Here is a 230,686-nt window from a genome sequence, read left to right on the forward strand (position 1 = left end):
ACCCACGTGCTGCGGCGTGTGGTCGAAGTACCCGGAGGAGTCCGCGGGCACCGGCCTCGTGCCGTCCACGGGCCGGTCCTTCAGCAGGAAGAACTCGATCTCGGGATGGGTGTAGAAGGTGAAGCCGAGATCGGAGGCCTTGGCGAGGCTGCGCTTGAGCACGTAGCGCGGGTCGGCGTACGAGGGTGAACCGTCCGGCATGAGGATGTCGCAGAACATCCGGGCCGTGCCGGGGGCCTCGGCCCGCCAGGGCAGTATCTGGAAGGTGCTCGGGTCCGGCTTGGCGATCATGTCGGACTCGTAGACGCGGGCGAAGCCCTCGATCGCCGACCCGTCGAAGCCCATGCCTTCGTCGAAGGCCTGCTCGAGCTCGGCGGGCGCGACGGCGACGGACTTGAGGAAACCGAGGACGTCGGTGAACCACAGCCTTACGAACCGGATGTCGCGCTCCTCGAGCGTGCGGAGCACGAATTCCTGCTGCTTATCCATAGTCACCCATCCTCGCTGGTCGGGGTGGCTCCTCGCACCCGGCGGGCCCCCTGGACCGGGCGGCCCGGAGGGCCCGGCTCACGGGCCGGCCGCCCGGATTCCGGGACGGGCCGGACGAGCATCCCACCTCAAGGTTTCCGGAGCGTTGCCTGCGCCGCGCTCCGTCTCCTCACGCCGCTCCCAGTAGACCACGTGAGGGGTGCACGGACGCGAGCCGGGAAAGGCGGCATCGCGGGGCCGGGCGGGGGGCCGCGGCGCGTCCGGCGGATGCCCCTTCGCGGCGCGGGTGAGGGCGCGGGGCGGGCGCCCGGACCCGCCCGGCGGGCCCGGGCGCCGGGAGCGGCAGCAGGAGCCCGCCGCGGAGGACGGCTGCGGGAGCCGGACGCGAAGGGGGCGCGGAGCCGGGCGCGGAACCGGAGCCGAGCCGGGTGGGCGGTTCCCCGGACCACCCGGAGGGAGGGACCCGCGGACCACCCGGAGGGAGAGCGAGGCCCGGAAAGGCCCGGAGAGACCCGGAGGGAGGGCGAGGCCCGGAGTGAAGGGCGGCCGCCGGAGCCCGACGGCGATCCGCCGGAGGCCGCGCGGGAGAACCGCCGGGGAATCCGCCGGAGAAGTTGAAAGCCGCGGTCCGGCAGTGGGGGATACCGGACCGCGGCTGGGTGGTGCAGGCCGGTCCGCCGCGGGAGGCGGCCGGCCGTGTGGCAGTGAGTCGTGAGCCGTCCTGCCCGGCGACGTCACGCATTGAAGCTCGCACACGGCGAAGGGGAGAACAAGAGTTACCGGTGAGTGTGCCAATCGACATCTTGTGGTGCGTACTTCGCGGGTCGGACACCCGTTGAAAGCCCCTCAGGCGGGCTCTTCGGCACCGGCTCCCGTCCCGACGCCCACAGCAGCGTCCGCCGGCTGCGACACCCAGCCGAGACTCGCGGCACGCATGCCTAGCTGGAAGCGGGTACCGGCACCCAGCCGCTCCATCAGACCGCTCAGCCGGCGCTGGAAGGTGCGGTAGCTGACGCCGAGTTGACGCGCCATGACCTGGTCCGTCAGTCCTGTCGTCAGCAGCGCGAGCAGCCGCGCCTCGTCCGGCGTCGGAGCGTCGCCGGCACCGTTCGGGCGTCCGGCGAGATAGGCGGAGAGCGGCAGGGCACGCGCCCACAGCACCTCGAAGAACTCACAGAGCGCGTCCAGCAGCCCCGAGGGGTGCACGACCACGCTGCTGGCCATCTCGTGCGGCGCGGAACGCAGCGGAATAAGAGCCACCCGGTCGTCCGCGACCAGCAGTTTCGTAGGGGTGTCGGCCATGACCCGGGCCTCTTCGCCCAGCTCGGCGCAGGCCTCGATGTCGGTGTCGATGCGGTGGAAGGTCTCCAGGCCGTGGGTGTCGTATATGACGCGGTAACCGATGCCGCGCCGCATCGTCTTGGCCTGCACCGGCATCATTCCGGTCTTGGGGTCGAGACGGTCCGGGTCGCTGTTGGCGTACGGGGGCCGGTCGATGCCTCGTATCTCGCTGGTGGCGCTGTGCTGCAGCTGGTCGACCTGCTGGATGACGGCGGCCCGCCCGGTCACGATCTCGACCAGGTCGACGGGGTCGCGAGCCGTGGCGTTGGTGCGGAACCGCGTGGCCAGCAGCTGGATGTGCCTGCGGGTGCGGTGGATGGCCTCCTCGCGGGCCAGCAGCAGCGATTCGAACGCGACTTCGGGCGCGACCGGCAGGAACCGCTCTTCTCCGCGCCGCTCGCCCGGGTACCGCCCCACCAGGCCCAACTTCTCGAGCGCGGCGAGGGTTTCACGTACTCTCCCGGCGCTCAGACCCAGCGTCGTGCGCAGTTCGGCGACGGTGACCGCCCCGTCCACGAGTGCTTCGTACGCCTGCTGCTGGACGGCTTCGAGCCCGAGCGACTCCAGCATGTCGATTCCCCCTGAGGTGTGGCGAGTTCACGTCACTGACCGATGCCCGCCAGGCGGGCACCGAATCCAGTACACCAGGTATCGAAATCCTGCGGATACCCTCGTAGAGGGGTAGCCACAGACTGGATACGGTTGTGAAGCTTGCGTGAATGCCTCGTGAGGGACGGCGGCACAAATCACCCGTAACCCCAGGCACAGAGCCCTGACCACCGGTAACGAACGGCCCTCCGCATCGCGTCAGAAAGACGATTACAGTGGGGTTCGTGCCTCAACTACGTCTCGCACTGAACCAGATCGACTCCACCGTCGGCGACCTCGAGGGCAACACCGAGGCCGTCCTGAGGTGGACCCGGCACTCGGCCGGGCAAGGGGCGCACCTCGTGGCGTTCCCCGAGATGATGCTCACCGGGTACCCCGTGGAGGACTTGGCGCTGCGTGGCTCGTTCGTCGACGCCAGCCGCGCCGCACTGCGCACGCTCGCGCGGCGGCTGGCCGACGAGGGCCTGGGCGACGTGCCCGTCGTCGTGGGTTATCTCGACCGCGCCGAGCACGTGCGGGCGGCGCTGGGCAGCCCCGCGGGCGCGCCGCAGAACGCCGCGGCCGTACTGCACGGAGGCGAGGTCGTGCTGACCTTCGCCAAGCACCATCTGCCCAACTACGGCGTATTCGACGAGTTCCGCTACTTCGTTCCGGGCCGGACCCTGCCCGTCGTCCGCGTGCACGGGGTCGACGTCGCGCTCGCGATCTGCGAGGACCTGTGGCAGAGCGGTGGCCGGGTGCCCGCCGCGCGTGACGCGGGGGCCGGACTGCTGCTCTCCGTCAACGCCTCCCCGTACGAGCGCGACAAGGACGACACCCGCCTGGACCTGGTGCGCAGGCGGGCCCAGGAGGCCGGCTGCACCACGGCGTATCTGGCGATGACCGGCGGGCAGGACGAGCTGGTCTTCGACGGCGACTCGATCGTCGTCGGCGCCGACGGCGAAGTCGTCGCGCGCGCCCCGCAGTTCGAGGAGTGCTGCGTCGTTCTGGACCTTGACCTGCCGGCCGCCGCGGCCGAGCCGCCCTCCGGCACCGTCGACGACGGGCTGACCGTCGAACACCTCGTCCTCTCCGGGGACCCCCTGCCCCCGTACGAGCCGGAGGCCGCGGGCACCGAGGCACCCCGCATGGAGGACGACGAGGAGATCTACACGGCGCTCGTCGTGGGCCTTCGCGCGTACGCGGCAAAGAACGGCTTCCGCTCCGTGGTGCTCGGCCTCTCGGGCGGCATCGACTCCGCACTGTGCGCCGTGATCGCGTGCGACGCCCTCGGGCCCGAGAACGTCAACGCCGTCTCGATGCCCTCGCGTTACTCCTCGCAGCACTCGAAGGACGACGCCGCCGAACTGGCACGGCGAACCGGCCTGTCCTTCCGCACGGTGCCGATCGGCCCGATGTTCGACGCCTTCATGAAGAACCTCGAACTGACCGGCGTCGCCGAGGAGAACCTCCAGTCGCGGCTGCGCGGCGTCACACTGATGGGCATCTCCAACCAGGAGGGCCACATCGTGCTCGCGCCGGGCAACAAGTCCGAGCTCGCATGCGGGTATTCGACGCTCTACGGCGACTCCGTCGGCGCCTACGGGCCGATCAAGGACGTCTACAAGACGAACGTCTTCCGCCTGGCGAAGTGGCGCAACCGCGCGGCCGCCGAGCGCGGCGAGACACCGCCCATCCCGGAGAACAGCATCACCAAGCCGCCGAGCGCGGAGCTGCGCCCCGGCCAGGTCGACACCGACTCCCTTCCCGACTACGACGTGCTGGACCGCGTCCTGAAGCTGTACGTGGACGGCGATGTGGGCCTCCAGGGAATCGTCGCGCGCGGCTTCGACCCGGAGGTCGTCGGACGGGTGCTGCGCATGACGGACGCCGCCGAGTACAAGCGCCGCCAGTACCCGCCGGGTACGAAGATCTCCGCGAAGGGCTTCGGCAAGGACCGCCGGCTTCCCATCACCAACCGCTGGCGGGAGCGGGCGGACAGCGCCCCGGACTGAGACGCGGCGACCGCCCGCGGGTCCGCGGGCGGTGCGTTCAGCGACCGGTGGGGGCGTACGCACAGAGCCACCGTCCGGCGGCGGCGCCGCGCCCGGCGACCGCGCACGGCCCCCACCCGCGGCAACGGGCCCGTGCCGGAGCACGGGCCCGTACAGGAGGGGCGGCGGCCGGCGAACGCGCGCCCCCGCCCGGCAGGTCACCTCACCCGGAGACGCTCTCCGCCGGGCGCACCCGGCGCAGGCGCGGAACACCGCGGGCGACGATGCGCGAACGCGAGGCGCCCGTGCCGCGGTCCAGCACACCGGCCAGCACGGCGATGCCGAGGCCGGTCAGCGCCAGCACCACGCCCACGAGCATGGGCGAACGCCAGCCCCAGCCCGCCGCGATGGCGACGCCGCCGAGCCAAGCTCCGCCCGCGTTGGCCAGGTTGAACGCGGACTGGTTGCCGGCGGAGGCCAGCGTCGGCGCGTGCCGGGCGTTCTGCATGATCAGCATCTGCAGCGGTGTGGTGGTCATGAAGCCGAGCCCGCCGAGCACCACGACCATCGTCATCGCGGCCCACTTGATGTCGACGACCGAGTGGAAGACGAGCATCGCGGCTGCGAGTGCGCCGAGGCCCCCGTAGAGCGTGGGCCGCAGGGCGCGGTCGGTGAGCGGACCGGCGACCAGGGCACCCAGCGTCATGCCGATGCCGAAGAGCGCGAGCACGATCGTCATGGAGGAGGAGGCGAGTCCGGTGACCTCCGTCATGATCGAGGCGAGGTAGCTGTAGACCGCGAAGACTCCGCCGAAGCCGAAGACCGCGGTCAGCAGGCCGAGTACGACCTGCCGGTGGCCGAGCGCGCGGACCTCGTGCCCCACACCCCGCTGGTGCTCCAGCGGCAGGTGCGGCACGAGCGCGGCGAGGCTCACCATGGCGAGCACGCCGATGGCGCTGACGACGAGGAACGTCGACCGCCAGCCGAGCGCCTGTCCGACGGCGGTGCCGGCCGGTACGCCGACGATGTTGGCGACGGTCAGCCCCAGGAACATCGTCGCGACGGCGCGTGCCCGGCGGTTCTCCGTCACGAGGCGTGCGGCGACGACGGCGCCGACGCCGAAGAAGGCACCGTGCGGGAGCCCGGCCAGCACACGCCCGGCCAGCAGTGAGCCGTAGCCGGGTGCCAGCGCGGAGGCGAGATTGCCGACGGTGAAGAGGCCCATGAGCAGCACCAGCATCCGCTTGCGCGGGACGCGGGAACCGACGGCGGTGAGGATCGGCGCACCTATGACGACGCCGATGGCGTAGGCGGAGACGAGATGGCCGGCGGTGGGCACGGAAGTCCCCATGTCATCCGCGACGTTGGGAAGCAGCCCCATCATCACGAACTCGGTCGTGCCAATTCCGAAGGCGCTGATCGCAAGGGCGAGCAAGGCCAGAGGCATGGGCGGGAAACCTTTCAGGGCAGGGTCGAGCAGAGCTCAGGAAGTTCAGGGATGTGTGTGTGCTCGGCGTGCGCGCCGAGAACGCCTTCGGGCGTCTGCCGCACTGGCACAGCTTCTTATGTTCTCACACTGAACAAAGTCTCTCAGACGTCGTGCCGCCGTGGCCACCATCTGTGTCTCAGGACAGCAACAACCCGCCGGAACAGGCGTGATTCACACCACGGGCCGCCAGGACCTGCTGTCCCGGCGGCCCGTTGACCGGCGCTTGTGCGCCCGGTGCCGTGCGTTGCGTGCGTGATGCGGGGGCGCGTGTGAAGAGCGCCACCCGCCTGCGTCAGAAGTCGACGGAGGCCGCCACCGGCAGGTGGTCGCTGCCGGTGGCGGGCAGGCACCAGGAGGCGACCGGCTCCAGCCCCTTCACCATGATCTGGTCGATCCGTGTCGTCGGGAACGAGGCGGGCCAGCTGAAGCCCGGGCCGTCTCCCGCCGCGCCCTGCGTCGAGCGCATCTGGGACGTGACGGGCGCGAGGGCGCGGTCGTTCATGGTGCCGTTGAGGTCCCCGAGCAGCACCTTCCTGCCCGTACCGTCCTGCGCTATGGCCCTGCCGAGCGCCTCGGCGCTGTCGTCCCGCTGCCCGGCAGTGAAACCGGAGGCGAACTCCAGCCGCACGGACGGCAGATGGGCCGCGTACACGGCGACGTCGCCCTTGGGCGTGGCCACTGTGGCGCGCATCGCCCGGGGCCAGCCCATCTTGATGTCGACGGTCCGCGCGTCCCGCATCGGGTACTTGCTCCACACACCGACCGTGCCCACGCGCTTGTGATGGCGGTACGCGCCGCCCAGCTCCTTGTCGTACTGCTCCGCCTGGGCTCCCGCGACCTCCTCCAGGGCGACGATGTCGGCTCCGGAGCCGGAGAGTTCACGCGCGGTGCGCGCCGGGTCGGGGTTGCTCGCGTTGACGTTGTGCGTGACGACGGTGAGATCGCCCCCCGTGCCGGACTTGGCCGTGAACTGGCCGCCGAAGAGGTTCAGCCACACGAGGGCAGGCAGCACGAGCGCCACCAGCGCGATCACGGAGCGGCGCAGCAGCGCCATCAGCGCCAGCACGGGCACGAGAGCGCCGCCCCACGGAAGGAAGGTCTCCCACAGCGAGCCCAGGTTGCCGATGGTGTTGGGCACCTCGGAGTGGAGGAAGAGGGCGAGGCCGAGCAGCAGGGCGAGCGCGGCGAGGATCCAGCCGCGACGCCACGCGCCCGGCCCGCCCCAGCCGGCGAACACCCGGGGCGCGGAACTCCCGTACCGGCCGGACCGGGATCCGGCCCCGTGCCGCTCGCCGGAAGTCTTCGAGGCCTCCGCCATGTACGCGCGTGCCATCCGCTGTCCTCACTCGCTTGCCGTTGTTGTCGAACCATAGGTGATGCGGAACGGGGAGTTCCCGTCCGGCGAATGTCCCGCACAACCCCCTTTTCCGCCACGGCGGGTTGGGGGAATCCCCATGTGTCGTGCAGGACGAGCACCCGGCCAGGTGAGGTTCCTGCCCGGGGCCGGTCCGCGGAAGCTGTGACGGATCACGCACACAGCCGCGGAGAACCCCGCTCCCCCGCGCCCGCCGCCCCACGTACACGGGCGACCGTGGTGGCGGGAGCGTCCGCGCTCACCCGCCGGGGCGCACCCCGTCCAGCACGGAGTCGACGATCTGCTCGGCGAGCCCCTCGGGGAGATCCTTCCCCTCGTGCAGGACCGTACGGGTGAGCATCGGCCCGGTGAAGAGCTCTCCGAGCAGGCCCAGGTCGATGTCGTCGCGCAGTTCGCCGCAGGCGACGCCGCGCCGCAGCACGCCGTGCAGGGTCTCGCGGCGCGACTTGATGACGCTGTCGTGGTACTGCTGCCACAGCTTCGGGTGGCTCTTGACGTGGCTCGTCATGGTGCGCAGGACGGCGGACTGGCGCTTGGCCATCCCCACCCGCCGGTACCACTCGAGGAGCGTGACGAGATCGTCCCGTACGGACTCGCCGCGCGGCGTGGCCGGAGGCTCCTCCAGCGCGTCGACGACGGCCAGCAGCAGTTCGTCCTTGCCGCCGGGCCAGCGCCGGTAGACGGTCGCCTTCCCGACTCCCGCGACCCGTGCGACACCCTCGATGGACAGGGCGTCGATGGACGTGCCCTCCTCCAGCAGCCGGAGCACTCCCTCGATGATGGCGCGCTCCGCCGCCTCGCTTCGCGGGCGGCCCCGCCGCACGGGCGCGGTGCCGGACGCCGGCGGCGTCGGATTCATCGTGGCACTCCTTCGGTCACGGGCTTCCGCCCGGTCCTTCGCGGGCTTCGGGCCGCTTCCGTCGCGGGCCGCGGCCGCGGTCGCGCTGCCGGGCCGGCGGACGCCGCCCGAGGCCACTTCTCAACTGCCGGCCGGGGCGCACGATTCTGTCACGGCCCGGCCCATCCGCCGCCTGACAACCGCTCGCGTTCCCGTCAACGCCCGGCGCCGACCGGCGTGTTGGTCTCGTCCTGCTCCGGCGGTCCGGCCTCGCCCGTCCGCGCCTGCGGTTTGCCCGGCAGCCAGAGGGCGACGACCAGCGCGCCCAGCAGCGCCACGGCGGCGGAGCCGAGCACCGTCACGTGCATCGCGTCGATGAAGGCGTCCTTGGCCGGGTCCACCAACTCCCGGCCCGCGGGTCCCAGTCGGGACGCCACGGCGAGCGTCCCCTCGATCGACTCGGCGGCGGCGTGCCGCGCGCCCTCCGGCAGCGGCAGCTGCGCCAGCCGGCCCTCGATGCCCTCCCGGTAGCGAGCAGAGAGCAGCGAACCGAGCACGGCCACGCCCATGGCGCCGCCGACCTGCCGGAAGGTGTTGTTGACCGCCGACCCCGATCCCGCCTTCTCACGCGGCAGCGACTGCATGATCGAGACCGTGGCGGGCGGCATGATGTGCGCCATCGCCGTGCCCTGGACGAAGAAGACCACCTCCAGCGCCCACACCGGCGTCGTACGGCCGAAGAACAGGAACGCCGCCATACCCGCCCCCACCAGCACCATCCCGGCGGCGCAGACGGTCTTCGCTCCGAAGCGGTCCACGACCAGCCGCGCACGCGGCGCGAAGACGATCTGCGCGAGGGCGAGCGGGGTCATCAGCAGCCCGGCCTCCAGCGCCGAGAAGCCGCGCACGCTCTGCATGTAGAAGACCGCGAAGAACGTCACGCCCATCAGCGCGAAGAAGACCAGGGCGATGGCGGCGACGGCCGCGGAGAACGCGGGGTTCCGGAAGTATGTGACGTCGATGGCGGGGTGGTCGCTGCGCCGCTCGTGGAAGACGAAGGCGGCCAGGACGGCCACTCCCCCGCCCATGGGCAACAGCACCTCGGGGTCGGTGAAGTCGGCGAGCTGGCCACCCTTGATGATCCCGTAGACCAGCAGCACCAGACCGGCGACGGACAGCAGCACGCCCAGCGGGTCCAGCCGCCCGGGCCGCGGGTCGCGGGAGTCGGGGACCACCAGCACCATCGCCGCGAGAGCCACGAGGACGATCGGCACGTTGACCAGGAAGACCGAGCCCCACCAGTAGTGCTCCAGCAGCACACCGCCCGTGACGGGGCCGACGGCGATGCCGAGCCCGACACCGCCCGCCCAGATGCCGATGGCCTTGGGCTGCTCGTCCCGTTCGAAGACGTTCATGAGGATGGCGAGAGTGGAGGGCATGACGAACGCGCCTCCGAAGCCCATCACGGCACGGAACGCGATGAGTTGGTCCGGCGAGGTGGCCATGGCGGCGAGGACGGAGCCCAGGCCGAAGACGACGAGCCCGAAGAGGAGCACCCGCCGCCGCCCCAGCCTGTCGCCCAGCAGGCCCGCCGTGAAGAGGAGCCCGGCGAAGACGAGCGTGTAGGAGTTGATCGCCCACTCCAACTCGCTCTGGCTCGCGCCGAGTCCGGTCGGCGATGGCTGGGCGATGGTCTTCATCGCCACGTTGAGGATCGAGTTGTCCAGGACGACTATCAGCAGGCTCAGCATCAGCACGCCGAGGATCACCCAGCGTCGGCGGTGCACGTTCTGGGGCACGGGGGAACTCATGACCGGGACTCTACCGCATTCCGATACGAGGCCGTCTCGTATCGGATAGGGGCGGCCCTCCCGCTCCCCCTCTCCATCGTTCTCTTCCTTCGGCCGACGGCGCGTGCCAGCATGGAGGGGTCTCCCCAGGCGAAGCCACAGGGGCCTCCCCAGGCGAACGCCTAGGGGACGTATCCGGGGACGCCGTCAGGGCGCCTCGAGACGACAAACACACAGGAGCGTTCAGCCATGTCTGATGCGCAGAAACAGGACGGGCCCTCCAAGAAGCAGCCCGCGGCCCTCTACGGCGGCGTACGCAACCGCCGCGTCACCGTCCGCGACCTCGGTTCCGCGAAGGACCGCGGCGAGCGATGGCCCATGCTCACCGCCTACGACGCCATGACGGCCTCCGTCTTCGACGAGGCGGGCATCCCCGTCCTGCTCGTCGGCGACTCCATGGGCAACTGCCACCTCGGCTACGAGACCACGGTGCCGGTGACCCTCGACGAGATGACCATGCTCACCGCCGCGGTCGTGCGGGGGACCGAACGGGCCCTGATCGTCGCGGACCTCCCCTTCGGCACGTACCAGGAAGGCCCCGTACAGGCGCTGCGCAGCGCCACCCGGCTCGTCAAGGAGGCGGGAGCCGGTGCGGTGAAGCTGGAGGGCGGCGAGCGGTCGGCGCACCAGATCGAGCTGATGGTGCAGTCCGGCATACCGGTCATGGCCCATGTCGGCCTCACCCCGCAGTCCGTGCACGCGATGGGCTACCGGGTGCAGGGCCGCGGCGAGGAGGCGGCGCAGCAGCTGCAGCGCGACGCCAAGTCGGTACAGGACGCAGGCGCGTTCGCGGTCGTGCTGGAAGCCGTTCCGGCCGGACTCGCCGCCGAGGTCACCCGCTCCCTGCACGTGCCGACCATCGGCATCGGCGCCGGCGCGGAGACCGACGCCCAGGTACTGGTGTGGACGGACATGGCGGGGATGACGGCCGGCCGCGTGCCGAGCTTCGTCAAGCAGTACGCACAGCTGCGCCGGACCCTCGGCGACGCGGCGAAGGAGTTCGCGCAGGACGTGATCGCGGGCGACTTCCCCGAGGAGCGGCACAGCTTCGCCTGACGGCCGGTTCGACGGCGCCGGTTCCGCGACGACGCCGGGTCCCCGGACACCGGGCCACCAGGCCGCCGGGCCCCGTCGGCGGCCGCATGCCGCGTGAGCCGGGCCGTCCCGTGCGTTTCCCGCGCCGGACGGCCCCGTTCACGGACGAGCGCGGGCCGGGGCCCGGGGACGTACGGCACGACGACGCGCCGGAGGTGCATTCCAGGACCTTCCGGTCGCCATCGGGACGAACTCCCGCAAGGCACGGGACCGTTGGCCCGCCCCGTCACGCTCCGGGTACGGTCTGACCCCATGACCAGCGTCTCCACCCACCCCGACCACCACCGCATCAGCCCGGTCTTCCTCGGGCTCGCCGCGGTCATGGGCGTCTCCGGCTGGGCGGTCTGGTCGGGGCTGGCCGAGGTGACGGGCGTGGCGGTCTTCTTCTTCGTCGTGTCGGGCTGGATCGTCTCGCTGTGCCTGCACGAATACGCACACGCCCACACGGCGCTGCGCAGCGGCGACACCTCGGTCGCCGCGAAGGGCTATCTCACGCTCAACCCGCTCAAGTACACGCACGCCCTGCTGAGCATCGTGCTGCCCGTCGTCTTCGTCGTCCTCGGCGGTATCGGACTGCCGGGCGGCGCCGTCTACATCGAACGCGGCCGCATTCGCGGCCGCTGGCGGCACAGCCTCATCTCGGCCGCGGGGCCCGCCACGAACGCCCTGTTCGCGGCCGTGCTGACGGCCCCGTTCTGGCTTGACGCGATGGGGCAGGTGCCGTTCGCGTTCCGCTACGCGCTCGCGTTCCTCGCGATGCTCCAGGTGACGGCGGCCATCCTCAACCTGCTGCCCGTACCGGGACTGGACGGCTACGGCGTGCTGGAGCCGTGGCTCTCGCCCGCGGCACGCCGGCAGGCGGAGCCCTTCGCGCCCTTCGGCCTGCTGATGGTCTTCGGCTTCCTGTGGGTCCCGGCCGTCAACGGTGTCTTCTGGGACGGGATAGGCCACGTCATGGGCGTGCTGAACGTCACGGACCTGGACGTGGGTTACGGCTACGACTACTTCCGCTTCTGGCAGGGCGAGCCCGAGCTCTCCGTCACTCCGCAGCCGTAGCCTCGCGGGCGGCCGACGCGCGGCGGGCCTTGCGCCCGTAGTACCAGGCCATGTTGGAGGCGAGGCCCGCCAGCAGCACCCATACGACGCCGAGCCAGCTGCCCTTGACGAACGAGAGCACCGCCGCGATCACGGCGAGCGCGCACAGGACGGTGGCGTAGCGGGCGATTCCCCGCGACGAGCGAGGGGAGACGGCGGGGGCGGACATGCGGGCGGCTCCAGTCGGACGGTGCGGCGGGGGACGGCGGTACGGAACGGGCGGTGCTGCCCGGCCGGTACCGAGCGTGCGGTGCGCCCGGCCGGCGCGCGGCCCCGGCGCGGGAATCAGGTGTTCGGTGCGCGGTGCGAGCGGCCGTGCCGTCCGGTGCCTGCCGGGCGCGGACCGACCGCTTCACCCATTCTCCCCCATTCCCCCGGCGGGCTTGTGCCCCCGTCCCCGGGCCGCACACGGCTCACATGTCGGTGAAGCGGATGCCCGCGTGCACCTTGTAACGCCGGTTGACGGAGATGAGGTTGGCCACGATCGACTCCACCTGGTGCGCGTTGCGCAGCCGCCCCGAGAAGACGCCCCGCATGCCCGGGATGCGGCCCGCGAGCGCCTGAACGACCGCGCAGTCCTCCCTGTCCTCGCCGAGCACCATCACGTCCGTGTCGATCTTCTCGACGGCGGCGTCCAGGAGCAGCACCGCGGAGAGGTGGTGGAACGCGGCGGTGACCCGGGAGTCCGGCAGCAGCGCCTCGGCCTGCTGAGCGGCGCTGCCCTCCTCGGGACGGATCGCGTAGGCGCCCTTCTTGTCGAAGCCGAGGGGGTTCACGCAGTCCACGACGAGCTTGCCGCGCAGCTCCTCGCGGAGCGCCTCCAGCGTCCGGGCGTGCCCGTCCCACGGCACGGCGACGATCACCACGTCCGAACGGCGCGCGCACTCCGCGTTCTCCGCGCCCTCCACGCCGGGGCCCAGTTCCTGCGCGGCCTGTTCGGCCCGCTCGGCGGCGCGCGATCCGATGACGACGCGCTGGCCCGCCTGCGCCAGCCGGTAGGCCAGGCCACGGCCCTGGTCGCCGGTGCCGCCGAGGACACCGACGGTGAGGTCCGAGACGTCCGGCAGGTCCCAGGGGTCCTTCCGGGGTGCGGGCGAAGAGGATGCGGATGCGGAGGAAGTCATACGGGGGATCCTGCCACCCGGCGCACCCGCCGCGCCTCACTCCCGGCCGTGAAGGTGATCACGTAGGCGACGCGCACGCGGAGCCCCGCGCGTCCGCCGGGCGTGCACCGGGCCCGGCGGCTCAGCGCGCGGACCCGGTGCCCGGCCGCGCGGAACCGTCCCGGCCGAGCGTCTCGCAGAGGTCCTCGTACGGGCCGCGCAGATCGAGGAGCGTGCGTGACGACGTCCCGCCCTCCTTCGTGATCTGCACGGACATCGAACCGCGGCTGATGATCCACCTGTTGTGCACCGGCCCGTCCGAGGTGTGGAAGCCCGCGCCCCAGTCGCCGCCGCTGAGGATGTACGAGTCGGCGCCGAGGTAGGTGATGGTGCCCGAGCCGGAGATGTCGCGGGTGACCTTCCGCCCGGTGGCGAGGTTCGTCACAACCATCACCAGCGGTCCGCTCTCCGTCGCGAAGACCGGCCGGTCCTTCCCGTCGTACCAGGTCCGCAACGTCAGGTCGTCGACCGGGAATTCGGCGTGCGCCGGGAACGGGCAGACCTCCCCCGCCGGGTGGTCGACCTCCTCCTGCACCGGATGCGTGACCACCGGCCCGCGCAGGCCCCCGGGGACCGGACCCCCCGAGCGGGCCACCGCCGCGGTCCGCTCCGCCGGCCGCTCCCCCACGGACGGAGGCGTCGCCGCGCTGCTCTCCGGTGCCGTGGTCGCCGTCAGGGCGCACGCCGCGAGCACCACCACGACGCTCCTGTGCAGCGGCCTCCGGCGCGGCGCTCCCCCGTTCGGCAGCCGCCCCGTGCGGGCCTCCGCCGCCTCGGGCCGGGGCCTCCCCGGCTCCCCCCGTCTCCGCGTCATCCCGGTCCCCTCCCGTGTGCCGACGGCCGGTCCCGTGTGCCGACGGCCGGCTCCCGCCGTCACTCCTGGCGGCGAGCAGCGCCGCGGGACCCACCGTGGCGCGCGGCCCGCGAGCCCCGGAAGACGATTCGGCGATGACCGAAGGGTCGGCGTCCGCCGCCGGCCACCGGCCCGCGCCGGGGTAACGCTGTGGGCAGTGCCGTCCGTTCGGCATCATGACCGGCACCACGCGACGCACGCTCCGTAAGGGGCCTCACACCTCGGGGGAGCCGCATGACGCTGCGCATCCACTTCACCCTGACCGACCTGACGCGCGTCCGCTTCGCGGGCCCCTCGAGTCCGCTCGCGACCACGGCCTTCAGCACCCTGCGGCTCGCGCACTCCCCCGGCTCACCCCAACTCGACCTGTGGCGGCGGGCGGTGCGGCCCCGGCTGGCGTGCGGGCCCACCCCGTTCACCGAGCTGCTGCCGACGGCGCCCGAGCATCCGCTGCCCGGCTTCCTGCGTCCGCAGCGCGGACTGCGCACGCTGGAGGAGGAGTTGGAGCGGCTGCTGGCGACTCCCCGCCAAGTGCTGCGTGCCGAACTCGACCACCTGGCCACCCGGCGGAGCCTGCCGCGCTGGACGCGCCGTCTCGCAGACGGCGACCGCGACACCGTCGCCCGGCTCGCCGCGTCCGTACGGGACTACCACCGTGCCGCGGTCGCCCCGTACTGGCCGGGCCTGGCTGCCGTGCTCTCGGCCGACCTGGCCGCGCGTACGCGGCGGCTGCGGGACGGCGGCATCGAGGAGGTGCTCAGCACGCTCCGCCCCGGGATGCGGTGGCGCCCGCGGGTGCTGGAGATCGCCATGCCGGGCGGGGAGTTCGACTACCACCTGGACGGGCGGGGGCTGCTGCTCGCGCCGTCCGCGTTCACCTCGTACGTGCCGTGCGACCCGGACGACGAACAGCCCACGCTGTACTACGAGGTGACCCGTGACCCGCTGCCCCGCCACCGCATGACCGGACCGCAGAACGGCCTCGCGGCGCTGCTCGGGCACAGCCGCGCAGCGGTGCTCCAGGTGATCGCCGACGACGTCTCCACGGGCGAACTGGCCCGCCGCACCGGCCTCTCGCCCGCCTCCGCGAGCGAGCACACCACGGTGCTGCGCGGCGTCGGCCTGGTGCGCACCGAGCGCCACGGCCGGGTCAGCCGCCACAGCCTCACGCCGCTGGGCGCGGAGCTGCTGCTGGAGTCCTCGGCTCCCGCCCCTCCGCCACCCGGGCGGGTGCCGGAGGAAGGGAACGTCAGGGAGCGTCCGGCCGGCCGGCCAGCTCACCGACGGGTATCCGCCTGAACGTCACCGTCGCGTAAGGGCTTTCGTCCCCCGTCTCGTAGAGCAGGCCGAGCGTGCCCTCGTCGACGCGCACGAGGTCCGAGTAGGCGGCGGGCCGGTCGTCCACCGTGTGCACGGCCCGCCAGTTCACGCCGCCGTCGGTGGACGCGCGCAGAGTCATGCCCCGCCGCTCCTCGGGGTGGCCCGGCGCGGAGAAGACCAGCACCTCCGGGTCGTACAGCTGCAGCACGCTCGCCTCGACCACCGGCGCGGTCAGCTGAGGCTGCGGGGCGAACGGGGCGAGCAGCCGCTCGCCGCCGTCGCCGGAGTGGGCGTCGGCGCGGTGCTCGGGGGCGATCGCTTCGGTGCGGGTGTTGAAGTAGAGGCGGCCGTCGGGGAGTTCGGCCGCCGTCGTCTCGTTGACGTTGACCCAGCCGTCGGGGTTGTCGTCGGTGTAACCGATGCGCCAGGTCTCGCCGCCGTCGTCGCTGAGCAGGTCGTGGCCGCCGTTGTAGCGCCCGTGAGTGCCGTCGTCCCCGCCCTCCGGCGGCAGCGAGTGGTTCGCCGGAACGACGAGGCGCCCCGCGTACGGGCTCCTCTCCAGCCGCAGGGCGTGGCCCGGTGTCGTCGCGTACCAGCGCCAGTGCGGCAGCTTCGCGGACGGGGTGATCTCGCGTGCCGCGGACCAGTTCACCCCGGAGTCCGTGCTCTGCTGCACCCACACGCGGCGGCCGTCCTCGGCCGTGACCTCACCGCGGCGGATGCGGGACTCGGTCGCGTCGGCGGCGTTGGTGACGAAGACCAGGACGATACGACCGCCCGTGAGGCAGCCCTCCCCCTCGCCCGCGGGGATCACGACGGGCGACGGGTTGCCCGCGGTGCCCGTCCCGTACGACGCGACGACGCTCAGTGCCCCCCAGCTTCGCCCGCCGTCGCCGGAGCGCCGGGCAACGATGTCGATGTGCCCGGTGTCGCTCGAGGAGTCCACCCGCCCCTCGGCGAACGCGAGCAGTGCGCCGTCGGGTGCACGGACGCACGCGGGAATGCGGAAGCTCGCATAGCCGTCGCTTCCCGAACTGAACGGCACGGAGGTCTCGTACGGCATGAGCGGCTCCCAACTTCCGGGCTCGGGAACGGAGTCGACTGATGCCCGAAAGTAAGCACGCAGCAACGGAGCGTCAATGAAACGGGAGATGAACAGCCGGGTGCGCGTCACAGGAGGGCGCATCCTCCCTCTCCCCAGAGCCTCCGGCCGGTGCCCCCAGCCACATCCGTACGGGTGACCACAGCCGAATCGCCCGTCGCACAGGGGCTGTTGAGGCATCATGCCGGGCAATGGATGCAGTACGAGTGGCACATCTGCGGGAAGTGCTCGCGGGGACGGAATGGGTGCAGTCCGCACGCCGGTTCGCCGCTTCGCTGCGCACGTCCGTCACCCCGCACCGCGGCGGTCTGCTGCTGGTCGGCACCGAGACGTACGAACCGTGGCACCTGGCGGCCCACCTCGACGACGAGGCCGCCTGGTCCGGGCAGCCCGAACTGTCCCCCACGCTCGTACGGCACCGCGTACCGCCCGCCGCTCCCGCGCATCTCTCCGCGGGACTGGGCCGGATCGAGGCGGCGGGGCGCAGGGAGACGGTCCTGGTGGTGTCCCCGGGCGAGCCGGGCGCGGAGCTGCTGCAACGCGTGCACGACGCACGCCGGGCGGGCGCCACGGTGCTGGCACTGGACGAGGGCGGCAGCGCAGGCGCCCTGACCGAACTCCAGGGCATCGCGCACGACGCGCTGAGCGCCGACGCCGCCGAGGTCGACATCGAGATGGTCCAGCATCTGGTGAGCGCGGCGGCCGGCGAGACCTTCCAGGGGCGGCGCGGCCCGAGCGGAGCTCCGGGGGTCCCGGCGGCCGGCTCGCGGCGCTCGTTCCGCGACCGCCTCTCCCGCATAGCGGAACAGCTCTCCGCGCCGCCGCCCACCCGCTGGTGAGGGCGGCCGCCTCCGCGGGGATCCGACAGCGGTCCCGGCGGCGGCCCCGGGCCCGGCAGCGGCCCGGCCACCGCAGCGCACCGGCCACCGGGACGGGCCGGCTCCCGCTGCCCGGCCGCTCTCCCCCGGCGCCCAATGCTCCCGCCGCCCGAACGACCGCCCGGGCATCTGGCGCTCCGGACCGGCACGGGGCAGGCTCGGACTGCCGGCCCCGCCGCGCCGTACCCGCCAGCGCAGGAGACAGATGCCCCCTCACCGCCGTCCCCGTGCGGCCCTCGCCATGGATCCCGCCGCTGCCCGCGCCGTCCTCCACGACGACGTGCTCGCGGAGCTCGCCGGACTGACCGCTCCGTCACCGCTCCCCGCCCTTCACGACCTCGGCGGCGACCGGGCACGGCAAGTGCTGCCCGCCACCGAGCTGCTGATCACGGGCTGGGGCTGCCCACCCCTCGACGAGGCCGTGCTGGCATCCGCCCCGCGCCTGCGCGCGGTGGCGCACACCGCCGGCAGCGTGCGCGGGCACATCACGGACGCATGCTGGGAGCGCGGCATCGAGGTCTCCTCGGCGGCCGCCGCCAACGCCCTCCCGGTCGCGGAGTACACGGTGGCGATGATCCTGCTCAGCGGCAAGCGCGTCCTGGAGACGGCCCGCGACTACGCCTCCGCGCGGGCACGCACGGACTGGCTGCACGACCGTCCCGGCATGGGCAACTACCGCCGCACCGTGGGAATCCTCAGCGCCTCCCTGATCGGCCGTCGCGTGATCGAGCTGCTGCGCCCCTACGACTTCCGGGTGCTGCTCCACGACCCGTTCGTCACGGACGAGGAGGCCGCCGCGCTCGGTGTGCGCCTCGTCCCCCTGGAGCGGCTCTTCGCCGAGTGCGACGTGGTAAGCGTCCACACGCCGCTGCTGCCCGGGACCCGCGGTCTGGTCGGAGGCCGGCTCATCGCCGCCATGCGGCAGGACGCCACCCTCGTCAACACCGCGCGCGGCGCCGTCCTCGACCAGGACGCGCTCACCGAGGCCGTGCAGGCCGGCCGCATCCGCGCGGTGCTGGACGTGACGGAGCCGGAGGTGCTGCCGCCCGAACACCCGCTGTGGGACTGCGAGAACGCCTTCATCACCCCGCACATCGCCGGTTCCCTGGGCAACGAGCTGCGCCGGCTGGCGGACCTCACCGTCTCCGAAGTCGCCCGCTGGGCCCGCGGCGAGGGCTTCGCCCACCCCGTACGACGCGAAAGGCTGGAGTTCCTCGCATGACCAGGACCGCTGCCGGCCGGAGGGCGGCCCCCCTCCGGCCCCTCTCCGGGCTTCCCTTCCGACTGCCGCCGGAGGACAGGGAGTCGAGCCCCTTCACCGGCTGGACCCGCGCCCACTGGGAAGCCACGGCCGACGGCCTGCTGAACGCCGCCCGGCGCTTCGCCACCCCGCGCGGCGCGATGCTCGACCTGCCGGGCCGCCCCTCCCGCACGGGTGTGCGCTCCGACGGGCTGGAGGGCTACGCCCGGACTCTCCTCGCCGCCGCCTTCCGCGTCGCCGGTGCGCGGGGCACCGACCCGCACGGCCTGCTGGAGCGGTACGCGGACGGACTGGCGGCGGGCACCCGCACACCCGGACGGGACGACGAGGAGTCTTGGCCGCGGATCCTCGACCACACCGTCTACGGCCAGCCGATGGTGGAGTCGGCGTCCGTCGCGCTGGGGCTGCGGCTGACCCGCGAGTGGCTGTGGGACCGTCTCGACGAGGCCGTGCAGGACCGTGCCGAGGAATGGCTGCGCGGCGCGCTGCGCCACGTGCCCGCACCCAACAACTGGTATCTCTTCCCTCTCACGGTGGCCGGGTTCCTGGAATCGGCGGGCCGGGGCGACGAGGAGACGCGTCGGGCGATCGGGCGCGGGCTGGAACTGCTGGACAGCTGGTACGCGGGCGAAGGCTGGTACTCGGACGGGGACGGCCGCGCCTTCGACCACTACAACGGCTGGGCGCTGCACCTGTATCCGCTGCTGCACGCCCATCTCGCGCAGGACTCCGCGGAGTCGGCCCGTCATGGTGTCCGGCTCCGCGCCCATCTCGACGGCTTCTCCCTGCTCTTCGACGGCAACGGCGCACCCCTCCACTTCGGCCGCTCCCTCACCTACCGCTTCGCCGCGAACGCGGCGGTCGCCCTCGGCGCGCTGACAGGGCACACACCCCTCTCCCCCGGCGTCTCCAGGCGGTTGCTGAGCGGGTCCGTTCGCTACTTCCTGGACCGGGGCGCGGTCAGCCGGGACGGCCTGCTGACGCTGGGCTGGCACGGCCCGCACGAGGCCACGGTCCAGGACTACTCCGGCCCCGCCTCCCCGTACTGGGCCTCCAAGGGCCTGCTGCCGCTGCTCGTACCCGAGGACGACCCGCTGTGGACCGCCCGCGAGGAGCCGGCCCCCAGCGAAGGCCCGGCCCGTGCGGTCGCACTGCCGTCGGCCGGACTGCTGATCCAGACGAGCGGCGACGGGCCGGTGCGGCTGCACAACCACGGCAGCGATCACGTGCCGCCGCACGAGGCAGAGGCCGCGCGGGCGGCCGACCCGCTGTACGCGCGGCTCGCCTACTCCACACGTACCGGCCCCACGGCCGCCGGCAACGTGCCCGACAACCACTTCGCCGTGGAAGTCCCGGGCCCGGACGGCACTCCGGTCCGCAGCTCCCGCGTACGCATCCACCCCATGGGCACCGCCGCGGCCGGGGACGGAACGTGGGGCTGGGCGGCGTCCTGGCACACACCGGTCTTCCCCTCCGGAGGCCCGATGGTGCCGGGCCTGCGCGTGCAGAGCCTCACGTACGCGCGGGGCGGCCTCGAACTGCGCGTGCACCGCGTGACGGGGGCCGCCCCGGGGACGCGCGTGCGGCTGACGGGCTGGGCGACGGGCCTGCCCGGTCACGAGGCGCACGCACCGTTCGAGGCGCACGGGCCGCACGAGACCGACCCGCAGGACCCCGCCGCGCACGCACCGCAAGCATCGCACTCGATGTACGGCCTGCACGGCTGGGACGGGAACGCTCCGGCCACGCTTCGCGCACCGCAGGGCACCGCGTTCACCCGGTGGGCCGTGGTACCGGCGCTCACGGGCGACGCCGAGGGCAGCGCCCTCTTCGCCGCCCTCGCCACACTCCCACCGGGCGACAGCTCCGGGCTCGGAGGGGACCCGGCCCCGCTCGACCGGGCCGCCGTGCTCGTCTCCGCCGACGACACCTCCGCGGCGATCCGCTGGAGCACCGACGGCTCCCTCACCCGCATCGCCTTCACGCCGCACTCCGCCGAGGTCACCACCTCCCCGGCCCCCTAGCCAGGTTCCTGCGGTCGTCGCGGGCGGCTGCGACACGGTCAGCGGCATCTTCCGTTCGACGATGTGGAACCAGAGCATCCCGGACGGGCTCCGCGGCCGGCTGGCCGGGATCGAGCTGCTGTCGTATTCGGTGGGCCCGCAGCTCGGGCAGGTTCGCTCAGGCGGTGTGGCGGCCCTGACCACCGTGCGGACGTCGGTGTGGACGGGCGGCGTGGACTGCGTCGCAGCCGTGGGCCTGCTGGCCCTGACGCTGCCCAGGCTGATGGCCTACGACTCCCGCACCGACCCGCGCGCCCGCCGCGTCCGGGAACAGCGGGCAGCCGCCGGACCGGCGGCGGAAGAGGCAGTGGCGGAAGAGGCAGTGGCGGAAGAGACGGCTCGGGACGGGGCCTGAATCCCCGCCCGCGTCCGCCCCGTGCGAGTCGTGGGCGGCATGTTCGTCAGCCGCCGCACCTCAGCCGTCCGAGGACCCGTTCCCGTCACGCCGGGGCACGTCCTCCCAGCCGGGGTCGTGGTCCCACGCCTCGTTCCGCTTGTGGACGGTCTCCATCGCGCGGGACGCCTCGGCGGGGGTCCCGTAGGGGCCCAGCCGGTTCTTGGCCGGGCACTCCGGGCCCTCCTCGACCTTGCCGTGCTTGATGCAGTAGTACCACTCGCCCGGTTGACCGGGCGCATTGCGCTTGAAGAGAGCCATAGGGTCATGCTCCCCCCTGAGCCCTGTACGTACCACAGATAGACTCGCGCACATGTCTGGCCAGTCATTGCTCTCTCCTGGTGAACTCTCGCCGCACCGCACCGTCCCCGCCTCGATCCCGCGCCCCGAGTACGTGGGCAAGGAGGCCCCCACCCCGTACTCCGGGCCCGAGGTCCAGGACAGCGAGACCATCGAGAAGATGCGCATCGCCGGCCGTATCGCCGCGAGGGCGATGGAGGAGGCCGCGCGGCACATCGCACCGGGCGTCACCACGGACAAGCTCGACGAGGTGGCGCACGCCTACATGTGCGACCACGGCGCCTACCCCTCGACCCTCGGGTACCGGCGGTTCCCCAAGTCGCTGTGCACGTCGGTCAACGAGGTCATCTGCCACGGCATCCCGGACTCCACCGTCCTGCGTGACGGCGACATCGTGAACCTCGACGTGACCGCCTTCATCGACGGCGTGCACGGCGACAACAACGCCACCTATCTGTGCGGAGACGTCGACGAGGAGTCGGCGCTGCTCGTCGAGCGCACCCGCGAAGCCCTCAACCGTGCGATCAAGGCCGTGCGCCCGGGCCGGCAGATCAACATCATCGGCCGCGTCATCGAGTCCTACGCCAAGCGCTTCGGCTACGGAGTGGTCCGCGACTTCACGGGCCACGGCATCAACACCTCGTTCCACTCCGGCCTGATCATCCCGCACTACGACGACGAGCGGGCGACGACCGTGATGAAGCCCGGGATGACCTTCACCATCGAGCCGATGCTGACGCTGGGCACGTACGAGTGGGACATGTGGGAGGACGGCTGGACGGTCGTCACCAAGGACCGCCGCCGCACGGCGCAGTTCGAGCACACCCTCGCGGTCACGGAGTCCGGCGCGGACATCCTCACGCTGCCCTGACCGGCCTGCCCGTCCGTACTGCCCTGACCGCCCCCCGACTGCTGCGCCGGCCTGCCCGACCACCCGGCGCGTCCCGGGGTTTTCCCGACAGGCCGTCGGTAAAGAATGCCGTCATGACCTCACCGCTGCCGGCGCATCTTCCCTTCTCCACCCTGATCCGTGACGCCACGAAGGCGCAGCACACCCGGGCGGAGAACTCGACGTTCATGAGCGACATGCTCAGCGGCAGGCTCGGGATGGAGGCGTACACGCGCTACACCGAGCAGCTGTGGTTCGTCTACCGGGCCCTGGAGGACGCGGCGGGCAGGCTCGACGGCGACCCCGTCGCCGGACCGTTCGTGCGGCGGGAGCTCTTCCGCATCCCCTCCCTCGAACGCGACCTCGACCATCTGCACGGCACGTCCGCGTGGCGGGGGACGGTCACTCCGCTCGCCGCGACGGAGAGCTACGCGAACCGCATCACCGAGGTCTCGCGGGACTGGCCGGGCGGCTACGTCGCCCACCACTACACCCGCTACCTCGGCGACCTCTCCGGCGGCCAGGTCGTACGCGGGAGCGCGGAGAAGAACTGGGGCTTCGCACGCAAAGGCGACGGGGTCCGGTTCTATGTCTTCGAGGACATCCCGAACCCCGCCGCCTTCAAGAGGGGGTACCGCGAACTGCTCGATTCGGTACCGGCCGACGACGAGGAGAAGTGGCGCATCGTCGGCGAGTGCGGGCGCGCTTTCACGCTCAACACGGCCGTCTTCGAGGAGCTCGCAGCTCCCGCTCCGACCGCCGGCTGAGCCACCGAGGCGGCACCGGCCGCTCAGCGGCGCGCCCGCAGCGTCAGCCCATGGCCTTCTGGGCCTTCGCGCTGTTGTTCAGCGCCGAGGGGCGCACGTCCTTGCACAGCTTCACGTGGCCGACCGTCTTGATGTAGCGGGCGCTGACCCAGTAGTTGCTGTTGCGCAGCTTGTACCAGAACGGGTTGTGGTCGATGACCTGGGCACGGACCTTGCAGTCGAGGCCGCGCTTGGCGTGGTAGGGGAGGACGTACTTCACCGAGGAGTCCGTGCTCGGGTACTGACGCACGTTCAGGCCCGAGTGCGCGGTGACGATGCCGTACGGCTTCTTCGGCCAGGCGGCGGTCTCGGCGGAGGGCGACGCCTGGGCGACGCTCGCCCCGAGGAGCGAGCCGCCCAGGAGGAGAGCGGAGGCCGTGGCGGCGATCCGTACACGACGAGCAGTAGTGGCAGCCATTCAGCTGCCTCCTTTCCGTAAGCCGTGAGCGGGTGGGGCTCCCCGGACGCGCGCGAAGACGCGTACCGCGCGGACGACCACGCCGGATCACGGGACTACTGGGACGTTCTGCCCGATTTTATGCAGCTCTGTGGTGGTCTATTAGGTCTCACACGCGCGACAGACAGCTTCTGTTCACCAGTGCGGACCGGAGGCACCGCACGCCGGCCGGCCTCCGGGAGCGGCTCGCGAACCCCGCTGCGTCCCGGCCGGTGACCGGGTGCGGTACGGAACCTCCCTGGAGGCTCCACCAGGCCCCCCTGAGATCCACGGCGAGGGCCGCGCATGATTGCATACGGGCGCCCGGTTCGGTGAGACGTACGCCTTGGGCGGGGCGATAAGGTGCTATACCGCAAGCGGGGCGGGGAGGACACGGAAATGAATGCGCGGCAAGCGCGGCGGACGAGGCTGCTCGGAGCGGCGACGGCCACGGTGGCGCTGTCGGTGGCGCTGTCGGGATGCGTGACGGTGCACGGCGAGACGGCCGTGATCCCGGCGGTCTCCAAGACCGACGCGAGAAAGGTCCTCAAGGAGTTCAACACCACCAGCAACAAGGCCAACTCCTCCCACGACCCGGGGCTGAACTCCACCATCGAGACGGGCGCACTCGGCGCGATAGACGGGGCGGGGCTCAAGTCGCGCAAGAAGCTGGCGCCGAAGGGCAACCCGGGCTACAAGCCGCTGAGGCTCTCCGACCCCCGCTTCCTGATTCCCAAGCAGGCGGGCTGGCCGAAGTTCTTCGTCGCCGACACGCGCAGCAACCGTACGGCGGACGGTCGTTGGTTCCTGGTCTTCCAGCGCGACGACGCCAAGTCGGATTGGCGGGCCTCGTATCTGGCGGTCCTTCAGGACTCGGAGATCCCCGAGTTCGTCACCGGCAAGGGCGGCTACGTGAAGCCGGTGCCCGGGGGTCCCCGCTCGCAACTCACCGTCGCACCGGACCGGATGAGCGACTCGTACGTCAGCTACCTCCGCGAGGGCACCGGCGACTTCGCACCGGGCGAGCACACCAGCAAGCGGCGCGAGCAGCGCGAGGGGTCTGCCAACCGGCCCGGAAAACGTACCGAGTTCGCGGACGTGCCGGCCAAGGCGCCGCAGTATGCGGCGTTCGGGCTGCGGACCGAGGACGGCGGGGCACTGGTCTTCTTCAGTTCGCAGCACCACACGAAGGAGACCTACGCGAAGGGCTACAAGCCCCCCGTGAAGGACCCGTTGGTGAAGGCGCTGATGACCGGCACGCCCCGTCAGTCGGTGACGTATGTGCGGGTCTCCGAACAGGCCGTCAAGGTGCCCGCGAGGAAGGACGGCGGGGAGGTCGAGTTCCTCAACCGGATCGACGGACTCACCGCCGTGAAGGGCGAGTAGCCGCCTCGCGGCATCCAGGCCGTCAACGCGTCCTGCCCCCGCCGAAGAGGCCCCCGGGAGACCGTGAGATGCCCTGCGGGCCGTGAACTGCCCTGCTTCCGCTGTCCGTTCGCGCCCGCCTTGCAGGGAGCCGAGCCGGGGTCGTGCCGGCGGCCGAGCGGTCCCACCCGCCACTGCCGGCGCGGGGCCTCAGCGCGACGGCCAGGCCACCGTGTCCTCGCCGGCGTGCGCCGCGCACGCGTCGGTGAGCGCCTCCAGCAGCATCAGCGGTTCGGGCAGCAATTCCGCGCCGCCGGCCGTCTCCGGCGGACGCACCCAGCGCACCTCCGCCTTCTGCCCCGTTCCGGGCAGGGTCGCGGGAGGGACGAGCACGTAGCTGCCCCGGCAGTGCCAGCGCAGGCCCGGATGCTCGTCCATCGTCTCGGGGTGGCAGTCCAGTTCGCACGGCCACCACTCGTCCTCGTCCTCGGGAGTGCCGCGCGTCGCGGTGAAGAAGAGCATCCGCTCACCGCCGGAAAGAGCCACCGGACCGAGCGGCACGCCCTCCGACTCCAGCCGTTCCAGCGCGGCCCGTCCGGCCGCGGCGGGCACGTCCAGCACGTCGTGGTCACGCCCCGTCGCGGCGACGAAGTTCGCCAGCGGCTGGCTCAGCGCCCACCGCTCGATCTGTGCGGCGTCGGTGGTGGCCTGCGTCTGCCAGCCGAACGACAGCGGGTGGCGGCCCGGGGTGGGACAGCCGATGCGTACGCAGGAACAGCCGTACCCCGAGGGGTGGGCGGCGGGCGCGAGGGGGAAGCCCGCCGCGGCGGCGGTCAGCAGCAGTTCCGTACGGGCGCGGGCGGCGTCGGCCTGTGCGACGGCGCTCCTGGACCTGGCCGTCCTCGCCCTGGGGCCGCTCCGCGCGAAGTGGCGCAGCCACCGGTCGAACCTGCTCTCGCGTTCCATCTACCGCCTCGCTCCGCAACTCCGCGACCACAACCGTGGATCTCCGAGGGTACGCAGCACCGGGCACGCTCCGGGCCGAATCCCCGGATCGTGGCTGACCCGTCGTCATCCGGCGCGTCCGCCGCCCGTCCGCACGTCCGCGCCGGTCCGGGTGCCTGCGCGGCCGCGGAACACCCGTCTGCCACACAACAGGCTCTCCGGGCGGCATGTTCCCGGGGGCGCGCTTAGGTTGAGGTCCATGGTCATGATCATGGTCAGGGCCGTCCGGGCAGTCCGAGCCATCCGGGTCCGGGGCGTCCTCTTTCCGCTCCTCGTCCTCGTACCCGTGGCACTCACGCCGGGCTGCGCCCCCGCGCCCGCGCCCATGCGCGCCCGAGGGCCCGAGGGACCTCGCGCCGCCGGTCTGCCCGGCACGGTCCACGCCGCCCACCGCGGCGGCGCCCTGGAAGTGCCGGAGAACAGCATGGCCGGGCTGACGGCCGCCTACCGCCGAAGGTCCGCCGACGTGCTCGACGTGGACGTGCGCACGCTCCGCGACGGAACCCTCGTCGCTATGCACGACCGCACGCTGGACCGCACCACCGACCACAACGGACCCGTCTCCGCGCTGACGCTGCGCCAGTGGCGGCACGTACGGCTGCGTCCGGACGGTGGGCTGCCCGGCACCTGGCCCCCGGAGCACCCGCCGACGGCGGCCGCCGTCCTCGACCGTTTCGGCGGTCGCATCGTGCTGAACGTCGAACTCAAGGACAGCGGCGGCCTGAAGCGGCTGGCGGGGCTGCTCCGCAAGCGGGGCCTGATCCACTCGGTCTACGTGCAGACCAACGAGCTGTCACCCGCCGTGCGGGCCCACCGCATGGGACTTCTGACGTCGGTGTGGAGGTCGGTGAAGCAGGCGCGTACCGACCGTCCGGAGAAGTGGCGGGGCGTGGTCGACATGCTCAGCGTCGACCACCGCGCACGCGCCTCCGACATCCGCAGGGCCGCCGCCTCTGGCATTCCGCGCGTGTGGGCGCACACCATCCGCACGCCGGCCGCCCGCGACCGGGTCCTGCGGCTGGGATGCGACGGAGTGATGACGGACGCGCCGGGACTGCTTGCCCGCACACCACAGCGGGACAAGACGGGCGGCGCGCACGACCGGTGAGCGAACATTCCGTTCACCATTCCGTTCACAACGCGGCGAAGAACTTCCCGACGGCGCACCATGGGCTCAACACAGTGCGCGTCGACCCCGTGAAGGAGCCTTCGTTGTACGGACCCGGCTACACCCCACGCCGCTTTCTGATGTGCCCACCGGCACACTTCCGCGTGACGTACTCCATCAACCCCTGGATGGATCCCGACAAGCCCGTGGACATCCCGCTCGCGATCGCGCAGTGGGAGGAGCTGCGTGACCGCTACCGCTCCCTCGGCCACACCGTCGAGGAGCTCGAACCCGTCCCCGGACTGCCGGACATGGTGTATGCCGCCAACGGCGCCACCGTCGTCGACGGACGGGTCCTCGGCGCCCGCTTCGCGCACCGCGAGCGCGCGGGAGAGGCCGCGGTGCACCGCGCCTGGTACCGGGCGAACGGCTTCTCGGACGTGCACGAGCCGGAGCACATCAACGAGGGCGAGGGCGACTTCGCGGTCACCGGCACCTGGCTGCTGGCCGGGCGGGGCTTCCGCAGCAGCCCGCTCTCCCACGGCGAGGTCCAGGAGTTCTTCGGGCGTCCCGTGATCGGACTCGACCTGATCGACCCGCGCTACTACCACCTGGACACGGCGCTGTGCGTGCTGGGCGGCGACGACATCATGTACTACCCGCCTGCGTTCTCACCGGGCAGCCGGGCCGTCCTCGAGCGTCTCTTCCCGGACGCCCTCGTCGCGTCCGCGGCGGACGCCGAGGCCCTCGGTCTGAACGCCGTCAGCGACGGGCATCACGTCATGCTTCCGCAGGCGGCCGTGGGACTCCTCGAACCGCTGCGCCGACGCGGCTACGACCCCGTGCCGGTGGACCTGACGGAGCTGCTGAAGGGCGGCGGAAGCGTGAAGTGCGTGACGGCCGAACTGCGCCCGGCGGCCTGAGATCCGGCGCTCGGTCCCACGGGTGGCACACCCGTGGGACCACGCCTGCCGCTCAGCCACCCGTGGGACCACGCCTGCCGCTCAGCCACGCGAGGATGCAGCCCCCTCGTCGGCCTCCCGTTCCGGCGGCCACGCGTCGCCCCACTTCGCGTCCCGGGCCAGGCGGTAGTCGCCGCCGTGCCGCTTGGTGACGGTCGCCGGGCGCAGCCCGTCCGCCGCGGTGCACAGCTCCAGCAGTACCTGGCCCTTGCGCTTCTGCGGCCTGCGCACGATGCGGCCCGGCGCGGGGAGACCGGCGATCGCGGGGTGCGCGGCCGCGACGTAGCTGAACTTCTCGTCCTCGTACGGAAGTGAGCCGCCCTTGACCTGCCTGTGCAGCGAGGAGCGGCTGACCCTCGCCGCGAAGTGGCACCAGTCCTCGCCGGGGACCATCGGGCAGCGTTCGCTGTGCGGGCAGGGCGCGAGGACGCGCAGCCCGGCCGCGACGAGGTGGTCGCGTGCGGCGATCGTCCGTGCGTAACCGTCCGGCGTTCCCGGCTCGGTGACGACCACGGCACGTCCGGCGCGTGCCGCCGCGTCGATGACCGTCAGCCGGTCCCGCTCGGCCAGTTCGCCCAGTACGTAGGAGACGGTGACGAGGTCGGCGGCGGGCAGCGCGGCCTCCCCCGGCCCGTCGTCCTGGCCGTGCCCGGTCAGCGAGCGGTGCCGCCATTCGGCCACGCGCAGCGCTTCCGCCGCGGAGGCGCCCGCCAGTTCACGTCCGAGCGCGAGAGCGGGCTCCGAGCGGTCGAGCACCGTGGTGCGGCGCGGCGTGCCCTTTGGGCCGCCGTCCGTGCCGCCCCACACGTCGGCGGCGGCCCACACGGCGGCTCCCGTACCGCCGCCGATGTCCAGGTGGCTCTCCGGGTGCCACTCGCCCGTACGCGAGACGAAGGCCCCGAGGGCGGCGGCGACGGCCGCGAAGGTGGCGGGCATCCGGTACGCGGCATAGGCGACGACGTCCGCGCGGTCACGCAGCACGGGGGCGGTCCCGTCGTTCCGGTAGCCGTTCATCAGACGCTCGACGGCACCGGACGCCTGACGGGGCGGCAGCCCGTCGACGAGCGCGGCGAGGGCGCCCCGCAGTTCTTCCTCGATCACCGCGACAGTCTAAGGAGCCGTCGCACGCGCGGCGCGGGCGAGCCGGGTGGCCGCCTCGGCGGTCGCGGTGCGCCTCAGCTCCGAGCGGACCGCCACGGACGGCACAGCCCAAGGAACGCGGCCGCGGCGAGCACCAGTGCGCTCAGCTGCACCAGCGCCATCGGTACGGCCGTGTGCTCGCCGGCGACACCGACGAGCGGTGACGCGATGGCGCCGATGAGGAACTGGGCGGTGCCCAGCAGCGCGGAGGCCGAGCCGGCGGCGTGCGGAGCGCGCATGAGGCCCTGAGAGTTGGCGTTCGGCATGACGAAGCCCATGCCGGTCATCAGCACGCACAGCCCGGCGGCGACCGGGAGCAGCCCCGTCCGGCCGAAGACGCCGCTCGTCATCAGCAGCAACGCGACCGAGGCCGTGCCTGTCATGCAGAGCCCGAAGCCGAGGACCCGTTCCAGGGGCACCCGGCCGACGAGGATCTTCCCGTTGATCTGGCCCGCGGCGACCAGGCCGATGGAGTTGACCATGAACAGGAGGCTGAAGGTCTGCGGGCTCGCCCCGTAGATCTCCTGGATCACGAAGGGCGAGGCGGCGACGTAGGCGAAGAGCGCGGCGAAGCTGAGGCTGCCGGCAAGCAGATAGCCGGTGAAGACGCGGTCGGCGAAGAGGCCCCGCATTGTCCGCAGGGCGTCGGGGACACCGCCGCTGCGCCGCTTCTCGGGCGCCAGCGTCTCGGGCAGCCAGCGCGCCACGACGACGGTGAGCACGACACCGATGGCGGCGAGGATGAGGAAGACGCCCCGCCAGTCCGTGAAGCGGAGTATCTGACCGCCGAGGACGGGGGCGAGGATCGGAGCGAGGCCGCCTATGAGCATCAGCGTGGAGAAGAAGCGGGCCATGGCGAGCCCGTCGTACAGGTCGCGGACGACGGCCCGGGCGATGACGATTCCGGCGGCACCGGCGAGCCCCTGCACCAGGCGGAAGACGATCAGGGTCCCGATGCTGGGGGCGAGCGCGCAGGCGGCTCCGGCGAGGATGTATCCGCACATGCCTATGAGCAGCGGGCGGCGCCGTCCGAACTGGTCGCTCATGGGTCCCACGACGAGTTGGCCCACGGCAAGGCCGAGCAGGCATCCGGTGAGGGTGAGCTGCGCCGTCGCGGCGGGGGTGTTCAGCGTGCCGCCGACGGCCGGCAGCGCCGGGAGGTACATGTCCATCGACAGCGCGGGCAGTGCGGTGAGGCTGCCGAGGATGAGGGTCACCAACAGGCCCGCACGCCGGGGGCCGGTGAGCCGCGGAGCGGGCTCGCCCGCGGAGACGTCCGTCGGGACCGCGGCGCGACCGGCCGGGTGACCGGCCACCTGGCCGGCGGGACGGATGGCGGGGGCCGGAGCGGACGGCGGTGCGGGGGCGGGAGTTGAGTCGGGGGCGGCGGCGGAGACGCCGACGGGGGCTGTGGCGGCGGCCGTTCGGACAGGGCCGGGCTCGGACATGCACCTCTCCAGGAGATTGTTGATGACAGGCACATTCTCCCAGAGATTTCCGCCCCTGGCCGAACGGGTTTTCGTCACAGGGCCCGTCGTGAGGCGGCGCGCGACCGCCTCACGACGGCCCTCAGAGCGGCTCGAGACCCGGCTCACCGGCCCGCGAGACGAAGGACGCGGCCGTCGTGACCGGTGCGCCCGGCCGGGTGACCACGTCCACGGTGCGGTAGTCGGCGCGCAGTTGCCGCTGGTCAAGGGTGAGCAGGACGTAGCCGCGGCGTCCGTCGTAGAACTTCATGTGCGGGTTGGCGTCGCGGAAGGTCTGCCAGTCGCCCGGCCTGGCAACCCCGTCGCCGCCGCTGGCCACCGACGTGGTGACCAGTTCCACACCCACGGAGCGGGAGCCGTCGTCGTCGAAGTCCTCCTTGATGTCCATGGCGTAGTGCACGTGGACGTCGCCCGTGAGGACGGCGAGGTTCTTCACGCCCGCGGTGCGCGCCGCGTCCAGGAAACGCGTCCGTGCCGCCGGATACCCGTCCCAGGCGTCCATGGACAGCGGGAACGGCCCGGTGGTCCGGTTGCGGCGGCGGGAGAGGACGGTCTGCTGCTGGACGAGGTTCCACACGGCCCGCGAGTTCTTCCAGCCGTCCGCGAGCCAGCGTTCCTGGGCCGGACCGAGCATCGTCCGGTCCGGCCTGTCGGTCTCGGCGGTGGGCACCTTCCAGCCGTCGCCCTCTGACTGGTCGTCACGGTGCTGCCGCCCGTCGAGGATGTCGAGCTGCGCGAGCCTGCCGAACTGCAGCCTCCTGTAGAGCTGGAGGCTGGGGCCCGAGGGCTGCTGCGGCGGGCGCAGCGGCAGGTTCTCGTAGTACGCGCGGTAGGCGGCGGCACGGCGAGCGAGGAAGGCTTCGGGCGGCGAACCGTCCGGGGTCTCGTCGGCGTAGTTGTTCTCCACCTCGTGGTCGTCCCAGGTGACGATCCACGGGTGGGCGGCGTGAGCCGCCTGGAGGTCGGGATCGCTGTGGTAGAGCGCGTACCGCAGCCGGTAGTCCTCCAGCGTCACGGTCTCCTTGTTGAACCTGTCGGGCAGTCCGAGCGCGGGGTCGGCGCGGTCGCCGCCGTGTGCGTCGACCGCGTACTCGTAGAGGTAGTCGCCCATGTGGAGAACGGCGTCGACGTTCTCCTCCCGCGCGAGATGCTTCAGCGCTGTGAAGTACCCGTCGTGGTAGGCCTGGCAGGAGACGGCCGCGAAGCGCAGCGAACCGGAGGAGTCACCCGCGGAGGGCGAGGTGCGGGTGCGGCCGGTGGCACTCGTCCAGGAGCCGACGCGGAAGCGGTAGTAGTAGCGGGTCCGCGGACTGAGGCCCTCGGGCACGACGTGCACCGCGTGGTGGAACTCGGGATGCGCGGTGACGCTCCCGCTGCGGACCTTTCGCTTGAAGTTCTCGTCGCTCGCCAACTCCCAGCTGACGGTGACGGGTTTGCGGTCCAGGCCGCTGTGCGGCTCGTACGGTTCGGGGGCGAGCCGGGTCCACAGCACGACGGAGTCGGGCAGCGGATCGCCCGAGGCCACACCGAGGGTGAAGGGGTCCTTGTCGATTCGGGCAGGGTCGAGCTTCGCTGCGGCGTGTGCGGGCCGGGGAAGGTTGGTCCCGAGGGCGAGTGTCACGGTCGCCGCCGTCCCGGTCAGCAGTCTGCGACGGCACAATCGCCGTGCTGCCGCACGGTATTCGCTGTCTGCGCTCGAAGGCTGCGTCATACATCTGATTGCACAGTCCGTGAGCGTCAGGCAGCGGTCAGACACGCGACCGCGGGGTGTCCGTTCGATGGCGGTCCGCCCACTGCCCGAGCCCGAGCCGCCGGGACGGCGCCGCGTACCCTGCCGCCCATGACGAACGACGAGACGACGCGGGCGGGGCGGACGGCGCAGGAGGCGCGGACGGCGCTCGTGACCGGTGCCGGCTCCGGCATCGGACGTGCCGTTGCCCTGGAACTGGCCGCCGCGGGCTGGCCGGTGACGCTCGCGGGGCGGCGGGCCGGGCAGCTGGAGGAGACGGCTCGGCTGATCGGGGCAAGGGCGGGAGCGGCCGGCGCCGACGTCGTCCCGACGGATGTGACCGATCCGGAGGCGGTCACGGCCCTGTTCGACTCCGTGCGGGAGAGCAGGGGCCGGCTCGACCTGCTCTTCAACAACGCCGGGGCCTTCGGCCCGGCGGTGCCGCTGGAGGAGCTGTCGCCCGAGCAGTGGCGAGGCGTCGTCGACGTCAATTTGACGGGTGCCTTCCTGTGCGCGCAGGCGGCGTTCCGGCTGATGAAGGATCAGCGTCCGCAGGGCGGGCGGATCATCAACAACGGCTCGGTCTCGGCGCATGCGCCGCGTCCGGGTTCCATCGCGTACACGGCGACCAAGCACGCGGTGACGGGGCTGACCAAGTCCCTGTCGCTGGACGGCCGTCCGTACGGCATCGCCTGCGGTCAGATCGACATCGGCAACGCGGCCACCGAGATGACGGCACGCATGCAGCAGGGCGTGCCGCAGGCGGACGGCAGCACCCGTGCGGAACCGGTGATGGACGCGGCGGACGTCGCCCGCACCGTCGTGCACATGGCCGGGCTGCCGCTGGAGGCGAACGTGCAGTTCGCGACCGTGATGGCGACGGCGATGCCGTTCATCGGGCGGGGCTGACTGGCCGTCGGGCACTTTCGGGATCAGGCGCCGGCGGGGACACCGGCGGGCGGCGGACGGGCCCTCGTTCGGGTCCGGGCCGCGACCGGGCTGCCGGCGGACGGAGGGTAGCCGCAGACGCCCTGCACAGCGCAGACTCAAGGACCGGCAGAGGGCCGGCAGAGAGAAGGGGCTACTGCGATGAGCGAGGCGTCCGGGACGTCCGGGGCCGATGCGGCCGGGGCGGCAACCGAATCGACCGGGAGGACGGGAGCGGCCGAAGCCGCGGAGGCACCACCGGGGCCGGGCTTCGGCAACTACCAGAACGACATCTATCTGAACGGCCTCGACAACCGGCTGCCGCCGTTCACCACCGACCTCACTCTCCTCGGCTCGTCCGCGCGCGAACACCTCGACCCCGGTGCCTTCGGCTATCTCGCCGGCGCCGCCGGCTCCGGCGCCACCCACCGCGCCAACCGCGCCGCCTTCGAGCGGCACCGCCTCGTCCCGCGCATGCTGCGCGGCGCCCAGGGACGCGACCTGAGCACGACCGTGCTGGGCACCCGCGTGCCCGCGCCGGTGATGCTGGCGCCGGTCGGCGTCCAGTCGATCATCCACCCCGACGGGGAGCTGGCCACGGCCCGCGCCGCGGCCGCCCTCGGCATCCCGATGGTGCTCTCCACTGCCTCCTCGCACACCATCGAGCAGGTCGCGGAGGCCCACGGCGCGGGCAACCCGCGCTGGTTCCAGCTGTACTGGCCCAACGACGACGACGTGTGCGTCAGCATCCTGGAACGCGCCCGCAAGGCCGGGTTCACGACCCTCGTCGTCACCCTCGACACCTGGACGCTCGCCTGGCGCCCGCAGGACCTCGACCAGTCGTATCTGCCCTTCATCCGCGGCATCGGCACCGCGATCCCCTTCTCCGACCCCGCCTTCCGCGCCGGCCTCGAGAAGCCGCCGGAGGACGAGCTGATCCCGGCGGTGCTGCGCTGGGTGCCGATGTTCACCGGCACCGACCACTCCTGGGACCAACTGCCGTTCCTGCGGGAGCACTGGGACGGGCCGATCGTGCTGAAGGGCGTACTCCATGCCGACGACGCCCGCAGGGCGGCCGACGCCGGCATGGACGGCATCGTCGTCTCCAACCACGGCGGACGTCAGGTCGACGGCGCGATCGCGTCCCTGGACGCCCTCCCTCCGATCGTCGAGGCGGTGGGCGACCGCCTCGAGGTCCTCTTCGACTCCGGTGTGCGTACCGGCTCGGACGTCCTCAAGGCGCTCGCTCTCGGTGCGCGCGCCGTGCTCGTCGGCCGCCCCTTCGCGTACGGGCTGGCGCACGGCGGCGAGGAAGGGGTGCTGCACGTGCTGCGCAGCCTGCTCGCCGATCTGGACCTCACGCTGGGCCTCTCGGGCCACCGCACACCGGCCGATCTCTCTCCGGACTCGCTGCAGAGCGGTACGTGAGCCGCGGCTATCATTGGACGTACGGCGGACGAGCCGGCCGGGCGGCCGCGGCGGGGCCCGGGCCGAAGGGCCCAGACCCGTCGAGGAACGTCCGGGCTCCACAGGGCAGGATGGTGGGTAACGCCCACCCGGGGTGACCCGCGGGAAAGTGCCACAGAAAACAGACCGCCGGGACCGCACGCAAGTGACGGCCCCGGTAAGGGTGAAACGGCGGTGTAAGAGACCACCAGCGCCCAGGGTGACCTGGGCGGCTCGGCAAACCCCATCCGGAGCAAGGTCAAGAGGGGCCGTCGGATGACGGCTCTGCGCGGACGACCGAGGGCTGCCCGCCCGAGTCCGCGGGTGGACCGCACGAGGCCGGCGGTGACGCCGGTCCCAGATGGATGGCCGCCTCCCCCGGCGCCGCAAGGCTCCGGGGAGACAGAACCCGGCGTACAGGCCGGCTCGTCCGCCGTACCGTCGGAACCACTGCCCGGAGAAGGTGGTTCCTCCGGACCGTGGGACTGGTCCGGATCGGGCAGGCGGACCGTTCCACTGACCCGGCCCGGTCTCACCCGGACATGGAACGTCAACTCACGGACCGCCGCTCACGGATCCACGAGTTCGACCCCCGGTGGCCATCCCGCTCGCGAATCGGCGAACGCGGAGTTCAGCTGGGCAGAGCACCCCATCGGCGCCGTCATGACGTCCAGGAACATCTCATGCGTGGTCGGCAGCGCCGGCATGCGCTCGGTGGTCGCCGGCCGCGGGGGTGAGGGAAGAGTGGGTGGGCTGGGGGCGGTCATGGGCTCGCCTCCGGTTCGATGTCTCGGTCGGAAGGGGCGGCACGTGCACCGTGCGGCAGCCGCTCTGGAGCCTTGCCCCCCGGGGGCGTCGTCGCCCCCGGGGGCAAGACGGAGACAGAAGGGAACCCGGACGGAGCACGGGAACCGAGTCCCTTCACCTCCGTCCAGGTGCCACGCGGGGGTCAGGACAGCTTGGCGAGTTCCTCGGCGAGGACCTCGACTGTCGTGACGATCTGCTTCTCGGTGTGCTCGGAAGTGATGAAGAACCGCAGTCGTGTGAGGCGCTCCTCGACCGCCGGGTGGAGGATCGGGTTGGCACTGACGCCGCGGTCGTAGAGCCGGTCGGCGAGTTGCAGCGCCTTGAGGGAGTCACCGGTGATGGCGGGCACGATCGGGGTGTTCTCACTGGTGCCCACGTCCACCCCGGCCTCGCCCGCGAGCCTCAGGAACGTCTCGGCGTTGTCGTGCAGCCGGGCGATCCGCTCGGGTTCCTCGCGGATCAGCCGCAGCGCGGTCACCGCCGCCGCGGTGGAGGCCGGGGGCAAGCCGGCGCTGAAGACGAATCCGGGGAGCGTGTACCGGAAGTGCTCGATGAGTTCGCGTCGGCCGGCGACGTAACCGCCGCAGCTGGCCAACGACTTGGAGAGCGTGCCCATCCAGACGTCCACGTCTTCGGGGTTGACCCCGGAGAACTCCGCCATGCCACCGCCGGTCTTGCCCATGACGCCGATGCTGTGCGCTTCGTCGATCATCAGCAGGGCACCGTGCTTCTCCTTGACGGTGATCAGAGCGGGCAGGTCGGCTGTGTCGCCGTCCATGCTGTAGACCCCCTCGACGACGATCAGGACCCGGCGGTACCGGTGGCGCACCTCGTTCAGGATCCGGTCCAGGGCAGCGAGGTCGTTGTGCGGGAACGGCTGTCGCGCGGCACCCGACTGCCGGCAACCCTGAAGGATGCTGTCGTGGGCCAGGGCGTCGTGGAGGATGAGATCCTCGGGGCCCGTCAAGTGGCCGATGACGGTGACATTGGTGGCGTGACCGCTGACAAGGCTCACCGCGTCCTGCGCTCCGACGAGTTCGGCCAGTCCCCGGTCGAGCTCTTCGTGCACGGGCCGGTTGCCGGACAGGATCCGGGCGGCGGAGACCGAGGAGCCGTAACGCTCAACGGCCTCGTGGACGGCCTTCGCCACCTGCGGGTGCCCGGACAGGCCGAGGTAGTTGTAGCTGGAGAAGGAGATCAGCTCGCGGTCGCCGACCCGGGTGGTGTCGCGGATGTTGCCCTCATGCTGCAAGAAGTACGGGTTGTGCGTACTGGCCGAAGCGATGGTGCGCGCACGCTCCTGGGAGGCCACGACCTCCGGGAACATGCGGACGTCGGCGTTCTCCCGGCGGTCGGAGGCGCTACGTTCCGGCTCACCGGCGCCGGCCTGCGGGGTGGGCGCGGGTGGCGTCGCGGTGCCCTGCGCCGGAACTGCCGTCGGCCGCTCCGCTCCGAGCCGCTTCTGCACGAGGTCGACCAGTGAGCCGACGCCGGCGCTCTCGATGATCTCGGCGGCGCTGACCTCGATTCCGGGCCACTGCTTGCGCAGCCGGACCGCGAGTTCGCCGAGCATGAGGGAGTCGAAGCCGAGATCGGTGGTGAAGGCGTGCTCGGCGCGCAGGAAGTCCTCGGAGTACGCGCTGACGTTCGCGATGGCGGACAGCACAACGGCTTCCACCTCAGCGGCGGTGTCCGCCGCGCCCGGTGCCGGCGTGGCGCCCGCAGCCGCGGGCTTGGCGGCGCCGGAGTCCGGCGTCGCCGCCTCGACCGGCTGCTTCGCGGGTACTTCGGCGATGGGACGAGGGTCCGGGGTGGGGAGGCCCCGGGCGGCAGGGTCGACGGACTGGAGCAGCGCGACCTGCGCGTGCAGGAACTCGACGAGACCGCTCATGTTCGGCTCTCCAAACTGATGCGTGGGGACGGGGGAAGGAAGGGCGGTGACGGGGCCGGAAGCCGCGTCCTGACTGAGGCCCGTTGCCGGAGAAGGCGCTGCCGTGGGCGTGGTGGGTGGTACGGACGGGCCCGCGGGCCTGGGCTTGCGACCCGTACCGGTGAGGACGCTGTAGACCTCCGTCTCCAGCGGCGACGGAGGCAGGGACAGCAGCTCGGCGTCGGCGCGAAAGAGGGCCGACGGCTCGACGGGAACCCCCGCGACCGCCAGCCGGGCGAGGACGGTGAGGAAGGCCCGTCCGCCGTCGGGCCGGCCGTCGGTCACGGCCAGCAGGTCGAGCCCGGCGCCGGCTTCGCTGCGGCGGGCCATCTGCAGCAAGTTGTCGCCGCCGTAGAGCTGGACGAGGAAGCGCGCACCGCCCTCGGCGACCGAGCGGACGGCATCGACGAAGCGCACGGGGTCGACGTGGTGGCGCGCCCACAGGCGCTTGACCTCCTGCGGTTCCGTGCACGGGCGGCCGCTGACGCTGGAGACGAAGGTCCGCGTGGGGGTGGTCAGGGGAAGCTCGGCGACGATCCGGTCCATCGCCTCGTCCGCCGCGGCCACCAAGGGCGAGTGGAAGGCGTGGGAGACCTCCAGCCGCGCGGAGGTGACGTCGTGCCGAGTGCAGTGCTCGCGCAGAGCGTCGACTGCCTCGCTGCTTCCGCTGAGTACGAGCTGGCCCTCGTGGTTGTAGCAAGCGGGCCACACACCCTCCACTGCCGCGGCGAGTTGTTCCGCCTCGGCGATCGGCGCCTGCACGGCAAGCATGGCGCCCGCGCCGGGTGCGACCGTCTCGGCGAGGGCCGAGCCCCGCCGTGCCATGAAGGGGACCGCGTCCCTCGGGTCGAACACGCCGGCCGCCGCTGCGGCCGGGAATTCGCCGACGCTGTGCCCGACGGAGACATCGGGCCGCACTCCGCAGGCGGCCAGCATCTCGACGATGCTCATACCGGAGAGACCGAGGGCCGGCTGGCACCGGTCGGTCACCGTCATCGCTGCTTGCGCCTCTTCGTCGTCCTGGGGCCGGCCCCACAGCAGGTCCGGCAGTTCCCGGGCGAGTTCCTCGGACACTTCGGCCGTCGACTCGGCCAGTTCGGCGGCGGTTTCGGCCATCGCGGGGAAACGCCGCACAAGTTCGGCAAGCATGCCGGGGGTCTGAGTGCCCTGGCCGGGAAAGGCGAAGGCTGTTTTCCGGTCCTCGGGCGGCAGGGGCTCGGCCGCCGTGTGCACCCCGTCGGCCAGCATGCCGACCCGTCCCTCCGCCAGGTGCCGGGCGGCCAGTTCGAGGCGGCTCAGAAGTTCCTCGCGAGAGGCGGCGACGACGGCCAGGCGTGCGGTGAGCAGCGTACGGGAGGCGAGAGTGCGGGCGACGGCGGCGGGTGCGGCATCGGCGTTGTCCAGGACGTACCGGTGGATCTCCTCAGCGTGGCGAGCCAGTTGCCGAACGGACCCGGCGGACAGCAGGAAGAGCCAGGGCTGGTCCCCGGTTTCCCCGGTGGATCGCCGGACCGGCCGCCCGCTTCCGGCAGCCGGGCCGCGAGTGCGACCGGGTGGCGCACTCTCCAGGACGGCGTGCACGTTCGTACCGCCGAAGCCGAACGAGCTGACTCCCGCCCGGCGCACCTCCCGGTGGGGCCACGGCAGCTGCTCCGTAGTCATACGCAGCTCCGCCGTCTCCAGTCCCAGTTCGCTGCTGACGCGCGTCTCCGCGGGCTGCGGGGGTACGACACCGTGGTGGACGGCGAGCGCGGCCTTCACCAGGCCGGCGGCACCGGCACCTGAGAGCGTGTGGCCGATGAGTGCCTTGGAGGAGGACACGTAGCACGGCCGGACCTCTTCCTCCCCTGCACGCAGCAGCTGCAGCGCCTCCACCTCGGTCCGGTCGCCGACCGGGGTACCGGTTCCGTGGGCCTCCAGCAGATCGATGTCTCCGGGGACGATCCCGGCGTCCCGGTACGCCGCCCGGAGTGAGGCGAGCTGGCCCTGCGTCTGCGGGGTCATCGGGCCGCCGCCGCGGCCATCGTTGGCCATGCCCACACCGGAGATGACGGCATAGACGCGGTCGCCCGCAGCCAGGGCGTCCTCCAGGGGGCGCAGCACCAGCGTCGCGCCGCCCTCCCCCAGGACGAACCCGTCGGCGCGCTCGTCGAAGGGCCGGCACACTCCGTTCCGGGACAGCGCGCCGGCGCGGGAGAAGCCGACCATCCCGGCCGGGGTCAGACCGAGGTAGACGCCACCGACGACGGCGATCGAGCAGGCGCCTGAGCGCAGCGATCGGACGGCGGTGTCCAAAGCCACGAGCGCCGAGGAGCAGGCGGCGTCGACGGAGAGGGAGGGCCCGCCGAGATCCAGGATCTCGCTGACCGTGGCGGGGACCATGTTGGCCAAAGCTCCGGGGATGGTGAACGAACTGAACGGCATCACCGAGGAGTCGCCGGCCTCCTCCAGTTCGGTGAGCAGCTCCGAGTCGCTGACGCCCTGGTGCATGGACCCGTCCGCGAGGAGACCGGCGGTGACGCGGGAGAAGCTGATGTCGCGGTGGTCCAGGGACGCAACGCCGGCGAAGACCCCGGTCGCGGCCCGGTCGAAGCCGTCCCGCTCCCAGCCGGAGTCCTGCAGCGCTTCCCGGGCGAGGTCCGTGAAGAGCTTCGCCTGAGGGTCCATGGTGCGCGCCCGGCGCGGTGGAATTCCGTAGTGTGCAGGCGCGAATTGGTCGACATCTTCGAGGAAGGCTACTTGGTCCGTGTAAGCACTGTGCGGCTGCCGGAACTCGCCCGGCCGATACCAGGCAGAATGGTCCCATCGGCTTTCAGGCACCGTTCCGAACTGCGGTTCGGCGTCCACCAGGATCTTCCAGAAATCACTGGGATTGGACGCTCCGGGAAACCTGCAAGACATGCCGACGACAGCCAGCTGATCCATGTCCGGTACCTCTATCAACGTCGATTCTGAAGAGTTGCTCAGTGCAACAAGGGCGGGCGGCTCGGAATCGTCTCCCCGTCGCCCCGGTGGCGTTGGCGGCTCTCCCCTTCTGAGCTGTGGCCGCAATTGGTGGATCCGTCTTCCTGACACCCACCTCCAGAGGTTGGCCAGCGGACCGCGGGCCGGACAACCCGCTTTCTCAGCCAGTGAAAAGCGGGCTCCGAATTCACTGAGAATTAACTCGTGGGGCCACAGGGGAAGAGCCCGGACCGCTCGCATCTGTTGCTGCAACAAGCAGGGACCGGCCTCTGCTGAGGTTGCACCCGAAGGCGGTTGCGTGTGGATGGCCGGTTCTCCTGGCGCGCGAGTCCGTTCTCGGCGAGGCACTCGTCCGCGAGGCCGGCGCAGTGCCGAATACGGCGTGCGCCCCGGATGCGTCGGATGCGTCGGATGCGGTGCTCAAGGGTGCTGACGCGACGCTCCACGGCAGGCAGCGCCGCAGGCCGACCAGATGTGTTCGACAGGGTCGAGGGATGCGCGAACTCCCGGAGCGTGGCGGCCTGATGGACGTTCGATCACGGTCTTGACCGGGTCGGCGTCCAGCTCTGATCCTCCCGGCCACGCGCAGCTGCACTGACGCGCGAGTCCTTCGCGATCACCGCGCTCGCGTCACCGCGCCGGGCCCCGCGCCCGAACCGTTCGGGCGGCCCGGAGCCGCAACTGCTCGCGAATCTGCTGCCGGCCCGCCCCGAGCAGCGCGGCCGGGCCGTGCTCAGACGGTGCGCAGGCCGACTACCACGTTGTGGCCGCCGAATCCGAAGGAGTTGTTCAGTGCGGCGATGCGCCCGACAGGCAATGGGCGAGGCTCGCCGCAGACGATGTCGGCGTTGACTTCGGGGTCGGGATTGTCGACGTTGATCGTGGGCGGTGCGATGCGGTGGTACAAGGCGAGGGCCGCGGCCACAGTTTCGACGCCGCCGGCGCCGCCCAGCATGTGACCGGTCATGGACTTCGTGGCAGACACGGCGAAGTGGTCGACGTCGACCCCGAAGACATGCCGCATGGCCTTGACCTCGGCCACATCACCCAGGGGCGTTGCGGTGGCGTGTGTGTTGACGTGCATGATCTCAGTGGGCTTGAGGTCATTGGATTCCAGCAAGTGCTGCAGGGCGGCGGCGATTCCACGGCCCGTCGGCTCGGGCTGGGCGATGTGGTGACTGTCGGCTGACAGACCTTGGCCGACCGCCTCCGCGTACACGCGTGCGCCGCGCCGCTCGGCGTGTTCGGCCGACTCCAGTACGACGACGCCCGCGCCCTCGGCCATGACGAAGCCGTCGCGGTCGGTGTCGTACGGGCGGGACGCCGCGGCCGGATCGTCGTTGCGCTTGGACACGGCCTTCATGTTGCTGAACGAGGCCATGTTGAGGGAGCAGATCGCTGCGTCCGACCCGCCCGCGATGACAAGTTCGGCGCGGCCGGAGCGGATCATGTCTATGCCGTAGCCGATGGCTTCGGCACCGGAGGCGCAGGCACTGGCCGTACTGTGCACGCCGGCACGGGCGTTGACGTCCAGACCGACCTCGGCCGACGGCGTGTTCGGCAGCAGCATCGGCATGGTGTGAGGGGACACCTGGCAGGCGCCCTGTTCCATGAGGACCTCGTACTGCTGGAGCACGGAGGCCATTCCACCGACGGCGGACCCGATGACGACGCCGAGCCGGTCGGGATCAGCCGGGGACCCGGTGCCCGCCGGGCCGGTGAACCCGGCGTCGGCCCACGCCTCGCGCGCCGCGATCAGGGCGAACTGTGCGCTGCGGTCGAGCCGCCGTGCCTGGGGCCGAGGTATGCGTTCGGCGGGCTCCACCGCGACCTCGGCGGCGATGCGCACAGGGCTGTCCTCGGCCCACTCATGGTCCAGCAGCCGGACACCGGAGCGGCCGGCGAGCAGCCCCTCCCACGTGGACGCGGTGTCGCCGCCCAGCGGAGTGGTCGCTCCAAGACCGGTGATGACCACCGTACGGTTGATCGAGTTCACGGGATGACTCCAACTTCGCGTATCGAGAAGGGAAAAGCGGCTGCGGATCGCATCCGATGCGATGTGGGAAACAGAAGGGGTCAACGGTCGGCGGCGGCGCTGTCGCCGATGGCCGCGCACGTCGCTGCCTCGTTCGAGATGCTCACGCCGAACGTCTCCTCGGCGGCCGGATCTCCGTCATGGCGAGCGATTCGAAGTCAAGGTCGCCGGCGAAGGACCGCTCGGCGAGGACGTTCCGGGCCGGCACCCCGGCGTTGTCTTTGACGATGGCTCTCAGCTTCCCCTGCCCTCTGAGCCCCGACGCTGCGAAGGGAACCTCACTCCTTGCAGCTTCGCGACTTCTCGAGATATGCGCCTGGCGGTTGCCAGCAACTGCTTCACGCGCTGATGCGGCGCCCCGTCCGCCGACGAACCGCACAGAGCGACACAGGCGACGTCGGTTCCACTACCGCCGTGAATGGGAGCTGCGACGCCCGACAGGTCGTCGCACGGCTCACTGTCATCCACGGCGTACCCTCGTCGTTTCACTTCGTCGACGAGTTTGCGGAGAGGGAGCGAGCTGGTGACGGCACTCCCCGTCACGGCGCGTGCGCCGCGTGAGTAGAGCTCACCTTGAACCTCCGGGTCGGCGTGGGCCAGCAGGACTTGCCCGGACGCCGACGCGTACAGCGGGAAACGGTTCCCTACGATGCACGAGCCGTCGTACGGAACTCCGTCGCCCCAGAGGCTCTCCAGCCAGATTCCGTCGCCTTCCTCCCGTGCCGACAGGAAGACCGATGAATTGGTTTCTTTTTGCAGTTCGAGCATGTGTGGCAGGGCGGCGGTACGGAACATCGAGTGCCGCGGAGCGAGCGAGGCCACTTCCCACAGGCGCAGGCCGATGCTGTATTTGTTGCCCGCTGCCCGTTCCAACGCCCCCCACGACACCAGCTTTGAAACGAGGCGGTAGGCAGTCGCTACCGGAAGCCCCGATCTACGACTGATTTCACTTACGGTGAGAGCGGTGTTCCTGACGTTGAAACATCCGAAGATCTTGAGGGTCCTGTCGACAACCGAACGATCTGCGTGATCGACAGATGAATTCTGCATCGAGTAGACGCACCCTTCCACATTCTGGCACATACGCGCACGGCTGAACCCGACGCCGCCCATTGGGTGCTGCAGGAGTTGATTCCTGCACTTGAGGCAGTCAGAAACAGATCGCGAGGGCGTTCCGGCGTTTCATGTCCGTTCGTCGGACGGCACGGGGCGGCCTGCCACTCTCCCCGGGATTGGAAGAGACTCTTGAGAATTTCGCGGCTCGGTCGGCTCGTGTCCGCTTCCGACGCGTCGGGCCGGGAATACACCCGGCGAATCGCGCTGCGACGGGCGTCTTTGCCTCCCGGCGCGGGCTCCTGGGACGCGGTGCCGGATCGGTTGCGGTAACGCCCACACGGAGCGCAGCGGTTCGCGTGATCGCCCGCTGGGCGACCCGGCAGAGATCATCACAGGCCTCCTTTCTCTCTCGGCCTCCGGGGCCCGGCGGCCGCTGCCGGACCAAGACGGTCCGGGGTCGGTTTTCTGCGGGACTCCCCGTGCCCGAGGTGCTCAACCCCCGGGAGCGGATCACCGCGCAGCAAGCGGGTCAGGGCCTGCGCAAGGCTGATACGAGGTGCGGTGTGTCCCGCGACGCTGCGGGCACCCGGCCTGAAAGCGAGTCAGAGTCTCGATGTGGTCACAGCCCAGTGTGCCGTGAACACTGCTCTGAAACAAGGGTGTTGCTCTCACACTGGGACAGTGTTCACTGCACTGTGGAAGACTGATCACATGGAAGCCATCAAGGGAGCAAGGGAACGGGCCCGGGCCGAGATCGCCGGCGCCATCAAGGCCCAGGCACGAGAGCAGCTCGCCGCCGATGGAGCCGCCAGGCTCTCGCTGCGCGCAGTCGCACGTGAGTTGGGCATGGTTCCGTCCGCCCTCTACCGCTACTTTCCCAGCCGGGACGATCTGCTCACGGCGCTCATCATCGACGCGTTCGAAGCAGTGGGCGAAGCCGCGGAGACGGCGTTGAAGGAAAGCGGCAGCACCGATCTCATGCAGGTGTGGCTGGCCGTGTGCCGGGCCGTCCGCGGCTGGGCCCTCGCGCACCCGCACGAGTACACACTGATCTACGGCGCGCCCGTCCCCGACTACCGCGCGCCCCAGGAAACCGTGAAGCCGGCCTCCCGGGTGGCACTGGTGCTGCTGTCACTGGCCGAGTCCGCCCTGGCCGCCGACTCCCTGCAGGCGCCCGCCCGGGAGGCGCCTCCTGCCACGGTGCTGAACTCCCACGTCCTTGAGCTCACCCAGGAATCGGACCCCTCCGTCCCGGACCACGTACTGCCCTGGGTCGTCACTGCCTGGGCGCAGCTCTTCGGACTCATCAGCTTCGAGGTGTTCGGCCATTTCCAGCGAGTGGTCCAGGCGCCGGACGAGATGTTCGACCAGGCCGTCATCGCACTGGCCCACCAGACCGGCTTGAAGTCGTCGAAGACCGACGGCGCAGCCTGACCAGGCCCTCGCGGCTCGGTCTCAACGCGTGTGAGATGCCTGCCGAGAGGGGCCGCGGGCCGCTGATGCGCCCGCGGCCGCCGACCGTAGGATCACACGCCCATCCCTGACGGCCCGAATACGAGGCCAGGAACATCGACGGCAGACGGGAGCGACACATGCCACGCCACAGCGAGATCAAGCACCGGGTCGTCACGTCGTTCCAGCGAAGGATCGTCAACCCGCTGACGGTCCGCCTGCCGACCCAGGTTCTCCTGGAGACCACCGGCCGGAGTTCCGGACTCCCCCGGCGGACGCCCATCGGCGGGCGCCGCGTCGGCCGGGAGTTCTGGTTCGTCTCGGAATACGGCGAGAAGTCCCAGTATGTGCGGAACATCAAGGCGGACCCGCGTGTCCGCGTCCGCATCAAGGGACGCTGGCACAGCGGCACAGCTCATCTCATCCCGCGCGACGACTCCCGTGCACGGCTGCGGACACTGTCGCGTTTCAACAGCGCGGCTGTGCGGGCGCTCGGCACGCACCTGCTGACGATCAGGGTCAATCTCACGGACTGACCGGATCCGCGGCCCGGGTTGCACAGGCCGGGCTCGTCCGCTGCAACTCTGCAACTCACCAACGGTTCTCGCCAGTTCGTGCGCGTGCGTACTGTCACGGCGTCAGCGCGACGAGGATCCGGAACCGGGCAGGGCGATTGCCTGACCGGGCCTGCCGGGCAGGGCGGTACGGGCAGGCCTGCCGCACGCCGGGCATCACGCCGGGCGTCGCCGTGCCGGTACCCGTGGCCGTTCAGGCGGCAGCGCCGGTCGGAGGGGTCCGACTCCCGACCGCGGCCCCCCCGTGGCCGCGGTCAGCTCAGCGGGCAGGTGCCCGTTCCCCCTCGTCGTCGTCCGGGAGCGCGAGTTCGTACCAGACGGTTCTGCCGCCGTACGCGGGCGAGTAGTGGCCCCAGGCGCGGCTCAAGGTGGCGACCATGTGGAGGCCGCGGCCGACCTCGTCGTGGAGCGCGGCCCTGCGCACGCGGGGGTGCAGGCCCTTCGACCCGGGATCCCAGACCTCGATGAACAGCCCGTCGCGGTGGCGCACCGTCAGCACGATCTGCTTCCCTGCGCGGTCCCTCACGGTGCCGGCAGGCGGAGTGCCGTGCTTCACGGCATTCGCGACCAGTTCACACGTCAGTAAGGCTGCCGTCTCCGTCAGCGCGCTCAAGCCCCATCCCTCCAGCATTTCCACCACGTGACGACGGGCGACGGGAACCGCTTCAGGAATGGGCGCCAGGAATTCCACCAGTTCGATCAGCTTGTCCTCGGAACGGGGCACCACGGCATACACGGAATGGGGCCGCGGCTCGGTCGAAGCCGTGGCCGTGCGCCGGTGGCGAGCGGACTCGGTCGTGTCTTCTCCCTGCGCAACGTCCGTGGGGGGACGGCCAGTTGCCATGGGCGTGCTCCGTGGCTTTCGTGACGGCGGTGTTCTTCCTGCCAAGGCCTTACCGTAAGCAGCTTTTCAGCCTTGAGGAAGTGGTCACAGTGCACACGCCGGGCCCTCGGGGTGACACCTTGCACGGCCTTCCCCGGCGCCTCGTCGCTGCTGACGGGGCCCTCGCGCGAGGCCGTACCGTGCACCCTGCACGGGCGCTCGATGCGGGACCGGCACTTTGCCCACTGCGCCGGTACGGTGCCGCGCCTAGTATTCGGTGGTCGATGCACAGCCCGCCGGGCCGGCTCCGCAGATGTCCGAAGCCGGGCACCGCGCGAGGAGCATGCATCAGGGCGGAGCAACATTTCTTTCGGACAGGGGGAGTTCGTGTCCCGTACCGGTTCCGGAACGGGACATCCGTGGCGTAGCACATTCCCCCGGAAGGTCCGCGCAATGCTCCCCGGGCGTCCGGCAATTCGGCGGGGCCGGATCTCCGTTCCGGGTGTTCCCGTGCACCCCGGGGCTTTTTCCGTTTCCGGCCGTTTTCCCCGCCGGGCCCTCGCGCCACTCTCGGCACGGGCCTCGAAGCCGTGCCGGAGACCCTTGGCCGGAATCGTCCTCGGGCAGGTTGGACGCCGTGAACTTCGCCCGTACCGTGGCGCTCCCGCCCGTCCCCAGCACGGCACGTCCATGACCGAGGAGTTCTCACCACATGCGGATCGGTATCGACGTCGGCGGAACGAACACGGACGCCGTGCTGATGGACGGCGACTCGGTGCTGGCCGACGCGAAGGTCACCACGACCCCCGACGTGACGGACGGAATCGTGCGGGCCGTGCAACACCTGCGGCAGCAGCAGGACTTCGACCCGGCAGCCCTCACCGGCGTGATGCTCGGGACGACCCATTTCATCAACGCGATCGTCGAGGCGCGTGACCTGGCGCCGACCGCCGCCGTACGGCTGGGCCTGCCCGCCACCCAGTCGCTGCCCCCGCTGGTGGGCTGGCCCGAGAACCTGGTGAGCGCCATCGGCGGCCACACCTACCTGTGCCACGGCGGCCACGAGTACGACGGGCGCGTCATCTCCGAACTCGACCCCGGCGAACTGCACAGGATCGCCGACGAACTCGCCGCCGCCGAGGTCCGTTCGGTCGCCATCACATCGGTCTTCTCGCTCGTCAACTCCGAGTTCGAGCTGCGGGCCGCGGAGATCCTCGCCGAGCGGCTGCCCGGTCTGCGGGTCAGCCTCTCCCACGAAGTCGGCCGCACCGGCCTGCTGGAACGCGAGAACGCCACCGTCATCAACGCCGCGCTCGGTGAACTCGCGGAGCGCATCTGCGACGGCATGGTGGCGACGCTGCGCACCATCGGCCTCCACGCCCCGCTGTACCTCAGCCAGAACGACGGGACGCTCATGGGCGTCGACTACGCCCGCCAGTATCCGGTGATGACGTTCGCGTCCGGGCCGACCAACTCGATGCGCGGCGCGGCATATCTGTCCGGTGTCGACGACTGCGCGGTCGTCGACGTCGGTGGCACGACGACCGACGTCGGCATGCTGCACCGCGGCTTCCCGCGGGAGGCGAGCACGGAAGTGAGCGTGGGCGGCATCCGTACGAACTTCCGCATGCCCGACGTGCTCTCGTTCGGCGTCGGCGGCGGCAGCCTCGTGCGGCAGGACGGCGCGGACGTCGAAGTGGGGCCGGACAGCGTCGGTTACCGGCTGGAGGAGGAAGCTCTCGTGTTCGGGGGGAAGACCCTGACGGCCACGGACCTCGTGGTCGCCGCGGGCCGTGCGCGGATCGGCGATCCGGAGCGGGTGGCCTCCCTGGACCGTGACCTGGTGAGGACGGGACTGGACTACGTGACGGACCGGATCACCGGAACGATCGACCGGATGCGCACCAGCCGGGAGCCCGTCCCCGTCGTCCTGGTGGGAGGCGGCAGCGTGCTGCTGCCCGAGGAGTTCCCGCTGGCGTCCTCGGTGCTGCGGCCGGAGCAGTTCGCCGTCGCCAACGCGGTCGGTGCCGCCATCGCCCAGATCAGCGGCGACGTCGACCGGATCTTCGCGATCCAGTCGGGTCAGCGGGACGCCGCGCTGGACACCGCCAAGCAGGAGGCCACCGACCGTGCCCTCATCGCCGGCGCCAGCCCGGGCACGGTGGAGATCGTCGAGGTGGAGGAGATCCCCCTCGCGTACCTTCCGGGCAACGCGACGCGCATCCGTGTGAAGGCCGTCGGCGACCTGGCCCCGGGCTCCGCTCCGTCACCCCCGCCGTCACCCCCACCGTCCCCCGCGACGCACGGGCGCGGGATCAGCTGATGGCGTGGGACCTCCATCTCACCGATCTGCCCGACCTCGCCCGGGGTGCCGCGCTGCTCGGCGCGGGTGGCGGAGGCGACCCCTACCTGGGTGAGTCGCTGGCGGCCGATGCGCTCGAATCGGCCGCGGGACACGTCAGGTTCCTCGATCCGGACGAGCTGGACGACGACGGCCTCGTCGTCACCACGGCCATGCTGGGAGCACCGACCGTCCTGGTCGAGAAGCTCCCGAACGGCACGGAAGCGGCCCGCGCTCTACGCGCGTTGGAGCAGCGCCTCGGCAGGCCGGTCACCGCCACGATGCCCGCCGAGTGCGGCGGCATGAACTCGATGGTCCCGCTGCTGGCGGCGGCGCAGCTCGCGTTGCCGGTCGTCGACGCCGACGGCATGGGCCGGGCGTTCCCCGAGCTGTCGATGACGACGTTCGGCGCCTGCGGTATGCCCGGCTCACCCATGGCGATGGCCGACGAGCACGGCAGTGTGGCCGTCGTCGAGACCGGCTCCGACAACCGGCGGCTGGAGTCGCTGGCCCGCGCGCTCGCCGTCAGCATGGGCGCCTCCGCGTCGATGGCCGTCTACCCCATGAGCGGCCGCGACGTCCGCCGCACGGCGGTGCCGCGCACCGTGAGCACGGCCGTGCGGCTCGGACGGGCCGTGCGCGAGGCGAGGGAGCGGCATACCGACCCGGTCGCCGCGCTCCAGGAGGCGCTGCCGCGCACGGTGTACCAGCACGGCCGGGCGGTCTTCTCGGGAAAGGTCGTCGACGTGGAGCGCCGCACCACGGACGGCTTCACCCGGGGACGTGCCGTCGTCGCTGCGGACGGCGTCCGCGCGGACGGCACCGGGGGCGACGGGACCGACGGGAGCGGAACGACGTGCGAACTCGTCTTCCAGAACGAGAACTTGGCGGCACGCGTCGACGGCCGCACGGTCGCCCTCGTACCCGATCTCGTCACCGTGCTGCACGCGGACTCGGCGGAACCGGTCACCACCGAAGGGCTGGCGTACGGGCAGCGTGTGCGGGTGTTCGTGATCTCCGCACCGGCCCCGCTGCGCACCCCCGAGGCGCTGGCCGCCTTCGGGCCGCGGGCCTTCGGCATCGACGAGGACTACCACCCCGCCGCGCGGCTCGCCTGAGGCCTGTCATCAGGCATATGTCAGTTCGGTCATTGACCGCTTCGGTCCGGTGAGCACCACCACAATGGTGGGCATGTGGCAGATCACACTTGACGACGTACCGGCGCTCTCCAAGGCCGCGATGCTGCTCGGTACGGGCGGCGGTGGCGGCACCGGCACCGAACTCGTGGAGCCCATCCTCCGCCGGGCGTTGCGGGAGCACGGTCCCGTCGAAGTCGTGAAGCCTGCCGAACTGCCGCCCGGAAGCCTGGCGGTGCCGGTCGGTTTCGTCGGCTCCGGCACGGTCATGCATGAAAAGCCGTACGAGGGCAGCGAGATAGCCCGCGCGATACGCGGGGTCGAAGGCCACACCGGTGTCACGGTGCAGGCGGTGGTCGGCGTGGCGATGACCGGCATCATGGCCGTGATCCCGGTCATCGCCGCCGCGCAGCTCGGACTTCCCCTCGTGGACGCGGACGGCACGGGGCGCGGCGTCACGAAACTCAGCCAGACCACGCTGACGCTGGCCGGGATCGACCTGACCCCGGCGGCGTTCACCGCCGACAAGGGGTCCAACCTCCTTGTGGACGGGGTGAACAGCGCCGACGCGGAGTCGGTGATCCGGCTGTCGATGCCGGCGATGGGCGGCTGGGCCGGCATGGCCTGGCGGCCACTGCGCATGGACGAGATCGACAGAGGCATGCTGGTCGGCACCTACTCCATGGCTCTGGAGATGGGACGCATGCTCGAAGAGCGCGACCGGGAGGGGCTGGCGGCGCGCTACGGGGCCCGGACCCTCTTCGAGGGCAAGGTCGTCGAGGTGCCGCGGCGGCACCTCGGCCAGTTCCCGGCGGGCACCGTCGTCGTCGAGCACAGCGGGCAGCCCGACCGCGCACTGCGCATCGAGATGCAGAACGAGTACCTCGTTGCGATCGAGGACGGAGCCATCGTCGCCTGCGTCCCGGACCTGATATGCGTTCTGGAGCAGGAGTCGGGCACGTGCCTGACGGCTGAGCGGGTGCGCTACGGCTTGTGGGTCGAGGTGCTGGGGATTCCGTGCCACCCTCAGTGGCGCAGCGCGGCCGGTCTGGAGCTGCTCGGGCCGCGGGCGTTCGGCTACGACATGGACTACGTACCGCTGGAGGGAACGGCCGGATGACGACGCCGTGGCAGCCGGTCACGGTCCGCATGCTGTGCGGACTGGAAGGGCTGGCGGGCGCCCACCTCGCCGCCGGAAAGGCCGGCCTCGACCACGAGGTGTGCTCGATCGAGGTCGTCTCCACCCTGGCGAGCGCGGAGTCGGTGCAGACCGGTGCGCTCGTCATCGCGGCCCCCGGCGATACGGAACTCGTCGTGCTGGACATGATGCTCAGCGCCGTACGGGCGGCGGGCGCCGTCGGGTTCGTCGTGACGAAGGGGCCTCATCTGGTCGGCTCCGCCTCGCGGTTGGCCGACAAGCTGGGGATGCCGCTCCTCGTCGCCGCCTTCAAGGACCCGCTTCAGCTGGCGCGGCAGCTCGACCGCGTCGTCCACGCGCCCGAGCTGGTGCGGGCGGACGTGCTCAGCCAGCTCGGCCGTCAGCTGCGTCGCCGCCACGCCGAACCGGGCCCCGTCCTGGACACGTTGGCGCGCATGCTGAGCGGCCGGGCGAGCCTGATCGACCCGGTCGGCACGGTGCTGGCCGGGTCCGCGGTGGCGCTGCCGGAGGGCGCGCTGGCCGACCCCTCCCCGCACACCCTGCCCGCGGAGCCCGACAGCCGCGACGGCGACCTCGTGCTCGTCCCCGTCACCCTCGACGTCCAGTCGGGGCCGGACGTGTGGCTCGCGGTGCGGCTCCCGCCGGGGCCGCGGACGTGGACGACGACGGCGGAACAGGCCGCGACGCTCGCCGCGTCCGCGATCACCGGCTGGGTCGCCCGGCGCCGCATGGAGGGCGAACGCGAACTGAGCGAACGCCGCGACCTGCTGTCCGAGTTGCTGAAGAAGCCCAACAGCCCCAATCGCGAGGTGACGGAGGGCGGCCTGAAACTCGGCTGGCAGATGCACGGTTGGCACACGGGCGTTCATCTGCGCTCGCTCCGGCCCGCCCCGAACTGGCGGCGGCGGACGGCCGACCTGCTGAACGCCGCACTCGGTGAACAGGGCCTGGGCGGGCACCTCGTGGAGCGTGGCGAGGGCTGGGCGTTCTGGGTCACCACTGAACGCGAGCCGCCGCATGCCGCATCCGGCGACATGGTCAAGCAGCTGCGTGCCGCGCTGACTTCGCTGTCCGACGAGGCGCCGCTGACGGCGGGAGTGGGACGCCCCCGTGAAGGGCCGGAGGGCCTGGCCAGGACCCTCACCGAAGCACGGCAGGCGTGTCTGCTGGCCGGCGCGGCAGCTCGGGGGGTGCATGTCGCGCACATCGACGAGCTGGACCTCCAGCAGCTCCTCGCCGACTGGTACAGCCTGGAGTCGTTCCAGACCTACGCACGGCAGATCCTCAAGCCGCTCTCCGACCGCGGTGAGACGGAGCTGATCCGGACGGTCGAAGCGTATCTCGAACACGAGTCGTCCGCCTCGTCGACGGCTGCGTATCTGGGGGTCCACCGCAACACCGTCGCGGAGCGGATCGCACGCGTGGAGAGCCTGCTCGATGTGAACCTCGCCCTTCCCGACCACCGGCTCGTGGTGCAACTCGCCTGCCGCACACTGCGGTTCGGCGGACGCCGCGCCCGCTGAAGCGCCCCCCGCTTCACCGGGGCGGCCGCGGTGAACGGGGCCGCCCCGGTGAACGGGGCCGACAGCGCTCGGCAGAGAGTGCGCCCGGCAGCTCTCAACCGGCCTCGCTGTGACGGAAGTTGGCGAGAAGTGCCCTGATCCCGGCCATGTCGAACCCCGTGAGTCTTCCCGCCCCGCCGGCCGTCCTGTGGCCGCCGTTCGGTGAGCACATCACGGGGCTCGTGCCGTGCGGGTCCGTGACGCACTCGTACGGTTCGACGGCGCCGTCGCCGTCACGGTCGAGGTTCGGGTGGCCGAGGCCGAGGGCGTGCAGCATCTCGTGCGTGAAGGTGTTCCGCAGCTTGTGCGCGGCGATGGCCCAGGTGCCGTCGAAGTATTCGCTGTCCATGGTCACCACGCCGCCCGCCGCGACACCCTTCTCCGGGGCCGGGCAGGGCATCCCGCGGCTGTATCCGCCGCGTCCCATGGGCCGGTACGTCTGCGTGAACTGGATGTGCCCCCGCGGCGGGCACACCGCCGGGTCGACGTGTTCCACGCCGCCGATCGTCACCTTCACGCCGGCCGCCCTCAACTGTGCGACCGCGGCGGCGAGATGGGGAACGTAGCGCTCCCGCAGCCGCGCCGAGGCGAACGTGACCGTGTAGGAGCGCGACGGGCTGACCGAGGTCACCCCGAGCCGCGCGGCCACCTGGAAACCGGGCCCCGCAAGGGTGACGACCCTGGCGGCGTGGGCGGGCGTCACGGTGAATGCACACGTCACGACCAGTGCGGCGCCGACTGCGATCCCGGTCCTCAGCATGTGGCTCCTGCGAAGTCGTACGGGGCGAGCTCGGGTGGAGGCCGGAGCGAGGGCCCGCCCGCCGGCACGGCCGGCAGGGGCCCGGGTCCGTACGGCACGGCCGCCGGGGGCGTCGGCACGGCACGACCGCGGGCACGCAGAACGGCGCCCAGCCGTGCGGCGGTCATCGGCTTTCGCCCGGTTTCTTCCCGGTCGGTTGATTGCTGCCCACCGGCCGGGACGGCCATGCCGCTGCCCGCATGTCCTGCGCGGCCGCACGGACGGCCGCGCCCGGCGGGCGGGGAGCCGGGGACGTGCCTAGATTCGGGACCACAGCCGACAGGGGGGTTGGCAGGAGCCGGTGGAGAGATCGGAGATCGACTACGAAGCGCTGTTCGCAGCCACGCCCAGCCCGTATCTGGTGCTCGATACGGGGCTCACCATCGTGGACGCGAACCGTGCGTACCTGCGGGCCACGGGCCGGTCGCGCGAGGACCTCGTGGGTCAGTACGTGTTCGACGCCTTCCCGCCGAACCCCGATGATCCGTGGTCGCACGGAGTGGACAACCTGGCTGCTTCACTGCGCCGGGTCCTCGATCTGCGCAGGGTCGACACGATGGCGCTGCAGAAGTACGACATCCCCGTCGTCAGCCGCCCCGGCGAGTTCGAGGAGCGCTGGTGGTCGCCGATCAACACCCCCGTCTTCGGCCCCGACGGCTCGGTGGTGCACATCATCCACCGCGTGGAGGACGTGACGGCCTTCATCAGGGAACATGACGGCCGCCTGCCGTCCGCCGACGAGACCCGCACGGAACGGTTCCGCAGTGCCGAGACGGAGCTGTACGCGCGGGCCCAGGAGCTTCAGAAGGCCAACGAGGAGCTGCGGCACGCACACGCCAGGGAGAGCCGGGTCGCACTCACGCTCCAGGAGGCGATGCTCTACTCCCCGGACCTTCCCCGCCCCGGCGTCGCCGTCCGCTACCTGCCCGCGGTCGGAACGCTCAACGTGTGCGGGGACTGGTACGACGTCGCGGACGTGCCGGGGGACGGGTTCACCGCGGCGGTCGGCGACGTCGTCGGCCACGGCCTGGAGGCGGCCGGGATCATGGGGATGCTGCGCAGCGCTCTCAGCGCCGCCATGCGCGCGACCGACCGTCCCGCCAGAGCCCTTCAGATCCTGGACCTCTACGCGGGGTCGGTCGAGGGAGCGCAGTGCGCGACGGCCGTCAAGGTCAGAGTCGACCCGCAGGAGCAGCTGATCACCTACAGCAGCGCCGGGCATCTCCCGCCCGTACTGCTGCACCGTGACGGCACCTGCGAGCTGCTGGACCGGGCCACGGACCCGCCACTCGCCGCGGGCCCCCAGGGCGCGCCCCGGCCGGAGGCCCACGCCTCCTACACCACGGGTGAGTCCCTGGTGCTGTTCACCGACGGACTGGTGGAGCGCCGCGGCGAGGACATCGACCGTGGCATCGCCCGGCTGACGCGGGCTCTCGCCTCCTGCGGCAGGCTGGACGCCGAGCAGGTGGCGGACAACCTGCTGGCCGGGCTCGGGGTCAGCGAGGGCGCCGCCGACGACATCGCCCTGGTCGTCATCAACCTCTGAGGCCCCCGCAGCACTCCGCAGCACTCCGCAGCGCTCGGAAGGCACCGGTGCAGCCCCGGTGCCGCCCCGTCCTCAGCGGGCAGGGCGGTCCAGCCTCGCCGGCGCGCTCCCCGCGGGCAGTCCCACAAGGGCCTCGGCCTGGCCGGGCGGGTAGGGGACCGGGCCGTGCCACTCGAGGAGAAGCACCGTGGCGTCGTCGCTCAGCTTGCCCTGGTGGTAGTCGAGGTGGTGGCGGATGAGGCGGCGCAGCGTCTCCGGGACGGGCAGGCCGTCGCTGTGGTGCCTGATCAGGAAGTCGGTGAAGCGGTCGAGGCCGAACTCCTCGCCGTCCGGGTTGCGTGCCTCGGTGATCCCGTCGGTGTACAGCAGCAGCCGGTCACCTGGTTCCAACTGCTCCCGGCAGAGGTTAGCGACGAGCCCCAGCCCGGTGCCCATCGGCGGCGCCGGCGAGCATTCGAGCGGAACGGCGAAGCGGCCTCCGCGGATGACGACCGGCGGGTAGTGGCCGCGGCTGATCCAGGTCAGAAGGCCGGTGCTCACATCGAGGTCGGCGAGGATGCCCGTGGCGTAGCGGCTGTCCTCGAACTGGTCGACGAGTGCTTTCTCCATCCCGTTCGACGTCTCCACCAGGTCGCTTCCCTGACGGCGGTGGTTCCGGCAGGCCGCCACCGCGAGGTTCGCCGTGAGACCGGCGGCGGTGTCGTGGCCCATGGCGTCGATGACGCACAGGTGCACCGTGTCGTCGGCGAAGGCGTAGTCGAAGGCGTCTCCGCTGACCTGGTAGGCGGGCTCCATGAGCGCGCTGACGACGACCCGGTCCGTCGCGAACGTTCGCGGCGGCATCAGACGCCACTCCATCTCCGCGGCGACGTTCATGCGGCGCCGTCGCACCAGGCGGGCGTAGGCGTCGCTGGTACTGCGCTTGGTCACCAGCAGCAGCGCCACCAGACCGGCCAGATCCCGCATGTCCTGCCTGCAGGCGTCGTCGGCCTCCGACGCCGTTATCCGCATCAGACCCACCCGTTCGGTGCCGTTCAGCACCGGCACCCACCACTGGCCACCGCGCGCGGAGGTGGGGAGGATCTCACCGAGCTGGAAGGCCCTGCCCGGCGCGGTGCCGTCGATCGGCATCTCGACGGGAGGGTCACCGCTCCCGCTGCGGCCGTATGCGCCTTCGCGCGGCATCAGCGTCAGGACGGTCTGCTGGATGTCGGAGATGTACAGAAGCACCTCCGACCAGCCGAAGCGCCGGGCCTGGTCGCTCAGCACGCCGGGCACCTGCGTCAAGGTGCACAGATGGCTGGCGGAGATGAGCCCGCCGAGCACCTTGGCCCGGTCGGATGCCCTGCCCATGGCTCAGCCTCCTTCAGCCGCCGGGGCGAACGGAAGGCGCGGGTCCGCGGTGGACCGCGCCGCTGCGCCTCCCGGCCCGTTCCGGATCTGATCAGTGCAACCCCTGCTCCCCGTCTCCCTGCTTCTCCGCGCCCTGCACGCGAACAGCGGTTTCCCTTCAAGGCTGCACCCCGCTCCCGGGTGTCCGCCAACGGATCCGCTGCGCGGGCGCACGTTCTCCTGCCCGGGAGCGGCGGGCGCCCGGTGGTCCGGCAGCCCCGCGTGCCCCCGCCCCCTCGCACCCCATACGCTGCTCCGCGTCAGTCACCGCTGCCGTACCCCGAGGAGACCCGCCGTGCTCGTGCTGCTGCCGCCGTCCGAAGGAAAGGCCGACGGGGGCAGGGGACGCCCCTTCGCCCCGGACGAGCTGTCGCTGCCCGGGCTGGCACCGGCACGCGAGGCGGTGCTGGAGGAGCTCGTGGGGCTCTGCTCGGCCGACGAGGAGAAGGCGCGGCACGTGCTGGGCCTGAGTGAGGGGCTGCGCGGCGAGGTCGCCCGGAACGCACGGCTGCGCTCGGCACCCGCCCGGCCCGCCGGTGAGGTCTACACCGGCGTCCTCTACGACGCCCTCGGTCTGGCCACGCTCGGACCCTCCGCCAAGCGGCGCGCGGCGAAGTCGCTGCTGGTCTTCTCGGGGCTGTGGGGCGCGGTGGGGATCAAGGACCGTATTCCGTCGTACCGCTGCCCGGGCGGCGTACGGCTGCCGGGGCTGGGTCCGCTGAGCGGGCACTGGAGGGAGCCGCTGGCGGCCGTGCTGCCGGAGGCCGCCGGAACGGGCCCGGTCCTCGACCTGCGCTCGACGGCGTACGCACAGATGTGGAAGCCCAAGGGCGAACTGGCCGAACGCACCGTCACCGTAAGGGTGTTGCAGTCGGCCCTCGTCGATGGGCGCGAGAAGCGGACCGTGGTCAGCCACTTCAACAAGGCGACGAAGGGGCGGATCGTGCGCGCCCTGCTGGAGGAGGGCGCGGCGCCGCGCACTCCCGCCGCCCTCGTCGAGGCGCTGCGGGGGCTGGGTTACGTGGTGGAGGAGCCGGCTTCCGGGCAGAAGGCCGGGAAGCCGCGGGCACTGGACGTGGTGGTCAGCGAGCTGTAGCCGAAAGGGTTGCGCGCTCTGCAATGCGCGTTGCGCCCCGCGGCCCGCCGAGGGGAGGATTCGCGCATGGCTCCTGCTCCCGCTTCCCCTTCCGCTTCCTCGGACCCGCCCTTCGCGGCTGCCTCCGCGCCTCCTGCGTCGCCCTCGCCCCCCGGCTCGCTGCTGGGCCTGGCGCCCGTCATTCCCGTCGTCGTCCTGGAGGACGCGGCCGACGCCGTACCTCTCGCCCGCGCCCTCGTCGCGGGCGGTCTGCCCGTCGTGGAGGTGACGCTGCGGACGCCCGCGGCCACGGAGGCGATCCGGGCGATGGCCGCCGAGGTGCCGGAAGCGGTGGTGGGCGCGGGCACCGTGCTCACGCCCGCACAGGCGGAGGAGGCCGTGGGCGCCGGCGCGCGCTTCCTCGTCAGCCCCGGCTGCACGGAGCGGCTGCTGGAGTCGATGCTCGGCAGCGGGGTTCCCGCACTGCCCGGTGTGTCCACCGCGTCCGAGGTGATCGCCCTGCTGGAGCGTGGCGTGACGGAGATGAAGTTCTTCCCGGCGGAGGCCGCCGGCGGCGTCCCCTACCTGAAGTCCCTCGCCTCGCCGCTCCCGCAGGCGCGCTTCTGCCCGACGGGCGGCATCGACGAGGCACGGGCGCCGGGATATCTGGCGCTGCCCAACGTCGGCTGTGTGGGCGGCACTTGGATGCTGCCGGGCGGTGCGCTGGCCGCCCGGGACTGGCCCCGCATCCAGCGCCTCGCCGAAGGCGCCGCCGCACTGCGCGCCTGAGGACGCACGGCCCGCGAGGGGGAGGACTCCGCACCCGGGCCCCACCCGGGCCGGGCCCCGGCAGGGGACCCTGCCTGGCGTGGCTCAGCGCAGATGCGACGTGTCGTTCAGCAGACGGACCGACGCGTTGCCGTCCGAGTAGTAGGCGATCGCCGAGAGACAGGCCGCGGAAAGCTCCATGCGGAAGAGCGCGGCCGGAGGCGCTTCGAGCGCCAGCCTCACAAGGGTCTTGACAGGCGTCACGTGGGTGACGAGCAGCACCTTCTTGCCCGGGTAGCGCGCCAGCAGCCTGTCCCGCGTCACGGCGACGCGTTCACCGACCGTCGCGAAGCTCTCTCCGCCACCGGTCGGACACGCCTCGGTCGACTCCAGCCACTTCTCGAGGTCGCCGGGGAAACGCTCGTGCACCTCGGCGAAGGTGAGGCCCTCCCAGGCGCCGAAGTCGGCCTCGCGCAGCCCCTCGTCGACGCGCACCTTCAGGCCGGTGCGTTCCGCGACGGCTGATGCCGTCTCCCGGCAGCGCCGCATCGGGGAGGTGACTATGGCCTCGATCGTCCCGCGCGCGGCCAGCGCCGCGCCGGCGGCGTACGCCTGGCGCCGGCCGGCCGGGGAGAGTTCGGGGTCGGTGCCGCCGCTGCCGGAGAAACGCTTCTCGGGCGTGAGTGCCGTCTCGCCGTGCCGCAGCAGTACGAAGGTGGTGGGAGGGCCCACGTCCGGGCCCCAGCCGCTGTGCGAGACCTCGGTGCCGGCGGCGCTGCCGCCGCCGGGCGCCTCCCGTATGTGCTCCTCGCCGGCGGCGTCATCCGCCCGGCCCGTCCCGGCCGCTCCCCCGCCCCTGGCCGCCTCGTCCGCCGCGTCCAGTTCGGCGGTCGACGCGGAGGCCGACCACTGCTCGCCCCGCCTACCCGCGTCCATCGCCTCGTTGGCGAGGCGGTCCGCGTGCCCGTTCTCGGCGCGGGGGATCCACTCGTACCCCGTCACGGCGCCCGGCGGGAAGATCCGCTGCGCCTCGGCGGCGAGCGGCCGCATGTCGGGGTGCTTGATCTTCCAGCGCCCCGACATCTGCTCCACGACGAGCTTGGAGTCCATGCGCACCCGCACCGACGCGTGCGGGTCGAGCTCGTGCGCCGCGCGCAGGCCGGCGATCAGTCCCCTGTACTCCGCGACGTTGTTGGTCGCGCGGCCGATGAACTCGGCCGTCTCCCGCAGGACTTCGCCGCTGGCAGCGTCCCGTACGACCGCGCCGTAACCGGCCGGCCCCGGATTGCCGCGCGAGCCTCCGTCCGCTTCGACGACGAAACGGCGGCCGCCTCCGGCCGCCATCACAGCCCCGACTCGGGCGTACGGACCAGGACCCGACGGCAGTTCTCGCACCGCAGCACCTCGTCCTCCGGGGCCGAGCGGACGTCGTTGAGCTCGGTGATGTTCAGCTCCAGCCGGCAGCCCTCGCAACGCCGTTGGAACAGCCGGGCCGCGCCGACACCGCCCTGCTGCTCGCGGATCTTCTCGTACAGCTTCAGCAGGTCTGCGGGAACCGTGCCGGCCACGGAGTCGCGCTCCGCGCGCACCGTCCCCGCCTCGCCGTCGATCTCCCCCAGGGCCGCGTCGCGCCGGGCGACCGCGTCCTCGGCCTTGGCCTGTACGGCCTCGACACGCTGCGCCAGCTCCGCGGCCCGCTCGGTGGCGGCCTCGTGACGCTCCATGACCTCCAGGACGACGTCCTCCAGGTCTCCCTGGCGCCTGGCCAGCGAGGCGATCTCGCTCTGCAGGTTCTCCAGGTCCTTGGGGTTGGTGACCTGGCCGGAGTCGAGACGCTTCTGGTCCCGCGCCGAGCGCTGGCGCACCTGGTCGACGTCCGATTCGGCCTTGGTCTGCTCGCGGGCGGTGTCGCTCTCCTCGGTGCGGGAGGCGACGAGCAGATCGCGCAGCTGGGCGAGGTCCGCCTCCAGCGACTGGATCTCCTCGTGCTCGGGCAGGTTCTTGCGCTTGTGTGCCAGCTGCGTAAGGCGTGTGTCCAGTGCCTGGACGTCCAGCAGTCGGATCTGATCGGCGGGCGCGGCGTTCAGTTGGGGGCTCCCGAGGTGATGTCGTCGATGGCGCTGCGGTGGGATTCGGAAGGGCCGCTCTGCGCGGCGCCGGGGGCGGCGGGCCCCTTCGACGCCGCTTGCGCGGTCCAGGGGTCGGTGACCGTACGCGAGACGTGCGTGCGCAGGCCCCAGCCGTGCCGGTCGGAGACCTCGTCGAGCTGTGCCGCCGCCTGCTCGCACCACGGCCACTCGGTGGCGAAGTGCGCGGCGTCCAGCAGTGCGAGCGGCGAGTGCTCGCGGGCCTCGGAGGCGGGGTGGTGCCGCAGGTCGGCCGTGAGGTACGCGTCGGCGCCGGCCGCGCGCACCTCGTCGAACAGGCCGTCACCGGAACCTCCGCACACGGCGACGGTCCGGATCGTGCGGTCCGGGTCGCCGGCCGCACGGATGCCCTGCGCGGTGACGGGCAGCCGCTGCGCCACCCACTCCGTGAGCTCCGACAGCCGCATGGGGCGCGGCGGTTCGCAGATGCGGCCGAGGCCGCGACGGCCCTGCGGGTCGGTCGTGTCCGGCACCAGGGGCCGCAGGACGTGCAGGCCGAGCGCGCCGGCGAGGGCGTCGGAGACTCCGGGGTCCGCGGTGTCGGCGTTGGTGTGCGCGACGTGCAGGGCGACGCCGTGCCGGATCAGCGTGTGGACGACTCGTCCTTTGAAGGTGTCGGCGGCGACGGTCGTCGTGCCGCGCAGATACAGCGGGTGGTGTGTGACGAGCAGTTGGGCTCCGAGCGCGACGGCCTCGTCGGCGATCTCCTGCACGGGATCGACCGCGAAGAGCACCCGGTCCACCTGGGCCTCCGGACTGCCGACGTCACCGCAGACGGTGCCGACGGCGTCCCACTGCTCGGCCCGCTCGCGCGGCCAGAGGGCGTCGAGCTCGGCGATGACTTCGGAGAGTGCTGGCACGGGTGAAAGGCTACCTTCCGCCCGGGCCGGCCCGTCCGGTCACCGCCCCGCCCGGGGAGACCGCCCGCCACGGACGACGCCGGAGTGCCCTCGCAGTCGCGGGCCTCGCCGCGCGCCCGGCGTCGCCGTGCCGTTCCGGTGCCCCTGGCCTGCGGTTTGAGCGGCCACCGTCTCCTGCCGGCACGGCCTGGTCGCTCCTGTTGGGCAGCGTCCGCAGCACACCGGCACAGCCTCGCGCAGGCAATTCGCACATCCGCCACTCATCCGCGTGAAGGGTCCGAACTCGCATTGTTCGGGCGGCAGTACGACACCTAGGTTCCTCACTGGAGGTGATCGACCCATGACTGCCTGTGCCCCCGAGGCCGTCGCTGCGGACAGCCGGACGGCAAGGCACTCCACGTTCACGATCGCAGCCGACGGCGCCTATGCGGCCCGGCTCAACGCGTCCGCGGAGGACGGCTGGTTCCCCGAGCGCTGGACTCTCGACGGCCCCGAGCCGTACGCGGTCCCGCTGCCCGGCGCCCGCCCCGAGGAGCCCGACAGCCAGGTGCTGCCGCTGACCGACGGAAGGGTCCTGATCGCCCGCCGCGAGGACGGCGCCCACCGGCTCGCGCTCCTCTACCCGACGGGCCCGGGCACCGGCGAACTCGACCTGGGCTCGGTCGGGTCCGAAACGTTCGCACTGCTGCCGCCCGCCCCGTGCGGGCGCCGCGCGTACGCACTCACCGTGGGCGAACACACCACGGGTGTATGGCTGGTGGCGGGCGGAAGCGACGGGGTGCCGCAGTTGATCGCCGAGGTTCCGGGCCGCTGCGGGGGCGGAGCCTGGCTGGACCGCGAGGGCAGGCTGCTCGCGGTCGACCGTACGGACACGGCGGGGACGGGCCGCACGAAGACGGTCGCCATCGACCTGGGCCGCGGCGGCGAGGTCAGCCCGCTGCTGCAGATCACCGACGAGAGCGACGACCGGCTGCTGCTGGCCGACGCCGACAGCGGCCTGCTGATCGTGCGTTCCGACGCGCCCGGCGAATTCCGCCTGGGCTGGGGAGTGTTGGGCTCCCACCGGCCGGTGCGCTTCCCCGAGTCCCTGCATCCCGCGGACGCGCTGCTCACACCCTTCGCCGTGCAGCCCGGGCAGATGCTCCTCCCGGAGAGCTGCGCTGTGGCGCTGCACGGCCAGACCACCGGGGCACGTGCGGGAGGTGCCTGGCTGGGGGTATGGCGCCCGATGCAGAAGGAGTTGCGCCGCTTCCGCGCTCCGGGCGGCTGGCTGCCGGGCAGGGGGGTGTGGACGCGCGAGGGCGAGCTGCGGCTGCCCTGCGCCACAGCGCATGCGCCGTGCGGGCTGGCACGGCTGAGGATGCGGGGCAGGAGCGCCGACGCCGAGGCCGGGGCGACGCTCGCGGTCACGGGCACGGGCGAAACCCTGAGCGCGGGCGCGCACGTGAGCGCGGGCGCGCACGTGAGCGCCGCGCCCGGCGTCGGTACAGGTCCCGGCGCCGGTCCCGCGGGAGCACAGTCCGGCGGTCCCGCAGGGGGCCCGGATGCGGGTCCCGGCGCCGGGGCGGCCTCCGAGGTGGCGCGGGGCGAGCCGGCCGAGGCCGGCCGCGGGGGGCCGGCGCGCTCCCCCTGGGACGGCTCCCGTTCCGTCATGCCGGGAGGCCTCCCCTCTGCCGGTCCCCCGGCGGCCGGAACCAGGCCCGCCGGGGCGGGCCCGCCCCGGGCAGGCTCGCCCGTTGCCGCGCCGCAGATCGAAAAGCGAGCGCCGGCAAGGGAGTTGCCGCCCGCGGAGCCCAGGAAGGCGGCACCCCTCGTACCGCCGGGAGCGCTGCCCGCTGAGGTTCCGCCGCGGCCGGAGGCGGCGCTGCGGCCGCCCCCGCAGCTGCCCCCGGTGCGGGAGGCGGGAACGGGAGGGCCGGCGGGAGATCCGAGGCCGGCAGCGACAGCGGCGGACGCCTCGACGTCAACGACGGGACCAGCACCGGCGGTTGACGGCACCTCGGCATCTCCCGCGCCCGCGGCGTCCATGTCCCGTACTGCTCCGTCCCCCTCCCTCGCCGTCGCCGCCACGTGCGCCGGACGCAAGCCGGTGCCGCTCCAGGACGCCCCGCTCGCCTCGGCCCTCCATGAGGCAGCCGTCCGCGCCAGGACGGTGTGATCGCGTGAGTGCCCGTCATTACACTCTGGTCAGGTACTGAGCAGCAACGCGATCCACGGAGTTACCCCCGCGATGTCCGAGACCGAGACCGGGACCGAAACGCGCAACAGCCAGGCGTCGGCCGAGGGCTCAGGCAAGCACAGAGGGCAGGCCGCCGGGGCGGAGGAGACCGGACGGCGCGCCCAGGGCCGCCACCGGCGTCCGCCTCAGCAGGGCGAACCGGAGTAGCCGGCCCGGGGAACCGCGGAAGCGGTCAGGAACCGTCGGGGGGGTGAGGCACGAACAACGCCTGGCCGAGGGATTGTTCGTGCCCGGTTCCTCAGGGCGCCGGCGCCTCAGGAGTGTGTGACGACGGCGTCGGTCAGTACGGGGGCGTCGTCCCGTTCGACGGCGGTGACGGACAGCAGCACGCGCCCGGCGCCGCCCGCTCCCTTCGGGTCTCCGCCTCCGTCCGCCTCGGTCCACATCCGCACGCGCAGCGTCTCCCCGGGGAAGACGATCCCGGAGAAGCGTGTGGTGTAGCTCCTCACCCGCGTCACGTCCCCGCCGAGCACCGTGTCGACCACGGCCTTGAGCACCATCCCGTACGAGCACAGCCCGTGCAGGATCGGCCGCTCGAAGCCCGCGAGCGCCGCGAAGTCCGGGTCGGCGTGCAGGGGGTTCCAGTCTCCGGAGAGCCGGTAGAGGAGCGCCTGGTCCTCGCGCACCGGGCGGCGCACCTCGCGGTCCGGTGCCCGCTCGGGCGTTCCGGAGCCGGCCGAGGGGCCGCGGTCGCCGCCGAAGCCGCCCTCGCCCTTCACGAAGAGCTGGGCCTCCGAGGTCCACAACGGGCCGTCGTCGTCGGCGGCTTCGGAACGCAGCACGATGACGGCGGCCTTGCCCTTGTCGTACACGGCGGTGACCGACGAGGTCTGCGTCGCGCTGCCGCCGACCGGAACGGGCCGGTGCGTCTGTACCGTCTGCCCGCCGTGCAGCACTGCCGCGAGGTCCACATCGATGCCGGGCGCCGACAGCCCGCCGACGACACCCATCCCGCCGCCCGCCACGGTCGCGAAGCTGGGCAGCACATGCAGCCGGCTCTCCAGCGTGTAGCGCAGCTCGCGGATCTCGGTCGCGGGTACGCCCGCACCGAGCCCGAGGTGGTACAGCTGAACGTCCTTGTGGTCCCAGGTGATCCGGGTGCTGACGGGCTCCGCGGACAGTGCCCGCTCGACGTCGATCGGCATGACCTCAGCTCCTTTCCCCGGGGGAGGATAACCACCGGTCCCGGCCGTTCCGCGGGCGGAACCCTCGAGAGGTCTGCACAATTGCGGCCGTGGGGTGAAGACTTCGGTGTCACGGGGATTCCGAAGATCCCGGGGATTCCGGGGGGGGGACACAGTCCCGTACCGGACACGCTTTCAGGAGGGGCAGTGATGGAGCCGCGGAGAACCGCCGGCAACGGCACCGGTGAGATCGACACGAGCGTCCCGCACTCGGCACGGATCTGGAACTACTGGCTCGGCGGCAAGGACAACTACGCGGCCGACCGCGAAGCCGGTGAGCAGTACCGTCAGGCGTTCCCGGGCATCGACGAACTCGCCCGCGCCTCCCGCTACTTCCTCGTCCGCACCATCCGTCATCTGGCGGCCGAGGCCGGCGTCCGCCAGTTCCTCGACGTCGGTACGGGCCTGCCCACCGTCGACAACACCCACGAGGTCGCGCAACGGGAGGCGCCGGAGGCGCGCGTCGTCTACGTCGACAACGACCCGCTCGTCCTCGTCCACGCGAACGCGCTGCTCACCAGCGCCCCGGAGGGCATGACGGCCTACATCGAGGCCGATCTGCGCGACCCGGATGCGGTGATCGCGGGTGCGCGCGAGACCCTCGACCTGTCGCAGCCGGTGGCGCTCATTCTCAGCGGGGTGCTGGGGCACATCGGCGACCACGCGGAGGCCTGCGGGATCGTCCGCGGGCTCATGTCGCAGCTGCCGTCCGGGAGTTACCTCTCCCACAACGACGGCATCGACGAGAATCCGGACACCAACGCCGCGCAGGACGACTACAACGACTCCGGTGCCGTGCCCTACGTCCTGCGCTCACCGGAGGCGATCCGCGCCTACTACGACGGCCTGGAGCTGGTGCCGCCCGGCGTGGTGCGCATCAACCGCTGGCGTCCCGACATCGGCGGCGACGACGCACCTGACGCGGCGGCCTACGGGGGCGTCGGCCGCAAACCGTGAGCGGCGCGCGACGGACCGGCCGGCCCGTGCGTGAACCGGTCGTCGGCCGGCGGGCCTCAACCGGCGGCATCCGCCGCGTGGTGCAGGTGCTCTCCCGCCGTACGAAGAACAACCCAGTGCTCATCGGTGAGCCCGGCGGCGGCAAGTCGGCACCCGGGGGCGTCAGCTCTCGCCGCCGGTCTTCGGCCCGGGGTTCCCGGTGCCGGAGGCCAGGGGCTCCCCCGGGCCGGCGCCGGCGGCCGGCCCGTCCACGCCCTCCCGCTCGTCCTCCTCGTGGACGCCCTCGCCGTCCGGCCGGGGCAGGACGAACAGCACGAGCGCCGCACACAGCACGAGGACAGCGGCGGCGCTGCGGAAGGCCAGCCCGTAGCCGGAGGCGAGAACCTGTGGACCGGCGCCGTCCCCGATGCGGGCGGCGGAGATCGTGGAGAAGACGGCGAGGCCGAGCGAACCGCCCATCGTCCGCGCCGTGTTGAACAGCCCGGACACCAGTCCCGCGTCTCCGTGCGGCGCCCCGGACATGGCCAGGGACGCCAGCGGCGTTCCGGCCATTCCCCCGCCGAGCGCCATCAGCACGCCGGGGCCCATGACCGTCTGGAGGAAGCCGCCTCCGGCGTGCATGCCGCTCTGCCACAGGCAGCCGGCTCCCGCCAGCACGACGCCCGCCAGGGCGACGTTCCGCGCCCCGAACCGCACCATCAGACGCGGCGCGGCCTTGGAGCCGAGAACGATGCTCAGCGACTGCGGGATGAATCCGAGCCCGGCCTGAAGCGGCGTGTAGCCCAGCACGTTCTGCATGTAGAGCGACATGAAGTACCACATGCAGAACAGGGCGCCTCCGCACACGAACATCGCCGCGTTCGCAGCCGAGACGGCTCGGCTGCGGAAGAGGCGCAGCGGCACCAGCGGGTCCTTCGTGCGCGCCTCGACCGCCACGAACACCGCGAGGAGCGCGGGGCCCGCCACCAGTGGCCACAGCACCGACGGCGCCGTCCACCCCGCCGTCTCCGTCCGTACGATCCCCCAGGCCAGCACCCCCAGTCCCAGGGTGGCGAGCAGCGCTCCGGGGATGTCGAGACGGCGGCCGGGGCGGGCGTCCCGTCCCTCCGAGACCCACACCGCGGCGGCCAGCAGCACCAGCGCGCCCACGGGGACGTTGATCAGAAGCACCCAGCGCCACGAGAAGGCGTCGGTCAGCACGCCGCCGACGAGGCCGCCCGCTGCTCCGCCGCCCGCGCCCACGGCGCTCCATGTGCCGATCGCGCGCGTACGGGCGCGGCCGGGCGGGAACGCCGTGGTGAGGATCGTCAGAGTCGCGGGGGCCAGCACGGCGGCTCCCGTGCCCTGCACCATCCGTGCCGCCAGCAGATGCCACGGCTGCTGCGCGAGGCCGCCGAGGAGGCTGGCGGCGGTGAACAGCGCGAGCCCCAGCAGGAATGTCCGCTTCCGGCCGAAGATGTCGGCTGCCCGTCCGCCGAGCAGCATCAGCCCGGCGAAGGCCAGGGTGTAGCCGTTGAGGACCCACTGGAGCCCCGCGGCGTCCATGCCGAGGTCGGTGCGCATCGACGGCAGCGCGACGTTGACCACCGAGACGTCGAGCACCACGAGGAACTGCCCCGCGCAGGCGGCGAGGACGACGACCCACAGGCGCACGGGCGTGCCGGAGCCGGTGGACCGGGACGGACCGGAGGGCGGGGAAGCCTTGTCTGTCACGCCCGTCATGCTCGCAGCTGCCCCCGTCCGCCGCCCACTTGATATCCGGCGTCGAGGACGGGCACGGACCTGAAGCGTGAGCCCGCGGCCGCAGCGGTCGTCGCGGGCGCACGGTCTACGCGGGCGGGCATCGCGGGCGGACGGGGACCGGGGCACCCCGAGCGCCGTGTCATGCGCTTCGGCGCCCGCTCCGGCTCCCGCTCCCGTTCTCGCTCCGGTTCCCGCTCCCGTTCTCGCTCCGGTTCCCGCTCCCGTTCTCGCTCCGGTTCTCGTGACCGGCCCCGTGTTCGTGCCGGGGCTCCGGCTCGGGCTGCCAGAGGGCGTGTTCGCGGCGGGCCCACGCGCGGTCGGCCCTGCCGGTCCGCATGGCGCGGCGCGCCTCCGGGTGTGCCACCGCCATCGCGACGTGCGCCGCGAGTACGGCGCCGACGGCCAGCGCGAGCCAGTCGTGCACGAACGTCGCGCTGGTGCGCCACGCCAGCGGGGTGAGCCCGGTGAACCACATGAGCAGCCCGGTCCCGGCCATCACCAGTACGGCACCGGCGATCCACGCGGCGAAGACCTTCTGCCCGGCGTTGAACTTGCCCGCGTCGCGGCCCCAGTCCTCACCCAGCGGCGGATACGGCCTGCGGGCGCGGCGGGCCCGCCGCAGCCACCGCCTGTCGTGCGGCCCGAAGCGGTTGAGGCGGCGCAGATCGGCGCGCAGCGTGCGCGAGGCCAGACCGAGCAGGACCGGTGCCGGCAGCAGCAGCCCCGACCACTCGTGGACGGTGACCAAGAGGGCGCGGCGTCCGGCGAGTTGGGCGAGGCCCGGCACGTAGAGGAACAGGGCACTGCCCACGCAGAGCGCCATCAGCGCACCCGTGGCGTGGTGGCACCAGCGCACGGCCCGGGTGAAGCGCAGCACGTCCGGCGGGACGCTCTCCTCGGCGGGCCGAGTTCCCTCCGTAATCTCCTCCTCGGCGGGCCGAGTTCCCTCCGTAATCCCCTCCTCGGCGGGCCGAGTTCCCTCCGTAATCCCCTCCGCGGGGGGCGGCGTCGGGGTCACGGTGCTCTCCGGCCGGGCGGCGGCCGCGTGAGGTTCAGGTGGCTGTCGGAGCATCGTCACGTCCGTTCGACCTGCCGACCCAGCCGTCGACGTCGTAGCCCCGCTTCTCCCAGTATCCGGGCACCACTTCGCGAGTGAGGGCGATGCCGGAGAGCCACTTCGCCGACTTGTAGAAGTACATCGGCGCGACGTACAGCCGTACGGGGCCGCCGTGTTGGTGGCTGACGGGCTTGTCCTGCATGCGCAGCGCCACCAGCACGTCGTCGCGCCGGGCCTGTTCGAGTGTGAGGCTTTCGCTGTAGAGGCCGTCGAAGCAGGTGAACCGGACGGCCGTGGCCTCGGGACGCACCCCGGCCAGGTCGAGGAGGTGGGAGAGCCGTACACCTTCGAAGGGCGTGCTTGGCACGCGCCAGCCCGTCACGCACTGCACGTCGCGCACCATGCGGCGCTGCGGCATGGCGCGCAGGTCGCCGAGGCTGTGGCGGGCGGGGTGTTCGACGAGGCCGCCGACCGTGAGCGCATAGTCGCGGGCACCGCGGTGCGGGACGGAGGCGGCCACGGAGTAGTAGCGGAATCCGCCTCCGTTGGGGAGCAAACCGGTGACGCCGGTCGGGTCCTTGCCGGAGACGGCGCTCAGGACGCTCTCCGTGCCACGCTGCACATAGGGGGCGGCGGCCAGGCCTGCCGCGCCCAGCCCGAGCATCCCGAGCACCAGGCGCCGGCCGACGGGCGAACCCTCGCCGTCGGTGTGCGCGGTCCCGTCGGTGTGATCGTTGCGGGCTGAATCGGCTGTCTCCACACGACGATTCGAGCACTGCGGCCCGCGCCGGCGCCAGTGTCCGGCGGAAGCCGTCAGACTTCCGTCATCCGCCCCGCGCAGTCACCGCAGGTCCCGGTGGATTTGCCGGACAGGCCCCGCACGGGGCCGGGCTCGGACCGTGAGGCAGCATGAACCGCAGGATCACGCCGCCGAAGGAGTCCGATGAGCCAGCCCGCCCGGAAGCCGCAACCGCAGCCGCAGCAGGGGCTCGCGCCGGAGCCGCCGGCACCGCGTCCGGCTCCGGAGACGCTCGCGGCGTTCGAGGCGGCGAAGGGCTTCATGCCCGCCGACGAGGGACTGGTCCTGTACGCGGCCGCCGTCGAGGCGGCGCGGCTCGGGCTGCCACTGCTGGAGGTCGGCACCTACTGCGGCCGCTCCACCCTCCTCCTCGCCGACGCCGCACGCGACGCGAATGTCACGGCCGTCACCGTCGACCACCACCGCGGCAGCGAGGAGCAGCAGCCGGGCTGGGAGTACCACGACCCGGACGTCGTCGATCCGCACACCGGGCTGATGGACACGCTGCCCGTCTTCCGCCGCACCCTGCAGGCGGCGGGCCTGGATGAGCACGTCGTCGCCGTGGTCGGACGCTCGCCGCGCGCCGCCGCGCTGTGGGGGCGTCCGCTGGGGCTCGTCTTCATCGACGGCGGCCACACGGACGAGCACGCCACGGCCGACTACGAGGGCTGGGCACCGCATCTGGCGCGGGACGGGCTGCTGGTGGTGCACGACGTCTTCCCCGACCCGGCGGACGGCGGCCAGGCGCCGTACCGCATCTACCGGCGTGCGCTCGATTCCGGTGCGTTCAGGGAGGTTTCGGTGACGAGGTCGCTGAGAGTTCTTCGGCGTACCGGCACGGCACTGTGAACGGACGGCTAGCATCCTGGGCGTGTCCAACGGAAGCCCGACCCCGCCCGATCCGTACCGCTCCGACGCCGGCGCCGAGCCGGGCACCCAATGGGCTCCGGAGCCGCGGCGGGCCCGCCGGATGGGCATGCGGCTGCTGATCACGCTCGGGGTACTGGTTCCGACGTGCTTCGCGGGGTGGCTGATATGGCAGTCCGCGGGCGGTGCGGCGGAGGCGGGGGGTTCGACGCCGACGCTGATGCCGCTGCCGGAGGATCCGGAGTCCCGCGAGGGTGCCGCCGAGTCCGGCGGCGAGCCGGGCGGCGGGGGCGGTTCGGACGCCGTCGGCGGGAAGCCGCTGAAGGGCATGACGGTGGTGATCGACCCGGGCCACAATCCCAACAACCGCTACCACGCGGCTGAGATCAACCGCAGCGTCAGCATCGGCACCGGCCGCAAGGAGTGCGACACCACCGGGACGGCCACCGCCTCCGGCTACTCCGAGGCGAAGTTCACGCTCGACCTCGCCCGCCGTGTACGGGCCGGACTGCGGGAGCGCGGCGCGACGGTGAAGCTGACCCACGACGGGCGCAGGCCGTGGGGGCCGTGCGTGGACTCGCGTGCCGAGGCGGGCAACCGTGCGGACGCCGACGCGGTCGTCTCCCTGCACGCCGACGGAGCACCGGCCGGCCGGCGGGGCTTCCACGTGATCATTCCGGAGTCCGTGAAGGAGGGACGTGCCGACACCCGGGCGGTGGCCGGTCCCTCGCGCCGCCTGGGCCGCGAACTGGCCGACGCCTTCCGCGAGTTCACCGGTTCGAAGCCCGCCTCCTACGCGGGGGACGGCAACGGTACGGACACGCGGGGTGACTTGGGCGGGCTCAACCTCACGCGCGTGCCCAAGGTCTTCCTGGAGTGCGGCAACATGCGTGATCCGCGGGACGCCGCAGACCTGACCGACCGGAAATGGCGTGACCGCGCCGCCCGCGGAGTGGTCGAAGGCCTGGCCGGCTTCCTCGCCAGGAAGCGCTGACAGCACCCTTCGGGCCGACGTCGCCCCGCCGGTACGGCCCCTTCACCCATCCGTACGATGGGGTGCCACCCCGGCAGAGACCACAGACCGCATGAAATCTACTAAGGACGCCAAGTGAACATCCGCTCGCTCACACGAGGCGATGGAGCGGTCATCGGGGCAGCGCTGCTGCTGCTGATCGCTTCCTTCTTCCCGTTCTTCGAATTCGATGGAAACTGCCCCATCGAATCCTGCAGCGTGTCCGCGTGGTCGCGCTCCACTCTTCCGATGCTGCCGACCGTGCACCTGCTCGGTCTCGTCGCCGCGGCCCTGATTCTCGCAGCCCGTCTGCTGCCGGACGGCCGCAAGGTGCTGGGGCTCGCTCTGGACCAGTGGGGAATGGTGCTCTGCCTGGTCGTCGGCTGGGCCGGGATCTGGTCGGCGGTCTCGGTCGTCTTCCCGGACCTGGAGCAGCCGGGCTTCGGGGGCGACCCGAACGAGAAGTGGAAGCTCGCCGCGGACGCCTATCTGACGCTCGTGCTCGCCCTGGCTCTCGCCGTGGTCGGCGCCCTGAGCACCACCGCCGCGGCGCTGAAGGCTCCGCTGCTGCCCGCTCCCAAGCCCTCCTCCCCGTACGGTGCGCCCCAGCAGGGCGCCTACGGCTACCCGGGCGGGCCCCAGCCGGGAGCGCAGGGCCCGTACGGCGGTCAGCCCCAGGGCGGTTACGGCTACCCCGGCGGAGCGCAGCAGGGCCAGCCCGGCCAGCCGGGAGCGCAGCAGGCACAGCAGCAGGGCGGTGCGGCGGCAGGCGGGGGCGCCCCGGACCAGAACTTCCAGCCCTTCTGGTTCGCCGTGCCGGTCACGCGTCCGCTCTTCGGTGAGGACGGCGCGCCGCAGCCCGTTGCCGAACTGGCCCCCGGAACCTGGTACTTGGCGGTGGAGCAGCGCGGCCCGGCACTCATCGCGCAGACCCAGGACGGCCGTCGCGGCGTCCTGCAGGACACCTCGGGCATACAGCGCGGCTGAGGCGGCACAGCGGCCGGCACGGTCCTTCCGTGCCGGCTCCCTCGCCCGGGCCTTCATGGCAGCGGCCCCTCTTCCCAGTCCGGTGCGTCCGGTACGGGAGAGGGGCCGCGGCCATGCAGTCGAACGGAAGGCCCGGGCGTCTCGCGACCTCACGGCAGCTCGTACCCGAACCGCACGCCCGAATCGGCGCCGCTCAGCAGCAGTCCGGCGCCAGCCCCTCGGGCAGGTGCTTGCCGCCGAAGACCTCCACGGTGGCCTCGTCGCCGCCGAGCGCCGCGACGGCCAGCAGCAGCGAACCCGCCGTCCAGCTGGTGAGCTCCTCCGGCCACACGGCGTCGTCGTCGAAGACGTAACCGGTCCAGTAGAGGCCGTCCTCGGCACGCAGGTGCTGCACCCACTCCAGGATCAGCCGGGCGCGGCCCGGCTGCCCCGACGCCCAGAGCGCCAGAGCCAGTTCGGCGCTCTCGCCGCCCGTCACCCACGGGTTGGGCAGCACGCACCGCACCCCCAGGCCGGGCACGACGAAGCGCTCCCAGCCCTCGTCGATGCGTGCCCGGGCCTCCTCACCGCGCAGCGCGCCGCCGAGGACGGGGTAGTACCAGTCCATCGAGTAGGAGCCCTTGTCGAGGAAGCGCTCCGGGTGGCGCCGCACCGCGTGCCCCAGCAGCCCGAGCGCCAACTCCCAGTCGGGCTGGGGCGCTTCACGGTGCTCGGCCATCGCCAGGGCGCAGCGCAGCGCATGGTGCACTGACGAGGACCCGGTGAGCAGTGCCTCGCGGACGGCGGTGCCGTCCGCTTCGCGCTTCCATCCGATCTGCCCGCCGGGCAGCTGGAGCCGCAGCACGAACCCGACGGCCGCCACGACCACGGGCCACATCCGCTGGAGGAAGGCCTCGTCGCCGGTTGCGAGGTAGTGGTGCCAGACGCCTACGGCGACGTACGCGCAGAAGTTGCTCTCCCTGGCCCGGTCCTTGGGCTCCTGGACCTCCCCGTCGGCGTAGGCGGCGTACCAGGAGCCGTCGGACAGCTGGTGCTCGGCGAGCCACCGGTAGGCGGCCTCGGCCGCCGCGTGCTCACCGGCGGCGTCCAGCGCCATCGCGGACTCCGTGTGGTCCCACGGGTCGAGGTGGCCGCCCCGGAACCACGGGATCGCGCCGTCGGGGCGCTGGATCGCCAGCAGTCCTTTCACGGTCTGCCGGGCCTGCGCGGCCGTCAGGACTCCGTCGAGGACGAGGCGTTCGGTACGCCCCGGGCTCGTCACGCCTGCCCCTGGGCGGCGCCCGCGCTTGCGGAACCGGTCCCCGAGCCGGCCGCCGCGGCGTCGTCGCCGGGTGAAATCCCTTGCGGCAGGTGCGGTTTCGTCGCGTACGCCACGAAGCTCTTGCCGATGAGCGGGTCGAGGGTCTTCTCCGCGAGGCGCGTGGCCAGGGGCTTCTTCATGATGTCCCAGACCAGCAGGCGGTGGTAGGCGCGCACCGGGAGCGCGGCGTCGTCGCCGTCGCGCTCGACGCCGAAGGCGCACTTGAGCCACCAGTACGGCGAGTGCAGGCCGTGCGCGTGATGCGTCCCGTACGGGCGCAGACCGGCCTCGCGCATCCTGCCGAGGAGTTCGTGCGCACGGTAGATGCGGATGTGGCCGCCCTCGACCTCGTGGTACGCGTCGCTCAGCGCCCAGCAGACCTTCTCCGGTCCGTAGCGCGGCACCGTCACCGCGATGCGGCCGCCGGGCCGCAGCACCCGCACCATCTCGGCCAGCACGCCCTTGTCGTCGTGGATGTGCTCCATCACCTCGGAGATGATCACGACGTCGAAGCTGTCGTCCGGGAAGGGCAGGGCGAGTGCGTCGCCCTCCATGGCGGTGGCCGTGGCGCCCGCGGGTGCCTCGCCCGCTTCGGCCATCGCCGCGAACCACTTGGCGACTTCGCGGATCTCCTCGGCGTTGCGGTCCAGTGCGACGACGCGTGCTCCGCGCCGGTAGCACTCGAAGGCGTGCCGGCCGGCGCCGCAGCCCAGGTCGAGCACGCGGTCGCCCGGTGCGAGGGGGAAGCGGGAGAAGTCGACGGTCAGCACGGTCTGCCTCTGCTTTCGGCGGGTTCGGCGGGTTCGGCGGCAAGTGGGGGTCCCGGTGCGGCACTCGGCGGGACGCTGCCGGGGGCTGGGGCGGGGATCAGCGCGGCACGCCCGCGGCCGGTGCGGACCCGCTCGAGTCACGCGACGCGCCCGGCTGCCGGGCGATCGCGGCGCGGTAGTGCTCCACGGTTCCGCGGGCGGCCTGCTCCCAGGTGAAGTTGCGCAGCACGCGTTCGCGTCCTGCGGCTCCCAGACGGGCGCGCAGCGGCTCGTCGCCGAGCAGCCGCCGCAGCGCGGCGGCCAGGGCGCCCGCGTCGCCGGGCGGCACCGCGAGGCACGTCTCGCCGTCCTTGCCCGCGACTTCGGGGATGGCGCCGCCGGTCGTGGCCACCAGGGGCGTGCCGGTCGCCATGGCCTCGGCGGCGGGCAGCGAGAAGCCCTCGTACAGCGACGGTACGCACGCGACCTGTGCCCCCCGCACCAGTCCGGCCAGTTCGGCGTCGCTGATGCCCTTGACGAACTCCACCGCCGGGCCGAGTCCGAAGCGCGTGAGGGCGTCCGCGACCGGCCCCTCGGCGGGCCGCTTGCCGACGACGACCAAATGCGCTTCGGGGACTTCGGTGCGCACCTTGGCCAGTGCCTCGACCAGATGCACAAGCCCCTTGAGGGGCACGTCGGCACTCGACGTGGTCACGATCCGTCCGGGCACCTGCGGCACGGACGCATCCGGCGAGAAGAGGCCGGTGTCCGCGCCGATGTGGACGACGTGGACGCGTTCCTGCCGCACCCCGAGATGGTCGGTGATCTCCTTCCGCGACGAGCCGGAGACGGTCAGCACGGACGGCAGCCGTCGCGCGACGCGCCTCTGCATGCGCGTGAAGCCGTACCAGCGGCGCACGGAGGCGCGGGCGCGGCGGGTCCGGGCGGCGTCGAGGTCGAGCTGACGGTCGACGGTGATGGGGTGGTGGACCGTCGTCACGAGCGGGGCGCCGAGGTCGCCGAGCAGGCCGTAGCCGAGTGTCTGGTTGTCGTGCACGATGTCGAACTCGCCGCGGCGGGCGGCAAGATGGCGCCGCGCACGAAGCGAGAAGGTGAGCGGTTCCGGGAAGCCGCCGGTCCACATCGTGGCAACCTCCAGCATGTCCACCCAGTCCCGGTACTCGCCGCGCCCGGGAGTGCGGAACGGGTCGGGCTGCCGGTACAGGTCGAGGCTGGGCAGCTCGGTGAGGGTGACTCCCTCGTCGAGCACGGGGTAGGGCTGGGCGCCGATCACCTCGACCGTGTGCCCGAGCCGGGCCAGTTCGCGGGAGAGGTGCCGGACGTAGACGCCCTGGCCGCCGCAGAACGGGTTGCCCTTGTAGGTCAGCATGGCGATGCGCAGAGGTCTCTCGCCGTGGCCGCCAAGGTCCGCCGCGCGGGCGGGAGTTGCGGGGAGAGCGACGGGCCCGGGGGGTCCGCTCTCTCCGGCGGCCGGGGTGTCCCGTACGGCCTCTGCGGTCACTCACGGCCCCCTTCGTCACGGCGCTTCCACGGGGATCGGAGACACCGGAGCTGTTCCTGGACGTCGGGCAGCCGGGCCCTGCCGGGCCGCCCACCTTCGGACCAAGAATTTACCGGCCAGTCACTTGTCCCGAGCAGCCGAGGCAGGTGATTCGCGCCACCCGTCCCCCACCAGCACCGATCCCGCACCGCGGGCGCGGCGGCGGCGAGGCGGTTTCACCACGCAAGCGGGCACCCGCCGCGAAACGGGGCGCCCGTGGGCCGGGGGCCCGTGCTCCGTTCACGACAGCCGAACCGTGAACCGGCACGACCGGCCGAGCAGTCGCCCCCTGCCCGTTCGCGGTGTTCCACGGCTCACCATCAGCGGTTGCACGGCATGGACGAAGAGTTGAAGCCCAACAGGCGCGCGCACATTCCTCGCGCGCCTGGCGCGCGCTCCAGATACACCACGGGCGATGGGGAGTTGGCCCGACTCCGCAATCCGGACCGTGTATGTATAGACGGTGCGATTCGTATATAAGCTGTGAATCTTTGTACCGGAGGGTGAAGTTGATACGGGTACTGCTGGTGCATGACGCGGGCCTGCTCAGATCCGGGCTGGAAGCCCTGGTGAGCAAGGCCCACGACATGACGATCGAGACCGCAGGCTGGAGCCGCTCGCTTCCCGCGATACGAACCACTCCTGCTGACGTCTGCGTCATGGACACCGAGGGCCTGAGGGACAGTGCACTGGACGAACTGGCCGCCGCGCTCAGGAAGGTGGGGGCGAAGGGCAGCCGGATGCTCGCACTGGCCGACGCGGACCGCCCGGGGGCGCTGCGCCGGGCACTGGACGCGGGCGTGCTGGGTTTCCTGGACCGGAACGCCACACCCGACCGGTTGCTCACCGGCATCAGGAACGTCGCGCAGGGGAAACGGTTCGTCGACGAATCCCTCGCCCTCGCCTTCCTGCGCGCATCGGAAATGCCGCTGACCGCACGGGAGCTTGCCGTACTGAAGGTCGCTGCGGAGGGCGCCGGCATCGATGAGATCGCCCGTGATCTGTGCCTGTCCGGCGGCACCGTGCGCAACTACATGTCCGCGATCACCCGCAAGACGGGGGCCCGCAACCGGGTGGACGCCATCCGTATCTCACAACGTGCGGGATGGCTGTGACCGGCGCCGGGGGGAGCCGCCGACGGAGGCGAGTTCCCGGTAGAGAGGAGAACGCTCCAGCAGTTCGGAGTGGGTGCCGGTCTCGGCCCGCGAGCCGTCGAGCACCAGTACGCGCGCGGCTCGCCGCGCCGAGCTGATGCGGTGCGCGACGACGACGAGTGCGCCGGCGGCCCTCGCGCCGCCGGCCCTTGTCACGGTGCGGCCGGCGAAGGCCCGTTCGGCCCTCGCTTCCGCCGCCGCGTCGAGATGGCAGGTGGCCTCGTCCAGTACGGCCAGGGGGGCAGGCGAGAGATAGGCACGGATCAGGGCGATCAACTGCCGTTCTCCCGCCGAGAGCCCGGCGGGTTCCACGTCGCCGTCCAGGCCGCCGAGCCGCGCGGCGAGCGCCTCGCCGCCGAGGGCCGCGACCGCTCGTTCGACCTCGTCGTCGGACGGCGGCAGCGGACACATGTAGGCGAGGTTGTCACGGACACTGCCGGAGAACACGTACGCCTCCTGCGGGATCAGCACACGCTCACCGGCTGCCTGACCCCCGCACACCGGGCGGCCTGCCAGCGCGATCCGGCCGGTGTCCGGTGCCAGCATCCCCGCGATCAGGGCGGCCAGGGTCGACTTGCCCGTTCCGCTCGGGCCGACGACCGCCAGGTGGCCGCCCTCCGGCACGACGAGGCTGAGTCGGTCGATGAGAGGCGCGGCGCCCGACCCGTAGCTGAAGGACACCCCCCGGACGTCGACCGCCGGACGTCCGCGGACCGCACGGTCCGGCAGCGCCGGGACACGGGGATTCTGCTCCGCGCCGGTGCCCGGCTCGGCGCGCGGCCGCTCCACCGGCGGCGGCTCGCGGAGACGTCCGACGACGACGGCCAGCCGTGCGCCTGCGGTGCCCAGACCGTGCACGAGGCTCTGGAGCGCCGGCATCAGCACCTGGGTCTGATACGTCAGCGCCCCGGCCAGAGCGCCCGCCGTGACTCCCCTGGAGAGCAGCCAGGGCGCAGCCACCAGCAGCACGACGAGGGGCAGCCGGCCGCCCACTCCGAGGGCCACGGCGCGTGTGACGCCCCACCGTGCGAGAGCGTCGGCTGCGCGGACCTCGGCGTCGATACGCGCGTCCCCGGCCGATTGCGCACGGTCTTCGAAACCGCAGGCGGCAACGTCACGCAAACCCCCGAAGGTCGCGCCCAGTTCGCGGGCGAGGTTCTCGTCGGACTCCAGAAGGACCTGCTGACGGCGGGCCAGGGGGCGCAGCGAGGCGGCGAAGATCCCGACGCCGAGCAGCAGCGGAGGGAGCACGACCACCAGCAGAAGCGGTGCCAGCGAGAGAAGCCCCATCAGCACGCCCACGGCGGAGAAGAGGAAGGAGCGGGAGACCATCACGAGACCGGCGAAGCTGTCCCGCGCGATCTCGACCTGATGGGTCAGCCGGGAGACCACGGCGCTGTCGCCGTCGTGCCCTCCCGCAGCGGCGCCCCTGCAGCCGCCCGCATGGGGCGTGCCTGCCTTCAGCGCCCGCGTCACGACACCGCGCACGAGGGCGTCCCGCAGCGGCTCGGTCAGGTCGGCGACCGCGCCGTAGACCCGTCCGGTGCCCAGGGCGCCGGCCAGAACGGCGACCGCTGTGACCGCCAGCCAGGCCAGGCCGACGGCGGGACGGCCGGAGAGGAAGCCGTCGTCGAGGGCGCGGGCCAGGGAGTAACCCGAGACGAAGGCGTGCAGCGCCTCCAGCGCGGACCAGCCGGCCAGAGCGACCAGCACCCTCGGCCGTCGGAGCAGAAAGCGCATCCCTTCGCCCGCGAGCCCGGATTGCGCCGGGGTGCCCGGGCCGCCGTCTCCGGCCTCCGGGCGAACCTGCCGGCGACGTGGCCGCGCAGACCCGCCTGTCATTCTCCGTGCGTTCCTCTCTGGCCGCGGGGCACGTGTCATCCGGCCCTCCCACGTCGCTGCGCGGGCCCTCAGGCGCATGGCCCGCAGCCGTCGCGCGATCCCCCGCGAACCGCTGCGCGCGCCTGACGCGGTTCCTCGGCCCTGGCCACGGCGCCGTCCGATTCGGCTCGCGTTTCGGAGCCCGGTTCTGCTCCCGATCCGGCTTCCGGCTCGGTTCCCGGTTCCGCTCCGGATCCGGCTTCCGGCTCGGTTCCCGGTTCCGCTCCGGATCCGGCTTCCGGCTCGGTTCCCGGTTCTGCTCCCGGTTCTGCTCCCGGTGGGTCCTCCGGTCCGTTCACTTCGCCGGTGAACAAGGCGCGGTAGCCGGGGATTCGGCAGAGTTCCTCGTGCGGTCCCACGGCGCGGACGCGGCCGTCGTCCAGCCAGGCGGCGAAGTCGGCCCGGGCCGCGGTGGATGCCCGGTGGGTGACCACCAGCCGGGTGCGTGCGGTCGTTGCGGGGCCGAACAGCGCTTCGGTGACGTGCAGTTCGGTCACGGTGTCGAGGCTCGAGGTCGCGTCGTCGAGGATCAGCAGCCGACCCTGGTGGACGAACGCCCGTGCCAGGCCAAGACGTTGCCGCTCGCCGCCCGACAACGGGGTGGTCTCGCAGGCGGCGCCGTACCCTTCGGGAAGCGTACGGATGAAGTGATCCGCGCAGGCGGCACGCGCGGCCTGGACGACCCACTCGGCGACGCCGGGCCCGGTCGGCCCGACCGCCGCCTGCCCGGGCACCGTTCGGCGGCCCGGAGCGTGCCGTGCGCCCGGGGGCTGCGCCTCAGGACGGCCGGAGGCGATGGTCTCGCCGAGGCTCCTCCCCAGCAGTGCCGGACGGGCGAAGGCGTAGCTCACGGCCTGACGGAGCGACTGACGGTCCAGTGAGGCCAGTTCGACACCGTCCAGGAGGATGCGGCCGGCGTCCGGCTCCGCCAGCCGCCCCGCCAGCGCCGCCAGCAGTGACTTCCCGGAGCCCGAACATCCCACGAGCGCGACCGTCGCCCCGCCCGGCACCACGAGGTCGACCCCGTCCAGCACCGTCCTCTCTCCGGCCGACCCCCGTACGCCGTGGAACTCCAGCCGCCCGGGGCCGTGTTCGGGAAGCCGGCCGCTCCCGTGCCGGGGCGGGTCCACGGTCAGTACCTCGGCCAGGCGCCGGGCGGATGTGCGGCTGCGTACAAGGGCGTTGAGCCGCCCGACCAGCACGCCGACGCCTGCGGCCAGCGCCGCGTAGCGGGCGGTGGCCGCCAGCTCGCCGACGCTCAACTTCCCTCCGGCCAGCAGAGTTCCGGCCACGGCCACCGCCGCGACCTGCAGCAGGGGAACCAGCACCACCGCCTGCGCCGTGGCCCGGCCCTGCGCCCGCCACATGCCGTGTCCGGCGCCGCTCAGCGCGGGGAGCGGTGCGAGGACGCGCCGGCGTTCACGCTGCCAGGTGCCCGCCGCCGCCACCGTACGGGCACCTTCGAGGGCTTCGGTGAGACGGCCGGCGATGCGGGCCTGCTCTGCCTGGTAGCGGGCGGTGCAGTCCGCGGACCGCCGGGTGAAGGCCCGCAGCACCAGCGCCAGTGTCGGCATTCCGGCGAGCAGGACCGCCGCCAGGCGCAGGTCGAGCAGGGCGAGAGCGACGAGGCCGCCGACAGGCACGGCCACGGCCGGGACGACGGTGGCGGCCGCGCTCGGAGCGCTGCCCGCCAGGGCCGCGTTGCCGGTGCCCCGTGTGACGAGGTCGCCGCCGGTGAACGGGGCGGCCCGGCCGGGGCCCAGGGCCAGGATGTGGGTGAGCAGCCGGGTACGCAGCCAGGCGGTGCTGCGTGCGTTGAGGGTGCCGGTCAGCACCGCGTCGGCCGAGTCGAGCAGCACCAGGGCGGCGGTGAGCGCCGCACTGAGGGCGAGCCAGGGGCCGGCGTCCGAGCCGGCGAGAACCCGGTCGAGGGCACGACCGAGGGCGGCGGGCAGCAGCAAGGTCGCCGCGGCCGCGAGGAGAGAAGTGACGCAGAGCCAGGCGGTACGTGCGGCGCTGTGCCGCGCGGCGGAGACGAGAAGACCCGTGTCGGTGACGGCAGTCGCCCCGTCCCCCGGAACCTTTCCCGGGACGCCGCCCCCCAACGGGCCCTCGGGCACGGGCCCGGTCGTGGCGGTCTCCCGCACCGCGCTGGCCATGGCGTCCTCGTCCTCCTGCAAGCCGGGAAGTGGAAGCGGCTCCGGGAGGAGTGGTGCGGACACACCCCGCCCGGAGCCGCCGGTCGTCATCTCATGCGGACGGCGGAGCGTCCGGTGAGAGTCAGAGGCAGAGCAGCGCGCTGTGCGAGCTGAACTTGTCGCACAGCAGCAGGCTGGCGCTGCTGTCGTCGCCGCCGTTGGTGTTCTCCTGCGGCTCCATCGTCTGAAGGTCAAGAAGGGACATGTCGGTTTCCTTTCGGTGCTTCATATTCATTACAGGGACGGTGGTGCATCGGTACGGCCCGTTTCCGGACCGGTCTTGGGGCCGCTGCGGGGCAGCGGCGGAAGGAATGGCAGGCCGACGGGCGGCTCGCCGTTGAGGGCGGCGAAGGCGGCGCCGGCCGCGAGCAGACAGCCCGCCGTACCGGTGGCCAGGTCCATCGACAGCCGCATCATCTGGTCGCCCGGGAAGGCCAGCCCGCCCTCGTACGTCATGCCGTACCAGGCCAGCCCGTCCAGTTGGGCGGCGACATCAGCGGTGCGGACGTCCGGGCTGGAGGTGCGGCAGAGGTGCAGCAGCATTCCCGCCCGCCCCTGGAAGAGGCCGGGCTGGGCGTAGTAGCGCATACGCGCCGCGGGCAGGATCGCCGCCCTCGCGGTCTCGAACTCCTGCTCTGCCGGGCGGTGTTCGAGATAGTCGTCGATGACGGTCCCGATGCCCACGCTGCCCGCGCCGAGGTACGGCATGACGCGGCTGCCCTCGTCGACCTGCAGCGTGCCGCCGCTGTCCGGTACGCAGTGCGACAGGTCGCGCCTCAGAGCCGTCGCCGCCAGGTCCAGCAGGCCGCTCTCACCCGTGCGTTCGTGAAGGCGGAGGAAGAGCAGGGCCGCTCCGGTGGCGCCGTGCAGCAGGCCGGCGCGTCCCCGGTACGGGTCGTCGCCTGCCGCCTTTTCCCGAGCCGGGCCCGACGCCAGGCCGTCGGCGAGCAGTTGGGCGGCCCGCATCGCCTGCGCGTGCAGCGCGCTCTCACCGGTGGTGGTTCCCAGCCGGTCGAGCGTGAGGCCGACACCGGCCAGGCCGCCGTTGAGGGTCGGCCCGAGATGCTGCCACTTCTCCCGCAGGACACGCTCGACGAGCGCCAGCGCGTTCTTGGAGTGTCCGAGCCGGTCCAGGACGAACGCCGCGCCGAGCAGCCCGTCGTAGAGGCCGAGAGGGGTGCCGCGGGGTGGGCTCTCGCTGTGCCGCAGCAGCCATTCCTCGCCTTCGGGGCAGGAGCCGGAACCGGTCTCGGCCAGGGCGTAGAGCACACCGGCGGCGCCGTGGGCGAGGCCGAGCCCGCCGCCGTCGGCGAACTGTGCGATGTCGCCCGGGAAGAGGCGGTCCTCACGTGAAGGTGTCGCCGAGGCCAGCACGGCCCTGGCCATGGACGTGCGGGCGTGCGGCCAGTCGGCGGGCTCGGCCGGCGGCTGCGTTCGGACTCGCGCCTGCCGTGTGCCGGCGGTGCCTTCGATCGTGGCGACGGCCTCCGACAGGAACCCCTCCGGCAGGTCCGGGAACTGCTCCGCCGCCACCCGGGCCAGATGCGCGGCCTTGCCGCGGTCGATGGCCAGCAGCATCGTCATCGGCACGAAGAGAGCGATCCTCAGGCAGGCGAGCGCGTAGTGGTCGATCTCGTACCCGGTCCGGTCCGCCGGTGCGATGAACCCGGGGTGGGCGACGATCTGCCGTGGATCGTCCTCGGCGGGCGCCGCGGCCTCGAAGTCGAGCAGGGCGACGGAGCGCTCGTCGGGAGCGACCATGATGTTGAACATGTGCAGGTCGTTGAAGACCAGGCCGCGTGAGTGAACGGCGTCCACGGCCTCCTCGACCAGGCCGTGGATGCGCAGCGCCCACGACGTGTACTCGCGGACGGCCGCCGGGTCGGGGCTCGCCGTGAGCAGTGGATGCCGCTGCGCGAAGAACGCGTTGAGGGTCTGCCCCGGCAGGTGGTCCATGACGAGGAAGCGGTGCCCGTCGAGGGTGAACCAGTCGCGCACGGCCGGTGCGACGGACAGGCCCGCCAACCGCTCCAGGGCCGCCTTCTCGCGTTCCAGACGGGTCACGGCGTCGGCGCCGTCGGCGGCCAGGCCGGCGTGCGGGCGGGCCTCCTTGAGCACCACGGCCTCGCCGGAGCGTCCGTCCGTACCGCCGTAGACGCCGCCACCGTTGGAGAAGTGCAGCGCTCGTTCGATCCGGTAGGGGAGATCCGTGACCTTGGCGGCACGGCGCGCGGCGAGATGCGGCTCCAGGAAGGACGGCAGGGACACCCACTCGGGCACGTGGAAGGAGGGCTCCTTGTGATCCGGTACGAGCTGCCCGTGCGCGTCCTCGACGGCCGGCACCAGCGCACCGCCCGGCGAGAGGCAGAAGCGCGGTGCGAAGCCGCCGTATCGGACGTAGAGCGGGCCGTTCCCCCACCTCAGGTCGGTCAGGATGTACGGGCCGGGCTCGCCGGCGAGCAGTTCGCCCAGCTCCTCCAGAATTAACTGCAACTGCTCCTGGCCCGAGGGATAGATGGTGGCGAACTTTCCGCTCGTGCCACGGCCGGCATATTTGGCGTTCCGGAGGTACAGGAGCGTGCGGGCCGGCACGAATTTGAAAGGAATCCCCCGGGCCACACAGTAGTCCCACACTTTCGCGGCGACGGCGTCGGCATTCTCGAGACAGGCCGAGGCATGCACTTTCCAGCCCTGCGGCCGGAATTCGCCCTGCACCGGACGTAATTCGAGCCAGTCTCCGGAACGCGTCCGGCGCCACCCCTCCGGAACAGGCCGAAGCGCCGTCGGGAAGGAGTCGCCAGCATCCTGGGCAGACTCCGCCGGGTGACCGGACAGACGATCCGGAGTTTCGTAGAAGAATCTGTCGGCGAGGCAGAACACCTCGTATCGCTTGTCCATTTCGGCGGCCCCCCTCTGCGGCTCGGAAAGAGAATGACACTCCGGCCGGAACGGGGAAAAGTAGCGACTGTCACAAGGCACTCATGAAGAACGCACAGGTAACCTCGCTTTTGCGTCACCGCTTCGGATCTCGCGTCCGAAACGGTGCCTCTCCCCCCTCCGCCGGGCCGTCAGGGCCCTGTCCGGCCGCAGGGGAAGAGCACGGGGGATCCAGCACGTGGATCGAGCACGGGGAGGATGAACCGGAGGCGGCGCTTCAAGAAGACGCTCGGCCGGGCGCCGTCGTCTCGTCCTCCGCAAGCACGATGGAGCTTCGCGGCAGACCGTTCCGGCCACGCCGGGTCGACGTCGGGGCGCGCCTCACCTTCCGACGGGCGTGAAGCGCACGGGCGTGCCGGGCACGGCCTGCGCCACGGCGGCCAGCGCCTCCTCCGGTACGACGCCGATCACCGGGTAACCGCCCGTGACGGGGTGGTCGGCGAGAAAAACAACGGGACGGCCCTCCGGCGGCACCTGGAGGGCGCCCAACGCGATGCCCTCGCTGGGCAGTTCACCCTCGCGAGCCCGCTGCAGCACCGGCCCTTCCAGGCGCAGGCCTATGCGGTTGCTGGCGGAGGAGACGCTGTAGCTGCCGGTGAGGAGGGTGCGCAGCGCCTCGTCGGAGAACCAGTCCGCGCGCGGCCCGGGAACCACCGGCAGCACCAGTTCGCCCGGCGGTGCCGCCCATGGCGCGGCGTCGGGGGCGGCACCGGGGCGCACCCCGGCGGAAGGAGCGCCCAGCGGCAACCGGGCGCCGTCGCGCAGGGGTTCGGGACCGAGACCGGAGAGCAGATCGGTGGCTCTGCTGCCCAGCACCTTCTCGGCGTCGACGCCGCCGGAGAAGGCGATGTAGCTGCGCAGGCCGCGTTCGGCGGGCCCGACGTCCAGCACCGAGTCCGCGGCCAGCCGGAAGGGGACGCCCCACGGCGCGGGCCTGCCGTTCACCGTGACCGCGCAGGGGGCGCCGGTGACCACTGCGTCGGCGACCGGTCCTCCGGGCCTTCCGGCGCCGTCCCGGCCCACCGGACCTCCGGCGCCCTCCCGCCCGGCCGCGGTGACGAGCACCGCGCAGCCGTCGACGGTGGTCTCCAGGGTGGCGCCGTCCTCCGGGTTGCCGACCAGCCGGTTGGCCAGCCGGTGAGCGGGTTCGTCCAGCGCTCCCGAACGGGGCACGCCCAGGTGTGCGTGGCCCGGCCGCCCCAGGTCCTGGACGGTGGTGAGTGCTCCGGCCCGTACGACGTGAAGCTCGGCGGCGGCCGGTGCCCGGACGCGGCCGAAGCCGGAGCCGGAGTCAAAGTCGGAGCCGGAGCCGGCGTGGACGTTCATTCCGTTCCGCCCTCCGGGACGAAGCGGACGCGGGTTCCCGGCGCGAAGAGGGCGGCGGGCTCACGTGCCGCGTCCCACAGCACGGTGTCCACGGCGGTGCCGATCAGCTGCCAGCCCCCGGGCGATGAGCGGGGATAGACCCCCGTGTACGGGCCCGCGAGCGCGACCGAGCCCGCCGGGACCTTCGTACGGGGTTCGGAGCGGCGCGGCACGTGGTACTGCTCGGGCAGTCCGGTGAGGTAGCCGAAGCCGGGCGCGAAGCCGCAGAAGGCGACTCGGAACGACGTGGCGGCGTGCAGCCGCCCGACCTCCCCGGGGTCGACGCCCCACATTCCGGCGACGTGCGCGAGGTCGGGCCCGTCGTAGCGGACGGTGATCTCCACCGCGGACTCGCTGCCGCGCTCCAGCGGCGGTATCTCCCACTCCCCCACCTGCTCCGCGAGACGCCGCGGTTCGGCCAGTCCGTCCAGCAGTACGGTGCGGGCGCCCGGCACGATCTCCGTGATGCCGGGCAGCAGGCCGGCGGCGCGGCGGCGCAGCACTTCGGCGTGGAACGCCTCCGCCGCTTCGGCTCCGGGCAGTTCGATCAGCAGGCCGTGACGCCCGACGGGCAGGACGACGCACTCGCTCCCGCGGACGCCGGAGGCCCTCGCGGCGGCGCTCACGCGAACGCCCGGAGCGTGATCCCGGCACCCGTCAGCTCGTCGCGTATCCGGCGGGCCAGGCGGGCGGCGTCGGGGGTGTCGCCGTGCAGGCAGAGGGAGCGGGCGGGCAGACGCAGCGGCCTGCCGTCGACGGCTGCGACGTCCTTGCCTTCGGCGATGGCGACGGACCGGGCGACGACCTGCTCGGGGTCGGTGAGGACGGCGCCGGGTTCACCGCGGGGCACGAGGGTGCCGTCGGGGCGGTAGCCGCGGTCGGCGAAGGCCTCGTCGACGACGGGAAGGCCGACCGCCTCGGCGGCGCTGTGCAGTTCGGAGCCGGGAAGCCCCAGCACCGGCAGGGGCGCGCCGGCCATGCGTATGCCGTCGGCGACGGCGGCGGCCTGCGCGCTGTCGCGCACGCAGCGGTTGTAGAGCGCACCGTGCGGCTTGACGTAGGCGACGGCGGTGCCCGCGGCTCGGGCGAAGATCTCCAGGGCGCCGATCTGGTAGGCGACCTCGGCGGCCAGTTCGGCGGCGGGCACGTCCATGCTGCGGCGGCCGAATCCGGCCAGGTCACGGTAGGAGACCTGTGCTCCGATCCGCACCCCCTCCGCCGCGGCCCGCTCGCAGACGCGGCGCATGGTGAGTGGATCGCCGGCGTGGAAGCCGCAGGCGACGTTGGCGCTTGTGACCGAGTTCAGCAGGGCGTCGTCGTCGGTGAGTTGCCACCGGCCGAAGCCCTCTCCCAGGTCGGCGTTGAGGTCGATCATCGGAGCCAACCTAGAGGATTGTTGAACAATACGGCAAGGGGGTTGTTGTCCCGTACGGCTTTGTACGTTTCACTGGGGCGGACCACCTGCCCTGAAGAAAGATCACCATGACCGCCGATACCGACTCCGGCCTGGAGCTGTCCGAACTCGCCGCTGACCGTGCCTTGTTGGGCCGTACCAGCACGGCCGAGCGAGTCGCCGGCATCTTGCGTGAACGTATCGCACAGGGTTTCTTCCTGCCCGGGGTCCGGCTCTCCGAGGAGCGCATCGGAAACGCCCTGGGCGTCTCACGCAACACCTTGCGCGAGGCGTTCCGCCTGCTGACGCATGAGCGGCTGCTGGTGCACCGGCTCAACAAGGGCGCGTTCGTACGGGTCCTCTCGGCAGCGGACATCGCGGACATTTACCGCGTAAGGAACATCGTCGAATGCGCCGCGGTGCGCGGGCTGGCAGACCCTCCCTATCCGCTGGAACAGGTCGCCGACGCGGTGGCGGCGGGCGAGCACGCCGCAGAGCGGAACGAGTGGAACGACTGCGGCACGGCCAACATCCACTTCCACCAGGCCCTCGCGGGCCTCGCGGGCAGCGAGCGCACCGACGACCTGATGCGCGGCGTACTGGCGGAACTGCGGCTCGCGTTCCACGTCATGGAGGACCCGCGACGCTTCTACGAGCCCTACCTCTCCCGCAACCGCGAGATCCTCACCACACTCGAGGACGGGGACGCGGAGGGCGCGGAGCGGCTGCTCGGCTTCTACCTGGAGGACTCGCGGCGCCAGGTCATCGAGGCCTACCCGGAGCAGGGCGGCTGAGGCCGCGGTCCTCACGGGCACGGCGAACCCCGACTCCCGTCCGGGCGCGAGGACTTGGCGCGAAGGAATCAGGCGCGAGGAGTGGAACGGCGGGCCCCTCGTCCGGTCGTTGAACGATTTCCGGCCCCCGGCCGACCGCATCGGAGCGTTCCCGGCCCCGCAGCGTACGGCCTGGTTCCGTGCCCGCTCCGCGTCCATCGGGAGGGCGCCCGCGGAGGGCGGGGCTACAGTGAGGGACGTACATCGCGTCCGACCGAGGGAAGCCGGTGAGAGTCCGGCGCTGACCCGCAACCGTGAGCGACTCCCGTACGAAGTGAACAGCCGCTGGACGGCGGTCACTTGTACGCGTCGTGAGCCGGAGCACCCGGCCGGAGGCAAGGCTCGCGGAGCCGAGTCCGCCGCCACGTGGCGGAGGCCGGCTCCAACCGTCGAGGTTTACGGAGCTGAGCCGGGTGCGCCGCCCGACGGCACGCGTGCAGTGCGCGCATGTGACCGCCCGGGCGGGGCGGCCGCGCGGAGCTGCGGACCGCTCACCCGAAAGGCACCCAACGTGTTCCTGCGCAGGAGCATCACCGCCGTCACAGCGGCCACCGCCATCTGTGCCGTCACCGCACCCGCGGCGTCCGCCGCCGGCTCCGCCCCCTGGACGACGGGCACTTCACCGTCCGGCACCGCCAAGACCAGCGCCACGGCAGCGAGTTCGATATCCGGCAGTTCGATGCCCGGCACGTCGATATCCGGGGCCTCGGTTTCCCGGACTTCGGTGTCCACCACCTCTCTGTCCGCCTCCGCGAGCGGGGCGAAGACGCCGAAGGCGCTCTACGGCAAGGCCGACCCCAAGTACGACGGCGTGTGGAGACAGTCGATGGCCCTCCTCGCGCTGGACGCGGCCGGTGCCGAGCCGGCCCGGACGGCGGTCGGCTGGCTCGTCCGGCAGCAGTGCGACGACGGCTCGTTCACCGCTCACCGCGCCGACCCCGGCACCGCGTGCGACGGGAAGAAGACGCCCGGCGACACCAACGCCACCGGCGCCGCCGTCCAGGCACTCTCCGCCGTCGGCGGTCAGGAAGAAACGGTGCGCAAGGCTCTCGCGTGGCTGGGTTCCGTGCAGAACGAGGACGGCGGCTGGGGCTACAACCCGGGCGGTCCCAGCGACGCGAACTCGGTGTCCGTCGTGATCGGCGCCCATACCGCCGCCGGCAAGAAGCCGGAGAAGGTCACAAAGGACGGCAAGTCCCCCTACGACGCGCTCACTTCGTTCCAGCTCGGCTGCGACGCCAAGGACGCCGAGCGCGGGGCCTTCGCGTACCAGCCCGGCAAGGACGGGAAGCTGGCCGCCAACGACGACGCGACCGCCGCGGCCGTCCTTGCCGGGACCGGATCCGGACTGCTGGCCGAGCGGAAGCCGGAGGACCGTCCCGTCGAGCCGATGGACTGCGGCAAGGAGGAGAAGGACGGCAGCAAGCCCCTCGCACGCGACGAGGCCGCCGACGCCGGCGCCGCCCACCTCACGTCCGTCCTGAAGAAGAACGGCGGCCACCTGCTCGCGGTGACGCCCGGCACCGAGCCTGCTCCCGACTACGCCAACACCGCCGACGCCGTCATCGCTCTCGCCGCCGGCGGCCACCGCACCGAGGCCCGCAAGTCCCTCGACTGGCTGGCCAAGAAGCTCGATTCGTGGGACAAGGCCGAGAACGACCCGGCCGCGATCGCCGGCGTCATGCTCGCCGTGCACGCGACCGGTGGCGACGCCGCGACGCTCAAGGGCACGAAGCTCCTCGACCGCCTCGTCGCCACCGGTCCGCGGCCTGCCCGCATGCCCGGCGGGAAGGCCACCGGCGGGGAGGCGGAGGAGGACGGAAGCGGCGACGTGCTCCGCTGGTCCCTGCTGGGGGCGGGACTGGCCGCGGGTGCGGGCATCGGAGTCCTCATCAGCGCCCGCCGAAAGCGGCAGGACCGGTGAGCGCCCGCGGTTCACGCCGTACGGGAAACAGCCGGGCGCCTTTCGCAGCCCGCGGCGCTGTGCGCGCGGCGGCCGTGGTGGGGCTCGCTGTGCTCCCGGCGGCCACCGTGGAGATGCCGGCGGCCGCCGCCGAGGCGCGGGTGACCACTGCTGCCGCGTGGGCGCCGAACGCGTCGGTGCCGGCCGCGTCGGCGGCCGCGGCGTCGTCGGCGTCGTCCGCGTCGGCGGCGCGTACGTCGGAGCAGGGCAGCTACCGGTACTGGGCGTTCTGGGAACGCGACGGGAAAGACGGCGACGGCGACTGGTCGTACGCCACCCAGGGCCCCTCCGTGCTGCGCCCGGAGGACGGCGCCGTTCTCGGTTTCCGCTTCGCGCTCAGCGAGGACTCCGCGGACGCGGCGAAGCCGCGCGGCGGCGCGGAGTTCGACGCCGTCTGCGGCGGCACCGGCGCCGAACGGGGCAGCAAGCGGATCGCCCTCGCCATCGACTTCGGCACGCGGGCCCACGCGCCCGGCGGCGAGAGCCCGCCCCGGCGGCGTACCGCCTGCGCGCAGGTCGCCGACGACGCCACGGCCGCCGACGCGCTCGCGAAGGCCGCCGAGCCGCTGCGCTACAACTCCGACGGGCTGCTGTGCGCCATCGACGGCTACCCGGAACGCGGCTGCGGCGAGCAACTCGCGGACGGGGACGGGAAGAAGGGCGGGAGCCAGGAGACCGAGGGGTCCGAGGGGAGCGACGCAGGCGCACAGGACGACGCGGACCGTGACGGCTCCGGCGGCGGCCTCGGCCCTGCGGCCGGTGTCGCCGCGGGCCTCGCCGCCGTCGCCGCGCTGGCCGTCGCGGCCGTCCGACGCTCACGGCGCCGCGGGTCCGGGTGACCTGGTGGGACGCGGTGAGGTGTTGAAGGAACGGCTGCGCGCCCCCGAGGCCGGCCGCGGCCTCGACCTGCACCCGGGCGGATGGTGGCTGTGGGCGCTCGGCATGGCGACCGCCGCGTCCCGCACCACGAATCCGCTGCTGCTGATGCTGCTGTGCGCCGTGGCCGGCTATGTCGTCTCCGCACGCCGGACCAACGCCCCCTGGGCGCGCTCGTACAGCGTGTTCCTGAAGCTGGGACTCGCGGTGCTCGTCATCCGTCTCTTCTTCGCCTTCTTCCTCGGCTCCCCCATCCCCGGCAGCCACGTCCTGGTGACGCTGCCCGAAGTGCCCCTGCCGGACTGGGCGAGGGGCGTGCGCCTGGGCGGCCGGGTCACCGCGGAGGGGCTGGTGTTCGCGCTGTACGACGGGCTGAAGCTGGCGACCCTGCTGGTCTGCGTGGGCGCCGCCAACGCCCTCGCGAACCCGGCCCGTCTGCTCAAGTCCCTTCCTGGGGCGCTCTACGAGGCGGGCGTCGCCGTCGTCGTCGCGATGACATTCGCGCCCAACCTGGTCGCGGACGTGCGGCGGCTGCGTGCCGCACGCCGTCTGCGGGGACGCGCCGACAAGGGCGTCCGCTCGGTGCTCCAGGTCGGACTGCCGGTGCTGGAGGGCGCGTTGGAGCGGTCGGTGGCCCTCGCCGCGGCGATGGACGCACGCGGTTACGGGCGCAGCGCCGAAGTCCCGCCCGCCGTACGCCGGACGACCACCCTGCTCACGCTCGGCGGTCTGCTCGGCGTGTGTGCCGGTACGTACGCGCTGCTGTCGGCACAGGGCGCGGTGTACGGCCTGCCGGTGCTGCTCGCCGGTGTGCTGCTGGCGCTGGCCGGCCTGCGGATGGGCGGGCGGCGCAGCATCCGCACCCGCTACCGGCCCGAACTGTGGGGCGTCCGGGCCTGGTTGACTGCCGCCTCGGGTGCGGCGGCCGGAGCCGTGATGGTGGCGGCGGGCGGCGCGTTCCCGGAGGCACTGCATCCGCCGGCGGTGCCGCTGACGGCACCGCAGTTCCCGCTGTGGCCCGCGGCCGGGTTGCTGGTCGGCCTGCTGCCGGCGTTCGTCGCGCCCTCCCCGGCCCCGGAACCGGCCCCGGAACCGGGCCCGGCCCGGGAACCGGCCCCGGAGCCGTCCGCAGTCGCGTCGTCGCCCGTACACGAGGAGCCCGCCCGGTGATCCGCTTCGAGCAAGTGTCCGTCCGCTACGACACCGGGACTGCCTCCGCGCGGCCCGGCGAGGTGCCGCGGCCCGCCCTGCGAGAGGTCGATCTGGAGATCCCGGAGGGCGAACTGTGCCTGCTGGTCGGCCCGTCCGGCGCCGGCAAGTCCACGCTGCTGGGCACCGTCTCCGGACTCGTGCCCCACTTCACCGGCGGCACCCTGCACGGCCGCGTCACGGTCGCCGGACGGGACACCCGTACGCACAAGCCCCGCGAACTGGCCGACGTCGTCGGCACCGTCGGCCAGGACCCGCTCGCGCATTTCGTCACCGACACCGTCGAGGACGAACTCGCTTACGGCATGGAGTCGTTGGGCCTGCCCGCGGCCACGATGAGGCGCCGCGTCGAGGAGACCCTCGACCTCCTCGGCCTCAACGAGCTGCGCGAGCGTCCCATCACCACCCTCTCCGGGGGGCAGCAGCAGCGCGTGGCGATCGGCTCCGTGCTCACCCCGCATCCGCGCGTGCTGGTGCTGGACGAGCCGACGTCGGCGCTCGACCCGGCGGCTGCCGAAGAGGTGCTCGCGGTGCTGCAACGCCTCGTCCACGACCTCGGCACGACGGTGCTGATGGCCGAGCACCGGCTTGAGCGCGTCGTCCACTACGCCGACCAGGTACTGCTGCTGCCGGAGCCCGGCGCCCCGGCCCGACTCGGCGATCCCGCAGCGCAGATGGGCGTCTCGCCGGTCCGGCCGCCCGTCGTCGAACTGGGGCGGCTCGCCGGATGGTCACCGCTGCCGCTGTCGGTGCGGGACGCCCGCCGCAGAGCCGGGCCGCTGCGCGCAATGCTCGCCGAGCACCGCGCGGAGCAGGACCACCCGGACCGCGCCTCCGGCGTCCCCGGCGCCGGAGACGTCCCCTCCCCACGCCGGGCCGTCACCCGAAGCGACGGCGAACTCTCCGTCCCTTCGGGCCCGTTGGTCCGCCTCCGGGCGGCCATGAGGCCCCGGGCACAACGCGACGGAAGCCAGGCGGCGGACACGGGCCCCGACGCGGCTCCGGTGGCGGAGATCGCGAGGCTCACCCTCCGCCGCGGCAGCGTCACCGCGCTGCGCGGCGTGGACCTGACCCTCCGTCCGGGGCAGACCGTCGCGCTCATGGGACGCAACGGAGCGGGCAAGTCCACCCTGCTGGGCACGCTCATGGGAGTGCACCCGCCGACCGGCGGCGCGGTGACCGTCGGCGGACCCGAGCGCCTCGCTCCGGCCGCCACACACCCCCGGCGCCTCCTGCGGCACGCGGGCCTCGTACCTCAGGAGCCGCGTGACCTGCTCTACGCGGACACCGTCGAGGCCGAGTGCGCGGCAGCGGACGAGGACGCCGCGGCCGAGGCGGGCACCTGCCGGGGCCTGGTCGCCGCGCTGCTGCCGGACGTGGCCGGCCAGACACACCCGCGCGACCTGTCCGAGGGCCAGCGGCTCGCGCTCGCCCTCGCCGTGATCCTCACCGCGCGCCCGCAGTTGGTCCTGCTGGACGAGCCCACTCGCGGCCTCGACTACGCGGCCAAGTCCCGCCTCGTCGGCATTCTGCGCACACTGGCCGGGGAGGGCCACGCGATCGTACTGGCCACACACGACGTCGAGTTGGCGGCGGAAGTCGCGCACCGCGTCGTCATACTCGCGCAGGGCGAGATCGTCGCGGACGGCCCCACTGCCGAAGTGGTCACCTCCTCACCGGCGTTCGCACCACAGGTCGCCAAGGTCCTCGCACCGGAGCGGTGGCTCACCGTCCCCCAGGTCCGTGCGGCGCTCGGCTCCCCCGAGGAGGCCGCGGAGTGAACTCGCCCGCCGCATATGGCAGTTCGCCGTCATTCCCCCGCCGCGCCCCGCGCGCCCTCCGCCTCGGCCCCCGTTCGGTCGCGGCGCTCGCGCTGACCAGCGCCACCGGCATCGTCGCGTTCGGCTGGCCGCTGCTCGCCGACTCCGCGTCCGGTCTCGCGCATTCGCGGGACGCGCCCTGGCTGTTCGCGGCGCTGCTGCCGCTGCTGCTGGCGGTCGTCGTCGCGACGATCGCCGACACCGGCATGGACGCCAAGGCGGTCGCGATGCTCGGCGTGCTCGCGGCGGCCGGCGCCGCGCTGCGCCCCCTGGGAGCGGGAACGGCGGGCCTGGAGCCGATGTTCTTCCTGATCGTCCTCTCCGGACGGGTCCTCGGGCCCGGCTTCGGCTTCGTACTGGGCGCACTGTCGATGTTCGCCGGTGCCCTGCTCACGGGCGGCGCCGGGCCGTGGATGCCGTTCCAGATGCTCACGATGGGCTGGGTCGCCATGGGCGCGGGACTGCTGCCCGGCGCCGAACGGCTGCGCGGCAGACCCGAGTTGCTGATGCTCGCGCTCTACGGCGCGGTCGCGGCCCTGCTGTACGGGCTGGTGATGAACCTCCAGGGCTGGCCCTACATCGCTGGTCTCGGCTCCGGCATCTCCTTCGTCCCGGGCGACCCGGTGCCGGAGAACCTGGCACGGTTCGTCACCTACGTGCTGGCCACTTCCCTCGGCTGGGACCTCCCCCGCGCCACGCTGACGGTGGTCCTCGTCCTCACCCTCGGCGGCACGGTCCTGCGGGCCCTGCGCCGCGCCACCCGCCGCGCGGCCTTCGACGCCCCGGCCGGCTTCGTGCCGCAGACAGCCGCGGCAGCCGGCGACCAGTGCCCGGAGGCGGTGCGGCAGGACGGGCGGCATGAGCGTCGTGAAGGACGATGAGCGTGCGGAGCCGGTGGACGGAAAAAGCGTCGACAGCGCTCCTCGGCACCCGGCAAAGTGGCCCTCCGTGACGAGCAGTGAACTGTGGACCCGCGCGAGTGCCGACCGCTACGACACAGAAGAGACAGAGATGTCCTCGGCCGCCGTTCTCGGACCGACTCTCACCTTCCTCGCCGAGCTCGCCGGAGACGGCCGGGCACTGGAGTTCGCCATCGGAACCGGACGAGTGGGCGTCCCGCTCCGGGAGCGCGGCGTGCCGGTGGCGGGCATCGAACTGTCCGAGCACATGGCAGCGGTCCTGCGGCGCAAGACCGACGAGGACACGCTCCCGGTGGCCATCGGGGACATGGCCACCACCGTCGTCCCCGGCGAGTTCACCCTCGTCTATCTCGTCTACAACACCATCTCGAACCTGCTCACGCAGGACGAGCAGGTCGAGTGCTTCCGCAACGCCGCACGCCATCTGGCGCCCGGCGGCCGGTTCGTCATCGAGCTGGGCGTGCCGCCCCTGCGGTTCCTGCCGCCCGGCCAGGTCGCGGTGCCGTTCGACGTCTCCGAGCGGCACCTCGGCTTCGACACCTTCGACCTGGTCGAGCAGATTCTCGTCTCCCACCACTTCACCCGCGACGGCTGGGGGTCCCCCCGGACGGAGTCTGGGGGAGACGGCCGCTACCGCCGCGACAACTCCCGGCACCGGTACGCCTGGCCGGCGGAGCTCGACCTGATGGCACGGATCGCCGGGCTCGAACTGGAACGTCGCGTCGCGGACTGGGACGGAGCGCCGTTCGGCCCGGACTCCCCGAAACACGTCTCCGTGTGGCGCAAGCCGTCCTGAGGCCGGCCATCGGGTCCGGCCACCGGTTCGTCGACGCGGGCAGTGGAGCGGAAGACGGGCACGCGGTCCGGCACGCGGTCCGGCACACCGTCCAGCACGTGGCCCGGCACCCCGGGCGCCGGGGCGCACGGACGCGGTGCGGCAGGATGGAGGCATGAGCGTCGTGAAGATCAACGTGCTGCAGGTTCCTGCTGAGCAGCGGGAGACCCTCGAGAAGCGATTCGCGTCCCGCGCGGGTGCCGTGGAGGGCTCGGACGGCTTCGAGTGGTTCGAACTCCTCCGTCCCGTCGAGGGCACCGACAACTACCTCGTCTACACGCGGTGGCGCGACGAGGAGTCCTTCCAGGCGTGGATGGAAGGCCCGATGAAGTCGGCCCACCAGGGCGGGGGCGACCGCCCCAAGCCCGCGGCTGCGGGTTCCACCCTCTGGTCCTTCGACGTCGTCCAGCAGGCGCAGCCGAAGAACGGCTGAACCGCGCGGAACCGAGCCCCGGGCCCGGGCCCGGGGCCGGACCGTGGGAGCCTCCGTACCGGCCCACCGGCCCCGGCCCGGGCAGGCCGCCGCCGCGGCCCGGCCGCCACCCGAATGACGCCAACTGGCCACGTCCGTGGGATGCCTGACGCGCACCCGCTCCCACAGGGGCGAACATCCACGCATGTCGGACATGAATCGCGATGTGAAGGTGGCCAGGGAGTGCTCGGTATGCGCCGCGTTGATGGGCCTGGTGGAGAAGGCAGCCCGGGAGTACGACCGGAGCGCGGAGACCGACGCGCGGGTGCGGCTGCGCCGGCACGCGAGGGCGGAACACGGACAGGAACTTCCGCTGCCGTGGTGAGCCCGGCGCCATGCCCGTTCCCGTGCGAGGTGTGCCGGCGCAAGGGGCGGCAGTGAGCGCGTGAAGCGTTCCCTCCCTGCAACTTCCGCCTGTTCCCGTCCGCTTCCGGCCGGTTCCGCCGGAACCCGGTCTCCCGCCTGCCGGCAGATCTACGATCATCCGGGGACCGCAAAGGGGGCAGCGGCGATGGACCGTGACATGCGCAGCGTGGAGGACGTACTCAGGCTTCTGGACGGCCTGTTCGAGCCCGAGGCGGACCGCTGGACGGACGGCGCGTCCTCCTGGTGGGACACCTTCTACACGGACCGTGCACGACCGGTGCCGTTCTTCGTGGCCAAGCCGGACGAGAATCTGGTCTCGTACGCCGAGCGGGGCCTCCTCACCCCGCCGGGCCGGGCGCCGGGGCGCGCCCTCGACCTGGGCTGCGGTCCCGGCCGCAATGCGATCCGTCTCGCCGCGCTCGGCTTCGAGGTCGACGCCGTCGACCTCTCACCGGAAGCCATCGCCTGGGCGAAGGACCGCGCACGTGACGCGGACGCGGAGGTGCGCTTCCACTGCGGTGACGCCTTCGCCCTCACCGGTGGGCCGGACGGCAGCCCCGGGGTTGAACTCGCCCCACTCGGCGGCCCGTACGACCTGATCTACGACTCCGGCTGCTTCCACCACCTTCCGCCGCACCGCCGCATCAGCTATCTCGCGCTGCTCGACCGTGTCCTCGCCCCCGGCGGGCACCTGGGCCTGAGCTGCTTCGCGGCCGGGGAGATGGGGTGCGAGATCGGGGACGCGGAGCTCTACCGCCGCGCCAGCCTGGAAGGGGGCCTGGCCTACACCCCTGGTTCGCTGCGCCGGATCTTCTCGGATCTCACGGAGGTCGAACTGCGCCGCATGCACGACGAGCCGCCGGAGTCGCCGCACTTCGGCGAACCCTTCCTGTGGACGGCCCTGTTCCGCCGCGACCGCTGAACAGCACCACCCCGACCGCGCGGAGAAACTGGATCAGTCCAGGAACACGAGGCGGACGGCCCCGCCCGCGAGAATCCCGGCCGTGACGCGGGTCAGGTCCGCGACGTGGGCGGTGGGCGCGTGTTCGGCGGCGCGCGCCCCGACACCCACGACCCGCATTCCGGCCGCTCGTGCCGCCGCGATGCCGGCGCCGGAGTCCTCGAACGCCACGCACTCCTCCGGGGGGATGCCGAGTTCCGCCGCCCCCTTGAGGAAGCCCTCGGGGTCCGGCTTGCTCGCGCTGACGTGCTCGGCCGTGATGCACACGTCCGGAACGCGCACCTCGGCCGCGCGCATACGGGCCGTCGCGAGACCCCGGTCGGCGGACGTGACGAGGGCGTGGGGCACGGTCGCGACGGCGGCCATGAAGGCGAGGGCTCCCGCGACGGGGACGATGCCGTCCAACTCGCGCGTCTCGCGGGCCAGGAGCACCTCGTTCTCCGCGTGGTTGACCTCCGCGGGGCGGTCGGGAAAGACGTCGGCCATCGTCGCGTGCCCCTGACGACCGTGCGAGATGCTGAGCACCGCGGCGGGGTCGACTCCCTTGGAGACGGCCCAGTCGCTCCAGACGCGTTCGACGACGGCGTCGGAGTTGACGAGCGTGCCGTCCATGTCGAGCAGCAGTCCGCGGGCGGTGAGGGGCGGTTGCGGTGTGGTCATTCGGGGCGGGCTCCCTCACGTACGGAGACAGAACCAAGGTGGCCCCGCCCGCCGGTCAGGGGAACCCGCGGGCCAGGCAGCCTGGCGCAGGGGGAACGGGCGGGACCACTTTGTTTCATCACGATACAAAGCGAGGGGCTCCGAGCGCCACCCCGTACCGCCGGACGGCCGGTCCGCATGCGGGGAGTCCGCCGGGAGGCATGGCCACAGAGCCGGGAGGCACGGTGACACAACCGGGCAGAGGGGAAACCGGTCGGACGGAAAACGGGCTGCGGAGAATGGGCTGCGGCGAACGTGCCGGACCGGACCGGCCCCTCCCGGGACGGCGCGTGGGCCTGCCCACGGCAGCCCAGGGCAGCCCGGCCGGCCCGGGCGGTCCGAAGCGGGGCAAGTCAGCCCGAGGTCTGGGACTCCAGAGCGCGTTGCGTGTTGGGCCCGTACTCGCCGAAGTCGTCCCCGCGCACGTTGTTGCGCGCCTGGAACTCGGCGACCGCCCGCTGGACCTGCTGCGAGTAGACGCCGTCCTCCGGCGCGTCGTCGTCGAGCGTTCCGGCCTGCTTGAGACGCCGCTGCAGCTCGGCGACCTCCGGGCCGCTGTCACCCGGCCGCAGCGTCTCGCCGCCCGGCTGCGTCGACTCCTGCGGGGGACGCGGCCGGTCACGGTCTTGGTCGCCGCCCCGGCCCCGGCCGTTGCCGGGCTCCTCCGAGTCACCGGGAGCGCCGGGCGCCGTGGAGGACGTACCGGACGGGACGGGATCGCGGTCCGTGCGGCCGTCGCTGTCCCGGTCGGCACGCCGATCACCGGAACCGCTGCGCGAAGTCGGCTTCGTGGACGGCTTCTTGCTGCTCTTGCGCTTGTCGCTGCGCGACGGGTCCTTCGTCGGGCCGCCGTCGGGCATCTCCGGGTGGGCGGTGTCGTCGGTGCTCAGGCTGCGGTCGTCGCCGCCGTCATCCGTGAGTGCCTGCGTCGTCAGCAGGCCCGCACCGAGCGCGGCGACGACGCCCGCCGCGGCGAGCGCGGCTTTTGCGGGTCCGCGACGCTTGCCGGGGCCCTGGTCCTGGCCGTAGGCGTAGGCGCCACGTCCCTTCGGGCGACGGTGGCTGCCGCGCCGCGCGCCGGACGCGCCGCCCGGGCGGCCCCCGCCGGCCTGGACCGGCAGGGCACCCGCCTCGCCGGGCAGGGCGGAAGCCGCGGACTCCCCCGGTTCCGTCCCGTCGTACGGGAGCACCACGGGGAGCTCCGCCGTCTCGTCCCGGCCGCAGCGGGCGAAGGGTTCGAGGTCCGGTGAGCGCGAACCCTCGTCCTCGGGTTCAGGCAGGTCGACGTAAGGACGCAGGTGCATCGGGTCGACATGCTCGGCCGTGAACGGGCCCGCGCAGCCACAGAACTTGCCGCCGCCGGCGTTCAACTCCGCGCCGCATTCCGGGCAGCATCTATGCGCCGTCATCCCGGCCCCTCCCCTCGGGCACGGCCGCCGCGCCCCTTACGCGCCGACGCCACCCGAATCGCCAGTGACTGTCCAGCCGTGCACCTTACGCGGTCCGTGGACCGTTGGGGCAAGCACGTCCGAAATGACGTGCGAAGGTGACGAGGATCATGCGAACTCGCCCCTGGGAGCCGCGTCTGCGGCCGGGCTGACCTGCGGGGAACGGGCTCACCTGCGGGGACGGCACTGCACGAGCGGACACCGCGGCGGGCCCCGTCGGGGCCCGCAGTCGAACGCCTGCTCAACGGAGGCCGGCCGGCTTCCCGCTGGGCTCCTGCCGCCTTCTCGCGGCGCTCCTGCCGGACGGAGGCGAGGGGCCCCTGCCGGACAACAGGCGGGCCCACGGAGGCGGCAGGGCCGAGGCTTCGGTAACCCTGCGCGCGGACGGGCTACTTGCCGCGCTCCGGGGCCTGCCAGGTGACGGTCTTCGCGGAGTCGCCTTCACCGGTGAAGACGAGCGCGGCAGGCGAGTCGGTCTTCGGAAGCATGAACACGGAGCACTCCGTCACCGAGGACTTCGGCTTCACGAGCCCGTCGGGTTCGGCCTCCGGGCACTGGGAGACGCCGTCACCCCCGAAGTCGATCAGAGTCAGCCTGCGTGCCGGCTGCCCGCTCACGGCACGCAGTTCGGTCTTCTGGTTCATCTGCGGCAGCAGCTTGCGGGAGCCGTCGTTGCGGTATTCGACGGTGACGTAGTACGGGACCTTCTTCTGGTCCCCCGCGTCCAGTTCGAACCGGCCGAGGTCCGCGATCCTCCCCTTCCGGATGCTCTTGGGAGTCGCCCGCACCTTGACCGTGCGGCCCTCGGAGTCCTCCACGGCCGACTCCGCCGGCTTCCTCAACGGCAGTACACCGCTGGGGAGTCCGGTCTTCCCCCCGCCGCCCGCCTTCCAGATCACCGGGTCGGTCCCGTTGCCGCGCGCGTCCCTGCCGGTGTAGGAGACCGCGGCCGGCGGCCGGTTCTCAGGCATCATGACGATCCGGCACACGGTCGCCCTGCCACCCGGTTCCAGCGACTCGGGTGCGCTCCTTGAACACGCCTTCGGCAGACCCGAGTTCTTCGAGAGCGCGGAGGCGAAGACCGAAACCACCTCGCCCGCCTGCCCGTCGGCGGCGGCGACCGCGAAGTCCCGTTCGGGGGAGGGCCTCTCCAGCCGCTTCTCGCTCTCGTTCGTGTACGAGACCGTGAGGTAGTACGGCACCTTCCCCTTCAGACCGTCGTCCAGCCGGACATTCCTGAAGTCGGCCGCGGAACCGCGCGCCAGTCCGCTGGGAGCCGCCCGCAGCGCGTGTGACTGGTCCTCGCGATCCGACCAGGTGATCTCGCGCTGCTTCTTCTCCACGGGAACGGGACGCGCGGGGGCGGCCTGCTCCGGCGACTGAGCCGAAGCCCCGCCCTGCTGGTCCGAGCCCTTCCGGTCCGAACCGGAGCCGCCGCAGGCCGCCACGGTCAGCGCCAGCACGACGACGCCCGCCGCTCTGCCCAGACCCCCGTCAACACGCCCGTTCACACGCACAAGTTCCCCCGTCTTCGACTGTGGTTCCGGACCGCACCGCACCGGACCGGACCGGTCCGGCCCGGGTCGGGTCGGGTCGGGCTCGACTCCGCCCGGCGCGCGCCGCACCGCTCAACTGCCGCTCCGCACCGCCCCGTCGGACGGCGGAGCCGGATCACCGGCGAGCAGAGCGGGAACCGCGCGATGGCGCGAGGAGCATCAGAGTAGGGCACGACTCGTCGCGGCATCACCGGACGGTCATGCAGTCGCGTACGGCACACCACGCCCGCGTACGGCACACCACGCCGAGCGTCCGCACGGCGGGCCGGGCCGTGCGGACGCTCCGGAACCGGCACTCCGGCACTCCGGCTCACCGGCGCTCAGATCACGGCGCAACGGCCTCGTACAGGCTGAAGGCACCCAGAGCGGCCATGAGCAGCGCGGCGACCCTGGTGATCAGCCGCAGCGGCACGAAACGCATGAGCGTACGGCCGCCGAGGATGCCGATGGCCGCCACCGACCACAGCGCGAGCACGGCACCCAGGCCGACGGAGAGGGGATCGTCGTAGCGGGCCGCGAGGTTGGCGGTCATGATCTGGGTCAGATCCCCGAACTCCGCGACCAGGATGAGCATGAAGCCGCTGGAGGCCACCTTCCAGAAGGACTGGCCGGACGGGGTCCTGGCCTGCTCCTCGCCCTCCCCCTCGTCCCTCTTCAGCAGCAGCACCGCGGCTCCGGCGAGGAAGAGCACACCGACCACGGCCTGGACGATGCGGTGCGGAAGCAGCGTCAGCACGCTTCCGGCGGCCACGGCGAGGACGACGTGCAGGACGAAGGCGGCGGCGACGCCCGCGAAGACGTACGAGGCGCGGTAGCGGGCCCCCAGCATCACCCCCGCGAGGGCTGTCTTGTCGGGCAGTTCGGCGAGGAAGACGACGCCGAAGACGACGGCTGCGACGGAAAGGCTGATCACTGAACGGTCCTTGAGGAGACGGGCCGCCGTACCGGCGCGGAGCACGCTTCGGCACGGCAGCGTCGTACATGACTGACACTGCTCGGCCGAAGGTCTCGCTGGCGCCGCAGACCGGAGGCGGCCACGAGCCGCCAGTCCGGGATGCCGCGCTCCGGGCGCCGGGGCGGGACGCACGGCCTGGCTGCACCGACCACGGAGGCGGTGGACGCAGGCCGGGGTCCGCCCAGTATGTCGACGGTCCGGCGAAGAGCTACTCCCCTTCTGCAGTCAGCAAGGCTAGACGATCCGTGCGCCCGGCGGCCATCGGCCCCTCCCCGGCCGCCCCCACGACCTGCACCGGTGGTGGCCCGGCGGGGAGCGGCAAGTGAAGTGCGACGCACGGATCCGCCGCGGGCGGCCAGCTGCGGATTGTGAGCAAGGTCTTGATGTGACGTGAACACGTCGTCACGCTGTTACCCGATGCCTGCCTTCCGGCAACGTGTCACCCGCACCATCGGCCCGAGACGGGCTGCCCGCCTGGCAATTTCCCCCCACACCGAGGGAGTTCGTATGCAGAAGCGCATACGCACCGAGCTCTACGCGCGTCGCCGCAAATCGGTCGTCATCACGGCGATCGCCGCGCCCTGCGCCGCCTTGCTGCTGTTCACCACCGGGATCTCACCGGCCCAGGCCGAACCGCCCGCCCCGCCGAGCGCCTCCGAGGCGAAGACCATGCTGGACGGCCTGAACGAGCAGGCAGAAGGCTCCATGGACGGCTACGACCGCGAGAAGTTCCCGCACTGGAGCGACCAGGGCGACGGATGCGACACCCGCGAAGCCGTCCTCAAGCGTGACGGCGAGGGCGTCGAGACGGGCAGCGACTGCTACCCGAGCAGTGGCTCCTGGACCAGCCCGTACGACGGCGAGAAGTGGACCGACCCCTCGGACGTCGACATCGACCACATGGTGCCCCTCGCCGAAGCCTGGACCTCGGGCGCCAGCGACTGGACGCAGGACGAGCGTGAAAAGCTCGCCAACGACATGGAGATCGCGCAGCTCCTCGCGGTCACGGACAACGTGAACCAGTCGAAGAGCGACCGGGACCCGGCCGAGTGGATGCCGCCGAAGGACGACTTCCACTGCACCTACGCCCGGATGTGGATCTGGGTGAAGGACACCTACGACATGACCGCGGACTCGGCCGAGAAGAGCGCCCTGACCGAGGCGCTGGGCACCTGCTGACCGCTGCCCGGCACCGCTGAGTTCTCCGCCGCCCTGCTGAGTTCTCCGCCTCTGCCGAGTTCTCCGCCTCTGCCGAGTTCTCCGCCTCTGCCGAGTTCTCCGCCACCGCTGAGTTCTCCGCCGCCGCTGAGTTCCGACGAGTTCCGGCTCCGGCCGCGCTCCGCGTTCTGCGTCGTCCCGCGGGGCGCGGCTGCCGAGCGGTGCTGCCGGTTCGGGGACGCCCCAGGCTGACCGGCGAGCGCAGCCCCGGCCGGCCGCGGCACGGCCGCAGCACTGCTGCAGCACCGGTGCCTCGGCCGGCCGGGACGCCCAGCCCGCGTCCCGGCCGGCCCGCGCCGCCCTCCGGCCTCCCCGCGCCCGCGCGCACCCCGCCCCTCTCCCCTTCCGGAAAAGCGAAGCGCGGTGTCTCATTGCGGGAAACTCGCCGGTTGCCCTGGGCGTTCCGTACCGTGCGGGACGACGGAGGGAGAACTCCATGGGCAGGCTGCGTCTGGGACCGCTGCTGCGCTACGTCGACGAGGACACGGCGACGATCTGGATCGAGACCGACGGGCCCTGCGAGGCCGAGGTCCGCTGCACCCCCGGCAGCGCCGGCGGCAGCGCCCGCACCTGGCAGATCTCGGGCCACCACTATGCGCTGATCACGGTCGTCGGTCTCGAACCGGGCACCGAGACCACCTACCGGCTTCTTCTCGACGGCACCGAGGTGTGGCCCCTGCCCGGCTCCCCTCTGCCTCCGAGCACGATCCGCACCCCCGCCCCCGGCACGGGCACGGTGAACGTGGCCTTCGGCTCGTGCCGCTGGGCCGCCCGGCCCTCCGCCAGTTCCCACGACCCCGTCGGCCCCGACGCCCTCGACGCGCTCGCCCAGCGGGCCATCGCCGGCGGCGAGCGCCCGGACGTCCTGCTGCTCCTCGGCGACCAGGTCTACGCGGACGAGACCTCCGACGTCGTCAAGGAGGAGCTCGCCGCCAGACGGGATCTCTCCGAGCCGCCGTGGAGCCAGGTCGCGGACTTCGGCGAGTACACGCTCCTCTACGACGAGTCCTGGACCGACCCGGAGGTGCGCTGGCTGCTGTCGACGGTGCCCAGCTGCATGATCTTCGACGACCACGACGTGATAGACGACTGGAACACCAGCGACGCGTGGCGCAGCGAGATGCGCGCGACCGGATGGTGGCGCGAGCGGATCCTCGGCGGACTGGCCTCGTACTGGGTCTACCAGCATCTGGGCAACCTCTCCCCGGGGGAGCTGGCCGAGGACCCCGTCTTCGCCGCCGTACGCGCCGAGGCGGACGGGACGGCGGCGCTGCGCGAGTTCGTGGAGCGCGCGGACATGAATCCGGACGCCGCCCGGTGGAGCTTCCGCCGTGACTTCGGCAGGGTGCGCATGCTGATCGTCGACACCCGGGCGGCGAGGGTGCTGGAAGAGCAGCAGCGAGCCATGCTCGGCAAGCAGGAGATGATGTGGCTGCGCGAGCAGATGCTGACGGGAACGGGACCGGACGGCGGCCCTGACGGCGCCCCGGCCGGCGTCGCGACCCCGGTAGGCCCCGGCGCCACCGCCGCTGCCGGAGCACCCGCCTCCGCCACGGCAACGCCCGCCGCCTCGGGGCACGGGAACGACAGCGGCTACGACCATCTCCTCCTGTGCACCTCGCTCCCGTGGCTGCTCCCTCCCGCCATCCACGACACGGAGGCATGGAACGCCGCCCTGTGCCGCGGCGTACGGGGTGAACGCTGGGCGCGCATCGGCGAAGTGCTGCGGCGTGCCGGCGACCTGGAGCACTGGGCCGCCTACCCCGGCTCCTTCGAGGCGCTGAGCGAACTCGTGGAGGAGGTCGCCGGCGCGCACAGGGCACCCTCGACGGTCTGCGTCCTGTCCGGGGACGTGCACCACGCCTACGTCAGCGAACCCCGGTTCAGCGGCCCCGTGAACTCCCGGGTGCTGCAACTGACCTGCTCGCCCATGCACAACAGCATCCCGGCGGTGATGCGCGCCGGGTTCCGCTTCGGCTGGAGCCGCGCCGGGCGCGGCCTGGGCCGAGTCCTGGCACGCCACGGGCGTACGGGGCGCCCCGTCATCAGCTGGAAGCGGTCCGGGGGCCCGTGGTTCGGCAATCAGCTCATGACGCTCCGGCTGCGCGGACGGGCGGCGGAACTGTGGCTGGAGCAGGCGCGGGCCGTCCCCGAGGGCGCGGACAGTCCGGGCGGTGTTCCCGGTGCGGGGCGCGGCAGCAGGTCGCGACTTGAACGGATCGTCGAGCGGACGCTCGTCCCGTCCCGGACTTCTCCCCCACTCTCCGACGAGCCCGGCAAGAACGGAAGTTGACCTTCCGCCGAGCTCGTCCCCCGGCCTCCCCGGACCGCCGGAGACCCGTTACCGCGCCGAGACAGGACCGAGATCGATCCCGCACGTCCCAGCCGTCCCCTGCGTCACCGGCGGGCGTACGCTGGAGCGGCCTTGAAGGACTTGACCTTCACTCCTGACGGGGAACACACGGGACGGCACAGCGACCGGGAGAGGTACGGGGACGAACGGTGCTGGAGATCCTGGGGTCTGTGACCGGATCCCCATGGCTGTACGGGGTGATCGCGGCCTCCGTGCTGCTGGACGTCTTCGTGCCCCTGCTGCCGAGCGGTGTCCTCGTCGTCGCCGCCGGGACCGCTGTCGCCGGTACGGCCGCCGATGCCGCGCAACTGCCAAGCCACGCCCGCCATGCCGCCGAGGCGGCGCACCTGCCGGAGATCGTCGCCCTGGTGCTGTGCGCGGCCACCGCCTCGGTGCTCGGCGACCTCGTCGCGTACCGCATGGCCCGGCGCGGCGGTGACCGTTTCGACCGCGCCCTGTCCCGTTCGCGCCGCCTGAAGGCGGCTCAGGAGAAGCTCGGCCAGGCCCTCGCCGGCGGCGGAGGCGCGCTGGTGGTGCTGGCCCGGTTCGCGCCGGCGGGGCGTTCCCTCGTCAGCCTCACGGCGGGTGCCGCGCACCGGCGCGCGAAGGAGTTCGTGCCGTGGTCGGCACTGGCGGGGCTCACGTGGGCCGCGTACAGCGTGAGCCTCGGCTACTTCGGGGGCCGCTGGCTGGGAGCGACCTGGCTGGGCACGGCGGTCTCGGTGCTGGCGCTGTTCACGTTCGGCACGCTCGCGGCATACGCGCTGCGCCGGACGGCCCACGACCCGGCACGCCGGAAGCGCACGCGCTCCGCCTAGGCACCGGGCCCCCGCGGCCCCATGCCGGAACCGTTCCGCCGCGCGCCCAGAACCCCTGTCCCGCAAGGGAGTTCGGCTTCCGGTTCAGCGCCCGTACTGGACCAGTGTCTTCGTGTACTGCCAGGGCTTCTGCTCCACACCCGAACACCGGTCCTCCGCCGGGTAGGGCCGGGCACCGCACGGCCGGTCCCGGTTGAGCGACCAGAACGTGAGCCTGCCCAGCTTGTGATCGCGGGCGTGGGCGGCGATGGTGCGGAAGTCCGCGACGCGGATCTTCTCGCCCTCGCCCGTGATCCCGTTCATGGAGGAGACGCCGCTGCGCTTGTACGCCTCGGTCTCCGTGTAGCCGTAGGCGTTCACCAGCCGGTCCTTGAGCCCGTCCACGGCGCGTGTGCTGATGAGGCCCATGTCCTCGCCCTTCGCGGACGGTACGAAGGAGAACGGCATGACGCTCCACGCGTCGGGCTCCACCCCCTCCTCCGCCGCCCGGTCGATGAGCGAACTGTCCGGCCCCGAGCGGTAGCTGGGCAGCGTGATGTACGTGACGAGCCCGGGGTTCGCCCGCTGCACGGCGCCGAGCGCACCGAGCATCTTCCGCTGCGCCTGTGCGCTGCGGTACGCGCTCATCTCGATGTCGATGTCGATCGCTTTGAGGCTGTAGGCGTCGATCACCTTCTGGTACGCGGCGGCGAGCGACGCCGCGTCGGGGCAGCTCTGCTCCAGCTTGTGTCCCAGGCCGCCCCCGAAGGACGGGATGACGTCCCCGCCGGCCTTCCGCACGGCCTTGACGGTGCGTTCGTCGACGCCGCCGGTCAGCGGCCGGTAGCCGTCCCAGCGCGGCTCGCACGAGCCGCTGCTGAGGACGAAGGCGAGCGAGAACCAGCGCACGCCGGTCTCCTTCATCACCTTCGCCGGCTCCGGCGGGTCTCCCCAGCCGAGCGAGAGGTACGGCGCGACCGCCATCGGGGCGGGCGACGGCGGCGGGGCGGCAGCGCGCGGGGAAGCAGCTCCCGGGGCGTCGGTTCGCGGGGCAGCAGCTCCCGGCGCATCGGCGGGAGCAGCCGCGGACGCTGTACCGGCCAGGGCCATGACGAGCGCGGCGACGACGCCGGCCCGGGCGAGGACGTCGCCGGCCGTCACGGGGCGGCCGGCGCGGCCACCGGTGCGGCCACCGGTGCGGCCACCGTCGGAGCAGGTGGCGGGGAAGGCGCTGCGGGTGCCGCGAAGGCGGGTCAGTGCTCTCATCCGATCCTCATCTCTCGGCCGGTCTCGCTCCCATGCCGAGATGCTGAACACGCCGGGCTCCGGGACGCAGCATCCCGGCCCCGGCGTGTCCTGCGCCCGTACGGACGCCCGCTCCGCACCGTCGCGCCTTCAACTTCAGGCACATACAGGGACGTTGAGGACCGGCGCGTCACCCTTGGGAGCGGTCGATCTCCGAGAAGCCCTCACTCCGCTCCCAGCGGAGCGGACGCGGTCGGCCCGCTCAGGTTCCCGGCGAGGGCCGGGAACCTGAGCGGCCCGAGGGCACACCGCACGCCAGATGGCCGCGGCGGGCCCTTCGCCGTACAGGGTCCGGCGGCACAGGTCTCACGCGCGGAACCGCACGGCGCGACGAGTCCCCGGCCGGCTCACAGCCCGGGGATTCGGGGCTTCACCGGCGGCTGGTCGCCGGCGCAACCGTCTCTCGCATGACGCGTGCGGAACGGACCGGGCCACGGCCCGTTTCCGATGCGTGAATGTTCGCGGGTCTCCGTGGGCGGCACCTGAAACCGGTCGCGTTCCGTTCACCGCCGCGCCGTGAAGAACATCCCCGCGCGTCTGACAAACCCTCATTTGCCTTTGCTCTCTTCCGAGACGAATTGCCCGATTTATTCCGTTGGGTTTCGCCGGCGCATGAAAGGCAAGTCGGACGGCGGCCTCACAGTGCGTCACATGCGTCAGTCCCGGCGTCCCCGACGTCCCCGGCGTCCCCCGCGGAGTGCCGGTGCCACACCGGTGATGCACGGAGGCAGCACACAGAGGCCGGCCGCGAGGCCGCTCGACACCTCAGAACCGAAGGAGCAAGCAGTGGAACTCAGTCCGCTCAAGTCGCTTTACGCGGAAGGAGAAGCCTTCGCCACCGTCTACATGGAGGGCCGCTCTCCCGGAGAGGACGCCGCGGACCAGATCCGGCTGCGCTGGAAGTCCCTGCGCGAGAGGCTCGCCGCCGACGGCGCCGACAAGGCCGCGCTCACGGTTCTCGACGATGCGCTCGCGCGGGACAAGGCGGGCGAGGAACAGGCCAACGGCCGGGTCCTCGTGGCGTCCGACCATGGCCGGCTCGGCCTCGACGCACCGTGGGACGCCTCCCTGGGCGCGGGCGACGACGCCAGTTGGGGCGTCCTGCCCCAACTGGGCGCCTACGCACGGGAGGCCACCCATGCGGCCCGGGTGCTGCTGATCGTCGCCGGGCACGAGGAGACAGAGTTGCGCAGGCTCGTCGTGGCCCGGGACCTGACGGAGTCACCGAAGGGACCCGATGACGATGCGGCGGAAGGCTCGGACAACACGCACGCCGGGGAGCAGGCCCACCGGCGCATCCGGCGCCGCGCGGAGGACACCACGGTTCAGGACGGCGACGCTCTGGCCTCGGCCGTCTCCTCCGCGCTCTCCCGGTTCACTCCGGACGTGGTGATCCTCGCCGGTGAGGTCCAGAAACGCACCTCGTCGCGCGAGCAGCTGCCGGGCCACCTGCACGACAAGGTCGTTGAGACCTCACGGGGCGGCGCACCCGACGCCGGAGCCCGGGACGCCCTGAACGAAGAGGTGCTGCGCATCGCCACCGAGCACATCGAACAGCGGCTGCGGGACAACGCGTCCCGGCTGCGGGAAGCGCTCGGACACCGGGACGCCGTCCAGGGGGATGCGCAGGCCCTCAAGGCAGCCGAGACCGGCGCCCTGGAAACCCTGTTCCTGGAGGAGGAGACAACCGCGAAGCGGGAATCCCTGCTCCTCAAGGAGGCCTCGCGGACCGGCGCCGTCCTCGCTCTGGTGCCCCACGGCACCGGCCTCGAGGACGGCAGCGCCGGCATCCTCCGCTTCCACCCGGAGGGCTGACCGGGTGCCCGCCTGCGCCGGCACGTCCGTCGGCGCAGGCATCCCAGGGGCACGGGGTGACGGCGGCCCGGCCCGGCCTGATCGGACGTGAACGGCGCCCGGTTCGCCGCGCCGGGCCCCCTGACCCGCACCGGCCCGCCTGACCGGGCCTGGTCAGGCCTGACCGGGCACCTGTCGTTCCGGCACAGCACAGCACGAAGGCCCGCCGCGATCGCGGCGGGCCTTCGACGTTCGGCGCCCCACGGGAGCCGGGCAGCAAGTCGGGCACTCCTGCCGCGCCGCCGCCCCGCATTCGAGCCCTTGCGCAGCCGGGTATCACACATCAAAAAAGCCCTGGACGAATTGGCGTCCGGGGCTTGATCTCGCGTATATTCGATTCTCCGTGCCTTTACTTGAAAAGGCAGAAAAAGACTCAACTGCCGAAACCATATCGCGTCAGGAGCGGAATTGTCAACCGACGAAATGCGGCAGGAGCAGCAATTCATCACCGGTCTCTACGCGCGGCTCGACCAACTCAGGGAGCAGGCCGAGGAGTCGGTGCGTGACGCGCTCGTGCCGGTCGGGAACGGCTATCAGGCCAGGCTCGAGCGGGATGTGCTCGTGGCGGAACAGTCCGGGCTGCTCAGCGCGATCCACGCGGGAGAGAACGGGCTCTGTTTCGGCCGCCTCGACTTCCGGGACGGCACTGCCCACCACATCGGGCGCATCGGAATCCGGCAGGACGACCCGTCCCGTACACCGCTGGTGATCGACTGGCGGGCGGACGTGGCGCGCCCCTTCTATCTGGCGACCGGTCATTCCCCGATGGGCCTGCGGCGCCGGCGGCACATCACCACCGAGGGGCGCACCGTCACCGCGCTGCACGACGAGTTGATGGACCTCAGCGACCCGACCCGCACCGGCCACGAGGGCGCGGACGCCGACGAGGTCCTGCTCGCCGCGCTGGATGCCGCCCGCACGGGCCGGATGCACGACATCGTCCGGACCATCCAGGCCGAGCAGGACGGCATCATCCGCGCTCCGCACCAGGGCGTCATGGTCGTCGAGGGAGGCCCGGGCACGGGGAAGACCGTCGTCGCGCTGCACCGGGCGGCGTACCTGCTGTACGAGCACCGGGAACTGCTGGCCCGCCGGGCCGTGCTGATCGTCGGCCCGAACCCGGCCTTCCTCAGCTACATCGGCGACGTGCTGCCCTCCCTGGGCGAGACCGGGGTGCTGCTGGCCACCCTCGGCGAGCTCTTCCCGGGCGTGCGCGCCACCGGCACCGACAGTCCCGCGGCCGCCGAGGTCAAGGGACGCGCCGCGATGGCCGAGGTGCTGGCGAAGGCGCTGCGCGACCGTCAGACCGTGCCCGAGTGGGCGACGGAGATCGGCCACGACGACTACGGGACGTTTTCCCTGGAGCGGGCCATGGCCGAGGACGCGCGCTGGCGGGCACGTGAGAGCGGGCTCCCCCACAACCTCGCCAGGCCGCACTTCGCGTTCCACATCATCGACGCGCTCACCGAGCAGCTGGCCGAGCGCATCGGCGCCGACCCGTTCGGCGGGCCCAATCTGCTGGGGCCCGACGACATCGCGCAGATGGGCAAGGAGATCGCGACGAGCCCGGAGGTCCACGCGGCCATCGACGAGCTGTGGCCGCAGCTGACCCCGCAGGAGTTCGTCGCGGACTTCCTCGCGGAACCGGTCCACCTCGACGAGGAGTCGGCCGGACTGATCCGGCGTCAGGGCGGTCCATGGACCCAGGCCGACGTACCGCTCCTCGACGAGGCCGCCGAACTGCTGGGCGAGGACGACAGCGCGGCCCGGGCCGCGGCCGAGGCCGAGCGCCAGGAGCGGATCGCCTACGCGCAGGGCGTGCTGGAGCTGTCCGCCGGCTCGGAGACGTACGAGTTCGAGGACGAGGAGTCGGAGGTCCTCGCGGCGCACGACGTCATCGACGCCGAGCGGATGGCCGAGCGGCACGAGGAGGCCGACCACCAGAGCGCCGCGGAGCGGGCGGCGGCCGACCGGACCTGGGCGTTCGGTCACATCGTCGTCGACGAGGCGCAGGAGCTCTCGGCGATGGCCTGGCGGCTGCTGATGCGCCGCATCCCGACGCGTTCGATGACGCTCGTCGGCGATCCGGCGCAGACCGCGGACATCGCCGGGCTCGGCTCGTGGGAACGCGTCCTGGACCCGTACGTGGGCGACCGCTGGGAGCACGTGCGGCTGGGGGTCAACTACCGCACGCCCGCCGAGATCATGGAGGTCGCGGCCGGGTTCCTGCGGGTGCACGACCCGTCGTACGAGCCGCCCAGCTCGGTGCGCTCGACGGGGGTGCGGCCCTGGGCGCGGCGGGTCACCGCGGACGGTCTCGCCTCCGCCGCGGCGCGGGAGGCCGCAGCGGCACGGACCGGTGGACGTGTCGCCGTCGTCGCCCCGGCGGTCCTGCACGCGTCGCTGCTCGCCGAGCTGCCGGACGCGGGCCACGGGGCCGAGCCCGACCTCACCCGGGACGTGGTGCTGCTCGACGCACGGCAGGCGAAGGGGCTGGAGTTCGACACCGTTCTGGTCGTGGAACCTGCCGAGTTCGGGGTGAGCGACCTGTACGTGGCGCTGACGCGCGCCACCCAGCGTCTCGGCGTGCTCCACACCGGCGATCTGCCCGCGGGACTCGGGGAGTTGGCGGCAGCGGACGCGGCCGACGGCTGCGGACGGCCGCCGAGGTGAGGGTCAGCCGGTGAAGGGCTCCGGGCCGAGGCGGCCCCAGGCGAGGAACGCCGCGAGCGCGAGGTAGACCAGGTTCAGCGCCACGAACCTGGTCTCACCGCGTCGGCCATGTGTGACCGCCGCGCCGACCATGAGCAGGACCCAGCAGGCGGCGGTCACCGGCACCAGAACGGGTGCGATACCGAGAGCGGCGGGCAGGATCAGGCCCGCCGCGGCCAGGAGTTCGAGGACACCGAGGGTCTTGACGAGGCCGTCACCGGCGTCCTCGGTCCAGCCTCCGCCCTCGACCGCAGCGAGCTTCTCCCTGGGCACGAATGTCTTGCTGATCCCGCCGGTCAGGGCAACTACGGCCAGCAGTCCGGCAGCGATCCACAGCGCGAGGTCCATCGTCGACTCCTTGACCGGGAAATGCCTCTACACCCCACAGGACGGCCGTCGGCCCCCATCTGTGACATCACCGGGACGCCTCGGCCCGGAGGGGGGATGCGCGTTCGGGCTCCCGGGGCCGGGTTCCCTCACCGGAAGTTGACTCGTGAGCGAGGGTTTCTTCGCGCGACGACGGGCCACGGCAGAACCGAGCCGTGCCGGACGAACCGGAGACGACGGGCCCGCCCGGCCGGGTGGGCGGGCCCGTACAACTGGCATGTCGTCCCGGCCGTTCGGCGCTTGGCAGTCGGCGGACCGGCACTCTCGCCGGCTCCCCTCAGGGGGGCGAAACGCCCTATGGCGACGAACAAGCCCTCACGTGGTTCACGCTTTCCTTTCGAGGGCTTGCAGCGTCCCCGCGGGTAGCCGGTCGTTGCCCCAGCTGCGCTCGATGTAGCCGATGATCCGCGCGATGTCTTCGGCGGGCACCCGCTCCGGTTCGCCGCGCTCGAGCGGGTCGGCGTGGAAGATGTAGAGCCGCGAGGCGAACTGGTCGAACGGCAGTGAGGCCTCGCCGAACCGCTCGCCGTTGCCCGCGGTGGAGACGACGACGCCGTCGCCCCAGTCCTGGCCGCTGTCGTTGTTCGGGTTGAAGAAATACACCCGCATGACGTCCTGTGGGTCCGGCGCGACCCGCAGGATCGTGATCGCGTGCCAGCCGACGTAGCGGGCCGCGCTGTCGGTGACGGCGACGCCGGCCGGCTGCGGATGGATCAGCGGCTGCTCGCCGTTGTAGGACGGGTGGTAGCCGGCGTGGAACTGCCGCAGGAACCCGTCGAGGTCGACCAGGTTTCCGGTCGCGACGTCGACGTTGATGTGGAACCCACGGGCCGCCCACCAGCCGTGGAACTCGGGGTTGACCCACCGGTGCGGGTCCCCCGGCCGCGTGGCGCAGCGCCGCCCCATCTCGGCGTAGATCCGGTCCAAGTGGGGCACCAACAGCAGCGACACGGGGTCCAGGTCCATCGGCAGCGTGCTCGCCACTCCGGTCGCGCTGTCCTTCGACGAGATCGGCTGACCCTCGAAGTGCATGATGATCTCGTCGTCGCGAGCCGCCCAGACGACCATCTGCAGCAGATAGTCCGGGTCGTTGTAGGACCACATCGACAGCGCGCGGGCCGACTGGCAGGTGGGGTTGTCTCCCTGGCCGACGCCGAGCGGCTGGCCCAGCATCGAGAGCACCCCCGCGACCAGCCGCGCCTGCGGCCCCGGCACCTCGCCGAAAACCGCCGTCAACCGCTCCCGCGCGACCGGTGAGAGCTCAAGCGCCAGCTGGCGCCACAGCGCGGGCACCACCGGCGGCTCGTAGAGGATGCCGCGGTCGAGCAGCAGCGCCAGCCCGTAGATGCTCTGCGCGGTCTGCGGATGTACGGCCACCTCGATCAGGCGGTGCACCAGCTGGCTGTAGCGCAGCAGGCAGTTCCGGCCGGTGTCGGACAGCCCGAGCGCCTCACCGACGAGGTAGTCGCTCTCGCGCAGGAGGAACCGGAGCAGTTCCGCGTGGTACGGCGACACCAGGCCGGTGTCGTGCATCGCCCGCGCGAACCCCGTCGCCTCGTAGTGCAGGCCGCCGGCGTCCATCGCCTCGAGCCTGGAGCGGAAGACGTCGATGCCCGGGTCCTCCCGGCACGCCTCTGTGGTCCCGAACAGGCTCGTGATGAGCCGGTCGATGCCCTGCCCCGACGACACACCAAGAGCGACCTCCGGGTCGTCGCGGTAGGCCGCGATCCGGGTGATCAGGGACTGCACCGCCTCGACCTGGATCGGACGCTGGCGCAGGATCCGCCAGATCTCGTCGACCAGGTGGTCCATCACGCTGTCGTAGCCGATTTCGTCGGCGAGGTGGCGGAACAGGTCCCGGATGAGCTGTGCGGTTCGGCCCTGCTGGGTTCGCTCCGCCTCGCTGGGCGGGGTGAACAGCAGCTCCAGGTTCGTTGCCAGTACCTGGGACAGGAACTGGCGGGCGTCCTCGGCGGGCAACGTCGGGTGTGCGAAGTCGCCGCGGGCGACGGCGAGTATCCGCAGCTCGCTGGTCGCCTCCATGACGACGGTGTCCGCCTCTCCGCTGTGCAGGCCCGGGCCGACCAGCGACGGGATAAGGATCTCCGGTGACGCCCAGTCCGTCTCCTGGAAGAGTCCGGCTTCCTCAAGGGCCTGCGCCCTGGCCTGGACCGCCGCGGCGCCGCCCGGCTGCATGAGCACCCGCCGCAATGCTTCCAGGACCCGCCGCAGCTTCGTGTGCTTGCCGAAGTCGCGGGTTTCGGCCATGGCCTGGATGGCGTCGTCGAGTGAGGTCACGCGCTTGTCCAGCGTCGTGGCCTCACCGTTGACGTCGACGGTCGGTTTCAAAGGGTTTCCCTCGGGTTGGTCTCCTGCGTCCACGGGGTCGTCAGACGTAGAAGTCGAGCTCTTCCTGCCTCTTCAGCAGGTCGCGCATCCGGTAGGGGTCATCACCGAAGAAGTACACCAGGCCCCAGTGGGTGCCGAACGCGGTCCTCTTGGTGACAGTCTCCTCGAGCGGCGTCGAGAGGTCGTGCGACTCGTAGTAGTCGTCGTCCTCGGTCTCCTCCGGGATCTCCAGGCCGCTGACGACGCGGCGGCGCGGGTAGACACCGAAGCAGCCGGCGACCCCGGACGCGTCGACGACCTCGCGCGGGAAGAAGGCGTCGATCTCCTCCTCGGTGGTCTTCGGGTCGAAGGCCAGCACCAGCCCATGGTAGGCGTTGAACCCGTATGCCCGCTCCAGCAGTTCGAACACCTTGAAGCCCGGCGGCCGGTAGGCGACCTCGCCGAAGTACATCTCGCCGTCACTGGTGACGAAATACTCCGGGTGCACGAAGCCGAACTCGATGTCGAACGTCTTGATGAGCTTCTCGATCTGCGCCGTGATCTGCGGGCGGTACCGCTCCAGTTCCGGGGTTGCCGGCGCGAACACCGAATATCCGAGCGTGACGTACTCGGAGATGTTGAGGAACTTGATCTTCCCGTTGTGCACCCACGCCTCGACCGCGAACTCCCAGCCGTCGAGGTGGGATTCCATGAGAACCGGGAACTCCTCGTCCGGAATCGTGTCGACCTCGTCCGGGGTGCGGATGACGCGGTGCCCGAGGCATCCGGCCTTGTCGAACGCCTTGAGGTGGATCGGGTCGTTCGGGTCGCCGTCCAGCTTGAGCAGGGTCTGGTTGACGCGCTTGAGGAAGCGGATCACGTCGTCCCGGTCGTGGGCCTCCTCGAATATTCCGACCCGGATGCCGCCCAGTTGCGCGCGGCGCTTCATCAGCGCCTTGTCCCGGAGCAGCAGGGACTGACCGTACAGACGCGGGTTGTCCAGCAGAACGGAGTTGATCGCCCCCGCCCATTCGACCGTTTCCTCGAACAGCGGGATCGCGACGTCGACACCCTTGTTCTGGAGGGTCTCGGCGATCTCCATGGAGCGGTCGTTGAGCCGTTCGAAATTCCACGGCACGTAGGGGATGTCGTGCTCGACGCAGTACTCCTCGGCCCACTCCGGCGCCACAACGACGTACCGCCGGTCGAACCGGTCGAGGGCTTCCACCGCGTTGAGACTCCAGCCGAGCAGCGCTACATAGCCTTTGTCCGGGTTCCTGGTGGCCGGTTCGCCCTGTGGCATGGACCGTTTCTCCTTCGGCGCGTGGGCTCATTGACTGCGTGGCTGGCGCCACCGTGCCCGGCGATCTGCCGCGCACGCACCTCATGCCCGCGTGCAAGCACCTCATGCCCGCGTGCAAGGACGGAGACGGCGCGTTCGCGCGGATGCGCCCCGGCGTGGGCTGCCTCGGACCACTTGTCTTCCTCCTCGAAGGAGCCCCGGTCCGGGCATCGGGCATGTCCCGGCGCCGTGCCCGGGGATGCCGAACTCGCCGCCTGCGTACGGACGTTGCGGTCCCGCCACAGGTCTGGCTCCCCCACCCGCGTCAAGCGCTCGAAGGGCCGTCCACGCAACGACGTGGACGGCCCTTCGGCTGCTGATCAGAGGGGGTTTGCGAGGTGGTGGGCACAACTGGGATCGAACCAGTGACATCTTGCTTGTAAGGCAAGCGCTCTACCGCTGAGCTATGCGCCCGGGAACGAAGGCACAGACTACCTTGTCCCTCGCCCGGGGGCACAAACCCTTGTGGGCGCTCACCGCCGGCCGCGCGGCCTCTCGGCGGGAGGGCTGCCGGTCGCGATCTGTCCGATGTCTCTTGCACGTATCGTTGAACGAACTGGCTCGTGTGTTCGTTGGCACAGGGTGGGAGAATGACCGGCGATCACTGATGCGGCACGTGGGGACGCGGGGAGAGGTTCGGTGGCGGCTATGAACGGCGGCGGCACCCGCCGCTGGGGCTGGGGCGGCGCCCGTGCGGAGAACCAGCGCGCCGACGCGCAGGCCGCAAAGGACGACGCCGCGGCAGCCTTCTACGAGCTGGACACCGCCCAGCGTGACCTGCGGATCTCCATCGAGACCCTGAACGCCGTCGACGACTCCCCCGCGGCCCGCAAGGCGGTCGCGGACTTCGCGGACTTCGGCTCCCGGATCGATCAGGTCAGCCACGAGTACATCTCCGTCGTGGACGCCCACGACCTGGACCGGGACGACCTCGATGCGGGCGCCGCCGCCCGCGCGCGGGCCGAGCTGGGCAGGGCGCGGCAGGAGCTGGAGCGGGTCAGGGGTGAGCTGCAGCGGTTCGGGGAGAGCCTTGGGCCGCTGCTGTCGCAGGCCGAGACGCAACTGGCGCGGCTCGCCCCGGCCATCGAGCGAGCGAAGCAGGGTCTGCTCGCGGCGTCGAACGCGCTGGACGCGGCCCGCGCCTCGGGCCTCAAGGCCGACGAGCTCGCCGGCTGGCTCGCGGCGCTCTCGCCCGAACTGACCAAGCTCAACGAAGGCGCCGGCCGGCACGGTGTGCAGGAGACGCTGCGCCGCGCCGACCGCGTCGTGCGTGAGGCGGAGGCGGTACGGGACGAGGCAGCCCGTCTGCCGGAACGGGCGGCGGAGATCGACAAGCGGCTCGGGTCGCTCCGCACGCGCGCCCAGGCCCTGCAGACCCGCGCGGGCCAGGTGGAACCGGTCCTCAGCGAGCTGCGGCGCCGCTTCAGCGCGACGTGCTGGCAGGACCTGCAGCAGGTCCCCGACCAGGCGGCCCGCTCCGTGCGCCAGGCGGAGGAGAAGCTGGCGGAGGGCCGCAAGGCGCGGGACGAGCAGCGCTGGGCGGACGCGACGGCGCAGCTGTCGACCGTGCGGGCGCTGCTGAACTCCGCGGACGAAGCGATCAAGGCCGCCGGTGACCGTCTGCAGCGGCTCAACGAGGTCTCCTTCGATCACACGAAGGAAGTCGACCGGACGCGTTTCGCCATCCGCGACGCGCAGCGGCTCGCGATGGCGGGCCGCAGCACGCCCGATCCGTCCCACGCGGGGCCGCTGGACGACGCCGTCGCACGTGTGGACCGTGCGGTCGCCGGGCTTACGGGCCGCCATCCCGACTACTGGCATCTCCTCACCGAACTGGACGCCGTGAAGGAGACCGTGCAGCGGGTCGTCGAACAGATCCGGGAGCAGCGCGCGGCCGGGCAGTGACGCCTGCCCGGCCGAATGCCCCTGTGACGGCGCCTGCCGGCCTTCCCGGCCGCGCGCCGCCGCCGCCGTGCGCCGGATAGCATTCCTGCATGCCCCGATACGAGTACCGCTGCCGCGAGTGCGACACGCAGTTCGAGCTGGCCCGTCCGATGGCGGAGTCCGGCGCCCCGGCCGCCTGCCCGCAGGGTCACGGGGACACCGTGAAGCTGCTGTCGACGGTCGCTGTGGCCGGCACCTCCGCCGCCTCCGCACCGGCCGCCGGCGCCGCGCCGGCTGGAGGCGGCGGGGGCGGCTGCTGCGGCGGGGGCTGCTGCGGCTGACGTCCGCCGGAACTCGCCGGAGTCCGCTGGAGATCACCGACGGACGCCGGTCCCTTGAGGCGCCCGCCCTCCCCGTCCGCGCTCCGGGCCCGCGTCCGCACCCGTCCCGTTACGGAATGCGAGCCACCGCGCCGTACGAGCCGACCCGGGGGTCGTCGTCGGCCAGGTCCGCCTCGGAGCGGTCCGAGCGCCACCGGTGGACGAGGACGATTCCGGGGTCGAGGAGCTCCAACCCGTCCAGGAGCGCGGCCACTTCGGCGTACGAGCGGGGCTTCGTGCGGATGCCGGCGATCTTCTCGTACTGGCGGCACACCGCTTCCATCCCCTCGGGGTCGAGGTCGCCGGTGAGGTGGGAGACCGTCAGAAAGCTTCCGGGGACCAGCGCGTCGGTGAAGCCGCGGATCATCTCGTGTGCGGACTCGTCGTCGGTGACGAGGGGCAGCAGCGCCACGAGGGAGAGAGCGACAGGCTGGTCCAGGTCCAGGCATTCGAGGACCTCGGGGGACGCGAGGATGCCGGACGGGTTCGCGGCGTCGGCTCTCAGGAACGAGGTACGGCCGAGCGGGCTGCCGGTGAGCAGGGCCTGGGCGTGGGCGTGGACGACGGGGTCGTCGTCCACGTAGACGACCCGCGCGGTGGGGATCTCGGCCTGGACGACCTGGTGCAGGTTCGGCTCCGTGGGGATGCCGGCGCCCAGGTCGAGGAACTGGCGTATGCCCTCGTGCCCGGCGAGGTGGCGCACGGCGCGGAGCATGAAGGCGCGGTTCTCGCGGGCCATGGCGGCTGTCGCGGGGGCGGCGTCCACGGTCTGCTGGGCGGCGGCCCTGTCGGCGGCGTAGTTCGTGCGGCCGCCGAGGAAGTAGTCGTAGAGCCGGGCGGGATGGGGCGTGTCGGTGCGGGGCTGGCCGATGCCGTCGGGCGGGGCCTGTCCGTTGCCGTCAGGGCCGTCCGGCTTCGGCTCGCCTTCGCTTCCGGTGACGGTAGGGGGCCGGACGCGGCCTGTGGTGTACAGGGCCCAGAGCAGTTCGTGGACGGCGCCGGGTCTGTCCTTGCGCAGCGGCAGATGTGTGAACGTCCCGGCCTCGCGCAGCCACCCGCCGAGCGTGCTGCCGGAGATCTCCAGTTCCTGTGCCGTCTCCTCGCGGTCCAGTTCGTTGCCGACCCAGCGCGCCAGCGCGGACAGCAGGCGCGGAGGGAGCCCGGACAGCACGCCTCTGCCCCACGGCGAGGCACCGTCCTGGTCGAGTACCTGGCGCACGCCCCCTGCGGGCAGGGTCCCCGGGACGGGCGGCGGCAGGTCCGCCAGCCGCATCGCCAGATCCAGCTTGGCCCGGTCCCCGAGAAGTGAACGGTCCAGGTTCACGCGTTCGGTCAGCTCGTCCAGCCGTGCGGTCACCGTGTCGCGGTGCAGGCCGAGCAGCCGCCCGGCGCCCTGCGTGCCCATGGCGATGGCCGCGCCGCACACCTCCAGCAGCCGCCGGCGTTCCGCCGCGGTGAGATTCCGCTCGAGCGGCGCCAGCAGCTCGCGTGCCCAGGCGCGGGCGGAGCTGCCGAGCAGCTCCGCCAGGGGCGGGCGTCCGTCGTGCACGGCCACTCCGCCGGGGGTGCGCCGGGCCGCCTCCACACTCACCGCGGCGGCCGAGTACAGGCGCGCGGCGTGCTCCAGGGGCCCGCGGCCGCTGACTCCCACCGCACGGTCGGGGTCGGCTTCGGCGACGGGCTCCAGCACGGTCTGCACGGGGGCCTGCGCGCCGTCCCAGACGACGATGATCTGGGTCTCGTCGACGGGGCAGAGCACCGTCAGGGCGCGTCCCCACTCCAGTGCCTCCTCGACTTCCTCCGCAACTGCTTCCCGCTCCTCGCCGGGAGACTTCTCCACGACCGCGAGCTGCACCATGCCCGCGGCCATCAAGCCGGGGGCCAGCGGCTCCACGGCACGGCCGGCGGATGTCACGTCGCCGACCATCAGGTACTGGAAGGCGGAGGTCCGTGCCGCCTGCACGGCCCCGTGCAGGCGGTGCTCGCGCTCGGTCACCTCCTCCTCGCGCAGCAGACCGGCCACCATCACGGCCACCTGTTCGAGGCCGAACAGGCCGCGTCCTCCCCAGGGTTCGTCGCGGGACGCGATCAGCAGCCTGTGCGGGGGGCCGACTCCCACCGGCCACACCTCGACGTACCGCCCGTGCCCGGCGCCCCGTACCGGTCCGTGCTCCCTGCCCCGTACGAGTTCGCGCAGCAGGGGCGTGTGCCTGGACACTTCAGCCGGCCAGTCCTGCTCCCGGTATCCGTCGACGACTTCCACCTGCGCACGGGCTTCCCGCGAGACCCAGTCGAGCACGCCCTGCGGTCCTCTGCCCTCGGCCATCGCGTGCGCGGCGAGATCGGTGTAGGTCTCCACCTGCCGGACCTCGTCCTGGAGCACCGCGATCTGCGCACCCATGAGCGCCTCGGCAACCCGGACGGGCCCGCCGGGGACCAGCGGAGTCAGGACGGGCACGAGACCGCAGTCGGGCACCTCGTCGGGGTGGGCGAATTCGCCGCACACCACCACTCCGGCCGCGTTCTCCGCGCGGAGCCGCACCCAGTCCAGGGTGCCGCCGGGGGACGTGACGAACAGCACCCGCTCCGTGCGCTCACCGATCGGGGGTCCGTCGGGGCCGCAGCGCGTGATCCTCTCGACCACCCTGCCGGGGTCGCCGGGCGCGTCTCCCCTGCCGGCCCACCGCAGCAGCGGAGGCACACCGGCGGTCAGACGGCCCAGCGTCAACATGGCTCCAGCGTCGGCCCGGGCTCCTTCCGGCGCACCTCGGCGTGCTGCTTCACGTCGCGCTGGGACGGGGAGCGGAAGGGGAAGCCGGGCCGGGCGGCTCCGTCACCGCTGCCGGGCGCTGCCGGACGCGGCCGGGTACGGCGGTACGCGTTCTATGCCACAAATGGGTGAATCCTCAAGCAGGGCCGACGCAACTCGGCGCCCTTATCCGGAATACACCGCTCCTCAACGCTGCTGAGGCGATCAGATCTGAAGGGTCACGATCAAGGCCGAACTGGAAGGATCAACTGTGACCGCTCCGCCTGCTCCCCTCACCGTCGACGAGTTCGCTCCCCGGCTCGCCGGCGCCACCGTCATCGACGTCCGCACCCCCGGCGAGTACGGCTCCGGGCACATCCCCGGCGCGTTCAACGTCCCGCTGGACCGTCTCGACGAGGCGCTTCCCTCGCTGCGCACCGCGGCCGAGCAGGGCGAACTGGTCGTCGTCTGTGCTTCCGGAGCCAGGTCCGGGACTGCGAGCAGCCGTCTCGCGGGAGAGGGAATCACCGCCGCGTCACTCGACGGCGGGACCGACGCCTGGTCCGGCGGCGGTCACGCGCTCGACCGTCCGGAAGGCGCCCGCGCCGTGTGGCCGATGGAGCGGCAGGTCAGGCTGGCCGCCGGTTCGCTGGTGCTGCTCGGCATCCTGCTCGACCTGGCGGTCCCCGGCGCCCGCATCCTTTCGTTCCTGATCGGGGGCGGCCTGGTCTTCTCCGCGCTGAGCAACACGTGCGGAATGGCCGCGGTGCTCTCGAAGCTGCCGCACAACCGCCGCCGGTCCGGCGACGGAGGCCTGGACGCCACCCTCAGCAGGCTGAGCGCGCGGGCCGCCGGCACGAGCTGACCCGGCACCGGCACGGACCGCCGGCACGGGCTCAGCCGGCAGAGGTCTCCCGCGTCCCGGCCGCGCCCTGCTCCCGCACCGCCCCGGCCGCCTCGCGCATCTCCCGCACGATCCGCTCCCCCGCCGCGACGCCGCGCTCGCGCAGCGCCGTGACGCGGGGGGCGCTCCAGCCGCTGTCGGCCAGTTCCCCGTGCCCGGGGAACCAGCCCCGGCCGGCGGCGGTCAGCATCTCGGCGTCGAGCAGCGAGTCACCGGCGGCGTAGGTGTGCGTCGCCCCGGTGCGCCGTGCGACCTCGGCGACGGCCGCGCCCTTCGTCAGGGGGCGCGGCACGGCGTAGATCTTGCGGCCCTGGAGCGAGACCGTCCAGCCGCGGGGCTCCGCCCAGGCGGCCAGCTCCTTCACCCACGTCTGCGGCAGCCGTTCGCGGTCGACGACGAGATAGGCGAACAACTCGTCGGCAACGCGCTGCTTGAGCACCCAGTCGCCGCCCGCGGACGCCTCGTGCAGGTGCGCGCGCACCTCGTCGAGCGGGGAACAGGCGGCGAGGCGGTGGCGCACCCGCGCGTTCCACTCCGGGTCCGCCTCACCGTCGACGAGCAGATGACCGCCGTTGGCGCACACCGCGTAGCGTGCCGGCCCGCCGGGAAGCCGCACCCGGCGGAACTGTTCGCGGGTCCTGGTGGTGGCGGGCACGAAGACGCACCGTTCCGTCAGTTCCGCCAGCAGTCCGGCGGCCGTCTCCGTCATGTACGACAGCGGCCTGCCCTCGTACACCTCGACGCACAGCAGCCGCGGAGCCTCGCTGTCGGGCACGCTCAGTCCGAGGGCCGCCGACGAGTAGATCAGCGTGCGGTCGAGGTCTCCGGCGAAGAGCGGGAGAGGCGGCGTAACGCGCCGGGAGGGGGCGGTCATCCGGCGGCCCTCCCGTCGGAGCCGGTGGCGCCGCGCGTGAACCGCGGGTGGATCAGGCCCACGCAGCTGTAGGGCAGCCCGTCCGTCTCCTCGACCGGAACGCCCCGCTCCCCCGCGAGCAGCCGCACGTGGTCCAGGTCGGAGCCCGCGCCGCGCCGCGTCAGAATCCGCCACGGTACTCGGCGCAGCAGCACACGCGTCGTCTCGCCGACTCCCGGCTTGACGAGGTTGACGTCGTCGATGCCGTACTCCCGGCTGATGCGTTCCACCGCGCTCCAGCCGGCCCATGTCGGGGCCCTCTCGGCGGTCCGCAGCGCTGCCGCGTCCCCCGCCACGGCTTCGGCGACGTCGCCGAAGCGGGCCGTGATCCGGTCCAGGAAGAGGCCCGAGACGTCCGAACCGGCAAGCTCCCGGTAGTACTTGGCGCCGTGGTAGTCGTCCGGGCCGACCAGGTCAGCGCGGAGCACGGTGCGCGAAATCAGCCCGGAGACGGTGGAGTTGAGGCAGGCGGACGGAATGAGGAAGTCCTCGCGGGTGCCGTATGTGCGGACACAGCCGCCGGGGTCGGCGAGCACGGCGATCTCCGGGTCGAACTCCCCGAACTGCGCGAGAGCTCCGGCGAGTTCACGAGTGATGGCGCCCTTGCCCGTCCAGCCGTCGACGAAGACGACGTCGCCGGGGTCGTGGTGCGAGGCGATCCAGCGCAGCGCGTTGGCGTCGATGCCGCGCCCGCGCACGATGGACACCGCGTAGTGCGGCAGGTCCAGCCCGTGGGCCCGCTGCGCCCAGCGCCGCATCAGTACGCCGACGGGTGTGCCCGCGCGGGCGAGCGAGACCAGCACCGGACGGCCCGTTCCGCGCGACGCCCGTTCGCACAGCACCGTCTCGGTGACGGTGCCGACCGCGCGCGCGACGCGGCTCGCGGAGGCCTCCAGCGCGCCGTGGAAGAGCCGTTCGTACTCCGGGCCCGGCTGGTATTCGACGGGCAGCGACTCCGCGTAGTGCGCCCCTCCGCTCTGGATCGCCTCCTCGCGCTCCTCGGTCGGGGCCTCCAGCTTCGTCCGCGACAGGTCCTGGAGCAGCCAGCCGACCTCATCGGGCGCGTACGAGGAGAAGTGCGGGCCGCGCAGCGGCGCGGGCAGCGGACGGTAGGCGGGGACCACCGCGAGCAGCACGCTGTCCGTGTGCTCCCGCAGCCGGTGCAGCAGACCACCCGGGCCGTGCAGGGCAGCGGTGTCGGACGCCGAGTCCGTCACGACGACGACGGCGTCGAAGCGGCGGCCGGGGTCGGCACCGGGGGCGACGTTGTACGCGTAGCGCACGGCGGCGCCGCGGCGGCCCTCGGCGCCGGTCTCCTTCCCGCGAGCGGCGCCGGTCTCCGTCCCGCGGCCCGCGACGGTCTCCTTCCCGCGAGCGGCGACGCCGTCCGTCCCGGTGTCCGCGCCGGTCTCCGCGTCCGTCCTGTCGTGTGCCGGGAAGGAGAGGCAGGTACGGACGGCGTAGGCCGGGTCGTCGAGCGCGAGCACGGGCGAGCGCGTCGTCGTGGAGAAGCGCACCTCCGCCGCCCGGCCCAGGCGCTCCTCCAGGGCGACGGCGAGACGCAGCGGCGCGTACATCAACTCCTCGCAGCCCAGCACCAGTACGCGCGGGGCCGTACGGTCACCCGGGGCCTCCGGCGCGTCGGGGAGCGTGCCCGCCTCTGCCAGTGCAGAGGCCAGCCGTGCTGCCATACCGGGCAGTGCCGCGTCCAGGCGGGCCCGGTGGGCGGCGGTGAAGCCGTGCCGTCCGCCGTCGGGCAGGCCCGGCGGCCAGCCGAGGTCCACCCGGGCCGCCGGGCTCGCGCCGCGCGGGCTCGCCGGCCCCACGGACTCGGGGTCCGTGCCGGCGGGGGGTTCCTCCGGCGCAGCCGACAACGCCGCTCCCGCCGGCGGGGCCTCCGGTGCCTGCACCTCCGCCTGCCCCGCCTGCCCCGCCTGCGCCTCTGCCTGCGCCACGAGGCGCTGCCCGCGCTCCAGCACGTCGTGCGGGAGCGAGACGCGGCCGCGTGCCAGCGCCACCACGTCCACACGCGCGCCGAGTTCGGCCGCGAACTTCTCCAGTGCGGCCGTGTCGTCCGCCGAGCGCATGTCGGTCAGCGCCACCACTACGTACCGCTGCCGAGGATGCCGCCGGTGCAGCGCCGCGATGGTGTTGCGCACGGTGCGGCCCGTGGAGAACTCGTCGTCGACGAGGACGAGCGGCCCGTCCCCGCTCAGCAGCCCCGGATCCTCCGGGAGCAGCAGATGCGACGTGGCGTGGCTGTGCTCCTCCTCGAACCCGCCGGCGGTTGCCACTCCCGGCACCGCGCGCCGCGTCGAGTGCAGGTACGTGACGCCGCCGATGCCGTCGGCCACGCAGTGCCCGAGCCCCGTCGCCGTCTCCGCGTAGCCGAGCACCACGGCACGGTCCGCGAGGTCGTCGCCGAGCAGGGTCCGCACCTCCCGCCCGAGCTTGACGCCGACCCCGCGCACGGCTCCGGGCCGCTCCGGCACGTGCTTGCCCAGGACGCGCGAGACGAGGAGATGCGCACGTTTGGGGTTGCGGCGCAGCGCCAGGCCCATCAGCTCCCGCAGCCCGTCGCCGCTCAGCCTCACATCCAGTCGTTCGGCGACCCACTCGCCGGACCACACCGCACCGCTCACCGCGTCTCTCACCCGTCGCCCATCCCTTCGTCCCGCGCTCTCACGCCGACTCGCCGTCCGCCCGCACGCCGGCCACCAGGAAGTCGACGAAACCGACGCCCTCGCGTGCCACCCCGAACAGCTCGGCGCGCAGCAGCGTCCGCTCGGCCCACGCCCGGTGCGGCTTCACCTCGTTCATCTTGTTCGTGTACGCGGAACGCACGACACCGCCTCCGCTGCGCTCCGGACGGAGGATGTCGGTGGCATCGCTGTACTCCTCCAGGCTCACCACGGACAACGCGTGCACCGGCAGCACGTGCGAGGGATGGATGCAGGTCTTGCCGAGCAGACCGTTGGCCCGGTCCAGTTCGATCTCGCGCAGCAGTCCGTCCATGTCGTGGTCGATGAGAGCCGTGCGCAGCTCCTCCGCGCGCCCGGTGAAGATGCTCTGCCTGAGCTGGGGCTTGAACATCCTCTCCTGGAGCCGGAAGTACTCCCACACCGGTCCGGTGACCGTGTAGCCGCTGCCGTCCGCGCGGCCCAGCACATTCACCACGTCACCGATGACGGACGCGACGAGCTGGACGTCGTACGCGGTCATCTCGGGCGTACGGCGCAGCCCGTGGGCGGAGCAGAAGTCCGTCACACCGAGCCGCAGCGCGAGGACCCGTTCCCGGTACTTGTCGACGGCGCGGGCGATTCCGGCCAGCGTCGCCGCCCGCGTCTCCAGGTGCAGCAGCGCCGGGGACTCGAGCACCGGCATCGCGAACAGCCTGCGGCCCGCGACGGCTTCGGCCTCTGCCAGGGCCTCCAGGAACGGGATGCCGCTCTCCTCGGTGAACTTGGGCAGCACGAACCCCGAGAGCAGTCCGGCCGAGGGGCCCAGCCGCTTCACGAGGTCGGTGATCTGCTCCGGCTCCCGTACCCGTACGAACAGCAGGGGGACGTCCCGCTCGGGCAGGCCGGCGCCGGCGTCCGCCAGTCGCGCCACCTGCCGGGTCAGATTGCCCTCGGCCCCCGCGACCTCCGCGTCGCTTATGGAGTCCTCCAGGCACAGCACCATGGACCTCACGCCGCGACGGGCCTGCTTGACCACGTCGGCGGCGAGGCTCGTGCGCGTCGCCGGGCAGTACAGGGTGGCGCCGAGCGCGGCGGCGAGCGTACGGCCCGGCGAGTCCGCGGTGAACTCGGCAGGCTCGTACTGGAACAGCGCTCGCCGCACCTCAGGCGGGAGTTGACCGAAGTGCCGCATGCGTGACCCCGATTCCCTTCGCGTGGCATCCGGCGTGGCCTACGCGGTCGTGTCGACCGTGCGCAGCCCGTCCCGCCGCCGGCTGTGCCGTCCGGTGGCGAGAAGCAGCCGCTCATCGTACGTACGGGAGGGGTCCATTGGTTCCATCCGACGATGAAGAATGCGTCACCACCGGGTGCACGCCCGGCCACCCCGGCCTCCCGCGTTGTCCTGACGCGCGGGCGGAAGGCAGGATGAGCGCATGACGCACGCCATGGTGAAGGGCTCGAACGTTCAGCTGGAGACTGTGGCGGTTCGTGCCGTCCTGTGCTGGTCCTCCGGGGCCGGAGTGCCCGACGTCGATGTGTCCGCGCTGCTGCTGGACGAGAGCGGACGCGTCGGTTCCGACGAGGACTTCGTCTTCTACAACCAGCCGCTGCACCCTTCAGGCGCGGTGAGTCACCTGGGAAAGACGCAGGAGCAGGACGGGAGGTGCGACTCGGTCGAGGTCGACCCTGGCGCTCTCGCCCCTCACGTGGACCGCGTGCTGCTCGCCGCGTCCACGGACGGCGGCACCTTCGGCGACGTGCGGCAGCTGCGGCTGCTGGCGTACGCGGGAGCCGGACCGGGCGCGGAGGGCGAACCCCTGCTGAAGTTCGACATCGAGCCTGAGACGGGCGCCGAGACGGCGCTGATCTGCGGCGAGCTGTACAGGCGCGGCACGGGCTGGAAGTTCCGCGCGCTGGGCCAGGGTTACGCGACAGGGCTGATCGGGCTGGCCACCGAGTACGGGATCACCGTCGAGGAAAGCGAGGGCTCCCGCCCGGAGCCGGGTGCCGCAGGACCGGGACAGCCGGGTGCCGCAGGACCGGAACAGCCGGGTGCCACCGTGCCGTCCGCACCGTCCGTCCCGCCCCAGACGTCCGCTCCGACGCCGGACGAAGCGACCGTGCCGGCCTTCGCCGCCGGCCCGCAGCCTTCGGAACCCGAGGACTTCCCCCTCGCGGCTCCCGCGCCGGGCCCGCCGCCCACCGCGCCGTCGCCCATCGCTGCGGGCGGGCCGGGTCCGGCGGCACCGACGCATGGCTACGGCTACCCGCAGCAGCCCCAGCAGCCGCCGGCGACCCGGCCCGCGTACGGTTATCCGCAGCCGGCATACGGCTACCCGCAGCCCGACCCGGACTTCGCACTGCCGCCCCAGGGGCCCCAGTTCCAGGACCGCTGACAGGAAACCGCAGCAGCCCGCCCGGGCCGGCTCGCGCCGCCGGATCAGCTCCGGCCGGCCTTGTACCCGCGGCCCCACTGCATGCCCCAGCCGTAGAGCCGGTCCAGTTCGGACTGGAATCCGTAGACGTAGCGCACCTGCCGGCGCACCATCAGCTGGTCCTTCTCGTGCTGCATGAGCAGCACCGCGCACGAACGCGCCTGCGGAGCCCGCTGGTCGAGCCCGACCTCGACGCGCGGTCCGTTGCTCGGGAAGAGCGTGAGGATCGCGTGCGTGCGGTCGAAGGCGGGGGTGCCGTCGTAGATGTAGACGAAGAAGAGCAGCCGCTTGATGTCGTCCTTGTGGTCGAGATTCACATAGATCGTCTCGCCGGACGGCGAGCCGAAGCGGTCGTCGCCGGTGAGCTTCACATACGGCGGGGAGTTCCAGTCACCGAGGAAGTTGCCCAGCGGCTGCACAACTCCCTTGGTGCCGTCGGCCAGTTCGTACATGCAGGCGAGGTCGAGGTCGACGTCGACGACGCCCTGCGTGTGCGCCTGTACGACCTGGGGCTTCAGCGCCTGGAGCGGATTCCGGAGCGAACCGCGGCGCCCGGCTCTCCCGTCGAAGTCCGAAGAGCGCATCCGCCAGGAAAGGTTCACCCGCAGACTGCCGTTGTCCGCGCCCTGTTCGGTCAGCGACAGCGACGAGTGACGCTTGGTCAGCTCGACGGCGTACGTCGAGGGACCGCCTATCGTGTCGAACTTCGGCCCGCGCCGCCGCATTCCGGCGCTGCTGCGCCAGTTCTCCCAAAGGGAGACCATCCCGCACCCCCACTCGAACTCCAACTGCCTCGGGGCGGCTCCGAGTCGGGACTCGGAGCCGCCCCGTTAGAGCGTTCCGCAAACAGGCCGCCGTGACACCCGGAAACGTGCGAGCCGCCGCACCTTCCCGGGGCACAGGGGGCTCACGCCTTGGAGCCGACCTCCTCGTCCGAGGTCTCGTCGTTCTCGCCGCCGCTGTCGTGCGACTGCGCGATCCGCTGGTTGCGCCGGACCGAGGACCAGAAGGACGCGGCGATCAGCGCGACGCCGATCAGACCGGTGACGACCTCGTTGATCTCGTACTTGATCGTGATGAGCAGGATGGCCGCGAGCGCACCGATCGCGTAATGCGCGCCGTGCTCCAGGTAGACGTAGTCGTCGAGCGTGCCCTGCCGGACGAGGTAGACCGTGAGCGACCGCACGTACATCGCGCCGATTCCGAGACCGAGCGCCATCCAGAAGATGTGGTTGGTGACGGCGAAGGCGCCGATGACGCCGTCGAAGGAGAAGGAGGCGTCGAGAACTTCGAGGTAGAGGAACATGAAGAAGGCGGCCTTGCCAGCGAGTCCGACCAGCGACGGGTCCTTGCCTTCCTGCTTGGCCTTCTCCTCGGCCTCGTGCTCGCGTTCCTCCTCTTCCTCCAGTTTGTTCTCGAAGTGGCTGGAGAGACCGCCCACCAGCAGGTAGGTGATGAGTCCGGCGACGCCGGACAGCAGCACCGTGGCGGACTTGTCCGCGTGAGCCCCGCCGTGCTGGTGCGCCTCGACCGCGAAGGTCATGGCCGAGATCAGCAGCACGATCAGGGCGATGCACACGGAGAGCATGTCGACCTTGCCGAGCTTGGCCAGGGGCCGCTCGAGCCAGGCGAGCCACTTGTACTCCCGCTCCTCGAAGATGAAGTCGAGGAAGATCATCAGCAGGAACATGCCGCCGAAGGCCGCGATGGCCGGGTGGGCGTCCGTCACGAGCTGCTGGTACTTGTCCGGGTCCGCCAGCGCGAGATCGACGGCTTCGATGGGCCCGATCTTGGCGCTGATGGCCACGATGACGACTGGGAAGACCAGCCTCATCCCGAACACCGCGATGAGGATGCCGATGGTCAGGAAGATGCGCTGCCAGAAGGCGTTGAGCTTCTTCAGCACACCTGCGTTGACGACCGCGTTGTCGAAGGACAGTGAGATCTCAAGGACGGACAGGATCGCCACGACGGCGAACCCCTGCCACCCCCAGAGCAACGCGGCGAGGGCGAGTCCCGCGGCCGTGACGCCGAAGGACCAGCCGAAGGTTTTCAAGAGCACTGGGCTACCCAATCCGCTTTACGAACAAATGACCTTTGCTTACGAAACATTGACTCCGAAGTCTAGAGCGATGCCTCGCAAGCCTGAGGCGTACCCCTGCCCAACGGCCCGGAACTTCCACTCGCCCTCGCGCCGGTACAACTCCCCGAAGATCATCGCGGTTTCCGAGGAGGCGTCCTCGGTGAGGTCGTAACGCGCCAGCTCCTGCCCGTCCTCCTGGTTCAGGACTCGGATGTAGGCGTCGGTGACCTGGCCGAACGTCTGCTGGCGGGGCTCCGCGTCGTAGATGGAGACCGGAAAGACGATCTTGTCGACCTGGGCGGGAACGAGCGGCAGGTCGACCAGCACCGTCTCGTCGTCCTCGCTTCCGGAACCGCCGACCAGTTCGTCGCCGGTGTGCTCGACGGAGCCGTCGGGGCTCTTGAGGTTGTTGTAGAAGACGAAGTACTCGTCGCCGAGCACCCGGCCGTTCGCGCACAGCAGCGCACTCGCGTCCAGATCGAAGGCGGCTCCGGTGGTGGAACGGGCCTTCCAGCCAAGCCCGATACGGGCCTGCGTCAGGTTCGGTGCGGCCTTCGAGAGGGAGACATTTCCCCCCTTGGCGAGCGTCACGCCCATGTTCTGATCCTCTCCCCGAACTCTCCCCGGTGTTGATGCCCCCAGTGTCCCGACATCACCAGACGCCGCACACCTCCTGTTCACGGAAGCCTGCGGCGCCGGTGGCTGCCGGGATCCGTCAGACGTTGACCCCGAAGTCCTGCGCGATGCCGCGCAGCCCCGACGCGTAACCCTGGCCGATGGCGCGGAACTTCCACTCCGCGCCGTGCCTGTAGAGCTCGCCGAAGACCATGGCCGTCTCTGTTGAGGCGTCCTCGCTGAGGTCGTAGCGCGCCAGCTCGTTGTTGTCGGCCTGGTTGACAACGCGGATGAAGGCGTTGCGGACCTGACCGAAGCTCTGCTGACGGCTCTCGGCCTCGTAGATGGAGACCGGGAAGACGATCTTCTCGACGTCGGCCGGCACACCCGCCAGATTGACCTTGATGACCTCGTCGTCTCCCTCGCCCTCACCGGTGAGGTTGTCACCGGTGTGCTCGACGGAGCCGTCGGGGCTCTTGAGGTTGTTGAAGAATACGAAGTTCTTGTCGTTGCCGACCTTGCCCTCGCTGTTCGCGAGCAGAGCGCTGGCGTCGAGGTCGAAGTCCGACCCCGTGGTCGTACGGGCATCCCAGCCCAGACCGACGATCACAGCCGTCAGGTTCGGGGCCTCCTTGGTCAGCGAGACGTTGCCGCCCTTGCTGAGGCTGACTCCCACGAGTCCTCCAGGTGTCTGTTCGAAGGAGCACCGTGCCGTGCCCCGTGCCTGTAGCGGTTAGCTTCTGTTCTGCCGGATGAACGAATCGATCCTAGTGAGCGGTTCCCCACGCTCCCAGCGCTCGGCTCAGAGGGCTTCCAGCGCCTTGACGTACTCGTTCAGGTCACGCGCCTCCGGGATGGCGTTGACGACGCTCCAGCGGACAACGCCCTCGGTGTCGATCACGAAGGTGCCGCGCACGGCGCAGCCCTTCTCCTCGTCGAAGACACCGTAGGCGCGGGAGGCCTCTCCGTGCGGCCAGAAGTCCGACAGCAGCGGGTACTCCAGGCCCTCCTGCTCGGCGAACACGCGCAGCGCGAAGGGCGAGTCGTTGGAGACGGCGAGCAGCTGCACGTCGTCGTTGACGAACTTGGGCAGTTCGTCACGCAGCGCGCACAGCTCGCCCGTGCACACCCCGGTGAAGGCGAACGGGTAGAAGAGCAGAACGACGTTCTTCTTGCCCCGGAAGTCGGACAGCGAGACCGCTTCTCCGTGCTGACTCTTCAGTGTGAAGTCCGGTGACTTGGTGCCGACCTCGATTGCCATGGGATCAAGATCCCCTTCCGTGATGACTGTCGATGGAGACGTTCCGTGATCACGGCCCGGAAGACGGCGGGCGCCGCCCGCGGCGTCCGCAGGGCGCCTGGCGGGGAAGGCGGGTCACCGTCGTACGGGACGCCGGCGCAGTCTTTCACTTCCGCCCCCCGAAGCGGGTCCGGGCCCCCGGCAGCCTGGCTGCCGGGGGCCCGGATCCGGTCAGGTCCGCTGCCGGGGACGGCTTCGGGCTGCGCCCGCGGCCGCCCCTGAGGCCGGACACGGCCTGGCTACCGCTTGCCGGTGCGAGCGGCCTTGGGCGTGACCAGACGGCTTCCGCTCCAGTCCTTGCCCGCGTTGACGGTGCTGGTCTGGGCGAGCCCGGCCGTCTGCGCCGCCTCACCGATCTCGCTCGGCTCGACGTAGCCCTCGCGGCCGGTCTTGGGGGTCAGCAGCCAGACAGGAGAACCCGCGTCGATCATCGTGGTGGCGTCCACCAGCGCGTCCGTCAGGTCGCCGTCATCCTCGCGGAACCACAGCATCACGGCATCGGCCACATCGTCGTGGTCCTCGTCGACGAGCTCCGTACCCGTGATGGCCTCGATTCCCTCACGGAGGGCCTGCTCGGCGTCGTCGTCGTACCCGAGCTCCTGGACCACCTGTCCGGGCTGGAAACCCAGCCTTGCGGCGGGGTTGGTCCGCTCCTCCGCGTGGTCCGCGGTCGCGCTCACGGATTGCCTCCTGTCTCTTGCTGGAATCTGCCTTGCGCCCCGCGCGCACGCGAGGCAATGGCCGTAGTCCACACGGGCGGGCCGGATCGCGCAAGTACCCCACCATCCATCCCGCCCAAACGCCGACGTGTCCTCCCACAATGCCCGATGAGCAGTGATTCGCGCCACATCGGCCTGTGACGTATGTGCCGGTTCCGCCGCTTCCGCACCCGGAGCACCGGCGGCGGCACACCTCAGCCGGGCCGGGCGTAGGGTGGCAATTCGGCCGCCCCATTCGACTTGTTGCTGTCGCGCGCCCATGAGACAGCACTGATTACCCAGCAGTAAAGGTGACGTGGGCGCAGCGGCAGTGGACGATGGAGTCGGCGCGACACCATGGCAGACAGATCACGACCAGCGAAGGAACAGCGTGGCTTCCGGATCCGATCGCAACCCGATCATCATTGGCGGCCTTCCCAGCCAGGTCCCGGACTTCGATCCCGAAGAGACCCAGGAATGGCTTGACTCGCTCGACGCCGCAGTCGACGAGCGCGGACGGGGACGGGCCCGCTATCTCATGCTCCGGCTTATCGAGCGGGCGCGCGAGAAGCGCGTCGCCGTACCGGAGATGCGCAGCACGGACTACGTGAACACGATCGCCACGCGGGACGAGCCCTACTTCCCCGGTAACGAGGAGATCGAGCGCAAGGTCCTCAACGCGACCCGCTGGAACGCCGCGGTGATGGTCTCCCGCGCACAGCGGCCCGGTATCGGGGTCGGCGGGCACATCGCGACCTTCGCCTCCTCCGCCTCTCTCTACGACGTGGGCTTCAATCACTTCTTCCGCGGCAAGGACGAGGGGGACGGCGGCGACCAGGTCTTCTTCCAGGGCCACGCCTCGCCCGGCATCTATGCCCGCGCGTTCCTGCTCGACAGGCTCTCCGAGGCGCAGCTGGACGGCTTCCGGCAGGAGAAGAGCAAGTCGCCCAACGGGCTCTCCAGCTATCCGCACCCGCGGTCGATGCCCGACTTCTGGGAGTTCCCCACGGTCTCGATGGGGCTCGGGCCGATCGGCGCGATCTACCAGGCCAGGATGAACCGCTACATGGAGGCGCGCGGCATCGCCGACACCTCCAAGTCGCACGTGTGGGCCTTCCTCGGCGACGGCGAGATGGACGAGCCCGAATCGCTGGGGCAGCTCTCTCTGGCGGCCCGAGAGGGGCTGGACAACCTCACCTTCGTCATCAACTGCAACCTTCAGCGGCTCGACGGCCCCGTGCGCGGCAACGGGAAGATCATCCAGGAGTTGGAGTCGTACTTCCGCGGCGCCGGCTGGAACGTGATCAAGCTGGTCTGGGACCGCTCCTGGGACCCGCTGCTCGCCCAGGACCGCGACGGTGTGCTGGTCAACAAGCTCAACACCACGCCCGACGGCCAGTTCCAGACGTACGCCACCGAGAGCGGCGCCTACATCCGCGACCACTTCTTCGGTGGTGACCAGCGGCTGCGGGCGATGGCCGAGAACATGACCGACGACCAGCTCCTGCACCTGGGACGCGGCGGCCACGACCACCGCAAGGTGTACGCGGCGTACAAGGCGGCCAAGGAGCACCAGGGCCAGCCCACGGTGATCCTCGCGCAGACCATCAAGGGCTGGACGCTGGGACCGAACTTCGAGGGCCGCAACGCCACGCACCAGATGAAGAAGCTGACGATCGACGATCTGAAGGGCTTCCGCGACCGGCTGCGCCTGCCGATCCCCGACAAGGAGCTGGAGTCCGGCGCCCCGCCGTACTACCACCCGGGCAGGGACTCGGAAGAGATCCAGTACATGCACGACCGCCGCAGGGAGCTGGGCGGATACGTGCCCACGCGCGTGAACCGCTCCAAGCCGCTCAAGCTCCCCGGCGACAAGGCCTATGCGGCGGTCAAGAAGGGGTCCGGCCAGCAGCAGATCGCCACCACCATGGCCTTCGTGCGGCTGCTGAAGGACCTGATGCGGGACAAGGAGATCGGCAAGCGTTTCGTGCCGATCGCTCCCGACGAGTACCGCACCTTCGGAATGGACTCGTTCTTCCCCTCGGCCAAGATCTACAACCCGCTGGGGCAGAGCTACGAGTCCGTGGACCGTGAACTGCTGCTGGCGTACAAGGAGTCGCCGACCGGCCAGATGCTCCACGACGGCATCACGGAAGCCGGCTGCACCGCCGCTGCGACCGCCGCCGGGTCGGCCTATGCCACGCACGGCGAGCCGCTCATCCCGATCTACGTCTTCTACTCGATGTTCGGCTTCCAGCGGACCGGCGACCAGTTCTGGCAGATGGCGGACCAGATGTCGCGGGGCTTCGTACTGGGCGCGACCGCCGGCCGTACGACCCTGACCGGCGAAGGTCTGCAGCACGCCGACGGCCACTCCCAGCTGCTGGCGTCGACGAACCCGGCCGCCGTCTCCTACGACCCGGCCTTCGGCTTCGAGATCGCGCACATCGTCAAGGACGGCCTGCAGCGGATGTACGGATCCTCGCCGGAACACCCGCAGGGCGAGGACGTCTTCTACTACCTCACCGTCTACAACGAGCCCATCCAGCAGCCGGCCGAGCCGGAGGACGTGGACGCCGAGGGCATCGTCCGCGGCCTGTACCGCTACAGCGTGGGCGACAAGGGGACGATCCCCGCGCAGGTCCTCGCCTCGGGTGTCGCCGTGCCGTGGGCGCTGGAGGCACAGAAGATCCTGGCCGAGGAGTGGAACGTCAAGGCGGACATCTGGTCGGCGACTTCCTGGAACGAACTGCGCCGCGAGGCGGTGGAAGCCGAGGAGCACAATCTCCTCCACCCCGAGGAGGAGCAGCGCGTCCCGTACGTGACGCGGAAACTCCAGAACGCCGACGGGCCCAAGGTGGCCGTATCCGACTGGATGCGGTCCGTGCCGGACCAGATCGCCCGCTGGGTGCCCGGCACCTACCAGTCCCTTGGAGCCGACGGCTTCGGCTTCGCCGACACCCGCGGAGCGGCCAGGCGCTTCTTCCACATCGACGCGCAGTCGATCGTGCTTGCCGTGCTCACGGAGCTGGCACGGGAGGGGAAGATCGACCGCTCTGCGCTGAAGCAGGCTCTCGACCGGTACCAGCTGCTGGACGTGGCAGCTGCGGACCCGGGCGCGGCGGGCGGCGACGCCTAGAGCCGCGCGCTGAGGCGTAGCCCCTGGATCGACGGGAACGAACCGCGACGGCGTGGTGCGGCAGTGCCGTACCACGCCGTCGCGCTGTGCACGGCCCGCGCCCCGGCACACGGGCCGGCCGCCGGGAGACCTGCCGAGCAGGCGCAGACGCCGGACGCCCGCGCGCAGAACGTGACCCAAGGCCCGTACGCACGCCCTGGTGACGGCTCGGGCCACCGCGCCGTGACAACTGGACATCAGCGCTTCCAGACCTTGAACGCCCGCATCCTGTACGCGCCTTCAGGCGTCCATGAGCCGGAAGGGTGCGTGTGGAAATCACGGGTCTCCGCGCACTCACCGCTCTCGTAGACGGTCACCGGACGGCCCGTACGGTTGGCGAACGACTCCGCACCCGCACGCCCGGGAAGCCGCTGACAGCTCCCGAGGGGGACCTCGCTCAGCGCGTACTCACGCCGCTCGCCACGGAACGGGGCATCCGGCCACATACAGAGCGCCCCCGCCGCGCAGTCGCCCAGCCTCGGCCCTGCCACCGCCCGGGGTGGCGTGGCTGCGGTCCCCGCTGCCAGGGCGCCCAGTGCGAGCGCGGCGGCCACGACACCCCGGATGCCGGTCCGGCCGGGAAGAGCTCCCCGGCCGCCTCCGCGGCCCGATGCACCCGGCTCCTGCACCGCCCGTCCCGATGCTGCCGGCCCCGCTGCTCCCGGCCCGGACGCCGCCGGTCCGGCCTCGTCCCGTCCGGACATACCTCGCCCGCGTCCCCGCACTCCGATCACTCCCCCGTACCGGGCCGGGCTCCGCTCGCCCGGCGTCGTGACCAGCATGTACGGGTGCCAGGGCGAGGCCAAGAGATAGCCGCTCGCTTCACCGGGATCAGTGGCGGAGTTATCCACAAGCGCCATGTGCCAGGTGCGGATACGTCTCGGGGCGGAACGGCCGGCCACCGTCCCGCCCCGAAGTTCACGGCCCGAAGTTCACGCTTCGAAGCTCACAACCCGAAGGTCACAGCCCGAAGCTCACAACCGAGCCCACGCGCGAGGTTGAGGCCCCGAGGTCCACAACTCCCTCGCCGTCCAAGCCGCCCCCGTCACACGTGCACGGAGGGCCCCGCGTCGTTGGAGCCGCGCTTGGTGAAGAAGGCGACCCCCGCGGCGAACACGGCCACGACGCCGGCGCACGTGAAGGCCAGCCCCATCCCCGAGATGAACGAGTCGTGCACGACTTCCTTCATCGCCTCGGCGATCTGCGCGGGGGTGCCCGCCGGCGCCGGGGGCGCCACGCCGACCTCGGCGGCCCCTTCGAGCTTGTCCTCCTGCCCGGGCGGCAGCGGCGGCAGCTTGGCGTCCGCCCACTTCTCCGGCAGTGCGTCGTCGACCCGGGTGGCCATGACGACGCCCAGCACCGCGGTGCCGAGGCTTCCGCCCACCTGCATCGCCGCTTGCTGGAGCCCGCCCGCGACGCCGGAGTGCTCCAGCGGCGCGTTCCCCACGATGACGTCGGTGGCACCGACCATCACCGGGGCGAGGCCGAGGCCCAGCAGCGCGAACCACAGGGAGGTGACGGCCGCACCGCTGTCCGCGTCCAGCGTCGAGAGACCGAACATGGCGATCGCGGCGATCAGCATGGCGCCGACGAGGGGACCGCGCGGCCCGACCTTGGAGATGAGCCCGCCCGCCAGGGGCGAGGCGACGATCATCATCGCCGTGAGCGGCAGCAGCCGGATCCCGCTGTCCACGGGCGACATCCCGTGCACGTTCTGGAGGTAGAAGGTGACGAAGAAGATGCCGCCCATGAATCCGAAGGCCATCAGCACCATCAGTACCGTCCCGGCCGTCAGCGGGACCGAGCGGAACATGCTCAGCGGAACCAGCGGTTCCTTCGCCTTCGACTCCCAGAGTCCGAAGACGAGGAACGCGACGAGAGAACCGCCCAGGAAGCCCAGCGTGGACGCGTCGCCCCAGCCCCAGTCCGGAGCCTTGATCAACGCCCAGATCAGGCAGAACATCGCGCCGGACAGCAGCACGATGCCCGGGATGTCGAAGGAGCGCGGCGCCTTCTCCGCGCGGTGGTCGCGGAGGATGAACAGCCCCATGAGTAGTGCGGCGAGGCCGACCGGGATGTTGATGAAGAAGACCGACTCCCAGTTGACCTTCTCGACGAGGACGCCGCCGACGATGGGCCCCGCCGCGGTCGAGGCGCCGATGACCGCACCCCAGACGCCGATGGCGGCGTTCAGCTTCTCGGCGGGGAAGGAGGCGCGCAGCAGGCCCAGCGCCGCCGGCATCAGCAGCGCCCCGAAGAGCCCCTGCAGCACGCGGAAGGCAACGACGAGCGAGACGCTGCCGCCGAGGCCGATCGCTCCGGAGGCCGCGGCGAAACCGACGACGCCGATCAGGAAGGTCTGCCTGTGACCGAACCTGTCACCCAGCTTGCCCGCGGTGATCAGGGCGACGGCGAGCGCCAGCAGATATCCGTTCGTGATCCACTGGACGTCCGCCAGCGAAGCTCCGAGGTCCTTCTGGATGGCCGGGTTGGCGATGGCGACGATCGTCCCGTCGAGGGCGACCATCGTGATGCCGACGGCAACGGTCACGAGGGTCAGCCACGGGTGGCCGCGGACACCCGATCGAGGTTCCGGTGCGCCCGCTGCGCCTGGTATGCCTGGTTCTCGCGGACCGGGCGGTTCCGCGGCCCGGCCCGTGGCTGTGCTGGTCTGGGAGCTCATGATGCGAGGCTAATGACAGTCGCTGACAATTGACAAACAAAACTATTCGTCTGTAGATGTCAGGCTGCTCACATCCGGCAGGGAACCCGTGACCCGGCCGGAGACGGAGAGCCACGTCCGGAGAGCCACGTCCTCGGCGCCGGCCGCGGCAGCGTCCGGTCCGTACATGCCGTGCCGCTGGAGGATCGGCGGCGAACCACTGGGAGGTGGCCGAAGTGACCGGTCTGCGTGAGCGGAAGAAGCAGCGCACCCGGGACTCGCTCGTCCGCGCCGCCTGCGAGCTCTTCGTCGCGAAGGGGTACGAGGAGACCACCGTCGACGAGATCGTCGCCACCGTCGACGTCTCCCAGCGCACCTTCTTCCGCTACTTCACCAGCAAGGAGGAAGTGGCCTTCTTCCTCCAGGCGCTCGTCTCGGAGCGGTACGTGGAGGCCGTACGCACGCGGCCGCCCGGGGACGAATCCCCGGTGGAGGTGCTGCGCAGCACTCTGGACGAGACGTGGGAGAGCATCGGCGAGGCCATCGAGGAGATCGTGCCCATGTCGCTGTACATGAGGATGTGGCAGATCATCGAGACCACGCCCTCCCTCGTGGCCGTCGAACTCCGTCACGCCGTGGAGATGGAGGAACGGCTCGCCGCCGAGATCGCGCGGCGCGAGGGCGTGGATCCGGACGGCGACGCCAGACCGAGGGTGCTCGTGGCGGCGTTCTCCGGTGTGATGCGCGCCGCCTTCCGCCGCTGGAGCTTCGGCGGGGACATCACCGTGGCCGCGGCCCAGCACATGGTCGAGTCGTACGTGGACCAGTTGGGCCCCGCCCTCTCCGAGGACTGGGGCCGCCCCGGCCGTCCGCCGCGCGCACCCCGGACGTCACCCCCCGAAGCGCCGGGCGCGGCCTCCTCCAACTGATCTGCGCCTCAAGCGGGTTCGCGGCCGGCCGGTGGCAGTGCACCCGCGGGAACCTCCGCGTACGCCCCGCAAGATCACGACAGCCACAGGCCCGCCCGAAACTGACCCAATCAGGCATGCCGAAACGTGAGATGGGTCACGGCGCACACGAGCACCCGACCCCGTCTCCTAGGGTTGCTGCCCAGTGAATTCCTTCCAGGCCCTCAGCAACCCCCTGTCCGGATCAGGCCTCCCTTCCGTGGGAGCCCCGGGCACGGCCTTCTGGCGCACGGTGCTCACACTGGCCGTGGTGCTGGTTCTGCTGGCGACGACCGGATGGACGGCGATCCGTGAGCACGAGGGGACGCCCGGTCCGTACGCCGCGAGCCTGCTGGCCTGGGAGAAGGGCTCCGTGGCGGGCCGCCCGCTGCCCGACCCGGACGAGAAGCCCGGAGCGGTCGCCCGGTTCTTCCGTTCACTCACCGCCGGTCAGCAGGAGCGCCTGGCAGACCGCTATCCGCTCGTCGTGGGGAACCTGGGCGGCGCTCCACTTCAGCTGCGCTACGACGCGAACCACAAGGCGCTGACCGAGGCCCGGGACGTGGAACGCGAACGCATGCACGACCAGCGGCTGACCGACGACGGACGCCAGACCGCGAGCCACCGCATGGAGCGCTTCGAGTCCATGCTCGAGCCCGGGCGCCGGATCCTCGCCTTCGACCCGACGGGCGGCGGCCGCGCGGCGGAGGTCTTCGGCGATCTGGACCGGGCGCGGCGGGTGTCGGTCGTCGTCCCGGGCGTCGACACCAGCCTTCTGACGTTCGAGAAGACCGACCGCCCCTACTCCGCGCCCTCCGGCATGGCGCGCGCCCTTCAGGAGCGGCAGCACGCCGCGGCGCCGGGTGCCTCCACCGCGACCATCGCCTGGGCCGACTACACCGCACCGACCGGCCTCGGCGTCGAGGCCGCCTCCGGCAACCTCGCCGAGGAGGGGGCGCAGCGGCTCACCGACTTCGTGCAGAGCCTGCGCAACCCGCACATCGCCCTGTTCTGCCACAGCTACGGCTCGGTCGTGTGCGGGGACGCGGCGGACAGGCTGCCGCCGCGCGTCACCGACATCGCCGTCTCCGGCAGCCCGGGCATGCGCGTGGACCACGCCGACGACCTCGGCACCGACGCCAACATCTGGGCCGTCCGCGACAAGGACGACTGGATCGCCGACGTGCCCCACATGGAGGTCGGCGGCCTCGGTCACGGGGCCGACCCCGTCTCCCCCGGATTCGGTGCGCGCAGGCTCTCCGCCGACGGCGCGTACGGGCACACCGGCTACTACGTTCCCGGCACCGGAAGCCTGGCCAACTTCGCGGAGATCGCGACAGGTTCGTACGGGACGATCAGCTGCGCCACAAGCGACCCCGGCTGCGTCGGGACGCCCACCAAGACCGCCTGACGGCGGGTTCATTCCTCGCACGGGCACGCATATGCCCCGGAAATGCGGCCCATTACGCGCGTAGCGTCGAGGAGGGGGACGAGCGGGCGCCTCGCGCATACGATGGGCCGCATGGGTGACGTACTGGCTGGAATTCACTCCGCCTGGGAGTTCGAAGCCGACTCCGTGCTCATCCGCTTCGAACGGGGGATCCGCACACCGAAGCTCTTCCACGTACTCGGAGAGCGGCGCGTCCCGTACGAGGCACTGAGCAGCGTCGAGCTCGGCCCGGGCGGCAAACGCGGCACCGTTGTACTGCGCGCACAGCCCCGCACGGGCGCCGACCCGCTGATCGAGGCCGCCGCCGGCCAGCTCAAGGACGGCTGCGACCCCTACCGCCTGGTGCTGCCCGCCGAGCGCGAGACGCTCGCCGACTACTACGCCACCGAGCTGCGCGCGGTCCTGGGCGCGGACGCCGACAAGCCCGCCGAGCACCATCTCGTCGCCGCCCCCGAGCCTCCGCACAGCTTCAAGGCGTACGACGGCAAGGCGTCCTTCGACGGCAGCACCGTCTTCTTCCGCTGGTTCTGGACCGGTGCCTCCTCCAGCAAGTGGAAGGCGGGCGACCAGAGCTTCCAGGTGAGCGAACTGGAGGACGTCGAATGGCGTTCGCCGGAGATCGCGAGCGGCCACCTGCGTGTGACCCCGCGGGGCGGGAGGCCTCCGGAGAACCAGGAACCCGACAAGGACCCGGCGTCGGTGGTCTTCGGCATCGGCTACGGGCTGGTGCACGAGTCGCTGCCGTTCGCCGCCTCGGTGCTGGAGGCCGTCCGGGCGGCCCAGCCGGCCGCGCTTCCCGAGACCTCACCGCCGTCACGTCCGTCCCGGTCCGGGCACTCCGCCGGGCGCGCCGATCCGGCGGACATCGCCGAGCGCATACGGCACCTCGGGGAACTCCACGAGGCCGGGCTCGTGACGGAGGACGAGTTCGCGAAGAAGAAGGCCGACCTGCTCGCCGAACTGTGAGCGTGCGGCGGCCGGTTGTGGCACCTCGGCCACGGGGGCCGTGCACGGACGGGCGGGGCCGAGGTGCCGCTGCGCCGACGGGAGCGGAGGACCGCGCCCCGCCGTCGCGGCGGGAGCGGTGCCCTGCTGCAGCGGGAACCATGCCCTACTGACGTAGGGGTGCACCCGGTACCCACGTATGACGTGCGGGCCCGTGACCGCCGCATACCCTGGCCGCGCGATGAACGCCTCAGACGCTCCGGGACACCCGGGCTCCCCGCCCGGCGAGCCGTCACGCGGGCGATCCCGTGAAACGCCACGCGGGCGGCCCCACGAGCCGTCACACGAGCCGTCGCGCGAGCCGTCACACGAGCCGTCACGCGGTCCGGCGAAGCCGCTCTCCGTGCCCGCGCAGGCAGCCGAACGCGGGCTGCACCTGCTCTGGGAGGCCCTGACCACGCCCGCGGGTGCGGACGCGCGTCCGCCCGGCCCCGGGTCCCGGCGCTGGGGACGGCGCTGGGCGTACGTGCTCATTCTCGGACTGGTGGCCGTGCTGATCCCGGTCACCTCCGATGTGCTGCCACAGGAGCACGGGCTGCCGGGCCCTGCGGCCGTCTCGCTGGCCCTCGCGCAGTCCGCACCCCTGCTCCTGGCCGTCACGCGGCCGCTCCAGGCCTGGTGGATCGTGATCGTCGCGGACACCGTCGGCGCCGTGCTGCTGCTGTTCACCCCGCCCGTGGAGAACTCGTGGCCGTGGCCGCCCGCGCAGATCATCGGCTACCTGGTGCTGTGCCTGGCCCTTTCGCTGCGCGAGCGGCGCCGCACGCTGATCGCCGTCTGGTCGGTCACCCTCGTGCTCTCGCTGACGCTCGGCTTCCTCGCGCCGGAGCGCAGCGACGGAACGAACGTGCTGATGACGGTGCTCAGTGGCATCGTGCTGCTGCTCGGCGGCGCGGTACGCGAGCGGGGGGACGCGCAGCGTCGCCTCGCGGAGCAGGAGACGATCAGCGAGGCCGAGCGCGCCCGCCGCACACTGCTTGAGGAGCGGGCCCGTATCGCGCGTGAGCTGCACGATGTCGTGGCACACCACATGTCCGTCATCACCGTGCAGGCCGACAGCGCGCCGTACCGGCTGAGCGGGCTGCCGCCGCAGGCGCGGGAGGAGTTCGGCTCCATCGCCGAGACGGCCCGCGAGTCGCTGACGGAGATGCGGCGGCTGCTCGGTGTGCTGCGCAGCGAGGAGTCCCACGGCGAGCGGGCACCGCAGCCGGGCCTGGACAGGATCGGTCAGCTGGCGGAGGCGACCGTACGGGCGGGCGTGCCCACCGAACTGTCCGTGGAGGAAGGGCTGTCCGGGGTGCCGCAGGCGGTGCAGCTCTCCGTGTACCGGATCGTGCAGGAGGCGCTCGCCAACGTCGTACGGCATGCGCCGGGCGCCACCGCCCGCGTATCGGTGACCGGCGGGGGCGGGAGCACGAGCGGCGGGGACGGCGGTCGCGACGGGGACGGCCGGAGGGGCGGCAGGCGCGCCGGGGGCAGCCGCGACTCCGCGTCCGCCCGTCTGACGGTCCTGGTCGTCAACGGCCCCGCGGCCGGCTCCGCGGGCCCGCCCCTGGAGACCGCCGGCACCGGACACGGCCTGGTGGGCATGCGCGAACGCGTCCGGCTCATCGGCGGTTCGCTCGACACCGGGCACCTCCCCGACGGCGGCTTCCGTGTCGCCGCCCGCATACCGCTGCTCCCCGCGCAACCGACCGGGAAGGACCCCGAGCCCTCATGACGACCCGCGTGATCATCGTCGACGACCAGGCCATGGTGCGTGCGGGCTTCGCCGCGCTCCTCGCCGCGCAGTCCGACATCGACGTGGTGGGCGAGGCCGCGGACGGGGCGCAGGGCGTCGAACTGTGCCGGCGCACGTACCCCGACGTGGTCCTCATGGACGTGCGCATGCCGGAGACGGACGGGCTGGAGGCCGCCAGGCAGCTGCTCGGAACGGACGACGGCACCCGGGCCCGCACCGGCAGGGGCGACGGAAAGGCTCACCGTCCCAAAGTGCTGATGCTGACCACCTTCGACGTGGACGACTACGTCTACGAGGCCCTGCGCGCCGGAGCCAGCGGATTCCTGCTCAAGGACGCACCGCCCGCCGATCTCATCGCGGCCGTGCGGATCGTGGCCGAGGGCGAGGCGCTGCTGGCCCCCTCGGTCACCCGGCGGCTCATCGCCGACTTCGCCAGGCAGCGGCCCGCGCCGCCGGCGTCGCGCGGCCTCCGGCTCAACGGGCTGACGGGCCGTGAGACAGAGGTGCTGGAGCTCCTGGCCCGTGGCCGGTCCAACGGCGAGATCGCCGGCGCCCTCGTGCTGGCCGAACAGACCGTGAAGACACACGTGAGCCGGATCTTCACGAAACTTCAGCTGCGTGACCGCGCGCAGGCCGTGATCTTCGCTTACGAATCGGGCCTGATCTCCCCGGGCGAGGGCTGAGCCCTCCTGCGGCCCGTCTCCTCCTCCCGGAGGGCATGCCGATACCCCGGTATCACACGGGAGTTGGCTCCCCGGTGTGACGTGAGGCCGCGCACGCCCGTCCGACTCTCCTCCCGACAGGCCACCGGTCCCTCCGGCGGCCGGCGGAGGGAGCACGGGGATGAAGCGCCGTCCGAAGCGGGCACTGACCGCGGCCGCACTCACGGTCACCGTCGTCGCGGCCACCGCCGGGTGGGCGGCCGGATCGACGCAGAAGGCCGTCACCGGCCCGCCTCCGGGGGCGGAGTCCTGGCGCGCGGACGAACACACCCTCGGCCGCCCCCTCCCCGACCCGGCGGCGCGGCCGGCCCGGATCGCCGCGTTCTTCGCAGGGCTGACACCGCGGGAGCGGGAAGCCCTCGTCCACCGGCACCCGCTGATGACCGGCAACCTCGACGGTGCGCCGACGGCGCTGCGGTACGCGGCCAACCGCCGTGCCCTGCGCGCCGAGCGCGCGTGAAGGTGGACGCGCCGCCGATCCCTCCCGTACGCCGCAGGACCGGCAGCTCGCGCGGGCGAAGGCCGACCGGTACGCCCGGCTCCTCGGCCGGGACCGCCAGATCCTCGCCTTCGACCCGCGGGGCCGCGGCCAGGTCGCGGAGGTGTACGGCGACCTGGAAGGAGCGGACCGCGCCGCCGTCTTCGTGCCGGGATCGGACATCGACCTGGCCACGTACGACAGCAGCGGCCCCAACAGATACGGGACTCCGGCGGGCATGGCCGCTTCTCTGCGCGTCCGCATGGCGGCCGTGGAACCCGGCACCCGCACGGCCGTCATCGCCTGGTCCGGCTACACGACACCCGTCGGGCTGGGTCCGGACGCGGCGACGGGCCGCCTCGCCGCCGCCGGCGCTCCCCGGCTGGAGCGCTTCCTTCGAGGGCTCGCCCGCACGGGAGCTCCCGCACCCACGGTGCTCTGCCACAGCTACGGCTCCGTGGTGTGCGGGAGGGCCGCCGGGCACCTGACGCGGCGCGAGGCCTCCGACCTGATCGTCTTCGGCTCGCCCGGAATGCACGCCCGCTCCGTCCGGGAACTCGGCACTCCCCTGCGGGTCTGGGCGGCCCGCGACGCCGGTGACTGGATCGGCAGGGTGCCGAACGTGGAGGTCCTCGGCCTCGGGCACGGTGCGGACCCGGCGTCGGAGAGCTTCGGCGCGCGCGTCGTCTCCTCCGCGCGGGCCGACGGCCACACCGGCTACCTCGCCCCGGGCACCGACTCGCTGGCCAACTTCGCCGCGATCACACTCGGTTCGTACGAGGAGGTGGAGTGCTCGTCGCCGGAGCGCACAGCGCCCAACTCCTGCGCGAGTGGCCTCACACCGTGATGCGCGGCGGGGCCACGGCGACGGCGCGGAGGCGCCGGACCCTTCCGGGGGCCGGGCCGCCTCCGCGCCGTCGTCCGTCATTCCCGCCCGTCGTCCGTCATTCCCGCCCGTCGTCCGTCATTCCCGCCCGGCGGAGGTGAACGACATGTCCGCGTAGCGGTCCCCGGCGACCCGACCCGCGATGGGCTCCAGCAACGCCAGTTCCTCCTCCGAGAGTTCGATGCGGGTGGCCGCGGCGTTCTCCTCGACCCGGCTCCGCCTGCGGGTGCCGGGGATGGGGACGACCGGGATCCCGCGCAGGGCGGCCTGCTGCTGCACCCATGCCAGCGCGATCTGTCCCGGGGTGGCGCCGCGCAACTCGGCGATTTTCCGCACGGGTTCGAGCAGAGCCGCGTTCGCGCTCGCGTTGCCGCCGGTGAAACGGGGCTGCGTCTTACGGAAGTCGTCGCTCGTGAGCTCCGTCTCGGCGTTCACGAAGGACCCCGTGAGGAAGCCCCGCCCGAGGGGTGAGTACGGCACGAAGGCGACGCCCAGTTCACGGGCCGCCTCCACCACGCCGTCCTCGACATCACGGCTGAAGAGCGACCACTCGGACTGCACCGCCGTGATGGGGTGCACGTCCTGTGCCGTGCGCAGCTCCGCGGCCGTCACCTCGCTCAGCCCGAGGTACCTGACCTTGCCCTCCTGCACGAGCTCGGCCATGGCGCCGACGGACTCCTCCAGCGGCACGCTCACGTCCCGCCGGTGCATGTAGTACAGGTCGATCGTCTCGACGCCGAGCCGCCGCAGACTGTCCTCGGCGCAGCGCCTGATGTACGGCGGGTCGTTGCGGATGCTCCGCTTGCGGGGCTCGTCGGGCTCGCGTGTCAGCGCGTACTTCGTCGCGAGGACGACCTCGTCCCGGTGCGACTGGATGAAGGGCGCGATGAACTCTTCGTTGTCGCCTTCCTCCCGGCCGTAGACGTTGGCCGTGTCGTAGAGGGTGACGCCCAGTTCGAGCGCGCGCTCCAGCGTGGCCCTCGCCTCGTCCGGATCGTCGGTGGGCCCGTAGGCCCAGCTCATGCCCATGCAGCCGAGGCCCTGCACGCCCACTTCGGGACCGTTCGCGCCGAGCCGTGTCGTCGCGATCTTCTCGCTGTCACCCGGATTCGAAGTCAATGCAGCCCCTCTCAGGCAGGTTCCGGCGCCCGTCGGGCGTCGGAGTAGATGCCGATCTTGTAATCGAGGACCGCGAGGGTCTCCTGAAGCTCGGCGACGCGGCGCAGTACGTCCTCACGCGTGGCCACCAGCAGGTCGTACCGCTCGGGGAAGGTGTGCTCACCGGCCCGTACGAGCTCGGCGTAGCGCACCATGTCCGCGACCGGCATGCCCGTGAGCCGCAGCTTGGCGACCAGGTCGAGCCATCCGAGGTCCTTGTTGGTGAAGCGCCGCTGCCCCGTGTGCGACCTGTCCACGTGCGGCATCAGCCCGATCCGCTCGTACCAGCGCAGCGTGTGCGCGCTCAGCCCGCAGATCGCGGCGACCTCGCTGATGGTGTACCGGTCCTGGCCGTCGGGCCTGGGGTGGGGCAGCCGACCACGGCCGGCGCACGCTTCCGGTTCGACTGCTTCGTCCGCTGTCTCCGTCTCCGTCACGGTCATAAGTGAAACGCTACGGACTTCGAGTGCACTCCAGGCAAGCGCAAAATCCCGGCCGGATCGCGTCACGTACGCTCGGCCCCATGAACAGCCTGCGGATGATCGACAATTGGCCCGTGCCGACCGCTGCCGCCGCCGTCGTCTCGTGGCCGCACGGCACGGACGCCGCCTCCGGCACCGGGGCGCCCACCACCACCGCCGCTCACGGCAGCACAGGTCACCGTTTCGCGCTCGCGTCCGTCACGAAGCCCCTCGCCGCGTACGCGGTCCTCATAGCCGTCGAGGAGGGGGCCGTGGAGCTGGACGAGCCCGCCGGGCCGGAAGGCTCGACGGTGCGGCACCTTCTCGCGCACACCTCGGGGCTGGCGTTCGACGAGGACAAGCCGATGGCCGCTCCGGGCACGCGCCGCATCTACTCCAACGCGGGTTTCGAGGCGCTCGGCGATCACCTCGCGAAGGTCACCGAGATCCCGTTCCCGCAGTATCTGCACGAGGCGGTCCTCGAGCCGCTGGCCATGACGTCGACGGAACTTCCCGGCTCCCCCGCCAAGGACGGCGTCTCCACCGCAGACGACCTCGCCCGGTTCGCCGCCGAACTTCTCGCGCCGCGGCTGCTCAGCCGCCGGACCCTCGACGAAGCGACGTCGGTGGCCTTCCCGGACCTCAAGGGCGTTCTCCCTGGCTACGGACACCAGTCGCCCAACGACTGGGGGCTCGGCTTCGAGATCAGGGACTCCAAGGCCCCTCACTGGACGGGAAGTTCGTCCTCCACGCGCACATACGGGCACTTCGGGCAGTCGGGTACCTTCCTGTGGGTCGACCCGGAGGCGGGGGCCGCCTGCGTCGCTCTCACCGACCGCGACTTCGGCCAGTGGGCCGTCGACGCGTGGCCGCCGTTCACGGATGCGGTCCTCGCCGAGCTGCGCTCCGGCGCCGCCCAGGGCTGAGCCCGGGGGTCCGGTCACCGCACGGCACGCACGGCCGGGGCCGGACGGGGCCGGACGGACGGGGCCAGACGGGGCCGGACGGCCCGCCGGCCGGCGCCTCCCGGGCGGCGTTCAGCCGTAGCCGGGCTCCGCGTGCATCTCCCACATCAGCATCTCCACGGGCCCCCCGGCGCCGTGTGCCTCCAGGTCACGGGCGTCGGTGATGCGCGCGGCGTCGCCGGCGGCCAGCCTCTCCCGTCCGTCCCCGGCCGGGGACGCCTCGTCCCCGGCCGCCGGTCCCGAGCCGATCTCGGCCACACCCCGCACCACGTGCACGTACACCCACGCCGCGTCCGGCACCGCCGTGCGCTCGCCCTCCGCCAGGCGCCGGACATGCATCACGGCCTCGGTCCGCGGCACCGCGAAGGGCGTCCCGTCGGCGATGCCGTGCACCACTTCGTACTCGGGCTCTCCGCTGCCGCCCCGCCCGTCCGTGCCGCCGCCGAAGGAGCCGGGGACCAGCCACATCTGCACGAAACACAGCGGTCCCGGGCCCGCGTTGCGTTCGATGTGGCGCACGCCGCTCCCGGCGCCCATCCGCTGCACGTCGCCGGCACGGACGCGTGAGGTACGGCCCGTCGAATCGATGTGCTCCAGCTCCCCCTCGACGACCCAGGTCACGATCTCGACGTCCCTGTGCGGGTGTTCGGGGAATCCCGCGCCCGGTGCCAGCCGCTCCTCGTTGCAGGCCACCAGCTGCCCGAACCCGACGTTGTCCGGGTCGTAGAAACCCGAGAACGAGAAGGCGTGCCGGGTGTCGATCCCCGCCGCCTCGTCACCGCCCCGATACCGGTCGGACCCCCGCCACACCTGAAGCATGAGCCCACCGTAATCCGCTCCGCGGCACCGCAGCAGAGCCCCCGGCCCCGGGCCCGCGGGCCGATGAGGCAGGCTTGGCACGTGCCCGAATCCACAGATCCTCCCGCGAACCCGCCGTCCGACGAGCGCCCGGAGCACGCCGAGCACCCGCACGGCGCGACTCTGCGGCGCCTGGAGCAGTCGTCCGGGAAGCTCGCCGCGGCCGCCATTACGCGCATGGACGAGCAGTTGCCGTGGTACCGGGCGATGCCGCCGGAGAACCGCTCCTGGATCGGACTCGTCGCACAGGCGGGCATCGCGGCCTTCACCGAGTGGTTCCGTCACCCGGAGACGCCCCAGGCCATCAGCACGGACGTCTTCGGCACGGCGCCGCGCGAACTGACCAGGGCCATCACGCTGCGCCAGACCGTGGAGCTCGTACGCACCACGATCGAGGTCGTCGAGGCGGCGATCGACGAGGTCGCCGCTCCGGGTGACGAGTCGGTGCTGCGCGAGGCGCTCCTCGTCTACGCACGCGAGATCGCCTTCGCCACCGCCCAGGTATACGCCCAGGCCGCCGAGGCCCGCGGAGCCTGGGACGCGCGGCTGGAGTCGCTCGTGGTCAACGCCGTCCTCTCCGGCGAGGCCGACGAGGGCGCCGTCTCACGCGCCGCCGCCCTCGGCTGGAACGCCCCGGAGCACGTATGCGTCGTCCTCGGTACGGCGCCGGACGGGGACAGCGAACTGACGGTCGAAGCCATACGGCGGGCCGCCCGGCACGCCAAACTCCAGGTGCTCACGGGCGTACTCGGCAGCCGTCTCGTCGTCGTCGCCGGCGGCAGCGACGATCCGCTGCGCACCGCGAAATCGCTGATCGGGCCCTTCGCACCCGGACCTGTGGTGGCCGGGCCGATCGTCGGCGACCTCCTCTCGGCGACCCGCTCGGCCCAGGCGGCCGCGGCCGGGCTGCGCGCCTGCGCGGCCTGGCAGGACGCGCCGCGTCCGGTACTCGCGGACGATCTGCTGCCGGAGCGCGCGATGGCCGGCGACCCCACCGCGCGGGAGCTCTTGGTGGAGGAGATCTACAGACCGCTGGAGGAGGCGGGCTCCGCGCTCCTGGAGACGCTGAGCGTCTATCTGGAACAGGCGAGCAGCCTCGAGGGCGCGGCGCGGATGTTGTTCGTACACCCCAACACCGTGCGCTACCGGCTGCGACGTGTGACGGACGTCACTGGGTGGTCGCCCTCCGACGTCCGCTCGGCCTTCACCCTGCGTATCGCCCTGATCCTGGGGCGTCTCAGCGACTTCGGGAACGGGCCCTGACCGGAATCGGGCGTCTTTGTCGAGCCTCGACAATTTGCCCTCCGGTTCTTCGTACCGCTCCGTACCGGCGCGCAAGGCACCTCACAAGGGAGAGTGAAAGAGTGCTCGTACTCGTCGCTCCCGGCCAAGGCGCCCAGAAGCCTGGCCTCTTGACTCCCTGGCTCGAACTCCCCGGCGTCGCCGACAGGCTCGCGGAGTGGTCGGCCGCCATCGGCATGGACCTCGCCCACTACGGCACGAAAGCCGGTGAGGAGGAGATCCGCGACACCGCCGTGGCGCAGCCCCTCCTGGTCGCCGCGAGCCTCGTCTCGGCGGACGCCCTGCTGGAGGGCCGTGACGTGGCCGGGGCAGTCGGCACCGTGGCCGGCCACAGCGTCGGTGAACTGGCCGCCGCCGCCCTGGCCGGCGTACTCTCGCCCGCCGACGCCATGACGCTCGTTACGGCGCGCGGCCGGGCCATGGCCGAGGCCGCCGCCGTCACGGACACCGGCATGTCCGCGGTGCTCGGCGGCGAACCCGAGGCGGTCGTCGCCCACTTGGACAAGCTCGGCCTCACCGCGGCGAACATCAACGGCGGCGGGCAGATCGTCGCCGCGGGCACCGCGGAGCAACTCGCGGCCCTCACCGACCACAAGCCCGAGAAGGCGCGGGTCATCCCGCTGAAGGTGGCGGGCGCCTTCCACACCCACCACATGACACCGGCCGTCGAGGTGCTGGCCGGCGCGGTCGAGGGGGCACAGGTCGCCGACCCCGTGCTCCCCTACGTGTCGAACCTGGACGGAGCCGTCGTCGAGGACGGCCGGCAGGTCGTGCAGCGCCTGGTCGGTCAGATCTCCGCATCGGTGCGCTGGGACCTGTGCATGGAGACCTTCCAGAAGATGGGCGTCACCGCACTCATCGAGGTCTGCCCGGGCGGCACCCTCACCGGTCTGGCCAAGCGCGGCCTCCCCGGCGTACGGACCCTGGCGCTGAAAACACCTGATGATCTCGACGCGGCGCGCGAACTGATCGCCGAGCACGCGCAGACCGCCTGAGCCTCAAGGAGCTCCAGACCATGACCGCGAAGATCAATCCCACCAAGGGCTCCCCGTACTCGCGCATCCTCGGCGTGGGCGGCTACCGACCCACCCGGATCGTGCCGAACGAGGAGATCCTCAAGCACATCGACTCCTCCGACGAGTGGATCCGCTCTCGCTCCGGCATCGCGACCCGCCACTGGGCCGGCCCGGACGAGACGGTCGCCGAGATGACGCTCGAGGCGGCGGGCAAGGCCGTCGCCGACGCGGGCATCACGCCGGAGCAGGTGGGTGCCGTGATCATCTCGACGGTGTCGCACTTCAAGCAGACGCCGTCGGTCGCCACCGAGATCGCCGACCGCATGGGCGCCGGCAAGGCAGCCGCCTTCGACATCAACGCGGGCTGCGCGGGCTTCGGTTACGGGCTCGCCCTCGCCAAGGGCATGATCGCCGACGGCAGCGCCGAGTACGTGCTCGTGGTCGGCTCGGAGCGGCTCTCGGACCTGACCGACCTGACGGACCGCTCCACCGCGTTCCTCTTCGGCGACGGCGCGGGCGCCGTCATCGTGGGCCCCGCCGCCGAGCCGGGAATCGGCCCGTGCATCTGGGGTTCGGAGGGCGACAAGTCGGACGTCATCAGCCAGACCGTCCCCTGGGACGCGTACCGCGCGGGTGGCGTGGAGAAGTTCCCCGCCATCCGCCAGGAGGGCCAGGCCGTCTTCCGCTGGGCCGTCTACGAGATGGCGAAGGTTGCCCAGCAGGCCCTCGACGCCGCCGGGGTCACCCCCGCGGACCTGGACGTCTTCATCCCGCACCAGGCCAACATGCGGATCATCGACTCGATGGTGAAGACCCTCAAGCTGCCGGAGCACGTCACGGTCGCCCGCGACGTGGAAACCACCGGCAACACCTCGGCCGCCTCCATCCCGCTCGCGATGGAGCGGCTGCTGGCGACCGGAGAGGCGAAGAGCGGTGACACCGCACTCGTCATCGGCTTCGGGGCAGGGCTCGTCTACGCGGCAACGGTGGTTACCCTCCCCTAGTCAAGATCCACACAGTCCGTACAGCGTCGTGCGGCAATGTGTGGCGACCTCGCAAGACAACTCGCAAGTACGCAAATACCTAAGGAGCGCCGAGATGGCCGCCACGCAGGAAGAGATCGTCGCCGGTCTCGCCGAGATCGTGAACGAGATCGCCGGTATCCCCACCGAGGACGTCCAGCTGGAGAAGTCCTTCACCGACGACCTGGACGTCGACTCGCTGTCCATGGTCGAGGTCGTCGTCGCCGCCGAGGAGCGCTTCAGCGTCAAGATCCCGGACGACGACGTGAAGAACCTCAAGACCGTGGGCGACGCGACCGAGTACATCCTCAAGCACCAGAGCTGAGACGACGCCCGCGCGATTCGTCGCCATCCGCCGCGTCCCCGGGACCCGTACCGGGGCGCGGGCGAGGTGGTTCGCACGGCTCACCCTCTACCAGTGGAGAGATGAATCCAGTGAATACGACCCAACACTCCGTGGTCGTCACCGGTATCGGAGCAACCACACCGCTGGGTGGCGACAGCGCGTCGACCTGGGAGGGACTGGTCGCCGGACGTTCCGGCGTCGCCCTTCTCACCCAGGACTGGGCGGCCGAACTGCCCGTCCGCATCGCCGCCGAGATCGCGGTGGAGCCCACAGAGGTCATCCCGCGGCCCCAGGCACGCAAGCTGGACCGCTCGGCGCAGTTCGCGCTGATCGCGGCCCGGGAGGCGTGGGCGGACGCGGGCTTCACCGCCAAGGCCGGTGAGGAGGCCAGCGTCTCGCCGGACCGGCTCGGCACGGTCATCGCTTCCGGGATCGGCGGCGTCACCACGCTGCTCGGCCAGTACGACAACCTGCGGGAGAAGGGCGCACGCCGCGTCTCGCCGCACACGGTTCCGATGCTGATGCCGAACAGCCCGAGCGCCAACGTCGGCCTCGAGGTCAACGCGCGCGCCGGTGTGCACACCCCGGTCAGCGCCTGTGCCTCCGGGTCCGAGGCGATCGGCTACGCGGTGGAGATGATCCGTTCGGGCCGCGCCGACGTGGTCGTCGCCGGCGGCACGGAAGCCGCCATACACCCCCTCCCCATCGCCGCGTTCGGCAACATGATGGCGATGTCGAAGGACAACGACGACCCGGAGGGCGCCTCGCGCCCGTACGACGCCGACCGCAACGGCTTCGTCATGGGCGAGGGCGCGGGCGTCGTCGTGCTGGAGTCGGCCGAGCACGCGAAGAAGCGCGGTGCGCGGATCTACGCGGAGGCCATCGGCCAGGGCATCTCGGCCGACAGCCACCACATCACGCAGCCGGAGCCCAGCGGCAACGGCATCGCGCTCGCGCTGGAGAACCTCCTCGGGCAGACCGACCTCAAGCCCGCCGAGGTCATGCACATCAACGCGCACGCGACATCGACGCCCCTCGGTGACATCGCTGAACTGAAGGCGCTGCGCAAGGTCTTCGGCGACGACACCGACCACATGGCCATCTCCGGCACGAAGTCGATGACGGGTCATCTGCTGGGCGGTGCGGGCGGCATCGAGACCGTCGCCTCGATCCTGGCTCTGCACCACCGCACGGCACCGCCGACGATCAACCTCAGCAACCTGGACCCGGAGGCGGACGCCGACATCGTCGGCGGCGAGGCCCGCCCCCTTCCCGGTGGAACGATCGCCGCGCTGAACAACTCCTTCGGCTTCGGCGGCCACAACGTCGTGCTCGCCTTCCGTACGGTCTGATCCCGCACGCGGCACACGTCACACACGTGAGGGGCGGCTCCCCGTGAGCTGCCCCTCACGCCTTTGCGTGTGCTCAGGCGCGCGTGTGCTCAGGCGGCCGGCCGCTCAGGTGGCCGCCGGGCCGCCGTCCTCCGGGAAGCTGGCATAGTACGAGGCCGCCATGTCCTCGTCGCCGTGCCCCAGTTCGACCGCCCGCCGGAAGCGCTCCGCGCCCGCGGCGGCCACGTCCATCCGCACACCTGCCTCTTCGCCCGCGGCGACGATGAGCCGTGCGTCCTTCTCCGCGGTGGCGACGGCGAAGCTCGGGGTGAAGTCACGCGAGCGGACCGCTCCGGCCTTGATCCGCAGATAGCCCATGTCGAGGGCGCCGCCCTCGACGGCGTCGAGGAAGTCCTGCGGGTCGACGCCCAGTCCGTCCGCGAGGGCCATCGCCTCCACCGTGCCGTGAGTGACGGCCAGCACCCAGGAGTTGCAGACGAGTTTGAGACGTGTGGCCGCCCCGGGCTCCTCCCCGACCCAGACCGTGCGCGAGCCGATCGCCTCCAGCACCGGCCCGATCCCCCGCCGCGTCTCCCCGGGCCCGGCCGCGAGCACGAGGAGCTGCCCTGCCTCCGCCGGTTGCCGCGTGCCCAGCACGGGCGCGTCGACGAAGGTGAGCCCGTACTCGTCGGCGAGGCGGGTGAGCGGAGGAAGCCCGTCGAGGCCGGCGGTCGTGCACTGGAGCCACACCATGCCGGAGCGCAGGCCTGGCGCCGCGGCTCGTACCGTCTCGGCGGTGACGGGTCCGTCGTGCAGCATGGTCAGCACCACGTCGGCGCCTTCCACGGCGTCCCGGGGGCTGTCGGCCACGCGCGCCCCTGCTTCGGCCAGGGGCTCCGCCTTGGCTCTGGTGCGGTTCCACACGCGAACGTCGAGCCCGACAGCGCACAGGTTACGGGCCATCGGGGCACCCATGATCCCGGTGCCGAGGACAGCCACAGAGAGCCGATCAGACATGGGGGAAGGCTAGTACCCCTGGGGCCGTGAGGACTTGAGGCTTCAGACGACCTGGTGCAGCCAGCGCACGGGGGCGCCTTCGCCCGCATAGCGGAAAGGTTCCAGCTCGTCGTCCCAGGGCTTGCCGAGCAACTTGGCGATCTCCGCCTCGAGTTCGCTCTCGCCGCGCGAAGCGCGGTCCACCGCGGCACGCAGCCGGTCCTCCGGAATGAGGATGTCCCCGTGCATGCCCGTGACGGCGTGGAAGATCCCGAGCTCGGGCGTGGAGCTGTAGCGCTCACCCTCGGCGGCGGTGCAGGGCTCGGCGGTCACCTCGAAGCGCAGCAGGTGCCAGCCGCGAAGCGCGGAGGCGAGCTTGGACGCCGTGCCGGGGTCGCCCTGCCAGGAGAACTCCGCACGCCAGGTGCCCGGGGAGGCCGGCTGTCTGATCCAGTCGAGATTGACGCGGGCGCCGAGGACACCGGCCACAGCCCATTCGACGTGCGGGCACAGCGCGCGGGGCGCGGAGTGCACGTACAGAACTCCACGTGTCGTCACCGGAACCTCCAGTGCGTTCGAGGGCGTCTTCGCCGGACTGCCTCGACTACTGCCGGTCACGCGCCGGGCCGGCGCCTGACATCCTGCACCACCGGGCACTTCTCCATCAGCGCCGTGGTCACGAATAGTAAACACCATTGGCGCCAATTCTCCCCGAAGGGGACATGAGGTGACTCGGTGTAATGTTTTGCTTCGCCGAACACGCCCTCCGGCCCGCCTGCACGATGCGAAACTCGCGGGAGAGCACGGGGCCAAGCTACCGCGCACCCGTGGATGAGCGGTGACGTACCGTCGCACGGACGGCGAGGAACGAGGGGAATGATGCCGGAAAGACGCGGGGCCGCGGGCAGCCGCCCGGGCACCGGCGCGCGGATAGCGCGTCGTGGGCGGGCCGTCGCGCTCGCCTCGGCCGCTCTCGTACTCACCGGAGGTCTCGCCGCCGTCGCCGTATGGGGCTTCGGAAGCGGGGACACAACCGGGGAGCGCCCTCCCGGCGCGACGCGCCCCTCGCCCACGCCTCCCTGGGACCGGAGCCCGGATTCGATCGCCGCGGTCGGCGACTCCATCACCCGTGGATTCGACGCCTGTTCACTGCTCGCCGACTGCGACCGCGTCTCCTGGGTCACCGGTACGGACGCCTCGGTGCGGAGCCTCGCGGCGCGACTCCTCGACGACGCTCCGCAGCGGCGCAGCTGGAACTTCGCGGTCAGCGGCTCCCTCATGGCCGATGTGCCTCAGCAGATGGAGCGCGCCGCGCGGAAGCGACCCGATCTGGTGACTGTGCTGGCGGGCGCGAACGACGCCTGCCGGCCCACCGTTGGGCAGATGACTCCCGTCGAGGACTTCCGCACCGACTTCCGCGCGTCGCTGCGTACTCTGCACGAATCACGCCCGAAGTCGCAGGTGTACGTCTCGAGCGTGCCGAACCTCAAGCGCCTGTGGTCCGAGGGGCGTGGCGACCCCTGGGCCGAGCGCGTCTGGGGCCTGGGGATCTGTCAGGCGATGCTGCGCGACCCGCTGTCGGACGGTCCTGCCGCCCGGGAGCGGCGGCAGCAGGTGCACGAGCGGGTGCTGGCGTACAACTCCGTACTCAAGGAGGAGTGCGGGAAGATGCTGCGCTGCCGTTACGACGGGGGCGCGGTCTTCCGCTACCGCTTCACCAGGGCCGAGCTGAGCCGCTGGGACTGGTTCCATCCCAGCAAGGCCGGGCAGCGCAAGCTCGCCGAACTCGCCCACCGCGGCATCACCGCGCGGCACGGCGAGCACCCCGGATAGCGGCGCGGCCCGGACGCGGCCGCGCGGACACGGCCCCTCCCGCAAGAAGCGCCGCACCACCCATTGACGCCGGTCACAGAGCATCAATACATTCGCGGACAGCATTTCGAACATGTGACGAAATCTCGAACAGCGAATGTCTGTGAAGGGCCGCCTCAAGTGCGCATCACCGGAATCACTACCCATGTCGTCGGCACGCCGTGGCGCAATCTGACGTACGTGCGAGTCCATACCGACGAAGGCCTCACGGGGATCGGGGAGACCCGGATGCTCGGCCACACCGACGCTCTCGTCGGCTATCTGCGAGAGGCGGAGGCCAACCACATCGCCGGGTCGGACCCGTTCGCCGTCGAGGGCCTGGTGCGGCGGATGAAGTACGGCGACTACGGGCGGGCCGGCGAGATCGTCATGTCCGGCATCGCCTGTGTGGAGATGGCCTGCTGGGACATCAAGGGCAAGGCGCTGGGCGTACCGGTGTGGCAGCTGCTGGGCGGAAAGGTCACCGACCGGGTCAAGGCGTACGCGAACGGCTGGTACACCACCGAGCGCACCCCGGACGCGTACCACGAGGCGGCACGGGCGGTGATCGACAAGGGCTACCGCGCCCTGAAGATCGACCCGTTCGGGACGGGCCACTTCGAACTGGACCACGAGGCGACGCGCTACGCCGTCTCACTGATCGAGGCCGTACGGGACGCGATCGGGCCGGAGACGGAGCTGATGCTGGAGATGCACGGGCGGTTCAGCCCGTCCACGGCCGTGCGGCTGGCTCAGGAGATGGCGCCCTTCCGTCCGGCGTGGCTGGAGGAGCCGGTGCCGCCGGAGAACCTCAAGGCACTGGCCAAGGTCGCGGAGAAGGTGGACCTTCCCGTGGCGACGGGTGAACGCATCCATGACCGCATCGAGTTCAGGGAGATCTTCGATTCGCAGGCCGCCGACGTCATCCAGCCGGACGTGGGCCACATCGGCGGAATCCTCGAGGCCCGGAAGCTCGCCGCCACCGCCGAGACGCACTACATGCTGGTGGCGCCGCACAACGTCGGCGGGCCCGTACTGACGTCCGCGTCCCTTCAACTGGCGGGCTGCACCCCCAACTTCAAGATCCTGGAACACTTCAACGACTTCGCCGACGCCGGGATCAAGAAGGTCGTAAAGGGGGCGCCGCAGGTCGTCGACGGCTACTTCCAGCTGCCTTCCGAGCCCGGTCTCGGCGTCGAGCTGGACGTCGACGCCGCAGCCGAATTCCCCCAGCAGCAGGCCCGGTTCGACCTGTGGGCCGAGGGCTGGGAGAAGCGGGACCCGGCCGCTGCCGGGGGAGGCGAGGGAGCGTGAGCGGCGGACCGGAGGACGACGGCGGCACACCGTCCGCACGGTCCGTCGTCATCGACAGGCCCGGCGAGCACCGGCTGGTCACCGGAGCGCAGCCGCAGCCCGGGCGGGGCGAGGTGCGCGTCGCGGTCCACGCCGCCGGGATCTGCGCCAGCGACCGGGAGGTCTACGACGGCACCCGCGCCGAAGGCTACGTCCGCTACCCGGTGACGCCCGGTCACGAGTGGGCGGGGACGGTCGACGCGGTCGGTGAGGGAACGTCCACGGACCTGCTGGGACGCAAGGTCGTCGCCGAGGGCTTCCGTGCCTGTCTGCGCTGCGAGCGCTGCCGGGAGGGGGCGACCAGCCTGTGCATGAGCGGCTACGAGGAGACAGGCTTCACCGAGCCCGGCGCCTTCGCCGACTCCCTCGTGCTGCCCGCGCGGCTTCTGCACGTCCTGCCCGACGACGCCGATCTGCGGGCCGCAGCGCTGCTGGAGCCCGCGGCTGTCGTCGCGGCGGCGGTGCTGGCGGCCCGGCCCCGGGCGGGCGAGCGCGTGGCCGTGCTCGGGGCGGGCACCCTGGGGCTCCTCGCGGTGCAGCTGCTCGCGGCGCACTCCCCCGCCGAGCTGCTGGCCGTCGATCCCCGCGCGCAGCGTGCTGAACAGGCCCTGACGATGGGCGCGACGCACGCCCGTACGCCCGGGGAGCTACGCGGAACCGGGGCCGGTGCCGGAACCGGGGCCGGTGCCGGTGCCGGTGCCGGAACCGGAGCCGGAGCCGGAGCCGAAGGCTTCGACCTGGTCGTGGAGACGGCAGGCGCGGCCGGAACGGCCCACGACGCCTGCAAGCTGGCCCGGCGCGGCGGGCGGGTCGTGCTGACCGGCATGTTCGAGCCGGGTGCGCAGGGCATCGACCCGGTGCATCTCTCCGTCAGCCAGCTGACGGTCCGGTCGGTCTTCGGCGCCCCGTCCGCGGCGTGGACGTACGCCGTAAGGGCCTTCGGCACCGGCCTGCTCGATCCCGCGCCCCTCATCACGCACGAACTCCCGCTCACCGCATTCGGCGAGGCGATCGGCCTCGTCGGCAGCGGCGATCCGGCCGTCGGAAAAGTGCTGCTGAGGCCCTGAGCGCCGCCCGGACCTCACCGCGGGGGCCGGCGCACCCGCCTCCTCCCCGCCACACAACCGCATACGGATGCGAAGTCCCCACGTATCTGCCCGACCCCGACCCCGAACGTCAGGAGCACCGTGCCCACCCGAGCCACCGGAACCCGCCGTCCCGGCGCCGACGCCCTGGACACCCTGGGCATGGGCGCCCCCGAACCCGATCCGGCCGACGCCTCGCCGCACACCTTTCCCGACGGCGGCACCTGGCGCACCGAAGTCCCCTCCTGCGAGGGGCCGGAGGCGCTTGCCGCCGTGCTGGAAGAGGCGTCCTCCCTCGACGTGCCCGTGCACCGCATCAGCCAGGGCAGCGGTGTATGGATGCTGACCGACGCAGAAATCACGGAGATGGTCGACGCGTGCGCCGAACGCAACGTCGAGCTGTGCCTCTTCACCGGCCCGCGCGGCACGTGGGACGTCGGAGCGTCGACCCGCACGGACTCCGGCGGCGCGGGCCTGCGCGCCCGCGGCCACGACGCCGTGGCCGGCTGCGTCGAGGACGCGCTGCGGGCGACCGAACTGGGCGTGCGCTGCCTGCTGGTGGCCGACGAGGGTGTGCTGTGGACGCTCCACCAGCTGCGTGCCCGCGGTGAACTTCCCGCCGACACCACGCTCAAGGTCTCGGCGCTCATCGGCCCGGTGAACCCGGCCGCGTACAGCGTGCATGAGCGTCTCGGGGCGGATTCGCTCAACATCCCGTCCGATCTGACGCTTGCGCACATCACCGAGATACGCCGCGTCAGCGCGGCCCCGATGGACTTCTACCTGGAGGCGCCCGACGACCTCGGCGGCTATGTACGGATGTACGAGGCGGCCGAGCTGATCCGGCGCGGTGCACCCATCTACCTCAAGTTCGGCCTCAGCAAGGCGCCGGGCATCTACCCGTACGGTGCGCACCTGCGCGAACTGACGCTCCGTGGCGCGCGCGAGCGGGTACGCCGGGGCAGGCTCGCCCTCGATCTGCTCGCCCGGCTCGGCGCCGACTCCGGAATGTCACCGCTGGGCTCACGACTGCCCGGCACACTCCAGCGTTTCCCCCTCCCCGAGAGGAACTGACACATGGGTATCCGCACACCCGCTCCGATTCCCGTACCACGACGGCGCCGGCGCACCGCGCCCGTGGCCGCTCTCGCGGCCGCCGCGCTGCTCACCGCCTCGCTGGCCGCCTGCGGCCAGGAGGCGAAGGGCGGCAGCCGCTACAAGCCGGACAAGGGCAAGGGAGGCACGGTCGGTCTGGCCATGCCGACCAAGTCCTCGGAACGGTGGATAGCCGACGGCAAGAACATGGCGAAGCAGTTCAAGGCCGCCGGCTACAAGGCCGACCTCCAGTTCGGCGACGACAAGGTCGAGAACCAGGTCGCCCAGATCGAGAACATGATCGCCAAGGGGCACCGGCTGCTCGTCGTCGCGGCCATCGACGGTTCGGCCCTCACGGACGTGCTGCGCCGGGCCAAGGAGGCCGGCGTCCCCGTGATCTCCTACGACCGGCTCATCCTGGGAACGTCGAACGTCGACTACTACGCGTCCTTCGACAACGAGCGTGTCGGCGAACTCCAGGGCGGCTACATCGTCGACAAGCTGAAGCTGGACGAGAAGAAGGACGAGGAGTTCAACGTCGAGCTCTTCGCGGGCTCCCCGGACGACAACAACACGAAGTTCTTCTGGGACGGCGCGATGAAGGTGCTGCGTCCCTACATCGACAAGGGCCAGCTCCACGTCCGCAGCAAGCAGACGAAGATGAACCAGGCCACGACGCTGCGCTGGGACGGCGGCACCGCGCAGAAGCGGATGGACGACCTGCTGTCGAAGAACTACGGCTCGGAGGAGATCGACGCGGTCCTCTCCCCCTACGACGGCATCTCGATCGGCATCCTCTCCGCCCTCAAGAGCGCCGGCTACGGCGGCAAGGACAAGCCCTTCCCCGTGGTGACGGGGCAGGACGCCGAGCTGGCATCCGTGAAGTCGATCATCCGCGGGCAGCAGACGCAGACGGTCTACAAGGACACCCGCAAACTCGCCAAGCAGGCCGTGCAGATGGGCGACGCCGTGCTGACCGGCAAGAAGCCCGAGGTCAACGACACCAAGACGTACGACAACGGCAAGAAGGTCGTGCCGTCGTACCTGCTGAAGCCCGTGAGCATCGACAAGGACAACACCCAGCGCCTCGTCGACGAGGGCTACTACAAGGCGGGGCAGCTCAAGTGACGGCCCCGGCAGAGCAGTCGGCGCCGGCGGGGACCGGCGGCAACATCCTGGAGATGCGCGGTATCACCAAGACCTTCCCCGGGGTCAAGGCGCTGTCCGACGTCAATCTGACGGTGCGGTCCGGCGAGATCCACGCCGTCTGCGGCGAGAACGGCGCGGGCAAGTCGACGCTGGTGAAGGTGCTCAGCGGCGTGCACCCGCACGGGAGTTACGAGGGCGAGATCCTCTTCGGCGGCGAGCCCTGCGCGTTCAAGGACATCCGGGCGAGCGAGCAGCGCGGCATTGTGATCATCCACCAGGAACTCGCCCTGGTGCCCTTCCTCTCCCTCGCCGAGAACATCTTCCTCGGCAACGAGCACGCCACCCGCGGGGTCATCAGCTGGGGCGAGACCATGCGGCGCGCCGACAAGCTGCTGAAGCGGGTCGGTCTGCCGGACAAGCCGCAGACGCGCATCGCCGACATCGGTGTCGGCAAACAGCAGCTGGTGGAGATCGCCAAGGCGCTCTCCAAGGAGGTGAAGCTGCTCATCCTCGACGAGCCGACCGCCGCGCTCAACGACGAGGACAGCCGCAAACTCCTCGAACTGATACGGGAGTTGCGCGGGCAGGGCATCGCCTGCATCGTCATCTCCCACAAGCTGAACGAGATCCGGCAGATCGCCGACTCCGTCACCATCCTGCGCGACGGCCGCACCATCGAGACGCTCACGGTGCGCGAACACCCCGGCGACGAGCCGGAGATCTCCGAGGACCGCATCATCCGCGGCATGGTCGGACGCGACCTGGACCAGCGCTTCCCGCCGCGCACCCCTTACACGGGGAAGGACGCGGGGCAGGTCGCCATGGCGGTCTCCGGCTGGACGGTCCGGCATCCGATCGACCATCAGCGCAAGGTCGTCGACGACGTCTCACTGGAGGTGCGGCGCGGCGAGATCCTGGGCATCGCCGGGCTGATGGGCGCGGGCCGCACGGAGCTGGCGATGAGCATCTTCGGCCGCTCCTACGGCCAGTACGCGGGGGGCACGGTGTCCGTGGCGGGGCGCGAGGTCCTCACCCGCACCGTGCCGGAGGCGATCTCGCACGGCATCGCGTACGTGACGGAGGACCGCAAGACCTACGGGCTCAACCTCATCGACGACATCAACCGGAACATCTCGCTCGCCTCGCTCGACGGGCTCTCCCGACGGGGCGTCGTCGACGAGCACGAGGAGCGGCGCGTCGCAGAGCGCTACCGGAAGTCGATGAACATCAAGGCGCCGACGGTCCACGAGCAGGTGCAGCGGCTCAGCGGCGGCAACCAGCAGAAGGTCGTCCTGAGCAAGTGGATCCACGCCGAACCGGACGTGCTCGTCCTCGACGAGCCGACGCGCGGCATCGACGTCGGCGCCAAGTACGAGATCTACGCGGTCATCGACAAGCTCGCCGCCGAGGGCAAGGCGGTCGTCTTCATCTCCTCCGAACTGCCCGAACTGCTGGGCATGTGCGACCGGATCTACACGATGTCGGCGGGACGGCTCACCGGCGAGGTCACGCGTGAGGAAGCGACGCAGGAAGTCCTGATGCGGCACATGACCGAATCCATCGACACCAGCACACCCACGAGCACCACCACCCCTGCCGACGGCACGAGTGACAAGAGCTGAGGGCCGACCATGACGACACCGACAGACACACAAGCCCACCCGGACGGAAGTCCGCAGCCACCGGCCGGCTCCGGTTCCGGCGGGCCCTCCGCCGGGGCGCTCCTCCTGGGCGCCGTCCGCAACAACATGCGCCAGTACGGCATGCTCTTCGCGCTGGCGCTCATCGTCGTGCTGTTCCAGATATGGACCGACGGTTCGCTGCTGCTGCCGAACAACGTCTCCAACATCGTCCAGCAGAACAGCTACATCCTGATCCTGGCCATGGGCATGATGATCGTCATCATCGCCGGCCACATCGACCTGTCCGTGGGCTCGCTCGCCGCCTTCGTCGGGGCCGCCGCCGCGGTGATGATGGTCAAGCACGACATGCCATGGGTGCTCGCCCTGGTCCTGTCGCTGCTGATCGGTGCCGCCGCGGGTGCCTGGCAGGGCTTCTGGATCGCCTACATCGGCATCCCGTCCTTCATCGTGACGCTGGCCGGGATGCTGCTCTTCCGCGGCGGCACGCAGATCCTGCTGGAGGGCCAGTCGATCGCCCCCTTCCCGAAGGGCTTCCAGGACATCGCCCAGGGCTTCATCCCCGAGATGGGCCCGTACATCCAGTACCACAACCCCACGCTGGTCATCGGCCTCGTCGTCATCGCCTTCGTCCTAGTACAGGAATGGCGGGACAGGCGGCGGCAGTTGGCGTACGAGCTGGAGGTGCTGCCGTTCAACCTGTGGGTGCTGAAGTGCACGGCGATCGTGGCAGCGGTGGTGGCCTTCACGCTGACGCTGGCCAGCTACCACGGTGTGCCGGTGGTGCTGCTCATCATGTGCGTGCTGCTCATCGGGCTCGGCTTCGTGATGCGCAACGCGGTCGTCGGCCGTCATGTCTACGCGCTGGGCGGCAACAAGGCGGCGGCGAAGCTCTCCGGCGTGAAGGACAAGCGGGTCACGTTCCTCGTGTTCGTGAACATGGGCGTGCTCGCCGCGCTCGCCGGATGTGTGTACGCGGCGCGGCTCAACGCGGGCACGCCGCAGGCCGGCATCAACTTCGAACTGGAGGCCATCGCGGCGGCGTTCATCGGCGGCGCCTCGATGAGCGGCGGCGTGGGCACCGTGCTCGGCGCGGTGATCGGCGGCCTGGTGCTCGGAGTCCTCAACAACGGCATGTCGCTGGTCGGGATCGGCACCGACTATCAGCAGGTCATCAAGGGCCTGGTGCTGCTGGCGGCCGTCGGCTTCGACGTGTGGAACAAGCGCCGGGTCGGCTCGTAGGGCCTGTCACACCGTCCGGGCGAGGGCGAGGGCGAGGGCGAGGGCGAGGGCGAGGGCGAGGGCGAGGGCGAGGGCCGCACGGCTGTGCCGTGCGGCCCTCCGGCGCGATCGCACGGCACGCCCTGAACGGGCGTGCCGCGCAGCGCACTTGACGTGCTCCGCCGCTCGTCGGGCGGCGGCGGGACCGAACGCGTCAGGCGACGCCGAGGGTGACCTCGATGTTGCCGCGGGTGGCGTTGGAGTACGGGCAGACCTGGTGCGCCTTCTCCAGCAGGTCCTTGGCGGTCGCCTCGTCGACGTTCGGTATGTGCGCCTCGAGCGCGACCTTGAGCCCGAAGCCGCCCTCGGGCAGGCCGCCGATGCCGACCTTGGCCGTCACCGTCGACCCGGAGATGTCCGCCTTCTCCTTGCGGGCGACGACGCCGAGCGCGCCCTGGAAGCAGGCGCTGTAACCGGCGGCGAACAGCTGCTCGGGGTTGGTCCCCTCACCGCTTCCGCCCAGCTCCTTGGGCGGGTTGACCACGACGTCGAGCTTGCCGTCGTCACTGGCGACGCGGCCGTCACGGCCGTTCTCCGCCGTGGCGACGGCGGTGTACTTGACGTCGATGGGCTGGATGGACATGGATCGATCCTCCTGTTCGGTGGCGTGGCCGGAGGTCTCGCGCCCGGGACCGTCCGGCCGTTCCCGTGCCCGGGCCACCGCCTCGGCGGCGGCCCGGCGCAGGTGTGTGCGACCGGAGTCGCCGGGTCGCCCCGGCGACTCCGGGTGTTCGCGGGTCGGTGGTGAGTCTGTCAGTCGGCGAGGCTGACGATCATCTTGCCGGTGTTCTCACCCTTGAGCAGACCGAGGAAGGCGTCGACGGCGTTCTCCACGCCCTCGACGACGGTCTCGCGGTACTTCAGCTCACCGGAGCGGATCCACCCCGAGACCTCCTCGAAGAACTGCGGCATCAGGTCCTGGTGGTCCATCACGAGCATCCCCTGCAGACGCAGCCGCTTGCCGATCACCATGGCGAGGTTCCGCGGCGCGGCGGGGGGTTCGGTGGCGTTGTACTGCGCGATCATGCCGCAGATCGTGGCGCGGCCGTGCACGTTGAGCGAGCTGATGGCCGCCTCCAGGTGCTCACCGCCGACGTTGTCGAAGTAGACGTCGATGCCGGAGGGGGCGGCCTCCTTCAACTGGGCCGCCACCGGGCCGGACTTGTAATTGAACGCCGCGTCGAACCCGTACTCCTCCGTGAGCAGACGGACCTTCTCGTCCGACCCCGCGCTGCCGATCACCCGGGAGGCGCCCTTGAGCTTCGCGATCTGCCCGACCTGGCTGCCGACCGCCCCGGCGGCACCCGAGACGAAGACGGCATCGCCCTTCTTCATCGACGCAACCTCCAGGAGGCCCGCGTACGCCGTGAGGCCGGGCATGCCCAGCACGCCCAAGTAGCTGGTGAGCGGGGCGAGTTCGGGCGAGACCTTGGTGGCGTACCTGGCCCGCAGTGTGGCGTGCTCCCGCCAGCCGAGGTCGTGCAGCACATGGTCCCCGGGGGCGAATCCCTCGGCCTGCGACGCGGTGACGATGCCGATCGCGCCGCCCGTCATCGGCTCGTCGAGCTTGAAGGGCGGGACGTAGGACTTCACATCGTTCATGCGTCCGCGCATGTACGGGTCGACGGAAAGGTGGAGGTTCCGGACCAGGATCTCCCCCTCGCCGGGCGCCCTGACGGGGCCTTCACGCAGCGCGAAGTCACCGGGAGCAGGCCAGCCCTGGGGCCGGGAGACCAGGTGCCATTCACGGCCGGTCGCGGGGAGGGATTCGGGCGAGCTCATGTGGGGGCCTCTCGACGAATATGCTTCAGGTTGTGAAACAACCTATCACCTAGATATTTCATGTTGTCAAGTAAATCGCTAGACTGCCGCCATGACCCCCCACACTTCCGCCGGTACCCGCAGATCCGGCAACGACCCCGTGACGCGGGAAGTCGTCGACCTGATCGGCACCGTCGTCGCGCGCTACCACGAGGAGTACGAACTGGCCGCGGCCGACCACTCGCTGACCGGCGCCCAGGCCCGCGTCCTCGCGCTCCTCGCCCGCGAACCGACGCCCATGCGCCAGGTGGCGCGCCAGCTCAAGTGCGAACCGTCGAACGTCACCGGGATCGTGGACCGCCTCGAGTCACGCGGCCTCGCCGTGCGCCGCCCGGACCCGGCGGACCGCCGCGTGAAGCTCGCCGCGGCCACCGAGGAAGGCATCGACCTGGCCGAGAGGCTCCGGGCAGCGCTCGACTTCGCCCGCGAGCCCCTGGCGGGCCTGACGCCGGACGAACGGACCGTGCTGCGCGACCTGTTGCAGCGCATGCTGGGCGACAAGAAGCCCGAGGAGTACTGACCGGGGGCCCGGCGAGGCGCCCGGTTCCTCACCGCGGGGATCAGCCCCCGAAGGCGGGCTGCGGCAGTCCCTGCCCGACGCCGGGGAGCACCAGCAGAGAACCCGCGAGCGGAGCGGCCGCGGGATCGGCCCCGACGCTCGCGGTCGTCACATACAGATCCCGCAGGCCGGGGCCGCCGAAGGCGCACGCCGTGGGACGCCGGACGGGCACCTCGACCGTGCGGTCCAGCCTGCCGTCGGGTGTGTAGCGGCGGACGGCACCTCCGTCCCAGAGCGCCACCCAGACGCAGCCGTCGGCGTCGACAGTCAGTCCGTCGGGATAGCCGGCGCCCTCCTCGATCTCCGCGAACTCCCGCCTCCCGGAGACGTCCGCCCCAGCCTCACCGGCGCCCCCGGGCACGTCGAAGACGTCGATGCGGCGCGTGGGAGTGTCGTTGTAATACATCAGCGAACCGTCGGGGCTCCAGCCGATGCCGTTGCTGACCGTGACCTCCGGCAGCACCGTCACCGCAGCCCCGTCCCCGGTCACGCGCTTGAGATCGCCGCCGCCCACGTCTTCGCCGTACGCCATGCTGCCCGCCCACAGCGCGCCGTCCGGGGCGACGGCCGCGTCGTTGCCGCGCCGGCCGGGCACAACCTCGCGGTGCAGCCACGAGAACGCGCCGTCCGGGCCGTAGAGCCCGATGCCGTCACGGAGGTTGACGACGAGACCGCCGCCGGCCCTCGGCTTCGCGGCCCCCACATGCTGTTCGGTCACCATGACCGTGCGGGCGCCGTCGGACGGATCGAAGGTGTGCACACGGGAGTTGAGGATGTCCACCCACACCAGGCGCTGCCGCGCGCCGTCCCAGGTCGGGCCCTCTCCGAGCCGGGCCTGCGTCCGTACCGCCACCGCCACCGCCGGCCACTCGGGCACGCCGCTCAACTCCTTCTTCCGTACGGCCTTTTCGTCCGGCCTCTTCGTCCGGCCCTTTCCTACGGCCTTTTCGTCCGGCCCTCCGCATGGACTTCCCCACGGAATCCCTGCGGAGATCCGCACACCCGTGCCGCCTGCGCGAACGTCTTCTCCGTACTACCCCGTCACCGGTGCCCGAGACGGCCCGACAGTTCCGCCGCGCCCTTGACCGCGAGCCCCTCCAGCTCGCCGCGGCGCTCATCGCTCCAGCGGACGTTCGGCACCGAGATGCTCAGCGCGGCCACGACCTTCCCGCCCGAGTCCCGCACGGGCGCGGCCACACAGCTCACATCGGGATTGGACTCCTGCTGCTCGACGGCGACGCCGCGCTCGCGGACGTCCGCCAGCGCCTTCCGCAACTCCCGCGGCGAGGTGATGGAGTCGGGCGTCATGGCGACGAACGGGCCCCCCTCGGCCAGGGTCGCCTCCAGCTCCTCCTCGGGCAGCGAGGCGAGCAGCATCTTCCCCACGGACGTGCAGTGTGCGGGGAGCCGGCGGCCCGCGGCCGAGACCATGCGCACCGCGTGCGTGCTGTCGACCTTGGCGATGTAGATGACGTCGCGGCCCTCGAGGATGGCCACGTGCACGGTCTCGTCGCACGTGTCGGCGACGCTGCGCGCCACCCGCTGCCCCTCGGCGGCGAGGTCGAGCTGTTCCGCGTAGCGGCTGCCGAGCTGATAGCCGCGCACGCCGAGCCGGTAGCGTCCCGGCTGTTCCGGCGGCTGTTCCAGATAGCTGCGGGCGGTGAGCGTCGTCACCAGTTCGTGCACCGTCGTACGGGGCAGCTGCAGCCTGCGCGTGATCTCCGGGGCGGAGAGGGTCCCCTCGCAGTCGAGGAAGAGCTCCAGCACGTCCAGGGCCCTGGTCACGGCCGGCACGAGGCGTCCCATGTCCCCCGCCCTCCCCTTGCTCGCTCTGCGTCGTGGTTCGAAATACCGACAGCTGGTCGGCATCGCGAACAGCCTAGCCATGTCACGACACCGGCGACAATGCCGGGGGCACTGCCGTCCTCGGCGGGCCCGGCCGCTCGCGCGCCGGCACCGGATCCCTGCTATGCGGACTTCCGCGTGCGGGCGGTCTTCTTCGCGGCAGTCTTCGCGCCCGTCTTCGCGGCAGTCTTCGCCGCGCTCTTCGCCGTGCTATTCGCGGCACCCTTGGCGGCGCTCCGGTCCCTGCTCCTGGGGGCGGCCTTCTTCGCACCGGTGGCCTTCTTCGCCGTGCCCGACGTCCTCTTCGCGGGGGTGGCCTTCTTCACGGCGGGCCTCGCCGCGGTCTTCGACGCCGCCTTCTTCGCCGGCGCGGACGCCTTCTTCGCCGCTGCCGCCCTCTTCCCGCCCGAGGCCTTCTTCGCCGAGCCCGAGGCCCGCTTCGCGGCTGCGGTCTTCCTCGTACCGGAGGGCTTCTTGGCGCCCCGCTGCTTCGACAGCTCGTGCACCGTCGCGTCCGGGGAGACCGTCTCCCCGCCCTCTCCCCGGGACTGCCGGGCCGCCTGCACGCTGCTCTCCAGCACGGCCATGAGATCCACGACCTGGCCCTTGCCGGGGGCCGCGGCCGCCTCCTCGCCCATCGCGGAGGTGTCGACGCCCTCGACCTTGGCGGCGACGAGTTCCTCCACGGCTTCCCTGTACTCGTCGTGCAGCTCCGCCCAGTCCAGCTCCCCCAGCGTCTCCATCAGGGTGTCCGCGAGATCGAGCTCCGCGTCGCGGATGGTGACGTCCTCCTCGGGCGCGACGCCGCTGACGGAGCGGATCTCGTCCGGCCAGAGCATGGTGTGCAGCGCGATCACGTTCTCGTACACACGCAGCATCCCGAGGCTCTCCCGCCCCCGCATCGCCAGCTTGCCGACGGCCACCTTGCCCGAGCGCTTCAGCGCCTCCCGCAGCAGCGCGTACGGCTTGGTCGCGGAGCGGCCGTCACCCGCGAGGTAGTACGAGCGGTCGAGCTGGATCGGATCCACGTCCTCGGCGGGGACGAAGCCGAGGATCTCCACGGTCTTCGCCGTCGGCAGCGGCAGCGCCGCCAGGTCGGTGTCCGTCAGCTGCACGGTCGTCCCGTCACCGGTCTCGAATCCCTTGCCGATCTCCTCGCGGGGCACCTCCCGCTCCTCCAGTTCGCACACCTTCCGGTAGCGGATGCGCCCGCCGTCGGACGTGTGCACCTGGTGGAAGGAGACGCTGTGGTTCTCGGTGGCCGAAACCACCTTGATCGGTATGGAGACCAGCCCGAAGGAAATGGACCCTTTCCAGATGGATCGCATGGTTCGTCCCTTCTGTGGGACTCTCAGGGTATGCCGTACACGGAGGTCGAGGGCCGCCGTCTCGCTCTCAGCAATCTCGACAAGGTGCTCTATCCGGCCACCGGATTCACCAAGGGTGAGGCACTGCACTATTACGTGACCGTCGTGGACGCGCTTCTCCCGCACCTGCGGGGGCGCCCCGTCTCCTTCCTGCGGTATCCCGACGGTGTGGACGCCGCAGCCTTCTTCGCCAAGAACGTGCCGCCCGGCGCCCCCGACTGGGTGACCGTCCGCGAGATCACCGAGGTCAGCAGCACGCCGCTGCACCAGGTACTGATCCACGACCTCGCCACCCTCGTGTGGGCGGCGAACCTCGCCGGGCTGGAGCTGCACACCCCTCAGTGGCGCGTCGAACACGAGGCACGGGCGGACCGGCTCGTCTTCGACCTCGACCCCGGCCCGGGAGCCGGTGTCCTCGAGTGCCGCACCGTCGCGCTGTGGCTGCGGGAGCGGCTGGCGTCGGACGACATCACTGTGCTCCCGAAGACCTCCGGCGGCAAGGGGCTGCATCTGCTGGCACCGGTGGAGGTCACCCCGTCCTCGTCCGCCTCCGCGTACGCGAAGAAGATCGCCCTGGAGGCGGAGGCGGCCATGCCGGACCTGGCACTCAGCAAGATGGCCCGGGCGCTGCGCCCCGGCAAGGTCTTCGTCGACCACTCGCAGAACGCCGCCGCCAAGACCACCGCCGCCCCCTACACACTCCGCGCCAAGCAGCAGCCCAGCGTCTCCGCCCCGCTGACGTGGGAGGAGCTGACGGCCGCGGGGACCGCGGACGAACTCGTCTTCCTCGCCGATCAGATGCCCCTGCGGCTGGAGAACGACGGGGACCTGATGGCGCCGCTCCTGGACCCCGGTCTCGTCCGGCCGCTTCCCCGCTCCTGAGCGGCGCCTGGCGGCGGGCCGCAGGACTCGCGCTCCACCGCGTCCGCCCGCGCACGACGGGCCGTCCGCACGGTCTCACTCCGGGCACACACCGCACCACAGACGACGGTGGGCGGGCCGGAATAGTGTTCCGCCCCGCCCACCGCGGCGCTCTTCCTACTTCCTTACGGGCTACTTGCTGCCGGAGCCCCAGTCGTCGCCCGCGGGCGTCCTGTGGTCGCGGAGCGAGCGGACCCGCTCGTTGACCGCCTCCGGCAGCCGGTGCCCGACCTTCTCCGTCATGATCCCCGCCGCTTTGGACGCGGCCTCACGGCCGGTCTGCGCCGCGCTCTCGGTGGCGTTGCGCACCGCTGGATTCTCGGCCAGTCGCTGTGCCGTCAGCCGCAGCCGCTCGTAGCGCTCGCGGCCGGCACGCGTACCGAACACGTACCCGACGGCCAGTCCAGCGACGAACGTGAGCCGGTAGCGCATGGCTCCACCCTTCTCTCGGATCTATCGGTTCATCGGTTACCCGGTGACGCGAGGACGAACCGATACCGATTTCGGAGTACCCCCTGGCATGCGCTAATGTATGCCCGCGGCCGAGGAACGCGGCCCATGACCAAGTGGGCGCGTCCGACAGCGCATTCCCGTGTAGCTCAATCGGCAGAGCAGCCGGCTGTTAACCGGCAGGTTACTGGTTCGAGTCCAGTCGCGGGAGCAACCGAAAGAGCCCTCCCCGGGGGCTCTTTTTCTTTGCCGGGCAAGTCTGTTGGGGCGAGTGGGAACCGATCACCGGGCGCTCGCGGTCCTCCCTCCCGTACGGCACCACCCGGCAGGGGCGGGAGATCGTATGAGCAGCTATGCTGCGGCAGACGCGGCGCGCACACATGTGCGTGATCCGACGAACGGGGCGGTAGCTCAGCCGGTTAGAGCAGCGGACTCATAATCCGTCGGCCGTGGGTTCGAGTCCCACCCGCCCCACCAGGCGTGTCCTTGCAAGCGCCTCCCTGCGTGCACCTGGCCGGCCGATTCCGCGCCGGCCAGGGCTTTTTGTGCCTGCTGTCTCCCTGTCCGGTGCGGGGAGGGGATGCGGAGGGCGAGGCGACGGCGCCGGGCCGATGATCTTGATCCTGCGAGGAGGGCTTCGCCTCCAGCTGTGCGGGGCTGGCCGGCGCCGGAGCCCACGACGCCGGAGACGCGGACGCCGCCGGAGGGCTGTGGCATTGCCGTGACGGTGGGGCCGGCGTCGAGGGTGGCGCCGGTTCGCCACGGCGCGCTTGGAGTTGCCCGTGGGCGGCGCGTGACTCGGCGAGCCCGGCCCGTCCCGCGCGTGGGGTGCCTGACCGCCCCCGGCGGAGGAAGGCCCAAGCAGTGAAAGAGGCAGGTCAGCACAGCACCGCTGAGAACGGCACCGGATTCCGGCGCGTCTCACCCCCCGTTATCTTCTTCGCGGTCCTGCAAGAGGGCCGTTGGCCTCCGGGCCCGGCATGACTGTTGCCCCCTGTCGATTCCATGACCTGGGGGGTGGTGTCACCGGGCCCGAGGGGTGCCGTCGGAGACGCTGATAAGAGGTCCGACCACCGCCCGGCCGAGCGCAATGCCCGGCCAACCTTCGGGCGGCAGGTCTGCATAACGTGGATGCGCGCGTGCGGCCCCAACGCCGAGGCCGGCATGCCATCGACACACGTGGGGGCACAGTGACCGACATCAGCAACGTGGACGTCTTCCTCGGCCTGGACGTCGGCAAGAGCGCCCACCACGGCCACGGGCTGACCCCGACCGGGAAGAAGGTCTTCGACAAACTGCTTCCGAACAGCGAACCGAAACTGCGGGCCGTCTTCGACAAACTCCGCGAGAAGTTCGGCACCGTCTTGGTAGTCGTGGACCAGCCCGCCTCGATCGGCGCCCTGCCCTTGGCAGTCGCCCGGGACGCCGGCTGCGAAGTTGCCTACTTGCCCGGACTGGCGATGCGCCGGATCGCCGACCTCTACCCGGGCGAGGCCAAAACCGACGCGAAAGACGCCACGGTCATCGCCGATGCCGCCCGCACCATGCCCCACACCCTCCGCACCCTGGAGCTGACGGACGAGATCACTGCCGAGCTGACCGTGCTCGTCGGCTTCGACCAGGACCTGGCCGCCGAGGCCACCCGCACCTCCAACCGCATCCGCGGCCTGCTCACCCAGTTCCACCCCAGCCTGGAACGGGTCCTGGGCCCACGCCTGGACCACCCAGCGGTCACCTGGCTCCTGGAGCGCTACGGCTCCCCGGCAGCCCTGCGAAAGGCGGGCCGCCGCAGGCTCATTGAGGTCATCCGACCCAGAGCTCCGCGCATGGCCGAACGGCTCATCGACGACGTCTTCGCCGCACTCGACGAACAGACCGTCGTCGTCCCCGGGACCGGCACCCTGGATGTGATCGTGCCCTCGCTGGCCAAGTCCCTCGCAGCCGTCCACGAGCAACGCGGGGCCCTGGAAGCCCAGATCGAGGCCCTGCTGGAGGCCCACCCTCTTTCCACGGTCCTGACGTCGATGCCCGGCGTCGGCGTCAGGACCGCCGCAGTTCTCCTGGTCACCATCGGCGACGGCAGCTCGTTTCCCACCGCCGCCCACCTGGCTTCCTACGCCGGTCTCGCACCGGCGACAAAGTCGTCGGGGACCTCGATCCACGGCGAACACGCCCCCAGAGCCGGCAACCGGCAGCTGAAGCGCGCCATGTTCCTCTCCGCGTTCGCCGCCCTCCACGACCCGGCCTCCCGCAGCTACTACGACAGATGCCGAGCCCGGGGCAAAACCCACACCCAAGCCCTCCTCCGCCTCGCCCGCCACCGCACCAGCGTCATCTTCGCCATGCTCCGCGACAGCACCTTCTACGAACCCCGCACCCCAGCCACCGCTTGACGAAAGACATAGAGGCACCCCCCCCGGGGCTACGAGGTGACCAGGTTGAAGACGGGATAGATCCGCGGCTCGACGTTGGGGGCGCCCAGCTCGCGCAGCAGCGGCAGGACGACCGCCGCGAAGGCCTGGTAGGCCTCCTCGGACTCCCACACGTCCACGACGATGAAGCCGCCCGGCGTGGGCGCGGCTACGTGCGAGATGAGCCCTGGCACGGGCCAGTCACCGAGCTTGCCGGCGACCTTGTTCATGCCGGTGATCCCCCGGGCGACCTGCTCGTACAGCGCACGGGTCATACCGAGACTGTCGAAGATCACGATCACTGCCATACTCGGCTCCATCAGCGCGGTGTGCAGGGTCCAGGTCCAGTCGACCAGCTTGTCGCCCGCATCGCGTCCTGGCGTGAGCTGTACGGACCGGGAGGCACCTCCGCCGGGGTGCGGGGCGGGGCGCAGCAGGTACCGCCCGTCGACCGGGGCCTGCACGACGCGACCCGGCATTGCCTCCGGACCGCACTCTCGGGGGGCGCGATGCCTCCGCCGACCGTCACAGTGGGTTCACGCGGGAATCCCAACTGCCCGTCGACCCCGCAGGTTCCGCCGGCGGGTCTCCGGCGTGACGTGCCGACTGACGTTCAGCCCGCGGTGACGCCCGTTCCGCCGCGAGAGCGCGGGAGCGGTGGCGGGCACGCCGTACGTACCACCCCTTCAACGCCCCTGCGTCGCCACGGAGTTCGGGCCCCATCCATCGCCTTTGTCAATGAGGGTTGACAAAGGGAGGGTGTCATCCTAGGTTGACAGCATGGCCGCATCGGACGCACGTGAAGCAGTGGACACAGCCGAGGCCGCTCTCAACAGCGATCCCCGCGTCGGACTGCGGGCCGTCGCGGCGCTGAGGCGGCTGACCGAGCGCCTGGAGGTGCTCCAGGTCGAAAGTGCCCGCGCCCAGGGCTGGTCCTGGGACGAGATCGGGGCCGCGCTGGGCGTGAGCCGGCAGGCCGTACACAAGAAGCACGCGAGGAGGTAGGCGGCGATGTTCGAACGTTTCAGCCGGCAGGCACGACAGGTCGTCGTGGGGGCCCAGGAGGAGGCACGCGGCCTCGGCCACGACTGGATCGGCACGGAGCACCTGCTCCTGGCCGCCCTGCGCCTGCCCGAACAGCCGGGGGCCGCGACCCTCGTACGGCTCGGGGTCAGCGCCGAGAGCTGCCGCGCCGCGGTCTCGAGCGTTGTCGGAGGCGCCGCGGACGACGCACTGGGGCCACAGGACGCCGAGGCGCTCAAGGCGTTCGGCATCGACCTGGACGAGATCCGGCGGCGCACCGAAAACGCCTTCGGGGACGGCGCGTTGGACGTCCCGGCGCGAGACCCGGAGGCGAGGGCGCCGCGAAAGCGCCGCTTCCCGAGGCGCGTTCGGCCTCAGAGCGGGGGCAGCCTGGGTGTACCGGCGTCCGTTCCCGGACCTTCGGGCCACATCCGTTTCACCGGCCGGGCGAAGAAGGCTCTCGAGCTGTCGCTGCGTGAGGCGATCGCTCGCAGGGACCGCCGCATCGGTGTGGAACACCTCGTGCTTGCGCTCCTGCGCGTGGACGACAAGATCTCGCAGGGGATGTTCCAGCAGCTCGGCGTGGCACCGAAGGAGATGCGCGATCTCGTCCTCGCGGATCTGCGGACGGCGGCGTGAGACCCGCACCATGCGGCGCCTCCGTTCCCAACAGGGCGCGCGCCGCGTGCTGTTGAGCCCCGTTCGAACGATCACACCGCAGCCGTACAACCCCGCGGCCGCTCCGGGTGTCTTTCTGGGTGCCGGATTCTTCGGGCAACAGACCACAAGGTTCCCTTGTCCTGAAGAATCATTCTTTGCATGACAAGAGGGGGAACAATGCGCATCCGTTACAACAAGACCGCGATCGCCGCCCTGACCTGCGCGATGCTCGCGGTCCCCGCGGGAGCCGCCTACGCAGGCAGCGGGCCCGCACCCAAGCCGTCCGAGCGGAGCGCCGCCAAGTCCACGGCACCCTCCGCCAAGGGCAACCCGGAGAGCAAGAGGGCCGAGGCGGCGGGGGTCTGCGACGACGCGTACCAGATCGGCACCACCGGGTACGTCAAGCGCAGCGGAGTCACCATCGCCTCGGTCAAGCAGTTCTACTCGCCGGAGTGCCACGAGAACTACGGCTACGTGTGGGTCTGGGACAGCTTCCGCAAGACGGCCGGCGACTACGACGTGACGGCGGCCGTCTACAGCTACTCGCAGGACGAGGTGCTCGGCGGCAGGGCCTGGACGAACACCACCCAGCAGGAGTTCTGGTCCTACGGCACGGACACGGTGTCCGAGTGCACCGCGGCGGTGGGTTCCGTCCGCAAGGCGGGCGACCCGCTGCCCAACAACGGTGCCTCGTCGAAGCGTTGCTGAGGCCGCCGGGCTGACCGGGGTGTGGCGGGGCTCCCCGTACGCAAAGCCGTACGGGGAGCTTCCGTCTGTCCGGCGCCCTCCCCGCCCTGCCCCGCGGGGCGGGGCGGGGAGGGCGGGCACCGTCAGACGGCGGAGGCCATCCGCCGCACCGCTTCCTCCAGGTTCTCCGGCGACGTCGCCATGTTGAGCCGTGCGTATCCGGCGCCGCCGGTGCCGAACGCCGGGCCGGGGATGAGCGCGACCCGGCCCCGCTCCAGGAACGCCGCCGCTGGGTCGTCGCCGAGGCCCAGCGCGCGGCAGTCCAGCCACGCGAGGAACGTCCCCTCGTGCGAGCGGTAGCCCACCTCCGGCAGGTGCTCCTTCAGCAGCCCGGCGAGCAGGCTGCGGTTCTCGTCCAGCCCGGCGAGCAGCGCCGCCAGCCAGGCGTCGCCGTGCCGCAGCGCCGCAACGTGCCCGATGACGCCGAGATGGCTGGGTCCGTGGCTGACCTCCTCCGGCATCAGGGCCAGTTCGGCGGCGGCCTCCGCGCCGGCGACCGCCATGGCCGCCTTCAGCCCGGCCAGGTTCCACGCCTTGGAGGCCGAGAGGAGCGAGAAGGCCCGCTCCGCCCCCGGCACCGACAGATACGGGGTGTGGCGGGCGCCGGGCAGCGCCAGCGGGGCGTGGATCTCGTCGGCGACGACGCGCACGCCGCTGCCGTTCGCCAGCTCCGTCACCGCCGCCAGCTCCTCGGCGGTGTGGACCGTGCCCGTCGGGTTGTGGGGGCTGCACAGCAGGTACGCGGCCGCGCCCCTGCCGTCCGCGCCCGTACGGAATGCCTCGGCGAGGCTGTCCAGGTCCAGGCGGCCCTCCGCGGTCAGCGGCGCCTCCACCACGCGGCGGTCCATGTGCGAGACGAACTGGTAGAAGGGCGGATAGACGGGCGAGTTGACGACCACGGCGTCACCGGGCTCCGTGATCAGCTTCAGCACCTCGACGACCCCGGCCATGACGTCGGGCACGATCGCCGCCCGCTCCGGCGGCACTCTCCACCCCCAGTGCCGCTCGGCGAAGCCGTCGAGTGCCTCCCTGTAGGGCTCCCCCATCGCATAGCCGGTGTCCCCAGCGTCGACCGCCGCGTGCAGCGCGTCGGCGACGGGAGGGGCCAGCGGCACATCCATCTCCGCGATCCACATCGGCAGCACGTCGGCGGGGTGCACACGCCACTTCGCGCTCGTACGGCGGCTCAGCTCCTCCCGGGAGCACTGCCGCAGCGGGTTGCTCACATAGGTCTCCACGCCACCACGCTAGGCCGAATCCGGGCATCCGAGCAGACCGCGCGGGGGCCGGGCCGCGAGGGCCGAGGGCGGCAGCCGGGCGCCACGGCACGTAGGGCATCATTCCGGCATGGGGATAGTCGCCGGTCTGGAGAGCTCAGCCGAGTACACACGCATCGTCGTCTGCGACGTGGATTCCGGTGCCGTGGTGAAACACGGTTACGCCGAGCACCCCGCGGAGCGCGACGATCCCCAGTCGTGGCTGCTGTCCCTGGGCCGGGCCGCCAGCTCGGGGCAGTTCTCCGACGTCGAGGCCATCGGAGTCTCCGGGCAGCAGCAGGGCCTCATAGCGCTCGACTCGGCGGGCAATCCCGTCCGGTCGGCCCTCCTCGGCAACGACAGACGGATGCAGCCCGCGGCCGCCGACCTCGTCGACGCGCTGGGCGGTCGCCACGCGTGGGCGGAGGCCGTCGGCTCCGTGCCGGAGGCCGGTCATCCCGTCTCCAAGCTGCGGTGGCTCGCACGCAACGAGCCGGAGAACGCGGCCAGGGTCGCCGAGGTGCTCCAGCCCCACGACTGGCTGGTGTGGCAGCTGATGGCACGGCCGTCACGGCGCACGACCGACCGCGGGGAGGCGTCGGGCACCGGGTACTGGTCGGCGGCGCTGGAGAGCTACCGGCCCGATCTCGCCGAACTCGCGCTCGGCCACCGGATTTCGCTGCCCGAGGTCATCGGCCCCGCCGAGCCCGCCGGGCGGACCCCGGAGGGGCTGCTGATCTCCGCAGGCACGGGCGACACCATGGCCGCGGCCCTCGGGCTGGGACTGGGACCGGGAGACGCCGTGATCTCCCTCGGCGCCTCGGGTTCGGTCTGCGCCGTGCACCACGAGGCGCTCACCGACCCGAGCGGCATCATCACGTCGTACGCGGACGGCACGGGCCTGCACATGCCCGCGGTGCGCACCCTCAACGCGACGCGTGTGCTGCGCGGTGCCGCCGAGTTCCTGGGCACCGACATCGCGGGCGTCTCGGAGCTGGCGCAGGCGTCGAGCCCAGGTGCGTACGGGCTCGTCCTGCTGCCGTACCTGGCGGGCGAGCACACGCCGCATCTCCCGCACACCGCCGGATCGCTGCACGGCCTGCGGCTGGAGAGCATGAAGCCGGAGCACCTGGCGCGGGCGGCCGTCGAGGGGATGCTGTGCGGGCTCGCCGACGCGCTGGACGTGCTGCGCAACAGAGGCGTTCAGGTGCGAAGACTCTTCCTGCTGGGGCCGGCCGCGGGCCTGCCGGCCGTGTACTCGGCCGCCCCGGCGCTCTTCGGCACACAGGTCGTGGTGCCCCGACCGGGCAACTATGCCGCGATCGGCGCGGCACGGCAGGCGGCCTGGGCCCTCAGAGGCGGTTCGCATCCGCCACGGTGGCCCGCCCCCGAGTGCGAGGTGTTCGACCCCGGCGAGGACCTGGCCGCCGGGCAGGCGGTACGGCAGCAGTTCGCGACCGTTCGCGAGGAGGTCCACCCCGGCGCCTTCGACGCCTGACGGGTGTGCGGAGCGGATTCAGCCGGCAGCGATCACCCGGGTCTTTGCCCGGAGTTGGAGGCGCGCGGCGGGGGCCGCGCCGAAAATAGGAATACGCGGCGCCCGGTCCGCGAGTAGCGTCGACCGCCCGCTTTCGCGCTCCAACGAAGTGCTTTTCCGTACGGGGGACCCTTGTGCTGATACGCCTGCTCCGTGAGCATCTGCGCCCCTACCGGCGCCCGGTGACCGCTCTGGTGCTGCTACAGCTGCTGCAGACGTCCGCCACTCTCTACCTCCCCACGCTCAACGCCGACATCATCGACAACGGTGTCGTGATCGGTGACACCGGCAACATCCTCGGCTACGGCGCCGTCATGCTCGCCGTCTCCTTCGCGCAGGTGGTCTGCAACATCGGTGCGGTGCTCCTCGCGGCGCGCACCGCGTCCTCGGCCGGCAGGGACATCAGGGCGAGGGTCTTCGACCGCGTGCAGACGTTCTCCTCGCGCGAGGTGGGGCGCTTCGGCGCCCCGTCCCTGATCACACGCACCACCAACGACGTCCAGCAGGTGCAGATGCTGGTGCTGATGACCTTCACGCTGATGGTCTCGGCGCCGGTCATGTGCGTCGGCGGCGTCATCATGGCGCTGGACCAGGACGTGCCGCTCTCGTCGGTCCTGGTGGGCGTCGTGCCGGTGCTGGCGGTGCTGGTGGGCCTGATCGTGCGCCGGATGCGTCCGCTCTTCCGCACCATGCAGGAGCGGCTCGACGGTGTGAACAGGGTGCTGCGCGAGCAGATCGGCGGCATCCGCGTCATCCGGGCATTCGTCAAGGACGAGTACGAGCGGCGGCGCTTCCAGGAGCACAACAGCGGACTGACAAACGTGCAGCTGCGCGCCGGACGGCTGATGGCGCTGATGTTCCCGACGGTGATGACCGTCGTGAACGTCTCCAGCGTCGCCGTGGTCTGGTTCGGCGCGCACCGCGTCGACAGCGGCGGGATGCAGATCGGCGCGCTCACGGCGTTCCTGGCGTACCTGATGCAGATCGTGATGTCCGTGATGATGGCCACCTTCATGTTCATGATGGTTCCGCGCGCGGAGGTGTGCGCCGACCGCATCACGGAGGTCCTCGGCACCTCTTCGAGCGTGGTACCGCCCGCGGCGCCCGTACGGGAGCTGCGCCTCCGCGGCGTGCTGGAGCTGCGCGGAGCCGGCTTCCGCTACCCCGGGGCGGAGGCCCCCGTCCTCCACGGCATCGACCTCGTGGCACGTCCGGGCGAGACGACGGCGGTGATCGGCTCCACGGGCAGCGGCAAGTCGACTCTTCTGGGCCTGGTGCCGCGCCTGTTCGACGTCACCGAGGGCTCCGTGCTCGTCGGCGGCGCGGACGTGCGGAATCTCGACCCGGAGCTGCTGGCCGGGACGGTGGGTCTGGTGCCGCAGCATCCGTACCTGTTCTCCGGGACGGTCGCCTCGAACCTGCGCTACGGACGTCCCGACGCGAGTGACGAGGAGCTGCGGGAGGCGCTGGAGACCGCGCAGGCACGCGAGTTCGTCGCGGCCATGGACGGCGGGCTCAATGCGCCGATCGGGCAGGGCGGCAACAACGTCTCCGGCGGCCAGCGGCAACGCCTCGCCATCGCACGGGTGCTGGTGCACCAGCCGGAGATCTACCTCTTCGACGACTCCTTCTCCGCCCTCGACTACGCGACCGACGCGGCGCTGCGCGCGGCCCTCGCCCTGCGCACGGCGGACGCGACGGTCCTCATCGTCGCCCAGCGGGTCTCCACGATCCGCGACGCCGACCGCATCGTCGTGCTGGAAGAGGGACGGGTCGCCGGCACCGGCCGGCACCACGAACTGATGGCGGACAACGAGACATACCGGGAGATCGTCCTGTCCCAGCTGACCGAACAGGAGGCGGCGTGAGCGGCCCCGCACGGATGCTCGGCGGCGGCGCACCGCCCCGGCGCTCCACCGACTTCCGCGGATCGGCGAAACGCCTGCTGGGGCAGTTCCGGCCCGAACGGGCCACGCTCACCGGCATGGTGGCGTTCGGGCTGGCGGGCGTGGGCCTCAGCGTCCTCGGTCCGAAGATCCTCGGAAACGCCACCGACCTGATCTTCGCGGGCTTCATCGGGAAGCAACTGCCCGACGGGGCAAGCCGCGAGCAGGTCCTGGAGCGCATGCGCGGCGAAGGGGACACCGGCGTCGCCGACATGCTCTCGGGCACGGACTTCACGCCGGGCCGGGGCATCGACTTCGGCGCGCTCGGCGACGTGTTGCTGCTGGTGCTCGCGGTGTACGCGGCGGCAGGGCTGATGATGCTCGTCAGCGGGCGCCTGTCGGTGCGGGCGATCAACAACACGGTCTTCCGGCTGCGGGAGCAGGTCGAGGCGAAGCTGTCACGGCTGCCGCTGTCGTACTTCGACAGGCAGACCCGTGGCGAGGTCCTCAGCCGCGTGACGAACGACATCGACAACATCGGCCAGACCCTGCAGCAGACCCTGGGCCAGATCGTCAACTCCGTGCTCACCGTGGCGGGTGTGCTGGTGATGATGTTCTGGATATCACCGCTGCTGGCTCTCGTCGCCCTGGTGACCGTGCCGCTGTCGCTGCTGGTGGCGACGCGGCTGGGCAAGCGCGCACAGCCCCAGTTCGTGCGGCAGTGGTCGGAGACGGGCAAGCTGAACGCGCACGTCGAGGAGATGTACACCGGGCACACGCTCGTGAAGGTCTTCGGGCGGCAGGAGGAGTCCGCCGCGGCCTTCCGGGAGCACAACGAGGCGCTGCACAGGGCGAGTTACAAGGCGCAGTTCGTCAGCGGCATCATGCAGCCGGCGATGATGTTCGTCGCGAACCTCAACTACGTGCTGGTGGCCGTCGTCGGCGGTCTGCGGGTCGCCTCGGGTGTGCTGTCGATCGGCGACGTGCAGGCGTTCGTGCAGTATTCGCGGCAGTTCACCCAGCCCCTCAACCAGATCGCCTCGATGGCGAACATGGTGCAGTCCGGGGTCGCGTCCGCGGAGCGCGTCTTCGAGATCCTCGACGCGGACGAGCAGTCGCCGGAGCCGGAGCACCCGGCCCGTCCCGCGCGGGTGCGCGGCCGTGTCGAACTGGACCGCGTCTCCTTCCGTTACGACGCGGACCGCCCCCTCATCGAGGATCTGTCGCTCACCGTGGAGCCGGGCAGCACCGTCGCCATCGTGGGGCCGACCGGCGCCGGCAAGACCACGCTGGTCAACCTGCTGCTGCGCTTCTACGAGACGCGCGGCGGCCGGATCCTGCTGGACGGCACGGACACGGCCGGGATGAACCGTGAGGAACTGCGCTCCCGCGTCGGCATGGTCCTCCAGGACGCGTGGCTCTTCGGCGGCACCATCGCGGAGAACATCAGCTACGGGGCGCAGGACGCGAGCCGAGAGCAGGTCGAGGAGGCAGCGCGCGCGGCACACGCCGACCGTTTCATCCGCACCCTGCCCGACGGCTACGACACGGTCCTGGACGAGGACGGCACAGGCGTCAGCGCCGGCGAGAAGCAGCTGATCACCATCGCCCGTGCCTTCCTGTCCGACCCGGTCATCCTCGTCCTGGACGAGGCGACCAGTTCCGTCGACACCCGCACCGAGGTGCTCATCCAGCAGGCCATGGCGCGGCTGGCGCACGGCCGCACCAGCTTCGTCATCGCCCACCGCCTCTCCACCATCCGGGACGCCGACGTGATCCTTGTGATGGAGAACGGGTCGATCGTGGAGCAGGGTTCGCACGGCGAACTGCTGGCGGCGGACGGCGCCTACGCCCGCCTGTACCGGTCGCAGTTCGCGGCCGCCGTCGTGGAGGTCGACTGAAACCCGCCGGAGGTCCGGCGGAGCCACCGCCGCGGTGAGCGGTCAGTCGAGGTAGCCGCGCAGCTGGTCGGCGAAGGCGTGATCGCGGAGCTTGGTGAGGGTCTTGGATTCGATCTGCCGTATGCGTTCCCTGGTGACGCCGAAGAGGACGCCGATCTCCTCGAGGGTGCGCGGCCGCCCGTCGTCGAGTCCGTAGCGCAGCTGCACGACCTTGCGTTCGCGCTCGCCGAGTGTCGAGAGCACCGCTTCGAGATGTTCGCGCAGCAGGAGGAAAGCGGCGGACTCCACGGGTGAGGGGGCGTCGCCGTCCTCGATGAGGTCGCCGAGGTTGACGTCCTCCTCCTCGCCGACGGGCGCGTGCAGCGACACCGGTTCCTGCGCGAGGCGCAGCACTTCGATGACGCGTTCACCGGTGAGGCCGAGATGTGCGCCGACCTCGTCCGGCGTGGGTTCCTCGCCCCGCTCCTGGAGCAGCCTCCGCTGGACGCGCACGACGCGGTTGATCAACTCGACGACGTGCACGGGCACCCGGATCGTACGGGCCTGGTCCGCCAGTGCGCGGGACATCGCCTGCCGGATCCACCACGTCGCGTACGTCGAGAACTTGTAGCCGCGGGCGTAGTCGAACTTCTCGACCGCCCGTATCAGCCCCAGGTTGCCCTCCTGGACCAGGTCCAGCATGGTCAGTCCGCGTCCGATGTACCGCTTCGCTACGGAGACGACGAGGCGCAGGTTCGCCTCGATGAGCCGCCGCTTGGCGATTCTGCCCATGACGACGAGCTGGTCCAGTTCGTGCGCGAGACGTCCGTCGGGATGGGTGGCCGGATCGGCGAGCTTCTGCTCGGCGAAGAGGCCGGCCTCGACGCGGCGGGCGAGTTCGACCTCGTCGGCGGCGGACAGCAGCGGGATGCGTCCGATCTCGCGGAGATACTGCCGGAAGAGGTCGGCGGAGGCGCCGCTGCCCGCGGGTTCCCGCTTCTCCTGAACGGCGGGGGCCTCGGGTTCCGCGGACGGCGGGCCCGGCGGGGCGGGGGCGATGTGCGCGGCCGGCCGGTCGCCCGGAGGCGGCCAGTCCGCAGGCCGGACGGGCGGAGCTTCGGGAGCGGGAGCCTGGGCGGCGGGCCGGGTTGGAGCCGTCGGGGCGGCCGGAGGAGCCGCGCTGGTCAGGGTTCGGGTCTGCACGGGGGGCGACCTCCAGTGTGCTCGCTGCCGGTACGGGGGGAGGCGTACATGCTGTTCGGATCCGAGGGACCATCCGGCAGCGCGGCCGGCGCACGCCCCGTTCCGAGGACTCAAGCACCGCCCACCAGTGTGGGGTACGACACACTCCGGTCACGAGGGTCGTGCGCCCAGTTTTTGAAATGGGCGGTGACTTGTCGCATACGTACCGCCACGGCCGGGCGGAGCGTCGCAGGAAGGAAGGCGGCGGACGCAGGGAGGTGACGCGGGCGCAGCCGTGGACCGGACGGGCCGGCGGGCCCGGCAGCACCCGGGACGTGTCAGAGCGCCGCCGCGCCCCGCTCCTGAAGTGAGCGGCCGTACTGCGTGAGCGTCCAGATCTCCTGGCGCACGGCCGCCGAACGTTCGTCGTCGCGCTGGGCCTCCAGGCGCCTGGCGCTGCTTTCGAGGTCCGCGATGCGGGCGTTGACGGCTGCGAGGCGCACGGCGACGAGCTGCATCCCCGCGTACATCTCGTCCGGTTCGCGCCCGCGGGCGCTGCGCAGCGGCTCGACGACCAGTTCGTGCACGAGGGCCCGCACGGTGTCGTCCGGCGCGGCGGCACGCACCCTGTCGACGAATTCGTCGTCTGCGCCGGTCACGCCTCCGGCGGCCTCGACGGCCTTGCGGACGGCCGCGTAGGGCGGGGCGGTGAACTCGTCCGTCTCGTAGGCGTCGAAGGCCGGCGCCACCAACTCCGGGCGCTGCAGGGCAAGTTTGAGCAGTTCACGCTCGACACGGTGGGCCGGGCTGCGCAGGTTCAGAGCGGGGCCTCCTCCGCGTGCCGCCGCGGACGGCGCCGCCTCCGCGCCACGGCCGGCGGGCCCCGGGCCGGTGGCGCGCGTGCCCGCACGGCCCGCCGGCGGGCTGCCCGCGCGCCGCCGGGCCAGCTGACCGAGGCGTCGCACCACGAACTGCGTGTCGAGAATGCCGAGGAGCCCGGCGAGGCGGACGGCGTACTCGTGCTGGATCGAGGGGTCCTTGATCTGCGCGACGACGGGCGCCGCCTGCTCCAGCGCGGCCGAACGGCCCTCCGCCGTATCGAGGTTGTGCTGCTCGACGATCGAGCGGATCGCGAACTCGAAGAGCGGGGAGCGGTCTTCGACGACCTTCGCCACGGCCTCGTCGCCCTCGGCGATCCTCAGCTCACAGGGGTCCATGCCCTGCGGTGTGATCGCGATGGAGGTGCGGGCGGCGAACTTCTGGTCGTCCTCGAAAGCGCGCAGCGCCGCCTTCTGCCCGGCGGCGTCCCCGTCGAAGGTGAAGATGACCTCCGAGCCGGAGTTGTCCATCAGAAGCCGGCGGAGGATCTTGATGTGCCCCTCGCCGAACGCCGTGCCGCTGGTGGCGATCGCCGTCGTGACGCCGGCGAGGTGGCAGGCCATGACGTCCGTGTAGCCCTCGACGACGACCGCGCGGTTGCCCTTGGCGATGTCCTTCTTGGCGAGGTCGATGCCGTAGAGCACCTGGGACTTGTGGTAGATCGCCGTCTCGGGGGTGTTGAGGTACTTCGGGCCGTTGTCGTCGTCGCGCAGCTTGCGGGCTCCGAAGCCGACGACGTCGCCGGTGATGTCGCGGATGGGCCACATCAGCCGGCCCCGGAACCGGTCGATGGGGCGGCCGTTGCGGGCCTCCTGCGCGAGCCCGGACCCGGTCAGCTCCCGGTCGGAGAAGCCCTTGCCGCGCAGGAGCCGCACCAGGTGGTCCCAGCCTGCCGGGGCGTATCCGATGCCGAAGTGCTCCGCGGCGGCCTGGTCGAAGCCGCGCTCGGTCAGGAAGCGGCGGCCCGGCTCGGCCTCGGGGCCCTGAAGCTGCTCCGCGTAGAACTGTGCCGCCACCTTGTGCGCCTCGACGAGGCGGGTGCGCTCGCCCTGCTGACTGGCGCGGCCGTAGCCGCCCTCCTCGTACCGCAGCGTGATGCCCGCCTGACCGGCGAGGCGTTCGACGGCCTCGGAGAAGGAGAGGTGGTCGACCCGCATCACGAAGTCGAGGGTGTCGCCGCCCTCCTGGCAGCCGAAGCAGTGGAAGAGGCCCTTGGCCGGGCTGACGTGGAACGAGGGCGACTTCTCGTCGTGAAAGGGACACAGGCCCTTCATGTTGCCGCCGCCGGCGTTGCGCAGCTGGAGATACTCGGAGACCACGGCGTCGATGGGCACCGCCCCCCGCACCGCCTTCACGTCCTCGTCGTTGATCCTTCCCGCCACACCGGGAATTGTACGGCGGGCCGCCGACACCCCAGCCCGCCCGGGAGGGGTGGCGGCAGCCGCTCCTCAACCGCTCGCCGCGTGCGGCACGTTGCGTTCAGCGCGGCCGACGCCGGAGCGCCGTCATCCCTTGCTGTCGCCGTCGCCGCGGCCGAGGTCGGTCAGCGGCACGCCCGGGTCGGCGAGCGCGTCCGGCGCGACGGGCACCCCGGAGCGGATCAGGTCCTGGACGGCGCCGGTGACGTCCCACACGTTCACGTTGAGGCCGGCCAGTACGCGGTTCTCCCGCAGCCAGAACGCGATGAACTCGCGCTTGGCGACGTCCCCGCGGCACACCACCTGGTCGTAGGTGCCGGGCGGCGCGTAGCCGGAGTACTCCATGCCCACGTCGTACTGGTCGGAGAAGAAGTAGGGCACCCGGTCGTAGACGACCTCCCGCCCCAGCATCGAACGTGCCGCCGCGGGACCGCTGTTGAGGGCGTTCGCCCAGTGCTCGACGCGCAGCCACTCCGCCCAGGGAGTCTCCCGCAGGGACGCGACGTCACCGGCCGCGTAGATGTCGGGATCGGAGGTGCGCAGCGCGGAGTCCACGGCCACTCCCCCGCCGTGCCCTTCGGCCAGTTCCAGCCCCGCCGCCTCGGCGAGCGCGGTGCGGGGTGCGGCGCCGATGGCGGCCAGCACGTCGTGCGCGGGGTGCTCGTCGCCGTCGTCGGTCCGAACGGCCTGCACCATTCCGTCCACTCCGACGATCTCCGACGGCCGCGCCCCGAAGTGGAACCGCACGCCGTGCTCCTGGTGCAGGTCGGCGAAGAGCATGCCCATCTCGGGGCCGATCACGGAGTGCAGCGGCGTCGCCTCCGGCTCGACGACGGTGACCTCCGCGCCGTACTCACGTGCGGCCGCCGCGACTTCGAGGCCGATCCAGCCGGCTCCGGCGATGACGAGGTGCCCGTTCTCCTGGCCGAGCGCGGTCAGCCGGCCGCGCAGCCGGTCGGCGTGTGCGAGGCGGCGCAGGTGGTGCACGGAGGCGAGGGAGGTGCCGGGGATGTCCAGGCGGCGGGGTTCGGCGCCGGTGGCGAGCAGCAGCTTGTCGTAGTGGAGGCGGGTGCCGTCGCCGAGTTCCAGGCTCTTGTCGGCGCGGTCGAGTCGTACGACGGTCTGGCCCAGGTGGAGTTCGATGTCGGCACCGGCGTACCAGGCGGGCTCGTGCACGAACACGCTCTCGCGCTCGTCGGAGCCCGCGAGATACCCCTTGGACAAGGGCGGACGTTCGTAGGGGTGGTCGCGCTCGTCGCCGATCAGGATGACCCGGCCGGTGAAGCCTTCGGCTCGCAGGGCCTCGGCGGCTTTCGACCCGGCGAGCCCTCCGCCCACGATGACGAACGTCCGGTGTGCGTCGACCACTTGGTTCCTCCTCGCTGACCTGACCCCCCGACGGAAACATCCACGTGCGAGCGTCCCGCATACAGCGGGCAGCGGGAAGAGGCCGCGGGCCTGGGGCGGGCACAACCGGACACGAACGGGCCCGCACGGCCGGCTGCCGCCCGGATGTCCGGGGCCCGCACGGTCCGAGCGGAGTCGGCCCAGGGCCCGGCGCTCGGGGCTCGGCGCTCGGGCTCGGGCTCGGGCTCGGGCTCGGGGCGGAGTTCACCGAGGTCCGTCCCCAGGCGCCCGACAGGAATGCGTGAAACGCGCACACGAGCCGCCCACTTCGTCAGGAACCCGACTACTGCGACGGCACCGCTTCGCCGTCGCCGAGGGGTGTTCCGCAGCGCATCCCGACCGCACGGCACCGCGTCCAGCAGGTGTCCAAGTCGTCGACCTCCGGACTCGCGAGGCGTCCGGCCCCGGTCCGGACAGTGGGCCGTCGCTTTCCGCGGCAGTGCGGTCACGAGAACGACCTGCGTAAAATACGCGAGATGTCTTGCGCGCTTCGCGCAATGGTGCCAAGGTGCGTGACCACCACAGAGTCCCGTGGGCGGATCACGGACGGAGGAGAGCGATGGGCACCTCAGGCATCAGCCCTCCCGCACTGCCGTGGCGTTCACCGGCCCTGGGCACCGACGTGCCGAAGCCGGCCGGTGCGCGGCGCGACGGGCCCGCGCGACGGGCGCACCCGATCCGGCACCCGATCCGGCACCGGGTCCGGCACCCGGTCCGGCAACGTCAGGCCGCCACGGGCGACTTCAAGGCAGTACGGAGGCATGGATGAACAGTCGGCCGAGCGGCTCCGGGACTGCCGGCGGCGGTGCTCTTACCGCTCACGGTGCAAGCGGTGCCGCACCCACCGGGAGCTTCCTCCCGGCCCCGAGCGTGCAGTGCCATGCCGCGAACCTTCTCCTGCTGCCGGACGGATCCCTCGGCTGCGCGTGGTTCGGCGGCACGCAGGAGGGCCTCTCCGACATCGCCGTCTGGTTCTCCGTCCTGGGGGCGGACGGCGCGTGGTCCGCGCCGGTGAAGGTCAGCGACGACCCGGCGCGGTCGGAACAGAACCCGGTGCCGTTCGTCGCCGGACCACACGAGCTGCGCCTCTTCTACACCGCCCAGAACGCGGGCGAACAGGACACGGCGGAGGTCCGGCTGGCATCGTCCCGCGACGGTGGCCGGTCGTGGGAGACGGCGGGAGCCGCGGTGCCCGCCGTGGAAGGGCTGGGCGTCTTCGTGCGCCAGCCGCCGCTGTTCCTCGACGACGGCCGGCTGCTGCTGCCCGTCTTCTACTGCCCGCGGCCGCCGACCGGCCGCTGGGTCGGCGACGAGGACTACAGCGGGGTGCTGGTCTCGCAGGACGGCGGGGCGACATGGACCGCACATCAGGTGCCCGGGAGCACGGGCTGTGTGCACATGAACGTCCTGCGTCTTCGCGACGGCTCGTTCATCGCCCTCTTCCGGCGCCGGCAGGCCGACTTCATCCACCGCAGCCACTCTGCCGACGGCGTCACCTGGAGCACCCCCGTGCCCACGGAGCTGCCCAGCAACAACTCCTCGATCCAGGCGGTCGTGCTCCACGACGGCCGCGTCGTCGTGGCCTACAACCACAGCAGCGCGGCGGACGCGGTCGAACGCCGCTCCTCCCTCTACGACGAGATCGACGGCTCGGACAACGAGACCCCGACGCCCCCGGGACTCGCCTTCTGGGGAGCGCCGAGGGCGCCACTCACGCTGGCGGTGTCCTCCGACGGTGGCCTCACCTGGCCGGTGAGCAGGAACGTCGAAGAAGGCGACGGCTACTGCCTCACCAACAACTCCCGCGAAGGGCTCAACCGCGAGCTGTCCTACCCCTCCCTCGTGCAGACCCCCGACGGTCTCCTCCACCTCGCGTACACCCGTTTCCGTCAAGCCATCAAGCATGTGCGGCTGCACCCTTCGTGGCTCGACGCCTGAGCGGCGCCGACCGCCCCGCCACGACCGGTCCGCGGACCTTGCCGTGCGCCCCCGTACCCCGCCCACAGCCTGGGAGTCCCCCGTGAAAGTTCAACAGCAAGCATCAACGGAGAACGCGCAGCACAAGCCTCTGCCACCGACCACCTTCATGGGCTTCCTCAAGGGCATGGGCCCCGGCATCGTGGTCGTGCTCTCCTGGCTCGGAACCGGCGATTTCATCAGCTCCGCGGTGTCCGGGTCCACGTACGGGTACGCCCTCATATGGACGCTGATCCTCGCCGTGGGGTCCCGCTACTTCATCGTCTCGACCATGTCGAAGTACCAGCTGTGCAACGCGGTCGGGGACCGGACGATCCTCGACGGGTACCGCCGACTGTGGAAAGGCTTCCCCCTCTACCTCGGGATCACCACCTGCGTCCTCGGCTTCGTCTATGTCTCGTTCCTGCTCGTCGCCGCGGGAACGGCGCTCAACCACCTCGTCGGCGGCCTGATTCCGCTGGGTTCCTGGGGGACGCCCTCGTGGGCGATCGTGGTCGCCGTGGCGGCGACCTGGCTGGCCTTCCTCAAGCGCAAGCACTACCGGGGGCTGGAGATCCTCGCGCAGGTGACCATGGCGGCACTCGTCGGGTGCTTCCTCGTCGCGCTCATCGGCACCGGTGTCGACGTCTCCGCCCTCGTCAAGGGTCTGGCGTTCGACCTCCCGCCGGGAGGGGACGGGTACATCACGGCCGTCACAACGGCGGTCGCACTCATCGGCGCGGTCGGCGGCTCGGCGGCGAATCTGCTCTACCCCTACCTCATGCACGAGAAGGGCTGGCGAGGCCCCGAGTTCCGCCGGCTCCAGCGGTACGACCTCATCACCGGCACATTGGTGATGTTCGGTCTGGTGCTCGCGGTGTGGGTGGTGGCAGCCGAGACGCTGCACGGCACGGGCGCGAGTGTCGATTCCGAGCAGGGCCTCGTGCTGATGATGGAGCGCGCGGTGGGGCCGGCCGGACCGACCCTGATGTGGCTGGCCATCTTCTTCGTCGTCTTCGACAACATCGTGACGCAGCCCCGCGTGTTCGTGCAGATGCTGACCGAGTCGGTCTACAAGTCCCGGCCCGATCGGCTCCGCCGGCTCCAGGCGGCCTCCCCGGCCACGGCACCGGACCAACTGCACCACACCGACAAGCTGTTCAAGTGGGTCCTGCTGTTCATCACGCTCACGCCCGTCGTCTTCGCCTTCCCCTTCGCACCCGACCTGATCGTCCTCACGCTGCTCGGCAACGGACTCAGCGTCCTCACGGTGCCGGCCCTCATGGTCGGACTGGTGACCATCACGATGCGCAAGGACCTGATGCTCCCCGGCCACGCCAACAAGTGGTGGGAGAACCTGATGCTCGCGGGCATCGGCGCCGTGGGGATATGGGCGACGTACGAGCTGGTGATCGCCATCGCGGGGACGGTGTCGTAGGTGCCGGGTCTCAACTCGGGCATCTGACGGGGGACTTGCCCGTCCTGACCCAAAGTTCCGATGAGCCGGGCCGGAGACGAAGCTCCGGCCCGGCTCATGAGGTGTTCCGTCCGCGCGGCCCGCTATTCCTCACCGAGGCCCTGCGGGGGTACCGGCGAGACCTCCGAGGGCTCGGCGAGCACCACCTCGACGCCCTCGGCGCGGAGGGCCTCCACGCTCGCCGGCTCCGCCGAGGCGTCGGTGACCAGGGTCCAGCCGGGCGGAAGCGTCGCCCAGGCGTGGAACGGGCGGCGGCCGAGCTTCGCGGCGTGGGCCAGTACGTAGACGTGGTCGGCCCTGCGCGCCATCAGTTCCTTCAGCCGGGTCTGCCGCAGGTCGGCCTCGCAGATGCCGTGCTCGTGCGAGACCCCGTCCGTGCCGAGGAAGACGCGGTCGAAGGTCATGCGCTCCAGGGCGGCCTCGGTCAGCGGACCGATGAACCCCTGGCTCAGCGGTCGCAGCGTGCCGCCCAGGCATTCCACGTGCACCGTCTCGACGTCGGAGAGCTCCTGAAGAGCCGTCAGCCCCGTGGTCGCCACGGTCACCTCCCGTGCCGTGCGCAACTCGTGGGCGAGGGCGCCGACGGTGGAGCCGGCGTCCAGCAGCAACGACTCGCCGGCCTGCACCTGCGCCGCCGCCCAGCGTGCGATGTCCCGCTTGGCCTCGTACGCCTCACCTGTGCGCTGCCGCAGCGACGCCTCCGGATGGGCGGTCAGGGCCATGGCCCCGCCGTAGGTGCGTGCCAGCTGCCCGTTCGTGGTGAGCTTGGCCAGGTCGCGGCGGATGGTGGAGGCGGTCACGCCGAACAGCCGGGAGAGCTCCTCGACGCTCGCGAGACCCGTGGTGTTGGCGAGCTGGACGATACGGTCGCGCCGGGCCTGGGATCCGATGGCAGACATCTGTCTCTGTCCTCTGGGCGATGTGCCGGTGGTCAACGGGCGGGCGAGGATGACATTTCGGCCGCCTGCCGCAGAGCCTCGATCATGCTACCGGCCTCCGCCACGCCCGTACCGGCGATGTCGAACGCGGTGCCGTGGTCGACAGATGTGCGGATGACGGGCAGGCCGACCGTGAGGTTCACACCGGCCTCGATGCCGAGGACCTTCACGGGACCGTGGCCCTGGTCGTGGTACATGGCCACGATCAGGTCGTAGTCACCGCGGGAGGCCAGGAAGAAGGCGGTGTCGGCGGGGAGCGGCCCGCGGGCGTCGATGCCGTCGGCACGGGCGGCCTCGAGGGCCGGAACGATCTTTTCTTCTTCCTCGCCGTATCCGAACAGGCCGTTCTCGCCGGCGTGCGGGTTGATGCCGCACACACCGATGACGGGGCGCGTGGTCCCGGCCCGCACCATCGCCGCGTGGCCGCGGCGCACGGTGCGTTCCACCAGTCCCGGCTCGATGCGCTTGATCGCGTCGAGGAGACCGATGTGCGTGGTGACGTGAATGACCTTCACCCTCTCCGTGGAGAGCATCATCGACACCTCGTCGACGCCCGTGAGATGGGCGAGCAGTTCGGTGTGACCGGGAAAGAGGTGGCCTGCGGCGTGCAGGGCCTCCTTGTTGAGCGGTGCCGTGCAGATGCCCTGCACGTCTCCTGCGACGGCGAGTTCGGCGGCGACGCGTACGTACTGGTAGGCCGCGTCGCCCGCCACCGGGGACAGCTCCCCCCAGGGCAGGTCCGCGGGGAGCAGGCCGAGGTCGACGACGTTGATGCGGCCCTCGCCGAACCGGGCGTCGCCGGGGCCGTCGATGGGGACGACCTCACATTCGACGCCGAGGATGTCCGCAGCCCGACGGAGCCGTTGGGCGTCGCCGACGACGATGGGGCGGCACTCACGCAGGGTCTCCGGGTGGAGCAGCGAGGGGACGACGACCTCGGGACCGACGCCGGCGCCGTCGCCCATGGTCACCGCGATGACCGGGAGCGGACGGCGGTCGGTAGCGGGCCGGTCGGCCGGGACAGTGGCGGGTGCTGCGTTCACAGGGCTTCTCCTTGCGCTACGGGCGGCAGTTGTGCGGCGGGCGTGGCGGACGTTTCCGGGGAAGGGGGCCGGTGCGGTGGTCGCAGCGCGCGTGCGATCCGCAGGAGGGAGTCGCCGTCGCCGAAGCTTCCGGGGCGGGTGACGACCGTCCGGCCGTCCGGTGAGCGCGAGCAGACGGCACCGTGGTGGATCTGGCCGGCGGGCGCCAGCTCGGTGATGCCGAGCGCGTCGAGCACGCACCGGGCGGTCTCGCCTCCGGTGAGTACGAGATCGGCCCGCACCGGCACGTCCGCGACGGAACGGGCGAGGGCGGTCACGAGGCGCCGGCCCGAACCGGGGCTCACACCCTGGGAGTTGTCGATGCTCACCACCGTGGTGCCGGACGCGGCGACTTCGAGCCGAGGGGGCTCGGCCGTGCCGCCGAGCACATCCGGGGACAGGACGATGTGGTCCACTCCGTCCGACGCCAGTTGCGCGATCTGCGCAACGACGCCCGGTTCCGCGGTACCCACCACGACGAGAAGGGGCCGGTCGGCCGAGGAGCCGGGCGGCAAGAGCTCCTCGGCTTCGGCCTGTTGGCGGGGCCGGCTCTCCGCGAGGCGGCGTCCGAGGGCGACGGCCAGCCCTCCTGCGCCCAGAAGCCGGAATCCCGGGCCGAGTCGGAGTGCCGCTTCGGCGACGGTGTCCAGGTCCGCCTGCGTCTCGGCGTCGCAGACCGGGTGCCTGCCGGCTCCGGCGGCGGTGCGCAACCGGGCCGCGAGCACGTCCACGCCCGCCCGCACGTCGGCGAGCCGCACCGCCGTCGTGGGTATCGCGCCGAGGGAGGAGGAGACCGAGCGGGGAACGGGACCGGGCTCGGCCCGCCACGCGTCCGTGGCGTGCAGCGGTGTGCCGTGCAGATGCACCACGCCGTCGCGGACGGTCCTGCCCGCGACCGGCACTGCGGGCGCGATCACCACGGCCTCGGCGCCCGACGCGTAGGCGGCCGTCTCGGCGGCGAGGTTCCCGCGCAGCAGCGAGTCGGCCTTCTTGAACAGCACCGCGCCGCCCGGTGTCCCGGCTGCCAATGAGGTGCGGACGGCACGGGCCGCCTCGTCCGCCGGAGACCTCCGGGTGTCGAGGTCGGCCACGACGGCTTCCCCGGGGGCCGGGTGCGCCACCGCCGGGCCCAGCACGAGCCTGCTGCGGACACCGAGCGCCGCGGCGGTCTCGGCCGCGCCGGACAGGTCGTCCGCGAGGGCGAGCACGGGGCGGGGGGCCCGCTGGCTGCGGGTCACAGGGGACACGTTGAACCTCCTGGGGCCGGGCCGGGTTCGTGCCGGTGCACCGATGATGACACAGCTTGCACAAAATGCGCGAAGCCTCTTGCGCGAAACACGCAACCGTGCCACCTTTTCGGGAACGCAGCACCCATGGATCCCTCGCCCGTCTCCGAGGGCGTCGGCACCACCCCGGCACCTTCGTCGCATGGGCAGCGAGCCCCGCCCCCTCATCGCCTTTCATCGCCTGCCATCGCCTTTCACGGAAGGACCGCACCCCGTGACCACCGGCTCAGTCCTGCCGAACGTCCCCGTTCCGCTCTCCCGGCTCGTTCTGGGCACGATGACCTTCGGCGACACCGTCGACGCCAAGGGCGCCGCCGCCATGCTGGACGTGGCACTCGAAGCCGGCATCACCGGTGTCGACACCGCCAACGGCTACGCGGGCGGCGAGAGCGAGCGCATCCTCGCGGGACTGCTGCCCGGCCGCCGTGACCGCATCGTGCTGGCCACCAAGGCCGGCATCCCGCACCCCGACCAGGCCGGGCACGCTCCGCTCTCCGGAACCGGACTGCGAGCGGCCCTGGAAGGCAGCCTGAAGCGGCTGGGCACCGATCACGTCGACCTCTTCTATCTGCATCAGCCCGACCGGGCCACGCCGCTCGCCGAAACCCTCGCCGCAGTCGCCGACTTCGTGACCGAAGGCAAGGTCCTCGCTCTCGGTGTCTCCAACTACGCGGCCTGGCAGATCGCCGAACTCGTGCGTGCCGCCGACGAGACGGGCGCGCCCCGTCCGGTCGTCGCCCAGCAGTTGCACAATCTGCTGGCCCGCCGCGTCGAGGAGGAGTACGTCGAGTACGCGGCCACCAGCGGCCTGCGCACCATGGTCTACAACCCGCTCGGCGGGGGCCTGCTCACCGGCGGCCACCGCTTCGAGCGGATCCCCGCAGAAGGCAGGTTCGGCGACTCCAAGCTCGCCGCGATGTACAAGCAGCGCTACTGGGACGAGCGCCTCTTCGCCGCCGTCGGGGAACTGGCCGGGATCGCCGACGGGGCAGGGGTTCCGCTCACCGAACTCGCCCTGCGCTGGCTGCTCGGCCGCCCCTCCACCGACGCGCTCCTTCTCGGCGGTTCCCGGACCGGGCATCTGCGCGCCAACATCCGCAGCGCACAGGCGGGCCCGCTTCCGGCGGACGTCGCCGCGGCATGCGATGAGGTGGGAGCGGCGCTGCGCGGCCCCATGCCCGCGTACAACCGCTGATCACACCCGCCGAGCACACCCGCTGGCCACACACTGAGAGAGAAGGTGGTGCCCCTCATGACCCCCGCCCGGTTCACGGCGGACCTGCGTGCCCGCAGGCAGCTGATCGGCTACTGGTCGCTGCTCGACGCACCCGTCATGGTCGAACGTCTCGCACGCGTCGGTTACGACTACATCGCCCTGGACGCGCAGCACGGCCTGTTCGGCTACCAGGGCATGCTCAACAACCTGATGGCGATCGACGCCAAGGGCAGCACCGCCGCCGGCCTGGTCCGCGTCGAGGCCAACGACCCCGCACCGATCGGACGGGCGCTCGACGCGGGCGCGACCGGTGTCATCGTCCCGCTCGTCGACAGCGCCCAGGACGCCGCGGACGCCGTCGCCTCCGTGCGCTATCCCCCGCTGGGCGTCCGCTCCTACGGGCCCATGCGCTCGGGTCTGCGCATCGGCCCCGATCCGGCGGACGCCCACGACCAGACCGTCGTACTCGCCATGATCGAAACAGCGGACGGACTCGCCGACGTCGAGGGGATCTGCGCAACTCCCGGCCTCGACGGCATCTACGTCGGCCCTTCGGACCTGCGGCTGGCCATCGGCGGCGCCACCTCCACCGACCCGGGCGTCGAGGAGGAGTTCGAAGCCGCCCTGGTCCGCGTGCGAGAGGCCGCCGCTGCCGCCGGAGTCGCCGCCGGCATCCACAACCCGGACGGCGCGAGTGCCGCCGAGCGCCTCCGCGAAGGCTTCACCTTCGCCACGGTCGCCGGCGACGTGGTCCACCTCGAACAGTCCGCCCGGCAACATCTGACGGACGCCCGTGACACCCCCGGCCCCCGGTGACGCGCCTCCGGCCGGAGCCCCGCGGCCTGCGCCCGCAGCGAGCTGACCGTCAGCACCGGCCCCGGTGGGGCCGCGTGAGGCGTGCGTGCAGCGAGCGTGCCGAGACGTCCGTCAGCGCCGCGATCTGGTCGACGACGACGCGCAGCCGTGCCGCCTCGTCCCCCGCCTCCCCGAACAGCGCCCGGAACTGCGGGTCGAGACCCTCGGGTGCGCGGGTGACCAGTGCCTCGGCCAACTCGCCGAGCACGACGCGCTGTTCGGCCCGCAGCCGTTCCAGGTCGGGGCGCTGCATCACATAGCGGTCCGCGACGGCCTTGAGCACCGCGCACTCCAACCGCACACGGCGCGGGACGACGAGTTCGGCGGCGTAGCGCGTGAGGCGACCCGATCCGTACGCGGCCCGGGTCGCGCCCTCGGCGGCGAGGCAGAACCGGCCGATGAGCTGGCTGGTGGCGTCCTTGAGCCGGGCCTGCGCCACGGCGGAGCCGTCGTAGCTGTGCGGCCACCACTCCTGGTCCAGCAACCGGTCGAGGGCTTCGGCGAGTTCGCCGTGATCGGCGTCGGGTGCGTAGCGTCCCGCGGCGACGGTGAAGATGTCCCGGCGTTCGGGTTCGGCGAGGAGCACATTGGGATCGAGGTGACCGGCGTGCAGACCGTCCTCGACGTCGTGCACGGAGTAGGCGACATCGTCGGACCAGTCCATGACCTGCGCCTCGAAGCACGTACGGTCGGCGGGGGCACCGCGGCGGACCCAGTCGAAGACGGGAAGGTCGTCCTCGTAGACGCCGAACTTCGGTGACGAGGGATCACCGGGGCAGGAGCCCAGCGTCCAGGGGTACTTGGTGGCCGCGTCGAGTGCCGCGCGCGTGAGGTTGAGGCCGACGGGCACGCGGAGAGCCCCGCCGCCGGAACTGCCGGGGCCCGCGACCGCTCTCCCGGCGGGGCCGCCCGTCCGCGCCGACACCCCGCCGGCGTGCCCGCCGGGGTCCACCTCCAGGAACCGCTTGGGCTCCAGCCGGGAGAGCAGGCGCAGCGACTGTGCGTTGCCCTCGAAGCCGCCGCAGGGTGCGGCGATCTCGTTCAGTACGCGTTCGCCGTTGTGCCCGAACGGCGGGTGCCCCAGATCGTGTGCCAGGCAGGCCGTCTCGACCAGGTCCGGGTCGCAGCCGAGCGCCGCGCCAAGCTCCCTGCCGACCTGTGCGCACTCCAGGGAGTGCGTGAGGCGGGTGCGCGGAGAGGCGTCCCATGCCTGCCCGCTCGTTCCGGGCGCGACGACCTGGGTCTTGCCGGCGAGCCTGCGCAGTGCGGCCGAGTGCAGCACGCGCGCACGGTCGCGCTGGAAAGCGGTGCGCCCCGGCCGCTTGTCGGGCTCGGGCGCCCGGCGCTCGATGTCGGAGGGGCCGTAGTGGCCGGGAGCGCCGTCGGTTCCGGCGGTCTCTGTGTCGCGCGTGCCGTGCATACGCGAACGGTAGCGGCAGGGCCGTCGTGCCCGGCCCGGCACGGGGCTGTCGCCGGGCCGTGCCGGGCCGGGCACGCCGCGCGGTGACGTGCGTGCGGCGTGCGGCGTGCGGCGTGCGGCGGCACGCTCGGCCTGACAACCGCTGGGCTCGCCCGCCGACCGCACACACGCGAAGGCCCCGCCCGCGCTGCGTGCCCTGAGGTCACTCGGCCCGGGCGGGGCCTTCGCCGTTCCGGCCGCTCATCCCGCCGGACCGTGGCAGGCGGGGCGCGGAACGTGCTCCCGGTCAGGATCTCAGCACTTGGGGGCGTAAGCCGAGAGCCCAGTGGTGTAGTAGGCCGCGACGTACCCGGCCTCAATGCCGTTCCCCTCCCGCACCTTGTACCAGGTCGTGTTGCCGTAGATGCTCTGGCCGTTGGTGACGTAGCAGGCGACCGGGATCTTGGCGCCGGCAGGGAACCTGCCGACCTCACGAGACGGCGGGACGGTGGTCGGATGCTCCCGCTCGATGAGGGCGCTGACGTTCGAGCGCACCGTGGCGTACGCCGGGGCTGACGCCTCGGCGCCATTGCCGAACTCCGGAACCTCACCGTGGCCGGAGCTCTCGACTTCGCCGCGGCCGACCACGTTGTTGTCGCCCGTCACGATCTGGTTGTGGTCGCCTTTCACCACGATCTTGCGGTCGCCGTGGCCGCTCTTCCAGTCCCCGTCGGCGGCGTGAGCGGTGGAGAGTCCTCCGCCGGCAAGGGTCAACGCTGCGAGGACCGTCACGCTGAAGCGCATCGCGTTCTTCTTCATGTGGTTCCTTTCGCTGGGCAATGAGCAACGAAACGAAACCTATGAAGGAAAGAAGGCTTATATGCAAATTGCTCCGATAGTGGGCGGTTTCGAATCGCGGGGAACTGACGGATCGTCACATCCCCGAGCGTGCCCGCCCCCGTCGGCCGGGACCGGCGGCATGACGCGCTGACCGCCGCCATGCCGTCACAACCGGTCTCACCGGAGGCCCGAAGACCGGCTGGCCGGGCCCTACGCGCCGACGAGCCGCACGGTTGCCGCGGCGGCACTCGCCGACCGCGCCTCGTCGTAGCGGTGCAGGACCAGCCGGGCCATCGCGGCATGCGCGCCGATCGGCGCCGAGGCGGCCCACGGGGCCGCGGCCGCGCAGCGCGAGGCGAAGTGGCCGGGGGCTGTGAAGCAGGAGGCGAGTGCGATGCGGCGGTGGCCGGCTGCGCGCAGTGTGTGCACGGCTTCGGCGACGGTCGGCCGGGCGGCGGAGGCATACGCGGGGAGCACGGGGACGGTACCGCCGAGCCGTTCATGCAGCCCGGCCGCGATCCGCCGCGTGCCCTCGCCCGACTCCGGGTCGCGTGAGCCGGCGGAGGCCAGCACCACGGCGTCCGGTCCGGCCTGCCCGAGGTCGCAGTCCGCGCCGTGACGGGCGTTCTCGCGCCGCACCGCCTCAGTCAGCCGGCCGTGCAGAGCCTCGGCGAGCAGCGGGTGCGGTCCGAGAGGTTCGGAGACGCTGCCCCGAAGGTGCGGCACGGCGGCCAGAGCCTGCGGGATGTCGTGCTTGACGTGGTGTCCCCGCCCGAACAGCAGGGGGACGAGGACCACTTCGCCGCGGTCCGGCAGCGCGGCCAGGGTCTGCGGCAGCAGTGGGTCGTTCAGCTCGATGTGGCCCAGCTCGACGCGAAGCCCCGGCCGCAGAGCCCGTACGGACGTGAGCAGTGCCGAGACCGTACGCAGCGCGGCGGGATCGCGGGACCCGTGGGCCACGGCCACGAGTGTGGGGCCGGACGCCGACCGGCGTACGGCGGTGAGCTGGGTGTGGAGCTGAGTGGTGACCCGGGTCATGAGCTGCGCCGTGCTGTCGAGGCCGTGGAGCGGCCGGGCTTCGGGGCCGGGGCCGGGAGTGGGTTCCGGTGCGGGCGACGGCTTCATGCAGCGAGACTGCCGCGGGGTGTTTGCAGTGCTGTTGCGCCGGCCTGCGGACTTCGTTTCGTCGCGCTCACAGCCGCCGCCTCACCGGCGGGAGACCGTGGCGCTGAGCACGCGTTGCCCGGCTCGTTACCTGGGCCGCGGCCATCTGTAACAGGCGCGTTCCACGCTTGCGTAATGCGCTCCGACCTCGCCGCCGTCCCCGTCGGGACCGGCACCGACACGCACTGCCCGTACTGCGCGTTGCAGTGCGGCATGACGCTGCGTCACTCAACGTCCGGCGACGGAACGGGACTTGAGGTCGCGGAGCGTCCCGACTTCCCCGTGAACCGGGGCGCGCTGTGCGTGAAGGGCCGCACCGCGACCGAGGTCCTCGCCCCGCACGCCCGGCTCACCCGGCCCCTGGTGCGGCGCCCGTCCTCCGGCGAGCTGGAACCGGCGGATTGGGACGAGGCCCTGGATCTCGTCGCGGCGGCCCTGGCGCGTACGCGGGACGAGCACGGCCCGGACGCGGTGGGTGTCTTCGGCGGCGGCGGGCTGACGAACGAAAAGGCCTACGCGCTGGGCAAGTTCGCCCGTGTCGTGCTCGGCACCTCGCAGATCGACTACAACGGCCGCTTCTGCATGTCCTCGGCCGCGACGGCGGGCACCAGGGCCTTCGGCGTCGACCGGGGGCTGCCGTTCCCGCTGGCGGACGTCGCCCGTACGGACTGCGTCGTCCTCGTCGGCTCGAACCTCGCGGAGACGATGCCGCCGGCACTGCGCCATCTCACCGAACTGCGCGAGCGGGGCGGCAAGTTGATCGTCGTCGACCCGCGCCGCACCCGCACCGCCGAGCAGGCCGACCTCCACCTCGCGCCGCGGCCGGGCACCGATCTGGCACTCGCGCTGGGACTGCTGCATCTGATCATCGCGGAGGGCCGGGTCGACAGCGAGTACATCGAGAGCCGCACCACCGGCTGGGCCGAGGCCCGCAGCGCGGCGATGGCTCACTGGCCGGAGCTGGTGGAGCGCGTCACTGGGATATCCGTGCCCGAACTGCGCCGCGCCGCAAGGCTGTTCGGCGACGCCGAGCACGCCATGGTGCTCACCGCGCGCGGACCCGAACAGCAGTCCAAGGGCACCGACACCGTGGGCTCCTGGATCAACCTCTGCCTGGCGACGGGACGTCCGGGCCGCCCGCTGTCCGGCTACGGCTGCCTGACGGGGCAGGGCAACGGGCAGGGCGGTCGCGAACACGGCCAGAAGGCGGACCAGTTGCCCGGCTACCGCAGGCTCGACGACCCCGCGGCACGCGAACACGTGGCGGAGGTGTGGGGTGTGGAGGCGGCGAGCCTGCCCGGCCCGGGGCGCAGCGCGTACGAACTCCTCGACGCGCTCGGCGGTGACGTGCGTTCGCTGTTCGTGGCCGGATCGAACCCCGTCGTCTCCGCCCCGCACGCCTCGCACGTCGAACAGCGGCTGCGTGCACTGGACTTCCTCGCCGTGTGCGACGTCGTCCTGTCCGAGACCGCCCGCCTCGCCGACGTCGTGCTTCCCGTCACGCAGTGGGCGGAGGAGACCGGCACGACGACGAATCTGGAGGGCCGCGTCCTGCTGCGCCGCAAGGCAACCGACCCTCCCGCGGGCGTACGCACGGACCTGGAGGTGCTGGGGGAACTGGCGGCGCGGCTCGGCTGGGAGAAGGGCTTCCCCGCCGCGCCGGAGCAGGTCTTCGACGAGCTGCGCCGCGCCTCGGCGGGCGGCCCCGCCGACTACTCGGGCATCAGCTACGAGCGCATCGCGGCGGAGGACGGCGTCTTCTGGCCCTGCCCGGAGGGGAGTTGGGACGAGGGCACCGGCGTCACGTCCCCGCATCCCGGAACCCCCCGGCTCTTCCTGGACGGCTTCGCCACGCCCGACGGACGGGCCCGCTTCGTCCCGGTGATGCACCGTCCGGCCGGCGAGGAACCCGACGAGGGCTATCCGCTCCGCCTGACGACGGGCCGCGTCCTCTCCCAGTACCAGTCGGGCGCGCAGACCCGCCGTGTCGGCGTGCTCAACGAGGCGGCCCCGGGCCCGTTCGTCGAGCTTCACCCGCGGCTGGCAGGCCGGCTGGGCGCAAAGGACGGCGACTCGCTGGCCGTCGTCTCACGGCGCGGGCGCGCGGTGGCACCGGCGCGCATCACGCGGGGCATCCGCTCCGACACGGTGTTCATGCCGTTCCACTGGGACGGCGAGGGCCGGGCCAACTCCCTCACCAATCCGGCGCTCGATCCGGACTCGCGGATGCCGGAGTTCAAGGTCTGCGCGGTGCGGGTGGAACTGGCCGAGCCCGACGGGCGGCCCGGTGCGCACGAAAGCGGTGATCTTCCATGACGCCCTGGACGTCGCGGAGATGGTGCGCCGGCTCCAGCGGGAGGACCGCGCGTTCCATCACGCCAGCAGAGAGCGCCACCGGTCGGCCGAGTCCCTCATGTCCAGGATGACCCGCTCCAGGAACGTCCCTGCCCTTGTCAGCCGCTGTCCCACAGGGCTGTCGGGCCCGAGAGTCTCCGCCGCGGCGAGGGCGGCGTGCGCCGATTCGAGCGTCAGCCGTGAGCTGATCACGATCGAGTGGTACCAGGCGTCGTCGTCGATGACGTAGATGTCGCGACGCCGCTGCGGATCGCGCTCGCGCCGGACGTACCCCTGCTCGACCAGGAAGTTCACGGCCACGGAGACGGATGCGGGGCTGACCTTCAGTCTGCGGGTCAGCTCGGCCGCGGTGCGCCTGCCGTCCTCGGCCAGCAACAGGTCGACGTGTACGCGTGCCGTCATCCTCGGCATCCCCGACCTGACCGCCAGCTCGATGATTTCCTCTTCCATTCCTGTGGTGCTACCGGGCTGTCCGGCCGCGCGCGGAGGTGCCGGCGTGCCACGCCGCGCCCGGCGGACCGTCTCCTGGTGCGCCCGCTGGGGCCGGTAGCCGCCGGGGCCGCCGTTGCGTCCGACCTCCCGGCTGATCGTCGAGGTCGGCCGGTCGAGCCGCCTGGCGATCTCGGCGTAGGAGAGCCCATCGCCGAGTCCGACCGCGATGCGCTGGCGCTCCTGTTGGGTCAATCGTCCTCCTGGCATGCCGCCAGTATTGCTTTCACCGTCACCCATTGCAACACAGCATTGCATTCGGACCCATCATCATTGCATCAATTTACCGCTCTTCACCTGGGGAAATAACCAATCTATGATTGACGCGAATCTGAATGCAACGTAGCTTTCGATTCATGTTAAACGCGTACTATCGCGAGACGAGGAATGGTCATGGGTGAAGCGCTCCACACCGTCACGACGCTGCCGACAGCACGTCCGTCCGGCTGCCCCTTCGACCCGCCGGCGGAGCTGATGGACGCCCGACGGCACGGCCCCATCAGCAGCTACACCTTCCCAGGCGGAAAGCCCGGCTGGCTGATCACCGGATACGGCCTTGTCAGGTCGGTCCTGGCCGATCCGCGATTCAGCTCGCGCAAGGAGCTCATGCTCCACCCGACCATCGATTACGGGGACTTCGAGATCCCCCCGGCACCGCCCGGCGAGTTCCTCCTCATGGACGATCCTCGGCACAGCCGCTACCGAAAACCGCTGATGGGCAAGTTCACCGTACGGCGGATGCGACTGCTGACCGAGCGCGTCGAGCAGATCACCGCCGACCATCTGGACGCCATGGAAAAGGCCGGGCCTCCGGCGGACCTCGTGCCCGCGTTCGCCAAGCCCGTCCCCGCGATCATCATCTGTGAACTCCTGGGCGTGCCGTACCAGGACCGGGGTTCCTTCCAGGAGCAGGTCTACTCGTTCATGGACGGGGAGACGAGCGACGAGGACCTGATCGCGGCCTACACCGCGACCCAGGAATACCTCGCCGGACTGGTGGCCGCCAAGCGCGCGAACCCCACGGACGACGTGCTCAGCGACCTCACCGACAGCGATCTGAGCGATGAAGAGCTGAAGGGCATCGCATTGATCCTGCTGGCGGCCGGACTCGACACCACCGCGAACATGCTGGCGCTGGGCACATTCGCACTGCTGCAGCACCCGGCGCAGCTGGACGCGCTGCGCGCCGATCCCGCCCTCGACGAACGGGCCGTGGAGGAGCTGCTGCGGTACCTGAGTGTCGCCAAGACGTTCATGAGGACGGCGCTGGAAGACGTCGAGTTGGGCGGCCGGACCATCAAGGCGGGCTCGCCGGTGATCCTTTCGTACAACACCGCCAACCGCGACCCGGAGCGCTTCACCGATCCCGACGTGCTCGACCTCCGGAGGCAGCAGGGCGGGCATCTGGCCTTCGGACACGGCATCCACCAGTGCCTGGGTCAGCAGCTGGCCCGCGTCGAGATGCGGGTCGCGTTCCGCGCGCTGATCGACCGCTTCCCCACGCTGCGCCTGGCCGTACCGGCTGAAGAGATCGGCCTGCGCCCGGAGACCGCGGACGTCTACGGGGTGAAGAGTCTGCCCGTCGCCTGGGACGTGGAGGAGTCATGAGGCCGACACGCCTGGGCGTCGACCGTGAGCGTTGCATCGGCGCCGGGATGTGCGCACTGACCGCCCCCGGGGTCTTCGACCAGGATCCCGACGACGGCCGCGTGCTCTTGCTGCACGCCGCGCCGCCCACCGCCCATCGCAGGGCAGCACTGGCGGCCGCCGGCGTCTGCCCCTCCGGTGCGATCACTCTCCATGAGCCGGAACCCGGCGGCTCCTAGGTGGGCTGTTCCGGCACGTCGGTGACGGGGGCACGGGCGACGGCACCAGGGCGGAGAGTCCCGCCGCGCGGCGGCGGGGTGCCGCTGCGCCACACCGCCGTCGATCGTCCGCAGGCGCGCGGGAAATCTCCGCCGGCGCCGATGAGTTGCGGCCGTCCCGGCGGTCCGCACAACAGCGGGAAACCCCCGCAGCCCGGGGGAAACCCGGGCAGTGCACGGAACCAGCGGAAGGTGCGGCTCGTGTCCCAGAAGATCTTCGTCAATCTCGCCGTGAAGGACCTCGCCAAGGCCAGGGACTTCTTCTCCCAGCTCGGCTACAGCTTCAACCCCCAGTTCTCCGACGAGAACGCCGCATGCCTCGTGATCAGCGACGACATCTTCGCCATGCTGCTGACGGAGCCGTTCTTCAAGTCGTTCACGAAGAAGGAGATCGCCGACGCCCGAACCAGCACCGAGGCGATGATCGCGCTGAGTGCCGAGAGCAGAGCGCAGGTCGACGACCTGGCCGACAAGGCGCTGGCCGCGGGCGGCAGCCCCGCGGGCGACCCGCAGGACCACGGCTTCATGTACGGGCGCAGCTTCTACGACCTCGACGGCCACCACTGGGAGGTCGTCTGGATGGACCCGTCGGCCGTCGAACAGCAGCCTGCCTGAGCGGGCCCCTGTGACCCGGCCGTTGATCAGGCAGCCACCCGAGCCCGGACGGGGTGCGGTCCACAGGGCGGAAGAGCCCCGGCCCCACGTGTGCGTCCGGGCCGGGGCTGCGCGACCGGCCCGGACGCACGTCCGAGCATGGCCGAGCCCGGCCTCAGGTCAAGGCAAGCGGCAGCGGTGACGTGTCCTCGCCGCCGCCTTGTGCGAGCTGGAGAAGCAGATCGCCCACCGTTGCCTCCTGGCTGAGGCCGAGTTCCGCGATCGGGCGCGTTCCCGGCAGCTCGCGGGAGGCGACACCGATCAACTTGAGTTCCCCGTCCCCGACACGTGTGGCCAGCAGACCGCTCACGTCGTCGGGGGCGATCTGCTCCAGAACCGCCCGCAGCCTGTCGGTCGGCAACGCGCACGCGACTACGAGGCGGCTTTGCTCCATACGCGGCAGAGTCGAGACCGTCTTCAGGACGGACGCGTCGTGCAGGGCTTCGTGCAGGAGGTGCGCGACGGCCACCCGTTCATCGGCCCGGTCGTCCTGCGGAACGACCACGGTGACGACGGGCCTTCCCTCGTCCATGGCCTGCTGCCACTGGGGCAACATCACATCGATGGCCAGGGCCTCTTCCCGCTGCGGCACGTGCACGTCGTCATTTCCCTTGCCGACCGCCTTCAGCCACCCGCTGACCTCGCCCCAGCGCCACACCAGTGAACGCCCCGCTGTTCCTTCCGGCTCCGGGAAGGGTTCCCTGCCACCTCGCTCACCGTTGACCCATTGCAGAACGTTCTGCCGGGTCCTGCCCGTGCGCTCGGAGATGTCCGTGACCCCGACGAGATCGGGGTCCAGCCGTACCAGTCGCACGTCCGGCAGGGCGCGACGAAGGCGGACGCACAGGCGGTGGGCGGCATCTACAGCGCCGGCGCCGTCACCGGACACTGCCAGGAGTTGCCGGCCTCTGTGGGAGGCAAGTAATCCGTCGAATTGGTCGAAGACGACACCCACGTCGAGGTCGTTCTCGGCCGAGACTCCCTCGACGACGAACAGAAACTCGTAGTCCATCACTCTCGCCCCCTCTCAGCAGGTCCGTCCCCACCATCGTGTCGGACCCCCTGCACGCACACTTACCCACCACCGACGTGTTGTCAATCGACAACACCATGGGTTTCCCGCATAACGAGAGTCATGCCCTCGGGGCACGGCGCGGATCGTCCTGCGGCAGCGGACATCGCGCCGCCATGTGCCCGATCCGGTTCGCAAGACGGGTGGCGTTCCGGGGGGTGCCGCTGACGGGGATGGTCGTACAGGAGCACGGGCAGTACAGACGCCCCCAGTGCCCCTCCTTGCGGAGGGACCAGCCCTCGGAGGTCAGCCGCTTGAGGAGCCGCCGGACATCCTTGTCCTGATGGTCCGCCGCAGACAGCTCTTGCCCGACCATGTGCGTCGCGTCCTCCTCAACACCGGTACAGGCTCCGGCAGTTGACCACCCGTTGCAGAGATGACGCACAGTACGCCGGGGTTACGACAATCCGCCAATCAAGGGGATCGTGCCGTACTGTCCACGATGCGGAGGAAATCTTCCGCTCACGCAGCCAGCTCGCTGCCCTGTCAGACCGCTCCTGCTTCTCCCCTCCGCCGCTGTGGCGGTCTTGCGGCAGTCGGCGCAGATGACGTGGGGAAGGTGGCTGCGGACGGGTTGCTCGGGCCGCCGCAACTCACCAGGGAGCACTCGGGACAGTGCCGGAGGCCCGTCCGCAGGCAGCGGAGGCGCGGGGGCTTCGGACGGTGCCCCGAGGAACCAGGGAAGGTGGACGGGTACGGAGCATTGGGTGGTCCCGTGCCATCCGGCCCGCAGGCCCCGGCCCCCTTCTCCGGACCGGGGCCTGCGGCCCGCGTCACGGGAAGGGAAGCGTCCCCGCGAGTACCGTCACCATCACGAGCACGGCCGGGAAGCAGGCGAGGAACATCGCGAAGGTGTAGCCCATGATGTCGCGCGCCTTCAGCCCGAGGATCGCGAGCGTGGGCAGCATCCAGAACGGCTGGAGCAGGTTCGCGGACGCCTCGCCCAGGTCGTAGACGACGACCATCCAGCCCTGGTTGACGTGGAGTTGGTTCGCGGCGTCGATCACGTACGGAGCCTCGATGACCCATTTGCTGCCGCCGCTGGGTACGAAGATCCCGAGCACTGCCGAGTAGACGGCGATGAGCGGTGCGAAGACGACCTCGTTGGAGACGCTCACGAGCCAGCCGGCCACCTGCTTCGAGACGCCGGTGAACGCGATCATGCCGAAGATGCCGCCGTAGAAGGGGAATTGGAGCAGCACCCCGGATGCGGCGGGGGCTCCGCGCCGTACCGCGTCGACCATCCGTATGGGACGCCAGTGCAGGCACAGCGCCAGCAGGATCAGAATGAGGTTGACGGTGTTCAGATCGAGCGCCGCAATCGGGTTCCCCTCGGCGGCGGCGAAGTGCCGTACGAGATACCAGAGGCCCAGCAGGCCGATGAGGACGGTGAAGACGGGGCTGCTCTCCAGCCAGTCGCCGGGCCGTGCGCGCTTCGTTCCGGTGCGGCTCTCGTCGACCAGCGGCCGCAGTTCGATGCCTAGTTGCTCGGCGGTCTTGGCGCGGGACGGCGAGGGCGTGAGGAACCAGGCCATGGTGAGGGCGACGGCGAAGACGACGGCGGTCGCCAGCAGGCTCTGCCAGGTGAAGATCGTGTCGGTGAGCGGGATCAGCCCGTCGCCGCCGCGTCCGTCGGCGATGACGTCCTGCACGGGCTTCGGACTGGAGGTCTCGCTGGCCACCTGAAGCGCCGCCGACCCGGACAGCCCCTGGGCCCAGACGGTGCCGAGCCCGAGGAACGCCATGGCCCCGACCGCCCGGTAGTCGACTCCGCGTACGACCCGCGCGATCTCCTTGGCGAGGATGGCGGAGAAGACCAGGCTGAACGCCCAGTTCAGATACGAGCTGACCATCGCCACCGCGGCGGTGAAAGTGATCGCCGCACGGGGCGACTTGGGGATCAGGGCCAGCCTGGCTATCAGCCGGGCGACGGGCGCCGAGACCGCCACCGCGTATCCACCGATGATGATCATGGCCATTTGCAGGGTGAACTCGATCAGCGACCAGAAGCCCTTGCCCCACGCGTCGACGAGGGTCGCCGGCCGCTCACCCGTGGAGAGGCCGAGCGCGAAGATGAGGAACGTGCCGACGAGCACGAACCCGAAGGCATCCGGGAGCCACTTCTCCGTGAAGGCGGTGAACCTCAGCGCGACCCGCGCGAGGAGGGTCTCCTTCTCCGGCTCGGCGCTCTCGTGTTCGGAGCTCTCGTGCTTCCCGCTCACCTCCTCCGGGTTCTCCTGCTCGGCGCTGTCGGCATTCCTGGCCATGGTTCTACCTCGCTCGCTCTCGGCCGGGTGCGTCCCGGCGCATCCTGACGAGCGGAAAGCGAGAGGGGAAGCTGCCACCTGCGCAACGTTGCAGAACCGGAAGCATGCTGGCCGTGGAGCCCATTCGACGGGACGAAGCTGTGGGGCGCCTGCCCATTGCGCCCCGTCCGTCGCGGCCCCTCCGTCGCGGCGGCCCCTACCTCGCGGCCCACCCGTCGCGGCCCACCCGTCGCGGCCCTCCGTCGCGGCCCACCCGTTGCCGCCGGCTCGTTGCCGCCGGCTCGTTGCCGCCGGCCCGCAGCGGACGCGCCACGTCCGATTCGTTCAAGACCGCCGGCCGCGACAGACCTAACCTGCGGCGCATGACACCACGTTTCGACCTCATCGGGCTCGTCGCCGCCGACATGGCCGCCACGCTCGCCTTCTACCGCCGGCTCGGCCTGGACATCCCGGCCGGGGCCGACGGCGAACCGCACGTCGAGGCCGCGCTGCCCGGAGGGCTGCGTATCGCATGGGACACGGAGGAGACGATCCGCTCCTTCGATCCCGGCTGGGACCCGGGCCCCCGGGGCGGCGGCCGCATCGGCCTGGCGTTCCTTTGCGACTCCCCCGCCGAAGTGGACCGGCTCCACACGGAGTTGACCGGTGCCGGGTACGAGAGCCGCAATGAGCCCTGGGACGCCTTCTGGGGTCAGCGCTACGCCGTCGTGGCCGACCCGGACGGCAACGGAGTCGACCTGTTCGCACGGCTCCCCTGAGGCAGCAGCTCCGTCAGGGTCACCCCGGCCAGCGCTTTGACCTCACGTGAGAGATGGGCCTGGTCGGCGTACCCGGAGACGGCGGCCACCTCCGCGGGCGGTGTGCCGCCGGCCGCCCGGCTCAGGGCGTCCTGCATGCGCAGCACCCGGGCGAGGGTCTTGGGCCCGTAACCGAACGCGTCGAGGCAACGCCGGTGCAACTGCCTCTCGCTCAGGCCCAGTTCCCGGGCAACCGCCGCAACGCCCCGGCCGCGCGCGAGCAGTCCGGCCGCTCTCCGGCTCGGAAACGGACCGGACTGCTCGGTGAGCCGTCCGGCCGCGATTCCGTCGAGGACCCGCCCCTTCTGCGGCGCCTCGCCGGCCCGCTCCTCCAGGACCCGCACCGCGGCCGCCGGCCACAGGTCGACGAGGGGCACACGCCGGTCACGCAGCTCATGTGCCGGTACGCCGAAGACGAGCGGACCCGTGCCGGGCGGGAGGCGGAGCCCTGTCATACGGGAGCCGGCCTCACGCGGGAAGAGGTGCGCCCGGGTGTCGGGCCCCGCGACGACCAGCGCGCCGTCCCACAGCAGCAGGTCCATGCATCCGTCGGGCAGCACACGCCCCTGCCCCTCGGGCATCGCGCCGTGAGTCCACACCACGGCACCGTCCACCAGCGACCGCCGCTCCCGGTACATGTGCACAGCATGCCGCCCGCCGCCGACAACAGGCCCCGGTCCCGACCGGGAAGTCCGGGGCTCACATGCCTCGTGACCGTCCGCTGAGGGCACCGTTCCCCCGGGGAAACAGTTGTGATGCGGCCTGGAAACGCGCAGGACGCACGCTCGTGCCATGACCTTGCGAGAGTGTGAGCGCGTCGTGGTGATCGGCGGCGGCATGGCGGGCGCCAGGCTCGTCCAGCAGCTCGGTGCCGCCGGCGCGCACGCGGACGTCACGGTCGTGGGCGAGGAACCGCACGTCCCGTACAACAGAGTGCTGCTGGCGGACGTCCTTGCCGGGCAGTACGAGCCGGACGTCATCACGCTCCCCGCGGGGCCCGCCCGCCGGCTGCCGGGGGTGCGCGCGGTCCGCGTCGACCGGGCCGGCCGGCGCGTCGTGTGCGACGACGGCAGCGTCCTCCCCTACGAGGCGCTCGTGCTGGCCACCGGAGCGAATCCCGTGCTGCCGCCGCTGCGCGGTCTGTTCACCCCCGAGGGGGGTGAACTCCCGGACGGCGTACGGGCATTCCGCACGATGGACGACTGCCTCGCGCTCCGACGGGAGGCGGGGCCGGGCACGCAGGCCGTCGTCGTCGGAGGCGGTCTGCTCGGTGTCTCCGCGGCGCGCGCACTGGCCCGCCGCGGTGCGCAGGTGGTCCTCGCGCACCAGGGCGAACGCCTCATGGAGCGCCAACTCGACGCCGGGTCGGCCGCGTTGCTGCGGCTGCACCTGGAGGATCTGGGCGTCGAGGTGCACACGGAGTGCCGGGTGCGCGGCCTGCTCACGCAGCCGCGCCGTGCGGGCGGCGTCTCTCGCTCCGCCCGTGCGGCAGCAGAAGGCCGGGTGGTGCGCGCCGTCGAACTCGCCGACGGCTGCACCCTGGACGCCGGTCTCGTCGTCGTCGCATGCGGCGTCCGGCCGCGCACCGGGCTCGCCGAGGCCGCGGGCCTGGCCGTCTCGCGCGGCATCGTCGTCGACGACGAACTGCGCACCGACGACCCGCACGTGTACGCGATCGGCGACTGCGCCGAACACGACGGCATCCTCTACGGTCTCGCGGACCCCGCCCAGGAACAGGCCGACGTCCTCGCGCGCGTCCTGACCAGGGGCAGAGGCACCGAGCGCTACCGCGGCACGCGTGCGCTCACCCGCCTCACCCTCGCCGGGGGCCCCGCAACGACCGCGGCGACCCGGGCTCCGGCGCCGGCGCAGTCGCGGACGGAGACGCAGGCGGAGGCCGAGGTGCAGGCGGAGGTGCAGCCCAAGGCCGAGGCCGAGGTGCAGGGGGAGGCGCAGCCTCCGGCGGCCCACGACCCGCTGGACCTCGCCGCATTCGGCGATCCGCTGCCGCGGCCGGACGACGACGTCGTCCACCTCGCGGACGCCACCCGCAGCACCTACCGGAAGGTCGTCGTGCGCGACGGGCGCCTCGCCGGCGGCATCCTCCTCGGCGACCTGACGCAGGTAGGCGCCCTCGCCCGCACCTGGGAGAGCGACGAACCGCTGACCTCCGAACCGCTGCACCACCTGCTCACCCGAGACGGAGAGGCCCTTCTATGACAACGCCGACGATCGTGCTGATCGGTCACGGAATGGTCGGCCAGCGCTTCCTGGAGGCTCTGGCCGCCCGCGGCATCACCGGCACGGCGAGGGTTGTCGTGCTGGGCGAGGAGTCGCGTCCCGCCTACGACCGCGTGCGGCTGACCTCGTACTTCTCCGGCACGACGCCCGCCGAACTGGCCCTGGCCGATGAGGACTTCATCGCCTCGCACGGCATCGAGCTCCATCTCGGGGACCCGGCGACCGGGATCGACCTCGCGGGGCGCACGGTCACCTCCCGCTCCGGGCGGACCATCGCCTACGACGCGCTCGTCCTGGCCACCGGGTCGGCCCCGTTCGTGCCGCCGGTCCCGGGGAGCGGCAGCACGGGCTGCTTCGTCTACCGGACAGTCGACGACCTCCTCGCCATCGAGACGTACGCGAAGGCCGCGGCGCACGCCGGAGTCGTCGTCGGCGGCGGGCTGCTGGGCCTGGAGGCCGCGGGCGCGCTGCGCGGACTCGGACTGCGCACGCACATCGTCGAGTTGAGCGACCGGCTCATGGCGCTCCAGGTGGACGCGGGCGGAGGCTCAGCCCTGCGCCGCACCCTGGAGGAGATGGACCTGGACGTGCGCACAGGTGTGGCGGGCGAACGGATCGAGACGGACGCGGCCGGAGCGGTGACGGGCATGACGCTCTCGGACGGCTCCCAACTCCCCGCGGACATGGTGGTCTTCGCGGCCGGCATACGTCCGCGCGACCGGCTGGGACGCGACGCCGGACTCGCCGCGGGCGAGCGCGGCGGCATCGCCGTCGACGAGCGTTGCCGCACCAGCGCCCCGGACGTGTACGCGATCGGCGAGTGCGCCATGGCAGCCGACGGCACGGTGTACGGACTGGTCGCGCCCGGCTACGAGATGGCGGAGACCGCCGCCGACGCCGTCGCCTCCCGGCTGGCAGATCAGGACGCGGCAGCGCCGTCGGCGGCGGCCCACGGGCACCCGTCGCCCGCACCGCCGGAGCCCCGCACCTTCACCGGCGCGGACACCTCCACCAAGCTCAAGCTCCTCGGTGTCGACGTCGCCTCCTTCGGCGACGCGCACGGCACCTCCGAGGGCAGTCTCGACGTCGTCTACTCCGACTCCCGCGCGGGCGTCTACAAGAAGCTGGTGATCTCCCCCGAGGGCACCCTTCTCGGCGGCGTCCTCGTGGGCGACGCCGATTCGTACGGCACACTGCGCGCGCTCACCGGTTCGGTGCCGCCCGTACCGCCGGAGTCGCTGGTGCTGCCGGCGGGCGGCGCGGAAGGCTCCCCCGGCGCTCTCGGCCCCGCCGCTCTGCCCGACGACGCCGTCGTCTGCAACTGTCACCACATCGACAAGGGAACAGTCCGCGCCGCGGTCTCCGAACACGGCTGCGGGGACGTGCCGTCGGTGAAGAAGTGCACCAAGGCCGGTACGGGCTGCGGCAGTTGCGTCAAGGTACTCGGGCAGATCGTCGACGCCGAGCTGGAGGCGAACGGCGTCGCCGTCGACAAGGGCCTGTGCGGCTGCTTCTCCTACACCCGCAGCGAGTTGTACGAGATCGTGCGCACCCTGCGGCTGACGTCGTTCGCCGGGCTGCTCGACTCGCACGGCCGCGAGCAGGCCCGGCAGGGCGAGGGCTGCGAGGTGTGCAAGCCGGCGGTGGCGTCGATCATCGCCTCGCTCGCACCGTCGATCGGCGCCGGGGGCCACGTACTCGACGGCGAGCAGGCGGCGTTGCAGGACACCAACGACCACTTCCTCGCCAACCTCCAGCGCAACGGCTCGTATTCGGTGGTCCCTCGCGTCCCGGGCGGGGAGATCACGCCCGAGAAGCTGATCGTCATCGGCGAGGTGGCACGGGACTTCGGCCTCTACACGAAGATCACCGGCGGGCAGCGCATCGACATGTTCGGAGCGCGGGTCGACGAACTCCCGGCCATCTGGGCGCGGTTGGTCGAAGCGGGCTTCGAGTCGGGTCACGCGTACGGAAAGGCGCTGCGCACCGTGAAGTCCTGCGTGGGCAGCACCTGGTGCCGCTACGGCGTGCAGGACAGCGTGCGCATGGCCATCGACCTCGAACTGCGCTACCGCGGCCTGCGATCCCCGCACAAGCTGAAGTCGGCCGTCTCGGGATGCGCACGTGAGTGCGCCGAGGCAATGGGCAAGGACTTCGGCGTCATCGCCACCTCGTCCGGCTGGAACCTCTATGTCGGAGGCAACGGCGGCGCGACGCCGCGCCACGCGGATCTGCTGGCGCAGGACCTGAGCGACGCCGAACTGGTGCGCCTGACCGACCGGTTCCTGATGTTCTACATCCGCACCGCGGACCGGCTGGAGCGCACCTCCGCGTGGCTGGAACGGATCGAGGGCGGGCTGGAACACGTCAGGGACGTGGTCGTGCACGACTCGCTGGGACTGTGCGACGAGCTGGAAGCCCTCATGGCCGACCACGTCGCGCACTACCGCGACGAGTGGTCCGCGACCCTGGCCGACCCGGAGAAGCTCTCCCGCTTCGTCTCGTTCGTCAACGCGCCCGGCGTCCCAGATCCGACGGTGCGGTTCGTCGCCGAACGCGAGCAGGTGAAGCCTGACTTGACGCTGCTGTCCGGGCCCGACATCCCCGTGCGCACCGCGGCGGACCACGCACCCGAACTCGAACTCGAAGGGACTGCCACCCGATGACCATCACCGCGACCACCGGTACGGCCACGACGACCGCCACAACTGCCACGACCGCGACGAGCGCCACGAGCGCGACGAGCGCGACGAGCGCGACGAGCGCGACGAGGCAGAGTCCGTGCGCACCGCCGGACGCGGCACCTGCGCGAGAAACCCGCGCGGCGGGCGAATCCGGGGTCATTGCCATGGGCCCCCGCGTCGAAGTCCGCGACGACCGGGGCTGGTTCACGGTCTGCGGCCTTGACGACCTCGTCCCCGGCCGCGGTGTGGCGGCCCTGCTGCGGGACGGCTCCCAGGCCGCGGTCTTCATGGACCGTGCGGGCCGTACGTACGTCATCGGCAACCGGGACCCGTTCACCGGCGCCTACGTGCTCTCGCGCGGCCTGCTGGGTTCGACACCCGGCGACCCGGCCGGGGCGGAGGCTCCGGACACGCCGGACGAGCGGACGCAGTCCCGGGAGACCGGCCGCTCCGGCTGGGCCCCCTTCGTGGCCTCGCCCCTGCTGAAGCAGCGCTTCGACCTGCGCACGGGACGCTGCCTGGACGACGAGAGCGTGAGCGTCCCGGTCTTCCGCTCCCGCACCCGCTGAGCCCGCGACCGGGCAGGGCGGTGCCCGGTCACGTCCAGTCGGCCGGGCCGGCCACGTCCGGCCCGCCCGCCCCGGCCGTCCACTCCCTGCCGGGCCCGGTGACCAGCGCCGTGCCCGGCCGCCGGGCCGCGCTCAGCCGCGCCTCACCGGGGCGCGCTCAGCCGCGCAGCTCCTCCGCCGCCGCGGCCACCCGCGCGATGAGGCGCAGCAGGGTCTCCTGCTCCTCGCCGTCGAGGGGCGCCAGGAAGACGCGGTTCATCCTGGCCGTCCGCGTGACGAGTTTCCGGTGCAGCCGGCGGCCGTCCTGCGTCAGCTTGAGCACGTTGCGGCGTCCGTCCTCCGGATCGCGCACCCGCTCGACCAGCTCCCTCCCGGCGAGCCGTGCCACAAGGTCGGCGATGGTGGACCGGTCGAGATGGACGTGCGCACTGAGGGTGCGCTGGTCCATGCCCGGCTTCTCCTCCAGCGCGTTGAGCACGGCGAACTGCGGCGACGTCGTCTCCTCCGAGACCATCGCCCCCCACAGCAGGGAGTGGGCCTGCTGGAGCCGGCGCGCGAGATGTCCCGGATGCGTGCTCAGATCGACCGCCGCCATGCGCTCCCCGCTCTCCCTCTTCCTGCGCCTGTCACCTCCGCACACGATTCCGATCGTGTACTGACTGATTCTGGCCCCCTGCGACACAGGGTGTCGAGCCTTTCCCACTCCACCCTGCACATTCCTTGCCCCTTGACGGCCCCGAACGGGAGTGGCAGCGTCAGGAACACCTGGCAGAATTAATCAGCACACTGATTAATTCTCACCGGGCAGCCACAGTCGGCCAACCGCGGGGCGACAGCACCCGCACCACCCCTCCAGTCCCAGTCCAACCCCAGTCCCAGCCCCACAGCCCAGCCCCAGTCCTCGTCCGCATCCTCGTGTCCGTCCACGAGGAGCACCGACAGGAGCTCGTCCATGCCCCTCACCCAGCAAGACATCGACCGCGAGGTCGCCGAACTGCGCGACGCGTACGAGAAGTCACGCGCCGCCGGAGCCCCGGCCGCCCACCACCCCTCCCGCAACTACGCCCCGTACCGCAGCAGCATGCTCCGGTACCCGAAGCAGCCGCTCGTCCCCGTGCAGGCCGACCCGGAGACCGTCGAACTGCACGGTCCGGTCTTCGGGCACACCGATGTCACCGACACCGACAACGACCTGACGACACGGCACACCGGCGAGCCGCTCGGCGAGCGCATCACCGTCTCCGGCCGGCTGCTGGACAGCGCCGGGCGGCCCGTGCGCGGGCAGCTCGTCGAGCTGTGGCAGGCCAACGCGGCGGGACGCTACGCGCACCTGCGCGACCAGCACCCCGCGCCGCTGGACCCGAACTTCACCGGAGTCGGACGCACCCTGACCGGCGACGACGGCAGCTACACCTTCACCACCATCAAGCCCGGCGCCTACCCCTGGCGGAACCACGAGAACGCCTGGCGCCCCGCCCACATCCACTTCTCGCTCTTCGGCACCGCGTTCACCCAGCGCCTGGTGACGCAGATGTACTTCCCGGGCGACCCGCTCTTCGTCCACGATCCGATCCTTCAGTCCGTCACCGACGAGCGGGCCCGGCAGGCGCTGGTGGCCCAGTACGACCACGAGCTGTCCCGCTCCGAATGGTCACTGGGCTACCGCTGGGACATCGTCCTCGACGGACCGTCCGCCACCTGGATCGAGGAGGGCCGCTGATGACCGACACGAACTTCCCCCTGCAGCCGACCCCGTCCCACACCGTGGGCCCCTTCTACGGCTACGCCCTGCCCTTCCCGGGCGGCGGCGACGTGGCCCCCGCGGGCCGCGAGGGCACCGTCACCGTGCACGGATACGTCTACGACGGTTCGGGCGCACCCGTGCCGGACGCGCTCATCGAGCTGTGGCAGGCCGACACCGACGGAGACCTCGCCGGGGCGCCCGGCTCGATGCGGCGCGACCCCGTCGACGGGGGTCATCTCGGCCGCAACGGCGTGGACTTCACCGGTTTCGCACGCGTGCCGACCGACGCGGACGGGCACTGGACCGCGCACACCCTCCACCCCGGCGCTCGCACGGGCCACGCCCCGTACATCAGTGTGTGTGTCTTCGCGCGCGGGCTGCTGCACCACCTCTTCACCCGCGTGTACTTTCCGGGGGACACTCAGGCGCACGCCGCCGATCCGCTTCTCGCCTCGCTCGATGCAGAACGGCGCGAGACCCTGGTGGCAACGGCTGAACGTGCCACAGGCTCGTACCGCTTCGACATCCGGCTTCAGGGCGAGAAGGAGACCGTTTTCCTTGACTTCCAATGAACGAGGCTCCGGTCCGGGGCGGGGTGACAGCCGCGGCCGCGGACCGGAGGACGTCGGACTCCTGACACCGGCGAGGGCCGGTTCGGGCGCGGAGTCCGGCACGGGCGACGCCGCGGTGCTCCAGGCACTCCTGGACGCCGAGGCCGCGCTCACGCGGGCGCAGGCCGGTCTGGGGCTGGCTCCCGCGTCCGTCGCCTCGGCGGTGACCGGGGCCGCACGCGCGGAACGCTTCGACGCACGCGGACTGGCACTGCGTGCCCGCTCCGGCGGCAATCCCGTGATCCCGCTGGTCGCGGACCTGACCGACGCCGTCGGACGTGAGGCCGCGCCGTACGTGCACCGGGGCGCCACCAGCCAGGACATCCTCGACACCGCCCTGATGCTGGTCGCCGCCCGCACGCTGGACGCGGTCCTGCCCGACCTGGACCGCACCGCGCGCGAGCTCGCCGTGATGGCCGCCGAGCACCGCGACACCCCCATGCCGGGGCGGACGCTGACCCAGCACGCGGTGCCCACGACCTTCGGCCTCAAGGTCGCCGGCTGGCGCAGCCTCGTACTGGACGCCCACGACCGGCTCGCGGCGGCACGGGCCGCCCTCCCCGTCCAACTCGGCGGCGCGGCGGGCACGCTGGCGGCCTTCGCCGCCTACGCCGAAGCGGACGCGCACACCGGAACGGACGGCGACGGCACGGCCCCGAGGAGCGGCCCGGGCAGCCACGGACCGGAGTCTGAGTCCCCGCAGGGTGCCGCCCACGGCGTTCCCGCCACCGACCTCGGGATCAGGCTGCTGGCCGCGTACGCGCGTGAACTGCCGCTCGCCGAGCCGGCGCTGCCCTGGCACACGCTGCGCACGCCCGTCGCCGACCTGGGGTCGGCCTGCGCCTTCGCGTGCGGCGCGCTGGGCAAGTTCGCCGCGGACGTGCTGGTGCTCTCGCGCAGCGAGATCAGCGAGGTGAGCGAGGGCGACGGCGGCAGCTCGTCCGCGATGCCGCACAAGACCAACCCCGTGCGTGCCACGCTCATCGCCGCGACCGCCCGTCAGGCGCCCGCCCTCGCCGCCACGCTGCTGGGCTCGCTCGCCGCGGAGGACGAGCGTCCCGGCGGCGCCTGGCACGCCGAGTGGCAGCCGGTGCGCGAACTGCTGCGGCTGACCGGCGGCGCCGCCCACGAGGCGGCCGAACTGGCCGCAGCGCTCCAGGTGTTCCCGTACCGCATGCACGAACACCTCGCCCTCACCGAGGGCCTGATCGTCAGCGAGCGCTTCACCGCCGCCCTCGGTCCTCTCCTCGGCCGCGCCCGTGCGCGCAAGCTCCTCGACGCCGCCTCCAGGATGGCCGTGGACGAGGGCATCACGCTGGACGAGGCCCTCGAGGAGGAGGAGCCGGCTCTGCGCGAGATGCTCTCCAGGGACCGGCTGAGGGACCTGACGGACCCGACGCACTACACGGGTTCCGCGCCCGCCCTCACCGACCGCGCGCTGCGGCGCCGGGCGGCGCCCGTCCGCGCGTCCGAGCCGGGGTACGAACCGTCGCAACCGCCCGGCACCGCTCAGGGCGCGGAGAATCACGGAAGCCGGGGCCGGGAAGGGTCCGACGAAGCAGACGAGGCAGCAGCCCCAGAACGAGAGCGGTGAGAGACCATCGGCATCGGAATCCCATCCCCCGCTTCGCCCGGCGACAGCGGACGCGGCTCGCCCCGCAGCTCAAGCAGCCCCGGAGACATCACCGTGTCCGCTCCCGTACATCCCGCCACCGCACCGCTCCCCTACCACCGGGTCGACGGGCCGGCCGACGGCAGACCGATGATTCTCGGCCCCTCCCTGGGCACCTCGCTGGCCCTGTGGGAGCCGCAGCTTCCCGCGCTGATCCGCACCCACCAGGTGCTGCGCTGGGACCTTCCGGGGCACGGGGCCTCCCCCGCCGAGCCGATGGCGGGCTCCTCCAGCGAACTGATCCCCACCGACGGCACCGCCACGGTGGGGCACCTCGCCGAACTGGTGCTCCGCGCCGCCGACGCCCGGGGCTGGGAGCGCTTCGCATACGCCGGTGTGTCGCTGGGCGGCGCCGTCGGCCTCCACCTCGCGGTGCACCACCCCGAGCGGCTCACGACGCTCTCCGTGATCTGCTCCTCGGCCCGCTTCGGGGAGCCCTCCGTGTGGCGTGAGCGTGCGGCGGCCGTGCGCGCGAACGGCACCGAGTCCATGATCGCCTCCCGGCCCGGCGTGTGGTTCTCCCCCGAGTACGGGAGCACACCGCACGGGGCGGCGATGCTCGAGGACCTGCGCTGCACGGACGCCGCCGGGTACGCGGCCTGCTGCGACGCCCTCGCCTCGTTCGACCTGCGCGACCGGCTCGCCGAGGTGACGGTCCCGACCCTGGCCGTCGCCGGACGCCTCGACCCGGCCACGCCGCCCGCGCACGCCCGCGAGATCACCGACGGCATCCCGGGCGCCGCCCTGGTGGAGGTGGCGGGGGCCGCGCATCTGGCCAACGCCGAGTGCCCCGACCCGGTCACCTCGGCCCTGGTCGTACACCACGAAGGGGTGCCCGGCCAGGCGGACCGGCGGTGATCCCGGTCCGCCGCCGGCACGGCAGCGGACCGCCGGCCGCTGCCTCCGCTCCCCGGCTCCCTCGCGCGCTCGGTCCGCCCGCCATACTCTGAGTCGCATGAGCTGGACAGCGCGCAGCATCCCCGACCAGAGCGGGCGTACCGCGGTGGTGACGGGCGCCAACAGCGGCATCGGCTACGTGACTGTGCGCGAACTGGCGCGGCGCGGCGCCCGCGTGGTGCTGGCGTGCCGCAGCGAGCAGCGCGGCGCCGCGGCACTGGACCGGCTGCTCTCCCAAGTGCCGGAGGCGCGTGCGGAGTTGCGGCTGCTGGACCTGGCGGACCTGGCGTCCGTACGGGAGTTCGCGAACGCGCTGCCGTACAGACGGCTCGATCTGCTGGTCAACAACGGGGGGTTGATGGCGGTTCCCTACGGGCGGACCACCGACGGCTTCGAGACGCATCTCGGCGTGAACCACCTCGGCCACTTCGCTCTCACGGGGCTGCTGCTGGACAGGCTCGCCGCCACGCCCGGCGCGCGCGTGGTGACGGTCGCGAGCATGGCCCACTTCCTGTCCAACATCGACATGAACGACCTCGACTGCGAGCGCCGCTACCGTCCCCTGCTCGCCTACGGCGCCTCGAAGACGGCCAATCTCCTCTTCGTGCGGGAGCTGGCCCACCGCGCCGACCGTGAGGGTCTCGACCTGACCGTCACGTCCGCACACCCCGGCTATGCACGGACCGAACTCCAGGCCAAGGGCCCGCGGCTGGCGGGCCGGGCGGGGCTGGAGCGCCTCACGCGGCTGTTCACCGACGTGGTCGGCGCCTCCGCCGACCAGGGTGCGGCGCCGGTCCTGTACGCGGCGACGGCCCCGTACGTGCACGGAGACTCCTTCTACGGTCCGCGAATCCTCGGGGTCCGCGGCGGTCCCGGCCCGGCCCGGCGGGCCCCGTGGGCACGCAACGACATCGCGGCGGCGCAGCTCTGGGCGGTCTCGGAACGGCTGACGGGAGTCACGTACGGGATGAAGTGACCGGCGGGCCCGGGCGCGGGCGGCAAGGCTGGGGCGAGCGGGAAGGCCGGGGCGGGGCAGGGGCCTGAACGCGGGGCCTGACCGGCCCTTCGGCGGCCCGGCCGCCTGGCCGACCTGCCGCCCGGCTGCCCGGGCCGGCCTGCCGCCCGGTTGCCCGGCGGCCCGGCCGCCCTGCGTGCGGGTGCCGATGCCGTGCGGCCACCGTGCTGCCCATGTGCGGCCCCTGTGCGGCTCGGACGCGCGGCTTGGTGCGGGGCCCCCGCGTCGGGCATGGTTTCCTGCGTCCGTGCGGTCCTCCCGGGCCGCCGACCGCGCACCGGTGAGGCGCAGCCGTCGACCCGTTGCACCCTGTACACCCCTTGCACCCTGTACGCCCGATTCGCACCTGAGCCGCACATTCGGCGCGGCGGGAGGAGGCAGCCGTGATCCGTGTTCTCGTCGTCGACGACGACTTCATGGTCGCCCGGCTGCACAGCACCCTCGTCGGGCAGGTGCCCGGTTTCAAGGTGGTGGGAGCCGTGCACAGCGGAACGGACGCCCTTGCGGCCGTGCGCGAGCTGCGCCCGGACCTCGTACTGCTCGACATGTACCTTCCCGACCTGCCCGGCCTGGAGGTCCTGCGCGAGCTGCGCGGCACCGGCACCCCCGAGGAAGGCCCGGACGTGCTGGTGGTGACCGCCGCCCGCGACGCGGAGACGGTACGCGGCGCACAGCGCGGCGGCGCGGTGCAGTACGTCATCAAGCCCTTCGAGGGGCAGCTGCTGAAGGAGCGGCTGCTCCGGTTCGCGGAGCGCCGCGAGGCGCTCGCGGCGCTCCAGGCCCCGGAACAGCGGGACGTCGACCGGCTGTTCGGCGACACGGCAGCCCCGGGCGGCGAGGCGGCGGAACCCGGCCGTCCGGGCTCCTCCGGCGGCGGGGACACCGGCGACGGCGGTGCGCTCCGCCCGCACGAGGCGGCGGGCGGCTCCGACGGGCGGCGCGTGCGGCTGCCCAAGGGGCTCACGGAACAGACGGCCGGACTGGTGCGCGCCACGCTCGACGCCGAGACCGGCTCCGCGGGCCTTTCCGCGTCCGAGTGCGCCGGACGCACCGGTCTGTCCCGTGTGAGCGCCCGCCGGTACCTGGAGCACTTCGTCTCCGTCGGAACCGCCCGCGTCACCCTGCGGTACGGCACCACGGGGCGCCCGGAGCGCCGGTATCACCGAGTGGATCCGGCCGGCTCCGCAGCGCCCGCACAGACCGGGCCGTAAAAGCGGGGAGAACGCGTGATTCGCACCACAGAAGCAACGTGACGGGTTTCACATCGCCGATGTCGCGCGCATCCCGGGCCGTTCAATTCCCTTGCCCCGCAAGGCGAATGGAACGGCACTCCTCAACCCGTACATGCCAATTCCCACGATCTTCACCTCCGGTGGATTCTGCGCCTTTCTTGTGGTGGCGAATTCCTTCTGTTTAACGTGCAATCCCACCGCGTCTCCCGTGCGGTGGTCCGCCACCGGAACGCCGAATCCTGCCACCGGCCGGCGGAAATCACGCAATCCCAGTCCGGCAGGAGCGGGGGACCCAGGTAAGTGCCGCGCGTTCCGCACCCACGAGGAAACGCGCGGCTAGGGGTGAAGCCGCACGCGAATGCCCCCTCGCATTCGCTGCGGCCGGGCGGCTCCAGCCCGAATCCGACAGCTCACCCCGCAGGCGCAGGAGAGGAACTGCCCTATGTCCGGACGCGGTCGACACCGTCGTCAGTCCAATCGCCCCATCTCGCGCAAAGTTTCGCGCACTTCGCTCGCCATTACCGCGGGCGGTGCGGGCCTCGCCCTTCCGTTCGTCGGTTCCGGCACCGCGAACGCAGCCTCCGTCGACACCTGGGACAAGGTCGCCCAGTGCGAGGCCTCGGGCAACTGGTCCATGAATTCCGGCAACGGCTACTACGGCGGGCTTCAGTTCACCCCGAGCACCTGGTCCGCCAACGGCGGCACGGAATACGCTCCGCGCGCCGACCAGGCCACCAAGCAGGAGCAGATCCGCGTGGCCGAGAAGGTCCTCGACAGCCAGGGCCCGGGGGCCTGGCCGTCCTGCGGTCCCAAGGCCGGTCTCAGCCGGGACAGCGCCGCTCCGGACCTGTCCGGCGACTCCGCCGAGAAGTCCGGCCAGGCCAAGAAGGCCGCGAAGGCCGACAAGGCGAAGAAGGACAGCCCGAAGAGCGGCGAGAAGTACACCGTCGTGCCCGGCGACACCCTCAGCGGCATCGCCCGCGACCACGACACCAAGGGCGGCTGGCAGAAGCTGTACCAGGTCAACCGGAAGACCGTCGGCTCCGACCCCGACCTGATCCACCCGGGGCAGAAGCTCAGCCTCTCCGGCAAGGCACAGGCCTCGGGATCGCAGCCGCAGGGCGGCGCCAAGGCACCGCAGGCCGGCGGCGTGCACTCGTCCGGCTCGAAGTACGGGAACAACCTCGACGGCTGGATTCGCGAGGCCCTGGACATCATGAAGTCCAAGAACATTCCCGGTACTTACGACGGAATCAAGCGCAACATCATCCGGGAGTCCGGCGGCAATCCGAATGCCGTCAACAACTGGGACATCAATGCCCAGAACGGCACCCCCTCAAAGGGTCTGCTGCAGACCATCAAGCCCACCTTCGACTCGTACCACGTCGAGGGCACCTCCTGGAGCATGACCGACCCCGTCGCGAACATCGTGGCCGCCTGCAATTACGCGGCAGCCAGGTACGGTTCGATCGACAACGTCAACGGCCCGTACTGACGGCACCGATGGGACAGTCCGGCGAACCGCCCGGACCGGCCCGGAGACCGGCCGTAACAACTCGATACAGGCGCGGTGTGTTTCGGCAAGTGCTTCGGCATTCCCGCGATTCCCTGAATCGTCCACGGATCAGCGATTCAGCGAATCGGAAGGGCACCGCGTTGCGACGCCGACGGCGGCCCGTTCCCCGGAAGGAATCCGGGTGAGCGGGCCGCCGTCGGCTTTTGCGTACCGCCGGCCGCTCACGACCGCCGGCGGATTCCGCCACGGCCGTTTCACGGCTGGAAGGTCTCCTCGGCCCGCACCGCCACTTCGAGAACGAGCGGGCGAGTGCTGTCGGGGAGTTCGGGGAGCAGCGCGTCCAATTCATCGAGCAGTGCGGCGTGTCCGGTGACGCGGCGCGCCGGACAGCCCAGGGCCCTCGCCATGCCGGAGACGCTGACTTCCTCGAAATCGGGCCAGGGCGCGGTGGATTCGTGTTTGTCCGCGAGCCGGTCCATGATCGCGTAGCGTCCGTTGGCGAGAACGACGAAGACGACGCCCACCCTGTAGCGCACGGCGGTCCACAGCGCCTGGATCTGGTAGAGCGACGACCCGTCGCCGACGACCGCCACGACCGGACGCCGTGGCGCACCCATCCGCACCCCGATCGCGGCCGGAAGCGCGAAGCCGAGCGCGCCCATGGCGGCGCTCAGGAACCCCAGCGGCCGCCGCGCCGGCACGAGCGCGTGCAGGTCGGGACGGCTGGAGGGCGTCTCCTCCACCAGCACGGTGTCCGCCGGCAACCGCCGCGCGAGCTCCGCCAGTACGTGCGCGGCGCGCAGCGGCTCCCCCTCGGCGGGAGGCGGGGGCGCTACGGGCCGCTTGGCACCCACGGGTTCCCCGTCCTCCTGCGGCCGTACAGCACGGCCGCCGTCCTTGCCCGCGGCCTGGGCCAGCGCCGTGCAGAACGCGGGAAGGGCGGCCACCACGGCGAGCTCGGCCGGGGCCCGCTGCGCCTCGGCCGGGTCGTCGGTGACGACGGCGAGGCGGGTGCCGGGCCGCACCAACGGGCCTTCCTCGTACGGATACTGGCGGAAGACGGGCGCCCCCACGCTCAGCACCGTGTCGTACGGGCCGAGCACGTCCCGCAGCCGCGTACGGTCGGCCGGCAGATGCCCCGCGAAGAGGGGATGGTCCTGCGGGAACCCGGCGCGGGCACCGAACGACTCCTGCCACACAGGACAGCCGAGCCGCTCCGCGAGGAGTGTCAGCGCCTCCCACGTCACCGGGTGGTCCGCTCCGGCGCCGACGACCAGCGCGGGTCCGTCCGCCTCGTCCAGCAGCGCCGCGACCTCCCGCACGGCGCCGGTGTCGGCGGCCGCCGCGAGGCGCAGCTCCGCGGGTGCGGGAAGCGGCAACTCCTCGGCCGGCCGGGCCCAGTCGTCCATCGGGACGACAACCAAAGCCGGGCCGCGCAGCGTTCGCGCGGCGTGCGCGGCACGGGCTATCGCACCCGGCACGTCCTGCGCGCGCGGCGGCGTCTCGGTCCGTACGGGATAGTCGCCTGCGAGCTGCTCCAAGTGCCCCGCGAGAAAGGGCTCCTGGACGAGGTGACGGCGGTCCTGCTGCCCGACGATCACGACGAGCGGTGCGCGGTTGACCCGCGCCGTCGACAGTGCGCCCACCGCGTTCCCCAGGCCGGCGGTGGTGTGCAGCAGCGCGAGCGCGGGCGCGTCACGCGCGATGGCGTAGCCGGTGGCCGCTCCGACGACGGAGCCTTCGTGCAGGGCGAGCACGAAGCGGATGTCGTCGGGGAGACCGGCGAGGAATGGCACCTCCGTCGACCCGGGATTGGCGAACACGGTGGTCAGATCGTGCCGGCGCATGACGTCGAGCGCCGCCTCACGGACGGTGGGCATGGAAGTGGGGCTCCTGTTGCGTGTGTTGAGGGGGGGCCGGCCGGTGCCGGCCCCCCTCGGTGGGGGGGAGGGACGGTGCAGATGGCCCGCCGGGGCGAGGGCTCCCGGGACACCCCTATGGCCTGTCCGGCGGACAGCCCTAGGCGTTGGCGGCGGCGGCCGGCGAGCGGTGGCGTACCTGCATCAGCACGAAGAATCCGGCGACGATCAGCCCCGAGTCGAGCCACACGGCGGCCTCCCAGCCTCCCGTGCTGTCCCGCAGCACGCCGCTGATCGCGGGGGAGAGCACGGCGCCGGTCTCACCGATGAGGTTCTGCATCCCGAACGCCGAGCCCCGCAGCCGTTCCGGCGCGATCTCCGCGGTCAGCGCGTGCCCCACCGGCTGCAGCGCGTTGAAGAAGAGGCTCGCCGAGAACAGCAGCAGACCCATGACCCACAGGGACGGCTTCGCGGCGGCGCTGAGGTACCAGGCGAACGCGATCGTGAGAACGGCCTGCACTCCGGTGAAGCTCAGCATCATCTGCTTGCGGCCCCAGCCGCGCCGCAGCCCGTGGTCCGAGATCCAGCCGCCGGCCGGGAAACCCAGGATGCCCGCGCCCGCGTTGAACGCCGCGGTGAGAGCGGCGTTCATGAACGAGGAGTCCGCCGCTCCGGCCACGATGGAAACGGACCAGAAGCTGAAGAACCACAGGTTCCACAGGATCGCGATGTAGACGAGGTGGACCAGGAACAGATCGCGGTTCTTGATCACAGGACCGATCTCCGCGCCCTTGCGTGCCAGAGCGAAGATCACCAGACCGATGGCGAGGACGACTTCGAGCACGGCGATCCACAGCTCGGACAGTCCGGCGCCGGTGCCCAGCCAGTACACGGCCATGATCAGGGCGAGCGAGACGGCCGAGTAGGCGCTCAGGTGCAGCGTCGCCCGGCTCAGCCCGGAGAGGGTGAGATGGGCGCGGAACCAGAAGGCGACGACGACGCCCACCACGATGGTCGCGGCGCCCAGCACCCAGAAGACCATCCGCCAGGCCTCGACGTGTGCGAGGAAGAGCTTGCCGAATTCGATGAGTTCGGGGGTGAAGACGATCGCGACCGTGATGCCGAGGGACAGACCGGTGATGACCACGCCCATGCCGAAGCTGCGCTGGCGCTCGGGAGTCGTCGCGGTGATGAGGCTCCGGTCGTTGGAGTAGAAGGCCCCCTCGCCGAGTCCGGTGACGACGCGTACGACGATGAACGAGACGAGGCCGCCGATGAACCCCGTCAGTACGGTCGCCACACCGGCCCACAGCAGGCTGACGACGATGAGGGTGCGGTGCCCGTACCGGTCGCCGAGGTAGCCGCCGGGGAACTGGGTCAGCATGTAGCCGGCGAAGAAGAGCCCGCCGATGAGGCCGCCGAGCGCGTGCGGATGCGGAGAGTCCGCCAGGAAACCGACGTTGTTGTCGATCATCCACGTGACGACGGGACCGGTGACGGCTCTGTCGGCGGCGCTGACCGTCCATCCGAGGAGCAGCAGCACCCACAAGGTGTGCCAGGAGCGCCAGCCGCGGCCCTCCCCTGCGGTGTCGGTGCGTGGCTCGACTGAGGATGGGTCTCCCGGTACAGCCTTCATGGGGTCTCCGTAGCGGTTGTTGCAGTGCCGGACGCCGGGGCGGCACCCGAAGGCGCGCCCGGGCCGCCGGTCAAACTAAGGTCACGGAGTGGTGGGCGGAACAGGTTGCAGTAGCTTTTCTGCTATGCCGAAAAAACAGGGCGGGAACCCGGACCGGCAGGCCGACGCGTACGCCGCCAGCTCGGTCGACAACGCCTTGCGCACCTTGGTCTATCTGCGCGGACACCACAGCGTCCGCGTCACCGACATCAGCGACCACCTGGGCGTGGCCCGCTCCACCGCGCACCGGCTGCTGACGACTCTGCGCGGCCACGGATTCGTCGAGCAGGAGCCCGGCGGCCGCCGCTACCGCCTCGGGCCCGTACTGCTGGGGCTGACCCGCGGACCGGTCGACGAGCCGACGCTGGTGCAGGTCGCCCACTGCCATCTCGCGCGGCTGCGCGACGAGGTGGGCGAGACGACCAACCTCCTCGTCCTCGACGGCCCCGACTCGCGCTTCGCCGACGGCGTGGAGGGCCGGCACCCCCTGCGCGTGGGCCCGCGCACGGGCGACCGGGTGCCCGCCTACGGCACCGCCGGAGGCAAGGCCCTGCTCTCCGAGCTCTCCCCCGAGGCCGCGCGCACCCGCTACCGGCGCGGTCTGACGCCGCTGACGGCCTCCACGCTTCCCGACGTCGACGCCCTCATCGCCGAACTCGCCGTCACTCGCGCACGCGGCTACGCCCTCAACCTCGACGAGAGCGTCGTGGGCGTGCACGGGGTGGGCGTCCCCGTGCGCGACCGCTTCGGCACCTGCGTGGCAGCCCTGACGGTCGCCGCCCCCAGCATCCGCCTCGACCTCGCCCGCGCCGCAGAACTCGCCCCGCTGCTGCGGGAGACGGCCGAACGGATCGGCTCGGAGCTGTAGCGGGAGGCGAGTTCGGCGTGGACGCCGGGCGGGCCGCCGAAAGAGGCTTCTGCCATGGCGTACTCGAAGGCCCGCCGGCGGGCCGTACTGGCGACCCTGTGCACGGGCCTGTTCATGGCGATGCTCGACAACCTCGTGGTGACCACGGCCCTGCCCCGTATCGGAGCGGACCTCGGCACCGGAACGGCCGGTCTGCAGTGGGTTGTCGTGGCCTACAGCGTCGTCTTCGCCGCGCTGCTGCTGACCGGCGGAACCCTCGGCGACCGCTGGGGCCGTCGCCGCGTCTACCTCGCCGGCCTCGCGCTGTTCACCGCCGGCTCGGCCGTCTGCGCGCGCGGTCCTCTCGGCGCGGTTCGCCGCCGCCCTCCGCGAAGAACTCCCCGCCTCCGAGCCGGATCCGGACGCTCTGGCCCACTCCGTCACGGCGGGGGGCGGCAACGGGCTCGGCAGCACGTCGGGGGTGCCGGCCGCCGTCGTACGCGGCATCGACGACGCCTTCGTCTCGGGCCTCCATCTGGCGCTGTGGACCGGGGCGTTCGCCCTGCTGCTCGCCGCGACGGCGGTGCTGGTGCGCATGCGGCAGCCGCGCCGGGACGACGCCGAAGTCAGCGCCGCGGAGGAAGAGCCGGCGGCGGCGCAGCCCGCGAAGCCCTGACGGGGATGTCGCCGTCGCTGCCACCCGGCACGGGCCATGAAGAAGGGGGCGGCACCTCCGCACAGGTGCCGCCCCCTCGGTTCCCGGGCCGCCCCGCCGCCGGTGAGGGTGCGCGGGCACGGAGCCGTCCGGGAAGACCGGCCCGCCCCGCTCACGCAATCCGGACCGGATCGAACCGGAGCCGGCACGTACCGGGCGTCACCGGGGCGCGGGCCGTAGCCGCGATCACTCGGCCGCGGCCGCCCGGCCCGCCTCCAGACGTGCGACGGGAATGCGGAACGGCGAGCAGGAGACGTAGTCCAGCCCCGCCTCGTGGAAGAAGTGCACCGAGTCGGGGTCGCCGCCGTGCTCGCCGCACACACCGAGCTTGAGGTCCGGACGCGTGGCGCGGCCCGCCTCGACCGCGAGGCGTACGAGCGCGCCCACGCCCTCCCTGTCGATCGTCTCGAACGGGGAGACGCCGAAGATCCCCTTCTCCAGGTACGCGGTGAAGAAGCTCGCTTCCACGTCGTCACGGCTGAACGCCCACACGGTCTGGGTGAGGTCGTTGGTGCCGAAGGAGAAGAAGTCCGCGCGCTCCGCGATCTGGCCGGCCGTCAGCGCGGCGCGCGGCAGTTCGATCATCGTGCCGAGGGTGAGGTTCAGCTCCACGTCGTGCCGCTCCTCGACCTCCGCGATGACGGCCTCCGCCTCCTCGCGGACGATCTCCAGCTCCTGCACGGTGCCCACGAGCGGAATCATGATCTCCGCACGCGGGTCGCCGCCCGCGGCCTTGCGCTCGGACGCGGCCTCCGCGATCGCCCGCACCTGCATCGTGAACAGCCCCGGCACGACCAGGCCCAGCCGCACACCGCGCAGCCCCAGCATCGGGTTCTGCTCGTGCAGCCGGTGCACGGCCTGAAGCAGCCGCAGATCGTTCTCGTTGGCGTCCTTGCGGGACTCGGCGAGCGCCACACGCACCGACAGTTCCGTGATGTCCGGCAGGAACTCGTGCAGCGGCGGGTCGAGCAGCCTCACCGTCACGGGAAGTCCGTCCATGGCCTCCATCAGCTCGACGAAGTCGCCCTGCTGGAGCGGCAGCAGACCTTCCAGCGCTTCCTCCCGCTCCTCGTCGGACTCCGCGAGGATGAGGCGCTCCACGAGTCCGCGCCGCTCGCCGAGGAACATGTGCTCGGTGCGGCACAGGCCGATGCCCTGGGCTCCGAAGCGCCGTGCGCGTGCGCCGTCCTCGGCGTTGTCGGCGTTGGCGCGTACGCGCAGGCGGCGCACCCGGTCCGCGTACGCCATGATCCGGTGGACGGCCTTGACCAGTTCGTCCGCGTCGTCGGCGCCCGCGTGCATGCGGCCCTCGAAGTACTCGACGACCGGCGAGGGTACGACCGGCACCTCACCGGCGTAGACCTTGCCGGTGGAGCCGTCGATCGAGACGACGTCGCCCTCCTCGACGATCATCCCGCCGGGGGTCTTCATGCGGCGCCGCTTGGTGTCGACCTCCAGCTCCTCTGCGCCGCACACACAGGTCTTGCCCATGCCGCGGGCGACGACCGCCGCGTGCGAGGTCTTGCCGCCGCGGGAGGTGAGGATGCCTTCGGCGGCGAGCATGCCGTCCAGGTCGTCGGGGTTGGTCTCGCGGCGGATGAGGATGACCTTCTCACCGGACCGGGACCACTTGATCGCCGTGTAGGAGTCGAAGACCGCCTTGCCGACGGCCGCGCCCGGGGAGGCGGCGATGCCCCAGCCGATCTCGTCGGCGTCCCGGACCCCGCCGTCGCTGTCGAAGCGGGGGAACATCAGCTGCGCGAGCTGGTTGCCGTTGACCCGCTGGAGCGCCTCGGCCTCGTCGATGAGGCCCTGGTCGAGGAGCTGGGTGGCGATGCGGAAGGCCGCGGCCGCCGTGCGCTTGCCGACGCGGGTCTGAAGCATCCACAACTTGCCGCGCTCGATGGTGAATTCGATGTCGCACAGATCCCTGTAGTGCGTCTCCAGGGTCTCCATGATCTGCATCAGCTGGTCGTATGAGGGCTTGTCCAGCTGTTCCAGCTCGGCGAGCTGCACCGTGT

General features: G+C 71.7%; 187 protein-coding genes, 3 tRNA genes, 1 other RNA gene, 5 pseudogenes and 2 riboswitches (2 of these 198 running past the window's edge). Of the genes and pseudogenes, 104 read left to right on the forward strand and 92 right to left on the reverse strand.

What is annotated here, in order from left to right; all coding sequences use genetic code 11:
• Window positions 1-489: the beginning of a glutamine synthetase family protein gene (locus EV375_RS06550; protein ID WP_055488556.1), read on the reverse strand. The gene continues 873 nt to the left of window position 1, outside the view; only the first 489 of its 1,362 coding nucleotides appear in the window; its start codon is at window positions 487-489; its stop codon lies beyond the left edge, outside the window.
• A gap of 846 nt (window positions 490-1,335) precedes the next feature.
• Complete coding sequence (locus EV375_RS06555) at window positions 1,336-2,400, reverse strand: helix-turn-helix domain-containing protein (RefSeq protein WP_130298608.1); 1,065 nt, start codon at window positions 2,398-2,400, stop codon at window positions 1,336-1,338.
• A gap of 263 nt (window positions 2,401-2,663) precedes the next feature.
• Between EV375_RS06555 and EV375_RS06560 the strand changes: the two genes are divergently transcribed.
• The gene (locus EV375_RS06560) at window positions 2,664-4,433 is read left to right on the forward strand and encodes an NAD+ synthase (protein ID WP_130298609.1); all 1,770 of its coding nucleotides are present in this window, start codon (window positions 2,664-2,666) and stop codon (window positions 4,431-4,433) included.
• 202 nt (window positions 4,434-4,635) lie between these two features.
• On the opposite strand, the gene EV375_RS06565 is transcribed toward EV375_RS06560, so the two are convergent.
• The 4 genes from EV375_RS06565 to EV375_RS06580 form a co-directional block, all read right to left on the reverse strand.
• On the reverse strand, window positions 4,636-5,859 hold the full coding sequence (locus EV375_RS06565) for an MFS transporter (RefSeq protein WP_130298610.1): 1,224 nt from the start codon (window positions 5,857-5,859) through the stop codon (window positions 4,636-4,638).
• Window positions 5,860-6,193: 334 nt separating this feature from the next.
• The gene (locus tag EV375_RS06570; protein WP_130298611.1) at window positions 6,194-7,234 is read right to left on the reverse strand and encodes an endonuclease/exonuclease/phosphatase family protein; all 1,041 of its coding nucleotides are present in this window, start codon (window positions 7,232-7,234) and stop codon (window positions 6,194-6,196) included.
• 280 nt (window positions 7,235-7,514) lie between these two features.
• Window positions 7,515-8,135 carry a TetR/AcrR family transcriptional regulator gene (locus tag EV375_RS06575; protein ID WP_130298612.1) on the reverse strand — a complete coding sequence of 207 codons (621 nt, stop codon included), beginning with the start codon at window positions 8,133-8,135 and terminating at the stop codon, window positions 7,515-7,517.
• 194 nt (window positions 8,136-8,329) lie between these two features.
• The gene (locus tag EV375_RS06580; RefSeq protein WP_130298613.1) at window positions 8,330-9,925 is read right to left on the reverse strand and encodes an MFS transporter; all 1,596 of its coding nucleotides are present in this window, start codon (window positions 9,923-9,925) and stop codon (window positions 8,330-8,332) included.
• Window positions 9,926-10,153: 228 nt separating this feature from the next.
• Here EV375_RS06580 and panB point away from each other — a divergent pair, with 228 nt between their 5' ends.
• Together panB and EV375_RS06590 are read left to right on the forward strand one after the other, a co-directional pair.
• Window positions 10,154-11,020, forward strand: coding sequence for a 3-methyl-2-oxobutanoate hydroxymethyltransferase (panB, locus tag EV375_RS06585; protein ID WP_130298614.1), 867 nt, complete (start codon window positions 10,154-10,156; stop codon window positions 11,018-11,020).
• 291 nt (window positions 11,021-11,311) lie between these two features.
• Window positions 11,312-12,115, forward strand: a complete 804-nt coding sequence (locus tag EV375_RS06590; protein ID WP_130298615.1) for a site-2 protease family protein — start codon at window positions 11,312-11,314, stop codon at window positions 12,113-12,115.
• Here EV375_RS06590 and EV375_RS06595 read toward each other — a convergent pair.
• From EV375_RS06595 to EV375_RS06605, 3 genes are all read right to left on the reverse strand, one after another.
• A complete protein-coding gene (locus EV375_RS06595) occupies window positions 12,099-12,323 on the reverse strand; it encodes a hypothetical protein (RefSeq protein ID WP_055488564.1) in 225 nt (74 codons plus the stop codon). The genes EV375_RS06590 and EV375_RS06595 overlap by 17 nt on opposite strands.
• Window positions 12,324-12,567: 244 nt before the next feature.
• A complete protein-coding gene (gene npdG, locus EV375_RS06600) occupies window positions 12,568-13,278 on the reverse strand; it encodes an NADPH-dependent F420 reductase (RefSeq protein WP_130298616.1) in 711 nt (236 codons plus the stop codon).
• A gap of 121 nt (window positions 13,279-13,399) precedes the next feature.
• A complete protein-coding gene (locus tag EV375_RS06605; protein ID WP_130298617.1) occupies window positions 13,400-14,131 on the reverse strand; it encodes a hypothetical protein in 732 nt (243 codons plus the stop codon).
• A gap of 273 nt (window positions 14,132-14,404) precedes the next feature.
• On the opposite strand from EV375_RS06605, the gene EV375_RS06610 reads away from it, so the two are divergent.
• A complete protein-coding gene (locus EV375_RS06610) occupies window positions 14,405-15,469 on the forward strand; it encodes a winged helix-turn-helix domain-containing protein (protein ID WP_130298618.1) in 1,065 nt (354 codons plus the stop codon).
• On the opposite strand, the gene EV375_RS06615 is transcribed toward EV375_RS06610, so the two are convergent.
• Window positions 15,420-16,553: a sialidase family protein gene (locus EV375_RS06615; protein WP_130298619.1), complete on the reverse strand. Its 1,134-nt coding sequence runs from the start codon at window positions 16,551-16,553 to the stop codon at window positions 15,420-15,422. The genes EV375_RS06610 and EV375_RS06615 overlap by 50 nt on opposite strands.
• Window positions 16,554-16,783: 230 nt before the next feature.
• Between EV375_RS06615 and EV375_RS06620 the strand changes: the two genes are divergently transcribed.
• From EV375_RS06620 to EV375_RS06635, 4 genes and pseudogenes are all read left to right on the forward strand, one after another.
• The gene (locus EV375_RS06620) at window positions 16,784-17,431 is read left to right on the forward strand and encodes a hypothetical protein (RefSeq protein WP_130298620.1); all 648 of its coding nucleotides are present in this window, start codon (window positions 16,784-16,786) and stop codon (window positions 17,429-17,431) included.
• A gap of 244 nt (window positions 17,432-17,675) precedes the next feature.
• Window positions 17,676-18,692, forward strand: coding sequence for a hydroxyacid dehydrogenase (locus EV375_RS06625; protein WP_130298621.1), 1,017 nt, complete (start codon window positions 17,676-17,678; stop codon window positions 18,690-18,692).
• Entirely contained in the window at window positions 18,689-20,755 is a 2,067-nt protein-coding gene (locus EV375_RS06630; RefSeq protein ID WP_130298622.1) for a DUF2264 domain-containing protein, read from the forward strand. The genes EV375_RS06625 and EV375_RS06630 overlap by 4 nt, the downstream gene beginning before the upstream one ends.
• A gap of 16 nt (window positions 20,756-20,771) precedes the next feature.
• Window positions 20,772-21,149 (forward strand): annotated as a pseudogene (locus EV375_RS06635) (hypothetical protein); the annotation flags it as partial.
• Between the two features lie 60 nt (window positions 21,150-21,209).
• On the opposite strand, the gene EV375_RS06640 reads toward EV375_RS06635, so the two are convergent.
• Complete coding sequence (locus EV375_RS06640; RefSeq protein WP_130298623.1) at window positions 21,210-21,449, reverse strand: hypothetical protein; 240 nt, start codon at window positions 21,447-21,449, stop codon at window positions 21,210-21,212.
• 52 nt (window positions 21,450-21,501) lie between these two features.
• Between EV375_RS06640 and map the strand changes: the two genes are divergently transcribed.
• Complete coding sequence (map, locus tag EV375_RS06645; protein ID WP_130298624.1) at window positions 21,502-22,359, forward strand: type I methionyl aminopeptidase; 858 nt, start codon at window positions 21,502-21,504, stop codon at window positions 22,357-22,359.
• Between the two features lie 113 nt (window positions 22,360-22,472).
• Window positions 22,473-23,144, forward strand: coding sequence for a biliverdin-producing heme oxygenase (locus EV375_RS06650; protein WP_130298625.1), 672 nt, complete (start codon window positions 22,473-22,475; stop codon window positions 23,142-23,144).
• Between the two features lie 43 nt (window positions 23,145-23,187).
• Here the strand turns inward: EV375_RS06650 and EV375_RS06655 are convergent, their stop codons facing one another.
• Window positions 23,188-23,601 (reverse strand): SH3 domain-containing protein, encoded by a 414-nt coding sequence (locus EV375_RS06655; RefSeq protein ID WP_130298626.1) that lies wholly within the window; start codon window positions 23,599-23,601, stop codon window positions 23,188-23,190.
• A gap of 417 nt (window positions 23,602-24,018) precedes the next feature.
• Between EV375_RS06655 and EV375_RS06660 the strand changes: the two genes are divergently transcribed.
• Window positions 24,019-25,005, forward strand: a complete 987-nt coding sequence (locus EV375_RS06660; protein WP_130298627.1) for an SCO2278 family lipoprotein — start codon at window positions 24,019-24,021, stop codon at window positions 25,003-25,005.
• Window positions 25,006-25,194: 189 nt separating this feature from the next.
• On the opposite strand, the gene EV375_RS06665 is transcribed toward EV375_RS06660, so the two are convergent.
• Entirely contained in the window at window positions 25,195-25,950 is a 756-nt protein-coding gene (locus EV375_RS06665) for a bifunctional DNA primase/polymerase (RefSeq protein ID WP_130298628.1), read from the reverse strand.
• A 238-nt stretch (window positions 25,951-26,188) separates the two neighbouring features.
• Here EV375_RS06665 and EV375_RS06670 point away from each other — a divergent pair, with 238 nt between their 5' ends.
• Window positions 26,189-27,097 carry a glycerophosphodiester phosphodiesterase family protein gene (locus EV375_RS06670; RefSeq protein WP_130298629.1) on the forward strand — a complete coding sequence of 303 codons (909 nt, stop codon included), beginning with the start codon at window positions 26,189-26,191 and terminating at the stop codon, window positions 27,095-27,097.
• A 104-nt stretch (window positions 27,098-27,201) separates the two neighbouring features.
• Complete coding sequence (gene ddaH / locus EV375_RS06675) at window positions 27,202-28,020, forward strand: dimethylargininase (protein WP_486588324.1); 819 nt, start codon at window positions 27,202-27,204, stop codon at window positions 28,018-28,020.
• Window positions 28,021-28,101: 81 nt separating this feature from the next.
• Here the strand turns inward: ddaH and EV375_RS06680 are convergent, their stop codons facing one another.
• The 3 genes from EV375_RS06680 to EV375_RS06690 all read right to left on the reverse strand — a co-directional run bounded on the left by EV375_RS06680 (window position 28,102) and on the right by EV375_RS06690 (window position 32,397).
• The gene (locus EV375_RS06680; protein WP_486588325.1) at window positions 28,102-29,160 is read right to left on the reverse strand and encodes a class I SAM-dependent methyltransferase; all 1,059 of its coding nucleotides are present in this window, start codon (window positions 29,158-29,160) and stop codon (window positions 28,102-28,104) included.
• A 74-nt stretch (window positions 29,161-29,234) separates the two neighbouring features.
• Window positions 29,235-30,647, reverse strand: coding sequence for a multidrug effflux MFS transporter (locus EV375_RS06685; protein WP_130298630.1), 1,413 nt, complete (start codon window positions 30,645-30,647; stop codon window positions 29,235-29,237).
• Window positions 30,648-30,768: 121 nt separating this feature from the next.
• Window positions 30,769-32,397: an alkaline phosphatase D family protein gene (locus EV375_RS06690; RefSeq protein WP_130298631.1), complete on the reverse strand. Its 1,629-nt coding sequence runs from the start codon at window positions 32,395-32,397 to the stop codon at window positions 30,769-30,771.
• 129 nt (window positions 32,398-32,526) lie between these two features.
• Between EV375_RS06690 and EV375_RS06695 the strand changes: the two genes are divergently transcribed.
• From EV375_RS06695 to rnpB, 3 genes are all read left to right on the forward strand, one after another.
• Window positions 32,527-33,324, forward strand: coding sequence for an SDR family oxidoreductase (locus EV375_RS06695; protein ID WP_130298632.1), 798 nt, complete (start codon window positions 32,527-32,529; stop codon window positions 33,322-33,324).
• Between the two features lie 180 nt (window positions 33,325-33,504).
• Window positions 33,505-34,770: a lactate 2-monooxygenase gene (locus tag EV375_RS06700; RefSeq protein WP_130298633.1), complete on the forward strand. Its 1,266-nt coding sequence runs from the start codon at window positions 33,505-33,507 to the stop codon at window positions 34,768-34,770.
• 29 nt (window positions 34,771-34,799) lie between these two features.
• Window positions 34,800-35,221: RNase P RNA component class A (rnpB, locus tag EV375_RS06705), an RNA gene on the forward strand.
• A gap of 136 nt (window positions 35,222-35,357) precedes the next feature.
• On the opposite strand, the gene EV375_RS06710 is transcribed toward rnpB, so the two are convergent.
• The 4 genes from EV375_RS06710 to EV375_RS06725 form a co-directional block, all read right to left on the reverse strand.
• Window positions 35,358-35,555 carry a hypothetical protein gene (locus EV375_RS06710; protein WP_130298634.1) on the reverse strand — a complete coding sequence of 66 codons (198 nt, stop codon included), beginning with the start codon at window positions 35,553-35,555 and terminating at the stop codon, window positions 35,358-35,360.
• A gap of 182 nt (window positions 35,556-35,737) precedes the next feature.
• Entirely contained in the window at window positions 35,738-40,729 is a 4,992-nt protein-coding gene (locus EV375_RS06715; protein ID WP_486588326.1) for an aminotransferase class I/II-fold pyridoxal phosphate-dependent enzyme, read from the reverse strand.
• Window positions 40,730-41,222: 493 nt separating this feature from the next.
• Complete coding sequence (locus tag EV375_RS06720) at window positions 41,223-42,485, reverse strand: beta-ketoacyl-[acyl-carrier-protein] synthase family protein (protein ID WP_130298636.1); 1,263 nt, start codon at window positions 42,483-42,485, stop codon at window positions 41,223-41,225.
• Window positions 42,486-42,758: 273 nt separating this feature from the next.
• Complete coding sequence (locus EV375_RS06725; protein WP_165434691.1) at window positions 42,759-43,574, reverse strand: IclR family transcriptional regulator; 816 nt, start codon at window positions 43,572-43,574, stop codon at window positions 42,759-42,761.
• 717 nt (window positions 43,575-44,291) lie between these two features.
• On the opposite strand from EV375_RS06725, the gene EV375_RS06730 reads away from it, so the two are divergent.
• Both EV375_RS06730 and EV375_RS06735 read left to right on the forward strand, forming a co-directional pair.
• Entirely contained in the window at window positions 44,292-45,014 is a 723-nt protein-coding gene (locus EV375_RS06730; RefSeq protein ID WP_130298638.1) for a TetR/AcrR family transcriptional regulator, read from the forward strand.
• A 158-nt stretch (window positions 45,015-45,172) separates the two neighbouring features.
• Window positions 45,173-45,568: a nitroreductase/quinone reductase family protein gene (locus EV375_RS06735; protein WP_130298639.1), complete on the forward strand. Its 396-nt coding sequence runs from the start codon at window positions 45,173-45,175 to the stop codon at window positions 45,566-45,568.
• 298 nt (window positions 45,569-45,866) lie between these two features.
• Here the strand turns inward: EV375_RS06735 and EV375_RS06740 are convergent, their stop codons facing one another.
• Window positions 45,867-46,334 (reverse strand): ATP-binding protein, encoded by a 468-nt coding sequence (locus EV375_RS06740; RefSeq protein WP_486588327.1) that lies wholly within the window; start codon window positions 46,332-46,334, stop codon window positions 45,867-45,869.
• 808 nt (window positions 46,335-47,142) lie between these two features.
• Between EV375_RS06740 and EV375_RS06745 the strand changes: the two genes are divergently transcribed.
• From EV375_RS06745 to EV375_RS06760, 4 genes are read left to right on the forward strand one after another with little or no spacing between them, the layout of a single operon-like run.
• Window positions 47,143-48,753, forward strand: coding sequence for a hydantoinase/oxoprolinase family protein (locus EV375_RS06745; protein WP_130298641.1), 1,611 nt, complete (start codon window positions 47,143-47,145; stop codon window positions 48,751-48,753).
• Window positions 48,753-49,889 carry a DUF917 domain-containing protein gene (locus EV375_RS06750; protein WP_130298642.1) on the forward strand — a complete coding sequence of 379 codons (1,137 nt, stop codon included), beginning with the start codon at window positions 48,753-48,755 and terminating at the stop codon, window positions 49,887-49,889. The genes EV375_RS06745 and EV375_RS06750 overlap by 1 nt, the downstream gene beginning before the upstream one ends.
• Before the next feature lie 49 nt (window positions 49,890-49,938).
• Window positions 49,939-51,027: a DUF917 domain-containing protein gene (locus EV375_RS06755; protein WP_130298643.1), complete on the forward strand. Its 1,089-nt coding sequence runs from the start codon at window positions 49,939-49,941 to the stop codon at window positions 51,025-51,027.
• The gene (locus EV375_RS06760) at window positions 51,024-52,589 is read left to right on the forward strand and encodes a helix-turn-helix domain-containing protein (RefSeq protein ID WP_130298644.1); all 1,566 of its coding nucleotides are present in this window, start codon (window positions 51,024-51,026) and stop codon (window positions 52,587-52,589) included. The genes EV375_RS06755 and EV375_RS06760 overlap by 4 nt, the downstream gene beginning before the upstream one ends.
• Window positions 52,590-52,683: 94 nt before the next feature.
• Here the strand turns inward: EV375_RS06760 and EV375_RS06765 are convergent, their stop codons facing one another.
• The gene (locus EV375_RS06765) at window positions 52,684-53,388 is read right to left on the reverse strand and encodes a zinc metalloprotease (RefSeq protein ID WP_130298645.1); all 705 of its coding nucleotides are present in this window, start codon (window positions 53,386-53,388) and stop codon (window positions 52,684-52,686) included.
• A 340-nt stretch (window positions 53,389-53,728) separates the two neighbouring features.
• Between EV375_RS06765 and EV375_RS06770 the strand changes: the two genes are divergently transcribed.
• Window positions 53,729-54,973 carry a SpoIIE family protein phosphatase gene (locus tag EV375_RS06770; RefSeq protein WP_130298646.1) on the forward strand — a complete coding sequence of 415 codons (1,245 nt, stop codon included), beginning with the start codon at window positions 53,729-53,731 and terminating at the stop codon, window positions 54,971-54,973.
• Between the two features lie 72 nt (window positions 54,974-55,045).
• On the opposite strand, the gene EV375_RS06775 is transcribed toward EV375_RS06770, so the two are convergent.
• Window positions 55,046-56,326: a PP2C family protein-serine/threonine phosphatase gene (locus EV375_RS06775; protein WP_130298647.1), complete on the reverse strand. Its 1,281-nt coding sequence runs from the start codon at window positions 56,324-56,326 to the stop codon at window positions 55,046-55,048.
• A gap of 334 nt (window positions 56,327-56,660) precedes the next feature.
• Here EV375_RS06775 and yaaA point away from each other — a divergent pair, with 334 nt between their 5' ends.
• Entirely contained in the window at window positions 56,661-57,461 is an 801-nt protein-coding gene (gene yaaA / locus EV375_RS06780; RefSeq protein WP_130298648.1) for a peroxide stress protein YaaA, read from the forward strand.
• Window positions 57,462-57,527: 66 nt separating this feature from the next.
• Window positions 57,528-58,229, forward strand: a complete 702-nt coding sequence (gene eda, locus EV375_RS06785; RefSeq protein WP_130298649.1) for a bifunctional 4-hydroxy-2-oxoglutarate aldolase/2-dehydro-3-deoxy-phosphogluconate aldolase — start codon at window positions 57,528-57,530, stop codon at window positions 58,227-58,229.
• An 84-nt stretch (window positions 58,230-58,313) separates the two neighbouring features.
• Here the strand turns inward: eda and EV375_RS06790 are convergent, their stop codons facing one another.
• From EV375_RS06790 to EV375_RS06800, 3 genes are read right to left on the reverse strand one after another with little or no spacing between them, the layout of a single operon-like run.
• Window positions 58,314-59,552, reverse strand: coding sequence for a bifunctional RNase H/acid phosphatase (locus EV375_RS06790; protein WP_130298650.1), 1,239 nt, complete (start codon window positions 59,550-59,552; stop codon window positions 58,314-58,316).
• Entirely contained in the window at window positions 59,552-60,295 is a 744-nt protein-coding gene (locus EV375_RS06795) for a CT398-like coiled coil hairpin domain-containing protein (RefSeq protein WP_207228293.1), read from the reverse strand. Before EV375_RS06795 ends, EV375_RS06790 begins: the two co-directional genes overlap by 1 nt.
• Entirely contained in the window at window positions 60,292-61,215 is a 924-nt protein-coding gene (locus EV375_RS06800; RefSeq protein WP_130298651.1) for a Nif3-like dinuclear metal center hexameric protein, read from the reverse strand. The genes EV375_RS06795 and EV375_RS06800 overlap by 4 nt, the downstream gene beginning before the upstream one ends.
• A gap of 340 nt (window positions 61,216-61,555) precedes the next feature.
• Between EV375_RS06800 and EV375_RS29340 the strand changes: the two genes are divergently transcribed.
• Both EV375_RS29340 and EV375_RS29045 read left to right on the forward strand, forming a co-directional pair.
• A complete protein-coding gene (locus EV375_RS29340) occupies window positions 61,556-63,373 on the forward strand; it encodes a hypothetical protein (RefSeq protein ID WP_207227998.1) in 1,818 nt (605 codons plus the stop codon).
• A 72-nt stretch (window positions 63,374-63,445) separates the two neighbouring features.
• Complete coding sequence (locus EV375_RS29045) at window positions 63,446-63,601, forward strand: hypothetical protein (RefSeq protein ID WP_165434692.1); 156 nt, start codon at window positions 63,446-63,448, stop codon at window positions 63,599-63,601.
• Between the two features lie 107 nt (window positions 63,602-63,708).
• On the opposite strand, the gene EV375_RS06810 is transcribed toward EV375_RS29045, so the two are convergent.
• Window positions 63,709-64,599, reverse strand: a complete 891-nt coding sequence (locus EV375_RS06810) for a MaoC/PaaZ C-terminal domain-containing protein (RefSeq protein ID WP_130298652.1) — start codon at window positions 64,597-64,599, stop codon at window positions 63,709-63,711.
• Between the two features lie 189 nt (window positions 64,600-64,788).
• On the opposite strand from EV375_RS06810, the gene EV375_RS06815 reads away from it, so the two are divergent.
• Window positions 64,789-65,595 carry an SAM-dependent methyltransferase gene (locus EV375_RS06815; protein WP_130298653.1) on the forward strand — a complete coding sequence of 269 codons (807 nt, stop codon included), beginning with the start codon at window positions 64,789-64,791 and terminating at the stop codon, window positions 65,593-65,595.
• Window positions 65,596-65,757: 162 nt separating this feature from the next.
• On the opposite strand, the gene EV375_RS06820 is transcribed toward EV375_RS06815, so the two are convergent.
• From EV375_RS06820 to EV375_RS06830, 3 genes and pseudogenes are all read right to left on the reverse strand, one after another.
• Window positions 65,758-67,317: an MFS transporter gene (locus tag EV375_RS06820; protein ID WP_130298654.1), complete on the reverse strand. Its 1,560-nt coding sequence runs from the start codon at window positions 67,315-67,317 to the stop codon at window positions 65,758-65,760.
• Window positions 67,318-67,615: 298 nt separating this feature from the next.
• Window positions 67,616-68,215, reverse strand: a pseudogene (locus tag EV375_RS29575) (cytochrome b/b6 domain-containing protein); the annotation flags it as partial.
• 175 nt (window positions 68,216-68,390) lie between these two features.
• Window positions 68,391-69,059 carry a molybdopterin-dependent oxidoreductase gene (locus tag EV375_RS06830; RefSeq protein WP_130301663.1) on the reverse strand — a complete coding sequence of 223 codons (669 nt, stop codon included), beginning with the start codon at window positions 69,057-69,059 and terminating at the stop codon, window positions 68,391-68,393.
• 396 nt (window positions 69,060-69,455) lie between these two features.
• Here EV375_RS06830 and EV375_RS06835 point away from each other — a divergent pair, with 396 nt between their 5' ends.
• The 3 genes from EV375_RS06835 to EV375_RS06845 all read left to right on the forward strand — a co-directional run bounded on the left by EV375_RS06835 (window position 69,456) and on the right by EV375_RS06845 (window position 72,060).
• A complete protein-coding gene (locus EV375_RS06835) occupies window positions 69,456-70,043 on the forward strand; it encodes a class I SAM-dependent methyltransferase (RefSeq protein ID WP_486588703.1) in 588 nt (195 codons plus the stop codon).
• A gap of 22 nt (window positions 70,044-70,065) precedes the next feature.
• A complete protein-coding gene (locus EV375_RS06840; protein WP_486588328.1) occupies window positions 70,066-71,055 on the forward strand; it encodes an N-acetylmuramoyl-L-alanine amidase in 990 nt (329 codons plus the stop codon).
• 114 nt (window positions 71,056-71,169) lie between these two features.
• The gene (locus EV375_RS06845; RefSeq protein WP_130298656.1) at window positions 71,170-72,060 is read left to right on the forward strand and encodes a hypothetical protein; all 891 of its coding nucleotides are present in this window, start codon (window positions 71,170-71,172) and stop codon (window positions 72,058-72,060) included.
• Window positions 72,061-72,253: 193 nt separating this feature from the next.
• Here the strand turns inward: EV375_RS06845 and EV375_RS06850 are convergent, their stop codons facing one another.
• The 3 genes from EV375_RS06850 to EV375_RS06860 all read right to left on the reverse strand — a co-directional run bounded on the left by EV375_RS06850 (window position 72,254) and on the right by EV375_RS06860 (window position 75,631).
• On the reverse strand, window positions 72,254-73,321 hold the full coding sequence (locus EV375_RS06850; RefSeq protein ID WP_130298657.1) for a prenyltransferase: 1,068 nt from the start codon (window positions 73,319-73,321) through the stop codon (window positions 72,254-72,256).
• Window positions 73,318-74,130, reverse strand: coding sequence for a class I SAM-dependent methyltransferase (locus EV375_RS06855; protein WP_130298658.1), 813 nt, complete (start codon window positions 74,128-74,130; stop codon window positions 73,318-73,320). Before EV375_RS06855 ends, EV375_RS06850 begins: the two co-directional genes overlap by 4 nt.
• 97 nt (window positions 74,131-74,227) lie before the next feature.
• Window positions 74,228-75,631: a glycosyltransferase family 4 protein gene (locus tag EV375_RS06860; protein WP_486588329.1), complete on the reverse strand. Its 1,404-nt coding sequence runs from the start codon at window positions 75,629-75,631 to the stop codon at window positions 74,228-74,230.
• A 548-nt stretch (window positions 75,632-76,179) separates the two neighbouring features.
• On the opposite strand from EV375_RS06860, the gene EV375_RS06865 reads away from it, so the two are divergent.
• A complete protein-coding gene (locus EV375_RS06865) occupies window positions 76,180-76,785 on the forward strand; it encodes a response regulator transcription factor (RefSeq protein WP_486588704.1) in 606 nt (201 codons plus the stop codon).
• Here the strand turns inward: EV375_RS06865 and EV375_RS06870 are convergent.
• The 7 genes from EV375_RS06870 to EV375_RS06900 form a co-directional block, all read right to left on the reverse strand.
• A complete protein-coding gene (locus EV375_RS06870; RefSeq protein ID WP_486588330.1) occupies window positions 76,762-78,564 on the reverse strand; it encodes an ATP-binding cassette domain-containing protein in 1,803 nt (600 codons plus the stop codon). The genes EV375_RS06865 and EV375_RS06870 overlap by 24 nt on opposite strands.
• A gap of 170 nt (window positions 78,565-78,734) precedes the next feature.
• Window positions 78,735-80,864: an ATP-binding cassette domain-containing protein gene (locus EV375_RS06875; RefSeq protein ID WP_207228300.1), complete on the reverse strand. Its 2,130-nt coding sequence runs from the start codon at window positions 80,862-80,864 to the stop codon at window positions 78,735-78,737.
• A gap of 121 nt (window positions 80,865-80,985) precedes the next feature.
• A complete protein-coding gene (locus EV375_RS06880) occupies window positions 80,986-81,108 on the reverse strand; it encodes a SapB/AmfS family lanthipeptide (protein ID WP_130298662.1) in 123 nt (40 codons plus the stop codon).
• A gap of 29 nt (window positions 81,109-81,137) precedes the next feature.
• Window positions 81,138-83,801, reverse strand: a complete 2,664-nt coding sequence (lanKC, locus tag EV375_RS06885; RefSeq protein ID WP_130298663.1) for a class III lanthionine synthetase LanKC — start codon at window positions 83,799-83,801, stop codon at window positions 81,138-81,140.
• A gap of 360 nt (window positions 83,802-84,161) precedes the next feature.
• Window positions 84,162-85,166: a 5-oxoprolinase subunit C family protein gene (locus EV375_RS06890; protein WP_130298664.1), complete on the reverse strand. Its 1,005-nt coding sequence runs from the start codon at window positions 85,164-85,166 to the stop codon at window positions 84,162-84,164.
• Window positions 85,163-85,831: a 5-oxoprolinase subunit B family protein gene (locus tag EV375_RS06895; RefSeq protein WP_130298665.1), complete on the reverse strand. Its 669-nt coding sequence runs from the start codon at window positions 85,829-85,831 to the stop codon at window positions 85,163-85,165. Before EV375_RS06895 ends, EV375_RS06890 begins: the two co-directional genes overlap by 4 nt.
• Window positions 85,828-86,580, reverse strand: a complete 753-nt coding sequence (locus EV375_RS06900; RefSeq protein WP_130298666.1) for a 5-oxoprolinase subunit PxpA — start codon at window positions 86,578-86,580, stop codon at window positions 85,828-85,830. Before EV375_RS06900 ends, EV375_RS06895 begins: the two co-directional genes overlap by 4 nt.
• Before the next feature lie 107 nt (window positions 86,581-86,687).
• Here EV375_RS06900 and EV375_RS06905 point away from each other — a divergent pair, with 107 nt between their 5' ends.
• Window positions 86,688-87,392, forward strand: a complete 705-nt coding sequence (locus tag EV375_RS06905) for a GntR family transcriptional regulator (RefSeq protein WP_130298667.1) — start codon at window positions 86,688-86,690, stop codon at window positions 87,390-87,392.
• A gap of 257 nt (window positions 87,393-87,649) precedes the next feature.
• Window positions 87,650-87,757, forward strand: a riboswitch (cobalamin riboswitch).
• A gap of 70 nt (window positions 87,758-87,827) precedes the next feature.
• On the opposite strand, the gene EV375_RS29580 is transcribed toward EV375_RS06905, so the two are convergent.
• The gene (locus EV375_RS29580) at window positions 87,828-88,163 is read right to left on the reverse strand and encodes a hypothetical protein (RefSeq protein WP_486588331.1); all 336 of its coding nucleotides are present in this window, start codon (window positions 88,161-88,163) and stop codon (window positions 87,828-87,830) included.
• Between EV375_RS29580 and EV375_RS06910 the strand changes: the two genes are divergently transcribed.
• The 9 genes from EV375_RS06910 to EV375_RS06950 all read left to right on the forward strand — a co-directional run bounded on the left by EV375_RS06910 (window position 88,156) and on the right by EV375_RS06950 (window position 96,814).
• Window positions 88,156-89,355, forward strand: coding sequence for an SCO2321 family membrane protein (locus EV375_RS06910; RefSeq protein WP_486588332.1), 1,200 nt, complete (start codon window positions 88,156-88,158; stop codon window positions 89,353-89,355). The genes EV375_RS29580 and EV375_RS06910 overlap by 8 nt on opposite strands.
• 59 nt (window positions 89,356-89,414) lie before the next feature.
• Window positions 89,415-90,233: an SCO2322 family protein gene (locus EV375_RS06915; protein ID WP_486588333.1), complete on the forward strand. Its 819-nt coding sequence runs from the start codon at window positions 89,415-89,417 to the stop codon at window positions 90,231-90,233.
• 1 nt (window position 90,234) lies between these two features.
• A complete protein-coding gene (locus EV375_RS06920; protein ID WP_486588705.1) occupies window positions 90,235-91,440 on the forward strand; it encodes an energy-coupling factor transporter transmembrane component T in 1,206 nt (401 codons plus the stop codon).
• On the forward strand, window positions 91,437-93,260 hold the full coding sequence (locus EV375_RS06925) for an ABC transporter ATP-binding protein (protein WP_130298669.1): 1,824 nt from the start codon (window positions 91,437-91,439) through the stop codon (window positions 93,258-93,260). Before EV375_RS06920 ends, EV375_RS06925 begins: the two co-directional genes overlap by 4 nt.
• A complete protein-coding gene (locus EV375_RS06930) occupies window positions 93,257-94,180 on the forward strand; it encodes an ECF transporter S component family protein (protein ID WP_130298670.1) in 924 nt (307 codons plus the stop codon). Before EV375_RS06925 ends, EV375_RS06930 begins: the two co-directional genes overlap by 4 nt.
• 67 nt (window positions 94,181-94,247) lie before the next feature.
• A complete protein-coding gene (locus EV375_RS06935) occupies window positions 94,248-95,015 on the forward strand; it encodes a class I SAM-dependent methyltransferase (protein WP_130301668.1) in 768 nt (255 codons plus the stop codon).
• 154 nt (window positions 95,016-95,169) lie between these two features.
• Entirely contained in the window at window positions 95,170-95,487 is a 318-nt protein-coding gene (locus EV375_RS06940) for an antibiotic biosynthesis monooxygenase family protein (RefSeq protein ID WP_130298671.1), read from the forward strand.
• Window positions 95,488-95,671: 184 nt separating this feature from the next.
• On the forward strand, window positions 95,672-95,851 hold the full coding sequence (locus EV375_RS06945) for a hypothetical protein (RefSeq protein WP_130298672.1): 180 nt from the start codon (window positions 95,672-95,674) through the stop codon (window positions 95,849-95,851).
• Between the two features lie 186 nt (window positions 95,852-96,037).
• A complete protein-coding gene (locus EV375_RS06950) occupies window positions 96,038-96,814 on the forward strand; it encodes a class I SAM-dependent methyltransferase (protein ID WP_130298673.1) in 777 nt (258 codons plus the stop codon).
• Between the two features lie 33 nt (window positions 96,815-96,847).
• Here EV375_RS06950 and EV375_RS06955 read toward each other — a convergent pair whose 3' ends face one another.
• From EV375_RS06955 to EV375_RS06970, 4 genes are all read right to left on the reverse strand, one after another.
• Window positions 96,848-97,513, reverse strand: coding sequence for an HAD-IA family hydrolase (locus EV375_RS06955; protein ID WP_130298674.1), 666 nt, complete (start codon window positions 97,511-97,513; stop codon window positions 96,848-96,850).
• 392 nt (window positions 97,514-97,905) lie between these two features.
• Window positions 97,906-98,961 carry a peptidoglycan-binding protein gene (locus tag EV375_RS06960; protein WP_130298675.1) on the reverse strand — a complete coding sequence of 352 codons (1,056 nt, stop codon included), beginning with the start codon at window positions 98,959-98,961 and terminating at the stop codon, window positions 97,906-97,908.
• A gap of 428 nt (window positions 98,962-99,389) precedes the next feature.
• Window positions 99,390-100,511: a hypothetical protein gene (locus tag EV375_RS06965; RefSeq protein ID WP_130298676.1), complete on the reverse strand. Its 1,122-nt coding sequence runs from the start codon at window positions 100,509-100,511 to the stop codon at window positions 99,390-99,392.
• Between the two features lie 370 nt (window positions 100,512-100,881).
• Window positions 100,882-101,469 (reverse strand): TMEM165/GDT1 family protein, encoded by a 588-nt coding sequence (locus EV375_RS06970; protein ID WP_130298677.1) that lies wholly within the window; start codon window positions 101,467-101,469, stop codon window positions 100,882-100,884.
• A gap of 549 nt (window positions 101,470-102,018) precedes the next feature.
• Here EV375_RS06970 and EV375_RS06975 point away from each other — a divergent pair.
• The 3 genes from EV375_RS06975 (at window position 102,019) to EV375_RS06985 (ending at window position 105,900) form a co-directional block, all read left to right on the forward strand.
• Entirely contained in the window at window positions 102,019-102,690 is a 672-nt protein-coding gene (locus EV375_RS06975; RefSeq protein ID WP_130298678.1) for an HNH endonuclease family protein, read from the forward strand.
• 475 nt (window positions 102,691-103,165) lie between these two features.
• Window positions 103,166-105,022 (forward strand): alkaline phosphatase D family protein, encoded by a 1,857-nt coding sequence (locus tag EV375_RS06980; protein WP_130298679.1) that lies wholly within the window; start codon window positions 103,166-103,168, stop codon window positions 105,020-105,022.
• A gap of 209 nt (window positions 105,023-105,231) precedes the next feature.
• A complete protein-coding gene (locus EV375_RS06985) occupies window positions 105,232-105,900 on the forward strand; it encodes a VTT domain-containing protein (RefSeq protein ID WP_130298680.1) in 669 nt (222 codons plus the stop codon).
• 84 nt (window positions 105,901-105,984) lie between these two features.
• On the opposite strand, the gene EV375_RS06990 is transcribed toward EV375_RS06985, so the two are convergent.
• Window positions 105,985-107,145, reverse strand: a complete 1,161-nt coding sequence (locus tag EV375_RS06990) for a chitinase (RefSeq protein WP_130298681.1) — start codon at window positions 107,143-107,145, stop codon at window positions 105,985-105,987.
• 825 nt (window positions 107,146-107,970) lie between these two features.
• Here EV375_RS06990 and EV375_RS06995 point away from each other — a divergent pair.
• Both EV375_RS06995 and EV375_RS07000 read left to right on the forward strand, forming a co-directional pair.
• Window positions 107,971-108,999 (forward strand): baeRF2 domain-containing protein, encoded by a 1,029-nt coding sequence (locus EV375_RS06995; protein ID WP_130298682.1) that lies wholly within the window; start codon window positions 107,971-107,973, stop codon window positions 108,997-108,999.
• Window positions 109,000-109,461: 462 nt separating this feature from the next.
• On the forward strand, window positions 109,462-111,711 hold the full coding sequence (locus EV375_RS07000) for a helicase domain-containing protein (RefSeq protein ID WP_130301669.1): 2,250 nt from the start codon (window positions 109,462-109,464) through the stop codon (window positions 111,709-111,711).
• Window positions 111,712-111,714: 3 nt separating this feature from the next.
• On the opposite strand, the gene EV375_RS07005 is transcribed toward EV375_RS07000, so the two are convergent.
• The 4 genes from EV375_RS07005 to EV375_RS07020 all read right to left on the reverse strand — a co-directional run bounded on the left by EV375_RS07005 (window position 111,715) and on the right by EV375_RS07020 (window position 116,221).
• Window positions 111,715-112,098 carry a DoxX family protein gene (locus EV375_RS07005; protein ID WP_130298683.1) on the reverse strand — a complete coding sequence of 128 codons (384 nt, stop codon included), beginning with the start codon at window positions 112,096-112,098 and terminating at the stop codon, window positions 111,715-111,717.
• Between the two features lie 363 nt (window positions 112,099-112,461).
• Window positions 112,462-114,486 carry a hypothetical protein gene (locus EV375_RS07010; RefSeq protein ID WP_130298684.1) on the reverse strand — a complete coding sequence of 675 codons (2,025 nt, stop codon included), beginning with the start codon at window positions 114,484-114,486 and terminating at the stop codon, window positions 112,462-112,464.
• 40 nt (window positions 114,487-114,526) lie between these two features.
• Window positions 114,527-115,768 (reverse strand): carboxylate--amine ligase, encoded by a 1,242-nt coding sequence (locus tag EV375_RS07015; protein WP_130298685.1) that lies wholly within the window; start codon window positions 115,766-115,768, stop codon window positions 114,527-114,529.
• A 378-nt stretch (window positions 115,769-116,146) separates the two neighbouring features.
• Window positions 116,147-116,221, reverse strand: a tRNA-Val gene (locus tag EV375_RS07020).
• 234 nt (window positions 116,222-116,455) lie between these two features.
• Between EV375_RS07020 and EV375_RS07025 the strand changes: the two genes are divergently transcribed.
• Both EV375_RS07025 and EV375_RS07030 read left to right on the forward strand, forming a co-directional pair.
• Entirely contained in the window at window positions 116,456-117,712 is a 1,257-nt protein-coding gene (locus EV375_RS07025) for a coiled-coil domain-containing protein (protein WP_207228302.1), read from the forward strand.
• An 89-nt stretch (window positions 117,713-117,801) separates the two neighbouring features.
• Entirely contained in the window at window positions 117,802-118,032 is a 231-nt protein-coding gene (locus EV375_RS07030; protein WP_055487017.1) for an FmdB family zinc ribbon protein, read from the forward strand.
• Between the two features lie 109 nt (window positions 118,033-118,141).
• On the opposite strand, the gene EV375_RS29585 is transcribed toward EV375_RS07030, so the two are convergent.
• Window positions 118,142-120,802, reverse strand: a complete 2,661-nt coding sequence (locus EV375_RS29585) for an SAM-dependent methyltransferase (RefSeq protein WP_486588334.1) — start codon at window positions 120,800-120,802, stop codon at window positions 118,142-118,144.
• Between the two features lie 289 nt (window positions 120,803-121,091).
• Between EV375_RS29585 and EV375_RS07040 the strand changes: the two genes are divergently transcribed.
• Window positions 121,092-121,685, forward strand: coding sequence for a rhodanese-like domain-containing protein (locus EV375_RS07040; RefSeq protein ID WP_130298687.1), 594 nt, complete (start codon window positions 121,092-121,094; stop codon window positions 121,683-121,685).
• A 31-nt stretch (window positions 121,686-121,716) separates the two neighbouring features.
• On the opposite strand, the gene EV375_RS07045 is transcribed toward EV375_RS07040, so the two are convergent.
• From EV375_RS07045 to EV375_RS07055, 3 genes are read right to left on the reverse strand one after another with little or no spacing between them, the layout of a single operon-like run.
• A complete protein-coding gene (locus tag EV375_RS07045; RefSeq protein ID WP_130298688.1) occupies window positions 121,717-122,598 on the reverse strand; it encodes an HAD family hydrolase in 882 nt (293 codons plus the stop codon).
• The gene (locus tag EV375_RS07050; RefSeq protein WP_486588335.1) at window positions 122,595-125,291 is read right to left on the reverse strand and encodes a phosphoribosyltransferase; all 2,697 of its coding nucleotides are present in this window, start codon (window positions 125,289-125,291) and stop codon (window positions 122,595-122,597) included. Before EV375_RS07050 ends, EV375_RS07045 begins: the two co-directional genes overlap by 4 nt.
• 28 nt (window positions 125,292-125,319) lie before the next feature.
• On the reverse strand, window positions 125,320-126,510 hold the full coding sequence (locus EV375_RS07055; RefSeq protein ID WP_130298689.1) for an HpcH/HpaI aldolase/citrate lyase family protein: 1,191 nt from the start codon (window positions 126,508-126,510) through the stop codon (window positions 125,320-125,322).
• Between the two features lie 241 nt (window positions 126,511-126,751).
• On the opposite strand from EV375_RS07055, the gene EV375_RS07060 reads away from it, so the two are divergent.
• Window positions 126,752-127,714, forward strand: coding sequence for a TerD family protein (locus EV375_RS07060; protein WP_130298690.1), 963 nt, complete (start codon window positions 126,752-126,754; stop codon window positions 127,712-127,714).
• A gap of 44 nt (window positions 127,715-127,758) precedes the next feature.
• Here the strand turns inward: EV375_RS07060 and EV375_RS07065 are convergent, their stop codons facing one another.
• The 6 genes from EV375_RS07065 to EV375_RS07090 all read right to left on the reverse strand — a co-directional run bounded on the left by EV375_RS07065 (window position 127,759) and on the right by EV375_RS07090 (window position 132,431).
• A complete protein-coding gene (locus EV375_RS07065) occupies window positions 127,759-128,517 on the reverse strand; it encodes a TerD family protein (RefSeq protein ID WP_130298691.1) in 759 nt (252 codons plus the stop codon).
• A gap of 143 nt (window positions 128,518-128,660) precedes the next feature.
• Complete coding sequence (locus tag EV375_RS07070) at window positions 128,661-129,815, reverse strand: DUF475 domain-containing protein (protein WP_130298692.1); 1,155 nt, start codon at window positions 129,813-129,815, stop codon at window positions 128,661-128,663.
• Between the two features lie 39 nt (window positions 129,816-129,854).
• Window positions 129,855-130,433 carry a TerD family protein gene (locus EV375_RS07075; RefSeq protein ID WP_130298693.1) on the reverse strand — a complete coding sequence of 193 codons (579 nt, stop codon included), beginning with the start codon at window positions 130,431-130,433 and terminating at the stop codon, window positions 129,855-129,857.
• A gap of 118 nt (window positions 130,434-130,551) precedes the next feature.
• Entirely contained in the window at window positions 130,552-131,127 is a 576-nt protein-coding gene (locus EV375_RS07080) for a TerD family protein (RefSeq protein WP_055487007.1), read from the reverse strand.
• 126 nt (window positions 131,128-131,253) lie between these two features.
• Window positions 131,254-131,712, reverse strand: coding sequence for a peroxiredoxin (locus EV375_RS07085; RefSeq protein ID WP_130298694.1), 459 nt, complete (start codon window positions 131,710-131,712; stop codon window positions 131,254-131,256).
• A gap of 278 nt (window positions 131,713-131,990) precedes the next feature.
• A complete protein-coding gene (locus tag EV375_RS07090) occupies window positions 131,991-132,431 on the reverse strand; it encodes a DUF3052 domain-containing protein (protein WP_028434974.1) in 441 nt (146 codons plus the stop codon).
• 409 nt (window positions 132,432-132,840) lie between these two features.
• On the opposite strand from EV375_RS07090, the gene aceE reads away from it, so the two are divergent.
• Window positions 132,841-135,588, forward strand: coding sequence for a pyruvate dehydrogenase (acetyl-transferring), homodimeric type (gene aceE, locus EV375_RS07095; RefSeq protein WP_130298695.1), 2,748 nt, complete (start codon window positions 132,841-132,843; stop codon window positions 135,586-135,588).
• A gap of 236 nt (window positions 135,589-135,824) precedes the next feature.
• On the opposite strand, the gene EV375_RS07100 is transcribed toward aceE, so the two are convergent.
• Both EV375_RS07100 and EV375_RS07105 read right to left on the reverse strand, forming a co-directional pair.
• A complete protein-coding gene (locus EV375_RS07100; RefSeq protein ID WP_486588336.1) occupies window positions 135,825-136,487 on the reverse strand; it encodes a peptidase inhibitor family I36 protein in 663 nt (220 codons plus the stop codon).
• Between the two features lie 185 nt (window positions 136,488-136,672).
• The gene (locus tag EV375_RS07105; RefSeq protein ID WP_130298696.1) at window positions 136,673-138,310 is read right to left on the reverse strand and encodes an MFS transporter; all 1,638 of its coding nucleotides are present in this window, start codon (window positions 138,308-138,310) and stop codon (window positions 136,673-136,675) included.
• 215 nt (window positions 138,311-138,525) lie between these two features.
• Between EV375_RS07105 and EV375_RS07110 the strand changes: the two genes are divergently transcribed.
• From EV375_RS07110 to EV375_RS07135, 6 genes and pseudogenes are all read left to right on the forward strand, one after another.
• Window positions 138,526-139,218, forward strand: coding sequence for a TetR family transcriptional regulator (locus tag EV375_RS07110; protein WP_130298697.1), 693 nt, complete (start codon window positions 138,526-138,528; stop codon window positions 139,216-139,218).
• 184 nt (window positions 139,219-139,402) lie between these two features.
• A complete protein-coding gene (locus EV375_RS07115) occupies window positions 139,403-140,647 on the forward strand; it encodes an alpha/beta hydrolase family protein (protein WP_486588337.1) in 1,245 nt (414 codons plus the stop codon).
• 102 nt (window positions 140,648-140,749) lie between these two features.
• Window positions 140,750-141,652 carry a DUF4429 domain-containing protein gene (locus EV375_RS07120; protein ID WP_130298698.1) on the forward strand — a complete coding sequence of 301 codons (903 nt, stop codon included), beginning with the start codon at window positions 140,750-140,752 and terminating at the stop codon, window positions 141,650-141,652.
• Between the two features lie 382 nt (window positions 141,653-142,034).
• The gene (locus EV375_RS07125) at window positions 142,035-143,411 is read left to right on the forward strand and encodes a sensor histidine kinase (RefSeq protein ID WP_130298699.1); all 1,377 of its coding nucleotides are present in this window, start codon (window positions 142,035-142,037) and stop codon (window positions 143,409-143,411) included.
• Window positions 143,408-144,115 (forward strand): response regulator transcription factor, encoded by a 708-nt coding sequence (locus tag EV375_RS07130; protein WP_130298700.1) that lies wholly within the window; start codon window positions 143,408-143,410, stop codon window positions 144,113-144,115. The genes EV375_RS07125 and EV375_RS07130 overlap by 4 nt, the downstream gene beginning before the upstream one ends.
• A gap of 160 nt (window positions 144,116-144,275) precedes the next feature.
• Window positions 144,276-145,479 (forward strand): annotated as a pseudogene (locus EV375_RS07135) (alpha/beta hydrolase).
• A gap of 117 nt (window positions 145,480-145,596) precedes the next feature.
• Here EV375_RS07135 and EV375_RS07140 read toward each other — a convergent pair.
• Together EV375_RS07140 and EV375_RS07145 are read right to left on the reverse strand one after the other, a co-directional pair.
• Window positions 145,597-146,637: an aldo/keto reductase gene (locus EV375_RS07140; RefSeq protein WP_486588338.1), complete on the reverse strand. Its 1,041-nt coding sequence runs from the start codon at window positions 146,635-146,637 to the stop codon at window positions 145,597-145,599.
• A gap of 11 nt (window positions 146,638-146,648) precedes the next feature.
• Window positions 146,649-147,119 carry a MerR family transcriptional regulator gene (locus EV375_RS07145; RefSeq protein ID WP_130298701.1) on the reverse strand — a complete coding sequence of 157 codons (471 nt, stop codon included), beginning with the start codon at window positions 147,117-147,119 and terminating at the stop codon, window positions 146,649-146,651.
• An 80-nt stretch (window positions 147,120-147,199) separates the two neighbouring features.
• On the opposite strand from EV375_RS07145, the gene EV375_RS07150 reads away from it, so the two are divergent.
• The gene (locus EV375_RS07150) at window positions 147,200-148,063 is read left to right on the forward strand and encodes a serine hydrolase domain-containing protein (protein ID WP_130298702.1); all 864 of its coding nucleotides are present in this window, start codon (window positions 147,200-147,202) and stop codon (window positions 148,061-148,063) included.
• 111 nt (window positions 148,064-148,174) lie between these two features.
• Here EV375_RS07150 and EV375_RS07155 read toward each other — a convergent pair whose 3' ends face one another.
• Window positions 148,175-148,921, reverse strand: coding sequence for a pirin family protein (locus EV375_RS07155; RefSeq protein WP_130298703.1), 747 nt, complete (start codon window positions 148,919-148,921; stop codon window positions 148,175-148,177).
• Between the two features lie 81 nt (window positions 148,922-149,002).
• Here EV375_RS07155 and EV375_RS07160 point away from each other — a divergent pair, with 81 nt between their 5' ends.
• From EV375_RS07160 to fabF, 5 genes are all read left to right on the forward strand, one after another.
• Window positions 149,003-150,223: a helix-turn-helix domain-containing protein gene (locus tag EV375_RS07160; RefSeq protein ID WP_486588339.1), complete on the forward strand. Its 1,221-nt coding sequence runs from the start codon at window positions 149,003-149,005 to the stop codon at window positions 150,221-150,223.
• A 101-nt stretch (window positions 150,224-150,324) separates the two neighbouring features.
• Window positions 150,325-151,257, forward strand: coding sequence for an ACP S-malonyltransferase (locus tag EV375_RS07165; protein WP_130298704.1), 933 nt, complete (start codon window positions 150,325-150,327; stop codon window positions 151,255-151,257).
• Window positions 151,258-151,277: 20 nt separating this feature from the next.
• Window positions 151,278-152,282, forward strand: a complete 1,005-nt coding sequence (locus EV375_RS07170; RefSeq protein WP_130298705.1) for a ketoacyl-ACP synthase III — start codon at window positions 151,278-151,280, stop codon at window positions 152,280-152,282.
• Between the two features lie 94 nt (window positions 152,283-152,376).
• Complete coding sequence (locus tag EV375_RS07175) at window positions 152,377-152,625, forward strand: acyl carrier protein (protein WP_130298706.1); 249 nt, start codon at window positions 152,377-152,379, stop codon at window positions 152,623-152,625.
• Between the two features lie 101 nt (window positions 152,626-152,726).
• On the forward strand, window positions 152,727-153,998 hold the full coding sequence (gene fabF / locus EV375_RS07180; protein ID WP_130298707.1) for a beta-ketoacyl-ACP synthase II: 1,272 nt from the start codon (window positions 152,727-152,729) through the stop codon (window positions 153,996-153,998).
• Window positions 153,999-154,103: 105 nt separating this feature from the next.
• Here fabF and EV375_RS07185 read toward each other — a convergent pair whose 3' ends face one another.
• Both EV375_RS07185 and EV375_RS07190 read right to left on the reverse strand, forming a co-directional pair.
• Window positions 154,104-154,994, reverse strand: a complete 891-nt coding sequence (locus EV375_RS07185) for an NAD(P)-dependent oxidoreductase (RefSeq protein ID WP_130298708.1) — start codon at window positions 154,992-154,994, stop codon at window positions 154,104-154,106.
• 42 nt (window positions 154,995-155,036) lie between these two features.
• Window positions 155,037-155,531: a DUF3145 domain-containing protein gene (locus tag EV375_RS07190; protein WP_055486989.1), complete on the reverse strand. Its 495-nt coding sequence runs from the start codon at window positions 155,529-155,531 to the stop codon at window positions 155,037-155,039.
• 321 nt (window positions 155,532-155,852) lie between these two features.
• Here EV375_RS07190 and EV375_RS07195 point away from each other — a divergent pair, with 321 nt between their 5' ends.
• From EV375_RS07195 to mmsB, 7 genes and pseudogenes are all read left to right on the forward strand, one after another.
• Window positions 155,853-156,806 (forward strand): SGNH/GDSL hydrolase family protein, encoded by a 954-nt coding sequence (locus EV375_RS07195; RefSeq protein ID WP_130301676.1) that lies wholly within the window; start codon window positions 155,853-155,855, stop codon window positions 156,804-156,806.
• A 159-nt stretch (window positions 156,807-156,965) separates the two neighbouring features.
• A complete protein-coding gene (locus EV375_RS07200; protein WP_130298709.1) occupies window positions 156,966-158,138 on the forward strand; it encodes a mandelate racemase/muconate lactonizing enzyme family protein in 1,173 nt (390 codons plus the stop codon).
• On the forward strand, window positions 158,135-159,244 hold the full coding sequence (locus EV375_RS07205; protein WP_130298710.1) for an alcohol dehydrogenase catalytic domain-containing protein: 1,110 nt from the start codon (window positions 158,135-158,137) through the stop codon (window positions 159,242-159,244). Before EV375_RS07200 ends, EV375_RS07205 begins: the two co-directional genes overlap by 4 nt.
• 180 nt (window positions 159,245-159,424) lie before the next feature.
• On the forward strand, window positions 159,425-160,336 hold the full coding sequence (locus EV375_RS07210; protein ID WP_486588706.1) for a hypothetical protein: 912 nt from the start codon (window positions 159,425-159,427) through the stop codon (window positions 160,334-160,336).
• A gap of 3 nt (window positions 160,337-160,339) precedes the next feature.
• Window positions 160,340-161,485, forward strand: a complete 1,146-nt coding sequence (gene chvE / locus EV375_RS07215; protein ID WP_130298712.1) for a multiple monosaccharide ABC transporter substrate-binding protein — start codon at window positions 160,340-160,342, stop codon at window positions 161,483-161,485.
• Between the two features lie 104 nt (window positions 161,486-161,589).
• Window positions 161,590-163,128: pseudogene (mmsA, locus tag EV375_RS07220) on the forward strand (multiple monosaccharide ABC transporter ATP-binding protein); the annotation flags it as partial.
• A gap of 9 nt (window positions 163,129-163,137) precedes the next feature.
• A complete protein-coding gene (gene mmsB / locus EV375_RS07225) occupies window positions 163,138-164,388 on the forward strand; it encodes a multiple monosaccharide ABC transporter permease (RefSeq protein ID WP_207228002.1) in 1,251 nt (416 codons plus the stop codon).
• Window positions 164,389-164,581: 193 nt separating this feature from the next.
• On the opposite strand, the gene EV375_RS07230 is transcribed toward mmsB, so the two are convergent.
• Together EV375_RS07230 and EV375_RS07235 are read right to left on the reverse strand one after the other, a co-directional pair.
• The gene (locus tag EV375_RS07230) at window positions 164,582-165,010 is read right to left on the reverse strand and encodes an organic hydroperoxide resistance protein (protein ID WP_130298713.1); all 429 of its coding nucleotides are present in this window, start codon (window positions 165,008-165,010) and stop codon (window positions 164,582-164,584) included.
• Between the two features lie 170 nt (window positions 165,011-165,180).
• Complete coding sequence (locus EV375_RS07235) at window positions 165,181-166,209, reverse strand: MDR family NADP-dependent oxidoreductase (protein ID WP_130298714.1); 1,029 nt, start codon at window positions 166,207-166,209, stop codon at window positions 165,181-165,183.
• 91 nt (window positions 166,210-166,300) lie between these two features.
• On the opposite strand from EV375_RS07235, the gene EV375_RS07240 reads away from it, so the two are divergent.
• Window positions 166,301-166,768: a MarR family transcriptional regulator gene (locus EV375_RS07240; RefSeq protein WP_130298715.1), complete on the forward strand. Its 468-nt coding sequence runs from the start codon at window positions 166,301-166,303 to the stop codon at window positions 166,766-166,768.
• A 40-nt stretch (window positions 166,769-166,808) separates the two neighbouring features.
• On the opposite strand, the gene EV375_RS07245 is transcribed toward EV375_RS07240, so the two are convergent.
• The 3 genes from EV375_RS07245 to ku all read right to left on the reverse strand — a co-directional run bounded on the left by EV375_RS07245 (window position 166,809) and on the right by ku (window position 169,980).
• Complete coding sequence (locus EV375_RS07245) at window positions 166,809-167,684, reverse strand: SMP-30/gluconolactonase/LRE family protein (RefSeq protein WP_130298716.1); 876 nt, start codon at window positions 167,682-167,684, stop codon at window positions 166,809-166,811.
• Window positions 167,685-167,848: 164 nt separating this feature from the next.
• Window positions 167,849-168,613 carry an IclR family transcriptional regulator gene (locus EV375_RS07250; protein WP_130298717.1) on the reverse strand — a complete coding sequence of 255 codons (765 nt, stop codon included), beginning with the start codon at window positions 168,611-168,613 and terminating at the stop codon, window positions 167,849-167,851.
• Between the two features lie 161 nt (window positions 168,614-168,774).
• Window positions 168,775-169,980, reverse strand: coding sequence for a non-homologous end joining protein Ku (ku, locus tag EV375_RS07255; protein WP_130298718.1), 1,206 nt, complete (start codon window positions 169,978-169,980; stop codon window positions 168,775-168,777).
• 30 nt (window positions 169,981-170,010) lie between these two features.
• On the opposite strand from ku, the gene ligD reads away from it, so the two are divergent.
• Window positions 170,011-170,901, forward strand: coding sequence for a non-homologous end-joining DNA ligase (gene ligD, locus EV375_RS07260; RefSeq protein ID WP_130298719.1), 891 nt, complete (start codon window positions 170,011-170,013; stop codon window positions 170,899-170,901).
• A gap of 171 nt (window positions 170,902-171,072) precedes the next feature.
• Here the strand turns inward: ligD and EV375_RS07265 are convergent, their stop codons facing one another.
• Complete coding sequence (locus EV375_RS07265) at window positions 171,073-171,372, reverse strand: YtxH domain-containing protein (protein ID WP_130298720.1); 300 nt, start codon at window positions 171,370-171,372, stop codon at window positions 171,073-171,075.
• Between the two features lie 156 nt (window positions 171,373-171,528).
• On the opposite strand from EV375_RS07265, the gene EV375_RS07270 reads away from it, so the two are divergent.
• The 3 genes from EV375_RS07270 to EV375_RS07280 all read left to right on the forward strand — a co-directional run bounded on the left by EV375_RS07270 (window position 171,529) and on the right by EV375_RS07280 (window position 173,783).
• Window positions 171,529-171,601 (forward strand) — tRNA-Asn (locus EV375_RS07270).
• 189 nt (window positions 171,602-171,790) lie between these two features.
• Window positions 171,791-171,867: transfer RNA gene (locus EV375_RS07275), tRNA-Ile, on the forward strand.
• A gap of 713 nt (window positions 171,868-172,580) precedes the next feature.
• Window positions 172,581-173,783 (forward strand): IS110 family RNA-guided transposase, encoded by a 1,203-nt coding sequence (locus tag EV375_RS07280; protein WP_130298721.1) that lies wholly within the window; start codon window positions 172,581-172,583, stop codon window positions 173,781-173,783.
• 29 nt (window positions 173,784-173,812) lie between these two features.
• On the opposite strand, the gene EV375_RS29590 is transcribed toward EV375_RS07280, so the two are convergent.
• Window positions 173,813-174,280, reverse strand: coding sequence for a hypothetical protein (locus tag EV375_RS29590; RefSeq protein ID WP_486588340.1), 468 nt, complete (start codon window positions 174,278-174,280; stop codon window positions 173,813-173,815).
• A gap of 301 nt (window positions 174,281-174,581) precedes the next feature.
• Here EV375_RS29590 and EV375_RS07290 point away from each other — a divergent pair, with 301 nt between their 5' ends.
• The 3 genes from EV375_RS07290 (at window position 174,582) to EV375_RS07300 (ending at window position 176,192) form a co-directional block, all read left to right on the forward strand.
• Window positions 174,582-174,806 carry a hypothetical protein gene (locus tag EV375_RS07290; protein ID WP_130298722.1) on the forward strand — a complete coding sequence of 75 codons (225 nt, stop codon included), beginning with the start codon at window positions 174,582-174,584 and terminating at the stop codon, window positions 174,804-174,806.
• A 6-nt stretch (window positions 174,807-174,812) separates the two neighbouring features.
• Window positions 174,813-175,463 (forward strand): Clp protease N-terminal domain-containing protein, encoded by a 651-nt coding sequence (locus tag EV375_RS07295; protein WP_130298723.1) that lies wholly within the window; start codon window positions 174,813-174,815, stop codon window positions 175,461-175,463.
• A 198-nt stretch (window positions 175,464-175,661) separates the two neighbouring features.
• Window positions 175,662-176,192, forward strand: coding sequence for a hypothetical protein (locus EV375_RS07300; protein WP_207228004.1), 531 nt, complete (start codon window positions 175,662-175,664; stop codon window positions 176,190-176,192).
• A gap of 122 nt (window positions 176,193-176,314) precedes the next feature.
• On the opposite strand, the gene EV375_RS07305 is transcribed toward EV375_RS07300, so the two are convergent.
• Window positions 176,315-177,469 carry a MalY/PatB family protein gene (locus EV375_RS07305; protein WP_486588341.1) on the reverse strand — a complete coding sequence of 385 codons (1,155 nt, stop codon included), beginning with the start codon at window positions 177,467-177,469 and terminating at the stop codon, window positions 176,315-176,317.
• Between the two features lie 109 nt (window positions 177,470-177,578).
• Here EV375_RS07305 and EV375_RS07310 point away from each other — a divergent pair, with 109 nt between their 5' ends.
• The 3 genes from EV375_RS07310 (at window position 177,579) to EV375_RS07320 (ending at window position 182,811) form a co-directional block, all read left to right on the forward strand.
• Entirely contained in the window at window positions 177,579-178,985 is a 1,407-nt protein-coding gene (locus EV375_RS07310) for an FGGY family carbohydrate kinase (RefSeq protein ID WP_130298724.1), read from the forward strand.
• 173 nt (window positions 178,986-179,158) lie between these two features.
• Window positions 179,159-180,892, forward strand: coding sequence for an ABC transporter ATP-binding protein (locus EV375_RS07315; protein WP_130298725.1), 1,734 nt, complete (start codon window positions 179,159-179,161; stop codon window positions 180,890-180,892).
• A complete protein-coding gene (locus EV375_RS07320) occupies window positions 180,889-182,811 on the forward strand; it encodes an ABC transporter ATP-binding protein (protein ID WP_130298726.1) in 1,923 nt (640 codons plus the stop codon). Before EV375_RS07315 ends, EV375_RS07320 begins: the two co-directional genes overlap by 4 nt.
• Window positions 182,812-182,853: 42 nt before the next feature.
• Here EV375_RS07320 and EV375_RS07325 read toward each other — a convergent pair whose 3' ends face one another.
• The 3 genes from EV375_RS07325 to EV375_RS07335 all read right to left on the reverse strand — a co-directional run bounded on the left by EV375_RS07325 (window position 182,854) and on the right by EV375_RS07335 (window position 187,637).
• The gene (locus EV375_RS07325; protein ID WP_130298727.1) at window positions 182,854-183,993 is read right to left on the reverse strand and encodes an RNA polymerase sigma factor; all 1,140 of its coding nucleotides are present in this window, start codon (window positions 183,991-183,993) and stop codon (window positions 182,854-182,856) included.
• Between the two features lie 317 nt (window positions 183,994-184,310).
• Window positions 184,311-186,233: a DNA primase gene (gene dnaG, locus EV375_RS07330; RefSeq protein WP_130298728.1), complete on the reverse strand. Its 1,923-nt coding sequence runs from the start codon at window positions 186,231-186,233 to the stop codon at window positions 184,311-184,313.
• Between the two features lie 123 nt (window positions 186,234-186,356).
• A complete protein-coding gene (locus tag EV375_RS07335) occupies window positions 186,357-187,637 on the reverse strand; it encodes an FAD-dependent oxidoreductase (protein ID WP_130298729.1) in 1,281 nt (426 codons plus the stop codon).
• A gap of 804 nt (window positions 187,638-188,441) precedes the next feature.
• Between EV375_RS07335 and EV375_RS07340 the strand changes: the two genes are divergently transcribed.
• Window positions 188,442-189,614, forward strand: coding sequence for an exo-alpha-sialidase (locus EV375_RS07340; RefSeq protein ID WP_130298730.1), 1,173 nt, complete (start codon window positions 188,442-188,444; stop codon window positions 189,612-189,614).
• 82 nt (window positions 189,615-189,696) lie between these two features.
• Window positions 189,697-191,070, forward strand: a complete 1,374-nt coding sequence (locus EV375_RS07345) for an Nramp family divalent metal transporter (RefSeq protein ID WP_207228006.1) — start codon at window positions 189,697-189,699, stop codon at window positions 191,068-191,070.
• A 122-nt stretch (window positions 191,071-191,192) separates the two neighbouring features.
• On the opposite strand, the gene EV375_RS07350 is transcribed toward EV375_RS07345, so the two are convergent.
• From EV375_RS07350 to EV375_RS07360, 3 genes are read right to left on the reverse strand one after another with little or no spacing between them, the layout of a single operon-like run.
• On the reverse strand, window positions 191,193-192,008 hold the full coding sequence (locus EV375_RS07350; RefSeq protein WP_130298731.1) for a DeoR/GlpR family DNA-binding transcription regulator: 816 nt from the start codon (window positions 192,006-192,008) through the stop codon (window positions 191,193-191,195).
• 32 nt (window positions 192,009-192,040) lie between these two features.
• A complete protein-coding gene (gene pdxA, locus EV375_RS07355; protein WP_486588342.1) occupies window positions 192,041-193,090 on the reverse strand; it encodes a 4-hydroxythreonine-4-phosphate dehydrogenase PdxA in 1,050 nt (349 codons plus the stop codon).
• Window positions 193,087-194,376 carry a four-carbon acid sugar kinase family protein gene (locus EV375_RS07360; RefSeq protein ID WP_486588343.1) on the reverse strand — a complete coding sequence of 430 codons (1,290 nt, stop codon included), beginning with the start codon at window positions 194,374-194,376 and terminating at the stop codon, window positions 193,087-193,089. Before EV375_RS07360 ends, pdxA begins: the two co-directional genes overlap by 4 nt.
• Before the next feature lie 253 nt (window positions 194,377-194,629).
• On the opposite strand from EV375_RS07360, the gene EV375_RS07365 reads away from it, so the two are divergent.
• The gene (locus EV375_RS07365; RefSeq protein ID WP_486588344.1) at window positions 194,630-195,610 is read left to right on the forward strand and encodes an aldo/keto reductase; all 981 of its coding nucleotides are present in this window, start codon (window positions 194,630-194,632) and stop codon (window positions 195,608-195,610) included.
• A gap of 57 nt (window positions 195,611-195,667) precedes the next feature.
• Entirely contained in the window at window positions 195,668-196,447 is a 780-nt protein-coding gene (locus EV375_RS07370; RefSeq protein WP_130298734.1) for an aldolase/citrate lyase family protein, read from the forward strand.
• 49 nt (window positions 196,448-196,496) lie between these two features.
• Here EV375_RS07370 and EV375_RS07375 read toward each other — a convergent pair whose 3' ends face one another.
• The 3 genes from EV375_RS07375 to EV375_RS07385 all read right to left on the reverse strand — a co-directional run bounded on the left by EV375_RS07375 (window position 196,497) and on the right by EV375_RS07385 (window position 199,850).
• Window positions 196,497-197,906 carry a deoxyguanosinetriphosphate triphosphohydrolase gene (locus tag EV375_RS07375; RefSeq protein WP_130298735.1) on the reverse strand — a complete coding sequence of 470 codons (1,410 nt, stop codon included), beginning with the start codon at window positions 197,904-197,906 and terminating at the stop codon, window positions 196,497-196,499.
• A 294-nt stretch (window positions 197,907-198,200) separates the two neighbouring features.
• Entirely contained in the window at window positions 198,201-198,704 is a 504-nt protein-coding gene (locus tag EV375_RS07380; protein WP_130298736.1) for a hypothetical protein, read from the reverse strand.
• Between the two features lie 231 nt (window positions 198,705-198,935).
• Window positions 198,936-199,850 carry a CbiX/SirB N-terminal domain-containing protein gene (locus tag EV375_RS07385; RefSeq protein WP_130298737.1) on the reverse strand — a complete coding sequence of 305 codons (915 nt, stop codon included), beginning with the start codon at window positions 199,848-199,850 and terminating at the stop codon, window positions 198,936-198,938.
• A gap of 174 nt (window positions 199,851-200,024) precedes the next feature.
• Between EV375_RS07385 and EV375_RS07390 the strand changes: the two genes are divergently transcribed.
• On the forward strand, window positions 200,025-202,205 hold the full coding sequence (locus EV375_RS07390; RefSeq protein ID WP_130298738.1) for a molybdopterin oxidoreductase family protein: 2,181 nt from the start codon (window positions 200,025-200,027) through the stop codon (window positions 202,203-202,205).
• Window positions 202,206-202,262: 57 nt separating this feature from the next.
• Here EV375_RS07390 and EV375_RS07395 read toward each other — a convergent pair whose 3' ends face one another.
• Complete coding sequence (locus tag EV375_RS07395; RefSeq protein ID WP_130298739.1) at window positions 202,263-202,943, reverse strand: helix-turn-helix domain-containing protein; 681 nt, start codon at window positions 202,941-202,943, stop codon at window positions 202,263-202,265.
• A gap of 183 nt (window positions 202,944-203,126) precedes the next feature.
• On the opposite strand from EV375_RS07395, the gene EV375_RS07400 reads away from it, so the two are divergent.
• From EV375_RS07400 to EV375_RS07410, 3 genes are all read left to right on the forward strand, one after another.
• Complete coding sequence (locus tag EV375_RS07400; RefSeq protein WP_130298740.1) at window positions 203,127-204,341, forward strand: cytochrome P450; 1,215 nt, start codon at window positions 203,127-203,129, stop codon at window positions 204,339-204,341.
• Window positions 204,338-204,559: a ferredoxin gene (locus EV375_RS07405; protein ID WP_130298741.1), complete on the forward strand. Its 222-nt coding sequence runs from the start codon at window positions 204,338-204,340 to the stop codon at window positions 204,557-204,559. The genes EV375_RS07400 and EV375_RS07405 overlap by 4 nt, the downstream gene beginning before the upstream one ends.
• Before the next feature lie 240 nt (window positions 204,560-204,799).
• Entirely contained in the window at window positions 204,800-205,213 is a 414-nt protein-coding gene (locus EV375_RS07410; RefSeq protein ID WP_130298742.1) for a VOC family protein, read from the forward strand.
• Window positions 205,214-205,367: 154 nt separating this feature from the next.
• On the opposite strand, the gene EV375_RS07415 is transcribed toward EV375_RS07410, so the two are convergent.
• Together EV375_RS07415 and EV375_RS07425 are read right to left on the reverse strand one after the other, a co-directional pair.
• Entirely contained in the window at window positions 205,368-206,264 is an 897-nt protein-coding gene (locus tag EV375_RS07415) for a hypothetical protein (RefSeq protein ID WP_130298743.1), read from the reverse strand.
• 833 nt (window positions 206,265-207,097) lie between these two features.
• Entirely contained in the window at window positions 207,098-208,591 is a 1,494-nt protein-coding gene (locus EV375_RS07425) for a TIGR00366 family protein (RefSeq protein WP_130298745.1), read from the reverse strand.
• Between the two features lie 362 nt (window positions 208,592-208,953).
• Here EV375_RS07425 and EV375_RS07430 point away from each other — a divergent pair, with 362 nt between their 5' ends.
• Entirely contained in the window at window positions 208,954-209,349 is a 396-nt protein-coding gene (locus EV375_RS07430; protein ID WP_130298746.1) for a VOC family protein, read from the forward strand.
• Here the strand turns inward: EV375_RS07430 and EV375_RS07435 are convergent.
• A complete protein-coding gene (locus tag EV375_RS07435) occupies window positions 209,289-210,026 on the reverse strand; it encodes a helix-turn-helix transcriptional regulator (protein ID WP_130298747.1) in 738 nt (245 codons plus the stop codon). The two genes, EV375_RS07430 and EV375_RS07435, sit on opposite strands and share 61 nt — an antisense overlap.
• 154 nt (window positions 210,027-210,180) lie before the next feature.
• Between EV375_RS07435 and EV375_RS07440 the strand changes: the two genes are divergently transcribed.
• From EV375_RS07440 to EV375_RS07450, 3 genes are all read left to right on the forward strand, one after another.
• Window positions 210,181-211,608: an FAD-dependent oxidoreductase gene (locus tag EV375_RS07440; RefSeq protein ID WP_130298748.1), complete on the forward strand. Its 1,428-nt coding sequence runs from the start codon at window positions 210,181-210,183 to the stop codon at window positions 211,606-211,608.
• Window positions 211,605-214,295, forward strand: coding sequence for a nitrite reductase large subunit NirB (gene nirB / locus EV375_RS07445; protein ID WP_130298749.1), 2,691 nt, complete (start codon window positions 211,605-211,607; stop codon window positions 214,293-214,295). Before EV375_RS07440 ends, nirB begins: the two co-directional genes overlap by 4 nt.
• Before the next feature lie 182 nt (window positions 214,296-214,477).
• On the forward strand, window positions 214,478-214,882 hold the full coding sequence (locus tag EV375_RS07450; RefSeq protein WP_130301684.1) for a nitrite reductase small subunit NirD: 405 nt from the start codon (window positions 214,478-214,480) through the stop codon (window positions 214,880-214,882).
• Window positions 214,883-215,039: 157 nt separating this feature from the next.
• Here EV375_RS07450 and EV375_RS07455 read toward each other — a convergent pair whose 3' ends face one another.
• Window positions 215,040-215,477, reverse strand: coding sequence for a MarR family transcriptional regulator (locus EV375_RS07455; RefSeq protein WP_130298750.1), 438 nt, complete (start codon window positions 215,475-215,477; stop codon window positions 215,040-215,042).
• 357 nt (window positions 215,478-215,834) lie between these two features.
• Between EV375_RS07455 and pcaH the strand changes: the two genes are divergently transcribed.
• From pcaH to EV375_RS07490, 7 genes are all read left to right on the forward strand, one after another.
• Window positions 215,835-216,602 (forward strand): protocatechuate 3,4-dioxygenase subunit beta, encoded by a 768-nt coding sequence (gene pcaH, locus EV375_RS07460; RefSeq protein ID WP_130298751.1) that lies wholly within the window; start codon window positions 215,835-215,837, stop codon window positions 216,600-216,602.
• Window positions 216,602-217,198 (forward strand): protocatechuate 3,4-dioxygenase subunit alpha, encoded by a 597-nt coding sequence (gene pcaG / locus EV375_RS07465; RefSeq protein WP_130298752.1) that lies wholly within the window; start codon window positions 216,602-216,604, stop codon window positions 217,196-217,198. Before pcaH ends, pcaG begins: the two co-directional genes overlap by 1 nt.
• A 61-nt stretch (window positions 217,199-217,259) precedes the next feature.
• Complete coding sequence (locus EV375_RS07470; RefSeq protein ID WP_486588707.1) at window positions 217,260-218,831, forward strand: lyase family protein; 1,572 nt, start codon at window positions 217,260-217,262, stop codon at window positions 218,829-218,831.
• 93 nt (window positions 218,832-218,924) lie between these two features.
• A complete protein-coding gene (locus EV375_RS07475; protein WP_486588345.1) occupies window positions 218,925-219,767 on the forward strand; it encodes an alpha/beta hydrolase in 843 nt (280 codons plus the stop codon).
• 97 nt (window positions 219,768-219,864) lie between these two features.
• Complete coding sequence (locus EV375_RS07480; RefSeq protein ID WP_130298754.1) at window positions 219,865-220,782, forward strand: oxidoreductase; 918 nt, start codon at window positions 219,865-219,867, stop codon at window positions 220,780-220,782.
• 422 nt (window positions 220,783-221,204) lie between these two features.
• Window positions 221,205-222,032 carry a response regulator gene (locus tag EV375_RS07485; protein ID WP_130298755.1) on the forward strand — a complete coding sequence of 276 codons (828 nt, stop codon included), beginning with the start codon at window positions 221,205-221,207 and terminating at the stop codon, window positions 222,030-222,032.
• Window positions 222,033-222,309: 277 nt separating this feature from the next.
• Window positions 222,310-222,490, forward strand: a riboswitch (cyclic di-AMP (ydaO/yuaA leader).
• A 5-nt stretch (window positions 222,491-222,495) separates the two neighbouring features.
• A complete protein-coding gene (locus EV375_RS07490) occupies window positions 222,496-223,548 on the forward strand; it encodes a transglycosylase family protein (RefSeq protein WP_130298756.1) in 1,053 nt (350 codons plus the stop codon).
• A 275-nt stretch (window positions 223,549-223,823) separates the two neighbouring features.
• Here the strand turns inward: EV375_RS07490 and EV375_RS07495 are convergent, their stop codons facing one another.
• Together EV375_RS07495 and EV375_RS07500 are read right to left on the reverse strand one after the other, a co-directional pair.
• Complete coding sequence (locus EV375_RS07495; RefSeq protein WP_130298757.1) at window positions 223,824-225,449, reverse strand: thiamine pyrophosphate-dependent enzyme; 1,626 nt, start codon at window positions 225,447-225,449, stop codon at window positions 223,824-223,826.
• Window positions 225,450-225,588: 139 nt separating this feature from the next.
• Entirely contained in the window at window positions 225,589-227,064 is a 1,476-nt protein-coding gene (locus EV375_RS07500) for an MFS transporter (RefSeq protein WP_130298758.1), read from the reverse strand.
• A 124-nt stretch (window positions 227,065-227,188) separates the two neighbouring features.
• Here EV375_RS07500 and EV375_RS07505 point away from each other — a divergent pair, with 124 nt between their 5' ends.
• The 3 genes and pseudogenes from EV375_RS07505 (at window position 227,189) to EV375_RS29050 (ending at window position 228,626) form a co-directional block, all read left to right on the forward strand.
• Window positions 227,189-227,971, forward strand: coding sequence for an IclR family transcriptional regulator (locus EV375_RS07505; protein WP_130298759.1), 783 nt, complete (start codon window positions 227,189-227,191; stop codon window positions 227,969-227,971).
• 54 nt (window positions 227,972-228,025) lie between these two features.
• A pseudogene (locus EV375_RS07510) lies at window positions 228,026-228,289 on the forward strand (MFS transporter); the annotation flags it as partial.
• Window positions 228,290-228,431: 142 nt separating this feature from the next.
• Entirely contained in the window at window positions 228,432-228,626 is a 195-nt protein-coding gene (locus tag EV375_RS29050) for a hypothetical protein (protein ID WP_165434648.1), read from the forward strand.
• 225 nt (window positions 228,627-228,851) lie between these two features.
• Here the strand turns inward: EV375_RS29050 and ppdK are convergent, their stop codons facing one another.
• Window positions 228,852-230,686: the 3' portion of a pyruvate, phosphate dikinase gene (gene ppdK / locus EV375_RS07515; protein ID WP_486588346.1), read on the reverse strand. The gene runs 871 nt beyond the window's last position; the window shows 1,835 of its 2,706 coding nt (coding positions 872-2,706); its start codon lies beyond the right edge, outside the window; its stop codon occupies window positions 228,852-228,854.

It is taken from the genome of Streptomyces sp. CNZ301, assembly GCF_004217425.1.

What these genes read in the sequence shown, in the direction of transcription:
- EV375_RS06890 (WP_130298664.1), bottom strand. Translation starts at nt 85,166, where the DNA reads ATGAACGTCCACGCCGGCTCCGGCTCCGACTTTGACTCCGGCTCCGGC.
- EV375_RS07170 (WP_130298705.1), top strand. Translation starts at nt 151,278, where the DNA reads ATGACCGCGAAGATCAATCCCACCAAGGGCTCCCCGTACTCGCGCATC.
- EV375_RS06590 (WP_130298615.1), top strand. Translation starts at nt 11,312, where the DNA reads ATGACCAGCGTCTCCACCCACCCCGACCACCACCGCATCAGCCCGGTC.
- EV375_RS06695 (WP_130298632.1), top strand. Translation starts at nt 32,527, where the DNA reads ATGACGAACGACGAGACGACGCGGGCGGGGCGGACGGCGCAGGAGGCG.
- EV375_RS06820 (WP_130298654.1), bottom strand. Translation starts at nt 67,317, where the DNA reads ATGACGGGCGTGACAGACAAGGCTTCCCCGCCCTCCGGTCCGTCCCGG.
- lanKC (WP_130298663.1), bottom strand. Translation starts at nt 83,801, where the DNA reads ATGGACAAGCGATACGAGGTGTTCTGCCTCGCCGACAGATTCTTCTAC.
- EV375_RS07430 (WP_130298746.1), top strand. Translation starts at nt 208,954, where the DNA reads ATGACACCACGTTTCGACCTCATCGGGCTCGTCGCCGCCGACATGGCC.
- EV375_RS06555 (WP_130298608.1), bottom strand. Translation starts at nt 2,400, where the DNA reads ATGCTGGAGTCGCTCGGGCTCGAAGCCGTCCAGCAGCAGGCGTACGAA.
- EV375_RS06990 (WP_130298681.1), bottom strand. Translation starts at nt 107,145, where the DNA reads ATGAGAGCACTGACCCGCCTTCGCGGCACCCGCAGCGCCTTCCCCGCC.
- EV375_RS06790 (WP_130298650.1), bottom strand. Translation starts at nt 59,552, where the DNA reads ATGGCGGCCGGAGGCGGCCGCCGTTTCGTCGTCGAAGCGGACGGAGGC.
- EV375_RS07425 (WP_130298745.1), bottom strand. Translation starts at nt 208,591, where the DNA reads ATGGCCAGGAATGCCGACAGCGCCGAGCAGGAGAACCCGGAGGAGGTG.
- EV375_RS07195 (WP_130301676.1), top strand. Translation starts at nt 155,853, where the DNA reads ATGCCGGAAAGACGCGGGGCCGCGGGCAGCCGCCCGGGCACCGGCGCG.
- EV375_RS07100 (WP_486588336.1), bottom strand. Translation starts at nt 136,487, where the DNA reads ATGGCGCTTGTGGATAACTCCGCCACTGATCCCGGTGAAGCGAGCGGC.
- EV375_RS07105 (WP_130298696.1), bottom strand. Translation starts at nt 138,310, where the DNA reads ATGAGCTCCCAGACCAGCACAGCCACGGGCCGGGCCGCGGAACCGCCC.
- EV375_RS07490 (WP_130298756.1), top strand. Translation starts at nt 222,496, where the DNA reads ATGTCCGGACGCGGTCGACACCGTCGTCAGTCCAATCGCCCCATCTCG.
- EV375_RS06750 (WP_130298642.1), top strand. Translation starts at nt 48,753, where the DNA reads ATGGCGTGGGACCTCCATCTCACCGATCTGCCCGACCTCGCCCGGGGT.
- EV375_RS07440 (WP_130298748.1), top strand. Translation starts at nt 210,181, where the DNA reads ATGACCTTGCGAGAGTGTGAGCGCGTCGTGGTGATCGGCGGCGGCATG.
- EV375_RS06630 (WP_130298622.1), top strand. Translation starts at nt 18,689, where the DNA reads ATGACCAGGACCGCTGCCGGCCGGAGGGCGGCCCCCCTCCGGCCCCTC.
- EV375_RS29045 (WP_165434692.1), top strand. Translation starts at nt 63,446, where the DNA reads ATGTCCGAGACCGAGACCGGGACCGAAACGCGCAACAGCCAGGCGTCG.
- EV375_RS06575 (WP_130298612.1), bottom strand. Translation starts at nt 8,135, where the DNA reads ATGAATCCGACGCCGCCGGCGTCCGGCACCGCGCCCGTGCGGCGGGGC.
- EV375_RS06650 (WP_130298625.1), top strand. Translation starts at nt 22,473, where the DNA reads ATGACCTCACCGCTGCCGGCGCATCTTCCCTTCTCCACCCTGATCCGT.
- EV375_RS07415 (WP_130298743.1), bottom strand. Translation starts at nt 206,264, where the DNA reads ATGGACTACGAGTTTCTGTTCGTCGTCGAGGGAGTCTCGGCCGAGAAC.
- EV375_RS06700 (WP_130298633.1), top strand. Translation starts at nt 33,505, where the DNA reads ATGAGCGAGGCGTCCGGGACGTCCGGGGCCGATGCGGCCGGGGCGGCA.
- EV375_RS06605 (WP_130298617.1), bottom strand. Translation starts at nt 14,131, where the DNA reads ATGACGCGGAGACGGGGGGAGCCGGGGAGGCCCCGGCCCGAGGCGGCG.
- chvE (WP_130298712.1), top strand. Translation starts at nt 160,340, where the DNA reads ATGGGTATCCGCACACCCGCTCCGATTCCCGTACCACGACGGCGCCGG.
- EV375_RS06580 (WP_130298613.1), bottom strand. Translation starts at nt 9,925, where the DNA reads ATGAGTTCCCCCGTGCCCCAGAACGTGCACCGCCGACGCTGGGTGATC.
- EV375_RS06625 (WP_130298621.1), top strand. Translation starts at nt 17,676, where the DNA reads ATGCCCCCTCACCGCCGTCCCCGTGCGGCCCTCGCCATGGATCCCGCC.
- EV375_RS06960 (WP_130298675.1), bottom strand. Translation starts at nt 98,961, where the DNA reads ATGACGGCGCATAGATGCTGCCCGGAATGCGGCGCGGAGTTGAACGCC.
- EV375_RS06565 (WP_130298610.1), bottom strand. Translation starts at nt 5,859, where the DNA reads ATGCCTCTGGCCTTGCTCGCCCTTGCGATCAGCGCCTTCGGAATTGGC.
- EV375_RS07015 (WP_130298685.1), bottom strand. Translation starts at nt 115,768, where the DNA reads ATGCCACAGGGCGAACCGGCCACCAGGAACCCGGACAAAGGCTATGTA.
- EV375_RS07175 (WP_130298706.1), top strand. Translation starts at nt 152,377, where the DNA reads ATGGCCGCCACGCAGGAAGAGATCGTCGCCGGTCTCGCCGAGATCGTG.
- EV375_RS06830 (WP_130301663.1), bottom strand. Translation starts at nt 69,059, where the DNA reads ATGCTCGGGCTGGGCGCGGCAGGCCTGGCCGCCGCCCCCTATGTGCAG.
- EV375_RS06945 (WP_130298672.1), top strand. Translation starts at nt 95,672, where the DNA reads ATGTCGGACATGAATCGCGATGTGAAGGTGGCCAGGGAGTGCTCGGTA.
- EV375_RS06955 (WP_130298674.1), bottom strand. Translation starts at nt 97,513, where the DNA reads ATGACCACACCGCAACCGCCCCTCACCGCCCGCGGACTGCTGCTCGAC.
- EV375_RS07295 (WP_130298723.1), top strand. Translation starts at nt 174,813, where the DNA reads ATGTTCGAACGTTTCAGCCGGCAGGCACGACAGGTCGTCGTGGGGGCC.
- EV375_RS07435 (WP_130298747.1), bottom strand. Translation starts at nt 210,026, where the DNA reads ATGTACCGGGAGCGGCGGTCGCTGGTGGACGGTGCCGTGGTGTGGACT.
- EV375_RS07240 (WP_130298715.1), top strand. Translation starts at nt 166,301, where the DNA reads ATGACCCCCCACACTTCCGCCGGTACCCGCAGATCCGGCAACGACCCC.
- ku (WP_130298718.1), bottom strand. Translation starts at nt 169,980, where the DNA reads ATGCGATCCATCTGGAAAGGGTCCATTTCCTTCGGGCTGGTCTCCATA.
- EV375_RS07130 (WP_130298700.1), top strand. Translation starts at nt 143,408, where the DNA reads ATGACGACCCGCGTGATCATCGTCGACGACCAGGCCATGGTGCGTGCG.
- pcaG (WP_130298752.1), top strand. Translation starts at nt 216,602, where the DNA reads ATGACCGACACGAACTTCCCCCTGCAGCCGACCCCGTCCCACACCGTG.
- EV375_RS29340 (WP_207227998.1), top strand. Translation starts at nt 61,556, where the DNA reads ATGACTGCCTGTGCCCCCGAGGCCGTCGCTGCGGACAGCCGGACGGCA.
- EV375_RS06815 (WP_130298653.1), top strand. Translation starts at nt 64,789, where the DNA reads ATGGAGCCGCGGAGAACCGCCGGCAACGGCACCGGTGAGATCGACACG.
- nirB (WP_130298749.1), top strand. Translation starts at nt 211,605, where the DNA reads ATGACAACGCCGACGATCGTGCTGATCGGTCACGGAATGGTCGGCCAG.
- fabF (WP_130298707.1), top strand. Translation starts at nt 152,727, where the DNA reads ATGAATCCAGTGAATACGACCCAACACTCCGTGGTCGTCACCGGTATC.
- EV375_RS06690 (WP_130298631.1), bottom strand. Translation starts at nt 32,397, where the DNA reads ATGACGCAGCCTTCGAGCGCAGACAGCGAATACCGTGCGGCAGCACGG.
- EV375_RS07450 (WP_130301684.1), top strand. Translation starts at nt 214,478, where the DNA reads ATGGGCCCCCGCGTCGAAGTCCGCGACGACCGGGGCTGGTTCACGGTC.
- EV375_RS06880 (WP_130298662.1), bottom strand. Translation starts at nt 81,108, where the DNA reads ATGTCCCTTCTTGACCTTCAGACGATGGAGCCGCAGGAGAACACCAAC.
- pcaH (WP_130298751.1), top strand. Translation starts at nt 215,835, where the DNA reads ATGCCCCTCACCCAGCAAGACATCGACCGCGAGGTCGCCGAACTGCGC.
- EV375_RS06620 (WP_130298620.1), top strand. Translation starts at nt 16,784, where the DNA reads ATGGATGCAGTACGAGTGGCACATCTGCGGGAAGTGCTCGCGGGGACG.
- EV375_RS06980 (WP_130298679.1), top strand. Translation starts at nt 103,166, where the DNA reads ATGGGCAGGCTGCGTCTGGGACCGCTGCTGCGCTACGTCGACGAGGAC.
- EV375_RS06900 (WP_130298666.1), bottom strand. Translation starts at nt 86,580, where the DNA reads ATGATCGACCTCAACGCCGACCTGGGAGAGGGCTTCGGCCGGTGGCAA.
- EV375_RS07145 (WP_130298701.1), bottom strand. Translation starts at nt 147,119, where the DNA reads ATGACCGTGACGGAGACGGAGACAGCGGACGAAGCAGTCGAACCGGAA.
- mmsB (WP_207228002.1), top strand. Translation starts at nt 163,138, where the DNA reads ATGACGACACCGACAGACACACAAGCCCACCCGGACGGAAGTCCGCAG.
- EV375_RS07505 (WP_130298759.1), top strand. Translation starts at nt 227,189, where the DNA reads ATGCCGAAAAAACAGGGCGGGAACCCGGACCGGCAGGCCGACGCGTAC.
- EV375_RS07000 (WP_130301669.1), top strand. Translation starts at nt 109,462, where the DNA reads ATGCGGCAGGAGCAGCAATTCATCACCGGTCTCTACGCGCGGCTCGAC.
- EV375_RS06835 (WP_486588703.1), top strand. Translation starts at nt 69,456, where the DNA reads ATGCCCGCCGACGAGGGACTGGTCCTGTACGCGGCCGCCGTCGAGGCG.
- EV375_RS06765 (WP_130298645.1), bottom strand. Translation starts at nt 53,388, where the DNA reads ATGCTGAGGACCGGGATCGCAGTCGGCGCCGCACTGGTCGTGACGTGT.
- EV375_RS29590 (WP_486588340.1), bottom strand. Translation starts at nt 174,280, where the DNA reads ATGCCGGGTCGCGTCGTGCAGGCCCCGGTCGACGGGCGGTACCTGCTG.
- EV375_RS06870 (WP_486588330.1), bottom strand. Translation starts at nt 78,564, where the DNA reads ATGCGCTTTCTGCTCCGACGGCCGAGGGTGCTGGTCGCTCTGGCCGGC.
- EV375_RS07075 (WP_130298693.1), bottom strand. Translation starts at nt 130,433, where the DNA reads ATGGGCGTGACGCTCGCCAAGGGGGGAAATGTCTCCCTCTCGAAGGCC.
- EV375_RS07290 (WP_130298722.1), top strand. Translation starts at nt 174,582, where the DNA reads ATGGCCGCATCGGACGCACGTGAAGCAGTGGACACAGCCGAGGCCGCT.
- EV375_RS07060 (WP_130298690.1), top strand. Translation starts at nt 126,752, where the DNA reads ATGACGCACGCCATGGTGAAGGGCTCGAACGTTCAGCTGGAGACTGTG.
- EV375_RS06715 (WP_486588326.1), bottom strand. Translation starts at nt 40,729, where the DNA reads ATGCGAGCGGTCCGGGCTCTTCCCCTGTGGCCCCACGAGTTAATTCTC.
- EV375_RS07120 (WP_130298698.1), top strand. Translation starts at nt 140,750, where the DNA reads ATGGGCCGCATGGGTGACGTACTGGCTGGAATTCACTCCGCCTGGGAG.
- EV375_RS06665 (WP_130298628.1), bottom strand. Translation starts at nt 25,950, where the DNA reads ATGGAACGCGAGAGCAGGTTCGACCGGTGGCTGCGCCACTTCGCGCGG.
- EV375_RS06875 (WP_207228300.1), bottom strand. Translation starts at nt 80,864, where the DNA reads ATGGCCAGCGCGGTGCGGGAGACCGCCACGACCGGGCCCGTGCCCGAG.
- panB (WP_130298614.1), top strand. Translation starts at nt 10,154, where the DNA reads ATGTCTGATGCGCAGAAACAGGACGGGCCCTCCAAGAAGCAGCCCGCG.
- EV375_RS06775 (WP_130298647.1), bottom strand. Translation starts at nt 56,326, where the DNA reads ATGGGCAGGGCATCCGACCGGGCCAAGGTGCTCGGCGGGCTCATCTCC.
- EV375_RS06685 (WP_130298630.1), bottom strand. Translation starts at nt 30,647, where the DNA reads ATGTCCGAGCCCGGCCCTGTCCGAACGGCCGCCGCCACAGCCCCCGTC.
- EV375_RS06615 (WP_130298619.1), bottom strand. Translation starts at nt 16,553, where the DNA reads ATGCCGTACGAGACCTCCGTGCCGTTCAGTTCGGGAAGCGACGGCTAT.
- EV375_RS07055 (WP_130298689.1), bottom strand. Translation starts at nt 126,510, where the DNA reads ATGCGGCACTTCGGTCAACTCCCGCCTGAGGTGCGGCGAGCGCTGTTC.
- EV375_RS07455 (WP_130298750.1), bottom strand. Translation starts at nt 215,477, where the DNA reads ATGGCGGCGGTCGATCTGAGCACGCATCCGGGACATCTCGCGCGCCGG.
- EV375_RS07495 (WP_130298757.1), bottom strand. Translation starts at nt 225,449, where the DNA reads ATGCCCACCGTCCGTGAGGCGGCGCTCGACGTCATGCGCCGGCACGAT.
- EV375_RS06570 (WP_130298611.1), bottom strand. Translation starts at nt 7,234, where the DNA reads ATGGCACGCGCGTACATGGCGGAGGCCTCGAAGACTTCCGGCGAGCGG.
- EV375_RS06660 (WP_130298627.1), top strand. Translation starts at nt 24,019, where the DNA reads ATGAATGCGCGGCAAGCGCGGCGGACGAGGCTGCTCGGAGCGGCGACG.
- EV375_RS07005 (WP_130298683.1), bottom strand. Translation starts at nt 112,098, where the DNA reads ATGGACCTCGCGCTGTGGATCGCTGCCGGACTGCTGGCCGTAGTTGCC.
- EV375_RS06610 (WP_130298618.1), top strand. Translation starts at nt 14,405, where the DNA reads ATGACGCTGCGCATCCACTTCACCCTGACCGACCTGACGCGCGTCCGC.
- eda (WP_130298649.1), top strand. Translation starts at nt 57,528, where the DNA reads ATGGCTCCTGCTCCCGCTTCCCCTTCCGCTTCCTCGGACCCGCCCTTC.
- EV375_RS07340 (WP_130298730.1), top strand. Translation starts at nt 188,442, where the DNA reads ATGAACAGTCGGCCGAGCGGCTCCGGGACTGCCGGCGGCGGTGCTCTT.
- EV375_RS07210 (WP_486588706.1), top strand. Translation starts at nt 159,425, where the DNA reads ATGGGCGCCCCCGAACCCGATCCGGCCGACGCCTCGCCGCACACCTTT.
- EV375_RS06670 (WP_130298629.1), top strand. Translation starts at nt 26,189, where the DNA reads ATGGTCATGATCATGGTCAGGGCCGTCCGGGCAGTCCGAGCCATCCGG.
- EV375_RS07150 (WP_130298702.1), top strand. Translation starts at nt 147,200, where the DNA reads ATGAACAGCCTGCGGATGATCGACAATTGGCCCGTGCCGACCGCTGCC.
- EV375_RS06950 (WP_130298673.1), top strand. Translation starts at nt 96,038, where the DNA reads ATGGACCGTGACATGCGCAGCGTGGAGGACGTACTCAGGCTTCTGGAC.
- EV375_RS07480 (WP_130298754.1), top strand. Translation starts at nt 219,865, where the DNA reads ATGAGCTGGACAGCGCGCAGCATCCCCGACCAGAGCGGGCGTACCGCG.
- EV375_RS06595 (WP_055488564.1), bottom strand. Translation starts at nt 12,323, where the DNA reads ATGTCCGCCCCCGCCGTCTCCCCTCGCTCGTCGCGGGGAATCGCCCGC.
- EV375_RS06730 (WP_130298638.1), top strand. Translation starts at nt 44,292, where the DNA reads ATGGAAGCCATCAAGGGAGCAAGGGAACGGGCCCGGGCCGAGATCGCC.
- EV375_RS07405 (WP_130298741.1), top strand. Translation starts at nt 204,338, where the DNA reads ATGAGGCCGACACGCCTGGGCGTCGACCGTGAGCGTTGCATCGGCGCC.
- EV375_RS07370 (WP_130298734.1), top strand. Translation starts at nt 195,668, where the DNA reads ATGACCCCCGCCCGGTTCACGGCGGACCTGCGTGCCCGCAGGCAGCTG.
- EV375_RS07085 (WP_130298694.1), bottom strand. Translation starts at nt 131,712, where the DNA reads ATGGCAATCGAGGTCGGCACCAAGTCACCGGACTTCACACTGAAGAGT.
- EV375_RS07390 (WP_130298738.1), top strand. Translation starts at nt 200,025, where the DNA reads ATGCGCTCCGACCTCGCCGCCGTCCCCGTCGGGACCGGCACCGACACG.
- EV375_RS07350 (WP_130298731.1), bottom strand. Translation starts at nt 192,008, where the DNA reads ATGTCTGCCATCGGATCCCAGGCCCGGCGCGACCGTATCGTCCAGCTC.
- EV375_RS07500 (WP_130298758.1), bottom strand. Translation starts at nt 227,064, where the DNA reads ATGAAGGCTGTACCGGGAGACCCATCCTCAGTCGAGCCACGCACCGAC.
- EV375_RS06710 (WP_130298634.1), bottom strand. Translation starts at nt 35,555, where the DNA reads ATGACCGCCCCCAGCCCACCCACTCTTCCCTCACCCCCGCGGCCGGCG.
- EV375_RS29585 (WP_486588334.1), bottom strand. Translation starts at nt 120,802, where the DNA reads ATGTTGACGCTGGGCCGTCTGACCGCCGGTGTGCCTCCGCTGCTGCGG.
- EV375_RS06640 (WP_130298623.1), bottom strand. Translation starts at nt 21,449, where the DNA reads ATGGCTCTCTTCAAGCGCAATGCGCCCGGTCAACCGGGCGAGTGGTAC.
- EV375_RS07230 (WP_130298713.1), bottom strand. Translation starts at nt 165,010, where the DNA reads ATGTCCATCCAGCCCATCGACGTCAAGTACACCGCCGTCGCCACGGCG.
- EV375_RS07400 (WP_130298740.1), top strand. Translation starts at nt 203,127, where the DNA reads ATGGGTGAAGCGCTCCACACCGTCACGACGCTGCCGACAGCACGTCCG.
- EV375_RS07155 (WP_130298703.1), bottom strand. Translation starts at nt 148,921, where the DNA reads ATGCTTCAGGTGTGGCGGGGGTCCGACCGGTATCGGGGCGGTGACGAG.
- npdG (WP_130298616.1), bottom strand. Translation starts at nt 13,278, where the DNA reads ATGACTTCCTCCGCATCCGCATCCTCTTCGCCCGCACCCCGGAAGGAC.
- EV375_RS07235 (WP_130298714.1), bottom strand. Translation starts at nt 166,209, where the DNA reads ATGAGCTCGCCCGAATCCCTCCCCGCGACCGGCCGTGAATGGCACCTG.
- EV375_RS06905 (WP_130298667.1), top strand. Translation starts at nt 86,688, where the DNA reads ATGACCGCCGATACCGACTCCGGCCTGGAGCTGTCCGAACTCGCCGCT.
- map (WP_130298624.1), top strand. Translation starts at nt 21,502, where the DNA reads ATGTCTGGCCAGTCATTGCTCTCTCCTGGTGAACTCTCGCCGCACCGC.
- EV375_RS07065 (WP_130298691.1), bottom strand. Translation starts at nt 128,517, where the DNA reads ATGGTCTCCCTTTGGGAGAACTGGCGCAGCAGCGCCGGAATGCGGCGG.
- EV375_RS07045 (WP_130298688.1), bottom strand. Translation starts at nt 122,598, where the DNA reads ATGACCGCCCCCTCCCGGCGCGTTACGCCGCCTCTCCCGCTCTTCGCC.
- EV375_RS07250 (WP_130298717.1), bottom strand. Translation starts at nt 168,613, where the DNA reads ATGGGACGCCTCGTGCCGGCCGTGACCAGGGCCCTGGACGTGCTGGAG.
- EV375_RS06940 (WP_130298671.1), top strand. Translation starts at nt 95,170, where the DNA reads ATGAGCGTCGTGAAGATCAACGTGCTGCAGGTTCCTGCTGAGCAGCGG.
- EV375_RS06760 (WP_130298644.1), top strand. Translation starts at nt 51,024, where the DNA reads ATGACGACGCCGTGGCAGCCGGTCACGGTCCGCATGCTGTGCGGACTG.
- EV375_RS06735 (WP_130298639.1), top strand. Translation starts at nt 45,173, where the DNA reads ATGCCACGCCACAGCGAGATCAAGCACCGGGTCGTCACGTCGTTCCAG.
- EV375_RS06725 (WP_165434691.1), bottom strand. Translation starts at nt 43,574, where the DNA reads ATGCAGAATTCATCTGTCGATCACGCAGATCGTTCGGTTGTCGACAGG.
- EV375_RS06810 (WP_130298652.1), bottom strand. Translation starts at nt 64,599, where the DNA reads ATGCCGATCGACGTCGAGCGGGCACTGTCCGCGGAGCCCGTCAGCACC.
- EV375_RS06655 (WP_130298626.1), bottom strand. Translation starts at nt 23,601, where the DNA reads ATGGCTGCCACTACTGCTCGTCGTGTACGGATCGCCGCCACGGCCTCC.
- EV375_RS06745 (WP_130298641.1), top strand. Translation starts at nt 47,143, where the DNA reads ATGCGGATCGGTATCGACGTCGGCGGAACGAACACGGACGCCGTGCTG.
- EV375_RS07185 (WP_130298708.1), bottom strand. Translation starts at nt 154,994, where the DNA reads ATGTCTGATCGGCTCTCTGTGGCTGTCCTCGGCACCGGGATCATGGGT.
- EV375_RS07300 (WP_207228004.1), top strand. Translation starts at nt 175,662, where the DNA reads ATGCGCATCCGTTACAACAAGACCGCGATCGCCGCCCTGACCTGCGCG.
- ligD (WP_130298719.1), top strand. Translation starts at nt 170,011, where the DNA reads ATGCCGTACACGGAGGTCGAGGGCCGCCGTCTCGCTCTCAGCAATCTC.
- EV375_RS07025 (WP_207228302.1), top strand. Translation starts at nt 116,456, where the DNA reads ATGAACGGCGGCGGCACCCGCCGCTGGGGCTGGGGCGGCGCCCGTGCG.
- EV375_RS07385 (WP_130298737.1), bottom strand. Translation starts at nt 199,850, where the DNA reads ATGAAGCCGTCGCCCGCACCGGAACCCACTCCCGGCCCCGGCCCCGAA.
- EV375_RS07375 (WP_130298735.1), bottom strand. Translation starts at nt 197,906, where the DNA reads ATGCACGGCACGCGCGACACAGAGACCGCCGGAACCGACGGCGCTCCC.
- EV375_RS07265 (WP_130298720.1), bottom strand. Translation starts at nt 171,372, where the DNA reads ATGCGCTACCGGCTCACGTTCGTCGCTGGACTGGCCGTCGGGTACGTG.
- EV375_RS06975 (WP_130298678.1), top strand. Translation starts at nt 102,019, where the DNA reads ATGCAGAAGCGCATACGCACCGAGCTCTACGCGCGTCGCCGCAAATCG.
- EV375_RS07395 (WP_130298739.1), bottom strand. Translation starts at nt 202,943, where the DNA reads ATGCCAGGAGGACGATTGACCCAACAGGAGCGCCAGCGCATCGCGGTC.
- EV375_RS07310 (WP_130298724.1), top strand. Translation starts at nt 177,579, where the DNA reads ATGGGGATAGTCGCCGGTCTGGAGAGCTCAGCCGAGTACACACGCATC.
- EV375_RS07030 (WP_055487017.1), top strand. Translation starts at nt 117,802, where the DNA reads ATGCCCCGATACGAGTACCGCTGCCGCGAGTGCGACACGCAGTTCGAG.
- EV375_RS07380 (WP_130298736.1), bottom strand. Translation starts at nt 198,704, where the DNA reads ATGAAGAAGAACGCGATGCGCTTCAGCGTGACGGTCCTCGCAGCGTTG.